The 227,655-nt window shown below is 67.8% G+C and carries 213 protein-coding genes, 5 tRNA genes and 3 pseudogenes (1 of these 221 only partly in view); 145 read left to right on the top strand and 76 right to left on the bottom strand.

Features of this window, described 5'->3' with window-relative positions:
• The 3 genes in view from ASF06_RS11080 to allB are tightly spaced (at most 42 nt apart) and all read right to left on the bottom strand, a layout consistent with a single transcriptional unit that may run on beyond the window.
• Window positions 1-137 carry the 5' end (the start) of an amidohydrolase family protein gene (locus ASF06_RS11080; RefSeq protein ID WP_235500979.1) on the bottom strand. 1,270 nt of this gene lie to the left of the window's left edge, so only the first 137 of its 1,407 coding nucleotides appear in the window; it begins with the start codon at window positions 135-137; its stop codon lies beyond the left edge, outside the window.
• A 7-nt stretch (window positions 138-144) separates the two neighbouring features.
• Entirely contained in the window at window positions 145-1,050 is a 906-nt protein-coding gene (gene pucL, locus ASF06_RS11075; protein WP_055946896.1) for a factor-independent urate hydroxylase, read from the bottom strand.
• A 42-nt stretch (window positions 1,051-1,092) separates the two neighbouring features.
• Window positions 1,093-2,469, bottom strand: coding sequence for an allantoinase AllB (gene allB, locus ASF06_RS11070; protein ID WP_055946894.1), 1,377 nt, complete (start codon window positions 2,467-2,469; stop codon window positions 1,093-1,095).
• 176 nt (window positions 2,470-2,645) lie between these two features.
• On the opposite strand from allB, the gene ASF06_RS11065 reads away from it, so the two are divergent.
• Window positions 2,646-3,689 (top strand): methylenetetrahydrofolate reductase C-terminal domain-containing protein, encoded by a 1,044-nt coding sequence (locus ASF06_RS11065; protein WP_055946891.1) that lies wholly within the window; start codon window positions 2,646-2,648, stop codon window positions 3,687-3,689.
• Between the two features lie 105 nt (window positions 3,690-3,794).
• Here ASF06_RS11065 and ASF06_RS11060 read toward each other — a convergent pair whose 3' ends face one another.
• The 7 genes from ASF06_RS11060 to ASF06_RS11030 form a co-directional block, all read right to left on the bottom strand.
• Window positions 3,795-4,403, bottom strand: a complete 609-nt coding sequence (locus ASF06_RS11060) for a pyridoxamine 5'-phosphate oxidase family protein (RefSeq protein ID WP_055946889.1) — start codon at window positions 4,401-4,403, stop codon at window positions 3,795-3,797.
• Window positions 4,400-5,227: a creatininase family protein gene (locus ASF06_RS11055; RefSeq protein ID WP_055946887.1), complete on the bottom strand. Its 828-nt coding sequence runs from the start codon at window positions 5,225-5,227 to the stop codon at window positions 4,400-4,402. The genes ASF06_RS11060 and ASF06_RS11055 overlap by 4 nt, the downstream gene beginning before the upstream one ends.
• Window positions 5,224-6,543, bottom strand: a complete 1,320-nt coding sequence (locus ASF06_RS11050; protein ID WP_055946885.1) for an FAD-binding oxidoreductase — start codon at window positions 6,541-6,543, stop codon at window positions 5,224-5,226. The genes ASF06_RS11055 and ASF06_RS11050 overlap by 4 nt, the downstream gene beginning before the upstream one ends.
• Window positions 6,544-6,657: 114 nt before the next feature.
• Window positions 6,658-7,833, bottom strand: coding sequence for an ABC transporter substrate-binding protein (locus tag ASF06_RS11045; RefSeq protein WP_157439168.1), 1,176 nt, complete (start codon window positions 7,831-7,833; stop codon window positions 6,658-6,660).
• Between the two features lie 118 nt (window positions 7,834-7,951).
• Window positions 7,952-8,824, bottom strand: a complete 873-nt coding sequence (locus tag ASF06_RS11040; protein ID WP_082500879.1) for an ABC transporter permease — start codon at window positions 8,822-8,824, stop codon at window positions 7,952-7,954.
• Window positions 8,821-9,591 (bottom strand): ABC transporter ATP-binding protein, encoded by a 771-nt coding sequence (locus tag ASF06_RS11035; protein WP_157412178.1) that lies wholly within the window; start codon window positions 9,589-9,591, stop codon window positions 8,821-8,823. Before ASF06_RS11035 ends, ASF06_RS11040 begins: the two co-directional genes overlap by 4 nt.
• 8 nt (window positions 9,592-9,599) lie before the next feature.
• The gene (locus ASF06_RS11030; protein WP_055946883.1) at window positions 9,600-10,865 is read right to left on the bottom strand and encodes an amidohydrolase family protein; all 1,266 of its coding nucleotides are present in this window, start codon (window positions 10,863-10,865) and stop codon (window positions 9,600-9,602) included.
• 205 nt (window positions 10,866-11,070) lie between these two features.
• Here ASF06_RS11030 and ASF06_RS11025 point away from each other — a divergent pair, with 205 nt between their 5' ends.
• Window positions 11,071-12,027 carry a PDR/VanB family oxidoreductase gene (locus tag ASF06_RS11025; RefSeq protein WP_055946880.1) on the top strand — a complete coding sequence of 319 codons (957 nt, stop codon included), beginning with the start codon at window positions 11,071-11,073 and terminating at the stop codon, window positions 12,025-12,027.
• On the opposite strand, the gene ASF06_RS11020 is transcribed toward ASF06_RS11025, so the two are convergent.
• Entirely contained in the window at window positions 11,972-12,718 is a 747-nt protein-coding gene (locus tag ASF06_RS11020) for a FadR/GntR family transcriptional regulator (RefSeq protein WP_055946877.1), read from the bottom strand. The genes ASF06_RS11025 and ASF06_RS11020 overlap by 56 nt on opposite strands.
• Before the next feature lie 219 nt (window positions 12,719-12,937).
• Here ASF06_RS11020 and ASF06_RS11015 point away from each other — a divergent pair, with 219 nt between their 5' ends.
• From ASF06_RS11015 to ASF06_RS10995, 5 genes are all read left to right on the top strand, one after another.
• The gene (locus ASF06_RS11015) at window positions 12,938-14,116 is read left to right on the top strand and encodes a hypothetical protein (RefSeq protein ID WP_055946875.1); all 1,179 of its coding nucleotides are present in this window, start codon (window positions 12,938-12,940) and stop codon (window positions 14,114-14,116) included.
• A gap of 2 nt (window positions 14,117-14,118) precedes the next feature.
• Window positions 14,119-15,528, top strand: coding sequence for an amidohydrolase family protein (locus ASF06_RS11010; protein WP_055946873.1), 1,410 nt, complete (start codon window positions 14,119-14,121; stop codon window positions 15,526-15,528).
• Window positions 15,525-16,280 (top strand): cysteine hydrolase family protein, encoded by a 756-nt coding sequence (locus ASF06_RS11005; RefSeq protein ID WP_055946871.1) that lies wholly within the window; start codon window positions 15,525-15,527, stop codon window positions 16,278-16,280. The genes ASF06_RS11010 and ASF06_RS11005 overlap by 4 nt, the downstream gene beginning before the upstream one ends.
• Before the next feature lie 77 nt (window positions 16,281-16,357).
• On the top strand, window positions 16,358-16,834 hold the full coding sequence (locus ASF06_RS11000; RefSeq protein ID WP_055931395.1) for a cupin domain-containing protein: 477 nt from the start codon (window positions 16,358-16,360) through the stop codon (window positions 16,832-16,834).
• Window positions 16,834-17,622, top strand: a complete 789-nt coding sequence (locus ASF06_RS10995; protein WP_055946869.1) for a creatininase family protein — start codon at window positions 16,834-16,836, stop codon at window positions 17,620-17,622. The genes ASF06_RS11000 and ASF06_RS10995 overlap by 1 nt, the downstream gene beginning before the upstream one ends.
• Here ASF06_RS10995 and ASF06_RS10990 read toward each other — a convergent pair.
• Entirely contained in the window at window positions 17,591-18,907 is a 1,317-nt protein-coding gene (locus ASF06_RS10990) for an amidohydrolase family protein (RefSeq protein ID WP_055946867.1), read from the bottom strand. The two genes, ASF06_RS10995 and ASF06_RS10990, sit on opposite strands and share 32 nt — an antisense overlap.
• An 88-nt stretch (window positions 18,908-18,995) precedes the next feature.
• Between ASF06_RS10990 and ASF06_RS10985 the strand changes: the two genes are divergently transcribed.
• On the top strand, window positions 18,996-20,153 hold the full coding sequence (locus ASF06_RS10985; protein WP_055946866.1) for an XdhC family protein: 1,158 nt from the start codon (window positions 18,996-18,998) through the stop codon (window positions 20,151-20,153).
• The gene (locus ASF06_RS10980) at window positions 20,150-21,514 is read left to right on the top strand and encodes an 8-oxoguanine deaminase (RefSeq protein ID WP_055946864.1); all 1,365 of its coding nucleotides are present in this window, start codon (window positions 20,150-20,152) and stop codon (window positions 21,512-21,514) included. The genes ASF06_RS10985 and ASF06_RS10980 overlap by 4 nt, the downstream gene beginning before the upstream one ends.
• Window positions 21,515-21,554: 40 nt before the next feature.
• On the opposite strand, the gene ASF06_RS10975 is transcribed toward ASF06_RS10980, so the two are convergent.
• Window positions 21,555-22,259 (bottom strand): SDR family NAD(P)-dependent oxidoreductase, encoded by a 705-nt coding sequence (locus ASF06_RS10975; RefSeq protein ID WP_082500877.1) that lies wholly within the window; start codon window positions 22,257-22,259, stop codon window positions 21,555-21,557.
• Entirely contained in the window at window positions 22,246-23,961 is a 1,716-nt protein-coding gene (locus ASF06_RS10970; RefSeq protein WP_055931409.1) for an IlvD/Edd family dehydratase, read from the bottom strand. The genes ASF06_RS10975 and ASF06_RS10970 overlap by 14 nt, the downstream gene beginning before the upstream one ends.
• Before the next feature lie 85 nt (window positions 23,962-24,046).
• Here ASF06_RS10970 and ASF06_RS10965 point away from each other — a divergent pair, with 85 nt between their 5' ends.
• The gene (locus tag ASF06_RS10965) at window positions 24,047-25,063 is read left to right on the top strand and encodes a zinc-dependent alcohol dehydrogenase (protein WP_055946862.1); all 1,017 of its coding nucleotides are present in this window, start codon (window positions 24,047-24,049) and stop codon (window positions 25,061-25,063) included.
• Window positions 25,064-25,105: 42 nt separating this feature from the next.
• On the opposite strand, the gene ASF06_RS10960 is transcribed toward ASF06_RS10965, so the two are convergent.
• From ASF06_RS10960 to ASF06_RS10950, 3 genes are all read right to left on the bottom strand, one after another.
• Complete coding sequence (locus tag ASF06_RS10960; protein WP_055946860.1) at window positions 25,106-27,940, bottom strand: molybdopterin-dependent oxidoreductase; 2,835 nt, start codon at window positions 27,938-27,940, stop codon at window positions 25,106-25,108.
• Window positions 27,937-28,758 (bottom strand): FAD binding domain-containing protein, encoded by an 822-nt coding sequence (locus ASF06_RS10955; protein WP_055946858.1) that lies wholly within the window; start codon window positions 28,756-28,758, stop codon window positions 27,937-27,939. Before ASF06_RS10955 ends, ASF06_RS10960 begins: the two co-directional genes overlap by 4 nt.
• 87 nt (window positions 28,759-28,845) lie before the next feature.
• A complete protein-coding gene (locus tag ASF06_RS10950; protein ID WP_162237700.1) occupies window positions 28,846-30,303 on the bottom strand; it encodes a DUF222 domain-containing protein in 1,458 nt (485 codons plus the stop codon).
• A 172-nt stretch (window positions 30,304-30,475) separates the two neighbouring features.
• Between ASF06_RS10950 and ASF06_RS10945 the strand changes: the two genes are divergently transcribed.
• A complete protein-coding gene (locus ASF06_RS10945; RefSeq protein WP_157439166.1) occupies window positions 30,476-30,895 on the top strand; it encodes a hypothetical protein in 420 nt (139 codons plus the stop codon).
• Between the two features lie 39 nt (window positions 30,896-30,934).
• On the opposite strand, the gene ASF06_RS19855 is transcribed toward ASF06_RS10945, so the two are convergent.
• The 4 genes from ASF06_RS19855 to ASF06_RS10925 are packed head-to-tail and all read right to left on the bottom strand — an operon-like array spanning window position 30,935 to window position 33,743.
• On the bottom strand, window positions 30,935-31,459 hold the full coding sequence (locus ASF06_RS19855) for a molybdenum cofactor biosynthesis protein MoaE (RefSeq protein ID WP_157439165.1): 525 nt from the start codon (window positions 31,457-31,459) through the stop codon (window positions 30,935-30,937).
• Window positions 31,449-31,964, bottom strand: coding sequence for a MogA/MoaB family molybdenum cofactor biosynthesis protein (locus ASF06_RS19850; protein ID WP_055946851.1), 516 nt, complete (start codon window positions 31,962-31,964; stop codon window positions 31,449-31,451). The genes ASF06_RS19855 and ASF06_RS19850 overlap by 11 nt, the downstream gene beginning before the upstream one ends.
• A complete protein-coding gene (gene moaC, locus ASF06_RS10930; protein ID WP_055946850.1) occupies window positions 31,961-32,440 on the bottom strand; it encodes a cyclic pyranopterin monophosphate synthase MoaC in 480 nt (159 codons plus the stop codon). Before moaC ends, ASF06_RS19850 begins: the two co-directional genes overlap by 4 nt.
• Entirely contained in the window at window positions 32,433-33,743 is a 1,311-nt protein-coding gene (locus ASF06_RS10925) for a molybdopterin molybdotransferase MoeA (protein WP_055946848.1), read from the bottom strand. The genes moaC and ASF06_RS10925 overlap by 8 nt, the downstream gene beginning before the upstream one ends.
• 157 nt (window positions 33,744-33,900) lie before the next feature.
• Between ASF06_RS10925 and ASF06_RS10920 the strand changes: the two genes are divergently transcribed.
• From ASF06_RS10920 to ASF06_RS10890, 7 genes and pseudogenes are all read left to right on the top strand, one after another.
• Complete coding sequence (locus ASF06_RS10920) at window positions 33,901-34,242, top strand: hypothetical protein (protein ID WP_055946846.1); 342 nt, start codon at window positions 33,901-33,903, stop codon at window positions 34,240-34,242.
• Between the two features lie 41 nt (window positions 34,243-34,283).
• A complete protein-coding gene (locus ASF06_RS10915) occupies window positions 34,284-34,688 on the top strand; it encodes a TOBE domain-containing protein (RefSeq protein ID WP_055946845.1) in 405 nt (134 codons plus the stop codon).
• Window positions 34,685-35,497, top strand: coding sequence for a molybdate ABC transporter substrate-binding protein (gene modA / locus ASF06_RS10910; protein WP_055946843.1), 813 nt, complete (start codon window positions 34,685-34,687; stop codon window positions 35,495-35,497). The genes ASF06_RS10915 and modA overlap by 4 nt, the downstream gene beginning before the upstream one ends.
• A 110-nt stretch (window positions 35,498-35,607) precedes the next feature.
• The gene (locus ASF06_RS10905; RefSeq protein WP_055947239.1) at window positions 35,608-36,372 is read left to right on the top strand and encodes an ABC transporter permease; all 765 of its coding nucleotides are present in this window, start codon (window positions 35,608-35,610) and stop codon (window positions 36,370-36,372) included.
• A pseudogene (locus tag ASF06_RS10900) lies at window positions 36,369-37,058 on the top strand (sulfate/molybdate ABC transporter ATP-binding protein); the annotation flags it as partial. The gene ASF06_RS10905 and the pseudogene ASF06_RS10900, both read left to right, overlap by 4 nt.
• 144 nt (window positions 37,059-37,202) lie before the next feature.
• The gene (gene moaA / locus ASF06_RS10895; RefSeq protein WP_157439164.1) at window positions 37,203-38,288 is read left to right on the top strand and encodes a GTP 3',8-cyclase MoaA; all 1,086 of its coding nucleotides are present in this window, start codon (window positions 37,203-37,205) and stop codon (window positions 38,286-38,288) included.
• 1 nt (window position 38,289) lies between these two features.
• Window positions 38,290-38,529 (top strand): MoaD/ThiS family protein, encoded by a 240-nt coding sequence (locus tag ASF06_RS10890; RefSeq protein WP_055931458.1) that lies wholly within the window; start codon window positions 38,290-38,292, stop codon window positions 38,527-38,529.
• Here ASF06_RS10890 and ASF06_RS10885 read toward each other — a convergent pair.
• The 4 genes from ASF06_RS10885 to ASF06_RS10870 form a co-directional block, all read right to left on the bottom strand.
• Complete coding sequence (locus tag ASF06_RS10885; protein WP_055946837.1) at window positions 38,526-39,098, bottom strand: DinB family protein; 573 nt, start codon at window positions 39,096-39,098, stop codon at window positions 38,526-38,528. The genes ASF06_RS10890 and ASF06_RS10885 overlap by 4 nt on opposite strands.
• A gap of 8 nt (window positions 39,099-39,106) precedes the next feature.
• Complete coding sequence (locus tag ASF06_RS10880; protein ID WP_157439163.1) at window positions 39,107-39,655, bottom strand: hypothetical protein; 549 nt, start codon at window positions 39,653-39,655, stop codon at window positions 39,107-39,109.
• Window positions 39,645-40,679 (bottom strand): hypothetical protein, encoded by a 1,035-nt coding sequence (locus ASF06_RS10875; protein WP_055946831.1) that lies wholly within the window; start codon window positions 40,677-40,679, stop codon window positions 39,645-39,647. The genes ASF06_RS10880 and ASF06_RS10875 overlap by 11 nt, the downstream gene beginning before the upstream one ends.
• Window positions 40,680-40,789: 110 nt before the next feature.
• A complete protein-coding gene (locus ASF06_RS10870) occupies window positions 40,790-42,058 on the bottom strand; it encodes a ThiF family adenylyltransferase (protein ID WP_055946828.1) in 1,269 nt (422 codons plus the stop codon).
• A gap of 86 nt (window positions 42,059-42,144) precedes the next feature.
• Here ASF06_RS10870 and ASF06_RS10865 point away from each other — a divergent pair, with 86 nt between their 5' ends.
• The 6 genes from ASF06_RS10865 (at window position 42,145) to ftsY (ending at window position 50,192) form a co-directional block, all read left to right on the top strand.
• Window positions 42,145-43,023: an endo alpha-1,4 polygalactosaminidase gene (locus ASF06_RS10865; protein WP_055946825.1), complete on the top strand. Its 879-nt coding sequence runs from the start codon at window positions 42,145-42,147 to the stop codon at window positions 43,021-43,023.
• 79 nt (window positions 43,024-43,102) lie between these two features.
• On the top strand, window positions 43,103-46,660 hold the full coding sequence (gene smc / locus ASF06_RS10860; RefSeq protein WP_055946822.1) for a chromosome segregation protein SMC: 3,558 nt from the start codon (window positions 43,103-43,105) through the stop codon (window positions 46,658-46,660).
• The gene (locus ASF06_RS10855) at window positions 46,657-47,622 is read left to right on the top strand and encodes a hypothetical protein (protein WP_055946819.1); all 966 of its coding nucleotides are present in this window, start codon (window positions 46,657-46,659) and stop codon (window positions 47,620-47,622) included. Before smc ends, ASF06_RS10855 begins: the two co-directional genes overlap by 4 nt.
• Before the next feature lie 13 nt (window positions 47,623-47,635).
• Window positions 47,636-48,298: a lipoyl(octanoyl) transferase LipB gene (gene lipB, locus ASF06_RS10850; RefSeq protein WP_055946816.1), complete on the top strand. Its 663-nt coding sequence runs from the start codon at window positions 47,636-47,638 to the stop codon at window positions 48,296-48,298.
• Window positions 48,295-49,293 carry a lipoyl synthase gene (gene lipA, locus ASF06_RS10845; RefSeq protein ID WP_055946812.1) on the top strand — a complete coding sequence of 333 codons (999 nt, stop codon included), beginning with the start codon at window positions 48,295-48,297 and terminating at the stop codon, window positions 49,291-49,293. The genes lipB and lipA overlap by 4 nt, the downstream gene beginning before the upstream one ends.
• A gap of 23 nt (window positions 49,294-49,316) precedes the next feature.
• Complete coding sequence (gene ftsY / locus ASF06_RS10840) at window positions 49,317-50,192, top strand: signal recognition particle-docking protein FtsY (RefSeq protein ID WP_055931483.1); 876 nt, start codon at window positions 49,317-49,319, stop codon at window positions 50,190-50,192.
• Window positions 50,193-50,280: 88 nt separating this feature from the next.
• Here the strand turns inward: ftsY and ASF06_RS10835 are convergent, their stop codons facing one another.
• Window positions 50,281-51,156, bottom strand: a complete 876-nt coding sequence (locus tag ASF06_RS10835; RefSeq protein ID WP_055946809.1) for an LLM class flavin-dependent oxidoreductase — start codon at window positions 51,154-51,156, stop codon at window positions 50,281-50,283.
• A gap of 78 nt (window positions 51,157-51,234) precedes the next feature.
• On the opposite strand from ASF06_RS10835, the gene ASF06_RS10830 reads away from it, so the two are divergent.
• Window positions 51,235-52,275: an alcohol dehydrogenase catalytic domain-containing protein gene (locus tag ASF06_RS10830; protein WP_055946806.1), complete on the top strand. Its 1,041-nt coding sequence runs from the start codon at window positions 51,235-51,237 to the stop codon at window positions 52,273-52,275.
• Window positions 52,276-52,297: 22 nt separating this feature from the next.
• Here ASF06_RS10830 and ASF06_RS10825 read toward each other — a convergent pair whose 3' ends face one another.
• On the bottom strand, window positions 52,298-53,644 hold the full coding sequence (locus ASF06_RS10825) for an MFS transporter (protein ID WP_055931493.1): 1,347 nt from the start codon (window positions 53,642-53,644) through the stop codon (window positions 52,298-52,300).
• Window positions 53,641-54,072 carry a MarR family winged helix-turn-helix transcriptional regulator gene (locus ASF06_RS10820; protein WP_055946803.1) on the bottom strand — a complete coding sequence of 144 codons (432 nt, stop codon included), beginning with the start codon at window positions 54,070-54,072 and terminating at the stop codon, window positions 53,641-53,643. Before ASF06_RS10820 ends, ASF06_RS10825 begins: the two co-directional genes overlap by 4 nt.
• A 94-nt stretch (window positions 54,073-54,166) precedes the next feature.
• Between ASF06_RS10820 and ffh the strand changes: the two genes are divergently transcribed.
• Window positions 54,167-55,738 carry a signal recognition particle protein gene (gene ffh, locus ASF06_RS10815; RefSeq protein ID WP_055946799.1) on the top strand — a complete coding sequence of 524 codons (1,572 nt, stop codon included), beginning with the start codon at window positions 54,167-54,169 and terminating at the stop codon, window positions 55,736-55,738.
• Between the two features lie 62 nt (window positions 55,739-55,800).
• On the opposite strand, the gene ASF06_RS10810 is transcribed toward ffh, so the two are convergent.
• Complete coding sequence (locus ASF06_RS10810) at window positions 55,801-56,577, bottom strand: M23 family metallopeptidase (protein WP_055946796.1); 777 nt, start codon at window positions 56,575-56,577, stop codon at window positions 55,801-55,803.
• 74 nt (window positions 56,578-56,651) lie between these two features.
• Here ASF06_RS10810 and ASF06_RS10805 point away from each other — a divergent pair, with 74 nt between their 5' ends.
• On the top strand, window positions 56,652-57,476 hold the full coding sequence (locus ASF06_RS10805) for an LLM class F420-dependent oxidoreductase (RefSeq protein ID WP_055931503.1): 825 nt from the start codon (window positions 56,652-56,654) through the stop codon (window positions 57,474-57,476).
• Between the two features lie 99 nt (window positions 57,477-57,575).
• On the opposite strand, the gene ASF06_RS10800 is transcribed toward ASF06_RS10805, so the two are convergent.
• On the bottom strand, window positions 57,576-58,721 hold the full coding sequence (locus tag ASF06_RS10800; protein ID WP_055946793.1) for a glutamate--cysteine ligase: 1,146 nt from the start codon (window positions 58,719-58,721) through the stop codon (window positions 57,576-57,578).
• 247 nt (window positions 58,722-58,968) lie between these two features.
• On the opposite strand from ASF06_RS10800, the gene rpsP reads away from it, so the two are divergent.
• The 5 genes from rpsP (at window position 58,969) to trmD (ending at window position 62,155) form a co-directional block, all read left to right on the top strand.
• Complete coding sequence (gene rpsP / locus ASF06_RS10795) at window positions 58,969-59,400, top strand: 30S ribosomal protein S16 (RefSeq protein ID WP_055946789.1); 432 nt, start codon at window positions 58,969-58,971, stop codon at window positions 59,398-59,400.
• Window positions 59,401-59,402: 2 nt separating this feature from the next.
• On the top strand, window positions 59,403-59,639 hold the full coding sequence (locus tag ASF06_RS10790) for an RNA-binding protein (RefSeq protein ID WP_055931512.1): 237 nt from the start codon (window positions 59,403-59,405) through the stop codon (window positions 59,637-59,639).
• Window positions 59,626-60,240, top strand: coding sequence for a ribosome maturation factor RimM (rimM, locus tag ASF06_RS10785; protein WP_055946786.1), 615 nt, complete (start codon window positions 59,626-59,628; stop codon window positions 60,238-60,240). Before ASF06_RS10790 ends, rimM begins: the two co-directional genes overlap by 14 nt.
• A 140-nt stretch (window positions 60,241-60,380) precedes the next feature.
• Complete coding sequence (locus ASF06_RS19505; RefSeq protein WP_157439161.1) at window positions 60,381-61,304, top strand: endonuclease domain-containing protein; 924 nt, start codon at window positions 60,381-60,383, stop codon at window positions 61,302-61,304.
• A gap of 119 nt (window positions 61,305-61,423) precedes the next feature.
• Window positions 61,424-62,155, top strand: coding sequence for a tRNA (guanosine(37)-N1)-methyltransferase TrmD (gene trmD / locus ASF06_RS10770; RefSeq protein WP_055931520.1), 732 nt, complete (start codon window positions 61,424-61,426; stop codon window positions 62,153-62,155).
• Here the strand turns inward: trmD and ASF06_RS10765 are convergent.
• Entirely contained in the window at window positions 62,111-62,773 is a 663-nt protein-coding gene (locus ASF06_RS10765) for a cupin domain-containing protein (RefSeq protein WP_055946774.1), read from the bottom strand. The two genes, trmD and ASF06_RS10765, sit on opposite strands and share 45 nt — an antisense overlap.
• Window positions 62,774-62,958: 185 nt before the next feature.
• Between ASF06_RS10765 and ASF06_RS10760 the strand changes: the two genes are divergently transcribed.
• Window positions 62,959-64,509, top strand: coding sequence for an NCS1 family nucleobase:cation symporter-1 (locus ASF06_RS10760; RefSeq protein ID WP_055946771.1), 1,551 nt, complete (start codon window positions 62,959-62,961; stop codon window positions 64,507-64,509).
• Window positions 64,510-64,550: 41 nt separating this feature from the next.
• Window positions 64,551-65,291, top strand: coding sequence for an aspartate/glutamate racemase family protein (locus ASF06_RS10755; protein ID WP_055946767.1), 741 nt, complete (start codon window positions 64,551-64,553; stop codon window positions 65,289-65,291).
• A gap of 23 nt (window positions 65,292-65,314) precedes the next feature.
• Here ASF06_RS10755 and map read toward each other — a convergent pair whose 3' ends face one another.
• Window positions 65,315-66,088: a type I methionyl aminopeptidase gene (gene map, locus ASF06_RS10750; RefSeq protein WP_055946763.1), complete on the bottom strand. Its 774-nt coding sequence runs from the start codon at window positions 66,086-66,088 to the stop codon at window positions 65,315-65,317.
• Window positions 66,089-66,172: 84 nt separating this feature from the next.
• Here map and ASF06_RS10745 point away from each other — a divergent pair, with 84 nt between their 5' ends.
• The 9 genes from ASF06_RS10745 (at window position 66,173) to ASF06_RS10705 (ending at window position 73,148) form a co-directional block, all read left to right on the top strand.
• Window positions 66,173-66,676 (top strand): hypothetical protein, encoded by a 504-nt coding sequence (locus ASF06_RS10745; protein ID WP_055946760.1) that lies wholly within the window; start codon window positions 66,173-66,175, stop codon window positions 66,674-66,676.
• 152 nt (window positions 66,677-66,828) lie between these two features.
• A complete protein-coding gene (gene rplS, locus ASF06_RS10740) occupies window positions 66,829-67,179 on the top strand; it encodes a 50S ribosomal protein L19 (protein ID WP_044442052.1) in 351 nt (116 codons plus the stop codon).
• A gap of 101 nt (window positions 67,180-67,280) precedes the next feature.
• On the top strand, window positions 67,281-68,027 hold the full coding sequence (gene lepB, locus ASF06_RS10735) for a signal peptidase I (RefSeq protein WP_055931537.1): 747 nt from the start codon (window positions 67,281-67,283) through the stop codon (window positions 68,025-68,027).
• Window positions 67,964-68,686: a ribonuclease HII gene (locus ASF06_RS10730; RefSeq protein ID WP_326941612.1), complete on the top strand. Its 723-nt coding sequence runs from the start codon at window positions 67,964-67,966 to the stop codon at window positions 68,684-68,686. Before lepB ends, ASF06_RS10730 begins: the two co-directional genes overlap by 64 nt.
• 12 nt (window positions 68,687-68,698) lie before the next feature.
• Complete coding sequence (locus ASF06_RS10725; RefSeq protein ID WP_044442048.1) at window positions 68,699-69,022, top strand: DUF2469 family protein; 324 nt, start codon at window positions 68,699-68,701, stop codon at window positions 69,020-69,022.
• Window positions 69,023-69,130: 108 nt separating this feature from the next.
• A complete protein-coding gene (locus ASF06_RS10720) occupies window positions 69,131-69,493 on the top strand; it encodes a YraN family protein (RefSeq protein WP_055946757.1) in 363 nt (120 codons plus the stop codon).
• Window positions 69,490-71,022, top strand: a complete 1,533-nt coding sequence (locus tag ASF06_RS10715; RefSeq protein WP_055946753.1) for a YifB family Mg chelatase-like AAA ATPase — start codon at window positions 69,490-69,492, stop codon at window positions 71,020-71,022. The genes ASF06_RS10720 and ASF06_RS10715 overlap by 4 nt, the downstream gene beginning before the upstream one ends.
• A complete protein-coding gene (gene dprA / locus ASF06_RS10710) occupies window positions 71,019-72,272 on the top strand; it encodes a DNA-processing protein DprA (RefSeq protein WP_055946749.1) in 1,254 nt (417 codons plus the stop codon). The genes ASF06_RS10715 and dprA overlap by 4 nt, the downstream gene beginning before the upstream one ends.
• 9 nt (window positions 72,273-72,281) lie before the next feature.
• A complete protein-coding gene (locus ASF06_RS10705) occupies window positions 72,282-73,148 on the top strand; it encodes an SDR family oxidoreductase (RefSeq protein WP_055946745.1) in 867 nt (288 codons plus the stop codon).
• An 18-nt stretch (window positions 73,149-73,166) separates the two neighbouring features.
• Here ASF06_RS10705 and ASF06_RS10700 read toward each other — a convergent pair whose 3' ends face one another.
• Window positions 73,167-74,189 carry a LacI family DNA-binding transcriptional regulator gene (locus ASF06_RS10700; RefSeq protein WP_055946742.1) on the bottom strand — a complete coding sequence of 341 codons (1,023 nt, stop codon included), beginning with the start codon at window positions 74,187-74,189 and terminating at the stop codon, window positions 73,167-73,169.
• A gap of 194 nt (window positions 74,190-74,383) precedes the next feature.
• Between ASF06_RS10700 and ASF06_RS10695 the strand changes: the two genes are divergently transcribed.
• The 6 genes from ASF06_RS10695 to ASF06_RS10670 all read left to right on the top strand — a co-directional run bounded on the left by ASF06_RS10695 (window position 74,384) and on the right by ASF06_RS10670 (window position 82,735).
• On the top strand, window positions 74,384-76,435 hold the full coding sequence (locus ASF06_RS10695) for a beta-galactosidase (RefSeq protein WP_235500978.1): 2,052 nt from the start codon (window positions 74,384-74,386) through the stop codon (window positions 76,433-76,435).
• A 3-nt stretch (window positions 76,436-76,438) separates the two neighbouring features.
• On the top strand, window positions 76,439-77,344 hold the full coding sequence (locus tag ASF06_RS10690) for a carbohydrate ABC transporter permease (protein WP_055931555.1): 906 nt from the start codon (window positions 76,439-76,441) through the stop codon (window positions 77,342-77,344).
• Window positions 77,341-78,204, top strand: a complete 864-nt coding sequence (locus tag ASF06_RS10685) for a carbohydrate ABC transporter permease (protein ID WP_055946739.1) — start codon at window positions 77,341-77,343, stop codon at window positions 78,202-78,204. Before ASF06_RS10690 ends, ASF06_RS10685 begins: the two co-directional genes overlap by 4 nt.
• A 54-nt stretch (window positions 78,205-78,258) precedes the next feature.
• Window positions 78,259-79,593, top strand: a complete 1,335-nt coding sequence (locus ASF06_RS10680; protein WP_055946736.1) for an ABC transporter substrate-binding protein — start codon at window positions 78,259-78,261, stop codon at window positions 79,591-79,593.
• 19 nt (window positions 79,594-79,612) lie between these two features.
• Window positions 79,613-81,751 (top strand): alpha-galactosidase, encoded by a 2,139-nt coding sequence (locus tag ASF06_RS10675; protein ID WP_055946733.1) that lies wholly within the window; start codon window positions 79,613-79,615, stop codon window positions 81,749-81,751.
• Between the two features lie 66 nt (window positions 81,752-81,817).
• Window positions 81,818-82,735 carry a tyrosine recombinase XerC gene (locus tag ASF06_RS10670; RefSeq protein WP_055946730.1) on the top strand — a complete coding sequence of 306 codons (918 nt, stop codon included), beginning with the start codon at window positions 81,818-81,820 and terminating at the stop codon, window positions 82,733-82,735.
• Window positions 82,736-82,808: 73 nt separating this feature from the next.
• On the opposite strand, the pseudogene ASF06_RS19190 reads toward ASF06_RS10670, so the two are convergent.
• Window positions 82,809-83,183 (bottom strand): annotated as a pseudogene (locus ASF06_RS19190) (murein hydrolase activator EnvC family protein); the annotation flags it as partial.
• A gap of 222 nt (window positions 83,184-83,405) precedes the next feature.
• Between ASF06_RS19190 and ASF06_RS10665 the strand changes: the two are divergent.
• From ASF06_RS10665 to ASF06_RS10605, 13 genes are all read left to right on the top strand, one after another.
• Window positions 83,406-84,896, top strand: coding sequence for a sugar porter family MFS transporter (locus ASF06_RS10665; protein WP_055931562.1), 1,491 nt, complete (start codon window positions 83,406-83,408; stop codon window positions 84,894-84,896).
• Window positions 84,897-84,905: 9 nt separating this feature from the next.
• A complete protein-coding gene (locus tag ASF06_RS10660; RefSeq protein WP_055946727.1) occupies window positions 84,906-85,829 on the top strand; it encodes a metallophosphoesterase in 924 nt (307 codons plus the stop codon).
• 254 nt (window positions 85,830-86,083) lie between these two features.
• Window positions 86,084-87,118 carry a 30S ribosomal protein S2 gene (rpsB, locus tag ASF06_RS10655; RefSeq protein ID WP_055946724.1) on the top strand — a complete coding sequence of 345 codons (1,035 nt, stop codon included), beginning with the start codon at window positions 86,084-86,086 and terminating at the stop codon, window positions 87,116-87,118.
• 51 nt (window positions 87,119-87,169) lie between these two features.
• Window positions 87,170-87,997, top strand: coding sequence for a translation elongation factor Ts (tsf, locus tag ASF06_RS10650; protein ID WP_055931570.1), 828 nt, complete (start codon window positions 87,170-87,172; stop codon window positions 87,995-87,997).
• 118 nt (window positions 87,998-88,115) lie between these two features.
• The gene (locus ASF06_RS10645; protein WP_055946721.1) at window positions 88,116-89,417 is read left to right on the top strand and encodes an LCP family protein; all 1,302 of its coding nucleotides are present in this window, start codon (window positions 88,116-88,118) and stop codon (window positions 89,415-89,417) included.
• 51 nt (window positions 89,418-89,468) lie between these two features.
• Window positions 89,469-90,194 (top strand): UMP kinase, encoded by a 726-nt coding sequence (gene pyrH, locus ASF06_RS10640; protein WP_055931576.1) that lies wholly within the window; start codon window positions 89,469-89,471, stop codon window positions 90,192-90,194.
• A gap of 49 nt (window positions 90,195-90,243) precedes the next feature.
• Window positions 90,244-90,798 carry a ribosome recycling factor gene (frr, locus tag ASF06_RS10635; protein ID WP_055931579.1) on the top strand — a complete coding sequence of 185 codons (555 nt, stop codon included), beginning with the start codon at window positions 90,244-90,246 and terminating at the stop codon, window positions 90,796-90,798.
• Window positions 90,799-90,808: 10 nt separating this feature from the next.
• A complete protein-coding gene (locus tag ASF06_RS10630) occupies window positions 90,809-91,768 on the top strand; it encodes a phosphatidate cytidylyltransferase (protein ID WP_235500977.1) in 960 nt (319 codons plus the stop codon).
• Window positions 91,769-91,802: 34 nt separating this feature from the next.
• A complete protein-coding gene (locus ASF06_RS10625; RefSeq protein ID WP_055946718.1) occupies window positions 91,803-92,357 on the top strand; it encodes a DivIVA domain-containing protein in 555 nt (184 codons plus the stop codon).
• Between the two features lie 125 nt (window positions 92,358-92,482).
• Entirely contained in the window at window positions 92,483-93,178 is a 696-nt protein-coding gene (locus tag ASF06_RS10620) for a lytic transglycosylase domain-containing protein (RefSeq protein WP_157412183.1), read from the top strand.
• A 45-nt stretch (window positions 93,179-93,223) separates the two neighbouring features.
• Window positions 93,224-94,825: a cation:proton antiporter gene (locus tag ASF06_RS10615; RefSeq protein WP_055946711.1), complete on the top strand. Its 1,602-nt coding sequence runs from the start codon at window positions 93,224-93,226 to the stop codon at window positions 94,823-94,825.
• A 14-nt stretch (window positions 94,826-94,839) separates the two neighbouring features.
• Window positions 94,840-95,139, top strand: a complete 300-nt coding sequence (locus tag ASF06_RS10610) for a hypothetical protein (protein WP_055931591.1) — start codon at window positions 94,840-94,842, stop codon at window positions 95,137-95,139.
• A gap of 10 nt (window positions 95,140-95,149) precedes the next feature.
• Window positions 95,150-95,860, top strand: a complete 711-nt coding sequence (locus ASF06_RS10605) for an alpha/beta hydrolase (RefSeq protein WP_055947228.1) — start codon at window positions 95,150-95,152, stop codon at window positions 95,858-95,860.
• Between the two features lie 10 nt (window positions 95,861-95,870).
• Here ASF06_RS10605 and ASF06_RS10600 read toward each other — a convergent pair whose 3' ends face one another.
• Complete coding sequence (locus ASF06_RS10600; RefSeq protein WP_055946708.1) at window positions 95,871-96,923, bottom strand: AI-2E family transporter; 1,053 nt, start codon at window positions 96,921-96,923, stop codon at window positions 95,871-95,873.
• 163 nt (window positions 96,924-97,086) lie between these two features.
• On the opposite strand from ASF06_RS10600, the gene ASF06_RS10595 reads away from it, so the two are divergent.
• Window positions 97,087-98,925 (top strand): hypothetical protein, encoded by a 1,839-nt coding sequence (locus ASF06_RS10595; protein ID WP_055946705.1) that lies wholly within the window; start codon window positions 97,087-97,089, stop codon window positions 98,923-98,925.
• Window positions 98,922-99,884: a tetratricopeptide repeat protein gene (locus ASF06_RS10590; protein WP_055946702.1), complete on the top strand. Its 963-nt coding sequence runs from the start codon at window positions 98,922-98,924 to the stop codon at window positions 99,882-99,884. Before ASF06_RS10595 ends, ASF06_RS10590 begins: the two co-directional genes overlap by 4 nt.
• Before the next feature lie 112 nt (window positions 99,885-99,996).
• Here the strand turns inward: ASF06_RS10590 and glgB are convergent, their stop codons facing one another.
• On the bottom strand, window positions 99,997-102,210 hold the full coding sequence (gene glgB / locus ASF06_RS10585; RefSeq protein ID WP_055946700.1) for a 1,4-alpha-glucan branching protein GlgB: 2,214 nt from the start codon (window positions 102,208-102,210) through the stop codon (window positions 99,997-99,999).
• Entirely contained in the window at window positions 102,210-104,291 is a 2,082-nt protein-coding gene (locus ASF06_RS10580; protein WP_082500872.1) for a maltotransferase domain-containing protein, read from the bottom strand. The genes glgB and ASF06_RS10580 overlap by 1 nt, the downstream gene beginning before the upstream one ends.
• A 171-nt stretch (window positions 104,292-104,462) precedes the next feature.
• Here ASF06_RS10580 and glgP point away from each other — a divergent pair, with 171 nt between their 5' ends.
• From glgP to ASF06_RS10565, 3 genes are all read left to right on the top strand, one after another.
• A complete protein-coding gene (glgP, locus tag ASF06_RS10575; RefSeq protein WP_055946696.1) occupies window positions 104,463-107,030 on the top strand; it encodes an alpha-glucan family phosphorylase in 2,568 nt (855 codons plus the stop codon).
• Between the two features lie 61 nt (window positions 107,031-107,091).
• A complete protein-coding gene (locus tag ASF06_RS10570) occupies window positions 107,092-107,367 on the top strand; it encodes a type II toxin-antitoxin system TacA family antitoxin (RefSeq protein WP_055946694.1) in 276 nt (91 codons plus the stop codon).
• Window positions 107,364-107,879 (top strand): GNAT family N-acetyltransferase, encoded by a 516-nt coding sequence (locus tag ASF06_RS10565; RefSeq protein ID WP_055946691.1) that lies wholly within the window; start codon window positions 107,364-107,366, stop codon window positions 107,877-107,879. The genes ASF06_RS10570 and ASF06_RS10565 overlap by 4 nt, the downstream gene beginning before the upstream one ends.
• A 15-nt stretch (window positions 107,880-107,894) precedes the next feature.
• On the opposite strand, the gene glgX (ASF06_RS10560) is transcribed toward ASF06_RS10565, so the two are convergent.
• Window positions 107,895-109,943, bottom strand: coding sequence for a glycogen debranching protein GlgX (gene glgX, locus ASF06_RS10560; RefSeq protein ID WP_055946688.1), 2,049 nt, complete (start codon window positions 109,941-109,943; stop codon window positions 107,895-107,897).
• Between the two features lie 53 nt (window positions 109,944-109,996).
• Here glgX (ASF06_RS10560) and ASF06_RS10555 point away from each other — a divergent pair, with 53 nt between their 5' ends.
• The gene (locus tag ASF06_RS10555; protein WP_055946685.1) at window positions 109,997-111,193 is read left to right on the top strand and encodes a cysteine desulfurase family protein; all 1,197 of its coding nucleotides are present in this window, start codon (window positions 109,997-109,999) and stop codon (window positions 111,191-111,193) included.
• 81 nt (window positions 111,194-111,274) lie between these two features.
• Here ASF06_RS10555 and ASF06_RS10550 read toward each other — a convergent pair whose 3' ends face one another.
• Window positions 111,275-112,252: an endonuclease/exonuclease/phosphatase family protein gene (locus tag ASF06_RS10550; protein ID WP_082500871.1), complete on the bottom strand. Its 978-nt coding sequence runs from the start codon at window positions 112,250-112,252 to the stop codon at window positions 111,275-111,277.
• Between the two features lie 134 nt (window positions 112,253-112,386).
• Here ASF06_RS10550 and ASF06_RS10545 point away from each other — a divergent pair, with 134 nt between their 5' ends.
• From ASF06_RS10545 to gatB, 8 genes are all read left to right on the top strand, one after another.
• Entirely contained in the window at window positions 112,387-112,830 is a 444-nt protein-coding gene (locus ASF06_RS10545; RefSeq protein ID WP_055931617.1) for a Fur family transcriptional regulator, read from the top strand.
• Between the two features lie 42 nt (window positions 112,831-112,872).
• Entirely contained in the window at window positions 112,873-114,372 is a 1,500-nt protein-coding gene (locus ASF06_RS10540; protein WP_055946679.1) for a catalase, read from the top strand.
• A 191-nt stretch (window positions 114,373-114,563) separates the two neighbouring features.
• A complete protein-coding gene (gene trxA / locus ASF06_RS10535; RefSeq protein ID WP_055946676.1) occupies window positions 114,564-114,947 on the top strand; it encodes a thioredoxin in 384 nt (127 codons plus the stop codon).
• A gap of 131 nt (window positions 114,948-115,078) precedes the next feature.
• A complete protein-coding gene (gene mnmA, locus ASF06_RS10530; protein WP_200920359.1) occupies window positions 115,079-116,266 on the top strand; it encodes a tRNA 2-thiouridine(34) synthase MnmA in 1,188 nt (395 codons plus the stop codon).
• Entirely contained in the window at window positions 116,266-118,587 is a 2,322-nt protein-coding gene (gene ligA / locus ASF06_RS10525) for an NAD-dependent DNA ligase LigA (protein WP_055946670.1), read from the top strand. The genes mnmA and ligA overlap by 1 nt, the downstream gene beginning before the upstream one ends.
• Window positions 118,588-118,710: 123 nt before the next feature.
• Window positions 118,711-119,010 carry an Asp-tRNA(Asn)/Glu-tRNA(Gln) amidotransferase subunit GatC gene (gene gatC, locus ASF06_RS10520; RefSeq protein ID WP_055931632.1) on the top strand — a complete coding sequence of 100 codons (300 nt, stop codon included), beginning with the start codon at window positions 118,711-118,713 and terminating at the stop codon, window positions 119,008-119,010.
• The gene (gene gatA / locus ASF06_RS10515) at window positions 119,010-120,545 is read left to right on the top strand and encodes an Asp-tRNA(Asn)/Glu-tRNA(Gln) amidotransferase subunit GatA (RefSeq protein WP_055946667.1); all 1,536 of its coding nucleotides are present in this window, start codon (window positions 119,010-119,012) and stop codon (window positions 120,543-120,545) included. Before gatC ends, gatA begins: the two co-directional genes overlap by 1 nt.
• Window positions 120,545-122,062 carry an Asp-tRNA(Asn)/Glu-tRNA(Gln) amidotransferase subunit GatB gene (gene gatB, locus ASF06_RS10510; protein ID WP_055946664.1) on the top strand — a complete coding sequence of 506 codons (1,518 nt, stop codon included), beginning with the start codon at window positions 120,545-120,547 and terminating at the stop codon, window positions 122,060-122,062. Before gatA ends, gatB begins: the two co-directional genes overlap by 1 nt.
• Before the next feature lie 63 nt (window positions 122,063-122,125).
• Here the strand turns inward: gatB and ASF06_RS10505 are convergent, their stop codons facing one another.
• Window positions 122,126-123,058 (bottom strand): SDR family oxidoreductase, encoded by a 933-nt coding sequence (locus tag ASF06_RS10505; protein WP_055946661.1) that lies wholly within the window; start codon window positions 123,056-123,058, stop codon window positions 122,126-122,128.
• A gap of 87 nt (window positions 123,059-123,145) precedes the next feature.
• Entirely contained in the window at window positions 123,146-123,748 is a 603-nt protein-coding gene (locus ASF06_RS10500) for a TIGR03086 family metal-binding protein (protein ID WP_055946656.1), read from the bottom strand.
• A 67-nt stretch (window positions 123,749-123,815) separates the two neighbouring features.
• Here ASF06_RS10500 and ASF06_RS10495 point away from each other — a divergent pair, with 67 nt between their 5' ends.
• Window positions 123,816-124,346 (top strand): GNAT family N-acetyltransferase, encoded by a 531-nt coding sequence (locus ASF06_RS10495; protein WP_055946654.1) that lies wholly within the window; start codon window positions 123,816-123,818, stop codon window positions 124,344-124,346.
• 10 nt (window positions 124,347-124,356) lie between these two features.
• On the opposite strand, the gene ASF06_RS10490 is transcribed toward ASF06_RS10495, so the two are convergent.
• The gene (locus tag ASF06_RS10490) at window positions 124,357-126,078 is read right to left on the bottom strand and encodes a long-chain-fatty-acid--CoA ligase (protein ID WP_268750641.1); all 1,722 of its coding nucleotides are present in this window, start codon (window positions 126,076-126,078) and stop codon (window positions 124,357-124,359) included.
• A 67-nt stretch (window positions 126,079-126,145) separates the two neighbouring features.
• Here ASF06_RS10490 and ASF06_RS10485 point away from each other — a divergent pair, with 67 nt between their 5' ends.
• The 6 genes from ASF06_RS10485 to ASF06_RS10460 all read left to right on the top strand — a co-directional run bounded on the left by ASF06_RS10485 (window position 126,146) and on the right by ASF06_RS10460 (window position 130,718).
• The gene (locus tag ASF06_RS10485; RefSeq protein ID WP_055946648.1) at window positions 126,146-127,225 is read left to right on the top strand and encodes a type III polyketide synthase; all 1,080 of its coding nucleotides are present in this window, start codon (window positions 126,146-126,148) and stop codon (window positions 127,223-127,225) included.
• Window positions 127,222-127,770, top strand: coding sequence for an isoprenylcysteine carboxyl methyltransferase family protein (locus ASF06_RS10480; RefSeq protein WP_200920358.1), 549 nt, complete (start codon window positions 127,222-127,224; stop codon window positions 127,768-127,770). Before ASF06_RS10485 ends, ASF06_RS10480 begins: the two co-directional genes overlap by 4 nt.
• The gene (locus ASF06_RS10475; protein ID WP_235500975.1) at window positions 127,767-128,813 is read left to right on the top strand and encodes an NAD(P)/FAD-dependent oxidoreductase; all 1,047 of its coding nucleotides are present in this window, start codon (window positions 127,767-127,769) and stop codon (window positions 128,811-128,813) included. Before ASF06_RS10480 ends, ASF06_RS10475 begins: the two co-directional genes overlap by 4 nt.
• Before the next feature lie 45 nt (window positions 128,814-128,858).
• A complete protein-coding gene (locus ASF06_RS10470; RefSeq protein WP_055931651.1) occupies window positions 128,859-129,314 on the top strand; it encodes a helix-turn-helix transcriptional regulator in 456 nt (151 codons plus the stop codon).
• A gap of 10 nt (window positions 129,315-129,324) precedes the next feature.
• Window positions 129,325-129,726, top strand: a complete 402-nt coding sequence (locus tag ASF06_RS10465) for a VOC family protein (RefSeq protein WP_055947219.1) — start codon at window positions 129,325-129,327, stop codon at window positions 129,724-129,726.
• Between the two features lie 62 nt (window positions 129,727-129,788).
• Window positions 129,789-130,718, top strand: coding sequence for an oxygenase MpaB family protein (locus tag ASF06_RS10460; protein ID WP_055946645.1), 930 nt, complete (start codon window positions 129,789-129,791; stop codon window positions 130,716-130,718).
• 24 nt (window positions 130,719-130,742) lie between these two features.
• Here ASF06_RS10460 and ASF06_RS10455 read toward each other — a convergent pair whose 3' ends face one another.
• Window positions 130,743-131,747 carry an aldo/keto reductase family protein gene (locus ASF06_RS10455; RefSeq protein WP_055947217.1) on the bottom strand — a complete coding sequence of 335 codons (1,005 nt, stop codon included), beginning with the start codon at window positions 131,745-131,747 and terminating at the stop codon, window positions 130,743-130,745.
• Window positions 131,748-131,820: 73 nt separating this feature from the next.
• Between ASF06_RS10455 and ASF06_RS10450 the strand changes: the two genes are divergently transcribed.
• The 4 genes from ASF06_RS10450 to dinB all read left to right on the top strand — a co-directional run bounded on the left by ASF06_RS10450 (window position 131,821) and on the right by dinB (window position 134,748).
• On the top strand, window positions 131,821-132,117 hold the full coding sequence (locus ASF06_RS10450) for a DUF6412 domain-containing protein (protein ID WP_055946642.1): 297 nt from the start codon (window positions 131,821-131,823) through the stop codon (window positions 132,115-132,117).
• A 66-nt stretch (window positions 132,118-132,183) separates the two neighbouring features.
• Window positions 132,184-132,948, top strand: coding sequence for a YidC/Oxa1 family membrane protein insertase (locus tag ASF06_RS10445; RefSeq protein WP_055946639.1), 765 nt, complete (start codon window positions 132,184-132,186; stop codon window positions 132,946-132,948).
• A gap of 19 nt (window positions 132,949-132,967) precedes the next feature.
• Complete coding sequence (locus tag ASF06_RS10440; RefSeq protein ID WP_055946636.1) at window positions 132,968-133,519, top strand: DUF1697 domain-containing protein; 552 nt, start codon at window positions 132,968-132,970, stop codon at window positions 133,517-133,519.
• Window positions 133,516-134,748: a DNA polymerase IV gene (dinB, locus tag ASF06_RS10435; RefSeq protein ID WP_055946633.1), complete on the top strand. Its 1,233-nt coding sequence runs from the start codon at window positions 133,516-133,518 to the stop codon at window positions 134,746-134,748. Before ASF06_RS10440 ends, dinB begins: the two co-directional genes overlap by 4 nt.
• A gap of 120 nt (window positions 134,749-134,868) precedes the next feature.
• On the opposite strand, the gene treZ is transcribed toward dinB, so the two are convergent.
• The 4 genes from treZ to ASF06_RS10415 form a co-directional block, all read right to left on the bottom strand.
• Entirely contained in the window at window positions 134,869-136,632 is a 1,764-nt protein-coding gene (gene treZ / locus ASF06_RS10430) for a malto-oligosyltrehalose trehalohydrolase (protein ID WP_055946630.1), read from the bottom strand.
• Window positions 136,629-138,977, bottom strand: a complete 2,349-nt coding sequence (gene treY, locus ASF06_RS10425) for a malto-oligosyltrehalose synthase (protein ID WP_055946627.1) — start codon at window positions 138,975-138,977, stop codon at window positions 136,629-136,631. Before treY ends, treZ begins: the two co-directional genes overlap by 4 nt.
• 9 nt (window positions 138,978-138,986) lie before the next feature.
• The gene (gene glgX / locus ASF06_RS10420; protein WP_055946626.1) at window positions 138,987-141,188 is read right to left on the bottom strand and encodes a glycogen debranching protein GlgX; all 2,202 of its coding nucleotides are present in this window, start codon (window positions 141,186-141,188) and stop codon (window positions 138,987-138,989) included.
• A gap of 74 nt (window positions 141,189-141,262) precedes the next feature.
• Complete coding sequence (locus tag ASF06_RS10415; RefSeq protein ID WP_055946623.1) at window positions 141,263-142,192, bottom strand: LLM class F420-dependent oxidoreductase; 930 nt, start codon at window positions 142,190-142,192, stop codon at window positions 141,263-141,265.
• A gap of 64 nt (window positions 142,193-142,256) precedes the next feature.
• Between ASF06_RS10415 and ASF06_RS10410 the strand changes: the two genes are divergently transcribed.
• The 6 genes from ASF06_RS10410 to ASF06_RS10385 all read left to right on the top strand — a co-directional run bounded on the left by ASF06_RS10410 (window position 142,257) and on the right by ASF06_RS10385 (window position 146,497).
• On the top strand, window positions 142,257-142,589 hold the full coding sequence (locus ASF06_RS10410; RefSeq protein WP_055931674.1) for a hypothetical protein: 333 nt from the start codon (window positions 142,257-142,259) through the stop codon (window positions 142,587-142,589).
• Window positions 142,590-142,788: 199 nt separating this feature from the next.
• Entirely contained in the window at window positions 142,789-143,430 is a 642-nt protein-coding gene (locus ASF06_RS10405; protein WP_055946621.1) for an ECF transporter S component, read from the top strand.
• A 20-nt stretch (window positions 143,431-143,450) separates the two neighbouring features.
• Complete coding sequence (locus tag ASF06_RS10400) at window positions 143,451-144,905, top strand: ABC transporter ATP-binding protein (protein ID WP_082500870.1); 1,455 nt, start codon at window positions 143,451-143,453, stop codon at window positions 144,903-144,905.
• Entirely contained in the window at window positions 144,902-145,684 is a 783-nt protein-coding gene (locus ASF06_RS10395; protein ID WP_055946618.1) for an energy-coupling factor transporter transmembrane component T family protein, read from the top strand. The genes ASF06_RS10400 and ASF06_RS10395 overlap by 4 nt, the downstream gene beginning before the upstream one ends.
• Window positions 145,681-146,181 carry an AAA family ATPase gene (locus ASF06_RS10390; protein ID WP_055946615.1) on the top strand — a complete coding sequence of 167 codons (501 nt, stop codon included), beginning with the start codon at window positions 145,681-145,683 and terminating at the stop codon, window positions 146,179-146,181. The genes ASF06_RS10395 and ASF06_RS10390 overlap by 4 nt, the downstream gene beginning before the upstream one ends.
• A gap of 61 nt (window positions 146,182-146,242) precedes the next feature.
• Entirely contained in the window at window positions 146,243-146,497 is a 255-nt protein-coding gene (locus tag ASF06_RS10385) for a hypothetical protein (RefSeq protein ID WP_055931685.1), read from the top strand.
• 24 nt (window positions 146,498-146,521) lie between these two features.
• On the opposite strand, the gene ASF06_RS10380 is transcribed toward ASF06_RS10385, so the two are convergent.
• From ASF06_RS10380 to orn, 4 genes are all read right to left on the bottom strand, one after another.
• Window positions 146,522-147,775, bottom strand: coding sequence for a D-alanyl-D-alanine carboxypeptidase family protein (locus ASF06_RS10380; RefSeq protein ID WP_055946612.1), 1,254 nt, complete (start codon window positions 147,773-147,775; stop codon window positions 146,522-146,524).
• A 35-nt stretch (window positions 147,776-147,810) separates the two neighbouring features.
• A complete protein-coding gene (locus ASF06_RS10375; protein WP_055931691.1) occupies window positions 147,811-148,161 on the bottom strand; it encodes a metallopeptidase family protein in 351 nt (116 codons plus the stop codon).
• 76 nt (window positions 148,162-148,237) lie between these two features.
• Window positions 148,238-148,313, bottom strand: a tRNA-His gene (locus ASF06_RS10370).
• Window positions 148,314-148,361: 48 nt separating this feature from the next.
• Complete coding sequence (gene orn, locus ASF06_RS10365; RefSeq protein ID WP_055946609.1) at window positions 148,362-148,982, bottom strand: oligoribonuclease; 621 nt, start codon at window positions 148,980-148,982, stop codon at window positions 148,362-148,364.
• Between the two features lie 44 nt (window positions 148,983-149,026).
• Here orn and ASF06_RS10360 point away from each other — a divergent pair, with 44 nt between their 5' ends.
• The 5 genes from ASF06_RS10360 to ASF06_RS10340 all read left to right on the top strand — a co-directional run bounded on the left by ASF06_RS10360 (window position 149,027) and on the right by ASF06_RS10340 (window position 152,358).
• Window positions 149,027-149,245 (top strand): SCO4848 family membrane protein, encoded by a 219-nt coding sequence (locus ASF06_RS10360; protein WP_055947212.1) that lies wholly within the window; start codon window positions 149,027-149,029, stop codon window positions 149,243-149,245.
• Between the two features lie 39 nt (window positions 149,246-149,284).
• Window positions 149,285-149,357: transfer RNA gene (locus tag ASF06_RS10355), tRNA-Arg, on the top strand.
• Between the two features lie 163 nt (window positions 149,358-149,520).
• A complete protein-coding gene (locus tag ASF06_RS10350) occupies window positions 149,521-150,006 on the top strand; it encodes a hypothetical protein (protein WP_055946603.1) in 486 nt (161 codons plus the stop codon).
• Complete coding sequence (locus ASF06_RS10345) at window positions 149,993-150,853, top strand: FAD:protein FMN transferase (RefSeq protein ID WP_055946600.1); 861 nt, start codon at window positions 149,993-149,995, stop codon at window positions 150,851-150,853. The genes ASF06_RS10350 and ASF06_RS10345 overlap by 14 nt, the downstream gene beginning before the upstream one ends.
• Complete coding sequence (locus tag ASF06_RS10340) at window positions 150,853-152,358, top strand: FAD-dependent oxidoreductase (RefSeq protein ID WP_055946597.1); 1,506 nt, start codon at window positions 150,853-150,855, stop codon at window positions 152,356-152,358. Before ASF06_RS10345 ends, ASF06_RS10340 begins: the two co-directional genes overlap by 1 nt.
• Before the next feature lie 29 nt (window positions 152,359-152,387).
• Here the strand turns inward: ASF06_RS10340 and ASF06_RS10335 are convergent, their stop codons facing one another.
• From ASF06_RS10335 to ASF06_RS10325, 3 genes are all read right to left on the bottom strand, one after another.
• Entirely contained in the window at window positions 152,388-153,182 is a 795-nt protein-coding gene (locus tag ASF06_RS10335) for a hypothetical protein (RefSeq protein ID WP_055946594.1), read from the bottom strand.
• 76 nt (window positions 153,183-153,258) lie between these two features.
• Complete coding sequence (locus ASF06_RS10330; RefSeq protein WP_055946592.1) at window positions 153,259-153,495, bottom strand: hypothetical protein; 237 nt, start codon at window positions 153,493-153,495, stop codon at window positions 153,259-153,261.
• 76 nt (window positions 153,496-153,571) lie between these two features.
• Window positions 153,572-154,579 carry an aldo/keto reductase gene (locus ASF06_RS10325; RefSeq protein ID WP_055947211.1) on the bottom strand — a complete coding sequence of 336 codons (1,008 nt, stop codon included), beginning with the start codon at window positions 154,577-154,579 and terminating at the stop codon, window positions 153,572-153,574.
• 206 nt (window positions 154,580-154,785) lie between these two features.
• On the opposite strand from ASF06_RS10325, the gene ASF06_RS10320 reads away from it, so the two are divergent.
• From ASF06_RS10320 to ASF06_RS10305, 4 genes are all read left to right on the top strand, one after another.
• Window positions 154,786-155,358: a single-stranded DNA-binding protein gene (locus ASF06_RS10320; RefSeq protein WP_055946589.1), complete on the top strand. Its 573-nt coding sequence runs from the start codon at window positions 154,786-154,788 to the stop codon at window positions 155,356-155,358.
• Between the two features lie 103 nt (window positions 155,359-155,461).
• Window positions 155,462-155,989 carry a DUF6993 domain-containing protein gene (locus ASF06_RS10315; RefSeq protein ID WP_235497277.1) on the top strand — a complete coding sequence of 176 codons (528 nt, stop codon included), beginning with the start codon at window positions 155,462-155,464 and terminating at the stop codon, window positions 155,987-155,989.
• A gap of 39 nt (window positions 155,990-156,028) precedes the next feature.
• Window positions 156,029-157,711, top strand: coding sequence for an energy-dependent translational throttle protein EttA (ettA, locus tag ASF06_RS10310; RefSeq protein ID WP_055931718.1), 1,683 nt, complete (start codon window positions 156,029-156,031; stop codon window positions 157,709-157,711).
• Between the two features lie 11 nt (window positions 157,712-157,722).
• A complete protein-coding gene (locus tag ASF06_RS10305; RefSeq protein WP_055946586.1) occupies window positions 157,723-158,208 on the top strand; it encodes an acyl-CoA thioesterase in 486 nt (161 codons plus the stop codon).
• Here ASF06_RS10305 and ASF06_RS10300 read toward each other — a convergent pair.
• The gene (locus ASF06_RS10300) at window positions 158,189-159,085 is read right to left on the bottom strand and encodes an acyl-CoA thioesterase (RefSeq protein ID WP_055946583.1); all 897 of its coding nucleotides are present in this window, start codon (window positions 159,083-159,085) and stop codon (window positions 158,189-158,191) included. The genes ASF06_RS10305 and ASF06_RS10300 overlap by 20 nt on opposite strands.
• Window positions 159,086-159,132: 47 nt before the next feature.
• Between ASF06_RS10300 and ASF06_RS10295 the strand changes: the two genes are divergently transcribed.
• On the top strand, window positions 159,133-159,789 hold the full coding sequence (locus tag ASF06_RS10295; protein ID WP_055946580.1) for a hypothetical protein: 657 nt from the start codon (window positions 159,133-159,135) through the stop codon (window positions 159,787-159,789).
• 25 nt (window positions 159,790-159,814) lie between these two features.
• Here the strand turns inward: ASF06_RS10295 and ASF06_RS10290 are convergent, their stop codons facing one another.
• From ASF06_RS10290 to pepN, 4 genes are all read right to left on the bottom strand, one after another.
• Entirely contained in the window at window positions 159,815-161,470 is a 1,656-nt protein-coding gene (locus ASF06_RS10290; protein WP_055946577.1) for an FAD-binding dehydrogenase, read from the bottom strand.
• 59 nt (window positions 161,471-161,529) lie between these two features.
• A complete protein-coding gene (locus ASF06_RS10285; protein WP_082480259.1) occupies window positions 161,530-161,973 on the bottom strand; it encodes a globin in 444 nt (147 codons plus the stop codon).
• A gap of 1 nt (window position 161,974) precedes the next feature.
• Complete coding sequence (locus ASF06_RS10280) at window positions 161,975-163,021, bottom strand: mechanosensitive ion channel family protein (RefSeq protein ID WP_157439157.1); 1,047 nt, start codon at window positions 163,019-163,021, stop codon at window positions 161,975-161,977.
• Between the two features lie 112 nt (window positions 163,022-163,133).
• Window positions 163,134-165,683 (bottom strand): aminopeptidase N, encoded by a 2,550-nt coding sequence (gene pepN / locus ASF06_RS10275; RefSeq protein WP_055946574.1) that lies wholly within the window; start codon window positions 165,681-165,683, stop codon window positions 163,134-163,136.
• A gap of 111 nt (window positions 165,684-165,794) precedes the next feature.
• On the opposite strand from pepN, the gene ASF06_RS10270 reads away from it, so the two are divergent.
• The 4 genes from ASF06_RS10270 to ASF06_RS10255 are packed head-to-tail and all read left to right on the top strand — an operon-like array spanning window position 165,795 to window position 169,391.
• The gene (locus ASF06_RS10270; RefSeq protein ID WP_055946570.1) at window positions 165,795-166,286 is read left to right on the top strand and encodes a ribose-5-phosphate isomerase; all 492 of its coding nucleotides are present in this window, start codon (window positions 165,795-165,797) and stop codon (window positions 166,284-166,286) included.
• A gap of 3 nt (window positions 166,287-166,289) precedes the next feature.
• Complete coding sequence (locus tag ASF06_RS10265; protein ID WP_055946567.1) at window positions 166,290-167,276, top strand: Fpg/Nei family DNA glycosylase; 987 nt, start codon at window positions 166,290-166,292, stop codon at window positions 167,274-167,276.
• Between the two features lies 1 nt (window position 167,277).
• Complete coding sequence (locus ASF06_RS10260; RefSeq protein WP_055946564.1) at window positions 167,278-167,904, top strand: FMN-binding negative transcriptional regulator; 627 nt, start codon at window positions 167,278-167,280, stop codon at window positions 167,902-167,904.
• Window positions 167,901-169,391 (top strand): amidohydrolase, encoded by a 1,491-nt coding sequence (locus tag ASF06_RS10255; RefSeq protein ID WP_326941558.1) that lies wholly within the window; start codon window positions 167,901-167,903, stop codon window positions 169,389-169,391. The genes ASF06_RS10260 and ASF06_RS10255 overlap by 4 nt, the downstream gene beginning before the upstream one ends.
• Window positions 169,392-169,840: 449 nt before the next feature.
• Here the strand turns inward: ASF06_RS10255 and ASF06_RS10250 are convergent, their stop codons facing one another.
• From ASF06_RS10250 to ASF06_RS10230, 4 genes are all read right to left on the bottom strand, one after another.
• Entirely contained in the window at window positions 169,841-170,884 is a 1,044-nt protein-coding gene (locus ASF06_RS10250; RefSeq protein ID WP_268750642.1) for an HNH endonuclease signature motif containing protein, read from the bottom strand.
• Window positions 170,885-171,411: 527 nt separating this feature from the next.
• Window positions 171,412-171,693: a hypothetical protein gene (locus tag ASF06_RS10240; protein WP_055931750.1), complete on the bottom strand. Its 282-nt coding sequence runs from the start codon at window positions 171,691-171,693 to the stop codon at window positions 171,412-171,414.
• Window positions 171,694-171,702: 9 nt separating this feature from the next.
• Complete coding sequence (ppk2, locus tag ASF06_RS10235; RefSeq protein ID WP_055946555.1) at window positions 171,703-172,626, bottom strand: polyphosphate kinase 2; 924 nt, start codon at window positions 172,624-172,626, stop codon at window positions 171,703-171,705.
• Window positions 172,627-172,772: 146 nt separating this feature from the next.
• Complete coding sequence (locus ASF06_RS10230) at window positions 172,773-173,261, bottom strand: Dps family protein (RefSeq protein ID WP_055946551.1); 489 nt, start codon at window positions 173,259-173,261, stop codon at window positions 172,773-172,775.
• A 165-nt stretch (window positions 173,262-173,426) separates the two neighbouring features.
• Between ASF06_RS10230 and ASF06_RS10225 the strand changes: the two genes are divergently transcribed.
• On the top strand, window positions 173,427-174,866 hold the full coding sequence (locus tag ASF06_RS10225; protein WP_235500974.1) for a sensor histidine kinase: 1,440 nt from the start codon (window positions 173,427-173,429) through the stop codon (window positions 174,864-174,866).
• Window positions 174,867-174,870: 4 nt separating this feature from the next.
• Complete coding sequence (locus tag ASF06_RS10220) at window positions 174,871-175,551, top strand: response regulator transcription factor (RefSeq protein WP_235500973.1); 681 nt, start codon at window positions 174,871-174,873, stop codon at window positions 175,549-175,551.
• Window positions 175,552-175,591: 40 nt separating this feature from the next.
• On the opposite strand, the gene ASF06_RS10215 is transcribed toward ASF06_RS10220, so the two are convergent.
• Window positions 175,592-179,449 (bottom strand): SCO7613 C-terminal domain-containing membrane protein, encoded by a 3,858-nt coding sequence (locus ASF06_RS10215; RefSeq protein ID WP_157439156.1) that lies wholly within the window; start codon window positions 179,447-179,449, stop codon window positions 175,592-175,594.
• A 123-nt stretch (window positions 179,450-179,572) separates the two neighbouring features.
• Window positions 179,573-179,646, bottom strand: a tRNA-Gly gene (locus ASF06_RS10210).
• Between the two features lie 203 nt (window positions 179,647-179,849).
• On the opposite strand from ASF06_RS10210, the gene ASF06_RS10205 reads away from it, so the two are divergent.
• Window positions 179,850-179,927, top strand: a tRNA-Pro gene (locus tag ASF06_RS10205).
• 74 nt (window positions 179,928-180,001) lie between these two features.
• On the top strand, window positions 180,002-181,348 hold the full coding sequence (gene tig / locus ASF06_RS10200; RefSeq protein ID WP_055946545.1) for a trigger factor: 1,347 nt from the start codon (window positions 180,002-180,004) through the stop codon (window positions 181,346-181,348).
• A 74-nt stretch (window positions 181,349-181,422) separates the two neighbouring features.
• On the opposite strand, the gene ASF06_RS10195 is transcribed toward tig, so the two are convergent.
• A complete protein-coding gene (locus ASF06_RS10195) occupies window positions 181,423-182,052 on the bottom strand; it encodes a TetR/AcrR family transcriptional regulator (RefSeq protein WP_082500866.1) in 630 nt (209 codons plus the stop codon).
• Between the two features lie 60 nt (window positions 182,053-182,112).
• Here ASF06_RS10195 and ASF06_RS10190 point away from each other — a divergent pair, with 60 nt between their 5' ends.
• The 3 genes from ASF06_RS10190 (at window position 182,113) to ASF06_RS10180 (ending at window position 184,460) form a co-directional block, all read left to right on the top strand.
• A complete protein-coding gene (locus ASF06_RS10190; protein ID WP_055946540.1) occupies window positions 182,113-182,502 on the top strand; it encodes a hypothetical protein in 390 nt (129 codons plus the stop codon).
• A 41-nt stretch (window positions 182,503-182,543) separates the two neighbouring features.
• The gene (locus ASF06_RS10185; protein WP_055946538.1) at window positions 182,544-183,299 is read left to right on the top strand and encodes an aminoglycoside 3'-phosphotransferase; all 756 of its coding nucleotides are present in this window, start codon (window positions 182,544-182,546) and stop codon (window positions 183,297-183,299) included.
• 456 nt (window positions 183,300-183,755) lie between these two features.
• Window positions 183,756-184,460, top strand: a complete 705-nt coding sequence (locus ASF06_RS10180; RefSeq protein WP_055946535.1) for a hypothetical protein — start codon at window positions 183,756-183,758, stop codon at window positions 184,458-184,460.
• 146 nt (window positions 184,461-184,606) lie between these two features.
• Here ASF06_RS10180 and ASF06_RS10175 read toward each other — a convergent pair whose 3' ends face one another.
• Window positions 184,607-185,899, bottom strand: a complete 1,293-nt coding sequence (locus ASF06_RS10175) for a DUF445 domain-containing protein (protein WP_055946531.1) — start codon at window positions 185,897-185,899, stop codon at window positions 184,607-184,609.
• Between the two features lie 163 nt (window positions 185,900-186,062).
• Between ASF06_RS10175 and ASF06_RS10170 the strand changes: the two genes are divergently transcribed.
• The 4 genes from ASF06_RS10170 (at window position 186,063) to ASF06_RS10155 (ending at window position 190,041) form a co-directional block, all read left to right on the top strand.
• Window positions 186,063-186,674 carry an ATP-dependent Clp protease proteolytic subunit gene (locus tag ASF06_RS10170; RefSeq protein WP_055946529.1) on the top strand — a complete coding sequence of 204 codons (612 nt, stop codon included), beginning with the start codon at window positions 186,063-186,065 and terminating at the stop codon, window positions 186,672-186,674.
• Window positions 186,675-186,707: 33 nt separating this feature from the next.
• A complete protein-coding gene (locus ASF06_RS10165; protein WP_055931780.1) occupies window positions 186,708-187,388 on the top strand; it encodes an ATP-dependent Clp protease proteolytic subunit in 681 nt (226 codons plus the stop codon).
• Between the two features lie 168 nt (window positions 187,389-187,556).
• Window positions 187,557-188,834, top strand: coding sequence for an ATP-dependent Clp protease ATP-binding subunit ClpX (gene clpX / locus ASF06_RS10160; RefSeq protein ID WP_055931783.1), 1,278 nt, complete (start codon window positions 187,557-187,559; stop codon window positions 188,832-188,834).
• Between the two features lie 19 nt (window positions 188,835-188,853).
• Window positions 188,854-190,041 (top strand): benzoate/H(+) symporter BenE family transporter, encoded by a 1,188-nt coding sequence (locus ASF06_RS10155; RefSeq protein WP_235500972.1) that lies wholly within the window; start codon window positions 188,854-188,856, stop codon window positions 190,039-190,041.
• Here ASF06_RS10155 and ASF06_RS10150 read toward each other — a convergent pair.
• The 6 genes from ASF06_RS10150 to ASF06_RS10125 all read right to left on the bottom strand — a co-directional run bounded on the left by ASF06_RS10150 (window position 190,004) and on the right by ASF06_RS10125 (window position 196,921).
• Entirely contained in the window at window positions 190,004-190,867 is an 864-nt protein-coding gene (locus ASF06_RS10150; RefSeq protein WP_235500990.1) for a siderophore-interacting protein, read from the bottom strand. The two genes, ASF06_RS10155 and ASF06_RS10150, sit on opposite strands and share 38 nt — an antisense overlap.
• Window positions 190,868-190,935: 68 nt before the next feature.
• The gene (locus ASF06_RS10145; RefSeq protein ID WP_235497281.1) at window positions 190,936-191,184 is read right to left on the bottom strand and encodes a hypothetical protein; all 249 of its coding nucleotides are present in this window, start codon (window positions 191,182-191,184) and stop codon (window positions 190,936-190,938) included.
• Window positions 191,181-191,801, bottom strand: a complete 621-nt coding sequence (locus ASF06_RS10140; protein ID WP_157439155.1) for a hypothetical protein — start codon at window positions 191,799-191,801, stop codon at window positions 191,181-191,183. Before ASF06_RS10140 ends, ASF06_RS10145 begins: the two co-directional genes overlap by 4 nt.
• Window positions 191,802-191,842: 41 nt before the next feature.
• Window positions 191,843-192,292, bottom strand: a complete 450-nt coding sequence (locus tag ASF06_RS10135) for a GNAT family N-acetyltransferase (protein WP_055946519.1) — start codon at window positions 192,290-192,292, stop codon at window positions 191,843-191,845.
• Between the two features lie 31 nt (window positions 192,293-192,323).
• Window positions 192,324-194,936, bottom strand: a complete 2,613-nt coding sequence (gene valS, locus ASF06_RS10130) for a valine--tRNA ligase (protein ID WP_055946515.1) — start codon at window positions 194,934-194,936, stop codon at window positions 192,324-192,326.
• A gap of 101 nt (window positions 194,937-195,037) precedes the next feature.
• The gene (locus ASF06_RS10125) at window positions 195,038-196,921 is read right to left on the bottom strand and encodes a phosphoenolpyruvate carboxykinase (GTP) (protein ID WP_200920357.1); all 1,884 of its coding nucleotides are present in this window, start codon (window positions 196,919-196,921) and stop codon (window positions 195,038-195,040) included.
• Window positions 196,922-197,055: 134 nt separating this feature from the next.
• Here ASF06_RS10125 and ASF06_RS10120 point away from each other — a divergent pair, with 134 nt between their 5' ends.
• A complete protein-coding gene (locus ASF06_RS10120) occupies window positions 197,056-198,495 on the top strand; it encodes a helix-turn-helix transcriptional regulator (protein WP_055946511.1) in 1,440 nt (479 codons plus the stop codon).
• Between the two features lie 18 nt (window positions 198,496-198,513).
• Here the strand turns inward: ASF06_RS10120 and ASF06_RS10115 are convergent, their stop codons facing one another.
• On the bottom strand, window positions 198,514-199,107 hold the full coding sequence (locus ASF06_RS10115) for a TetR/AcrR family transcriptional regulator (protein WP_055946507.1): 594 nt from the start codon (window positions 199,105-199,107) through the stop codon (window positions 198,514-198,516).
• Window positions 199,108-199,214: 107 nt separating this feature from the next.
• On the opposite strand from ASF06_RS10115, the gene ASF06_RS10110 reads away from it, so the two are divergent.
• The 10 genes from ASF06_RS10110 (at window position 199,215) to ndk (ending at window position 211,375) form a co-directional block, all read left to right on the top strand.
• Window positions 199,215-200,846, top strand: a complete 1,632-nt coding sequence (locus tag ASF06_RS10110; RefSeq protein WP_055946504.1) for an ABC transporter substrate-binding protein — start codon at window positions 199,215-199,217, stop codon at window positions 200,844-200,846.
• Between the two features lie 24 nt (window positions 200,847-200,870).
• Window positions 200,871-201,815, top strand: a complete 945-nt coding sequence (locus ASF06_RS10105; protein WP_055946501.1) for an ABC transporter permease — start codon at window positions 200,871-200,873, stop codon at window positions 201,813-201,815.
• Entirely contained in the window at window positions 201,812-202,630 is an 819-nt protein-coding gene (locus ASF06_RS10100) for an ABC transporter permease (RefSeq protein ID WP_055946499.1), read from the top strand. Before ASF06_RS10105 ends, ASF06_RS10100 begins: the two co-directional genes overlap by 4 nt.
• The gene (locus ASF06_RS10095) at window positions 202,627-204,270 is read left to right on the top strand and encodes a dipeptide ABC transporter ATP-binding protein (RefSeq protein WP_055946495.1); all 1,644 of its coding nucleotides are present in this window, start codon (window positions 202,627-202,629) and stop codon (window positions 204,268-204,270) included. The genes ASF06_RS10100 and ASF06_RS10095 overlap by 4 nt, the downstream gene beginning before the upstream one ends.
• Window positions 204,271-204,324: 54 nt before the next feature.
• Complete coding sequence (locus tag ASF06_RS10090; RefSeq protein ID WP_055931822.1) at window positions 204,325-204,663, top strand: metalloregulator ArsR/SmtB family transcription factor; 339 nt, start codon at window positions 204,325-204,327, stop codon at window positions 204,661-204,663.
• Complete coding sequence (locus ASF06_RS10085; RefSeq protein ID WP_055946492.1) at window positions 204,660-205,406, top strand: DUF2071 domain-containing protein; 747 nt, start codon at window positions 204,660-204,662, stop codon at window positions 205,404-205,406. The genes ASF06_RS10090 and ASF06_RS10085 overlap by 4 nt, the downstream gene beginning before the upstream one ends.
• Before the next feature lie 233 nt (window positions 205,407-205,639).
• Complete coding sequence (gene ileS / locus ASF06_RS10080) at window positions 205,640-209,074, top strand: isoleucine--tRNA ligase (RefSeq protein WP_055946489.1); 3,435 nt, start codon at window positions 205,640-205,642, stop codon at window positions 209,072-209,074.
• Window positions 209,067-210,482, top strand: coding sequence for a bifunctional folylpolyglutamate synthase/dihydrofolate synthase (locus ASF06_RS10075; protein ID WP_082500864.1), 1,416 nt, complete (start codon window positions 209,067-209,069; stop codon window positions 210,480-210,482). The genes ileS and ASF06_RS10075 overlap by 8 nt, the downstream gene beginning before the upstream one ends.
• A complete protein-coding gene (locus tag ASF06_RS10070; RefSeq protein ID WP_235497282.1) occupies window positions 210,479-210,889 on the top strand; it encodes a DUF4233 domain-containing protein in 411 nt (136 codons plus the stop codon). The genes ASF06_RS10075 and ASF06_RS10070 overlap by 4 nt, the downstream gene beginning before the upstream one ends.
• A 69-nt stretch (window positions 210,890-210,958) precedes the next feature.
• Complete coding sequence (gene ndk, locus ASF06_RS10065; RefSeq protein ID WP_055932296.1) at window positions 210,959-211,375, top strand: nucleoside-diphosphate kinase; 417 nt, start codon at window positions 210,959-210,961, stop codon at window positions 211,373-211,375.
• A gap of 2 nt (window positions 211,376-211,377) precedes the next feature.
• Here ndk and ASF06_RS10060 read toward each other — a convergent pair whose 3' ends face one another.
• Entirely contained in the window at window positions 211,378-211,992 is a 615-nt protein-coding gene (locus tag ASF06_RS10060) for a vitamin K epoxide reductase family protein (protein WP_326941539.1), read from the bottom strand.
• A gap of 315 nt (window positions 211,993-212,307) precedes the next feature.
• On the opposite strand from ASF06_RS10060, the gene ASF06_RS10055 reads away from it, so the two are divergent.
• Window positions 212,308-214,971, top strand: coding sequence for an Rne/Rng family ribonuclease (locus ASF06_RS10055; protein ID WP_055946486.1), 2,664 nt, complete (start codon window positions 212,308-212,310; stop codon window positions 214,969-214,971).
• Window positions 214,972-215,002: 31 nt separating this feature from the next.
• On the opposite strand, the gene ASF06_RS10050 is transcribed toward ASF06_RS10055, so the two are convergent.
• Complete coding sequence (locus tag ASF06_RS10050) at window positions 215,003-215,281, bottom strand: DUF4031 domain-containing protein (protein ID WP_055931837.1); 279 nt, start codon at window positions 215,279-215,281, stop codon at window positions 215,003-215,005.
• 71 nt (window positions 215,282-215,352) lie between these two features.
• Here ASF06_RS10050 and ASF06_RS10045 point away from each other — a divergent pair, with 71 nt between their 5' ends.
• The 15 genes and pseudogenes from ASF06_RS10045 to ASF06_RS09975 all read left to right on the top strand — a co-directional run.
• Entirely contained in the window at window positions 215,353-216,420 is a 1,068-nt protein-coding gene (locus tag ASF06_RS10045) for a permease (protein WP_082480178.1), read from the top strand.
• A 4-nt stretch (window positions 216,421-216,424) separates the two neighbouring features.
• Window positions 216,425-217,156, top strand: coding sequence for a TIGR03943 family putative permease subunit (locus ASF06_RS10040; protein ID WP_235500971.1), 732 nt, complete (start codon window positions 216,425-216,427; stop codon window positions 217,154-217,156).
• Entirely contained in the window at window positions 217,146-218,507 is a 1,362-nt protein-coding gene (locus ASF06_RS10035; RefSeq protein WP_055946482.1) for a hypothetical protein, read from the top strand. Before ASF06_RS10040 ends, ASF06_RS10035 begins: the two co-directional genes overlap by 11 nt.
• A gap of 196 nt (window positions 218,508-218,703) precedes the next feature.
• Window positions 218,704-219,012, top strand: a complete 309-nt coding sequence (rplU, locus tag ASF06_RS10030) for a 50S ribosomal protein L21 (RefSeq protein ID WP_044442947.1) — start codon at window positions 218,704-218,706, stop codon at window positions 219,010-219,012.
• A 14-nt stretch (window positions 219,013-219,026) separates the two neighbouring features.
• Window positions 219,027-219,281 (top strand): 50S ribosomal protein L27, encoded by a 255-nt coding sequence (gene rpmA / locus ASF06_RS10025; RefSeq protein ID WP_044442950.1) that lies wholly within the window; start codon window positions 219,027-219,029, stop codon window positions 219,279-219,281.
• Between the two features lie 92 nt (window positions 219,282-219,373).
• Complete coding sequence (gene obgE / locus ASF06_RS10020) at window positions 219,374-220,888, top strand: GTPase ObgE (RefSeq protein WP_055946479.1); 1,515 nt, start codon at window positions 219,374-219,376, stop codon at window positions 220,886-220,888.
• Window positions 220,885-221,679, top strand: coding sequence for a glutamate 5-kinase (gene proB, locus ASF06_RS10015; RefSeq protein WP_055946477.1), 795 nt, complete (start codon window positions 220,885-220,887; stop codon window positions 221,677-221,679). Before obgE ends, proB begins: the two co-directional genes overlap by 4 nt.
• Before the next feature lie 10 nt (window positions 221,680-221,689).
• Entirely contained in the window at window positions 221,690-222,958 is a 1,269-nt protein-coding gene (locus tag ASF06_RS10010) for a glutamate-5-semialdehyde dehydrogenase (protein ID WP_055946475.1), read from the top strand.
• A gap of 57 nt (window positions 222,959-223,015) precedes the next feature.
• The gene (locus ASF06_RS10005; protein ID WP_055931853.1) at window positions 223,016-223,234 is read left to right on the top strand and encodes a hypothetical protein; all 219 of its coding nucleotides are present in this window, start codon (window positions 223,016-223,018) and stop codon (window positions 223,232-223,234) included.
• A gap of 12 nt (window positions 223,235-223,246) precedes the next feature.
• Window positions 223,247-223,849 carry a nicotinate-nucleotide adenylyltransferase gene (nadD, locus tag ASF06_RS10000; protein ID WP_082480193.1) on the top strand — a complete coding sequence of 201 codons (603 nt, stop codon included), beginning with the start codon at window positions 223,247-223,249 and terminating at the stop codon, window positions 223,847-223,849.
• Window positions 223,846-224,895, top strand: coding sequence for a hypothetical protein (locus ASF06_RS09995; protein WP_157439154.1), 1,050 nt, complete (start codon window positions 223,846-223,848; stop codon window positions 224,893-224,895). The genes nadD and ASF06_RS09995 overlap by 4 nt, the downstream gene beginning before the upstream one ends.
• Before the next feature lie 6 nt (window positions 224,896-224,901).
• Window positions 224,902-225,279: a ribosome silencing factor gene (gene rsfS, locus ASF06_RS09990; RefSeq protein WP_055931859.1), complete on the top strand. Its 378-nt coding sequence runs from the start codon at window positions 224,902-224,904 to the stop codon at window positions 225,277-225,279.
• A gap of 106 nt (window positions 225,280-225,385) precedes the next feature.
• Window positions 225,386-225,461: transfer RNA gene (locus tag ASF06_RS09985), tRNA-Ala, on the top strand.
• Window positions 225,462-226,147: 686 nt separating this feature from the next.
• Window positions 226,148-226,498, top strand: a pseudogene (locus tag ASF06_RS20025) (ABC transporter substrate-binding protein); the annotation flags it as partial.
• Window position 226,499: 1 nt separating this feature from the next.
• Window positions 226,500-227,594 (top strand): peptide ABC transporter substrate-binding protein (locus ASF06_RS09975; RefSeq protein ID WP_235500970.1); only part of this gene is annotated, 1,095 nt, incomplete at its 5' end.
• Window positions 227,595-227,655 lie beyond the last annotated feature (61 nt).

The following is a 227,655-nucleotide window of genomic DNA, read 5'->3' as shown; positions in this document are numbered from 1 at the left end:
GCGCCGATCCACTCGATCGTGCCGGCATCCGACACGACCAGCGCGCCGTCGGGAAGCGACACGAGGTGCTCTCGCGCATCCACGACGTCGGGGGAGCCGGAGACATGAAAGATATGCCCCCGGTAGATGGTGCTCACGGGCGGTCTACGCGAGGTTCGCCGCGGGTGTCCACGCGGGTCCGGCATCCGGCGCGTCGTCGCGCATGACGGTGGCCTGGATAAGCCCATAGGGGCGGTCGTCGGCGTGGAACACCTCGTTGTTGTTCTCGACCCCGAAGGTCTCGAGGTTGTAGAGGAAGTGGTGCTTGTTGGGCGCGGAGAACTTGATCTCGGCGATGAACGGGTACTCCTCGAGCACGGCCTTGCCCATCTCGTAGAGCGTCTGCTGCAGGGCCAGGGAGTGCAGGGTGGCGAACTGCGCGATGAGAATGCGCTTCACGCCGGCGTACACGGCGTTCCAGTCGAGCTCGGTCTCGGTGAACCGCCACTGCGCGACGAGGGCCGTGGCCATCACGCGGTCGGTGGTCGGCTCGAGGCGGGTGTACTCGTCTTCGAGGAATCCATGGAATTCGCTGCCCGTCGACTTGAGGATCACGAAGTCCTTCAGCCCTCCGATGACCCACGTCTTCTGCTCGGCGCCCTTTCCCTCCACGGTGATCGAGGCGGTACGCACCTCCTGGCCGAGGCGCACGAAGGTGTGCTCGTGCTCGACTCCGTCGACGATCGCGTGCGCCCACGCGTACTCCTCGATCTCGATGCGGGCGCCCTCCACGGGAACGACATCGTCGACGAAGTGGCGGGCCAGCTCGAGCCCGTACGCCTCGATCGACTCGATGCCCTTCTCCTTGGCATAGGAGTAGGCGGTCTGCTTCTGCGTGTCGGTGGGCAGCACCTGCGACTGGTCGCCCACGAGGTGTGCGGCCGAGAAGTCTCCGCGCAGGGCCGTCGACACGTTCAGGTCGCGGATCTCGTGGCGCGCGCTGTCACGCGTGATGCGCACGACGCGGTTCTCCGCCTTGCCGTACTGGTTGGGTCCGAGAACGATTGCCATGGGTGAACTCCTGCTGTCGAGAAAGGGTGGGTGTCTTCGGGGTCAGACGCGTGAGAGCAGTCGACCGGTGGGGGTGGATGCGGGCACGTCGTCGACGGCGCCTGACGTGTAGACCGGCACGCCGGCCAGCCACGTCACGGCGACAAGGCCGGTGAGCTCGGAGCCGTCGAAGGCCGAGACCTTGTTCTTGTGCAGCAGTGCGTCGGCGCTCGCGGTGAAGGCGGCCTCCGGGGCGAACGCCACGAGGTCGGCGTCGGCGCCCACCTCGATGCGGCCCTTCTGCGCGAGGCCGGCGAAGCGGGCGGTCTTAGTGGACATCCACTCGACGACGGTCTCGAGCGGAATGCCGCGTGCCTTCGCGCCTGTCCAAACGGCGCTGAAGCTGAGCTGCAGGCCCGAGATGCCGCCCCAGGCGAGCTGGAAGTCGCCGTCGTGGGCGAACTTCAGCTCCTTCGTCGAGGGGGAGTGATCGGAGGCGACGATGTCGATCAGCCCCGACTCGAGCGCCTGCCACAGCAGCTCGCGGTTGCCCGCGTCGCGGATCGGCGGGCAGCACTTGAACTGCGTGCCGCCGTCGGGGATACCCTCGGCAGAGAAGCTGAGGTAGTGCGGGCAGGTCTCGACCGTGATGGGCAGGCCCTCGGCCTTGGCCGCCTCGATCTGCGGCAGGGCGCGGGCGCTCGAGAGGTGCAGGATGTGTGCGCGGACGCCGGTGGAGCGCACGGCCTCGATGATGTGCGCGATGGCGTCTTCCTCGGCGAGGTCGGGGCGGCTCGAGACGAAGTCGAGGTAGTCGGGGCCCCCGTGGCTCTCGGCGTTCTCCGACATCGCTTTCTCCAGCACCGCCGGGTCCTCGGCGTGCACGATGAGCAGGCCGCCGAACTCGGAGATCTCGAGCGCGGCGGCGAAGAGCTGCTCGGTCTCGAGGTGGGGGAACTCGTCGACCCCGGAGGGCGAGAGGAAGGCCTTGAAGCCGAATGCACCGGCGTCGTGAACGGACTTCAACGATCCGAGGCTCGAGGGGATGGCGCCGCCCCAGAATCCGACGTCGACGCTGGCCTGGGGAGCGGCCGCCTGACGCTTCAGCTCGAGCGCCTCGACGGTGGTGGTGGGCGGGATGCTGTTGAGCGGCATGTCGATGATGGTGGTCACGCCTCCGGCCGCGGCGGCGCGGGTCGCGCTGGCGAACCCCTCCCAGTCGGTGCGCCCGGGTTCGTTCACGTGCACGTGGGTGTCGACGATGCCGGGAATGAGAACCTGATCGTCGGGCAGGGTGACCGTCTCTGCGGCGTCGAACGGGGCATCCAGCTCGGCGATCGCTACGATCACACCGCCGGCCGTGGCGACCGACGCGGGGCGGAACTCGCCGTCGATGAGCACCTTCTCGGCCCTCACGACCAGGTCGTACTGTTCTGCCATGGTGTCGTGATCTCCTCGTTCGTCGGTGGTTCTGTCGACGGATCAAGCCTACTGACGGGGCCCGATCCGCCGAGGCGGGTTCGGAAACACCCGTGTTACACGCCGGAGCTAACATGAAATGTTCGCAACCCCGAAGATGAAACTCGTCGGGCCTGCGACTCGTCGGAAGGACCCTCGTGGAATCGCTTCTCACCCCTGCCGCCGCCCACGCGGGCTGCCCGAAGAACATGGAATACGGGCCGTGCGGAGGGGTCGACTTCGACGGCAGCTGCGAGGTGGCCGACTTCCGCTGCGTCTTTCTCGGCGACCCCCTCGTGACCTGGCACGGCGCCTCGCCGCCCGAGCCCGACGTCGTGCCGCGCTCATCCGGCGCTGCAGAGATGATGGCGCTGATGAACACGCGCCCGATCGTCGTCGCCGATTTTCCCGCCCGGGCGATGGATGCGGAATCGCTGGCCGAGTGCGCGGCCCTGCTCGCCGGCCCCGTCGACGCGGCGCTCGCGGGCGACTTCGGCAAGGCCAGGGTGCAGTTCTCGCCGAGCTACCGCGCGTCGCTCATCCGCGCGGCCGGGCTGCAGGTGTGGACGGGCATCAACTGCCGCGACCGCAACCGTGTCGCCATCGAGGGCGAGCTCGCCGGACTCGCGCATGTCGGCGTCGCCGGCGTGCACTGCGTGACCGGCGACCACACGCTGCTCGGCTCCCGCCCCGATGCCGCGCCGGTCTTCGACCTCGACTCGCCGCAGGTCGCCGCCCTCGCGCGGGCCGCCGGCCACCTCGTCTCGGTGGGGGAGTCGCCGACCACGCCGCCCGTCGAGCTTCGGGCGGCGCGACTGCTCGAGAAGACGCGCGCGGGCGCCGACGTCTGCTTCGTGAACCACTGCGGGGGCGTGGATGCGGTGGGCCGGTTCGTGCGCGAATCGCACGACCTCGGCGTGACGGCCCGGTTCATCCCGTGTGTGCCGATGGTCACGGATCACGCGAGTGCCCAGCTGTTGCGATCTTTCACCACGCTCGTGCTTCCGGAGGGGTATCTCGACCGCATCCTGTCCGCCGCGGATCCGCGCGAGGAGGGCATCCGGGCGGCCGTGGAACTGAGCCTCGAGCTGCTGGAGATCGAGGGCGTCGCGGGAGTGAACCTCTCGGGCGGGGCGGGACCGGGCCGCGAGGCGGAGTTCGCGATCGTGCTGGCAGAGACGGCGCAGCGCCTGGCGCTGTGACCGGCAGGCCGCGCCGTTCCCTGAGCCTGTCGAAGGGCACGCCCGTTCCCTGCGCTGGTCGCCCTTCGACAAGCTCAGGGAACGAACGGTGAGGACGAGGCCGGGTCAGCCGGGGAGGGTGGCCGTGCTCCAGGTGCCGTCGGCCGCGCGGCGGTACTCGGTGCGGCGGCTCGCCGTGAGCGGGGTTCCGTTCCAGAACGTGATGCGCGTGGGCTCGATCACGAAGCCGAGCCACGTCTGCGGCGGGGTCAGAGTGCCGTCGGGGTGCGCGGCGTCGAACTCGGCCCACGCCTCCTCCCGCTCGCCCGCCGGGCGCAGCGCGAACTCGGGAGAGTTGAGCCACGCCAGCAGCTGCAGGTAGCGGGATCGGCGCGAGTACGCCACCTGCTCCTCCTCGGTCGAGGCGCGTCGAGCGACGCCCTGCACCGTCAGCTGCCGCAGCTCTGCCGGCCACGCGATCGAGAACGCCACCTCGGGGTGGGCGGCCACGTCGGCGACCTTGCGGGAGCGCGAGTCGGTATGCACGAAGAAGCCGCCCTCATCGAACTCGCTGAGCAGCACGCTGCGCGAATCCGGGCGCCCCTCGGCGTCGACCGTGGCCAGCGCGATCAACGGTCGCGCGTGGTCATCGTTCGTCGGCAGCCACTCGGTCAGCACGGCGAACGCGTCTGCGGGGATCACGGCGGCGGCCGGAGCCGGGTCGGTCGAGCTCACGCCGACGGCCCGGCCGGATCGAAGCGCGCGATCTCGGCGAACGCCGCCGCGGCCTGCGCCACCGAGTGCTCGAACAGCGCCGCGCCGTACGCCGCGTTGGCCCCGGTCGGGTCGCCCAGCACGCCGTCGGTTCCGAAGTCGTTCGACAGCCAGCCGAACGACACGGGCTTCTTGAACCCGATGTGCTCGAAGTCGGCCAGATGCTCGGGAACGCTGCGCTGTGCCAGCGACAGATCGACCAGGTCGGGGCGGATGTGCATGATGAGCGACGTCTCGCTGTGGCCGCCATGGATGCCGAGGCCCAGCTCGTCGGGCCCGTCGCCCGTGCCGTCGGCCATGGGAGGCACGATCGGACCGAGCAGGAACGTCTGCAGCCCGAAGCGGCGGCGCAGCTCGCGGCAGGCGACCTGCAGCAGGGCGAGGTTGCCTCCGTGTCCGTTGAAGAAAGCCACCTTGTTCGCGGGCGTGGCCGCGATCGAGTTGCCGAGGTCGACGATGGTGTTCATCATCGTCTCCCACGTGAGCCACATGGTTCCGGATGCCCAGTGGTGCTCGTCGCTCTTGGTGTAGGCGAGGGTGGGAAGGATCCACGCGTCGACGCCCTGCCAGGCCGCGCGTTCGACGGCGGCGTTCGCGATCGCATCCGCGAGCAGGTAGTCGGTCATCAGCGGAAGGTGCGAGCCGTGATGCTCGATCGCGCCGGTGGGGATGACGACGACGGAATCCGCGTCGAGCGCGGCGGTGGCGGCGGGACCGGACAGCTCGACGAGCTTGCGCGTACCCAGGTCGTTCACGACCGCGTCGTTCGCGTGCGCGCCGCTCATGCGTCGGCCCCGACAGTCGGCTTGCCCTGCAGCTTGCCCGGGTTGAGGAGTCCCTGCGGGTCGGTGGTCTCGGCGAGGGCGAGCGTGCGCTCGACCTCGTGGTCGACGAACCAGATGTGCGGGTTGTGCACGCCGACGCCGATCGCAGCGAGCTTGTCGAAGCCCTCGTAGACCTTCTCAGCGCTCTCGTAGATACCCGCGAGCATGCCGATCGGGCGGTTCCTCTGGGCTTCGATGTGCAGCATGCCGCCGGGGTACACGGCGTGCACCTCGTCGATGCGGTCGACGAGGGCGTCGCCCGCGACCTCGATGTGGAAGTACTTTCCCGGGTCGCTCTTCTGCAGCCACTCGATCGGGTGGTTGTACGAGATCATGCTCAGCTTCATGGCGGTCTGGGCGCCCTCGCGCACCTCCTCGACGCGGCCGCCCGCGGCCTCGATGAGGGCGGTCGCGGCAGGAACAGCCGCGATGTCGATGATCGCGCGCAGGCTCGCCCGGTCTTTCGGGATGCCCGGGTCGGCCGGCAGGGCATTGGCCAGAACCGGGAGGTCGGCCGACACGAGTCGCGGCGTCGGCTCGAGCCGCCCGATCTCGCGGATCACCGAGATCGCCTCGTTGAACGTCTCGAAGCTGGCGAACAGGCCGCGCCAGTCCTGCAGCGGCTCGAGGGCGATCGTCGCCTGCGCGATGATCCCCGCGGTGCCGTAGGTGTGCACATAGGGCTGCGCCTCGTCGCCGTCGACATGCACGAGCTGCGCATCCGCCGCGGCGTGCACCACGTCGAGAGCGAGCACGAAGCCCTCGTGGTTGGAGCCGTGGGCGATCGACCCGGTGCCGCCGGAGCCGCCTGAGAGGAAGCCGCCGATCGAGGACTGGGCCGTCGACGGATACATAAGAATCTGCTGGCCCGACTCACGGGCGGCCTGCTCGATCGTAACGATCGGGGTGCCGGCGAGCGCGGTGAGGAACCCGTTTCCGACCTCCACCACCCCGCGCAGCTTCGACAGGTCGAGAACGAGGCCGTTCTCGATCGGAATGGCCTGTCCGTAGTTGCCCGTGCCCTTGCCCCGGGGCGTGATTCCCACCGAGTGGCGAACGGCGGCGGCGACGACCTGCGCCACCTGCTCTGCCGTCGTCGGGAAGGCGACGATGTCGGCGAGCCCGAGGGGGAGCTGCTCGGTGATGATCGGCGACAGGTACGACCCGTCGGCCGAGGCCTTCTCGCGGGCTCGCAGTTCGGTCGTCACTCCCCGCTCGCCCAGGATGTCGGTGAGCTCGGCGGCGAGGGAGGTGATGTTCTCGGGCAGATCGGTCATGGTGCGGGTCCTTAGATGGTGCCGAATGGTGATGGCCCTGCGCCTACCGTCCGACGCCCACACGAGGTGAGCGTCGGACGGCAGGCGGAGGGCCGACGGTGGTGCGGTCGCGGGTTACTTGAGACCGATGCTCTGGTCGAGGAACTCGTTGGTGAACAGGTCGGCGGGCGTGATGCCCTCGACAGGCGGCGTACCGAGCTTGGTGAAGATCGGAGTGTCGCTGTCGATGATCTTCTGCACGCGGGCCTCGTCGAAGTCGCCGATGTAGTCGTTGTCGCCGTTGCTGACGAGTCCGAGGTCGATCATGGTCTTCACCGAGTAGTCGGCGACGCCCTCTGAGTAGACCCAGCCGGTGTCGTACTGGTCGACGAGGTCGAGGATCAGCGCGTTCGTGGTGGCGGGGTCGTCGAAGTAGTCGACCTCGGCCTGCTGCAGAACGGGCACGAGTGCGGTGAGGCACGGGCTCAGCTCCTCGAGCTCGCCGGTGCGCACGGTGACCGCGGATGCGTAGATCTGGTAGCCGGCATCGTGGATCAGCTGGAACTTGACCGGCTTGTCCCAGGCGTCGACCTCGTTCTCGTAGATGTAGGGCTCGGCGCTCGCGAAGCCCTGCTGCGCGTCCTTGCCGCCCGAGGCGACGAAGTTGGCGGGCGTGCCGTCGTAGCCGCCGTCGGCCTGGGCCTCGGGCACGATGCCCGCTCCAATGAAGTAGTCCATGTACGCGGCGCCGCCGAAGTACTTGATGACGGCTCCGGCCTTCGTGAGGTCGGAGATCGTCTCGACATCGGGGTACGTCTCCGGATCCCACATGATCATCTGGGGGTTGATCTCCATCGGAGCGAAGACCGCCGTGGTGGGCATGTCGGGCGAGAGCCGGAGCGACTCGTCGGTGTTGGAGTATCCGAGCGTTATGTCGGAGTCGGTGTACATCTGCGAGCTGACCGTCTGAAAGCCGATGGCGGGGCCGCCGGCGCGCACCTCGAGGTTGACGCCCGTGTACTCGCCGCTCGAGTACAGCGGACCGGAGACGCTCTTGTTGCTGGCGTCGATCACAGCGTCGTCTCCGAACATGGAGTAGAGGTGGCCGTGCTCCGATTCCGGGTTCCAGTCGGTCTGGATCGTGACGGTCGCCGGGCAGCCGGCTGCGGCCAGGTCGATCGCGCCGATGGTGAGATCCGACGCGGCGTCGGTGGCCGTGTCGGTTCCGCCGGAGGCGCAGCCGGTGAGGACCAGTGCGGTTGAGGCGAGAACGCCCGCGGCCATGAGCGACCTCGATCGAGTGATACGCATGTCTTCTCCTTGTGTGATGTGCAGGGTGTGGAGGGTGCTGTTCGGTGCTGTGAACGGGTGCTGCTGAATGACGTGCTGAGTGACCGATGAGTCGAGGGGGCGTGCTGTCGCCCGGCGCCTACTTGCTGTAGTCGTACCACTTGCCGACGGCGAGCTTGCCCAGCCAGCCGAACACGAGGAAGACCACGACGCCGAAGAGCGCCGCCGTGATGATCGCCGCGAAGAGCTCCGGGCCCTGCACGCGCGACTGGTAGTTGCTGATGAGTGCTCCGAGCCCGGGCTCGCCACGACGGAAGAAGAAGTCGCCGACGATGGCGCCGACGACCGCGAGGCCGGCGGAGATGCGCATGCCCGCGAAGATCGCAGGAAGAGCGGCGGGGAACTCGAGCTTCGTCAGCACGGTCCAGCGATTCGCCTTCTGCAGCTGGAACAGCTCGCGCTGGCCCTTGTCGACCGACTGCAGGCCGAACAGAGTGTTCGAGACGATCGGGAACAGCGCGATCAGGATGCAGACGATGACGCGGGCGGGAAAGTCGAAGCCGAACCAGAAGCCGATGAGGGGAACGAGCGCGAGGATGGGGATGCACTGCAGGATGACGGCATAGGGGAAGAGCGAGCGCTCGATCCAGCGCGCCTGGCTCATGGCGACGGCCCAGACGAAGCCGATGACGATCGCGATCGCGAGGCCGGTCAGGGCGACGCCGGCCGATCGGGCGAGCGCCTCCATGATGTCTCCGAGCGTCTTCGGGTCGAAGAACGCGTCGGTGAAGATCGTGTGCGGCGGCGGAACGAGGAACGACTGCTTCGGGTCGATGACCACGTAGCTGACGAAGTACCACAGCGCGACGATGACGACGAAGACCAGCACGGGTGGCACCCACGACGGAAAACGCGCGCCTCTGCGTGCGGGCATCTCCGAGGCTCGGGAGATGGTTCTGATCTTCGGGTTGGTGGTGGTCACGGGACCGGTCGGGGGAGCGGTGGTGGTCATGAGTGTCCCTCTCGGAGCGCGTGGGAGACCTCGCCGGCGAGTTCGGCGAACTCGGGAGTGAAGCGGATCTCGGGGTCGCGGGGGTAGGCGAAGGGAACGTCGAAGGTCTCGACGATTTTTCCCGGTCGGCCGGACATCACGACGACCCGTGTCGAGAGGTACACGGCCTCGGAGACGGAGTGCGTGATGAAGAGGCCGGCGAACTGCTGCTCGGTGAAGAGCTTGATGAGTTCGTCGTTGAGGCGCTCGCGGGTGATCTCGTCGAGCGCGCCGAACGGCTCGTCGAACAGGAACAGCTCGGGGTCGAGCGTGAGTGAGCGGGCGAGGGAGGCGCGCATGCGCATGCCGCCCGAGAGCGTCTTCGGCAGGTGCTTCTCGAAGCCCTTCAGCCCGACGAGCTCGATGGCCTCGGCGGCCTTGGAGACGCGCGTCTTCTTGGGGATGCCGTTGAGTTCGGCGAGCAGTTCGACGTTCGCCTGCACGGTGCGCCAGGGCAGCAGGGTCGCGTCCTGGAAGACGTAGCCGATGCGCTTGGTCGCCACGTGCGTCTCGCCGGCCGTCGCGGGGGTGAGTCCGGAGGCGATGCGGAGCAGCGTGGACTTGCCGCAACCCGACGGGCCCACCACGGTGACGAACTCGCCTTTCTTGACCGTGAGGTCGACGCCGGAGAGCGCGGTCGTGCCGTTGGGGAACGTCATGGCGACGTCGGAGAAATTGAGAAGCTCGGTCGTCGTTGTGGCCACAGGGGGATCCGTCGTCAGCGTCATTCGGCTCATCACCTCTTTTCGAGAAGGAGTTCGGTCGGCTCGGTGGTTCGAGCCGGGAGGGCTGTGTGGTGCGTGACCTCGCTGAAGGCGACGAGGCGCCCCGCGTGGATCACGTACCGGTCGGCGGGCGCGTTCGCGACCACATCCGCAAGATTGTCGCCGCGCACGGCGAGCAACTCTGCTTTCGCACCGACGGAGACGCCGGCGGGTTCGAGGTTCATCACCGAGCGGGCCCCGGTGCTGACGGCGGCGTACGCCTCGGTCAGGGTGAGGTGTCCGGCGGTGACGAGAAGTGAAGCGGTTTCGAGGGCGTCGCTGCGGCCGACGGGGTTGAACGGGTCGCGCACGTTGTCGGCGCCCGCACCCAGCCGCACCCCGGCATCCAGAAGCCTGCGCACGGCCGTAAGGCCGCGCGGGGTCGACACCGGATGCTGCCAGCCCTGCAGGTAGAGGTTGGTGATCGGCAGGGTCACGATTCCGATGTCGCTGGCCAGCACCTCGCCGATGACACGATCGAGTTCGTCGACTTCGAGGGTGCCCAGACGCACGCAGTGGCCGGCGGTCACGGGCATCGAGTCGGGCCAGTCGCGCACGGTGCGAGCGAGTTCGGCGAGCGTGTAGCCGCCGGTGAGGCTCTCGTCGGTGTGGATGTCGACGCCGACGCCGCGTGCGGCCGCGATGGCGAGCAGCCTCTGCAGGTCGGCGCTCTGGTCGTCGGCCAGATGCGGGGCGCCCCCGACGAGGTCGACGCCGAGATCGAGGGCGGCCTCGACGTCGGCCGTGGGAATCGTGGGCCCGGCGAGGGCGGCGAGCTCGATGTGCATCAGCTCGCTGAGTTCGTCGCGCACCTGAACAAGTGCCTGCACGCCGCGCAGAGGCTCGTCGCCCGACAGCACGTCGACGTGGCAGCGCACCGCGGTCGTTCCGTTCTGCAGCAGCATCAGGGCTGCCCGGCGGGCGCGGTCGGCGATCGACTCGACACTCATCGTGGCCGAGTAGGTCTTCCACGAGTCGATGGCCAGCCCGAGGTCGCCCATGGGCGGTTCGATCAGGTCCCACGACAGCGCCTTGTCGAGGTGGGCGTGCGGTTCGGCCGGTGCGGTGAGCAGCACGAAGCCCGTCAGATCGAGGGTCTCGCATGCGGCGACCGGCGTGGCACTGCCCGCCGGACGGATCGCCGTGACCGTATCCGCGGTGATCTCGACGTCGACGACGGAGCCGTCGTCGAGGGTCGCCGAGCGGAGTAAGGAGATGTCTCTCGGCAGTGCGCTCATTCTGTGCCTCCCGATGAACTTCTGGGGCCCGCGCCGGCCGGTGGTGACTTCACTCTAAGAGGTGGATATTTCGACGACGTAACACGAACATTTCCTCCGGTGACGAAGCGAGGAATGCTCGACGGCGAGGGTCTCGAGGGGCCGGCGCGCGAGGTACTGTCTGGAGAGAACGTCTGCCGATCCTCACCGAAAGTCCTCGCCTCACATGTCTGTGCACCTCACCGAGATCCCCGCCGTCGTCTCCCGCATCGTCGATGTGGCCGACGGGGTCAAGACGATCGAGTTCCGTGCGGCCGACGGTTCCGAGCTGCCCGTCTGGACGCCCGGCGCCCACCTCGACGTGGTCATCCGCGACGGCGTCGAGCGGCAGTATTCGCTGTGCGGCGATCCGGCGTACAGGCAGTCCTACCGCATCGGTGTGCTGCGCGAAGACGGCGGTCGGGGCGGCTCCCTGTCGATGCACACCGAGCTGGCGGTGGGCAGTCGCGTGCGACTGCGGGGCCCGTTGAACCACTTCGAGCTCGTGCCCGCCGAGAGCTACCTCTTCGTCGCGGGCGGCATCGGCATCACGCCCCTTCTCCCCATGATCCGCTCCGCCGAGATGGCCGGGGCGACCTGGACGCTCGCCTACGCCGGCCGCAGTCGGCGCACGATGGCGTTCCTCGACGAGCTCGAGAGGCAGTTCGGCGACCGGGTGCGTGCGTACACCGCCGACGTCGACGAGCGAATGGATGTCGCGGCTCTCGTCGCCGGGGCGGGTGACGGCACTCTCGTCTACTGCTGCGGGCCCGCCAGGCTGCTCGCCGCGGTCGAGGACGCATCCGCCTCGCTTCCGCACGGCAGCCTGCACCTCGAACGTTTCGAGGCGCGCGAGACCGGCGCGCCCATCCTCGACGATTCCTTCGAGGTCGAGCTGACCCTGTCGGGGGAGACGCTGACGGTGCCGCCCGACCGGTCGATCCTCGACGTCGTCGAGGAGGCCGGAGTACTGGTGCTCTCATCGTGCCGGGAGGGGACCTGCGGAACCTGCGAGACCCCGGTGGTGTCGGGCGAGGTCGATCACCGCGACTCCGTGCTCACCCCCGACGAGCAGGCCGACAACGAGGTCATGATGATCTGCGTGTCGCGGGCCGCCTGCCCGCGTCTGGTGCTCGAGCTCTGACGCCCTCAAGAGCTTCGGACTCGGCGTCGCTCGCGCGGTCCGCCACGAGCCGGCGCACATCGGCGAGGTGGTTCTCCATGGCGAGGCGCGCCGCCGCGGGCTCTCCGGCGACCACGGCATCGAGGATGTCCCGGTGTCCCTCGATCGAGCGCCGACGGGCATCCGGCGTGGCGTGAGAGTGGCGACGGGTCTCGAGGGTCCAGTCGTTGGTCACGCCCACCAGCGTGCTCAGCAGGGGATTGTGCGCGGCGTGCGCCAGCTCGAGATGGAACTCGACATCGAGCCGCAGCGACTCGTCGGCGCTCAGCGCGTCTGCGCTTCTACGAAGGGTCTCCTCCAGGCTCCGGATGTTCGTGGTCGCGCGCCGGGTCGCGGCAAGAGATGCGATGGTCGGCTCGACGATGTCGCGCAGCTCGGCCGCGTTGCGCTGCTCGACCTGCTGCTTCGACAGCTCGTCGAGAAGCGACAGCCGCTCGACGGTGGGCTCGGCGACGGTCGTGCCTCTTCCCTGGCGCCGGTCGATGAGGTTGCGTGACTCGAGGTCGTGCATGGCCTCGCGCAGGGAGGCTCGAGAGACGCCGAGCGTCTTGGCGAGCACCCGTTCGGGCGGAATGCGGTCGCCGGGCTGCAGCTCGCCGTCGACGATGAGCCGCTCGATGTGCGAGGCGATACCCGTGATGAGAGCGGCCATGCAGGTGTTTCCTCCCTCTGATGACCTCATGTTAGGGGGTAGAGCGGCTGGGCTCGGCAACGCGGTTCGACCCATATTTCGGGAGTATTTCGGGCTCGTTATTTTTGTCGTCATCGACGAATGTCGGGTATTTCCATGGCCTACCGTGGCGAGAGTCAGATGGTCAGACCAATCCTGATTCCCCCACACACGCACACGACCCGCACCGGGAGCACACTCATGACGTCACGCCACTCGAGGGCCTTTCTGGTCTTCGGCCTCATCGGAACCGCGGCCATCGGACTCACCGCCTGCAGTGGCGGTTCGACCCCCGAGGCGACTAGCTCCAGCAGCATGGAGATCGGATCGGTCGACCTGAAGGCGGCCGGATGTCCCGCCACGATCTCGATCCAGACCGACTGGAACCCGGAGGCGGAGCACGGAAGCCTCTACGAGATGCTCGACCCGTCGACGGTCACCGTCGACACCGACGCCAAGACGGTATCGGGACCGCTGATGGCCGGTGGCGAGTACACCGGCGTCGACCTGGAGGTTCGCGCCGGAGGCCCGGCCATCGGATTCCAGAGCGTGCCCGCGCAGATGTACACCGACGACACGATCACGCTCGGCTACGTCTACAGCGACGAGGCCGTGCAGAACTCGGTCGCCCAGCCGACCGTCGGAGTGTTCGCGCCCCTTGACAAGACGCCCACGATGATCATGTGGGACCCGGCCACCTACCCCGATGTCGAGACCATCGAAGACCTCGGCAAGACCGACGCGTTCGTGCGCTACTTCGGCGGATCGGCCTACATGGAGTACCTGATCGGCAGCGGACTCCTGAAGCAGGAGCAGACCGACGGCGGCTACGACGGCACCCCGGCGAACTTCGTCGCCGCGGGCGGCAAGGACGCTCAGCAGGGCTACGCCAGCGCCGAGCCCTACATCTACGAGAACGAGGTCGCGGCCTGGATGAAGCCGGTCAAGTACCAGCTCATCAACGACGCCGGCTGGGAGATCTATCCGGTCGTCGTGTCGGCCCGCACCGAGGACATGGAAGACCTGAAGCCCTGCCTCGCCGCGCTGGTTCCCGTGATGCAGCAGGCCGACGTCGACTACTACGGCGACCCGTCCACGGCGAACGGGCTCATCCTCGACCTCGTCGAGCAGTACGACACCGGCTGGGTCTACTCGCAGGGCGTCGCCGACTACTCGGTGGAGACCCAGAAGGAGCTCGGGCTGGTGGGCAACGGATCGGACGAGGTCGTCGGAAACTTCGACATGGACCGCCTGCAGAAGTTCGTCGACCTCGCGACTCCCATCTACGAGGGGATCGGCAGCGCACCGACCGAGGGCCTGACCGCCGACGACATCGCGACGAACGAGTTCATCGACGACTCCATCGGCTTCACGAAGTAATCATGACGACACCACGCAGCATCCTGATCACGGGCGCCACCCTGCTGCCCGTGGCGGAGGGCGCCCCGGAGGCCATCTTCGACGGCTGGATGCTCGTGGAGGACGGCATCATCGCGTCGCTCGGGGAGGGCGAACCTCCCCGGGTCGACGCGCATGTCGAGGTCGTCGATGTGGCCGGCGCGTTCGTGGCGCCGGGATTCGTCTCGGCCCACAGCCACCTCTTCACCAGCGGCTCACGTGGACTCGGTGTGAACGAGACGCTCTACGGCTGGTGCACCGCGATGTTCGCCGTGACCGGCGCGGCGACGCCCGAGCAGATCTACTGGTGCACGCTGCACGGCGCCTTCGACATGCTCAACAACGGCGTGACGACGGCGTTCGACTTCACCGACGGGAGGCTCCCCTGGGAGCCGCTCGTCGACGGCCGGCGTGTCGACGGCGGGCCGCAGGAGCTGCGTGCTCTCGAGTACCTCACTCGGCAGGCCGACGCGAAGCTCGACAGCGGAATCCGCTTCGTGAACTCCGTGATGATCGACGACACCGTCGGCACCCGAGAGGATGTTCTCGCCCGGCTCGGCGATATCGTCGCGTACTGCGAATCGCTCGACCGCGACTTCATGCTGCGCGCCGCCATCTCGGGAGCAGGCCAGTGGTCCCCGAATCCCGACTGCGCCGACATCGAGGTCGAGGCGATGCGTCGCTTCGGGCTCATCAATCAGGCTCATCTGCTCGAGACGCGCGAGGCGGTCGAGCTGCAGCGCGAGAAGTTCGACCGCTACGAGGCGGCCGGCGCCCTTGGGCCCGATTTCATCTTCGGACACTTCATCCAGACCACGCCCGACATCCTGCGTCGCACCGCCGAGGGCGGGGCGAGCATGTCGTGGCAGCCGAACGCCAACGGCCGACTCGCCTCGGGCGTCGCGGCCATTCCCGAGATCCGGGCCCTCGGCATCCGGGTCGGCATGGGCCTCGACGACCAGGCCTGCACCGACATCTCCGACCCGTGGCAGAACATGCGCATGGGCATGTACGCCGTGCGCGCCACGACCGGCGACCCCGATTCGCTCTCGACAGCCGACATGCTGCGGATGCACACGCTCGGCTCGGCGGAGATCCTCGGTATCGACGACAGGGTCGGCTCACTCGAGCCCGGCAAATTCGCCGACTTCGTGATCGTCGATCCCCGGTCGCCCGACATCGGGCCCCTGTGGGAGCCGATGTCGAGCTACGTGCTGGCGTGCGGCCTGCGCAACCTCAAGAAGGTCTACGTCGGGGGAGTGCTGCGCTCGGTGAGCGGAGACGCGATCGACCCCCTGGCCTCCGAGGCGAGCAGACAGATCCACCGCATCCTCCCCGAGATCACCACGGGCGCGCCCCTGGCTGCAGCGGCACTCGCCGGAGCCCGCTCGTGAGCACTCCGTTCTCGCCGCACAGCTGGCCCGTCGTCGACGGCCGCGTCGACCTCACTCGCACCGGCCGCGCCCCGCAGCCCGTCGACCTCGAGGCCCTGCCGCAGCCGCTCACCATCGACCTCGACCGCACCGCGATCATCGTGGTCGACATGCAGAACGACTTCTGCGCATCCGGCGGCTGGCTCGACGGCATCGGCGTCGACATCTCGCCGGCGCGTGCGGCCATCGAGCCGCTGAACGACATCCTTCCGGCGCTTCGCGGCGCCGGCGTGCCCGTGATCTGGCTCAACTGGGGCAACCGCCCCGACCGGCTCAACCTGCCGGCGAACGTGCTGCACGTCTACGACGCAGACGGCTCGGGCGGCGGTATCGGAGATCCGACGGAGAACGGCGACGCCGTGCTCACGAAGGGAAGCTGGGGAGCGGCCATCGTCGACGGTCTCGAGGTGGCGCCCACCGACATCCATGTCGACAAGTTCAGCATGAGCGGCTTCTGGGACACCCCGCTCGACAGCATCCTCCGCTCCCTCGGCGTCGACTCGCTGCTCTTCGCCGGTGTCAACGCAGACCAGTGCGTGCTCGCCACCCTCACCGACGCCGCGTGCATCGGCTACGACTGCGTGATGATCGAGCAGGCCAGCGCCACCACGTCGCCCGACTTCTGCCTGGCCGCCACGGTCTACAACGTGCGCCAGTGCTTCGGCTTCACCACCACACCGGATGCGCTCGTGAACGCGCTTCCGCGACCCTGACCACGAAACACCTTCCGACACCCCGAACAAATACACCCCGACCAAGCACACACCCCGAACAAGCACAGGAGAGCCCCATGGCCGCCGCACCCATCCTCAAGCACCTCAGCGATCTGAAGGCCCACCGCATCACGCCTGGCGACACCGTGCGCCTCGTGCCGCTCGCCGGCCCCGACGACGACTCTCCCGCGAGCGTCTTCTTCGAGATCTGGGACCCGTCGGGCGTGCAGCCGGACAACTCCCACCCCGACTCCGTCGAGATCTTCGTGTTCCTCGAGGGAGAGGGCGAGGCCTTCAGTGACGAGCACTCGGTGAAGGTCGCCGCGGGCGACGTACTCATCCTGCCCAGCGGCTCGGTGCACCACATCAAGAACACCTCCGAGACGGAGCGCCTCTACGCAGTCACGATCATGGCGAACGACCTGGGATCGCAGGAGCTCGGCGCGACGACCGGGTTCGAACACCTCGTGAAGAGCGGCGGAGAAGTCGAGTTCGAGGACTCCGACAAGGCCGTGCTCTTCGCGAGCCTCCGCGCGCTCGCCGGCCCCGCCTGATGCCGCATACGCCCCTGCTCGCCCGCCTGTCGACCACGCGGGTCGCGGCGATCGATATGACCAACGCTGTCGTCATCCAGCCGATCGGCGCCTTCGAGCAGCACGGTCCGCACCTGCCGCTCGACACGGATGCGCTGGTGGCCGAGACGGTCGCGGCGCGCGCGGTCGCCGGCCTGCCCGACGACGCCAACGTGTGGATCCTGCCGACGCTGCGCTACGGCAAGTCGAACGAGCACGCGGGTCGCGTGGGCACCATGACCCTCAGCGCCTCGACCCTCATCTCGCTGCTGCTCGACGTCGGCGAATCGGTCGCCGCCTCGGGCTTCCGCAAGCTGGTGTTCGTGAACGCGCACGGCGGGCAGCCGCAGCTGCTCGAGATGGTGTCCCGCGACATCCGGGCGGCCACCGGCCTGCAGGTCTTTCCCGTGAGCGCCATGCATCTCGGCGAGCCCGAGGGCATGAGCTGGGACGACGCGGGCTTCAGCATCCACGGCGGGCAGTCGGAGACGTCGGTGGTGATGGCGATCGACGAGGGCCTCGTCGACCTCGACGTGGCGGCCGCCGACGGCGTGGCGCTGGGGAGCCTGTTCGCGGGCTTCACCCACCTGACTCTCGAGGGGGCCGTTCCCACGGCGTGGCTCACGAACGACGTGTCGACGAACGGCGTTATCGGCGACCCGCGACGCGCGAGCCCTGAGCTCGGTGCGCGCGTGCTCGACCACTGGAGCGGCGCCCTCTCGGAGGCGCTGCTCGAGATCAAGCGGTTCGAGTGGCCAGAACTGCGCTGAGCCGCGAGGCCAGCTCGCGCTGGTCGTGGTCGACGAGCTCGTAGTCGCGCACGACAACGCGGCCTGCCACGACGACGTGCTTCGGCCGACGGCCGGGATTCGCCCAGAGCAGGCCGGCGACGGGATCGGCGACCCCCGCGTCGGCGACCCCCGACACGTCCCAGACGCACAGGTCTGCGGCGGCGCCGTGGCGCAGGTGGCCCAGTTCGTCTCGGCCCAGGCCCCGCGCGGAGCCCTCGGTTGCCATGCCGAGCACCTCGCGCGCGGCCAGCGCCGGGCCGACAAGCGGCGCGACCTGCATGGCCAGGCGCGCGTCGGCGAGCAGGTGTCCGGCGTCGTTGCTGCCGCCCCCGCTCGTGCCCAGGCCCACCGGGATGCCCGCGGCGCGCAGGGCGGCGACGGGCGCGATTCCCCAGCCCATCGGCAGATCGCAGCCGGGCGCGTGCGTCGCTGTTACACCGGTGGATGCGAGTCGCGCGATTTCCTCGGGCGTGACGGCGCAGAGATGGGCGATCGTGACGTCTGGCGCGAGCCAGCCCCACTCGTCGAGCAGCTCGATCGGTCGGCGGCCGTACTTCTCGAGGGCGATCGCCACGTCGACCTGCTCGTTGACCTGAGTTCTGCGGCGCAGCCCGTGCCGCTCGGCGACCTCGCCGAGAAGGCGGAACGTCTGCTCGCTGTCGCTGTGCACCCCGGCCGGCCCGACGGCGAGCTGCAGCATCCCGTCGTTCGAGACGCCGCCCTCGCCGTTGGCCACCAGGTCGGCGACGATGCGTTCAGCCGAGAGGGCGGCCTGCTCAGGGTCGTCGCGGGCGGAGCCGCGCACGAAGACCAGGCGCCCGCCCAGCTCGGCGGCCGCCGACGCGGTGGCGCGCGCGATACCCATGTCGTCGCACCCCTCCGGCCACGTGAGGTGGTGGTCGGCCACGGTGGTGACGCCTGAGAGGAGCCCCTCGGCGACACCCACGAGCCCCGCCGTGCGCGCGAGTTCGGGGTCGATGCCGACCGCGCCATAGGCTGCCGCCATCGTCTTCAGCCACTCGCTCATCACGACACCGCGCGTGCCCGGAAGTGTTCTGAACGCGCTCTGCAGCAGGTGGTGATGCGCGTTGACGAGACCCGGCGTCACGACGCAACCGGATGCATCCAGCACCTCCGTCTCGTCGCTCTCGCTCGTCGCCGCGATCGCGTCGGAGACCACGAACCCGTCGACCAAGGCCAGATCTGCGGCGCTCTCGCGGGTCTCGTCGATGAGGGTGGTCACGGCATTGCAGATGAGAAGCATTGACCAGTTCTAGCACCTCCGTGTGTCAGGATTGTTGCAGTCGCAACGAGGCCTCTCCACCGCCCTCCTCGCCGAAAGAGACGCTCCCATGCTCGACATCGCAGACGACCTGCTCGAGGCCCTCGGCGAGGGCCGCCGTCTCGCCGTCGCGACCGTCACGACCGTGGATGGCTCGGCCCCACGGGCCCTCGGCACCTCGATGGCCGTCGACGACCGGGGGCGCGTGCTCGGCAGCATCTCGGGCGGCTGCGTGGAGGGCGCCGTCTACCAGGTGGCGGAAGGCGTACTCGAGACGGGCGAGCCCGTTCTCGCCGAGTTCGGCTTCACCGACGGAGACGCCTTCGCCGCCGGCCTCAGCTGCGGCGGCCGCATCGAGGTGTTCGTGCACGAGATCGCGATGTCGGGCGCTCGCGGGCGGCTCGACGACCGCGTCGCGCACGAGCTCGAGGCCACCCGCGACGGGCGCCCCGCAGGTATCGCCGTGGTGGTCGCCGGACGAGCGGCGGGAACCGTCATCGCCGCGACGGCGGCGGCGACCGAGGTCGAACGCGACGGGCTCGATCTCGCCACCGCGCAGCGCATCCTGCACGAACTCACGGCGCGGGTGTCGTCGGGCCTCTCGGGCACCGCCGACATCGAATGCGACGGCGAGCCGCTGCGGGTGCTGTTCGTCGTGGCGGCGACGGCCCCCCGCATGATCATCTTCGGCGCCGTCGACTTCTCGGCCGCGCTCGCCGACGCCAGCAGCCTGCTCGGCTACCACGTGACGGTGTGCGACGCGCGGCCGCTGTTCGCCACGCCGCAGCGCTTTCCGTCGGCCGACGAGGTCGTCGTCGCGTGGCCTTCGGAGTATCTCCGCAGCACCCCGGTCGACTCGCGAACCGTGATCTGTGTGCTCACCCACGACGAGAAGTTCGACATCCCCCTGCTGTCTCTCGCTCTTCGACTGCCCGTGGCCTTTGTGGGGGCGATGGCGTCGCGCACGACGCACGAACGTCGCGTCAGGGCTCTCGAAGACGAGGGCCTGAGCGCGGCCGAGCTCGGGCGCCTGCACTCGCCGATCGGTCTCGACCTGGGCGGCAGCACACCGCAGGAGACCGCGGTGTCGATCCTCGCCGAGGTGATCGCGAGTCGAACCGGCTCGGCCGGGGTGTCGCTGCGCACGCAGACCGGGCCCATCCATCGCTCGGAAGTGGCTCGCGCCGAGTCGGCTTCAACGGTCTCGACCGGGGCGGCCCGGCCGTGACCGGCGCGCGCACCGTGATCGAGGGCGCCTACATCGCCACGGTCGACGCCGCCGACACCGAGCACGTCTCCGGTCACGTGGTAATCGACGGCAGCGACATCGTCGCGGTCGGCCCCGGTGCGGCGCCGCAGTGGGCGACCGAGGGGCCGGTGACGCGCATCGACGCGCGAGGGCACCTGCTCACCCCGGGTCTGATCAACACGCACCAGCACCTCTACCAGTGGCTCACCCGAGGCATCGCCCAGGACTCGATCCTCTTCGACTGGCTGACCGCGCTCTACCCGATGTGGTCGAAGATCGACGCCGAGGTCGTGGCGGCCGGAGCTCTCGGCGGCATGGCGGTGGCCGCGCGATCGGGGTGCACCACCCTCGCCGATCACCACTACGTCTTCCCGCAGAACTCCGGCGACATCCTGGGCGCGATCGTAGACGCTGCCGGCAAGCTCGGAATCCGCCTGCATGCGACCCGGGGGTCGATGGATCTCGGACGAAGCCAGGGAGGGCTGCCGCCCGACTTCGCCGTCGAGACGACGTCGGCGATCCTCGATGCCAGCGTCGACGCGGTATCCCGGTTCCACGATCCCTCCCGAGGCGCCATGACGCAGATCGCGCTCGCGCCCTGCTCGCCGTTCTCGGTGACCTCGGATCTGCTGAGGGAGTCGGCCGTGCTCGCCCGCTCGCTCGGCGTTCGACTGCACACCCACGGGTCGGAGACGGTCGAGGAGGACGCCTTCTGCGCCGAGAAGTTCGGCCGCACACCCACCGAGTACCTCGACGACCTCGGCTGGCTCGGCGACGACGTGTGGATGGCGCACTGCGTGCACCTCGACGGCTCGGCGATCGCGCGGTTCGCGGCGACGGGAACGGGCGTCGCGCACTGCCCCTCGTCGAACGCGCGCCTCGCCGCCGGAATCGCGCCGGTGCCGCAGCTGCTCGCCGCCGGTGTGCCTGTCGGTCTCGGCGTCGACGGCTCGGCATCGAACGAATCCGGACAGCTCGGCACCGAGATCCGCATGGCGGTGCTCATGAACAGGCTCCGCGCGGGCGCCGATGGGATGTCGGGTCGTGCGGGGCTGCGCCTCGCCACCATGGGCGGCGCCCGGGTGCTCGGCCGAGAACGGGACATCGGTTCGATCGAGGTGGGCAAGCTCGCCGACCTGGCTCTGTGGAAGGTCGACGGAATCGAGCACGCCGGCATCGCCGACCCCGTGGCCGCCCTCACCCTCGGCGCTCAGCCGCCGCTGGCGCTGCTGCTCGTGAACGGCTCGGCCGTCGTGCGCGGGGGAGAACTGACCCGCCTGCGCGAGGCCGACGTCGCGCGCGACGTGGCCACGGCATCCGCTCGCCTTCAGTCGCGCTGACCGGCGACCGTCGCCCGGTCGGGGTCGACCCGGTCCGGGGTCAGTACGTGGCGCGGCCTCCGCTGATGTCGTAGACGGCGCCGGTGGAGAAGCTGACCTTGTCGGAGACGAGCCACGCCACGAGTTCGGCGAGCTCCGACGGCCTGCCGAGGCGCTTCATGGGGATGAGGTTCGTCATGTACTCGAGCACCTCGGGAGTGTTGTGCTGATTCATCGGCGTCTCGAACACGGCGGGAGCCACGGCGTTGACCAGCACGCCCGAGGTCGCCAGCTCCTTGCCGAGCGACTTCGTGAGGCCGATGACCGCGGCCTTCGACGCGGAATACACGCCCAGGTTCGGGTTGCCGTCCTTGCCCGCCATGCTCGCGAAGTTCACGATGCGACCCCAGCCGCGCTCGCTCATCCCGGGCACAAATGCTCGACAGGCGTTGAACGTGCCGGTCACATTCACCGCGAAGACGGCGTTCCATTCGTCGTCGGAGACCTCCCAGAGCGGCTTGTTCGGTCCCACGATTCCCGCACAGTTCACGAGGATGTCGATGGGCCCGACGTCGCCGACCACGCGCGCGACCGCAGCCGGGTCGGACACGTCGAGCACGACATCCGCGCCCGGGGCGAGGTCTGCCGTGATCACCTCGATGCCGTCGTCGGCGAGGCGATGGGCGGATGCCGCGCCGAGTCCGCTCGCTCCACCGGTCACGAAAGCACGGCGGCGGGGCTGTGCGGCCTGGTCAGTGCGATTCACGAGACACCTTCGATCCGGATGAGCCCTGCAGGAAGTCGAGGTCGGCACCCGTGTCGGCCTGGGTGACGTGCTCGACGTAGAGCCGCTCCCAGCCACGCTGCGGGTTCGCGAACCCGGCGACGGTGGCGGCGTTGGGCCGGCGCGCGTCGAGCTGCTCCTGGGTCACGTCGAGGGTCAGCCGCCTGGCGGGCACGTCGAGAACGATCCAGTCGCCGGTCTCCACGATGCCGAGGGGGCCGCCGGCCGCGGCCTCCGGCGTCACGTGCAGCACCACGGTTCCGTAGGCCGTGCCGCTCATGCGGCCGTCGCAGATTCGCACCATGTCGCGCACGCCCTGCTCGAGCAGTTTCTTGGGAAGGGGCATGTTGGCCACCTCGGGCATTCCCGGGTAGCCCCTCGGCCCGCAGCCGCGCAGAACGAGCACGCTGTCGGCGTCGACCTCGAGGAGGGGGTCGTCGATGCGCGCGTGCATGTCCTCGATGGTGTCGAAGACCACCGCCCGACCGCGGTGCACCAGCAGGTGCGGGGATGCGGCGGCCGGTTTGATGATGGCGCCACCGGGCGCGAGATTGCCGCGGAGGACGGCGATGCCGGCATCCGGAATCAGCGGGGTGTCGCGGGGCGTGATCACCTCGGGGTCCCAGATACGCGCCTCGTCGAGGTGGTCGACCAGGGGGAGGCCCGTGACCGTGAGCGCTGTCGGATCGAGCAGGTCGCGCACCTCGCGCAGCACAGCCTGGAAGCCTCCGGCGCGGAAGAAGTCGTCCATCAGGAATCGACCGGCGGGCTGCAGATTCACGAGCAGCGGAACATCGGCGCCGATGCGGTCGAAGTCGTCGAGGGTGAGGTCGATCCCCAGTCGCCCGGCGATCGCGAGCAGGTGCACCACCGCGTTGGTCGACCCGCCGATTGCCGCAAGAGCCACGATCGCGTTGTGGAACGAGGCACGCGTGAGAAACGTGCTCGGGCGTCGGTCGGCCTCGATCAACTCCACGATGAGCCTGCCGCTCGCGTGCGAGTTCTCCAGCAGTCGGCTGTCTGCGGCGGGGGTGCCGGCGACGCCGGGAAGCACCGTGCCCAGGGCCTCCGCGACGAGCGCCATCGTCGAGGCGGTGCCCATCGTGTTGCAGTGCCCCCGACTGCGGATCATCGACGACTCGGACTTCAGGAACTCCTTCTCTGAGAGCGTTCCCGCGCGCACCTCCTCGCTGAGTCGCCAGACGTCGGTTCCGCAGCCCAGCGCCACGCCTTGGAAGGTGCCGGTGAGCATGGGCCCGCCGGGCACCACGAGGGCCGGGATATCGACCGATGCAGCAGCCATCAGTAGCGAGGGGATCGTCTTGTCGCAGCCACCGAGCAGCACCACGCCGTCGATCGGGTTGGCGCGGAGCATCTCCTCTGTGGCCATGGCGGCCATGTTGCGCCACAGCATCGCGGTGGGTCGCACCTGGGTTTCGCCGAGGGAGACCACGGGCAGGTTGAGCGGAATGCCACCGGCCTCGTAGATGCCCTGCTTGACGCTCTCGGCCACCTCGTCGAGGTGGGAGTTGCACGGGGTGAGGTCGGACGCGCTGTTGGCGATCGCGATGTGCGGTCGGCCGTCGAACGCGTTCTCGGGCAGTCCCCTCCGCATCCACGCCCTATGGATATAGGAGTTGCGGTCGGTTCCCTCGTACCATTCGGAGCTTCGTCGCTCTGACATTCGATTGCTTCCGCTCGAGTCTGTGCCTGCCTACACTGGCCTACACGATGCACACTACAGTCAACGTCGACGCGGGCGCCACGCCGTGAGGGCGTTCGTCGTCACGGCCCCCGGCGAGTCGGCTGTGGTCGAGGTCGACGCGCCCGTAGCCGCGGCCGGCCAGGCCGTGATCGACGTGGAGCGCGTCGGAGTCTGCGGCACCGACGTCGAATTCTTCACCGGCGAGATGGAGTATCTGCACTCCGGCCACGCCGCCTTTCCGTTACGCCTGGGCCACGAGTGGGCGGGCACGGTCGCGTCGGTGGGGGCCGGGGTGGATGCCGATGTCTGGCTCGGTCGACGCGTCACGGGAGACACGATGCTCGGCTGCGGCGCCTGCCGGCGGTGCGATCGCGGCGACCAGCACGTGTGCGCGAACCGCTTCGAAGTGGGTATCCGCGGAGGCTTCGCCGGTGCGCTCGCGGAGCAGCTCGTGGTGCCTGTCTCGTCTCTTCATCGGCTGCCGGATTCGGTCGACGCGACGCTCGGGGCGCTCGTGGAGCCCGGGGGCAACGCGCTGCGAGCGGTGCGCGCCGCGGCCCTGTCGCCCGGAGACCGCCTGCTCGTTCTGGGGCCGGGAACCATCGGACTTCTCGTCGCCCTGATCGCCCGTGCCCAGGGTGCCGAGGTTCATCTGCTCGGTCGCGAGCCCCGCTCACTCGACGGTGCGCGTTCGCTCGGCTTCACGGGCGTCTGGACCGATGGGACCCTGCCCGATCTGCCGTTCGATGCCGTGATCGACGCCTCGAATGCGCCGACACTCCCCGCTCGGGCGTTGGAGCTCGTCGAGCCGGCGAAGCGGGTGGTGTACATCGGACTGGCTGGAGTACCCAGTCTCATCGACACGCGAACGCTCGCGTTGAAAGATGTGACGGCCGTCGGCATCCTGAGCGCATCGCCCGGGCTGGCGGGAACGATCGAGCTGTACGCATCCGGTGCCGTCGACCCGAGCCCGCTCGTGGCGGCCACGGTCGGACTCGGCGAGGTGGGCGCGGTGCTGGCCGGACACCGCCCGAACGGAGCCGGCGACGGCCCGAAGCTGCACGTCGACCCGCGCCGCTGAGCGCAGGCACCGCTGAGTGCAGGCACCCCTAGTGCACAGCCGCTAGTTCTGTAGCAGGCGCCAGATGCGGTCGCGCGACATGGGCAGCTCCGTGGGTCGGCGACCGATGGCATCGGTGACGGCGTTCGCGAGGGCCGGAGCCACGGGGTTGTAGGGCGCCTCGCTCATCGACTTGGCGCCGAACGGGCCGAGCGGGTCGCGGGTGTCGGCGAAGTAGACCTCGGTGACAGGCAGGTCGGAGAGCTGGGGGATGTGGTAGTTGCGCAGCACCGTCGTGAGCACTGTTCCCTCGCCGTCGTTGATGATCTCCTCGTAGAGCGCGGACCCGATGGCCTGCGCCACGCCGCCCTCGATCTGGCCTCGCAGCTGGGCTGGGTTCAGCACGAATCCGGCATCGGCAGTCTGGATCGACTGCAGGATCAGCACCTCGCCGGTGAGCGTGTTCACGGCGACGCGGAACGCGTGCACGTTGAACGCGATCGAGCGTCGCGCCCCGTCTTCGTTGGCCGTGGCAGTGAGTCCGTCGGGTGCGACGAGCTCGGAGATCGAGAGCCGGAGATCGCCTGACGAGAGCGCGCCGTCGTCGAGGGTCCAGTCGTCGGGTGCGGTCTCGGTGCGGTCGGCCGCGAGCTGCTGCAGCTGCCGTGCGAGAGCCTGAGCGGCGGCGAGCACCGCCTTGCCCGCGACGACCGTTCCCGCAGACCCGAACGCGCCGGTGTCGTAACGGGCGGCGTCGGTGTCGCTCTGCTTCACCCGGATGCGCGAGGGCGTCGTCGACAGTGCCGTGGCGGCGAGCTGGGTGTGCACCGTGGTCGTGCCGTTTCCGAACTCCGCCGTGCCGACGCCGATCGTGAAGCCACCGTCGGCATCCGCGGTGACGGTGACCTCGGAGAAGTGACCGCGCGGCGGCATCGTGGCGATCATCGACGAGGCCATTCCCTGACCAACCCGCCATTCGGCACCGGTCGGTGCAACCGCGGAGTTGCCTCGGGCGAGCGCCTGCTCGGCCAGGTCGAGGCACTGGTCGAGCCCGTAGCCGCCCAGGATCAGGTCGTCGCCTTCGACGTGCGTGACGATCAGGGGGTCGGTGGCTGTGACGGAGTTGAGCCTGCGCAGCTCGAACGGGTCGATGCCCGTCACCCGGGCGAGCTCGTCGAGCGCGGACTCGATCGCGAAGATCACCTGCCCCAGCCCATAGCCGCGGAAGGCGCCCGACGGAACGTTGTTCGTGTAGACGCACCGAGCATCCACCCGCTTGTTCGGGGCGTTGTACAGGCTGATCGACTCGGAGCACGAGTGGTACATGGTGCCCGGGCCATGGTTTCCGTAGGCGCCGGTGTCGGAGAGCAGCTCGACTTTCATCGCGGTGAGCAGGCCGGCAGCGTCGGCGCCGAGCGTGACCTGCACCTCCATCGGATGCCGGGTGGGCGAGAGGGTGAACTCGTCTTCGCGGGTGAACTCGTACTGCACGGGGCGCCTCGTCGCGAGAACGGCGAGGCTCACGATGTCTTCCGTGAGGATCTCCTGCTTGCCGCCGAAGCCGCCCCCGACACGCGCCGTGAAGACGCGGACGGTCGACGGGTCGCGGTCGAAGAGCCTGCAGATCTCGGTCTGCACAAGGAACGGCACCTGCGAGCTCGTGCGCAGCACCAGCCTGTCGGCCTCGTCGACCCATCCGATCGTGGCGTGGGTCTCGAGGTGCGTGTGCGCCACGCGCTGGGTCTGCCAGGTGCCGCTCACGGTGTGTGTGGCGTCCGCGAGTCCCTGCGACACGTCTCCGTATTCGCCGTGCAGTTCGGCCACCAGATTGTGCTGGGGGTCGACGATGCGCGACGTCGTTCCGTTCTTGTCGCCGTGGATGCTCGGCGCCCCGTCGAGCGTCGACAGGTGCGGGTCGAAGACGGCCGGCAGTATCTCGTAGTCGACCTCGATGAGACGCGCCGCGGCTTCGGCGATGCCGACGGATTCGGCCACGACGGCGGCGATGCGCTGGCCTCGGTAGCGCACGACGTGATCGAGGATGAGCGTGTCGTCGGGGTCGTCGAGCCGGGACTCATGACGTGCGGTCGAGAACAGGGTCTGGGGGGAGTGCTCGTGCGTCAGCACGGCGTGCACTCCGGGCAGGGCGGATGCGCGCGTCGTGTCGATCGCCGTGATGCGCGCGTGCGCATGCGGCGACTTCAGAACGACGAGGTGCAGCAGCCCGGGGATCGCGACGTCGAGGGTGAAGGGCTCCTGACCGCTGACCACCCGTTCGCCGGCGGGCGCGCCGACCGACGTTCCGATGGGCGCGTCGGTCGCCAGCGCGTCGATGGATGGCGCCTCGATCAACGGCGTGTCGGCTCCGGTTGCCCGCGGCCGGGTCTTGATCACGGGAGTCGTGCGCGACTCGGGAAGCAGAGTGCCCGCCGCGCGCGCGTCCGGCTCGAGTTCGACGCCGCACGAGTCGGTGTGCACGTGGTCGATGGCCTCGTCGATGGCGCGGTAGCCGGTGCAGCGGCAGAGGTTGCCCTTGAGCAGGCGGGGCAGGTCGGCCATGTCGTTGTCGTCGAAGGTCGACGCGGTGACGACCATGCCGGCGGTGCAGAACCCGCACTGGAACGCGGCATGGTCGACGAACTTCTGCTGCACGGGCGAGAGCTCGCCGGGCAGGCCGAGTCCGGCGGCCGTGGTCACGTCTTTGCCCTCGACCCGGAACGCCGGATAGACGCAGGAGTGAACGGGCGTGCCGTCGACGAGCACCGAGCAGGCGCCGCAGTCACCGGTGTCGCAGCCCTTCTTGACCTCGAAGTGCTGCTGGTCGCGAATGAAGGTGCGCAGACTCTGGCCGGCGCGGGGTTCGGCGTCGAACACTTCTCCGTTGATGCTGAACGTCATCGCTTGGCTCCCTCTGAGAGTTCGAGCCGGATCTGCTCGGCCAGCACACCGCTGACCGCGAGTCGCCAGTCGGCCGCGCCGTGCGCATCCGTGAACCAGCTGTCTATGCTCTCGATCGCAGCGTGCAGTTCGGATGCCGTGGGCAGTTCGGCGAAGCGCAGCTGCTCCGGACGCACGGTGGCCGCCGAGACCGTGAGCACGAAACCGCCGTCGACGGGGTCGAGGCGACCGATGACGACCGCGCCGCTGCGGCCGAGCGCCGAGAGTGCGATCTTGCGATACGCCGTGACGGAGGCGAGCGATCGGGCGGGAACGTGCAGCGATCGCAGCACGTCGCCGGGCTCGAGCGCGGTCGTGGTGTTGCCTGTGACGAGTTCGCTCACCGGAACGCGCTGGTCGCTGCCGTCGGCCTTCCAGATGAGCGCCTGCGCGTCGAGCGCGCTGAACAGCGAGGTCATGGGACCGGCCGGCAGGGCCGTGCAGATATTGCCGCCGATGGTAGCGACGTTCCAGACCTTGAACGAGCCGAACAGGGCCGTGCAGCACTGGCGGAACAACGGATGCGCCTGCCACCCGTGGTCGTCGGGCAGCGTGGAGAGCTGGGTCAGTGTGGCGGTCGCAGCGACCTCGAGCCCCTCGTCTGTGACCACGAACGGTTGCCACCCGAACGTCTGCAGGTCGACGAGGGTGTGAATGCTCGGGTTGGGCTCGGCGAACAGCACGCTTCCCCCGGCGAGCGGGACGGCGCCGCCGCCGAGGCTGCTGAGGTCGGCGCGTGTTCGAGCGGGAATGACCCGGGTCACGGTGTTGAGGTCCATGTACGTCTCCTCGTACCGAAGGGTTGCTGTGGTGCTGTCCTCCAGTACACCTCACACATGTGTCGAGCGTGTAAACCGCGCCGGAGCTCATGCCCGCCTGCGTTTCGTGGCAGGGGCTGTGCCCGCGATGAGAGCAGGGCCTGTGCCCGCGATGAGAGAGGGGTTGTGCCGCGCTGCGCCGGAGAAGCGCAACAGCCGAGGCCGTTGTCGAGGATCGATTGATCGAGGAGGAGTGAGCCAGTACCTGTTCTCGTATCTTTCTTCGGCGGAGGACGCGTCTCGGTGGATCCTCCACCCGTTCGAGTGCAGAAGCAGATGGTGGTGTTTGCAGAGCAGAACGCCGTCGCGGATGTCGGTTCTGCCTCCCGTAAGCCAGTGCTCGATGTGGTGGATCTCGCAGAACAATGGCGGCTTCTCGCAGCCGGGCCACACGCATCCGCCCTGGACCGCGTTCAGCGCGATGCGTTGCGCAGGCTGAAAGAGTCGATGTTCGCGACCGAGATCGAGGGGCGAGCCGTCGACGGAGATGACGACGGGCTGGTAGCCCGTCTCGCAGACCAGCCGATCGACCGTGTTCATGGTGACGGCAATGCCGGTGCCCTCGATGAACGCGACGCCATCGCCATCGGGCCTGGTCAATTCGGAGGCGGTGACGACGATCTGAACTGCGGGGCGCTTCTTCGCGAGAACAGCGCTGTGCTCGACGGCTGCTCCGGCCCTGACGAGCGCGACAAGCACGCCGGCGGTGAGCTGCTCGGTTGTGCGCGGGTCGTCTTGCACCAGTTGCGACTGGGCCATGGCTTTCTTGTCGGCGAGACGCGGACCACCGATCCGTGGCCCGAGGAGGACGTCGAGGGCGCTCTTGAGGAACGTTCCGTCTTCTGGGGCGAAGACGGCGCTGAGGTGCACCATGCCCTCGCGGTCGCGCCAGACCTTCGCCTGTTGCCGTGTGTACTGCTCGTTCTCCCTCTCGGCCACTCCTGCGCGGTCGAGAAGGGCACGGGCCGCACGGGAATCTCGGTAGACGGTTTCGGGCAGATCTTCGGGATGAAGAAACGACAGAACCTGTTCCGCAGCGGCCGCCAGCCCTGCGGCCGCCAGCTCTGCGGCCGCCAGCTCTGCGGTCGGCTCTCCCAGGCCCGAGTGGAGCGCTTCGAATCGATCAGGCGTTATCTCGCCGGCGATCATTCGAGCACTGATTGCGGCATGCCACGGCGGCGCGACCGGCGAGTTATCAGACGCGTCGGAAGCCTCGTTCGGTCGTGAAAGGGGAACCGCCTGCATGATCGATCTGCCGAGCCCATCGAGCTTCTTCGCCTCTGACCTCGAGCATCCGGTGAGGAGAGCGATCATGTTCTGCGGATTGACGTGCCCCTCGGCCTTCGCCATGCCTGCGGGCCCGAGTTCGCGACGTGAACGCTGATGGATCTCCGCTGCTCCCAACGCAAGAACCCGATCGGTTGCATTCTTCACCTGCGAGGTGAGACGCATGAGAGTCTTCAGCTCGTCGCCGGACGCGCCCGAGAGATTCACGGAAGCGCACATGGTCGAAAGCTGAGCCTCAATGGCTCGCAAGTTATCGAATACGGCTTCCATAGAGATAGATTACCACCCGACTATAAATAGAACAAGTGTTCGATGAGTCGGATTGCGTGACGTAGCTCGTTTGGTTGGCCGACCCTGTGATCGCACCTTGGCGGCTCGATACCATGAGCGGATGATTGCTCTCCCCGCATCAGCACGAGCGTTCAGAGTGTTCCAGGCCATGTGGGTGATCGGGTTCCTCGTTGGAACGACCACTCACACGGCGGACCTGATCATCGGCGGAGTGAACGCCTACAGCGGCTTCCCTCTCGGCGTCCGGCTGTTCTGGGTGGCGCTCACGATCCTGGATCCGGCCACCGCTGTGCTGATCATCTGTCGACGACGCTCCGGCGTCGTGCTCGGAAGCGCCGTGATCATCGCCGACATCGCCGTGAACTGGACCGTCTTCGCTGTCGTCGGCGGACTCTCGTACTTCGGCGTCATCAGTCAAAGCCTGTTCGCGTTACTCATTGTCGTCACGGCTCGAACCCTGTGGAAATGGTTCGGGCAATCTTCTTCACGACGAGGCGCCGACATGAACAAGGTGGCCTGACCGCCCGTGATTGGCGCGTGCCACGTCGACAACCCTGAGTCAGCCGAGCGCGGCCACCCACTCCGTCGTGCCGTCGGTGAACCCCTGTTCCTTCCAGATCGGGACGCGCGCCTTGATCTCGTCGACCAACTCGGCACATGCGGCGAAAGCCGTGCCCCGGTGCGCCGAGGCGACGGCGCACGCGAGAGCGACGTCGGTGATCGCGAGGTCACCCACCCGATGGGCCGCGGCGATCGTCGTTCCCGGATGCGCGAGGGCGACCTCGGCGACGACCTCGCGCAGAACGGCGTCGGCAGTCGGATGCGCGGAGTACCGCAGCCAGGTGACGCCCTTGCCCTCGTCGTGGTCGCGCACCACGCCGGCGAACGTCACGACGGCACCCGCGTGATCGTTCTCGACCGCGGCCACGCACTCGTCGACCGACACGACCTCATCGGTGACGCGGGCGAACGCGACGACCGCCGGCGCGGACTCGCCGAAGTCGGCAGCCGCAGCTGCAGCAGCCACAGACGAAGCAGCCCCCACAGACGCAGACGCAGCAGCCCCCAAAGACTCAGCGCTCATGATCTCCTCCGTGCAGCTGATCGATCACATGGTCGAGCAGGTCATCCAGAACGGCCAGTCCGTCTTTCACCCCGCCGGTCGACCCCGGCAGGTTGACGACGAACGTCGTCCCCCCGGCGATGCCCGCGTGCCCTCTCGACAAGGCTGCGAGGGGCGTCGACGCGGCACCTCGCAGGCGGATCGCCTCCATGACCCCCGGCAGCTCGCGATCGAGCAGCGGGAGTGTGGCCTCGGGCGTGCGGTCGCTCGGGTTCACGCCCGTTCCGCCCGTCGTCACGACGAGATCGACACCTGACGCGACGGCATCATGGAGCGAGGCCGCGACCTCGTCGCCATCCGGAACCACCTGCACCGTAGGCTCTGCCCACCCGCGACTGCGCAGCCACTCGGCGATCACCGGGCCGGTGCGGTCGTCGTAGACGCCCGTCGCGGCTCGTGTCGATGCCACGATGACACAGGCGGTGCGCTTGCGATCGCTGCCGGACCCGCCGGCGTCGACCGTCATTCCGCGACCCAGTCGCCCGACTTGCCGCCGGACTTCGCCGTGACGTGGATATCGGTGATCACCACGTGCTTGTCGACCGCCTTGATCATGTCGTACAGGGTCAGGGCGGCCACGGAGGCCGCGGTGAGCGCCTCCATCTCGACCCCCGTCACGCCGCGCGTCTTCACGGTGGCCGTGATCACGACCCGGTCGTCGCCTGGTGCGAAGTCGATCGTGGCGCCCGACAGGGGCAGCGGATGGCACAGCGGGATGAGCGACGACGTCTGCTTGGCCGCCATGATCCCCGCGACCCGCGACACCGCAAGCGCCTCGCCCTTCGGCAGCTCGCCCGCGAGCAGGAGCTCGAGCACATCGGGGCGGGTGATGACCGTGGCGACGGCGCTCGCGCGCCTCGACGTCTCGGCCTTGTCTGTCACGTCGACCATCAGCACAGCGCCGTCGGCGCGCACGTGGGTGAGGGCGGGTTCGTCAGTCATCGATTCTCCAGACGTCGACCGGGTCGCCGACATCGGCATGGCCGAGTCCGACCGGCAGGTGAACAAGCGCGGTCGAGGCCGCGTAGGAATGAAGGAGGTGCGAGCTCGGGCCGCCCACGAGTCGCACGCGCCCGTCGGGGTCGATGGATGCGCGGCGCACCTGATGCTTGCCGGCGGGCGACTCGACGGCCTCGGCCAACGGCAGCCGCAGGGTCTCGCGTTCGGTTCGGGCGAAGCCGGCGAGGCGGCGCAGGAGGGGGCGCACGAAGATCTCGAACGACACGAGGGCGCTCACCGGGTTGCCGGGGAACGTGACCACGGGGATGCCGTCTGCATGGCCGGCCGCCTCGACGAGACCCAGGCCCTGCGGTCCGCCGGGTTGCATGGCGACGTGCGAGAACTCGACGCCGAGCGGGCCCAGGGCGTCGCGCACGACCTCTCGGGCGCCGGCGCTGACGCCCCCGACGGTGATCACGAGGTCGGCCGTGGGGGCGCCCTTCTCGATGATTCGCAGCAGGTCTGCCGCGTCGTCGGAGCGGCACGGCCAGGCGACCACGGTGCAGCCGCACTCGATGAGCGCCTGGCTCAACACGGCGCTGTTCGAGTCGTAGATCTGGCCGGGCTGAAGCGGGGTTCCGGGCTCGCGGATCTCGTGACCGGTGGCGACGAGCAGCACCCGGATGCGCCGGAGCACGTCGATCTTCGTGAGCCCGGTGGCCGCGATCACGCCGAGCTGCGCCGGCCCGAGAACGGAACCCGCCGTCAGCAGCAACTCGCCCCGGGCGACGTCGCTTCCGCGGCGTCGCACGAACTCGTCGGAGTCGGGGACGGCGGCGAAGTCGACCGTCGATGCGGCGCTCCCGTCGGCATCGAGCGTCGGGCGGAAGTGGTCGGGAATCGCGCGCTCGATGGGAACGACGGCGTCGGCGCCGGTCGGCAGGGGCGCGCCCGTCATGATCGGGGCCGCGGTGCCCGGCTCCAACTCCGAGATGGTGTCTCCCGCGTTGATCTGGGGGTCGACGCGCAGCCGCACCGTCGCATCCGGTGTCGCACCCGCCAACTCGGCCGCGCGCACGGCGTAGCCGTCCATCTGCGAGTTGTCGAAGGGCGGCAGGTCGGTGGGGGAGGCGATGTCTTCGGCCAGCACGCGATGGCGGTAGGCGTCGGGGGCCCCGGCGATGCGTGCGGCCGAGATCGAGATCGACTCTGTGGCGCGCCCCTGCGAGAGGGGCGCGAGCAGCGCCTCTACCGCGGCGCGGTGCTGATCGAGCGAGAGCGAGGCCATGGTCTCATTCTTGCTCATCGGTTCTTCCACGAGCGCGGATGGCTGACCGAAAAGTTCGAGAAAGGCCCCGAACGCGGGGGTGACCGGACCGCTGCGCAGCGCCTATGGTCGACAGCACAGCGTCGCCCGGTCCACGCGACTCGCTCACCGGTACGCAGCCAACGAGGAGTATCGAATGTCGCCCACAGTGCCCGTGACCGCTCGCCCCCTGCCCGCTCCGTTGCGCGTCGTGACCATCGTGTTCACGGTGCTCGCCTCGATCGGGCTCGTCGTGGCGGTGGCCCTTGTCGTCGCCACGCTCGTGGCGCTGGGTGACGCGAGCGAGGACGCGGCGTGGTACCTCGGGTTCTCGGTGATCGCATCCGTTCTGAATGTGGTCGCGGCTGTGGTCGCGCTCGTGCTCGGTATCGTCGGCCTGCGCCGAGTCAGGAACCGGGTCTCGCTCGCTGCGGTCCTGGTCGGGGCAGCGGTCCTTCTGGTGCTGGTGGCGCAGCTGATCATCGCGGCTACGGCATAACGGTCGAGAATCACCGCAAATGAGGAGCTAAGCTCTCATTTGTGACGCAGATACGGATAAAAGACGCCGCGCTCTTTCTCGGAGTCAGTGACGACACCGTTCGGCGCTGGATCGACAACGGCGCGCTCGACGCATCCGTCGACGAGGCAGGGCGCAAGGTGGTCGACGGTGTCGACCTGGCGCGCCTGGCGCAGGAGCACGCGGCCAACCCCGCCGATCCTTCTGACATGAACAGCTCGGCCCGTAATCGCTTCGTCGGCCTCGTCACTCGGGTCACCAGCGACGTCGTGATGAGTCAGGTCGAGCTGCAATGCGGGCCCCATCGTGTCGTCTCGCTCATGAGCACGGAGGCGGTGCGCGATCTCGATCTCAAGCCCGGATCCGTCGCCGTGGCCGTGATCAAGTCGACCAACGTCATCGTCGAAGCATCTCGGAGCGTCTCATGATCAGACGACCCTTTCTCGCCGCGCTCGCTCTCGCCGGGGCCGCGACGCTGCTGGCCGGGTGCGCGTCCCCTTCGACAGGCTCAGGGAACGGGACGGCAGGCACAGGGAACGGATCCAGCGCAACTCCCGTCGTCGAACAGACCCTCACCGTCTTCGCCGCAGCCTCGCTGAAAGACACGTTCACCGAGCTGGCCACCGAGTTCGAAGAGTCGCACCCCGGAGTAACCGTCTCACTGAACTTCGCGGGCTCCGCCGACCTGGTGTCGCAGGTCACCGAGGGCGCGCCGGCCGACGTCGTGGCGTTCGCCGACGAGAAGAACATGGAGAAGCTCACCGACTCGGACCTCATCGACGGCACGCCAGAACTCTTCGCAAGCAACACCCTCGAGATCGCGGTTCCACCGGGCAACCCCCAAGGCATCACGTCGTTCCAGGACCTGGCCAAGCCCGATGCGAAGGTCGTCATCTGCGCCGCGCAGGTTCCCTGCGGCTCCGCCACGGTGAAGATCGAAGAGGCCACCGGCATCACGCTCACCCCCGTGAGCGAGGAGTCCGCCGTGACCGACGTGCTCGGCAAGGTCTCGTCGGGCGAGGCGGACGCCGGGCTCGTCTACGTGACAGACGTCGAGGCCGCGGGCGACACGGTCGAGGGCGTCACCTTCCCCGAGTCCACCGGCGCAGTGAACACGTACCCCATCGGTGTCGTCGCCGCGTCGACACTGCCCGACCTCGCATCCGAATTCTCGGCGCTCGTCACCGGCGCAGACGGCCAGAAGATCCTCGCTGCAGCGGGCTTCGCGAAGCCCTAGTGCCTGACACCGTCCGACGGCCGGAATCCCGGCAGCGCGCATCCCGGCAACGCGCATCCCGGCAGCGCGAATCCCGGCAGCGCGCATCCCGGCGCGCGACCCTCGGCGGCATCCCCGCCTGGGTGGCGGCTGTCGCCGTCGTCGGCGCCCTGCTCATCGTCGTGCCGATCGTCAGCCTGACGACGCGCGTCGACTGGGCACACTTCGGCACCCTCATCACGAGCGAGTCGTCGCTCGCGGCCCTCGCCCTCAGCCTGCGCACCTCCGTCGCGAGCACTGCGCTCTGCGTCATCCTCGGCGTGCCCCTCGCCCTGGTGCTGGCGCGCACGAGCTTTCCCGGCAAGCGCATCCTGCGGGCCCTGATCCTGCTGCCCCTCGTTCTGCCCCCCGTGGTCGGAGGCATCGCGCTGCTGGCCGCCTTCGGTCGACGCGGTCTGCTCGGCGCGCCTCTCGAGGTGCTCGGAGTCACCATCGCGTTCTCCACCGTCGCAGTCGTGCTCGCGCAGACCTTCGTCGCCCTGCCGTTCCTCGTGCTCAGCCTCGAGGCCGCCTTGCGCACGGCCGGATCGCGGTACGAGGCCGTCGCATCCACCCTGGGCGCGTCGCCGAGCACCGTCTTCCGCCGGGTGACCCTGCCGCTCGTCCTCCCCGGCCTGGTCACCGGGGCGGTGCTCGCGTTCGCCCGTGCGCTCGGCGAATTCGGGGCGACGCTCACGTTCGCGGGCAGTCTCGAGGGGGTCACCCGCACCCTTCCGCTCGAGATCTACCTGCAACGCGAGACCGATCCCGAGGCTGCAGTGGCCCTCGCCCTCGTGCTGGTGGTGGTGGCCGTGATCGTGATGGTCGCCACGTACGGACGGAGGGAGATCCGATGAGCCTCGACGTTCGCGCGGTCGTCGAGCCCGGCCGGCTCGACGTTCGATTCACGCTCGGCGAGGGCGAGACCCTGGCCGTCCTCGGACCGAACGGCGCCGGCAAGTCGACCCTCCTCGATGTGCTGTCGGGCCTCGTGCGACCCGACGCCGGCCACGTGCGCCTCGATGGCACGACGCTCGTGTCGACGGGAGGCGACGAACGCGACAGCTGGGTGGCGCCTCATGCCCGCGGCGTCGCGCTCCTCGCGCAGGAGGCTCTTCTCTTCCCTCACCTCAGCGTGCGCGACAACGTCGCCTTCGGCCCCCGCAGCGCGGGCGCAGACCGGGCCGAGGCCCGACGCATCGCCGAGCGATGGCTTCGCCGGGTGGATGCCACGGGGCTGGCCGACCAGCGCCCGCGCCGGCTCTCGGGTGGCCAGGCCCAACGCGTCGCGGTGGCCAGGGCGCTCGCGACGGAGCCGCGGCTGCTGCTGCTCGACGAACCGTTCGGCGCCCTGGACGCGGGTGTCGCCCCTGCGATGCGCCGCCTGCTGGCCGAGGTTCTCGCCGAGCGCGCGGTCGTGATCGTGACCCACGACCCCCTTGACGCATTGGCGCTCGCCGACCGGGTGATCGTTCTCGACGAGGGGCGCATCGTCGAGGAGGGTCCGACCCGCGAGGTGCTCCTCAGCCCTCAGACCGAATTCACGCGACTTCTCACGTTCGGGCTCGGCGCGATCTGAGCGTCTCGTCTTCGACGAACGTCGCATTTTCGGCGAACCTCGCATCTCCGACGAACCTCGGGGGCCGCCGTACGGTTCGCATCGCTGCGAACGACGTAGGCTGAAGAAATGAGCATCACGCTCGGCATGCCGACGATACCGATCCGCCTGGGCCAGCCCCAGGCATCCGATCGCCCTGCCGTGCCGGGCCTGCTCGACCGCTTCGGCCGCACGGCCACCGATCTGCGCATCTCGCTGACCGACAAGTGCAATCTGCGCTGCACTTACTGCATGCCGGCCGAGGGCCTGCCGTTCCTCGCCGGCCCCAAGCTGCTGACCCGCGAGGAGATCGCGCGGCTGGCGCGCATCGCGGTGGAATACCTCGGCGTGCGGCAGATCCGCTTCACCGGCGGCGAGCCGCTGCTGCGCAAAGACCTCGTCGAGATCATCGAGGACTGCGCGGCTCTCGAGCCGCGACCCGAGATCTCGCTGACGACCAACGCGATCGGGCTCAAGAGTCGTGCCGCGGCGCTCGCCGCTGCGGGCCTCGATCGCGTCAACGTGTCGCTCGACTCCATCTGCGCCGAGACGTTCGCCACGATCACGCGGCGTCCGTTCCTCAACCGCGTGCTCGAGGGCATCGACGAGCTGCGCACCGTGGGGCTGGAGCGCACCAAGATCAACGCGGTGCTTATGCCGGGCATCAACGACGACCAGGGCGTCGAGCTGCTCGAGTGGGCGCTCGCGGGCGGACATCAGCTGCGCTTCATCGAGCAGATGCCCCTCGACGCCGACCACTCGTGGACGCGCGACGGCATGATCACGGCCGCGCAGATCCGCGAGAAGCTCGAGGTGCGCTACGTGCTCACGCCCGACGAGGCTCCCCGTGACGGCGCCCCGGCAGAGCTGTACCAGGTGCGCGAGAAGTCCGATCCGACCGGCGCGCTCCTCGGCATGGTCGGCATCATCGCCAGCGTCACCGAGAACTTCTGCGACGACTGCCGCCGCACGCGAGTCACCGCCGAGGGCGGCGTCCGCAGCTGCCTCTTCTCCGAGGGCGAGACCGATCTGCTCGGTTCTCTTCGCGGCGGGGCGACCGATTCTGCCATCGCCGATCTCTGGCGCGCGGCGATGTGGGCGAAGCCGTCCGGCCACGGCATCAACGCGGACGGGTTCGAGCAGCCGGCTCGTTCCATGAGCGCGATCGGCGGCTGACGTGCAGGTGCAGGTGAGGTACTTCGCCGCGGCCAAAGCCGCCACGGGCGTGGCCGAGGAGACCAGGGAGATCGGCGAGGCGCAGACGATCGGCGCCCTGCTCGACGAGCTCGGTGACGACCCGCGAGCGGTGTTCGCCCGCTGCTCGTTCATCCTCAACGAGGTCACCACGACCGACCGCGACATCGTTCTCCGCGACGGCGACCGCCTCGACGTGCTGCCCCCGTTCGCCGGAGGCTAGGCTCGGCGGGCCTCTGCGTCGACTCGGGCCCGGTACGCGGCCCACTCGTCGGGGGAGCGGCCCGGGATGTTCTGGTCGCCTGAGCGCAGGCCCACCTCGCCGTCGAGGGTCTCCCGCAGGATGTCCGCGTGTCCGGCGTGCCGGGCGGTCTCCGCGATCATGTGCACGAGGATCTGATGCAGCGTGACCTGGCGGCGATCCGGCTGCCACCAGGGAACCTCGCCGACGGCGTCGAGCCTCAGCGCCTCGATGGTGGCGTCGCTGTGCGCCGCGGAGTAGTGGTGGAACTCGACGATCTCGGCGCGCGACTCGGCGGCCGGAACCCACATGTCGGCATCCGGATCGGCGTCGTCGGCAAGCCAGGGCACAACGCGATCTGCGGGCCTGCCGAACGTCTCACCGAAGTAGCCCAGTTGCACGCTCGCCACGTGCTTGACGAGGCCGAGCAGGTTCGTGGCCGTCGGAGTCAGCGGCCGACGAGCGTCGTAGTCGCTGAGCCCCTCGACCTTCAGCAGCAGGCCGTCTCTGGCCCGCTGGAGGTACCCGTGCAGAACCGCCTTGTCGTCCATGAGAGACCCTATTGAAAGACGCTGCGGAGGATGAGGGTTTGGCCGTCAGTAGACAGGTGCACGGTGCTGCGGAACGCATCTTGCGAGAACGCGGCGTCGAGTTCGGGCGAGGCGAGGTACTGGCCGTCTGGCAGCTGCTCGTCCAGGGGTGACTCCACAACGGGTGCGGTCGTGGTGTCGACGGCCGTGTAGTCATCGAGGAGGGCCTGGTAGTCGGCTTCAGGAAGAGTGACGATCGCGTCTATCCAGTAGGTGGATGGCCCGGGTACCGAGTCGTCGCCCATGCGCCCGGACAGCCAGGTGGCAGACTCGGCGCTCTCCAGCAGGCCGAAGCGGGAGGTGAGCGGTGCGAGGTCGGTTCGCAGTTCGCCGGTGCCGCCGCGCTGCATGGGGGTGTCTGTCGTCATCGGGCTCTCCGGATTTCGTGAGGTGGAGTCATGGGGAATGATCGCGCACCCGCCGAGCATGAGGCCTGCAGCGGCCACCAGGGTTGCCGCGATGCGGATCGCGGCTGTGGCGGGCCTTCTCGAGGGGGTCTGTGCGGCGTCAGCGTTCACTGGGCTCCTCCGGTTCCGAGACCTGAGCCGAGGCGGGGTCTCCGATGGTCCAGGTGACTGTGCGGGTCACAGACCCGGAACTGTCGAACGGCTTCGCCCATCCGAGTTCCGTGAACCTGCCGTTCTCGTCATCGGGTTCGCCAGACGCGATGTCGTTCTGCCCGGAGTTGAAGTTGTAGTGATCCTCGGCGTGCACCGTCACCGTCATCGTCACCTGGTCACCCGCGACGGAGACGTCCGCGCTGCTCCACTGCTGGTAACCGCCGATCGTCTTCGCCCAGTTCTCCGTCTCGGGGTACGCCGACGACGCCGTCGGCTCACCGGTGAACTCGAACGTGTCGTGCCCCGCTGCGATCAGCTCTTCGGCCGCCGCCTGAGCCCTGGTGATCTCGCCGTCGACGTTGCTGGCGATCGAGGAGTCCTCCCGAACCGCTTCCTCGTAGTCGAAATCGAGCGGGTCGCCGTTGTTGTCCCAGTAGTGCCCGTACGCGTCCATCGCATCGTCGAGGTCGGGTTTCAGAACGCCGGCTCCTGCCAGCATGGCCTTCCACTTCGCGGCGGACGCGTAGTCTCCCGGCCCCGGACTGTCGGAGTCGTACTCGAAGTCCTCGTCCCACTCGATGTCGGGCCGTGAGGGCGGCCCCACGGTGTACTGGCCATCGGCTGTCGTCGACGGGGTGTCATCCGATGCCGAGGTCTTCGATCCCGGGCTGAACGACGCCGGCGTCGCGCTGTGGGGCGAGCCCGAATCCGATCCGCTTCCGCTCGTCGCATCCTGCTCGTCGGCGTTGCGTTGCACGGTCTCGTTCGCTGCGGCAAGAAGCACGCTCGCGCTCTGGAGGCCCGGCCCGAGCTTGCTGTGCCAGAGGGCCGTGAAGTCTGCGCCATCGGGGCCGACCCAGGCCGACTGTCCGACGGTCACCGACAGCGACGCGCGAATGTCGGCGAGCTGCTCGCCACCCTGTGCCAGGGTGCGTGCGAGGTGTCGAAGCTCGGCGACGTCAGCGCCAACGAATCCAGCCATTCCGACCCTGTCCCGTCTCCTCGGATTCCTGAGACTCTACGCACACCAGCGCAGAAGGTCGATGGGGACAACTCCCCACTCGGCGTTCCGACGTGAGTGTCGAACTCCGCTCAGTACCGCGCCTTGTCCGGCTCCACCTCGGTGACCCACGCGTCGACCCCGCCGCCGAGGTCGGAGATGTTCGACCAGCCGTTCTGCGCCATGTAGTCCCGGGCCTGTCCCGAGCGCCCGTCGTGGTGGCAGTAGAGGATCACGCGGTCGTCCTGCGGCATCTTCTCGCGCGCCTCGTCGCTGAGCAGCTGGCTCATCGGGATCAGCTCCGAGCCCTCGATGTGCACGATGTCGCGTTCCCACGGCTCGCGCACGTCGACCAGCACGAAGCTCTGCTCGCCACGCTCGCGGGCGTCGAGCAGGGCCTTCAGCTGGGCCGGCGTCATGCGCTCGGCGGTCGGTTCGGGCAGTGCGGTGGATGCGTCGGGCTGGGTCACGGGGGTGCCTTTCGGTTGGTCGGTCGCGGGGGATTCCGGGGGTGTCGGGGTGGTCTGCGGCGAGAGCTCCGAAGCAAACGTCGGGGCCGCCGCCCGCTCGCGCGGAGCCGCGCCGCGAGCGGCCGGGCCGAAGCGGATCTCGCGCCACGTGGCATCCAGGCCGTCGTGCACGAGCAGCCGGCCCAGCAGCAGTTCGCCGAAGCCGAGCAGCAGTTTGATGGTCTCGGTCGCCATGACCGACCCGATCGAGGCGCAGATCGAGCCGAGCACTCCGGCGGTGGCGCAGGTCTCGCCCTCGACGGCCGGGGGCTCCTCGGCAAACAGGTCGCGCACCGTGACGCCCGTGCCGAGGGAGGCCGGCGGCTCGGCCCAGAAGACCGTCGCCTGGCCGTCGAATCGCAGCACCGACCCCCACACATAGGGCTTGCCGAGCAGCTTGGCCGCGTCGTGGGCCAGGTAGCGGGTCTCGAAGTTGTCTGTGCCGTCGACGATCACGTCGTAGTCGGCGACCAGGGCGAGCACGTTCGCGCTCGTCACGCGAACGACCAGAGGAAGGACGTCGACCAGAGGGTTCAGCTCGGAGAGGGCCGACGCCGCTGCCTCGGCCTTGCGCCGCCCGACGTCGGCCGTGCCGAAGAGGGTCTGGCGTTGCAGGTTGGAGGGCTCGACCGTGTCGGAGTCGACGACGCCGACGGTTCCGACGCCCGCCGCCACGAGGGAGGTGAGGATGGGCGATCCGAGCCCGCCCGCGCCGAGCACGAGCACGCGCGACGCCTTGAGCCGGCGCTGGCCCTCCATGCCGATCTGCGGGAGCGTGAGCTGTCGGGCGTAGCGGCTGAGCTCGGCCGGCGTCAGCGCGGGGCCGGGCGAGACGAGCGGGGGATGAGCCATTCCGGCGGGAGTCCTATCGGATCGATGCCCCGGTGCGACCGGGAGCGAGCAGACGCTTCAAGCGTACGCCGCCTAGCATGAGCGATATGCAGGCAAGGATCTCGACGGCGTTGGCCGCAGGCGCAGCGACCGTCGCGATCGTCGGGCTGCTCGCGGCCTGCACAGCGGATGCCCTGGAAGACGAGCCGACGTCGCCGACGTCGAGCGACTCTTGGACGGTGACAGAAGATACCGTCACCCTGCCGCCCTTCGGCGAACCGGCCGACTACCAGCTCGGAGGCAGTTACGACGTCGACGCCGACGTGAAGATCGTCACTCGCGACAGCACGTCCGAGCCGGCCGAGGGCGTCTACTCCATCTGTTACGTCAACGGATTCCAGTCGCAGCCCGGCGACGACGAGCGCTGGGTCGTCGACAATCCCGACCTCGTGCTGAGAGACGACGGCGGTGCGGCGATCATCGACCCGAACTGGCCCGACGAGTTCATCCTCGACACGTCGACGCCCGAGAAGAGGCAGCGCATCTCGCGCATGATCGGGGCGTCCATCGAGGCGTGCGCCGACAGGGGGTTCGATGCGGTCGAGATAGACAACCTCGACACCTACTCGCGCAGCGAGGGCCGGTTGAGCATCGACGACAACCTCGCACTCGCAAAGCTCTTCGCCGACCGCGCCCACGGGCGTGCCATGGCGATCGGTCAGAAGAACTCCGCCGAACTCGCAGATCGCGGACGTAGCGCCGCGAATTTCGACTTCGTCGTCACCGAGGAGTGCTTCCGGTACGAGGAGTGCGGCGTGTATGCAGACGTCTACGGCACCGCGGTCATCGACATCGAGTACACCGACGACCTGCCCGTGCCGTTCGACGAGGTCTGCGCCTCCGACGACCGGCCGGCAACGACCATCCTGCGCGATCGCGACCTCGTCGCGAAGGGCGAGCCCGACTACGTGTTCGAGCATTGTTGACGAGCCTCGCCCGCGTAACGGCGCGGGTTCGGTACCGTAGAGCAACCAGCGGCAGCCAGAACGAAGCGGAGGGTCCCGGGTGTATCTCAAGAGCCTGACCCTCAAGGGCTTCAAGTCGTTCGCGCACCCCACCACCTTCGCCTTCGAGACGGGCGTGACCTGCGTCGTCGGTCCGAACGGATCGGGTAAGAGCAACGTGGTCGACGCCCTCGCGTGGGTCATGGGCGAGCAGGGTGCGAAGACCCTGCGCGGCGGCAAGATGGAGGACGTGATCTTCGCCGGCACGGCGACGAAGGGCCCGCTGGGCCGGGCCGAGGTCATCCTCACGATCGACAACAGCGACGGCGCCCTGCCGATCGACTACTCCGAGGTCACGATCAGCCGCACCCTGTTCCGCAACGGGGGAAGCGAATACGCGATCAACGGCGAGGGCTGCCGCCTGCTCGACGTGCAAGAACTCCTGAGCGACTCCGGGCTGGGCCGCGAGATGCACGTGATCGTGGGCCAGGGCCAGCTCGATGCCGTGCTGCACGCCACCCCCGAGGGGCGACGCGGCTTCATCGAGGAGGCGGCCGGAATCCTCAAGCACCGACGCCGCAAGGAGAAGACGCAGCGCAAGCTCGAGGCCATGCAGGCCAACCTCACGAGGCTCAGCGACCTCGCGGGCGAGATCAGGCGCCAGCTCAAGCCCCTGGGTCGCCAGGCGGAGATCGCGAAAGAGGCCCAGTCGATCGCCATGATCGTGCGGGATGCCCGGGCGCGGCTGCTCGCCGACGAGGTCGTGACCCTGCGCACCGCCCTCGCCGACCACGGGCGCTCCGAGAACGAGCGCCGCACCGAGCGCATCGTGCTGCAGGAGCGCCTGGAGCAGAATCAGCTGCGTGTCGCCCGCATCGAGGGTGCCCAGGTGGGTGACGCCGTCGACATCGCCCGGCGCACCAGCTTCCGCCTCGAATCGGTGCAGGAGCGCCTGCGCGGCCTGTACACCCTGGCCAACCAGCGGCTCGCGCTGCTGGGTTCGGATGCCGAGGGTGCGGCCGCTGGGCCCACGGTCACACCGCAGATGGTCGCCGACGCGGTCGACGAGATCGCTCGGCTCCGCGGCGAGGTCGCCGCGGCCGAACTTGCTCTGGTGGCGGCGCAGGCCGGTTCCGTGTCGGCGCGCTCGGCGCTCGACTCCGTCGACGAGGAGATCGCCGCGCAGAGCGCCCTCGTCTCCAAGCACGACCTCGAGATCTCGAAGCTCCAGGGGCAGGTCGACACCGCGAACTCCCGACTCGCCGCCGTGCGCGGCGAGGTGCTGCGCCAGACGAATGCCCTCGAGGCCGCGACAGCGCGTCGCGAGTCCGCGCAGGCCGAGTTCGCCCTGCTCGAAGCCGAGGCCGCCGTCTCGGGTACCTCGGAGACCGATCTCGACGAGGCCTACGAGTTCGCCCAGGCCCGACTCTTCGAGGCCGAGGCCGAGATCGAGACCCTGCGCGAGACCCTTCATGGACACGAGCGTGAACGCGACGCGCTCGCGGCCCGCACGAGTGCATTGACGCTGGCGCTCGATCAGAAAGACGGCACCAGCGACCTGATCGCCGCCAAGGTTCCGGGCGTGCTCGGCCTCGTGGCCGACAACGTCACGGTCGATCCGGGCTTCGAGGCCGCCATCGCGGCAGCCCTCGGAACGCTCGCCGACGCCGTTCTCGCCGAATCGCTCGACGCGGCGCGCACAGCGATCGACCTGGCCCATGGCGACGAGCTCGGCCGGGTCGAGATCGTCGTGGCCGACGCCGATGCGCACGAGTCTCCCATCGCATCCGATATCGCCGGCGCGACCGCCGCCGTCGACGTGATCGCGGCCCCGGCCGGTGTGCTGGGCCTGCTCGCCCGAACGCTGATCGTCGACGATCTCGCCACGGCCCGCGAGGTGTGGCCGTCGGTGGCGCATCAGGCGGGGGTCACTCTCATCACCCGGTCGGGCGACGTTCTCACCGAGTACGTGCTGCGCGGCGGCTCCGGGGCCAAGCGCAGCCGGATCGAGTTGAGGGCCGAGCGCGACACCGCATCGGTGAGCCTCGACGAGACGGTCTCGCTGATCGAGAGGGCGAAGTTCGCCCTCGCCGAGCAGCGGGGCATCGTGCAGGTCGCGAAGGAGCAGTCGGCGAACGCACTGGCGGCCCTTCGAGAGTTCGATTCGGCGCTCGCGGCTCAGACAGAGAAGCTGGCGCGGCTGAAGGCCCAGCTCGACGCCTCGACCGGAGAGTTCGATCGTCTCGGCACCGCCTTGGCGGCGTCGGAGGAGACGGTGGCCCAGGCCCAGCGCGCGGCGGCGACGGCGAAGGACGAGCTCGAGACCGCGCAGTCCCGACCTCGCCCGATGCTCGACGTGAGCCAGCGCGACACTCTGTACGCCGAGCTCGAGGGGGCCAGGGAGCGCGAGATCGAGGCGCGACTGCAGCTCGAGACCGCTCGCGAGCGGGTGCGCGCCGAGGAGGCGAGGCGGGTCGCGCTCGAGAAGCAGGTCGAGGCCGACAGGGCTGCTGCCGAAGAGGCGGCGAGGCGCGCGGTCATTCGGCGCCGCCAGATCGATGCGGCCACCGACGTCGTGCGGTCTCTGCCCGCCGTGCTCACCTCGGTCGACGCGTCTGTGGCCGAGGCTCGTCTCGAGCAGGCACGGGCGGAGGCCGAGAGAGCTGAGCAGAACCAGGAGCTGCTGGCCCTGCGCCGCGACGAGGCGGCCCTGCGTGAGCGGCTGCAGGCGATCACCGAGAACGTGCACGGGCTCGAGCTGCAGATCTACGAGAAGAAACTGCACCTGTCGAGCGTGCTCGAGCGGGTCGGCAGCGAGCTGGGGCTGGTCGAAGACGTGCTGGTCGCCGAATACGGGCCCGACCAGCTCATCCCCGATCCGGATGCTGCATCGCCTCAGCCTGTCGAAGATTCGTTCCCTGAGCCTGTCGAAGGGCAGCCCGCAGGCATCCCGTTCGACCGGGCCGCGCAGCAGGCCCGACTCGCGAAGGCCGAGCGCACGCTCGCCGAGCTGGGCCGGGTCAACCCGCTCGCGCTCGAGGAGTTCGACGCGCTCGAGCAGCGGCACAAGTTCCTCACCGAGCAGCTCACCGACCTCACGAAGACCCGTGCAGACCTGTTGACGATCATCGACGAGATCGACGTGAAGATGCAGGTGATCTTCGATGAGGCGTTCACCGACACGAAGGCCGCGTTCCACGAGGTGTTCCCGATCCTGTTCCCGGGCGGAACGGGCAGCATCAGCCTCACGGATCCCTCGAACCTGCTGACGACCGGCATCGAGGTCTCGGTCAAGCCGGCGGGCAAGAAGATCGAGCGGCTGTCGCTGCTGTCGGGTGGAGAACGATCGCTCGCCGCAGTGGCCCTGCTGATCGCGATCTTCAAGGCCCGGCCGAGCCCGTTCTACATCATGGACGAGGTCGAGGCGGCGCTCGACGACGCCAACCTGGGCCGGCTCCTCACGATCTTCGAAGACCTGCGTCAGACGAGTCAGCTCATCGTGATCACGCACCAGAAGCGCACCATGGAGATCGCCGATGCCCTCTACGGCGTCTCGATGCGGCAGGACGGCGTCTCGGCCGTGGTCGGCCAGCGAGTGGGCGAGAACCAGTCGGCATGACGCGCGTCGACCCCGTCGAGCCGGGCGCGGTACTGCTGCGTCAGACAGGCGTTCTCGTCGCCGTGACCGTGGTGTTCGCGTATCTCTCGCGGCTGCTCGACGGCAGCTTCATGGGCGACCTCGACTCGGGCACGTTCGTCGCCGTGGTGCTGCCCCTCGTCATCGTCGAGGTCATCGTTGCGATCGTGCCGATCACGGCGATCATCCGGTCGTGGAGGTGGGGCCGATGGCCGACCAGGGTGAACCCGGCCTGGCCGATTATCGGTGTGATCGTCGGCTGCGTGATGTTCGTGTTCGCCTACAGCCCCTTGATCTCGGAGATCGCGCCGGGCCCGCCCGGGTATCCGACCGACATCCGATCGCCGCTGCGCGCACTCGTGGTGCCCGGTTTTCTGCTCGCTGCGTTCTCGGCGATCAACATCACTCCGCACCGGTGGCGCATGCTCGACCTGAGCGCGGAGCGTCGGCGGCGTTTCGAGTCCGACCATGATGAGGCGCTTCACCCGTTGCTGCTGCAGGCGGGAGTCATGGTCGCTGCCCTCTTCCTGTATCTGTTCGTTCTCGAGTTGGCCACGGACGGGCAGCTTGGAGCGACGATCTGGATCACCTTCGCCCTCATCGCCGCCGCCGCCAGCGTGCTGACAGCGGGTCTGGGCTCCTTCATCGTCGGGCTGCCACTGCGCCTCGTGCCGTCGCTGCGCCGCTGGTGGCTCCGCCACGCGACGATCTTTCCTGTGGTCGCCGCATTCGGATTCATTGTCTTGGCGGTCTCCCTCCTTCCCGGGCTCTCGCGAGGGGAGATGGGGGAAGAGCCGTATGTGTGGTTGTGGCTGCCCGCGACCTCATTGCCCACAGTCGGATTCGCCCTGGTTGCTTTTGGCGCGCTGCACACGATTCCACCGGGCCAGCGTCACGGTGCCGTCGGGATCAGTCGCATTAATTGGACCGCGTCCATTAAATAGTTAGACTGCCGTAATGACTCAGCTTCTTCTGGCCGGCTTCGGTGACGATGCCGTGGAATATGCCGACGGATGGGCGCTCCAGCGCGGTGTGCACGAGGGCGTCGTCGCGGGCGATGCGACCGACACGGTGATCCTGCTCGAGCACCAGTCGGTCTACACCGCGGGGCGTCGAACGGATGCGTCGGAACGGCCCACCGACGGAACTCCCGTGATCGACGTCGATCGCGGAGGCAAGATCACATGGCACGGCCCGGGTCAGCTGGTGGGTTACCCCATCCTCCGGCTCGCCGAGCCGATCGATGTCGTGGGCTACGTGCGACGGCTCGAGGGGCTGCTCATCGACGTACTGACCGACCTCGGAGTCGACTGCGGCCGAGTGGAGGGGCGCTCCGGCGTGTGGGTGTCGAAGAACGGCGCCGATCTCAAGATCGCGGCCATCGGCATCCGAATCGCCCACGGTGTGACCATGCACGGATTCGCCCTCAACTGCAGCAACAGCCTCGAGCCGTACTCGCACATCGTGGCGTGCGGCATCCGCGACGCCGGTGTGACGACCGTGAGCGAGTGTCTCGATCGTGTCGTGACACCACAGGAGGTCGCGCCGCTCATCGCCGACCGGTTCACGGACCCGGCGGCGCTCGCAGGGTTCGCGTCGTCGGTGGGGGTCGCCGCGTGAGCGCCGTGCCCGGAGGACGCAAGCTGCTTCGCCTCGAGATTCGCAACGCCGAGACGCCCATCGAGAAGAAGCCTGAGTGGATCAAGACGAAGGCGCGCTTCGGCCCTGAGTATCGCGCTCTGCAAAGTCTCGTGAAAGACGAGGGGTTGCACACGGTCTGTCAGGAGGCCGGCTGCCCGAACATCTTCGAGTGCTGGGAGGACAGGGAGGCGACCTTCCTCATCGGGGGCTCGCAGTGCACGCGCCGGTGCGACTTCTGCCAGATCGACACCGGCAAGCCGGCCGACTACGACACCGACGAGCCGCGTCGGGTGGCCGAATCGGTCGAGAAGATGAACCTGCGCTACGCGACCGTCACCGGCGTGGCCCGCGACGACCTGCCCGACGAGGGTGCATGGCTGCACGCCGAGACGGTGCGCGAGATCCATCGGCGCAACCCGGGAACGGGCGTCGAGATCCTCGCCACCGACTTCTCGGGCAACAGCGAGCTGCTCGCAGAGGTCTTCTCGTCGAGGCCCGAGGTCTTCGCCCACAACGTCGAGACCGTTCCCCGCATCTTCAAGCGCATCCGCCCGGCCTTCCGATATGAGCGATCGCTCGACGTGCTCACGCAGGCCAGGGCCGCTGGCCTCATCACCAAGTCGAACCTCATCCTCGGCATGGGGGAGGAGCCGGCCGAAGTGAGCCAGGCGTTGCGCGACCTGCACGATGCCGGCACCGACATCATCACGCTCACGCAATACCTGCGACCGAGCCCGCGCCACCTGCCCGTGTCGCGCTGGGTCAAGCCGGAGGAGTTCGTGGCGTTCAAGCAGGAGGCCGAGGAGATCGGCTTCCTCGGGGTGCTCGCTGGCCCGCTGGTGCGCTCGAGCTACAGGGCTGGTCGCCTGTGGGCCCAGTCGATGGCGCGCAAGGGTTTCGAGCTGCCCGAACGGCTCGCTCACCTCGCTACCGAGGCCGAGCGCTCGGACGGCTTCGTGCAGGCTGTCGGCTAGGGGCGCGCCGGTAGTCTTGTCGCATGGCTGAACGCACCCCCTGGTCTCTGTCCGGCGCCCTCCGAGGCATGTTCACCAAGCCCACGATTGACGCGAACACGTGGGAGGACCTCGAAGACGCGCTCTTGAAGGCCGACTTCGGCCCCGATGTCACCGACTCCGTCGTCGGCGACCTGCGGGCGAAGGTCGACCGCTTCAAGACGACCGATCCCAAAGACCTGCAGCGCATGCTGCGCGAGACCATGGAAGAGCGGCTATCGCGGCTCGACACGACCCTGCATCTGTCGGAACGCCCCGCCATCGTGCTCGTCGTCGGAGTCAACGGCGTCGGCAAGACCACGACCATCGGCAAGTTCGCGAAGTTCCTCGCCACCTACGGCCGCTCGGTCGTGATCGGCGCGGCCGATACCTTCCGTGCCGCCGCCGTCGAACAGGTCGCGACGTGGGCCGAACGGGCGGGCGCCGCTATCGTCCGTCCGCAGCACGAGGGGCAGGACCCGGCGTCGGTCGCGTTTCAGACCATCGAGTACGCCAAGCTGCACGGCACCGAGATCGTAGTCATCGACACCGCCGGCCGCCTGCAGACAAAGGGCGGACTCATGGACGAGCTCGGCAAGATCCGCCGAGTCATCGAGAAGCAGGCCCCTGTGGCCGAGGTGCTGCTCGTGCTCGACGCGACCACCGGACAGAACGGGCTCGCGCAGGCCGAGGCGTTCATTCAGCACGCGGGCGTGACCGGCCTCGTTCTCACCAAGCTCGACGGATCGGCGAAGGCCGGCTTCGTGCTGGCCGTGCAGGAGAAGACGGGTATTCCCATCAAGCTCATCGGCCAGGGCGAGGGCATCAACGACCTCACCGGCTTCACCCCTCACGTTTTCGCGCAGAACCTGGTCGGCTAGCCGCTGCTCGTTCCCTGAGCCTGCGGCCCCGTTCCCTGAGCCTGCGGCCCCGTTCCCTGAGCCTGTCGAAGGGAAACTCCCCGAAGCCCTAGAAGCGCGAAGCCACCTCGTAGAGAACTTCTTCGTCGCCTGCGTAGATGCCCTCGGCCCGGGGCCAGTGCGAGATCACATCGGTGAACCCGAGCTGCGCGGCTCGCCCGACCAGATCGTCGAACGCACCGACGCTCTCGAGCGAGAATTGGCCGCCCGAGTCGAGCGACAGGTAGCGGTCGATGGATGCCGGGTCGCGGCCCGCTTTCTCGGCCGCGTCGTCGAGACGGCCGGCCAGGGTGGCGACCGCCGACCACCACTCTTCGCCCGTGGCGCCGTCTTTGCCCGTGGTGACCCAACCCTGGCCCTGCTCGGCCACGAGAGCCAGACCCTTCGGCCCGTTGGCGGCGAGCACCATCGGAACCCGCGGCTGTTGCACTGGAATGCCGACCATGCGCGCGTCGACAGCCGTGTACCACTCGCCGTCGAAGCTGATGCCCCGGTCGTTGTCTCCTTCGTGCCGCAGCAGCTCGTCGAGCAGCGTTACGAACTCGGCGAAGCGCGCGTGGCGCTCTCGGGGCGAGTACTCGCGCTGGCCGAGAACGAACGCGTCGAACCCCGTGCCGCCGGAGCCGATGCCCAGAAGGAACCGGCCGCCAGAGATGTCGTCGACGGTGGCGATCTCTTTGGCGAACGGCACCGGATGCCGGAAGTTCGGCGACGAGACGAAGGTGCCCAGGCGGATGGTCTCAGTGACGACGGCCGCCGCGGTGAGCGTGGGAATGGTGGCGTTCCACGGTTCGTCGGCGAGGGATCGCCAGGAGAGGTGATCGTATGTCCACGCGTGGTCGAACCCGAGCCCCTCAGCCGACTGCCACTTTCGGCGGGCGATCGACCAGGGGTCTTGGGGGAGGATGACGATTCCGTGGCGCATGAGTCCGAGTCTAGGGACTGCCTCCGACGGCGATCGAGAACGGTATCGTCGGAGACGTTCCACCAGAGAAAGAGACTCATGCGCGCTGTTGTATTCACCGAGTTCGGCGGTGTCCCCGAGCTCCGAGAGGTGCCTGACCCGGTTCCCTCCGCCGCGGGAGTCGTCGTCAGGGTCGAGACGACAGGCGTGTGCCGAAGCGACGCCCACGGGTGGCTCGGCCACGACGATGGAATCGCCCTGCCTCACGTGCCCGGGCACGAACTCGTCGGCCGCATCGCCGCAGTGGGGCCGGAGGTCACGAACTTCCGAGTGGGGGAGCGGGTGACGGTTCCGTTCGTGCCGGCCTGCGGAAAATGCCCCGAATGCGCAGACGGCAACGGCCAGGTCTGCCGCAACCAGACCCAGCCCGGGTTCACTCACTGGGGGTCCTTCGCCGAGCTGGTCGCCCTGCACAACGCGGACATCAACCTCATTCGCGTTCCCGACGAACTCGACTCGGGCGCTGCGGCGCTTCTCGGCTGCCGTTTCGCAACCGCGTATCGAGGACTCGTGCACCGGGCACGGCTTCAGCGCGGCGAGAGACTGCTTGTCGTCGGCTGCGGCGGAGTGGGCCTGAGCGCGGCGATGATCGGTGTCGCCCTCGGTGCCGAGGTGATCGCCGTCGATATCGACCCCGTCGCGCTCGACCGGGCGTCATCGCTGGGAGTTGCGCACACGATCGACTCCTCCGGCCTCTCCGAGTCCGAGATCCTCGACGCGATCGCATCCCTGGCCCCCGCCGGCGTGCAGGTGTCCGTCGAGGCCCTGGGTCGGCAGGCGACGATGCGGCTCAGCGTGCTCGCCCTCGCGCCCCTGGGCAGGCAGGTGCAGATCGGCCTGTTCTCCGAAGAGCCCGTGGTGCCGATGCCGACGATCATCGCCAAAGAACTGTCGCTGCACGGCAGCCACGGCATGCCTGCGACGGACTACCCGGCGCTCCTCGACCTCGTGCTGAGCGGCGCCCTCGACCCGGCGCGTCTCATCGAGCATCGCATCCCGTTGGCCGAGGCCCCGGCCGCGCTCCAGGCCATCGCCGCGGGAGACCGTTCATCGGGAGTCACGGTCGTCGATATCGCGTGACGCGGACCGCGGCGGGCCGCATTCAGGCCCGGCGGGCATCCGCCTCGTCGAGAGCCAGGTCTTCCTCGAATTCCTCCGTCGTCTCGGGCGACCGACGCGGCACATAGGGTCGACCGTCGTGGCTCACGACGAACCTCGGATGTGCGGCACCGTCGTAGTGCAGCCGCAGGTGCCGGAAGACGATGAGCCAGCCGAGCCCGATCGCGGCTGCGACGAGGCCAGAAGCGGCGGCGACGCCGATGGCCCAGCGGGGACCGAACGTGTTGGCGACCCAGCCGACGATGGGTGCGCCGAGGGGCGTGCCGCCCATGAAGACGGCCATGTAGAGCGCCATCACGCGCCCTCGCATCTCGGGCGCCGTCGTGGTCTGCACTGTGCCGTTCGCGGTCGTCATCAGGGTCTGCGCCGAGAGACCTACGAAGACGAGCACTGCCGCGAACCCCCAATAGCTGGGCATCACGGCCGCGACGAGGCAGCTCACTCCGAAGGCGGCGGCGGCCACGAAGGTGAGGCGGAGCCGCGGCCTGTCCCTGCGTGCAGACAGGAGGGCGCCCGTGACGGAGCCGATAGCCATCACCGACGAGAGCAGGCCGAATGCCTCGGCCCCGCGACCGAATTCGACGCTCGCCATCGTCGAGGTGAAGATGGCGAAGTTCAGGCCGAAGGTGCCGATGATGAAGACGATCACGAAGATCACCAGCAGGTCCGGCCGTGAGCGCACGTAGCGGAACCCCTCCAGCAACTGGCCCCGACCCTGCGGCGCGCGCTTGGTCGCCCGCAGTTGATCGACCCTGATGAATGCGAGCGACGCGAGAACAGCGCCGAACGTCACCGCGTTCAGGAGGAACACCCAGCCGGCGCCGATCGCGGCGACGAGGATGCCGGCGACGGCGGGCCCGATCATGCGGGCCGCGTTGAACGACGCCGAGTTGAGGGCAACGGCGTTCGAGAGGTTCGAGCCGCCGACCAGCTCGGAGACGAACGTCTGCCGCACGGGCGCGTCGATCGCCGACGCGATGCCGAGCAGCAGGGCGAACAGGTAGACGTGCCAGAGCTGGGCTACGCCCGTCACGACGATGAGACCGAGCCCGAGCCCCAGAATGCCCATGGATGCCTGGGTCACCATCAGCGTGCGTCGCCTGTCGAGACGGTCGGCAATCAGGCCGGACCAGGGAACCAGGAGCAGCTGCGGGCCGAGTTGAAGCGCCATCACGATGCCGACCGCCGCCGCGTCGTGGTTGGTCAGCTCGGTGAGAACGATCCAGTCCTGGGCGGTGCGCTGCATCCAAGTGCCCACGTTCGAGACGAGGGCCCCGGCGAACCAGATGCGGTAGTTGACGCTCGAGAGCGAGCGGAACATCGCGCTCATGGAGCAACGATCGTTCTCAGAATGACCGTCGCCTCCTCGAGCACGCGTCGTTCGGCGGGGGTGAGCGCGGAGAGCCTCGAGTGCAGCCACGCGTCGCGTCGGCGCCTCGTCTCCTTCACGACCGCGAAGCCGTTCTCCGTGGCCGTGACGAACACCTTGCGGCCGTCCGAGGCATCCGGTGTGCGTGTGACGAGGCCAGCGGTCTCGAGCACGTTGAGCGTGCGGTTCATCGACGGGGGAGTGACGTGCTCCCAGACGCTGAGCTCGTTCGGGGTGTGGGGGCCCGTGCGCACGAGGTAGGCGAGCACGCTGAACTGCGAGTCGCCGAGGTCGATGTCGGCGCGCTCGTTGCGCAGCCTGCGGGAGAGGTGCATCGTGACGCCGCGCAGCTCCGAGCTGAGTGCGGGAAGGGAGAGAGCTGGAGCCATATCGTTAGCCTAACTCATTAGCTAGGCTAACGACCCCGCGTTCGTCGAGCCTGTCGAGACGCCCCCTTCGGCGGGCAGGTAAACTTGCCTCACCATGGCTACTTTCGGAAACCTGTCTGACCGGCTCGCAGAGACCTTCAAGAACCTTCGCACCAAGGGCAAGCTGAGCCCTGCCGATGTCGACGCGACCGTGCGCGAGATCCGGCGCGCCCTGCTCGACGCCGACGTCGCGCTCGAGGTCGTCAAGGACTTCACCGGAAAGGTGCGCGAGCGCGCCCTGGGCGACGAGGTCAACAAGGCCCTCAACCCCGCGCAGCAGGTCGTGCAGATCGTCAACGAAGAACTGGTGGCGATCCTCGGTGGCGAAGCCCGTCGCATCCAGTTCGCGAAGAAGCCGCCGACCGTCATCATGCTCGCCGGTCTGCAGGGTGCCGGTAAGACCACCCTGGCGGGCAAGCTCGCCAAGTGGCTCGCGAAAGACAACCACACCCCCCTGCTGGTCGCCGCGGACCTCCAGCGCCCTAACGCCGTGAACCAGCTGCAGGTCGTCGCGGGCCAGGCCGGCGTCGCCGTGTTCGCGCCCGAGCCGGGCAACGGAACCGGCAACCCGGTGAAGGTCGCGAAGGACTCGATCAAGTTCGCCATCGACAAGCAGTACGACGTGGTCATCGTCGACACCGCCGGCCGTCTCGGTGTCGACGCCGACATGATGAAGCAGGCCGCAGACATCCGCAAGGCCGTCGACCCCGACGAGGTGCTGTTCGTCATCGACGCCATGATCGGTCAAGACGCGGTCGCCACGGCCAAGGCCTTCCAAGACGGGGTCGACTTCACCGGTGTGGTGCTCACGAAGCTCGACGGCGATGCCCGCGGTGGAGCCGCACTTTCGGTCGCCTCCGTCACCGGACGCCCGATCATCTTCGCGTCGACGGGCGAGTCGCTCGACGACTTCGAGCCCTTCTACCCCGACCGCATGGCGAGCCGCATCCTCGACCTCGGTGACATCCTGACTCTCATCGAGCAGGCCCAGTCGGCCTTCGACGAGGGCGAGGCCATGAAGATGGCCGAGAAGTTCGCCACCGACACCTTCACGCTCGAGGACTTCCTGTCGCAGATGCAGCAGCTCCGCGGGGCCGGCTCCATCAAGAAGATGATGGGCATGCTCCCCGGCATGGGCGGCATGAAGCAGCAGCTCGAGAACTTCGACGAGCGCGAGATCGTGCGCACCGAGGCGATCATCCAGTCGATGACCAAGGCCGAGCGGCAGAACTCGAAGCTGCTCAACGGCTCGCGCCGCGTGCGCATCGCCAAGGGATCCGGAATGACGGTCACCGACGTGAACCAGCTCGTGCAGCGCTTCGAGCAGGCCGCCAAGATGATGAAGACCGTCGCCAAGGGCGGCATGCCAAACATCCCCGGAATGGGCCCGGTTCCCGGCGCCCACGGCGGACGCAAGCAGGTCGCCAAGAAGAAGGGCTCGAAGTCGGGCAACCCGGCAAAGCGTGCAGCCGAAGACGCGGCTCGTGCCGCGGGCATCAAACCGGATGCGGCGCCCGTCACCGCAGGCGGCTCGGGCTTCGGTCTGGGGCTGGGCAAGGGCAAGGGTGCGCCCGGTGCGCCGAGCGAAGAAGAGCTGGCCTCGCTGCAGAAGTTCTTGGGCCGCTAGGCGGGTGCGTCTCGACAAGCTCGACGAACGGGACCCCGTTCGCTGAGCCTGTCGAAGGGCGATCAGTAGCTGGCGTTCGCCTCGAGATAGGGAATCGGGTCGAAGCGCACGCCGTCGGCGAAGAACAGCTCGAAGTGGCAGTGCTCGACGGTCGCGTTGCCGGTGTCACCGGTGAGACCGATCACGGTTCCGGCGGTGACCTCCTGGCCGACCGTCACGGTCACCGAGCCGTCTTGGAAGTGCATGTACATGCTGCAGAGGCGCTGGCCGCCGATCATCGTGGCGATGGCCACATAGTTGCCGGCCGAGCCGTTGTAGCCCGACGCGGTGACGATGCCGTCGCCGATCGCCTGGATCGGGGTGCCGTCTCCGGCGAGCATGTCGATGCCGTCGTGCATACCCTCGGCGCGCGGACCGAATCCGTCGCCGATCTTGACGGGGTGGTCATAGGGCCAGGTCAGCCGGGTCGTCTCGGCGGGGGCGTCTCGCTGGCAGCCCCAGCCTCCGGGGCTTCCGCCCGTCGACGCTGCGACGGCCTTCGCCACGGGCGTGGGTGTCGGCGTGGGGGTTGGCGTGTTCACGGTGTAGCCGTCGCGCAGCACGCTGGCGTCGGCGGCGGATGCATCGACCGAGAGCGACTGGTCGGCCGTCTGCGGTCCACCCGTCGCTCCGGTCATTCCGAACGACGATCCGGGGCCGAAGGCGGCGGCGGGAAGCGAAGTGGCGACGGCCAGGGCCCCCACGAACAGCAGGGCAGCCGGGGGAAGAAACCGGGAGGCGAGGTTGCGACGGGTGCGCTGAGGGCGCACGTTCGCAGACTTCGGCTCTATCGACTTCACCTGTTCATTGTGAGGTGCGATGTCGGATGCCGCAAGGTGAGTGCGCGATCACGACGGATAAGTAGGCTCTGATCATGACGACACACTCTTCGCGCCCCGTGCGTATCGGCATCCAGATCGCACCCCAGCACTCCGACTACACGACCATCCGCGACACTCTTCGACAGCTCGAGGAGCTCGGCGTCGACATCGCCTTCAACTGGGACCACTTCTACCCCCTGTCGGGCGACCCGGCGGGTCTGCACTTCGAGGGATGGAGCATGCTCGCCGCCTGGGCCGAGCAGACGTCGACGATCGAGTTCGGACCGCTCGTCACGTGCAACAGCTACCGCAACCCCGACCTGCTGGCCGACATGGCCCGCACGGTCGACCACATCAGCGCCAAGACCCCGGGCGCCGAAGGGCGCCTCGTGTTCGGTATCGGCTCCGGCTGGTTCGAGCGCGACTACGACGAGTACGGCTACGAGTTCGGCACCGTTGGCCAGAGACTGGATGCGCTGGGCGAGGCGCTCCCGCGCATCGAGGCGCGCTGGGGCGTGCTCAACCCGGCTCCCACCCGCAAGATCCCCGTGCTGATCGGCGGCGGCGGCGAGAAGAAGACCCTCAAGCTGGTCGCCAAGCACGCCACGATCTGGCACAGCTTCTCCGACGTGCCGACGTTGCAGCACAAGCTCGAGGTCCTGAAGGCGCACGCGGCCGACGTGGGCCGTGACGTCTCAGAGATCGAGATCTCGAACGACGTCAAGCTGACCGGTGCCTTCGGGTCTGCCGACGCGGCTGTGCTCGACGAGAAGGCCGAGGTGGGCGTCACGCTCTTCACCCTCGGCATCACCGGACCGTCGATCGACCTCGGACCGGTGAAGGACCTGCTCGCCTGGCGCGACGAGAAAAACGCCTAGGCCTCTCGCTCCCTGAGCCCGTCGTTCCCTGAGCTTGTCGAAGGGCCCCCTTCGACAAGCTCAGGGAACGGGGTCTCCGGGCCGTGCCCTTCGACAGGCTCAGGGAACGGGGTTCCCGAGGCCGTGGCGCAGTTCGCGAGTCAGTGACGCGACCACGGCCTTGAGGCTCCCGCCGTTCGCCTCCGCCACGCGCAGCTGGCGCTGGTAGCTGGCGCCGTGCTCGAGAATGAGGTTCACCTGGGCGAGTTCGTCGACGCAGTCGAGCTGCTCGGCGATCGGCGCGAGTGTGACCAGCAGGTCTCGCACGTCGTCGGTGACCAATTTCTCGGCGCCATGCGCATCCACGATGATCTCGGCGTCGAGGCCATAGCGCGCGGCGCGCCATTTGTTCTCGCGCACGTACCAGGGCTGCAGGGTGGGCAGCGTCTCGCCCGCGTCGAGCCGCTGCGACATGTGTTCGACCAGGCACTGGATGAGCGCGGCGACAGCGCCGATCTCCTCGGGGCTCGACAGCCCGTCGCAGGCGCGCATCTCGAGCGTTCCCCACTGGGGCGAGGGCCGGATGTCCCAGCGCACCTCGGTGTGGTCGTCGACGATGCCCGTGACCTTCATGTCGTCGACGTACGCCTCGTATTCGCTCCACTCCGCGAATTGGTAGGGCAGGCCTGCGGTCGGCAGCTGCTGGAACATGAGCGCCCGGTTCGAGGCGTAGCCCGTGTGCTCTCCGGCCCAGAACGGACTCGACGCCGACAGCGCCTGAAGATGCGGGTAGTAGTTCAGCAGTCCGCCAAGAAGGGGGAGCACCTTGTCGCGGCTCTCCACGCCGACGTGCACGTGGATGCCCCAGATCATCATGTTGCGGCCCCACCACTGGGTGCGGTCGATGAGCTTGTGGTACCGCTCCTTGTCGGTGACCTGCTGATCGAACCACTGCGCGAAGGGATGCGTGCCCGCGCACATGAGCTCGACGTCGAGCGGGTCTGTGATGGCCCGCACCTCGGCGAGCTGTCCCTGGAGGTCGTCGACGGCATCCGACACCCGCGTGTGCACGCCGGTGACGAGCTCGACGGTGTTGAGCAGCAGCTCCTCGGTGATGCGCGGATGGGCCTCGCCGTCGGAGCCGCGAAGTGACTGGAGCACCTCGCCGGCCACGTTGACCAGATCGCCGGAACTCTGCTCGACGAGCGCGATCTCCCATTCGATGCCGAGTGTCGAGCGTTCGGAATGAGCGAACGAGATCTCCATGAGCGGCTCCGATCGATATCAGCGGGTGGCCTCATCCTGACAGACTCGGCGGATCGGACTCCTGAATTACGCGCGGGCGGCGAATATCTGACAGAATGATCTGTCGAGTCTGCCCGCCCGACCCTCTAATCAGGTTGCGGCAGAACCCTCGAGAACTTTTTACGCCGAGTGTGCACCCCACGCTCACGGCTGCCAGTTCACCCACATTTAGGCCCAGCAGGGCCGAGAGAAAAACCTAGGAAGAATTGTGGCTGTAAAGATCCGTCTGAAGCGCATGGGTAAGATCCGTGCACCGTACTACCGCATCGTCGTTGCCGACTCGCGCACCAAGCGCGACGGTCGTGTCATCGAGGAGATCGGCCAGTACCACCCCACCGAGGAGCCGTCGGTCATCAAGATCGAGTCCGAGCGCGCCCTCTACTGGCTCGGCGTCGGCGCACAGCCGACCGAGCAGGTCGCCGCGCTCCTGAAGCTCACGGGCGACTGGGGCAAGTTCAAGGGCGACAAGGACGCGGTCTCGACCGTTCGCGTCAAGGAGCCCAAGGAGGCGTTCGTCGCCGACGAGAAGAAGAAGCCTGTTCTGAAGCCCAAGGCTGAGGTCAAGGTCGAGGCTCCTGCCCCCGCCGAAGAGGCGCCGGCTGCCGACGAGGCTCCCGAGGCCGAAGCAGAGAAGGCCTAGCCTTGCTCGCTCCTGCTCTCGAGCACCTGGTCAAGGGCATCGTCGACAAACCTGCCGACGTGCATGTCATCGCGAAGAGCTCGCCGCGCGGCGAGGTCCTCGAGGTGCGTGTGCACCCCGACGACCTCGGTCGCGTGATCGGTCGTGCGGGTCGCACGGCCAAGGCTCTCCGCACACTCGTCGCCGCGCTGGCTGATGGCAAGCGCGTTCGTGTAGACGTGGTGGATACCGATTTCTAAGAACGAGACGCAGCAACTCCGGGTTGGTCGCCTCCTGAAAGCCCACGGGCTCAAGGGAGCGATCAAGCTGGAGCTCTTCACCGACGACCCGGCACGACGCTTCGTGCCGGGCGCGGTGTTCACCCTCCAGGTTCCCACCGGCTCGCCATGGCACGGCAAGACACTCGAGCTCATCGAGCTCAAGTGGTTCAACAGCCACGCCGTCGGCTTCTTCAAGGGCGTGCCCGACCGCACGGCCGCTGAGGGGCTGGTCAAGGCGATCCTCTGGATCGACCAAGACTCCGACGAGCAGTCGGCCGAGGAAGACGCCTGGTTCGACCACCAGCTCGTCGGCCTCGACGTCATCCGCGACGGCGAGAAGATCGGCGTCGTGCGCCAGGTCAACCACATGCCGGCGCAAGACCTGCTGGTCATCGAGCAGGCATCCGGCGAGGTGCTGGTTCCGTTCGTCAAGGCCATCGTTCCGGCGGTCGACATCGCGGCGGGCACGATGACCATCACGCCGCCTCCGGGCCTCCTCGAAGAGCTCCCGGAGTCCGACGACGACGAGGACGAGGCTCCCACTGCGGAGTCCCCGGCCGAGGACACCCCGACCGAGTAGGCGCTTCACCCGAACGGGCGGAGATCACGCACCATCGTCGTCGAGAGGCGCTCGATGGGTCGAGATCTCCGCCCGTTCGTGTTTTCCACAGACGGCGTCAGTCTCCGTTTCTGGGCTCACGAACCGGCGAACATGTGTCTATGCAGCCTCTTCTCGATGTCATCGATGGTTATGACGGTCTCGTGTCGCTCAGCACACTCGTCGCTCACGGGTTCACCGCGACGGACGCGAGTCGCGCTGTCAAAGCAGGCAAACTCACGAGCCCTCGTCGTCGGTGGTTCGCGACGCCAGATGCAGATCCGCGGCTGGTTGCGGCCATTCGCGTGGGCGGGCATCTGACCTGCGTATCCGCATTGCGGCACCATGGCGTCTGGTGTGTTGATGATGGATTGCTGCACGTGGCGGTGGGCAAGAATGCAAATCATCTCGCCGCACCGCACGACCGATCGGTGCGCCTCACGGATCCCGCGTCGCACGGGGTGCGACTTCATCGAGGTACAGCGGTTCTTCTGCCTGGTGAGTTGGACCTCCCGGTAGACAGGGTGCTCGCTGCGCTTCGGCATGCGATTGTCTGCCAGCCCCGTGAAGACGCGATCGTGGCACTGGATTCGGCGCTCAACAGTCGCTTCGTCAGCCTCTTCGATGTGCAGGCGGTGATCGGGTCCCTTCCAAAGAGATACAGGCGCTACCTCGACCTCATTGATCCGTCGGCCCAATCCGGTCTCGAGACAAAGGCGCGGTTGCGGCTTCGTTCTTTAGGAATTCCGTACCGAACGCAGGTGCAGATCGGCACTGTCGGTCGGGTCGATCTCGTGGTGGGGGAGCGTTTCGTGGTCGAGTTGGATAGCAAGAGCTGGCACACGAGCGCGCGCGCCTACGCCGAAGACCGGCGTCGCGACCTCGAGCTGATCGAGCGGGGGTACATCATCCTTCGAGTCACATATGACCAGATCATGAGTCAGTGGCCTTTGGTAGAGCGGGCTATTCGGGCGGTTGTGCGGCGGAATGAGCACCGCTGGGCTGCCAGGCATCGAGTTGCCGGTCTGATTCCTTCGGACCGCTGACAGTGGGCGGAGATTCAGGCAGACCGCCGGGCATAGGCCGACGGACTGTCGATATCTCCGCCCGACCCGCGGCTGAGGCGGAGTCGGATCTCGCCGGCCAGCGCAGCTAGGCTTTCAGGATGCGTATCGACATCGTCTCGATCTTTCCGAGCTTCTTCGACGCGCTCGACATCTCGCTGCTCGGCAAGGCCCGCCAGTCCGGCCTCATCGAGCTCGGCGTGCACGACCTGCGCGACCACACCCACGACAGGCACCGCAAGGTCGACGACACACCGTTCGGCGGTGGCGCCGGCATGGTCATGAAGCCCGAGCCGTGGGGCGACGCGCTCGACACGATCCTCGATGCCGCGCCCGAGGCATCCGGCCGGCCTCTCGTCATCTTCCCCTCGCCGGCCGGCGAGGTGTTCACGCAGGCGATGGCGCGCGAGCTGTCGACCCGAGAGCACCTGGTGTTCGGATGCGGTCGGTACGAAGGCATAGACCAGAGGGTCTTCGACGAGACGGCCGAGCGCGCAGAGGTACGCCTCGTGAGCCTGGGCGACTACGTGCTGAACGGCGGCGAGGTGGCCGTCATGGCGATGATCGAGGCTATCGGCCGACTCATCCCCGGGGTGGTCGGCAACCCCGAGAGCCTCGTCGAGGAGTCGCACGAAGACGGACTCCTGGAGTATCCGAGCTACACGAAGCCCGCAGAGTGGCGCGGCCGCGAAGTGCCGCCGGTGCTCTTGAGCGGCAACCACCGCCTCATCGCAGAATGGCGCCGCGAGCAGCAGCTCGAACGCACGGCGCGTGTGCGCCCCGACCTGCTACGCGTGCACGATCACCCAGACGGCGACGCAGGGCTCGCCTGATCGGTTGCTCAGGCGGTGCGGCCTCGTCGCGGGAAACGTGATCGAGTCGCCTGCCGAGAGCGTGACGTCCTCGCCCTCGAACGTGATCGTGAGGGTGCCCGAGGTGATGCTGCCGATCTCGAAACCGTCGTGCCGGATGAGGTCGCCGTGGGCGCTGCCTGTCGAGCCGGCGGGGTAGGTGGACTCGAAGATCTCGAGGCCGGGAACCGGGCCGGGGGACAGGCGGCGGTAGACCACGCCCGATTCGAGATTCATGTTGGGTGTGCGGCCGGCACGCGAGATGACGTAGCCGTCGCGCTCGACGGGGTCGTCGGCGAGGCCGGCGAGCCTGTCGCCGAGGGTGTCGGCGGGTGCGGTGGATGCCGACGAGTCGGCCCCCGGAGCCTCGAACGCGGCCGACAGGGGTACACCCAACGCGGTCACGATCGCGATGAGGCGGTTGACCGACGGCACCATCACGCCTGTCTCGATCTGGGAGACGGCGCTCGGCGAGATGTCGAGGGAGCGGGCGAGCGCTCGAAGCGACAGCCCTGACTGGGTGCGCAGTTCGCGGAGGCGTCGACCGAGCGACTCGTTGGCGCTGAGAGCGCCGTCATCCGACTCGAGCGCGTTCTCCACCCGTCAATTGTCACATGCCTGTAACAGGCGCGAAATCGCGGACGTGGTGTTAAGCAATAGCTTTATGAGCACTGACGGAGCCCCTGGGGAGCTGCCGGATAGGGAACGTGTTCCGACTACGACGGTGCGCCGACCACCACCCTCCACACACCTGTCGCATCACTGATGAGAAACCGGAGAATTCCATGACCGAGGTCATCCATCCCCACGGGGAGAAGCCCGGCGATGTGCTCGAAGCCGCAGGACTGCCCACGGGCAGCGGCGTCGTCGAGCCGTTCCACGACCCGCGCCTCAGCAATGAGGATCTCGCGCCCCTCAAGAAGCAGACCTGGAGCGCCTACAACTTCTTCGCCTTCTGGATGTCCGACGTGCACAGCGTCGGCGGATACGTCACGGCCGGCAGCCTGTTCGCCCTGGGGCTCGCGAGCTGGCAGGTGCTGATCGCCCTGCTCGTCGGCATCACGATCGTCTACTTCCTCTGCAACCTCGTCGCGAAACCCAGCCAGCAGTCCGGCGTTCCCTACCCGGTGATCTCGCGAACTGTCTTCGGAGTGCTCGGGGCCAACATCCCCGCGATCATCCGCGGCCTGATCGCGGTGGCCTGGTACGGCATCCAGACCTACCTCGCCTCGGCGGCGCTCGTGGTCGTGGCGCTCAAGCTGTGGCCCGATCTGGCGGGCATTGCGGATGCCGACACCGTCGGTTTCGCAGGTCTGTCGCTGCTCGGCTGGATCGCCTTCCTGATCCTCTGGGTCGCGCAGGCCTTCGTCTTCTGGCGCGGAATGGAGTCGATCCGTAAGTTCATCGACTTCTGCGGACCGGCCGTCTACGTCGTGATGATCATCCTCGCGATCTACCTCGTCTCGCAGGCGGGCTGGGAGAACATCGACCTCAACCTCGGCTCGGTGCAGTTCGAGGGCTGGGACGCTGTTCCCGTCATGCTCGGCGCCATCGCCCTGGTCGTCTCGTACTTCTCGGGCCCGATGCTGAACTTCGGCGACTTCTCGCGCTACGGCAAGTCGTTCAAGGCGGTCAAGCGCGGCAACCTGCTGGGGCTGCCGCTCAACTTCCTCGTCTTCTCGATCCTCGTCGTGATCTGCGCGGCGGCCACGGTTCCGGTGTTCGGCGAGCTCATCACCGACCCCATCGAGACGGTCGCCCGCATCGACAACGTCTACGCGATCATCCTCGGCGCCCTGACCTTCGCGATCGCGACCGTCGGAATCAACATCGTGGCGAACTTCGTGTCGCCCGCGTTCGACTTCTCTAACGTGGCTCCGCAGAAGATCTCGTGGCGCATGGGCGGCATGATCGCCGCTGTCGGAAGCGTGCTGATCACCCCGTGGAACCTCTACTCCAGCCCGGAGATCATCCACTACACGCTCGACACGCTGGGTGCGTTCATCGGCCCGCTGTTCGGAGTACTGATCTGCGACTTCTATATCGTGCGCAAGCAGACGGTCTACGTCGACGACCTCTACACGATGAGCGAGAAGGGGCGTTACTGGTACAAGAAGGGCTTCAATCCGAACGCCATCATCGCGACCGTCGTCGGCGCGGTGCTCGCGGCCAGTACGGTGTTCATCCCCGCGCTTCAGGGCGCGGCGTCGTACGCATGGTTCATCGGCTGCGGGATCGCCCTTGTCGTCTACTGGATCGCCGAGAAGGTCAGCCCGCAGGCGGCGCGCAGCATGCAGGCCGCCGAGGAGCACGAGACCGCGTCGGTCATCCAGTAGCAGTCCACCGCTTCACCGCTCCACCGAACGGACACGCCCTCGTGCACATCACCGTGATCAACCCGAACACCACCCGGGCCATGACCGAGATGATCGGATCATGCGCCCGGGGGGTGGCCGCGCCCGGAACCCGGATCGCCGCCGTGAACCCGCCCATGGGGCCGGCGTCGATCGAAAGCCACTACGACGAGGCGCTCTCGGTGCCCGGTCTGCTCCACGAGATCGCGGCCGCCGAGCGCGAGGGCTCCGACGGTTACGTCATCGCCTGCTTCGGCGATCCGGGGCTGGATGCCGCTCGCGAGCTCGCGGGCGGCCCGGTCGTGGGCATCGCGGAGGCGGCGATGCACGCGGCCACCCTGGTGGGCCGCAGCTTCAGCATCGTCACGTCGCTCTCGCGCACGGTCGGTCGTGCTCAGGATCTCGTGAGGCACTACGGATTCGCCGACCGCTGCGTGGGCGTCTACGCCTGCGACATCCCGGTGCTCGCCCTCGACGACCCGTCGAGCGAGGCGGCCCAGGTGATCATCGACCTGTGCAGGGAGACGATCGAGCGCGACAAGTGCGACTCGATCGTGCTGGGCTGTGCGGGCATGGCCGAACTCTGCAGCTATATCTCGGCGCAGGTCGGCGTTCCCGTCATCGACGGAGTGAGCGCCGCGACCAAGCTCGTGGAGTCGCTCGTGACCCTCGGCTACACCACGTCGAGGCGCGACGAATTCGCGCGGCCCCTTCCGAAGGCGTACGCCGGAGAACTGGCCGCGTTCGAGCTCGCCGCCTCGTAGACCAGTCCCGGATCAGTCCCTGATCAGCCCCGGGCGCGGGCGGTCAGCACGATCGGGCCGTCCTCGGTGATGGCGACGGTGTGCTCGGAGTGCGCACCCCGCGAGCCGTCGGCGCTGCGCAGGGTCCAGCCATCCGGATCGGTGACGATCTTGTCGGTCGACTCGAGGAACCACGGCTCGATCGCGATCACCAGGCCGGCGCGCAGGGGCAGCCCCCGGTTCGGCCGGCCGTTGTTGGCGACATGGGGATCCCCGTGCATCGTGCGTCCGACGCCGTGTCCACCGAAGTCGGTGTTCACGCTGTAGCCGGCTTCGGCGGCCACCTGGCCGATGGCGGCAGAGATATCTCCGACGCGCGAGCCGACCCGGGCGGCCGCGATACCCGCATCCAGAGCCCGTTCGGTGGTCTCGATGACCCGCAGGTCTTCGGGGCGAGGGGTGCCGACGACAACCGACACGGCCGAGTCGGCCACCCAGCCGTCGACGGATGCGGCGAAGTCGAGACTCACCAGATCGCCGTCGCGCAGAACGTAGTCGTGGGGGAGTCCGTGCAGCACGGCGTCGTTGACGGAGGTGCACAGCACCTTGCCGAAGGGGCTGGCGCCGAACGACGGGTGGTAGTCGATGTAGCAGGACTCGGCGCCCCGGGCCCTGATCATCTCGTGGGCGATCGCGTCGAGCTTCAGCAGGTTGACGCCGACGGCAGCCCTCGATTTCAGCTCGGTGAGCACGTCGGCGACGAAACGCCCCGCAGCCCGCATCTCGTCGATTTCTCCTGGGGTGCGCAACTCGATCATGTGTCTATTCTGCCCGCACTCCTGTTCGCCCGGGGCGCACAGCATCCCAGCCAATTCCCGAGCTGCCGCGCATACCCTGAATGTGTGATCATTCGTCGGGCTTTCTACTCCATCCTGTTTCCCGCAGCGGTCGTGCTGCCGGCGTGGATGCTCATCGGCAGCGCCGTCTTCGGCGGCGGCGGATGGCAGACGCTGGGCGCACTTCTCAGCAGCATCGTTCTCTTCGTCGCGTTGGCCGCGATGTCGGGCATCGTCTTCGCCCGCCCGGGCGTGCGCACGGCCAAGGCCGTGTCGTGGCTCGACGTGGGAATCCTCACGGTCATCGCGGCGTCGGCGATCACGCTGGGCTTCGATTCCGTGGCATCGACGGCGGCCACCGTCGTGCTCATCGTCGCCGTCATCGGCGGTTTCTGGGCCGCGGTCTGGCAGTTCTTCACCGAGGCCCGCAAGCGCGTGCAGGATGTCTTCTCCTCGTTCGAGGTTCCCCCAGCCGCCCCTGGTGCGGGATTCGGGCCCGCCCAGGTGCCCGCGGGCATCCGGAACGACGGCGAGTACATCGTGATCGAGACGAGTCGCGACACTCACTGATTGTGGGTCGGCCCTCGCGTGTGGCAGAATAAACGATTGTGCCTCGGCCCGACTCTGCCACAGGGGAGTCTGCGATAAACGATGGCACCGAAACTCACACTTCTTTTACCCCGTAGTCGACCTGTGGCGGTTGCAGAGAGCGAATCATCATCATGAGCCACATTCTCGATTTCGTCGACGCGGCGTCGCTGCGTAGCGACATCCCCGAGTTCCGCGCCGGCGACAACGTCAAGGTGCACGTCAACATCGTTGAAGGTACGCGCTCGCGTATCCAGGTCTTCCAGGGCGTCGTCATCGGCCGCTCGGGCGAGGGCGTCCGCGAGACGTTCTGCGTGCGCAAGGTCAGCTTCCAGGTCGGCGTCGAGCGCACCTTCCCCGTGCACTCCCCGGTCATCGACCACATCGAGGTCGTCACCCGTGGCGACGTGCGTCGCGCGAAGCTCTACTACCTCCGTGCCCTCCGCGGCAAGAAGGCCAAGATCAAGGAGAAGCGCGACGCGTAACGTCCGCCTCCGAATCGCCTGACAGCCGAAACGCCGCCGGCCTCACGATTCACAACCCTGAGCTCCCTGCCCATAAAATGGCAGGGAGCTCAGGCGGTTAAATGACAGAAACGACCATGCCATCGCGTACGTCACGCCGGCAGAAGAATTCGCGCAGGCAGCGCAGCGCATTGCTGTTCCTGCGCGACATCCTCATCATCTTCCTCGTCGCCGTTCTGGCGTCGGTGCTGATCAAGACCTTCCTGGTGAGGTCGTTCTACATCCCCTCCGGGTCGATGGAGAACACCCTCCAGATCAACGACCGTATTCTCGTCAATCAGCTCGAGCCGAACCTCATGCCGATCGAGCGCGGCGACGTCGTGGTCTTCGCCGATCCGGGCGGCTGGCTTCCCGCCACGATCGAACCCGAGAAGCCGCCGGTTCAGGCCGCCCTCGACTGGGTTCTCGAGACGGTCGGGCTCACGGCCAGCGATGCCAACGACCACCTCATCAAGCGGGTCATCGGCCTGCCTGGCGACCACGTCACGTGCTGTAACGCGCTCGGCCAGATGTCGGTCAATGGCGTGCCGCTCGAAGAGCCCTACATCAAGCTGCCTGACGGCCAGACGGCGGCATCCGGTGTCTCCTTCGACGTGACCGTGCCCGAGGGCTCGCTCTGGGTCATGGGCGACAACCGCTACAACTCGAAAGACTCGCGGTTCAACCAGGATCAGCCCGGCAAGGGCTTCGTGCCGATCAAGAACGTGGTCGGCCGAGCCCTGTGGATCACCTGGCCGACCGACCGGTGGACGTTCCTCGACAACTACTCCGACGTGTTCGCCGGCGTCGAGAGCGAGGGATCGAAATAGCCGTCTCCGATCCCACCCTCACCGTCGAGCGCGGCCTGGAGCGTCGTGGCGCGAGCCTCGTCATCGGAATCGACGAGGTCGGCAGGGGTGCGCTCGCCGGCCCAGTCGCCGTGGGCCTCTGCGTGATCCGTGCCAGCAGGCGTTCGCCCATCCCGGCGGGCCTGCGCGACTCGAAGATGCTCTCCGAGGCGGCGCGCGAGCGCATCGCACCGCTCGCGGCCGAGTGGGCGATCGACAGTGCCGTGGGGCTTGCCAGCCCGCAGGAGGTGGACGAGCTCGGCATCATCGCGTGCCTCGGCCTCGCCGCGAAACGCGGGCTCGGCCTGCTCTACGGCCGCGGGGTGGATGTCGCCGGTTCCGTGATCCTGCTCGACGGCTCCCACAATTGGCTGGCCCCCGCCCTGTCCACTCCACTGAACGTGGTGACCCGCGTCAAAGCCGACCGGGACTGCGCGTCTGTCGCCGCCGCATCCGTCGTGGCCAAGGTGCACCGCGACCGACTGATGATCGACCGCCATGCCGATACGCCCCACTACGGCTGGGACAGCAACAAGGGCTACGGCAGCACCCTGCACATGGAGGCCATCGCGAGCCACGGAGCCAGCGACTTCCACCGTCGCAGCTGGCTCAAGGAACCGGCCCTCGTTTCGACGCCGTAGACTGGGCGCACCATGGAAGATGATGAGATCGAGGACTACGACCGCGAAGTCGAACTGGCCCTCTACCGCGAATACCGCGATGTGGTCTCGCAGTTCAAGTACGTGATCGAGACCGAACGCCGGTTCTACCTGGCGAACGACGTCGAACTGGTTCGTCGCGACACCGAGCACGACTTCTACTTCGAGCTCGTGATGAACGACGTGTGGGTGTGGGATGTCTACCGCTCCGACCGCTTCGTCAAGAGCGTGCGCGTGTTGACCTTCAAAGACGTCAACGTCGAAGAGCTGTCGACGAAGGACTTCGAGCTTCCGAAGGAACTCGCGCTCGACGAGTAGCCCTCGTCCTCTCCGCGGCTGAGCCTGTGGAGAGCGGTTTTCACACGTTCTCGCGGTCTGCCGTCTGCCGCGATTCGTGCGCTGCCATCCTCGGTGGCGGAGGCGCGAATGAGAGCGAAAGATGCCCTGGGTCGCCAGGGTGAAGACGTGGCGGCGAGCTATCTCGCAGACCAGGGCTTCACCGTGGTCGAACGCAACTGGCGATGCGAGCACGGTGAGATAGACCTTGTCGGGGTCGACGGCCGAGACACGGTGTTCGTCGAGGTCAAGACGAGATCGTCGACGGCGTTCGGGCACCCGTTCGAGGCGATCACCGACGCGAAACTGGCGAGGCTGCGGCGACTCGCTGCCGCCTGGTGCGATGCGCAGACAGGCCCACGGCCCCAGGTGATCCGCATCGATGCGGTCTCGGTGCTCATCCGCGACGGCGCGCTGCCGTTCGTCGAGCACCTGCGCGGGGTCTTCCGATGATCGGCATGACCACGGCCGTGGCCCTGCTCGGTCTCTCGGGCCAGATGGTGGAGGTCGAGGCCGATATCACGCCGGGCCTGCCCTCGTTCACGATCATCGGCCTGCCCGACACCGCCCTGTCGAACGCTCGGGAGCGGGTGCGGCACGCCACGAGCAATGCCGGCTGTCCGCTTCCGGCCCGGCGCATCACGGTCAATCTGTCGCCGGCGGCCCTGCCGAAGTTCGGTCCCGTCTTCGACCTGGCGATCGCCATGGCCCTGCTCGCCGCGTCGCGCAGCATCAGCGCCGAATCCATCGGGCGGGTCGTGCACCTCGGCGAGCTGGGACTCGACGGCAGGCTGCGGCCCACCAGCGGCATCCTGCCGGCGGTGGCCGCGGCCGCGCGCCTCGGGCACACGCGGTTCATGGTGCCTGCCGGCAACGCCGACGAGGCCACGCTCGTGCCCGGCATCGAGGTCATTCCCGTCGCGTCGGTGAGGGATGCCGCGATCTTCCACGGCAGCACGCTGCAGCCTCAGCCCGTCGAACCGATTCTGCTGGCGCGGGAGAGTGCCAAGGAGACGCCTGTTCTCGAATTGGCCGACGTAGTCGGCAATCGCGATGCCACGCAGGCGATGGTCGTCGCAGCGGCGGGCGGCCATCATCTCTTTATGCTCGGTCCGCCGGGGGCAGGAAAGACCATGCTCGCGGCTCGCCTGCCCGGGCTCCTGCCCGACCTCGGCCCCCTCGAATCGCTCGAGGTCAGCTCGTTGCGTTCGCTCAGCGGAGACATCGTCGGGTCGCGGCTCATCACCCGGCCGCCCCTCGAGAGCCCGCACCACACGGCGACCGCGGCCGCGCTGGTCGGAGGAGGCTCCCGGCAGATCCGGCCCGGCGCCGCGGCACGTGCATCGCACGGGGTGCTGTTCATCGACGAGGCCCCGGAATTCAACTCGTCTGTGCTCGACGCGCTGCGGCAGCCGATCGAGACCGGGGTCATCAGCATCCACCGGGCGAATGCCGTCGCGACATTTCCGGCGACCTTCCAATTGGTGCTCGCCGCGAATCCGTGCCCGTGCGGCCAGTACGGCGCGCGCGACTCCGAGTGCACCTGCACACCTCACTCGCGTCGCCGGTATCTCGCGCGCATCTCCGGTCCGCTCATGGATCGCATCGACATCCAGCTCCGCGTGCAGAGAATCACCGCGGCCGAGCTCCGTATGGCCGACGGGGAGGAGCGGCTCGACACGGCCACGGCCCGCAGCACCGTCGTGGCAGCACGGTCGCGGTCGGCGCACCGGCTCGAGGGCACGCCGTGGAAGCTCAACTCGCAGGTCCCCGGCTCGTGGCTCCGCACCGGGCCGCGACGTCTGGCACGGTCGACGACGGCGTCTCTCGACAGGGCGCTCGAGAGGGGCGGTCTCACGATGCGCGGGTACGACCGAGTGCTGCGCCTGGCGTGGACGGTGGCCGACCTCGACGCGGTGGAGACGCCGACCGCGGAGCACGTGGGACGAGCCCTCTACCTGAGAAAGTCGCTGCAGTCATGACCACCTTCGGACTCGACTCGAACCAGGTCGTGCGTCTCGCGTCGGCTGTGCTGGCAGACGGCGAGGCGGAGATCGACGAATCCGGTGCGGCCGAGGTCTTCGCACGGGCGTCGTGGAGCGGAATCGCGGAGCCCGGGGATTCCGTCGCGGGGGCGCTTGTCGCGGCCCTGGGCCCGGTGCAGGCGCTCACCGCGCTCGTCGATGGCTGGGCGATGGAGCGGGTGGCCGGTGCCGTGGGCGACGCGGCCTCCGACTCCTTGACGACGCGTGACCTCGCGCTCGCGTTCGACCGATGGAGGCCGCGCCTCGTGTCGAATGCCGTCATCACCTCTCTTCGCCAGGCCGCCCGGGTATCGGCCCGTCTGATCCGCCCGACAGACCGGCTCTGGCCAGCGGGCGTCGACGACCTCGACGTTCATGGGCCCATCGCGCTGTGGGCGCGGGGAATCGACGCTGCAATCGAATCGCTCGGGTCGTCGATCGCGCTGGTGGGCGCTCGTGCGGCCACGGGCTACGGCGAGCACATGGCCATGGAACTCGGCGCCGGCCTGAGCGACCGCGGCGTCTCGGTGGTCTCGGGGGCCGCCTACGGAATCGACGGCATGGTGCATCGGGCAGTGCTCGCGAGCGGGGGACTCACCGTCGCCTTCCTCGCCGGCGGCGTCGACAGGTTCTACCCCAGCGGTCACGACGCCCTTCTCGGCCGCATCGCCACTGTCGGAGCGGTCATCTCCGAACTGCCCTGCGGATCGCCGCCCACCAAGTGGAGATTTCTGCAACGCAATCGCCTGATCGCCGCCTCCAGCGTCGCCACGGTCGTGGTGGAGGCGGGACACCGATCCGGGTCGCTCAATACGGCCGCACATGCTGCCTCGGTGGGGCGGCCGCTCGGAGCGGTACCCGGGCCCGTGACCTCTCCGTCGTCGGCGGGCTGTCATCGCCTGATCAGGGAGTTCGATGCGGCCTGCGTGACGAGCGTCGACGAGGTTCTCGAGCTCGCCTCAGGTGTGGTGGCCGACGGCGCCGATCACCCCGAACTCGATCTGGGTCTCGATTCGGCATCCGATCGCCGACCTCCCGAGCAGGTGCGTGTCCTCGATGCGCTCAGTGCACGCGCGGCACGACCGACCGCTGACATCGCCCGACGCACGGGGCTCGCGGTCTCGGCGACCGAGGGAGTGCTGGGGCTGCTCGCTCTGGAGGGCGCCGCGATCGAGACGGAGGCCGGATGGAGGAAGCAGAAAAGGTAGCGTGAAGACATGAGCCGCGAAGAGTCCCACACGAAGAACATTCCGTCGCTTGCCATCACCGGCTCGACGGGTCATCTTGGCGGGATCGTGGCGAGAACCCTCGCCGATCTCGGGCAAGAGCAGACTCTGGTGGTGCGCGACGCGAGCCGCGCGCCTCAGCTCCCCGGCGCGCGGGTGCGCCAGGCGGGCTACCGCGACGGCGCGGCGAGCCGGGCCGCGCTCGACGGTGCGCAGACACTGTTCATGGTGTCGGCGTCCGAGAGCGTCGACCGTGTCGACGAGCATCGCTCGTTCATCGACGCCGCCGCGGCAGCGGGCGTCTCGCACATCGTCTACACGTCGTTCTTCGGGGCACACCCGGAGGCCGTCTTCACCCTTGCGCGCGACCATTTCGCGACCGAGCAGCACATCAGAGACTCCGGAATGGGCTTCACCTTTCTGCGAAACAACTTCTACATGGACTTCTTCGCGCTGCTGGCCGGTGACGACGGCGTGATCCGTGGGCCGGCAGGCAAAGGTCGAGTCTCGGCCGTCAGCAGGGCCGACCTCGCCGACTCGGCGCTCGCCGTGCTGCGCGACCCGGCCGCTCACCGCGGCGCCGTCTACGAACTGACGGGCCGCGAGGCGCTGGGTCTCGACGACGTGGCCCGCATCATCACGGAGAAGACGGGGCGCGAGGTGACGTTCCACGACGAGACGCTACCGGAGGCGTACGCGTCTCGGGCCGGCTATGGTGCGCCGGACTGGCAGGTCGATGCCTGGGTGTCGACCTACACGGCCATGGCGGCAGGGGAGCAGGAGCGGATCACCGGCGATATCCGCGCCCTGACCGGGCATGACCCGGAGACGCTGGGGGAGTTCCTCGACAGGGCGTGAGCCCCGGCCGCACGGGTCTCAGGCCGAGTCGCGCCAGACGATGGCGGTCTCGAGAAAGATCCCCGCGGTATCCACTGTCTCGCCTCTGAGCTGGGCAAGCACGCTCTCCGCAGCCCGCCGACCGAGCTGTCCGGCCGGTTGGTGCACGGTCGAGAGCGGCGGTTGCGCTCGCGTCGCCCACGCGCTGTCGTCGAATCCCACGACGCCGACGTCGCCGGGAACGGATCGGCCGACCTCTCGAAGCACATCGAGGACTCCGGCGGCCATGGCGTCTGAGGCGGCGAAGACGCCGTCGACGTCGGGCGCTCGATCGAGCAGCAGGCGCATGCCGTCGACGCCGCTCGTGTGCGCGTACAGCGGCGTCGTGATCACCAGGTCGGGGTCGAAGTCGTCGCCGAGGGCCGCACGGAACCCCGCCATGCGGTCCTGCCCGGAGTCGCGGTCGAGGCCGGCCGCGATCATGCCGATGCGACGCCTGCCCGTCTCTTTCAGTCGCGTGGTGATGGCCTTCGCCGCGCTGAAGTTGTCGATGCCCACGTAGGGAATGCCCTCGATGTCGACCGGATGGCCGACGAACGCCGCCGCGATGCCGAGCTCCGCGACGACCTCGGCGATGGGATCGTGAGCGCGCGCCGACACGATGATGACACCGTCGACGAAGCCGCCGCTGAGGTACTCGGCCACTCGATGGCTATCGCGCTCGGAGTCGATGACGAGCGAGACGAGCTGGTAGTCGGCGTCGGAGAGGGCGGAGTTGATGCCCAGCAGGATACTGCCGATGTTGGGGTCTTCGAGGAAGAGCGAGTGCGGTTCGTGAACGACCAGGCCCACCGCGTGCGACTGCCTCGTCGCGAGGTTGCGGGCCGCGCTGTTGCGCACATACCCGACCTGGGAGATCGCGTCGGTCACGGCCAGACGGGCCGCCTCGGAGACATACGCCTCGGAGTTCAGAACCCGCGACACCGTTCCGCGCGACACGCCTGCCACTGCAGCCACGTCGTTGATGGTCGCGCGTGCGGATGCGGCTCGACGGGCGGTCATATGCCCACTGTACTGGGCCGAAAGTCTGCTCGACACGGCTTCGACGGCACGCCGAAATTGACAGCCGGATATCCGTGTGCATATTCTGGGAGCGTTCCCAGAGTCGACCTCCACTTTTTATGTGCGGGCGACTGGGAGCGTTCCCAGAGGCGACGCCGCGGGATCGAGCATGCACAGACAATGGAGCCCGTACCGTGAGCGAGACCGCCGTAGCCACCCTGATCGATGGGGCCGTCTCCGCATTCACCTACGGCTGCGACTACAACCCTGAGCAGTGGGACCGTGAGACCTGGCTCGAGGATGCCCGCCTGATGAACGAGGCCGGGGTCACTCTGGTCGCGATCAACATCTTCGGATGGGCGCAGCTCGAACCTGTGCGGGGGAGCTACGACTTCGCCGCCCTCGACGCCATCATCGAGATCCTCCACGAGCACGGCATCGGCATCAACCTCGGTACAGCGACGGCGAGTCCGCCGCCCTGGCTCAGTGCCGACTACCCCGAGTCGCTGCCCATGATGGCCGACGGCACCAGGCGGGAGTTCGGTGGACGGCAGGCGTTCTGCCCCAGTTCGCCGGCCTACCGCGAGCACTCGCTCGCGCTCGTCGAGAAGATCGCCGAGCGGTACGGCGCGCATCCGGCCGTTCGTCTGTGGCACGTCTCGAACGAGATCGGCTGCCACAACGCGCACTGCTATTGCGACATCTCATCCGAGGCCTTCCGCGGATGGCTGAAGGAACGCTACGGTCGCATCGACGACCTGAACGACGCGTGGGGCACCTCGTTCTGGAGCCAGCGTTACGCATCGTGGGAGCACATCCGCACGCCACGGCTCACGGTGTCCACAGGCAACCCGGGCCAGGCCCTCGACTTCATGCGGTTCAGCTCGGACGAACTGCTCGCGCACTACACGGCGGAGCAGGCCATTCTTCGCAGGCACAGCTCCGCGCCCGTCACGACCAACTTCATGGTCACGGCGCACATCCGCAACCAGGACTACTGGGCGTGGGCGCCGCACATGGATGTCATCGCCAACGACCACTACCTCGACCACCGGTTGGGCGACCCGCGCGCCGAGCTGTCGTTCGCTGCGGATGCGACGCGCGGCCTGGCAGGCGGGCGGCCGTGGATGCTCATGGAGCAGGCGACCTCCGCCGTGAACTGGCAGCCGCTCAACATCGCCAAGGCGCCGGGGGAGATGATCCGCAACACCCTCAGCCACGTGGCCCGCGGTGCCGACGGGATCAGCTTCTTCCAGTGGAGGGCGTCGCTGCAGGGCAGCGAGAAGTTCCACTCGGCGATGCTGCCTCACGCGGGAACGGACTCGACCGTCTGGCGGGAGGTCGTCGAACTCGGCGGCATGCTCATGAAGCTGGCCGAGGTCACGGGCAGCCGCGTCGAGGCCGACGTGGCCATCGTCTTCGACTGGCAGGCCTGGTGGGCCACCGACCTCGACTCCCACCCGTCGTCTCACGTGCGCTACCTGCCGCAGGTGCACGCCGTGTACAACGCGCTCCTCGACGCCGGTGTCACCGTCGACATCGTGGCCCCCGGCGCCCCGGTCGACGCGTACAGACTGGTCGTCGTTCCGAGCCTCTACAGCGTCACGGATGCCGCGGCCCGGGTTCTCGCAGACTACGTGGCGGCCGGCGGGCACGCCGTAGTGACCTTCTTCAGCGGAATCGTCGACGAGCACGACCGGGTGCGCCCCGGCGGCTATCCCGGTGCGTTCCGCGAACTCCTCGGCGTGCGGAGCGAGGAGTTCGTTCCCCTTCACCCGTCGACCGTTCTCGAGCTGAGCGATGGACAGAATGCCGGCCTGTGGTCGGAGCGGCTTCGGCTCGAGGGAGCGGAGGCGATCTCCGTGTTCACGAACGGCCCCGTTCCCGGCGTCGCCGCCGTCACCCGCAACGCCGTCGGTGATGGCGTGGCCTGGTACCTCGCGACGGCCCTCGACCCGGCGTCGCTTGCCGCGACTCTCGTGCGTGCCGCCACCGACGCGGGTGTCGCCGTCTCCGCAGGCCGCCCCACCGGCGTCGAGATCGTGCGCAGGGTCGGCACATCCGCCGGCTGGCTCTTCGTCATCAACCACACGGATGCCCCGTTCGAGTACCGAACGCAGGGTACCGAGATCATCACGGGGGCCGAGATCGGCATCCACGCGTCAGCAGAGAACGAGATCTCGCAGGACGGCACGCTCCACGTGCCGGCCGGTGAGGTGCGCGTCGTGAGAGAGAGCAGGAACTAAGAAGTGACGACCACCTCCGTGCCGCGGCTGAAGGCCCGCCGCGTTCCCGTGAAGCACAAGAAGGCGATCGCGATCTTCCTCGCGCCGTTCGCCGTGCTCTTCGCGGCGTTCTACCTGCTCCCCATCGGCTGGGCGATCTTCCAATCGCTGCTCGTCGTCGAGAGGAACGGTACTTTCGGCAAGCCGACCCAGGTGTTCGGCGGCCTCTCGCAGTACGTGCTCGTCTTCCAGAACGAGGCGTTCTGGTCATCGGTCGGTCGAGTCCTGCTGTTCGGCGTCGTGCAGGTGCCGGTCATGCTCGGCTTCGCGCTGCTCCTTGCCCTGCTGCTCGACTCGCCCCTCGTCAAGGGCAAGAAGTTCTTCAGGCTGGCCTTCTTCGTGCCCTACGCTGTGCCCGGCGTGATCGCGGCCATCATGTGGGGCTATCTCTACTCCCCGAACCTGTCACCCTTCGCCGCCTTCACCTCGAACGTCGACCTGCTGGCTCCCGAGACGGTGCTCTGGTCGATTGCGAACGTCGTCACGTGGATCTACGTGGGCTACAACATGCTCATCATCTACTCGGCGCTTCTGGCGCTGCCCTCGGAGATCTTCGAGGCGGCCCGACTCGACGGCGCCAACCAGTGGCAGATCGCCTGGTCCATCAAGATCCCGCTTGTGGCCCCGGCCATCGTGCTCACCGCGATCTTCTCGATCATCGGAACCCTGCAGCTGCTGGCAGAACCCCAGGTCTTCCGCAGCTTCACCTCGTCGGTGTCCAGCACGTTCACGCCGAACATGACGGTGTACGCGACCTCTGCCGTGCCCAACGTGAGCCTGGCCGCGGCGATGTCCGTCGTCCTCGCCATCGCCACGTTCATCATGTCGTTCACCTTCCTCCGACTCACCCAGCGTAAGGGCGACAAATGAGCCAGATATCCGCCGGAGCTCCGAAAGAAAAGCTCGCCTCCCGCACCGCCGCCATGATTGTCATGGGCATCTCGACGCTCTACTTCCTGGTGCCCATCTGGTGGCTGTTCGTCGGTTCGACGAAGTCGAGGGCCCAGTTCTCCAGCACGATCGGGCTGTGGTTCGCCGACTTCAACCTCTGGCAGAACATTCACGACCTCGTCGCCTACAACGACGGCGTCTACCTGCGGTGGATGCTGAACAGCATCCTCTACGCGGGCTTCGGTGCCCTGCTCGGAACGCTCTTCGCCGCGATGTGCGGCTACGCCCTCGCCAAGTACCGTTTTCCGGGTCGAGAGCTGATCTTCAACGTGGTGCTCGGCGGTGTGCTCGTGCCGGCGACGGCGCTCGCCCTGCCCCTGTTCCTCATCTTCAGCCAGTTCAACGCGACCAACACGTTCTGGTCGGTGTTCCTGCCCAGCCTCGTCAGCCCGTTCGGTGTGTATCTCGCGCGCATCTTCGCCTCGGCCAGCGTGCCGGATGAGCTGCTCGAGGCAGCCCGCCTCGACGGCGCCGGAGAGGTGCGCACCTTCTTCTCGGTATCCCGCAGGCTGATGACCCCTGCGCTCGTGACGATCTTCCTGTTCCAGTTCGTCGCGATCTGGAACAACTTCTTCCTGCCGCTGATCATGCTGCGCGACCAGACGCTGTTCCCGGTCACCCTCGGCCTCTACACCTGGAACTCGCAGGTGAACCAGATTCCCGAGATCCGCACCCTCGTCATCGTCGGGGCCTTCCTGTCGATCATTCCGCTCATCATCGCCTTCCTCAGCCTTCAGCGCTTCTGGCGCGGGGGGCTGGGGGCCGGCAGCGTCAAGTAGCCGCTGTCACCGCACCACCCTGTCCCCACTGCACATAGATAAAGGAAGAGAAAAATGCATCTCAACAACAGCAAGCGCATCGTCGCGCTCGGTGTTCTCGCGGCACTGAGCCTCACCGGCTGCGCCGCCGGAACGAGCGGCAGCGGCGGCAGCGATACCGCGGCCGACTGCACGCCGAGCGACGGCAAGGTCGACCTCACCTACACGTCGTGGATCCCCGGAATCGATAAGGTCGTCGACATCTGGAACAAGGAGAACCCCGACATCCAGGTCACCGTGCAGACGGGACCGAACGGCAACGGCGGAACCTACAAGAACTTCTTCAACCAGCTCAGCGCGGGCAACGCCCCCGACCTCGGCCAGATCGAATACGACGCGCTGCCGAACTTCCGGGTTCAGGACGGCCTGACCAACATCGCCTCGTGCGCGAACGTCAGCGAGAGCAAGGGCGACTTCATCGACTGGACCTGGAACCAGGTGACCTTCGGCGAAGACGACTCCGTCTACGCGATCCCGCAGGACACCGGCCCCATGGCCATGTACTACCGCAAGGACCTCTTCGAGAAGGCCGGAATCGCCGTTCCCACGACGTGGGACGAGTATGCCGAAGCGGCGAAGACCATTCGTGCCGAGGGTGGCTACATCACGAACTTCCCGCAGAACGACGTGAACTGGTTCGCCGGTCTCGTCTGGCAGGCAGACGGCAAGTGGTTCGAGAACGACGGCGACAAGTGGGATGTCTCACTCGACGGCGCCGAGTCCGAGAAGGTGGCCGACTACTGGCAGAACCTCATCTCCGACGACCTCGTCTCGAAGGTTCCCGCGTGGACCGACGAGTGGAACAACGCCTACAACACGGGCAGCGACTGGACCTGGATCTCGGCCGTCTGGGGAGCCAACTCGATCTCGAGCGGCGCCCCCGACACATCCGGCAACTGGGCTGTTGCACCGATGCCGCAATGGAATGCGGGCGAGAACAAGGCCGGCAACTGGGGTGGATCCTCGACCGCCGTGCTGAAGGGCTCGGATCACCCGTACGAGGCAGCGCAGTTCGCCCTGTGGCTGAACACGAGTGACGAGGCGCTCACCGCGCTGAACCAGGAGGCGAACCTGTACCCCGCGACGAAGGACGGACTGAAGCTTCCGGTACTCGCCGAGGGCGTGCCGTTCTACGGCGACCAGAAGATCTACGACACCTTCGCCGAGGCGGCCAACGAGACGAACGCCGACTTCACGTGGGGCCCGACGATGACGCAGACCTACAGCGACGTCGCCGACGGCTTCGGCAAGGTTCTCGGCGGATCGGGAACACTGAACGACGCCCTGAAGACGGGCCAGAAGAAGACCATCGCGGCGCTCACCGCGGCGGCGATCCCCGTCAACGAGTAGGCATGATCACCACGTGAGCATGATCCACCACCTCCGTGCCGCGGGCACCAGCTTCGTGCTGGACGCCCGCGGCACGGCCGTGCCCGCCGTCATCCATTTCGGAGCCGATCTGGGCGAGCTCGACGAGCGCGCCCTGCAGAATCTCGTCGAGGCCCAGCGCCCGGCCGTCGGCCCGAGCTCCATCGACTCGACGCTCACACAGCGGATCGTTCCCCTCATGGCCGACGGGTGGTCGGGCAGGCCCGGCCTCGCCGGTTATCACGAAGGCACACCGATCTCAGCCCTCGGTGCACAGAAGACGGCCGCGCTCCGGCTCACGGACACGCGCCGCGGAGACCTGAGCGTCACCCTCGTTCTCGAGACGGTTCCGGCGTTCGCCGGTGAGCCGGATGCGACGGGTCTGGTCGTCGAGATCGACATCGAGTTGTCGAATGAGGGCGTGCTGCGCCAGCGGCTCAGCGTGCGCAACGAGGGATCGAGCGTGTACTCCCTGGCGTCGCTCGACGCCACCCTCCCGGTACCCGCGAGGGCACGGGAGCTGCTCGACTTCACGGGCCGCTGGCCGCGCGAGCGCCAGCCGCAATGCCACGATCTGGGTGTCGGAACCTGGACGAGGGACAGCCGGCACGGCCGACCCGGCCACGATGCGGCCTTCCTTCTGGTTGCGGGCACCCCCGGCTTCGGATTCCGGCACGGCGAGGTATGGGGTTCTCACCTCGCGTGGAGCGGCGACCAACGGCTCTGGGCCGAGGCCTCCGCGACAGGGCATTCCCTCGTCGGCGCGGGGGAGCTGTTCGAGCCGGGCGAGGTTCGCCTGGCAACGGGCGAGAGCTACACCTCGCCATGGCTCGTCTCGGTGTGGTCGAACGGCGGCCTCGACGGCCTGACCCGCCGACTGCACGGCTTCGTCCGCACGCGGCGAGCCCTCGGCGAGCGCAAGGTCATGCTGAACACGTGGGAAGCCGTCTACTTCGACCACGATCTGGAGAAGCTCACCCGTTTGGCCGAGACGGCGGCACGAGTCGGCGTCGAACGCTTCGTGCTCGATGACGGCTGGATGACCGGCCGCACCGACGACCGACGCGCGCTCGGCGACTGGATCGTCGACGCATCCAAGTGGCCGAATGGCCTGCACCCCTTGATCGAGCGGGTGCACGCCCTCGACATGGACTTCGGCCTGTGGGTGGAGCCGGAGATGGTGAGCCTCGACTCAGACGTGTTCCGCGCGCACCCGGACTGGGTGCTGTCGGCCGGAAACGCCGAGCTCCCGCAGCCCTGGCGCCACCAGCAGGCCCTCGACCTGTCGAACCCGGAGGCCTTCGCCCACGTGCACGGTCAGCTCAGGGCTCTTCTCGACGAGTACCCGATCGCGTACCTCAAGTGGGACCAGAACCGCGACCTGCTCGGGGGCTCTGCCCATAGACAGACCTTGGCGTGCTACCGGCTCATGGACGAGCTGCGGCGCGAGTTTCCGCATCTCGAGATCGAATCGTGCTCGTCGGGCGGCGGCCGCGTCGACCTCGGCGTGCTGGAACTAACCGACCGCGTCTGGCCGAGCGACACCAACGACTCGCTCGAGCGCCAGGCGATCTACCGCTACACGGCGGGGCTCGTGCCGCCCGAGTTCCTCGGCGTGCACCTCGGTGCGCCGACCGCACACACGACCGGCCGCAGTCACGAACTGAGCTTCCGTCTTGCGACGGCGCTGTTCGGTCACCCCGGCATCGAGTGGGATCTCACGACGGCGAGCGACACGGAGCTCGATGCGATCCGGGAGTGGACGTCGTTCTATCGCGAGCAGCGCGCCCTGCTGCACGCGGGCGTGCTGGTGCGGGCCGACGACGTCGATCCGGCTCGTCAGGTGCACGGCATCGTGGCCCCGGATGCCGCGGCCGCGATCTTCGCGGTCGTCACCGTGGCCGCGACCCGCGATTCTCCCGTCGCCCCTGTCGTGTTCCCCGGGCTCGATCCCGACCTCCTGTACCGCGTGCGCCCCGTCAAGCTCGGGGAGTGGCCTCGCGTGCTGCAGGATGCGCCGCCCCCGTGGTGGGCCGACGGCGAGATCACGCTGACCGGCCGTGTGCTCGGCGAGCTCGGTCTCACCATGCCGTTGCTCCTTCCCGAACAGGCGCTCGTGATTGACCTCGCAGCAGTCTGATCGATCAGTTCGCCCGGGTGGGCGGGCCTCCGAGCGAAGGCCCGCCTGACGCGGCATGCTGAGGGCATGAAGCTCGAACGCGCGATCGACGACTTCGTGTCGTACCTCACCGCAGAGCGCGGCTACTCGCCCCACACCGTTCGCGCCTACAGATCCGACCTCGCCTCGCTGAGCGGGTTCGCGCAGTCGCGCGGAATCGACGACGCGGCGCAGCTCACCCTCGACGCCTATCGCGACTGGCTGTGGACCGCCTCGCAGGCCGGGCTCTCCAAGGCGACCCTGGCGAGGAGATCCGCCACGGCCAAGAGCTTCTCGAGCTGGTTCACCCGCTCGAACGGAAAGGCGCTCGACGCCGCGTCGAGGCTGCGGGCTCCCAAACCCGACCGCAGCCTCCCGCGCGTGCTCTCGAGAGACGCGATGGACTCCGTGCTCGACTCCCTGGTGGCCCGAACCCACGAGGGAGAACCCCTCGCCCTGCGCGACCTGGCCATCGTCGAGCTGCTCTACGCATCGGCCCTGCGGGTCTCGGAGCTCGTGGGCATCGACACCACCGACCTCGATCTCGATCGGCGCACCGTGCGCGTGCTCGGAAAGGGCAGCAAGGAGCGGGTCGTGCCCTTCGGCCAGCCCGCGCACCTCGCGCTCGTGGACTACCTGCAGCGCGGACGCCCGGCCCTCGCGGCGCGTTCCGAAGAGAGCTCGGGCACGAGGGCCGTCTTTCTGGGCGCGCGCGGAGCCCGGGTCGGAACCAGATCGGTCTACGGCATCGTCTCGAAGCTGCTGATGGATGTTCCGGGCTCGGGCCCCGAGGGGCCTCACGCCTTCAGACATACGGCCGCCACGCATCTGCTCGACGGCGGCGCAGACCTGCGTGCCGTGCAGGAGATGCTCGGGCACGCGAGTCTCGGCACGACCCAGATCTACACGCACGTGACGACGGAGAGGCTGCGGGAGACCTACCGCCAGGCGCACCCGCGGGCGTGACCCGATCGGCGGCGTTCACCGGCAGCAGGATCGCCCTCGCGGGCGGCTCGAGCACGAGCATCGGCGAGATGTAGCGGCCGTCGCGTCGAACGCCGAAATGGAGGCACGTCTCTGCGCAGTGCGACGCCGACACAGGGGCCACCGTGCCGATGTGCTGGCCGCGTGCCACCTGATCGCCCTTCTTCAGCGTGGTCTCGACCGGCTCGTAACTCGAGACCAGCCCGCCCGAATGCTCGATCGACAGAACGGGACGGTCGACGACACGACCGGCGAAGCGCACCGTGCCCGACTCGGGAGCGGTGACGGGTGCCCCGGCCGAGGCGGCGATGTCTACTCCCCGATGGCCAGCGGAGTAGTCGTCGGCCGGCGCCTGCCACTCGCGCACGACGACGTGGGCATCGGGTATCGGCCAGACCCAGTCGCTGCCTCCGGCGGCCGGCGCGGACATCGGGCCGACGAGTGCGGGGGAGACCAGGATGATCGGCCCGACCGCCCTCATCACGCGGCGGCCGAAGAAGGAGAACAGAGTGCGGCGCATGCGGTCCAGCCTGTCAAGGGGGAGTGCCCGATGCGAAGGCAATGCCCCGGTCGGGGGACACTTCGTGCCAAGATCGAGGTGTTAGGGACAGCGTCGTGATGCGCACTGTCGGTCACAATGAGGGAGCGGATCATGGCAACCAGTGGGGGCGCGGCGCAGGCCGACACCGACGTGAAAACCGATAAGAAGCTGAGGCGCAAGGTCATCGCGCTTGCGGCGGCGGGCGCGATCGGCGGCTTCCTCTTCGGATTCGATTCCTCGGTCGTCAACGGCGCCGTCGATGCGATCCAGGACGACTTCAGCCTCACCGCCGCATTCACCGGCTTCGCCGTCGCATCCGCCCTTCTCGGCTGCGCCGTCGGCGCCTACCTGGCCGGCCGCCTGGCCGACCGCCTCGGCCGCATCCCGGTGATGCTCATCGGCGCCGTGCTGTTCCTGGTGAGCTCTATCGGTTCCGGTCTGGCCTTCGCCGCCTGGGACCTCACCGTCTGGCGTCTGGTCGGCGGACTCGGAATCGGCATCGCCTCCGTCATCGCACCGGCGTACATCTCGGAGATCGCCCCCAAGGCCATCCGAGGCAGTCTCGCCTCGCTGCAGCAGCTCGCCATCACGGTCGGTATCTTCACGGCCCTCCTCTCCGACGCGATCCTGGCGAACGTCGCCGGCGGGGCGAACGAGGTCTTCTTCCTCGGCCTCGACGCCTGGCGCTGGATGTTCCTCGTCTGCGCCGTTCCCGCGATCGTCTACGGCCTCGTCGCCCTCAGGCTGCCCGAGTCGCCGCGCTACCTGCTGATGACCGACAAGAAAGAGAAGGCCACGAAGGTTCTGGCATCGATCACCCCGCAGAACCAGCTCGACAAGGCGGTCGCCGACATCGAGGCGGGCATTCGCGAAGACGCGGCCAACGCCGACAAGAGCTCGCTCCGAGGCAAGCGCTTCGGCCTGCTGCCCATCGTCTGGGTCGGCATCATCCTGTCGATGCTGCAGCAGCTCGTGGGCATCAACGTGATCTTCTACTACTCCACCACCCTCTGGTCGAGCGTCGGATTCAAGGAGAGCGACTCCCTCACGATCTCCGTGATCACCTCTGTCACGAACGTGGCCGTCACCTTCGTGGCGATCTTCCTCGTCGACAAGGTCGGCCGCCGTCCCATCCTGCTGTTCGGATCGGTCGGAATGGCGGTGGCGCTCGGTTCGATGACGCTGGCGTTCAGCCAGGCCCAGATCGTCGACGGAAAGCCGAGCCTCGAGGGCGCGTGGGGAATCATCGCCCTGGTCGGCGCCAACCTCTTCGTCGTCGCGTTCGGCGCCTCGTGGGGTCCGCTGGTCTGGGTTCTGCTCGGCGAGATCTTCCCGACACGCATCCGCGGCCGTGCCCTCGGAGTGGCCGCGGCCGCGCAGTGGCTGACCAACTTCGCCGTCACGATGACCTTCCCGATCATCTCTCAAGACGTCTCGCTCACCCTGGCCTACGGTCTGTACGCAGCGTTCGCCGCGCTCTCGTTCTTCTTCGTCTTCTTCAAGATCCCCGAAACAAAGGGCGTCGCCCTCGAGGAGACCGGAAGCCTGAGCGTCGTGCGTGGACGCCGGCGCGAGAAAGACGGAGTCGGCGGCGCCAAATAGGGTGCAGTCATGCAGCTCGGTCAATACCCGCCCGCCGACCACGTGATCGCGCACATCAGCGACACGCACTTCCTCGGCGGCGGCAGGCCGCTCTACGGCAGCATCGACACCGATGCCAATCTCGCCCGTGCGCTCGCCGCCCTCGAGGCGTCGAAGATCGACATCGACGCGCTCGTCTTCACGGGCGACATCGCCGACCTCGGCGAACCGGATGCCTATGGCCGGGTGCGCGGGCTCGTCGAGCCCGCGGCCGCCCGCATGGGGGCGGAGGTCGTGTGGGTCATGGGAAACCACGACGACAGGTCCGCCTTCCGGGCGGAGCTTCTCGGCGCTGTCGGGGCCGATCAGGTGGTCGACGTGCGGCCCGACGACGTCTCGCCCATAGACCGGGTGATCGACCTCGGCGGCCTGAGAGTGATCGCCCTCGACACCTCCGTTCCCGGCTACCACCACGGCGAGCTGACCGACGCACAGCTCGACTGGTTGCGGCAGCAACTGTCGGTCGGCGCCCCGAACGGCACGATCCTTGCGCTGCACCACCCGCCCGTGCCGAGCCCCGTCGCCTACATGCAGGTTCTCGAACTGCAGCGGCAGCACGAACTCGCCGAGGTGATTCGCGGCAGCGACATCCGCACCATCCTCGGCGGGCACCTGCACTACTCGACGCACGGGCTCTTCGCCGGCATTCCCGTAGCCGTGGCGGCGGCCACCTGCTACACGATGGATGTCTCGGCACCGGAATCGACGCTGGTCGGCCGCGATGGCGGCCAGTCGATCACGCTCGTGCATGTGTATGCCGATCAGGTGGTTCACTCCATCGTGCCGCTCGGCGATTTTCCCGTCGTCGCCCGCTTCGATACCGACTTCACGCGCCGCCTCGAGGCCGCCGATACGGTCGAGCTACGCGAGTACTACGCCAAGCAACAGGGGTGATATAGTTTCCGGAGCACCTCGATCCGTCGGGGTGACTACGCGTGCCCGCTGACTTTTGTCACGACTCCACTCGGTCCTCCCCTCTCCCTCCTGTTCTGCAGGAGTGCGTGAGCGGTGGTCGGAGGCGTGCTGGGCACCAGGAACCGCCGCCAACAGGCCGGTGGTAAGAAACCGATTGACGTGTGCCTGCGGCGCGGGCAGTTCTGATGGACTGCGGCGTGCTCAGCCCACGTCGAAGAACAGGAGAACGGCTCATGGCCGTCGTCACCATTCGCCAGCTGCTCGACAGCGGCGTTCACTTTGGACACCAGACCCGTCGTTGGAACCCGAAGATGAAGCGATTCATCCTTACCGAGCGTTCGGGCAGCCACATCATCGACCTCCAGCAGTCGCTGGTGCACATCGACAAGACGTACGACTACGTCAAAGAGACTGTCGCCCACGGCGGAACGGTTCTCTTCGTCGGAACGAAGAAGCAGGCTCAGGGCTCCATCGCCGAGCAGGCCCAGCGCGTCGGCCAGCCCTACGTCAACCAGCGGTGGCTCGGTGGCCTCCTCACCAACTTCCAGACCGTCTCCAAGCGCCTCGCACGCATGAAGGAGCTCGAAGAGGTCGACTTCGACGACACCACCCGCGGCTACACCAAGAAGGAGCTTCTGATTCAGAAGCGCGAACTGGTCAAGCTGCAGAAGAGCCTCGGCGGAATCCGCAACCTCACGAAGACGCCGTCCGCCATCTGGATCGTCGACACCAAAAAAGAGCACCTCGCCATCGACGAGGCGCACAAGCTCGGCATCCCCGTCATCGCGATTCTCGATACCAACTGCGACCCCGACGACGTTCAGTACCCGATCCCGGGCAACGACGACGCGATCCGCTCCGTGGGCCTGCTCACGCGCATCATCGCCGACGCTGCCGCCGAGGGCCTGATCCAGCGTCACCAGAAGCCCGAGGAGACCGGCAACGTCTCTGCCGTCGAGCCTCTCGCCGAGTGGGAGCGCGAGCTCCTCCAGGCGTCGGAGAACCCGTCGACCGAGGCCGAGAAGATCGAGGCCGTCGACGGCCTCGTCGAGAACGCCGTCGAGTCCGACGCCGCGAAGGCCGCCGTCGCCGACGTCGTCGCCGCCGAGACGCCCACCGAGGAGAACGACGCAGACGCCGTCGTCGCCGAGCACGAGGCCGCCGCCGACGCGACCATCGTTCCCGAGCACACCGTCGAGTCCGACGCCGCGACCGAGGCCCGCCTCGAGGCCGAGGCCACCGACGCCGAGAAGACCCCCGCGAAGTAGTTCGCCCCTTCTTTCGACACACAACTCTTTAGCCAAGTAAGGAAGAAAACCATGGCAGATTTCAGCCTGGCCGACCTCAAGACCCTGCGCGAGCGCCTCGGCACCGGCATGGTCGACAGCAAGAACGCGCTCGTCGAAGCCGGCGGCGACCTCGAGAAGGCGACGGAGATCCTGCGCCTCAAGGGTGCCAAGTCGAACGCGAAGCGCGCCGACCGTTCCACCAGTGAGGGCCTCGTCGCCGCTAAGGAGAGCGGCAACACCGCGACCCTGATCGAGCTCGCGAGCGAGACCGACTTCGTCGCGAAGAACGACAAGTTCGTCGCCCTGGCCGACGCCGTGCTCGACGCGGCCGTCGCGGCCGGCGCCACCTCGGTCGAGGAGGCCCTCGCGGCCCCCGCGGCCGGCGGCACCGTCGCCGACCTGATCAGCAACGAGGCGGCGATCCTGGGCGAGAAGCTCGAGCTGCGTCGTCTGGCGGTCGTCACCGGCGACGCGTTCGCCATCTACCTGCACAAGACCTCCAAGGACCTGCCCCCGCAGGTCGGCGTGGTCGTGGGCTACACGGGTGCCGACGCCGACACGGCTCGCTCGATCGCTCAGCACATCTCGTTCGCCAACCCCGAGTTCCTCGCCCGCGAGGACGTCCCGGCAGAGGCCGTCGAGAACGAGCGACGCATCGTCGAGGAGATCTCGCGCGGCGAGGGCAAGCCCGAGGCCGCCCTGCCCAAGATCATCGAGGGTCGCCTCGGCGCCTACTACAAGCAGGTCGCCCTGCTCGAGCAGGACTACGCGAAGGACAACAAGCAGCAGGTCAAGAAGGTGCTCGCCGACGCCGGCATTACCGTCTCCGGCTTCGCACGCTTCAAGGTCGGCGCGTAACTCCCCGATCGACAGCATCACACCGAAGGCCCATCCCGTTCCACGGGATGGGCCTTCGGCCGTTAAGTATGATCGACTGAGACCGCGCCCGCCCGGCGGCCGAAGAGTTCCGGAGGACATGCCTGTGAAGACGAGCCCGCAGCCCACCAGGCATGCCCGCAATCCGAACGCTCGGGCATGGTCGCGGGTGCTGTCGCTCGTCGGCATCGTGGCCGCCGTCGCCCTGGTCAGCACCGTGAGCATCGCCGCCGTCGGCGCGTGGACCTTCACCTCGAAGGTGGAGGAGAACGCGGTCGACATCCACCCGGAGCAGCAGGGCGACGAGCAGGCCCCTCCGGCGATCGGCGCCCTCGAGGGCGGCTTCAACGTGCTCGTGGTCGCCGCCGACAACGACGCGAACCAGTCCCAGGATCTGTACGGAGAGCGTGACGGGGCGACCCTCAACGACGTGAACATGCTGCTGCACGTGTCGCAGGATCACAAGACCGCGGTCGCCGTGAGCTTTCCGCGAGACCTGATCATCGCGCATCCGGAGTGCGAGAAGGGCGACGCCATGAGCGCCGCGCCCATCAACGAGGCCTGGGGCAGGGGCGGCCTGCCGTGTGTCGTGGCGACTGTCAGCGAACTCACGGGCCTCGACATCCAATACGCCGTGTCGATGACGTTCGACGCCGTGATCGCGCTCACCGACGCGATCGGCGGCGTACCGATTTGCCTCACCGGGCGGGTGACAGACGACAACGTCGTGTACCCCGACGAGAACGGCGAACTGCAGCACCTCGACATGCCCGCCGGCATCACCGAGGTCAAGGGCGGTCTCGCGGCTGGGTTCCTGCGATCGAGGCACGGTGTGGGCGACGGCGGCGACCTCAGCCGCATCTCTTCGCAGCAGCAGTACCTGTCGTCGCTGGTGCGCAAGATGAAGAGCAACGACACGCTGGGCGACTTCGGCAAGCTCTACTCGCTGGCCAACGTGGTCGCCGATCCGAAGTACTTCACCCTCTCGACGTCGCTCACGAAGGTCGACACCATGGTCTCCATGGCGCAGGCGCTGCGCACGATCGACCTCAACAACATCACCTTCGTGCAGTACCCGGGAACGACCGACGATCCGGACTATCCGGGCAAGGTGGTGCCGACGGTGGATGCCGCAGATCAGCTCTTCGCGCTCATCGCGGCCGATCAGCCGTTCACCTTGGGTGCCGATTCGCAACCGGTGGGCAGCACGACCGAACCCACGTCACCGGCAGACCCGGCGGTTCCCGAGGCTCCGACAGATCCGACCGTTCCCGAGGCTCCGGCCGACCCGTCCGTGCCCGTCGAAACGCCGGCACCGGATGCGGGGGCGCCCGCGGTGCTCGATGGAGTCACCGGCTCGACGGCCCTGCAGGAGACGTGCGCGATCCCGTTCGAGGACTAGCTTCGGCTGCCCCCTAAAATTGGGAGGACGAGATCGAAGGGATCCACACACATGACTTCACCAGAACCCCGACGCCGAGTACTCCTGAAACTGTCTGGTGAGGCGTTCGGAGCCGGCTCACTCGGGGTCAACCCCGACGTGGTCAGCGAGCTGGCCCGCGAGATCGCGGCGGCGGCGAAGCAGGTGGAGATCGCGATCGTCGTCGGAGGAGGCAACTTCTTCCGCGGAGCGGAGCTCTCGCAGCGAGGAATGGATCGAGGACGTGCCGATTACATGGGCATGCTCGGAACCGTCATGAACGCCCTCGCGCTGCAGGACTTCCTGGAGCAGGCGGGTGCCGCCACGCGCGTGCAGTCGGCCATCTCCATGACCCAGGTCGCCGAGCCGTACATTCCCCGCCGCGCCGAGCGTCACCTCGAGAAGGGCCGCGTCGTCATCTTCGGCGCGGGAGCCGGCCTGCCGTACTTCTCGACCGACACTGTCGCGGCACAGCGCGCGCTCGAGATCGGAGCGAACGTCGTGCTCGTGGCGAAGAACGGTGTCGACGGCGTGTACGACTCCGACCCCCGCTCGAACCCCGACGCCAAGAAGATCGACAGGCTCACCTACCTCGATGCCCTGCAGCGCGAGCTCAAGGTCGTCGACTCGACCGCCTTCAGCCTCTGCATGGACAACGGGATGCCGATGATGGTCTTCGGCATGGAGCCCCAGGGCAACGTCACCAAGGCCATCCTGGGCGAGCGCATCGGCACCCTGGTCAGCACGTCGCACGATTGACCCGGGCCCGTCGCCCTAAACTACTCAAGAACCAAAAGAAGGAGTTGCCGTGATCGCGGATGTACTGGCCGGCGCAACAGAGCGCATGAAGAAGGCCGTCGACAACACGAAGGAAGACTTCTCGAGCATTCGCACCGGGCGCGCGAACCCGGGCCTCTTCCAGAAGATCCTGGTCGACTACTACGGCACCCCCACGCCGCTCAGCCAGCTCGCGGGTCTGCAGAACCCCGAGGCTCGCACCATGCTCATCACGCCCTACGACAAGGGTGCCCTGCGCGACATCGAGCAGGCCATCCGCGACACCCCGAACCTCGGAGCGAACCCGTCGAACGACGGCAACGTCATCCGCGTGACTCTTCCCGAGCTCACCGAGGAGCGTCGTAAGGAATATGTGAAGATCGTGCGCACCAAGGCGGAGGACGGCAAGGTCTCGCTTCGCAACATCCGTCGCAAGGCCAAAGACGAGCTCGACGCCCTCAAGAGCGAGGTCGGAGACGACGAGGTCGGCCGCGCCGAGAAGGAGCTCGAGCAGCTCACCAAGTCGCACGTCGACGGCATCGACGACGCCCTGAAGCGCAAGGAAGTCGAACTTCTCGAGATCTAGGCCCACACCTATGACGAACGATCCCGACACACCCGCGTCCGAGGCCGATCCGGCGCGCCGTCATCCGGGAATGACGCGCGCCGAGTTCGAGGCCAAGGTGCGCGAGCGTCGAGACCAGTTCGACCGGGCGAACGACAAGATCACCGCCCGCTCGGGTCGCAACCTCGTGAGTGCGATCGGAATCGGCCTGGGGCTGGGCCTCGTGATGGTGTTCAGCCTGGTGTTCATCAAGGACATCTTCGTGGTGTTCGCCACGGTGCTCATCGCCTTCACCGCCTTCGAGCTCGCGACGGCGCTGCGCCACGCGGGTCGGGACGTGCCCCGCATCCCCAGCGTTCTGGCGCCCGTCGTCGTTGTGCCCGCGGCGTTCTACTTCGGCGCCGAGTGGCAGTGGATCTGCACGATCGGCGGCGTGCTGCTCGTCGTTCTCTGGAGGCTCGCCGAACTGGCGATACCGCGTCACCGGGCGTCGATGCGCAGTGTCGCGCTCGACATGTCGGGCGGGGTGTTCATCCAGGTCTACGTCACCTTCCTCGGCAGCATCGCAGCTCTCCTGCTGCGCAACGACAACGGCCAGTGGTGGGTCATGTCGTTCCTCATCGTGGTGGTCTCGGTCGACGTGGGTGCCTACGCGACCGGGCTGAATTTCGGCAAACACCCGATGGCTCCCACGATCAGTCCCAAGAAGACCTGGGAGGGATTCGCGGGCTCGTGGATCTTCGGCATGGCGTCGAGCGTGCTGCTCTCGATCTTTCTGCTCGACATGCCCTGGTGGTTCGGACTGATCCTCGGAACCGTGCTGGTGCTGAGCGCCACCGCCGGTGACCTGTCGGAGTCGCTGCTCAAGCGAGACCTCGGCATCAAGGACATGAGCACCTGGCTGCCGGGCCACGGCGGTTTCCTCGACCGGCTCGACTCGATCCTCCCGTCCGCCGCCGCGGCGTACGTGCTGTTCATCGTCTTCGCTTAGGCGTCGACCGACAAGTCTTGGCAGAATAGTCCCCGTGAGCCAAACCTTCCCCAGATCACGATCATCGCGACCCGGTTACAAGGTCGACGAGGTCGAGAAGTTCTTGGCCGCCGCGCGTATCGCGTACAGCGCAGAACCCGGTGATACCGGCACGATCATAACGGCGGAGGCCATCCGGCACATGGCGTTCGGTCTCGAGAAGGGCGGCTACTCCACGCTCGCCGTCGACGCGGCGCTCGAGCGGTTGGAGGAGGCCTTCGCTGCGCGAGAGCGGGAGAAGGCATCGTCGTCGCTGGGCGACGAGGCCTGGTTCGCCGACGCGAGAGACAGGGCCAGAGAGATTCTCGCCCGGCTCGAGCGACCCGCGAAGCACCGCTTCCGCAGCAGCGGACCCTTCAAACTGGGCTACGACAAGCGCGATGTCGACGCGTTCGCCGAGCAGCTCGTCTCCTTTTTCCGCGAAGGCACGGCGGTGTCGGTCGACGACGTTCGACAGGTCTCGTTCCGCTCCCGCACCGGCGGATACTCCGAGGCCCAGGTCGATCTCGTGCTCGACGCTGTCATCGACGTGATGCTGTCGGTGCGCTGAGATCTTTCCGTCAGCCTGCAATTCCGCCAGAAGTTCGCTAAAGTCGAGGAATCGTGGGTAGAAATTTCGAACGTGACGCAGCCGCGGGAGTCTCTCTCAAACCTCGCGTGAGTTCTGCTCCCGCCTTGTCGAGAAGCACCGGGCCGATTCGAGTGCTCGATCCCGTGGCGCAGCGCCCGGCCAAGATCGTCTCGAGGCCGGGGCGACTCGCCCTTCAGCTGCTGGGCGTCGCGGCCGTCGGCGCATCCGTTCTCGTGAATGTCGTCGATCCGTATTCCGGTGTCGCCGCATCCGAATACTTCACCGTGGCACTCGAGCCCGGCTCCACCCTGCCCTCGCAGACCGTCACGTCCTCGAGCCAGGCGGCATCCATCGTTCGTGACAGCTTCACGATCACCGAGCCGCCGAAGCCCACACCCACTCCGACGCCGACCCCCACTGCGACGGAGTCGCCGAGCAGTGCGAGCAAGGAAAAAGAGTCGTCGGGAGCGTACGCGCCGCCCGCCGCCGCGCCCGATCCCGGCAGCGCGCAGGCCATCGCCGCTCAGATGGTGGCAGACCGCGGCTGGCCGGAGACCGAATACGACTGCCTCTACTCCCTGTGGTCGCGCGAATCCGGATGGCGCTACAACGCGTACAACGCGAGCAGCGGCGCCTACGGCATCCCTCAGTCGCTGCCCGGCAACAAGATGGCATCGGCCGGAGCCGACTGGGAGACGAACCCTGCGACCCAGATCATCTGGGGGCTCGGCTACATCACCGGCCGCTACGAGACACCGTGCGGCGCCTGGGGTCACTCCGAGAGCGTGGGCTGGTACTAGCCGCAACACGGTGGGTGCGGTGATCGCGCCCAATATGCTGGCCCCATGGGGTTGGCTCTGATCGCAGTTCTCGGCGTCGTCGTCATCGTGGCGGTGTCTCTCCTCGCGCCCAAGGTGAAGCTCGCGGCTCCGCTGATCCTCGCCGTGATCGGCATCGGCATCTCTCTGCTGCCGGGAATGCCGCCCGTGCATGTCTCGAGCGCGATCATCCTCTCGGGCGTGCTTCCGCCGCTGCTCTACGCCTCGTCGATCAGCCTGCCGCTCGTCGACCTGCGGTCGAACGTCGGCAGCATCTCGGCGCTCGCCGTCGTGCTCGTCGTCGCCAGCGCGTTCGGCACGGGCTTCCTGCTCTACACGCTCTTCCCCGACCTCGACCTGGCGGCGGCGATCGCCCTGGGCGCGGTCATCAGCCCGACGGACGCCGTGGCGGCCACCTCGATCGGCAAGAGGCTCGGGCTTCCTCCGCGCCTGCTCGCCGTTCTCGAAGGGGAGAGTCTCGTCAACGACGCCTCGGCGCTCGTGCTGCTCCGAACCGCCATCGCGGCGACGGCGGGTGTGGTCAGCGCGTGGCAGGTGCTGGGCACCTTCGCGTACTCGGTGATTCTCGGCGTCGGGCTGGGTGTGGCGATCGGATATCTCACCGTGTTCGTGCGGGCTCGGGTGCCCGACCCCGTGCTGGCCACGGCGATCTCGTTCGTCGTGCCCTTCGCCGCGTACCTTCCCGCCGAGACGATCGGGGCATCCGGAGTTCTGAGCGTCGTGGCCGCTGGCCTCATCACGGGGCATCTGGGGGCGACCAGCTTCTCGGCCCCTGCACGACTGAGCGAACGCCTCAACTGGCGGACCTTCCAGTTCTTGCTCGAGAACGGCGTGTTCCTCCTCATGGGCCTGGAGCTCAAGACGATCGTCGAGGGGGTACGGCACGACCGCCTCGATGTTCCCCAGGCGATCCTGTTCGGGCTCCTCGCCACGGCCGTGCTGATCGGCATCCGGTTCGCCGTGGTCGCGGTCATGACGGTGCTCGGCCGTCGCCCCAGAAGGCGACCCGATCCCGAGGCTCTGGGCGCGCGGGAGGGCGTGGTGCTGTCGTGGAGTGGAATGCGCGGCGTCGTGACCGTGGCCGCCGCGCAATCGCTGCCGGAGAGCATCCCGTATCGGGAACAGCTCGTGCTCATCGCCTACACGGTGGCGATCACCACCCTGGTCCTCCAGGGCGCGACCCTGCCGGCGGTCATCCGGCTCACCGGGGTGCGAGGCACGTCGCGGGATCGCCGACTCGAGGAATTCGCCGAGCTCATCGACCACATCAGGCAGAAGGGCACGGAGCGGCTGGACGACCCCGGGTTCACGGTGGCGGGCGGGGGAGCGCCCGACCCGAGCGTGATCGAGCGCGTGCGCCTCGAGGCCGCCCGGCGCAGCGAATACGCGTGGGAGCAGTACTCGGCGTCGAGCGGCGACATGCCCGCAGTGAACGAGCAGTACGCACTCGTGAGGCGCGACGTGCTGCTGCACGAGCGGGCGGCCCTGGTGGCGGCGCGCAACAAAGGCAGCTATTCGTCGACAGCACTCGCCCGTGCGCAGGAGATGCTCGACCTCGAGGAAGCGAGCCTCGACCATTTCCGCGACGGCACCGGCGCGGGGCACTGACCTAGGATTGATTCATGCCCCGCAGCAACCGACCTCGTCGCCGCGGGCCGGCAGACGACGAGCCGGAGCTCGACCTCGGCCGCATCCTCACCGGCGGCCGCCGGGTGGAGCACCGCCGCAGCGGATCGTGGAACGTGCAGTCCGTCTCGCCTGCTCAGGCGATCAAGGACTACGTCTGCCCAGGATGCTCGTTGCCGGTCGTCGCAGGCACGGGCCACATCGTCGCGTGGCGCGCAGACGGCCTCATGGGAGAGGCGAGCGACCTCGCCGGCCGCCGTCATTGGCACAGTCACTGCTGGAAGATCGGAAACTGACGTGAGCACCATCGATATCCGCAGCACCACCGTGCTTCCCGCGATCCGCGAGGACATCGTGCTGCACACCGACGACGGGTTCGACCTCGTCGGTGAGCTCGCACTTCCGGAATCCGGCGACCCCGTGGCCACACTGGTCACGCTCCATCCTCTGCCGCCGGGGGGCGGGTTCATGGACTCCCACATCCTGCGCAAGGCCGCCAATCGCCTTCCTGCCCTCGCCGATCTGGCGGTGCTGCGGTTCAATACCCGGGGCACCTCGTCGCCGCGCGGTACGAGCGGTGGCGCTTACGATCACGGCGTGGCCGAGCGGTGGGACGTGAAGGCCGCGATGGCCTTCGTGACGGAGCGCGGGCTCCCTCATCCCTGGCTGGTCGGGTGGTCGTTCGGCACCGAGCTCGCCCTCAAGTACGGCGTCGAGCACACGGTCGACGGGGTGATCCTGCTCTCGCCGCCGCTTCACCGCACCTCGGAGGAGGAGCTGTCGGCATGGAACGATCTCGATGTGCCGGTGACCGCGCTCATTCCGGAGCTCGACGACTACCTGCGTCCCGCCGAGGCCGAGACCCGATTCGCCCCGATGCCGAAGATCGAACTCGTCACCGTCGAGGGAGGCAAGCACCTGTGGGTCGGCGAGTCCCAGACGCGGCGTGTTCTCAGCGAGATCGTCGCCAGAGTCAACCCCGCGGTGCTGCCGTTGCCTGACAGCTACGAGGCCTGAGCAGGCTCGCTCAGCGCTCGTTCTGAATGGGTATGACCACCTGTTTGATGATGAGCAGCAGGGATGCTGCGACGGGGATGGCGATGAGCGCTCCCAGGATTCCGAGCAGTGTGCCGCCCGCGAGGGCCGCGATGACCACGACGGCTCCGGGAACCGAGACGGCCCTGTTCATGATGTTCGGGCTCAGCAGGTAGGCCTCGACCTGCATGTAGATCAGGTAGTAGATCGCCGCGGCGATGAAGGTGGGCAGGGAACCGAGCCCGGGGATCAGGCAGACCAGCGCGATGATGATCGACCCCGAGAGCGTTCCGACGAGCGGGATGAGGGAGAGCATGCCCGCGAGGAAGGCGAGCACGGCGGGGAAGGGCGCCTGGATGATCGACAGGAAGATGTAGCTCAGGAGGAAGTTGATCGCACCCAGCGACAGCTGGCCCACGACATAGCGACCGACGGCGTCGGTCACCTGTTCGCTGAGATCGGCGAAGCGAGCGCGTCGCGACGCGGGCACGAGCCGGTAGAGCGAACGCTTGATCGAGTTGAGCGACGCCGTGAAGTAGAGGGTCAGGATGAGCACGATGATCGTGCCGAACACGCCGTTGGCGATGCTGGCGCCGACCGCCAGGGCTCCGCTGGCGATGATCGAGTAGTTGCCGACGTCGGTGAGGTACTTGGTGACCTGGTCGATCACGGCCTGCACATCGAAGCCGCCGAGCTGGTTCGACAGATCGGCCACCCAGGTGCCCTGCTGCGCCCGGTCGACCAGCACGGGAACGATGTCGAACAGCTGGCCGAGCTGGTCGACGATGATCGGGACGACGGCGAAGACGAGTCCGGCGACGATACCCGCCACCGCGATGAAGACGACGATGATGGCGAGCCAGCGGGGGAGTCTTCTCTTCTCGAACCAGGAGACGACCGGGTCGAGGCCCAACGCGATGAAGATCGCCGCGCCGATATAGGTGAGGATCGTGGCGAGCGACGCGATCGAGGTGAGGATGAGGATGCCGACGCCCACCCCCAGCGTGCCGACGAGTCCCAGGGTGAACGCGTTGTGGATCTTCACGGAACCTGCCTGCCCAGAACTGTCGGATGTCGCCGGTGGAACTGCCCCGAATTCTATCGACTGCCCGGTACCGACGAATGCCGCCGCGCCCGCACTGGGCGTACCCTGAGTGCGGCGTCAGGGTTCATCGGCTATCTTTTAATGTCTTTGTCTGGAGTAATCTGTGCGCTTTGTATTCGCGATCATCGCCTTCGTCGTTGCGACGGCCCTCATCGGTGTCGGTGTTGCCCAACGCACCTTCCTCCTGCCCCCAGGGAGCGTGAGTGCGGCGACCGCGGGTGCCACCGACGAGGCCTACGTTCTGCTCGATTCCGACACGCTCCGCGCGAACCCCGGTTCGCAGACGGTGTCGCTCGCGGGTGACTCCTCCGTCTTCATCGCCTACGGCCGCGACGCGGATGTCGAGGCCTGGCTCAACGGCTCCAGCTATGCTCAGCTCGAGGTCGACGCCGACTCCGGCGAGCTGACCGAGGCGATCGTCGCCGCCGACCCGGCGGGCGCCGAGAACGTGGCGAGCGGCTCGGCCGATCCGGCCGGCAGCGATCTCTGGCTCGAGCAGTACACCGGCGATAAGTCGCTGACACGCACCATCAATGTTCCCGCCGGATACTCGGCGATCATCGCCTCGAACGGCACCGACGCTGCGCCGTCCAGCATCACCGTCTCGTGGCCGATCGACAACTCCACGCCCTGGGCCGTACCGCTTCTGCTGGCCGGCGCATTCGTGCTCCTCATCGGGCTCGCCCTCCTCCTCTGGGGGCTGTGGCACATGCGCAGACAGCAGGGGCCACGGCGCAAGCCGCCCACCGGAACGCCGCGCCGGCGCTTCTCTCCCGCACGAACCAACGCGATCGAGTCTGGAATGTCGAAACGACGCAAGGCGATCACCCGGTCGATGACCGCGATCGTGCCCGTGCTGCTCATCGCCGCCCTGGGGGCCGGAACGCCGCTGACGGCGTCGGCCACGACGGTCACTCCCACCCCCCGTCCGACCCCGACGGTCGATTCGGATACGGATCCGACGAGCGAACCCTCGAACATGCAGACCGAGACGCCGACACCGACACCGACGTCGACGGAGCCCGCCACGGAGGCCGTGCTTCCGGCGGTCACCGAGCAGCAGGTGAAGACCATCATCGAGCGGGTCATCGCGGTCGAGAGCGCGGCGAATGCCGCCTTCGACAGCACAGCCCTCGACGCGCGCTTCACCGGCCCCGCCCTCGAACTCCGCAAGGCCTCCTACGCCATCCACGCGGCGCTGCCCGAGTACGTGCTGCCTACGGCCATCCCCTCGGGAAGTGCCTCGGTGGTGCTTCCGCAGGCGAGCACGGTGTGGCCGAAGACGGTGTTCACCATCGTCGAGAACGAGGACAAGACCGTGGCCCCGCTCGCGGTCACCCTGGTGCAGGAGTCTGCACGGGCCAACTACAAGGTCGAATATGCGATCTCACTCGAGCCCGACACCACGCTCCCGCCCGTCTCGGCGGCGACCGTCGGCGCCGCGCGCCTGGCGCCCGATTCGAAGCTGCTGTCGATGACCCCCGACGCCGTCGAGGAGGCATACGCCGACATCCTCGCGCAGGGCTCTGCCAGCCCGTCGTACGGTCTCATCGACACCGAGGGCGACACCCTGCTCACGAGCGTCGGCTCCGACTACAAGGCGGCCAAGAAGGCCAAGATCGAAGAGACCGGAACCGCGACGATCGAGTTCTCGAAGGTGCCGGCCATCTCCGATGGAATCGCCCTGGCGACGAACGACTCGGGTGCGATTCTGTCCTTCAACCTGCGGGAGTCGGAGGTCGTGAAACCCACGCAGACGGGCGCGACGATCACCCCCGAGGGCGCGGTCAAGGCGCTGTCGGGCCTAGGTGCCACGGGTAAGGGCGTCGAGTCCACCTACGACTACCAGTTGCTGTTCTACATTCCGTCCGCGGGTGAGACGGGCAAGCCGACACTGCTCGGATTCACCCAGGGCCTCGTTCAAGCCAAGGAGCTTCCATGAGTTCAGTTCCCCCGTCCGCGGCAAGCCTGCGCGGCGCCGTCGACCTCTCCTCGCTCGTGAATCGCCCGGCGCCGGGCGCACCGGCCCCGCAGGCCGCAGGCGCGACCGCGACCCCGGGGGCGCCCGTCTTGCTGCCGAGTCTCGTCATCGAGGGCACCGACGCCGCCTTCAGCGCCTTCATCGAGCTGTCGAACACCGTTCCCGTGATCGTTGTCGTCGGCGCCTCGTACAACGAGCCGAGCACCCAGCTCGACACGATCCTGCGGGCGCTCACCGCGGAGTACGAGGGTCGGTTCGTGCTCGTCAGGGTCGAGGCCGACGCCAACCCGCAGCTGTCGCAGGCGTTCCAGGCGCAGACGCTGCCGACGGTCGCCGCCGTCGTCGGGGGCAGGCCCATCGGCCTCTTCGCCGGCGTGCACCCGGCCGACCAGGTGCGCGACGTCATCGAGCAGGTGCTCGAGCTCGCCGTGCAGCAGGGCGTCACGGGCGTCGCCGTGGCCGACGACGCATCCGACAGCGCCCCCGCTGAGCCCGCGGAGGCCCCGTTGCCGCCGCACCACGCCGAGGCCTACGACGCCATCGCGCGCGGAGACTTCGACGAGGCCATCCGCGAATACGAGACGGCCATCAAACAGGATCCCCGCGACAGCCTCGCCGTCGCCGGGCTCGCTCAGGTGAGCCTGCTGGCTCGTCTGAAGGACAAGACCCAGGCCGAGATCCGCAACGACGCCGCCGCGCGTCCGGGCGAGCTCGAGCCGCAGCTGCTCGTCGCCGACCTCGACCTGTCGGGCGGCCACGTGGAGGACGCGTTCGACCGCCTGCTCACTCTGTTCCCGACGCTCGACCAGGCCGGCAAGAACACGGTTCGGGCCCGCCTGATCGAGCTGTTCGAGGTCGTAGGAATCGACGACCCCCGCGTGGTCAAGGCCCGCGCCCGCCTCACGGGGCTTCTCTACTAGGTCGTTCCCTGAGCTTGTCGTTCCCTGAGCTTGTCGAAGGGCCCCGCAGGCAAGGCTCAGGGAACGAGGTCGAAGGGGCCCGCAGGCGAAGAGCTCAGGGAACGGCGCGGCTCTACCTGCGCGGCTTGAGGTACAGCGCCGCCAGGGGAGGCAGCGTCAGCTCGACAGACGCCGGGCGTCCCGACCAGGGAACGTCCTCTGCCTCGACGGCGCCGAAGTTGCCGACGCCCGAGCCGCCGTACTCCACGGCGTCGGTGTTGATCAACTCGTCCCAGGTTCCCGCGAACGGCAGCCCCACTCGGTAGGGGCCGACCGGAGCGCCCGAGAAGTTCATCAGAACCGCGATCGGGTTGCCCTCGTCGTCCCAGCGCAGGAACGACACCAGGTTCTGGTTCGAGGAGCCGCCGTCGATGAACTCGAAGCCCGAGGAGTCGTGGTCGCGCTGCCAGAGCGCGGGGTTGTCGGCGTAGACCCGGTTGAGCTGTGCGACGAGCCCCAGCAGGGCGCGGTGCACGGGCTGGTCGAGGATCCACCAGTCGAGCCCGCGCTCCTCAGACCACTCCGATGGCTGGCCGAATTCCTGGCCCATGAACAGCAGCTGCTTGCCGGGGTGGGCCCACATGAACGCGAGGTAGGAGCGGAGGTTCGCGAGCTTCTGCCAGTGGTCACCGGGCATCTTGTTCAGCAGCGAGCCCTTGCCGTGCACGACCTCGTCGTGGCTGATCGGAAGGATGAAGTTCTCGCTGAAGGCGTAGACGAACGAGAAGGTGATCTCGCCGTGGTGGTAGGAGCGGTACAGCGGATCGGTCTCCATGTACTGCAGCGAGTCGTGCATCCAGCCCATGTTCCACTTGAGCCCGAAGCCGAGCCCGCCCTGGTTCGTGGCGTGCGTGACACCGGGCCAGCTGGTCGACTCCTCGGCGATCATGATGACGCCGGGATAGAGCTTGTAGGCCGTCGCCGTCGCCTCCTGCAAAAAGCTGATGGCCTCGAGGTTCTCGCGCCCGCCGTACTGGTTGGGCAGCCACTCGCCCTCCTTGCGGGAGTAGTCGAGATAGAGCATGCTCGCCACGGCGTCGACCCTCAGGCCGTCGACGTGGAACTGCTCGAGCCAGTAGAGCGCGTTCGCAACGAGGAAGTTGCGCACCTGCGAGTCGCCGAAGTTGAACACCAGGGTGCCCCAGTCGGGCTGCTCGCCCCGGCGCGGGTCCGGATGCTCGTACAACGGCTGGCCGTCGAAGTTGGCCAGCGCGAACTCGTCTTTCGGGAAGTGCCCCGGAACCCAGTCGACGAGCACGCCGATGCCGGCCTGGTGCAGACGGTCGATGAGGTAGCGCAGGTCGTCGGGGTGGCCGAACCGCGAGGTGGGCGCGTAGTACGACGTGACCTGGTAGCCCCATGATCCGCCGAACGGGTGCTCCGCGAGGGGCATGAATTCCACGTGCGTGAAGCCGAGCTCCTGCATGTAGTCGATCAGCTGGTCGGCGAGTTCGCGGTAGGAGAGCCCGGGGCGCCAGGATCCGACATGCATCTCGTAGACGCTCATGGGACCGGAATGCGGATCGCTCGACGCGCGCCGCGACATCCATTCGTCGTCGCCCCATGTGTGGGCCGACTGGCCGATGACCGACGCGGTGAGCGGCGGGATCTCGGTGTACCGGGCCATCGGGTCTGCGCGCCTGACCCACTCGCCCGACTGCGAGAGGATCTCGAACTTGTAGGTGCTGCCGGGCTCGAGGCCGGGCACGAAGAGCTCCCACACGCCAGAGCTGCCGAGGCTGCGCATGGAGTGCTTCAGGCCGTCCCACGAGTTGAAGTCGCCGATGACGCGCACGGCCTGGGCGCGCGGTGCCCACACCGCGAACGAGGTGCCCGCGACCTCCTCGGCGACCCCGTGCCACGAGCGGTAGTGGGCGCCCAGCACGTCCCACAGGCGCTCGTGCCTGCCTTCGCCGATGAGGTGGATGTCGACGTCGCCGAGGGTGGGGGAGAACCGGTAGGGGTCATCGCTTGCCCAGACCGTGTCGTCGTCGTAGCGGGCCTCGATCGTGTAGTCGCTGAGGCCGGTGAGGGTGTACCCCTGCCAGATGCCACCGTGCAGGTGGGTGAGCTCGGTTCGTGCACCGGATGCCAGCACCGCGACCACCGATTTGGCGAGGGGCCGCAGGGTGCGGATGACGGTGACGCCGTCGGCGCCCGCACCCTCGATGGGGTGCTGCCCGAGCACGCTGTGCGGGTCGTAGTACGAGCCGGCCGCGACCTTGTCGAGAATGTCGCCGGCCACGTCGGGAATGGAGAGCACGCCTGCTCCGTCGAGAGTGGACATCAGTGAGCCGCCTTGTCTGCACCGCTCGGGCGCGTTTCGGGCCAGGTCCCATCGACCGGCTCCACGTGAAGAATGTGCACGGGCTCTGTGAACGCGTCGAGCCGCACGAAGTTGTGGCTCACGCCCCAGATCCAGGATGCCCCGGTGATGAGGTCGGTGACCCGGAACTGCTCGACACCCGGCAGGCCGAACTTCGAGACGTCGAAGTGCACGCTGGTCTCTCGCACCGAGTGGGGATCGACGTTGGCCACGACGATAACGGCGTCGGGTGCGCCCGTGCTGCTGAACTCTGCGGCGATGTACTTGCTGTAGACGAGGATCGCGTCGTCGTCGCTCCAGTGCAACTCGAGGTTGCGCAGCTGCCGCAGTGCGGGGTGCTCGCGCCTGATCTCGTTGAGCCTCGTGACGTACGGCGCGATCGACTGGCCGGTCTGCTCGGCCAGGGCGAAGTCGCGGGGGCGGTACTCGTACTTCTCGTTGTCGAGGTTCTCTTCGGCGCCCGGGCGGGCGACGTTCTCGATCAGTTCGTATCCCGAGTACATTGCCCACGTGGGCGCGGCCGTCGCGGCGATCGCGGCGCGGATCTTGTAGGCCGCCCGCCCGCCGAACTGCAGGTACTGCGTGAGGATGTCCGGGGTGTTGACCCAGAGGTTGGGCCGGAAGAACGCGTCGGTCTCGTGCGCCAGGCCGGTGAGGAACTCCTCGAGCTCCTCTTTGGTGTTGCGCCACGTGAAGTAGGTATACGACTGCTGGTAGCCCACCTTGGCCAGGCCCTGCATGATGGCCGGCCGGGTGAACGCCTCGGCGAGGAAGACGACCTCGGGGAACTCGGCGTTGATCGTGTGGATCACGTACTCCCAGAAGTCGAGCGGCTTGGTGTGCGGGTTGTCGACCCGGAAGATGCGCACGCCGAGCTTGATCCAGTAGCGCAGCAGTCGCAGCGTCTCGCGCCGGATGCCCTTCGGATCGTTGTCGAAGTTGATCGGGTAGATGTCCTGATACTTCTTCGGCGGGTTCTCGGCGTAGGCGATCGATCCGTCGGGCAGCGTGGTGAACCACTCCGGATGCTCGGTGACCCACGGGTGGTCGGGGGAGGCCTGGAGGGCGAAGTCGAGCGCGACCTCGAGTCCGGCCTTGGCCGCCTGCTTCATGAAGTAGCCGAAATCGGCGACAGTTCCGAGGTCGGGGTGGATGGCGTCGTGTCCGCCGGCCGGGCCGCCGATGGCCCAGGGCGACCCGGGGTCGTTCGGGCCAGCATCCAGCGAGTTGTTGGGACCCTTGCGGAACGAGCGACCGATCGGGTGGATGGGCGGCATGTAGAGCACGTCGAACCCCATGGCCGCCACCTCGGGCAGGCGCTTGGCCGCCGTGCGGAACGTGCCGCTCGTCCAGCTTCCGTCGGCGTTCTTCTTCGCTCCGATCGACCGGGGGAAGAACTCGTACCAGGATCCCGAGCCGGCGCGCTCGCGCTCGACGGTGATCTCTCGCCACTCGGAGAAGGTCGTGAGGCTCTCGAAGGGGCGCTCCGCGATGGCGTCGAGCACGGCCGGGCTCGTGGCCGCGGCGAGACGCTCGACGGGGTCGATCGAGGAGTCGCCCAGGGTGTTGGCCACCTTGCCGAAGAGCACGCGCTGCGCGTCGGGACGCGTCGCATCCACCCTGCCCGCCTCGAAGAGCTCGCGGCCGATCGCCAGGGTCACGTCGACGTCGAGGCCCGCGGGGAGTTTGATCGACGCCGTGTGCTGCCAGGTGGCGAAGTCGTCGGAGTAGGCGCGGATGCGGAATCGCCACATGCCCTCCTCGCCTAGCTGCTCCAGGGCGCCATATCTGTCGGTGCCCGGCTCGAGGGGGAGGAGCAGTCTTTCACTGCGCTGGCCCGAAGGGCCGGCCACTTCGACGCGCGCTCCGACGGCGTCGTGGCCCTCGCGGAACACCACGGCGCCGAAGGGCACGACCTCGCCGGCGAAGGCCTTGGGAAGCCATCGTTGGCCGGGAACGCTGGGGAAGATGTCGAGGATCGGGATGCGCCCGAGTCCGGAGTCGGAGAGGGTCGGCTGCTTGGATGCTTGCGTCTTTGCCACGGTTCGACCGTACCAATAAAGGTCAAACGTTCGCGGGGGATTATGGAAACGGTTCCCGGTCGTTTATGCGGGCTGAGCGCCGCTGTCCTAGGCTGGGCAACGCCTGGCCCACGGTGTCCACCGCGGTGCGCGAGACGAGTGGCGGTGGCGCGCCGGTATGGAGACTTTTTCGTGAAGGCGATCAGGAGATTCACCGTCCGTTCCGTGCTGCCCGAGCGTCTCGGTGCCGTCGGCGAGCTGGCATCCAATCTTCGCTGGTCGTGGCACGAGCCCACCCGAGCGCTGTTCTCCCGCATCTCGCCCGACGACTGGCAGCAGACCGGATGCGACCCGATCGCACTCCTCGGCGCCGTCAGCCCCGAGCGTCTCGAGGAGCTGTCGCACGACGAGGGATTCGTCGCCTGGGCGAACAGCCTGCGCGACGACCTGAACCGCTATCTTTCCGAGCCCCGCTGGTACCAGCAGCTCGAGGGCGAGAAGCCGAACAGCATCGCCTACTTCTCTGCCGAGTTCGGCATCGCCGCCGCGCTTCCGCAGTACTCCGGCGGACTCGGAATCCTCGCCGGAGACCACCTGAAGGCCGCGAGCGACCTGGGCGTGCCCCTCACGGGAGTCGGGCTCTTCTATCGTGCCGGCTACTTCAGCCAGGCCATCTCGCGCGACGGCTGGCAGCAGGAGAGCTACCCGGTGCTCGACCCCGATGGCCTGCCCCTCACCGTGCTCAGGCTCGCCGACGGCTCGGCGGCCCACATCGCGCTCGCCCTTCCCGACGGTCGTGCCCTTTTCGCCCGCATCTGGCAGGCACAGGTCGGTCGAGTGCGCCTGCTGCTGCTCGACACCGACATCCCCGAGAACGCAGAAGACCTGCGCGGCATCACCGACCGTCTCTACGGCGGCGGCGGCGAGCACCGCCTGCTGCAGGAGCTTCTCCTCGGCATCGGCGGCGTGCGGGCGCTCAAGCTGGCGGCCGAGCTCCGGGATGTGCCGGAGCCCGAGGTCTTCCACGCCAACGAGGGGCACGCCGGCTTCCAGGGCCTCGAGCGTATCTCGCGCCTCATCGGCGACGGACTCTCTTTCGACGCGGCGCTGCAGGTCGTGCGCGCCGGCACCGTCTTCACGACGCATACCCCCGTTCCCGCGGGCATCGACCGCTTCGAGCGCACGCTCATCGAGCGGTACTTCGGCGGCGACCTGCTGCCCGGCCTCAGCGTCGACGACATCCTGCACCTGGGGGCGGAGGACTACGACGGCGGATCGCCCGACGTCTTCAACATGGCCGTTATGGGCCTGCGCCTCGCGCAGCGGGCGAACGGCGTGTCCGAGCTGCACGGCGCCGTGAGCCGCGGCATGTTTCAGGGACTCTGGAAGGGATTCGACGTCGACGATGTGCCGATCACCTCGGTGACGAACGGCGTGCACGCGGCCACGTGGACCGACCCGCTGCTGCAGGAACTCGCGAGCTCGAAGCTCGGCACCTCAGACACGACCCACGCCGACTGGAACAGCTCCGACGTCAGCGACAGCGACCTCTGGGCCGTGCGCGGCGACATGCGTCGCCAGCTCGTGCACGACGCGCGACGCCGCGTGACCGAGGCGTTCGAGCAGCAGAATCCGGGCTCGATCGCGCCGGCCTGGTACCAGACCCTTCTCGACCCCACCGTGCTCACCATCGGATTCGCCAGGCGGGTGCCGACGTACAAGCGCCTCACCCTGATGTTGCACGACCCTGCTCGGCTCAAGTCGATCCTGCTCAACCCGCAACGCCCGATCCAGCTGGTCATCGCGGGCAAGTCGCATCCGGCCGACGAGGAGGGCAAGCGGCTCATCCAGAAGCTCGTGCAGTTCGCGTCAGACCCCGAAGTGCGTCACCGCATCGTCTTCCTGCCGAACTACGACATCGGCATGGCGCAGCTGCTCTACCCGGGCACCGATGTGTGGCTGAACAACCCGCTGCGCCCGCTCGAGGCGTGCGGAACATCCGGTATGAAGGCCGCGCTCAACGGCGGACTCAATCTGTCGATCCTCGACGGATGGTGGAACGAGTACTACGACGGCGAGAACGGCTGGGCTATTCCGACGGCCGACGGCGCCAGCACACCGGAGGAGCGCGACGCCATCGAGGCCGGCGCCCTCTACGACCTGATGGAGCACCAGGTCGCGACCCGCTTCTACGACCGCAATGCCGACGGCATCCCCGAGCGCTGGCTGGCCTCGGTGCGGCACACGCTCTCGACGCTGAGCCCGAGCCTGTCGGCCGAGCGCATGGTTCGGGAGTACACCGAGCGCCTCTACACGAAGGCCGCCGCCGCCGAGAGGGTCATGTCGGTCAGGGATCACGAGGCGGCTCGCGAGCTGTCGGCGTTCGCCGAGCGCATGACCGCGCACTGGCCGAAGGTGCAGGTGGTGCACGTCGAGTCCGGCGGCCTCGACGACACCCCGCAGGTCGGCGACTCGCTGCACCTGCGCGCCCAGGTGCAGCTCGATCGTGTCAGCCCTGACGACGTGGCGGTCGAGGTCGTCTACGGGCAGGCCGGATCGGGCGACGAGCTGCGCGACACCGCCACGTTCTCGTTATCGCCGTCCACGGCGGCGGGGGCGGATGCCTCGGGTGTCGTTCTGTTCGAAGGCACGCTGCCCCTGTCGAGGGCCGGAGCGTTCGGCTACACGGTGCGCGTCGTGCCCAAGCACGCGCACTTGGCGTCGGCCGCCGAGCTGGGCCTCATCGCGACCGCCCACTGACGCGCCCTCCCGTGCCAACGCCACCCTAGAAATGTACGGAATATTGCCGTACATTGGTCCAATGGCTACCACGACCAAAAGCGAACGTCTCGAGCTGCGCCTCACCGCTGACCAGAAGCAAAACATCGAGCAGGCTGCGGCAATTTCTGGCCGTTCCGTGACGGAATTTTCGGTGCCACTTCTGGTCGAGGAGGCCGGGCAAGTCATCCGCCAGGAGAGGCAGTTGCGGATGTCCAAGCAGGCTTGGGACTCCTTCAATGCAATCTTGGATGAGCCCGCCAAGTCTGTGGCCGGACTTGCTGACCTTCTCCGCCGTCCAGCCGTCTTCAGCGAGTGACTTCACTCTTACGGCCTCGGCCTATTAGCGCGGGGGACGACTGTTCGTCATTCACATGTGGAGAAAATCCGCTGGATGAGTGGGTGCGGACGAGGGCGCTCAAGAATGACCTGACGGGCGCATCCCGCACGTTTGTGAGCGTGGACTCCGATACTGGACTGGTCGCGGGCTACTACTGCCTGTCTGCCAGTTCGCTCGCTCGAGAGGAGGCGACGTCGAATCTGCGGCGCAACATGCCAGACCCGATTCCGGTGATCCTCATAGGGCGGCTGGCTGTCGACGAACGGTTCCAGGGGCTTGGCCTGGGCTTCTCCCTCCTGCAGGAGGCGCTGCGCAAAGGGTACGAGGTTTCGCGCGTGATCGGTGCCAGAGCGTTCGTGGTGCATGCGATCAGTGAAAGCGCAGAAAAGTTCTATCTCAAGTTCGGATTTACCCTCGTGCCCGAAAGTGCGCGGGTGATGTACATCACCATGGCCGACGCCGAGACGACGATCTCCGAACTCGCCTCATAGCGAAGCTGGTAGCAGTCAGTTCGCTCGGAACAGGCGAAGGCTCGAGGGTGACATCTCGATCTCGGTACCGGGCTCGTAAGTGGGCCCCTCCTCCGGGTTGGGGGCGTCGTCGCCCGAGTTCCAGAGCTCCGTGTACGAGGCCACGCCCCGGTGCGCGGGCAGGGTCACGGTGACCGGAGCCTCGATGCCGTGGATCACGAGCAAAATGCGGTTGAACTCCTCGTGCTCGGGGGTGGACGCCGCCATGTACTGCAGGGTGCGGTTCTCCGCCGAGTTCCAGTCGTAGACCGACATCGACGATCCGGTGGCGTCGTACCAGTCCATCTGGCTGGCGCTCGGGGTGGTCTCGCCGAAGATGCCGAACCGAACCGGCCGCAGGGCGGGGTTCTCGCGCCGCAGCTTCAGCAGGTGCTGCGTCGTCTTCCAGTGGTCCTTCTGCCAGCGCCGCCTGTCCCAGCTCAGCCAGGTCAGCTCGCTGTCGTGGCAGTAGGCGTTGTTGTTGCCCTTCTGGCTGCGACCGAACTCGTCGCCGGCAGTGATGAGGGGCACGCCCGCCGAGAGCAGGAGGGTGCCCATGAGGTTGCGCATGGCCTGGCGCCTGGCGGCCTCGATCGGCCTCGACGAGGTGGGCCCCTCCACCCCGTGGTTGAACGACATGTTGTTGTCGGTGCCGTCGCGGTTCGACTCGCCGTTGCCCACGTTGTGCTTCGTGTCGTAGGCCGTGAGGTCGGCCATCGTGAACCCGTCGTGCGCCGTGATGAAGTTGATCGACGACAGGGGCCCCCGGTGCTGGGCGAAGGTGTTCGACGACCCGGCGAGGCGTGTCGCGAGCATTCCCACGCCGTCGCCCGGGTCGCCGTGCTCCCGTATCGAGCGGATGTCGCGCAGCCAGAACTTGCGCATGCGGTCGCGGTAGCGGTCGTTCCACTCCGACCAGCCGTCGGGAAAGTTGCCGGTCTGCCATCCGCCCATGCCGACATCCCACGGCTCGGCGATCATCTTCACGTTCTGAAGCGCCGGGTCCGAGACGATGTCGGTGAGAAGCGGATGCTGCGGGTCGTAATAGTGGTCGGCGTTGCGTCCCAGGGTCGCCGCGAGATCGAAACGGAATCCGTCGACCTGCACCTCGTTCGCCCAGAAGCGCAGGGAGTCGAGGATCATGCGTGAGACGGCCGGGGTGGCGGTGTTGATGCTGTTGCCGCATCCGGTGACGTCGATGTACGTGCCGCCGGCGGTCTGCCGGTAGTAGCTGGCGTTGTCGATGCCGCGGAAGCTCGTGGTCGGGCCGCCGGGACCCTCCTCTGCCGTGTGGTTGTAGACCACATCCAGCAGAACCTCGATGCCGGCCTCGTGCAGCAGCTTGACCATGCCCTTGAACTCGCGGAGGTTGGCGCTGGGGCCCTGGGCCTGGGCCGACTTCGAGGCGTAGAGCGCGTGCGGGCTGAAGAACCCGAGCGTGTTGTAGCCCCAGTAGTTGCGCAGTCCCTGCTTGATGAGCCGCTGCTCCGACACGAACGACTGCACGGGAAGCAACTGCACCGCCGTGACACCGAGGTTCTTCAGGTAGCCGATCGTGGTCTCGTGGGCGAGGCCGGCGTATGTTCCGCGCAGCTCCTCGGGGATGCGGGGATTGAGCTCCGACAGGCCCTTGAGGTGCGCCTCGTAGATGACCGAGTGGTCGAGCGGAGTGTTCGGCTTCGTGACGCCGGCCCAGTCGAACGACTCGTCGACTACGACGGAGCGCTGCGACCCCGAGCTGAGCCGCTGGATTCCCTTGCCGTACGGGTCGAGCAGCAGCCGGGTGGGGTCGAAGCGGTGGGTCGGACCCTGCGGGCCGGCGACGCGCAGGGTGTACCGGCGGCCGGGAACGAGCTCACGGGTGCGGCCGAACCACACCCCGTGCCGGTCGCGGGTCAGCTCGACGGTCTTGTAGATCCAGTTCGCGTCCTTGTCGTCGAACAGGCACAGCTCCACTTTCTCGGCGTGCTCCGACCAGACCCGGATCTCGCCTCCGTGGGCCGTGAGGCGAACGCCCATGTTGGCGAGGGGATCGGCGACAGTCATGCGTCTTAGAGTAGTGATTGCCAGGTTTCGAACAGATCACGGAAAGAGTCGTCGTGCCCGTCTACCTCGACCATGCGGCCACAACGCCGATGCTCCCCGATGCGCGAGACGCGTACATCGAGGCGCTCGGGGTCGTCGGCAACCCCGCGTCGATCCACAGCCAGGGTCAGCAGGCGAAGCGCATGCTCGAGGAGGCTCGCGAGCTCGTCGCGGCGAGCGTGTCGGCCGAGCCCGTCGAGGTCGTGTTCACCTCGGGTGGAACAGAGGCGGTGAACCTCGGTATCAAGGGCCTCTTCTGGAAGCGGCAGGAGGCCCGTCCGCGCCCTCGCATCCTCGTTCCGGGCGGAGAGCACCACGCCACCATCGACGCGGTCGAGTGGCTCGCAGCCCACGACGGCGCCGAGATCGACTGGCTGCCGATCGACGAACTCGGCCGACTGCATCCACATACCCTGCGCGAGGCGATCGAGCGCGATCCCGAATCGGTGGCCCTCGTCTCGGTTCTGTGGGCGAACAACGAGGTCGGCACGATCCAGCCGGTCTCCGAGCTAACCGCCGTCGCGACCGAGTTCGGCGTTCCCGCCCACGTCGACGCCGTGTCGGCGTTCGGATACCTGCCGCTCGACTTCCACGCGTCGGGCGCAGCCGCCCTGAGCATCTCGGCCCACAAGATCGGCGGTCCGGTCGGCGTCGGCGCTCTCCTGCTCTCGCGCTCCGCCGAGATCGTGCCGCTCTTCCACGGCGGCAGCCACCAGCGCGGCCGCAGCGGAACACAGGACGTCGCCGGCGCCGTCGCGTTCGGGGTCGCGGCCCGCCGCGCAGCCGACGAGGTGCACGGCCACGCGGCCGCGCTCGCCGTTTTGCGCGACCGGCTCATCGAGAGCGTGCGGCTGGCGGTTCCCGACGCGGTGCTGCGCGGCGATCCGGATGCGGCGGGTCGGCTCCCCGGCAACGCCCACTTCACCTTCCCCGGCTGCGAGGGCGACTCGCTCCTCTTCCTGCTCGACGTCGCGGGGCTGTCGGTCTCCACCGGATCCGCCTGCCAGGCCGGCGTTCCCGAGGCGTCGCACGTGCTCACGGCCATGGGCCTCAGCGAGGCCGACGCGAGGGGAGCGCTGCGCATGACGCTCGGACACGGAACGACCGAGGCGGACGTCGACGCGCTCGTGGCCGCGTTGCCCGCGGCCTTCGCGAAAGGCTCAAAGGCGGGCCTCAGCGACAGGCTCGTTCCGCTGGGCCACGCGCGCTGATTGGCCTCCCGCGCGGCGGCGTCGCGTCATAGCGCCCATCCCGACGCGCCGGAGGGGCACGACAGCGCCACCGGACTTGCCCTACAGGTTGACGGTGGCCACGATCGCCAGGTGATCGCTGCCGCCGGCAGGAATGACCGTGTTCGACGTGACGTCGAGTCCGCGCTGCAGGAAGTGGTCGAGTCTCGCCAGGGGGAACGGCGTTGCCGGCCACGTGAAGCCGAACAGTCCGTCGCTCTGGTTGGGCTCGTTCAGCTGCGACAGGATCGGCTTGAACGCCCTGTCTGTCGAGGCCGCATTGAAGTCGCCGACCGCGATCACACGATCGTTCTCATCGTTCGGCAGAACGTCGGCGAGGTTCTTCAGCATCTCGTCGCGATCGGCGTGATCGCCAATGCGGGCCGACGCGGCATGGATGACGTAGATGCTGACCAGGCCGTCGGGAGTCTCGAGGTCGGCGGCGAGGGCGCGCTGCCAGCCGAGTCCGAGGTCCCACGGCTGGGCGTTCAGAATCGGGTAGCTGCTCCAGAGGCCGACCGTGCCGACCTGGTAGGAGTACTCGTAGCTGGCGTCGAGCACCGACGACACCTGTGCACTCGAGTTTGCATCCATCTCCTGGATGGCCACGACCTGAGCGCCGGTGGCGACGAGGTCCGCGGCAGAGGCCGCCCCCGTTCCCGAGCTCGCCTCGACGTTCTGACTGGCCACGGTGAGCGTGTTCGCGCTCGCGGACGGAGCGGTCCACTTCAGAGGAATGATCGTCGCTCCGAAGACGAGGCCCCAGGCTGCGATCGGCACGATCACAGCGGCCCACGGTCGGCCGCGCCGGGCGAAGGCCGCGAGCACGATGAGCAGGGGGATGAACACTCCCAACCATGGTGCGGCGGAGTCGACCAGCAGGCCGAGGCCGCCCACGTCGGGAACCCAGTTGTGCAGCACGATGAGCGCCGCGAGAAGCAGGGAGGAGGCCACCACGACGGCGTTCAGCGCGCGTCGACCTCCAGACGGCCGACGCTTCCGTGAGGGTGACGCCCGGGGCGTCTCGGCCAGGAGAGACATCGCCCTCCAGTCTGCACGGGCAGGCTGGACGAATGCCCAGCCCCGCCGGTGAACGCTTGATGACGACCATGACGTGACACGCCGGGGTGCGCCGTTATTTTGAGTAATTCAAAACAAGCACCTAGGGTTGACGCATGACGACAGAGCGAGCGGATGCGACGGCCCTGGCCGACAGCATCCGTCACGCCGGGTTGCGGGTCACCGAGCCCCGGGTAGCCGTTCTCGGCGTGCTCGAGAACGAGTCCCACATCGAGGCCGAGCGGGTGTTCCGCGCGGTGCTCCCACTGGTGCCGGGAACGAGCGTGCAGGCCGTGCACGGAATCCTCGCCGCGTTCACGCAAGCCGGGCTCGTGCGACGCATCGAGCCCGCCCACTCGCCGGCGCTCTACGAGCGCCGTGTGGGCGACAACCATCACCACGTCGTCTGCACCGGCTGCGGAGCGGTCGAAGACATCGACTGCACCGTCGGCCACAGCCCGTGCCTGACTCCGTCGTCATCCGGCGGATTCCAGATCCAGACCGCCGAGGTCACGTTCTGGGGTCTCTGTCCTGCCTGTCAGGCAGCAGTGCCAGCCTAGATCTCGTACATCCTCCCGACCGCCCGATTTACAAGGAGAACAATGTCCACCGATGCCTTCACCACTACCAACTCCGGCGCCCCGGTCGCCAGCGATGAGCATTCGCAGACCGTCGGAACCGACGGACCGATCACGCTGCACGATCACTACCTCGTTGAGAAGCTCGCCCAGTTCAACCGCGAGAAGGTGCCGGAGCGAATCGTGCACGCCAAGGGCGGCGGCGCGTTCGGAACCTTCGTCACCACCCACGACGTCTCCGCCTACACGCGCGCCAGTCTCTTCCAGCCCGGCGCATCCGTCGACATGCTCGCGCGCTTCTCCACCGTCGCCGGCGAGCAGGGAAGCCCCGACACGTGGCGCGACCCGCGCGGCTTCGCGCTGAAGTTCTACACCGACGAGGGCAACTACGACCTCGTCGGTAACAACACGCCCGTCTTCTTCATCCGCGACGGAATCAAGTTCCCCGACTTCATCCACTCGCAGAAGCGCCTGCCGGGAACCCACCTGCGCGACCACGACATGCAGTGGGACTTCTGGACGCTGTCGCCCGAGACCGCCCATCAGGTGACCTGGCTCATGGGAGACCGCGGTCTGCCGGCTTCGTGGCGGCACATGGACGGCTTCGGTTCGCACACCTACCAGTGGATCAACGCCGCCGGCGAGCGCTTCTGGGTCAAGTACCACTTCAAGACCCACCAGGGCATCGAGATCCTGAGCCAGACCGACGCGGACCGCATCGCCGGAGAGGACGCCGACTTCCACATCCGCGACCTGTCAGAGGCGATTAAGCGCGGCGACTATCCGAGCTGGACCCTGAGCGTGCAGATCATGCCCTATGCCGACGCGGCCACCTACCGCTTCAACCCCTTCGATCTCACGAAGGTCTGGCCGCACGCGGACTACCCGCTGCACGAGGTCGGCACCATGACGCTGACCCGCAACCCCGAGAACTACTTCGCGCAGATCGAGCAGGCCACGTTCGCGCCGTCGAACTTCGTTCCCGGAATCGCCTCCAGCCCCGACAAGATGCTGCTCGCGCGCATCTTCAGCTACGCCGACGCGCACCGCTACCGCGTGGGAACGAACCACGCGCAGCTGCCGGTGAACGCGCCGACCGCGCCGCTGCACAGCTACTCGAAAGACGGGGCGATGCGCCACGGATTCACGTCTGCCGAGACGCCCGTCTACGCGCCGAACTCGCACGGAGGCCCGCACGCGGACCCCGCCCGGGCCGGCGCCGACGCGGGTTGGGAGTCCGACGGCGAGCTCGTGCGCGCAGCTGCCGCGCTGCACGCCGACGACGACGACTTCGGCCAGGCCGGCACGCTGGTGCGCGAGGTTCTGGATGACGCGGCTCGCGACCGGCTCGTCGCGAACATCGCGGGTCACGTCTCGAAGGTGACCGACGCAGGCCTCCGCCAGCGCGTCTACCAGTACTGGACGAACGTCGACGCGACGCTCGGCGCCCGCGTGGCCGCAGCGGTCGAGCCCAGCGCCCCCGGCTCGAATGAGCAGCCCGAGGTCGTGGGCATCGGGGCATAGCGCGCCCGCTTCCTGAGCCTGTCGATCCCTGAGCCTGTCGTTCCCTGAGCCTGTCGAAGGGCAACGTCGACAGGCTCAGGGAACGTCCATCCCGGGAATGCAGCGCAACCCCGTTCTGTTGTAGACACCGTGCGGTAGCGTTTCGCGAACCGCACGACCATCAATCGACAATCTTCACGAGGAGGCCCCTTTTGCCTACCGTTACCGTCACCGCCGAATCCCTCGACAAGACCATCACCGACAACGAGATCGTTCTTCTCGACTTCTGGGCCGACTGGTGCGGCCCGTGCAAGCAGTTCGCGCCCGTCTTCGAGAAGTCCAGCGAAGACAACACCGACGTGGTCTACGGAAAGATCGACACCGAAGACCAGCAGCAGCTCGCCGCTGCCGCGCAGATCACCTCGATCCCCACTCTGATGGCGTTCAAGAACGGTGTGCCCGTGTTCCGCCAGGCCGGGTCGCTTCCTGCGCCCGCCCTCGCCGACCTCGTTGCGCAGCTCAAGGCGCTCGACGTCGAGGCCGCGATGAAGGCTCAGGCCGAGGCAGACGCAGCAGAGACCAAGCCCGCAGAATAGTCTCACCGTCGCCGAATGGCGTCGTCGCGCCCATCCCGTACGACGGGACGGGCGTGACGGCGCCATTCGGCATTCGGAGACCCGTCGCTACCCCCAGTGACGCTGTCGGAGGCCTCACGTAAGCTCTTCACGTGAAGGTTTTAGCAGCAATGAGTGGCGGGGTCGACTCCGCCGTGGCCGCCGCACGCGCGGTCGAGGCGGGGCACGACGTGGTCGGGGTTCATCTGGCGCTCTCGCGCATGCCGGGCACCCTGCGAACCGGTGCTCGCGGCTGCTGCACCATCGAAGACTCGATGGACGCGCAGCGTGTCGCCAACAAGATCGGCATCCCCTACTACGTATGGGATTTCTCGGAGCGGTTCAAGGCCGACGTCGTCGACGACTTCGTCGCCGAGTACACGGCGGGGCGCACCCCCAACCCGTGCATGCGTTGCAATGAGCGCATCAAGTTCGCCGCCCTCCTCGAGAAGGCCGTCGACCTGGGCTTCGACGCGGTCGCCACGGGCCACTACGCCAACATCGTCACCGACGCCGAAGGCAACCGCGAGCTGCACCGGGCCGCCACGTGGGCCAAAGACCAGAGCTACGTGCTGGGCGTGCTCACCAGCGAGCAGCTCGCGCACAGCATGTTCCCGCTGGGCGCGACGCCCTCCAAGGCCGAGGTCCGTGCCGAAGCCGCCGAACGCGGCTTCTCGGTGGCGTCGAAGCCCGACAGTCATGACATCTGTTTCATCCCCGACGGCGACACGAAGGGCTGGCTCGCCGAGCGCGTGGGCGCCGAGACCGGCCAGGTCGTCGAGCGTGACGGCAGCGTCGTGGGCAGTCACGACGGGGCCCACTCGTTCACCGTCGGCCAGCGCCGTGGCCTCCACCTCGGCATGCCCGCGCCCGACGGCAAGCCCCGGTTCGTGCTCGAGGTGCGACCCGTGAGCAACCAGGTCGTCGTCGGCCCCAAAGAGGCGCTCGACATCTCCGAGATCGCCGGCGCCCGGTTCACCTGGGCCGGGCTCGCTCCCGAGAACCCGCAGATCGCCTTCGAGTGCGAGGTCCAGATCCGTGCCCACGCCGACCCGGTTCCCGCGACCGCCGTCGTGCGTGCGCTCGACGTGCCCGTTCCCGTCGAGGGCCAGCGACCGGCATCCGATCACGAACTCGTGATCACGCCGCACACGCCGCTCAACGGGGTCGCTCCCGGCCAGACGGCCGTCGTCTACATCGGTACTCGCGTGCTCGGCCAGTGCACCATCGATCGCACGGTCAGTGCTGATTCGGCCAGTGCAGTCCCAGCCGTGCCCGCTGCGGCAGGAGCCGTGGCCTGATGGCCGAGGTCCTGCCCGACGAGGTCACCCCCGACCTCGCAGAGGCCAAGGTCGAGGCCGGCGAGCTCACGACGCGCATCCTCGAACTGCGCGACCAGTACTACGAGAAGAACGCATCGACCGCCTCCGACGCCGAGTACGACGCCCTCGTCCGACGACTCGACGCCATCGAACGCGCGCACCCCGAGCTGCAGAGCGCCGACAGTCCCACGCAGACGGTGGGCGGCCGCGCCGAGACCACGATGTTCGCGCCGGTCACGCATGCCGAGCGCATGCTCAGCCTCGACAACGTCTTCAGCGAAGACGAGCTGCGCGAGTGGGCCGCGAAGATCGAACGCGACGCCGGGCGCAGCGCCGTGCGCTATCTGTCCGAGCTCAAGATCGACGGGCTCGCCATCAACCTGCGCTACGAGAACGGTGTTCTCGTCACGGCGGCCACCCGCGGCGACGGTGTCGTCGGAGAAGACGTCACCGACAACGTGCTGCAGATCAAGCAGATTCCCGCGCGGTTGAAGGGCACCGGGCATCCGCCCCTGGTCGAGGTGCGCGGCGAGATCTTCTTTCCCGTGGCATCGTTCGACGAGCTGAACGCGGCGCAGGAGGCGGCGGGGGAGCGCGTGTTCGCCAACCCGCGCAACGCGGCGGCCGGCTCTCTTCGCCAGAAGACCGAGGGCAAGAACGCCAAGCAGCTCGCCCTGGTCGAGAGCCGCCTGTCTCGACTGCGCATGCTGGTGCACGGCATCGGTGCATGGCCGAACCCGCCCGTCGCGGCGCAGAGCGAGGTCTACGGCCTGCTCGAGCAGTGGGGTCTTCCCATCTCGACCCACTTCAAGGTCTTCGATCTCGTCGACGACGTCGTCGAGTTCATCCGCTACAACGGCATCCATCGCGCGAGCGTCGAGCACCAGATCGACGGCATCGTCATCAAGGTCGACGACCTCGCCCTGCACGCCGAGCTCGGGGCCACGAGCCGTGCGCCACGCTGGGCCACTGCCTACAAGTACCCGCCCGAAGAGGTCAACACCCGTCTGCTCGACATCGTCGTGAGCGTCGGTCGCACGGGCCGCGCCACGCCGTTCGCGGTCATGGAGAAGGTCGAGGTCGCCGGCTCCGAGGTGCGCCAGGCCACACTGCACAACCAAGACGTGGTCAAGGCCAAAGGCGTGCTCATCGGCGACATCGTGGTGCTGCGCAAGGCGGGCGACGTCATTCCCGAGGTGCTCGGCCCCGTGGTCGAGCTGCGAACGGGCGACGAGCGCGCGTTTGTGATGCCCGAGAACTGCCCGGAGTGCGGCACGAAGCTCGCCCCGGCCAAAGAGGGCGACGTCGACCTGCGCTGCCCGAACGCGCGCAGCTGCCCAGCGCAGGTGCGCGGCCGCGTCGAGCACGTGGGATCCCGAGGCGGCCTCGACATCGAGGTGCTCGGCGAGGTGTCGGCCGCCGCGCTCACCCAGCCGCTCGAGCCGTCCGATCCTCCGCTCGAGACGGAGGCGGGTCTGTTCGCCCTGCGCATGCAAGATATCTTCCCGATCACTGTGGTCGTACGCGACAACGAGACGGGCATGGTCAAGCTCACCGACGACGGCGAGCCCAAGCGAGTTCAGCCCTTCCAGCGCCGACGCCAGAAGCGCGACGGCGCCTACAATCCCGACACGCGCGATCCGCAGGTGGCGGAGTTCGCGGGCGACGAGTTCTCGGTTCCGTCGACGAACGCCGTGAAGCTTCTCGCCGAGATCGAGAAGGCCAAGACCAAGCCGCTGTGGCGCATCCTCGTCTCGCTGTCGATCCGGCACGTCGGCCCTGTGGCCGCTCGTGCCCTCGCCGACTACTTCGGCTCGCTCGACGCGATCCGTGCGGCGAGCCGCGAGGAGCTCGCCGCCGTCGACGGTGTGGGTCTGATCATCGCCGACGCCCTGATCGACTGGTTCTCCGTCGACTGGCACGTCGACATCGTGGATTCCTGGGCCGCCGCCGGTGTGCAGTTCGCGACCCCCGGGCATCCGGGCCCCGGCGCAGCCGTCATCGAGGGCGGCGTGCTCTCGGGCGTCACCGTCGTCGCCACAGGCTCGCTCGACGGGTTCACCCGCGAGGGCGCGCTCGAGGCGATCATCAATGCGGGCGGCAAGGCCGCGTCGAGCGTGAGCAAGAAGACCGACTTCGTGGCCGCGGGTCCCGGTGCCGGCTCCAAGCTCACCAAGGCCGAGGCCCTCGGCCTGCGCATCATCGACGCCGAGCAGTTCGCGATCCTCGTCACACAAGGGCCGGATGCGCTGGGCCCGGCCCCCGAGACGGAGAGCGCGCCCGACGACGTCGCTCCCTGACCCTGTCGTTCCCTTCGACAGGCTCAGGGAACGGGTGGTTCCCTTCGACAGGCTCAGGGAACGCGGCTCCGGTAGAATCGGTGGGTTCGTCCGAACTCCCCCCGAATGAAGACACGGAGCAGCATGTCCGAAATCACGCAGGAGCAGGTCACCCACCTGGCCAGCCTCGCCCGCATCGCGCTGACGCCCGAGGAGATCGTGTCGCTCACGAGCGAACTCGGGTCGATCATGGACCACGTGGCCACGGTCACCGAGGTCGCGACGCCCGATGTGCCGGCCACGAGCCACCCGATCCCACTGCAGAACGTGTTCCGAGACGACGTGGTGGGCCAGACCCTCACCGCCGAAGAAGCACTGGCCGGTGCGCCCGACCACGACGGCTCGCGATTCCGGGTCACCGCCATCCTGGGGGAGGAGCAGTAATGACGACCGATCTCACGAGGCTCACCGCCGACGCGCTCGCCACCAAGCTCAGCGCGGGCGAGGTCAGCTCGGTCGAAGCCACACAGGCGCACCTCGACCGCATCGCCGCGGTCGACGGGTCCGTTCACGCCTTCCTGCACGTCGCATCCGACAGCGCCCTCGCCGAGGCGGCCGACATCGACCGTCGCCGCGCGGCCGGAGAAGAGCTGCACCCGCTCGCCGGCGTTCCCATCGCCATCAAAGACGTGATCGTCACCAAGGGCATGCCCACCACGAGCGGTTCCAAGATCCTCGAGGGCTGGGTTCCGCCCTACGACGCCACGGTCATGACCAAGCTGCGTGCCGCAGGCCTCGTCTCCATCGGCAAGACCAACATGGACGAGTTCGCCATGGGCTCCTCGACGGAGCACTCCGCCTACGGCCCCACGCACAACCCGTGGGACCTCGAGCGCATCCCCGGAGGCTCCGGTGGTGGCTCCGCCGCCGCGGTCGCCGCCTTCGAGGCGCCGTTCGCCCTGGGCAGCGACACCGGCGGGTCCATCCGCCAGCCCGCGCACGTCACCGGCACGGTCGGCCTGAAGCCCACCTACGGCGGTGTGAGCCGATACGGCGCCATCGCCCTGGCCTCCAGCCTCGACCAGATCGGCCCGGTGTCGCGCACCGTCCTCGACTCCGCACTGCTGCACGACGTGATCGGCGGGCACGACCCGCGCGACTCCACGTCGCTCACCGACGTCTGGCCGTCGTTCGCCGAGGCGGTGCGCAACGCCGACGTCGCAGGCCTCCGCATCGGTGTCATCACGGAGCTCCAGGGCGACGGGTTCCAGCCCGGCGTCATGGAGCGCTTCCGCGAGGCTCTCGCCCTTCTCGAGGGCGCCGGCGCGATCATCACCGAGGTCGCACTTCCGAGTGTCGAGCACGCGATCGCCGCGTACTACCTGATCATGCCCGCCGAGGCCTCCAGCAACCTGGCCAAGTTCGACTCCGTGCGTTTCGGCCTGCGGGTCAACCCGAAGGGCGGCGGCACCGTCGAAGACGTGATGAGCGCCACCCGCGAGCAGGGCTTCGGCGCCGAGGCGAAGCGCCGCATCATCCTCGGAACCTACGCACTCTCGGCCGGCTACTACGACGCCTACTACGGCAGTGCCCAGAAGGTGCGCACGCTGGTGCAGCGCGACTTCGCGGCCGCCTTTGCGAACGCCGACGTGCTGGTATCGCCCACGGCGCCCACCACGGCGTTCAAGCTGGGAGAGAAGACCGGAGATCCGCTGTCGATGTACCTCAACGACATCGCCACGATCCCGGCGAACCTCGCGGGAATCCCCGGAATCTCGGTGCCCGTGGGACTGGCCGCCGAAGACGGGCTGCCCGTCGGCATCCAGTTCTTGGCACCGGCTCGCGAAGACGCCCGCCTCTATGGCGTGGCCGCCGCGCTCGAGGCGCTCCTCGAGCAGAAGTGGGGGCACACGCTCCTGAGCCAGGCGCCCGACCTGTCTCCCAGTGAAATGAACGCGACCGACGAGGGAGCCGTCTGATGGCGAAACTGATGGACTACGACCGCGCGCTCGAGCTCTTCGAGCCGGTGCTCGGCTTCGAGGTGCACATCGAGCTCAGCACCAAGACCAAGATGTTCTCCGACGCGCCGAACTACTTCGGTGGCGAGCCCAACACGAACATCACCCCTGTCGACCTCGGTCTGCCGGGCTCGCTTCCGGTGGTCAACGGCCAGGCGGTGCGCTACGCCATCAGCCTGGGCCTCGCGCTCGGCTGCTCGATCGCGCCTACGAGCCGCTTCGCCCGCAAGAACTACTTCTACCCCGACCTGGCGAAGAACTACCAGATCTCGCAGAGCGACGAGCCCATCGCGTTCGCGGGATCGGTCGAGGTCGAGCTGCCGAACGGGCGCATGTTCACGGTGCCGATCGAGCGTGCGCATATGGAGGAGGACGCCGGCAAGCTCACCCACGTGGGCGGCGCGACCGGTCGCATCCAGGGCGCCGAGTACTCGCTCGTCGACTACAACCGTGCGGGTGTTCCCCTGGTCGAGATCGTCACCGACATCATCTACGGCGCAGAGGCCGACGCCCCTGAGCTCGCCAAGGCGTACGTGTCGACCATCCGCGACATCGTCGTGGGACTCGGCATCTCCGAGGCACGCATGGAGCGCGGAAACCTGCGCTGCGACGCCAACATCTCGCTGCGCCGACGCACCCCGGAGGGTGAGCCGCCCGCGCCGCTCGGAACACGCACCGAGACGAAGAACGTCAACTCGCTGCGCAGCGTCGAGCGGGCCATCCGGTACGAGATCCAGCGCCAGGCCGCCATCCTCGACGACGGCGGAACCATCACGCAGGAGACGCGCCACTGGCACGAGGACACGGGCCAGACCTCCGCCGGTCGACCCAAGTCCGACGCCGACGACTACCGCTACTTCCCGGAGCCCGACCTGCTGCCCGTCGTTCCCTCGGCCGAGCTCATCGCAGAACTGCGCGCCGCCCTTCCCGAGGCACCGGCCATCCGCCGTCGTCGCCTGAAGGCCGAGTGGAACTTCACCGACCTCGAGTTCCAGGACCTCACGAACTCCGGCCTCGTGAACGAGGTCATCGAGACCGTCGCGGCGGGTGCCGCCCCCGCGGCGGCCCGCAAGTGGTGGACGGGCGAGATCGCCCGCACCGCCAACGCGCAGGGCGTCGACGCGACCACGCTCGTCACCCCGCTGCAGGTCGCACAGCTCGTGGCGCTCGTCGACGCCGGCACGCTCACCGACCGCCTCGCACGCCAGGTTCTCGAGGGCGTCATCGCCGGTGAGGGCACGCCCCAGCAGGTCGTGGATGCGCGCGGCCTGGCCGTCGTGTCAGACGACGGCGCGTTGATCGCCGCCATCGACGAAGCGCTGCAGAGCCAGCCCGACGTCCTCGCCAAGATCCGCGACGGCAAGGTGCAGGCCGCCGGCGCCGTGATCGGTGCTGTGATGAAGGCGATGAAGGGTCAGGCAGACGCGGCTCGCGTTCGCGAACTGGTTCTCGAGAGGGCCACGGCGCTTCCCGAGTAGTCGCGGGTCGGCCCTTCGACAGGCTCAGGGAACGGACATCCGTTCCCCGAGCCTGTCGAGGGGCTACGAGAAGTCGATGCCCGTCAGGTCCTCCGACACGGTCCAGAGCCGCAACGCCACCCTCTCGTCGAGGGCGCGTCGGCTCTGCTTCGCCCGTCCGGGAGGACCGGTGAGCCCGAATGCCCCCGTGGGTCCGACGTAGTCTCCGCCGGAGACGCTGGCCCACGTGGCCGCGAAGATCTCGGGTTCCGCACCCTGCTCGGCTTCCTGCGAGAGGCCGGGCATGTTCATGAACCGCTCGACGAGCGCGCTCGCCGGCTTGTCGCGGCCGAGCTGCGGGCCGGCGCTCTGCAGGTTCGTGCGGCTCGAGCCGGGATGAGCCGCCGCGCTGAGCAGACCCCAGCCGGCGCCGTCGCTGCGTCGCTGCAACTCGTGCGCGAAGAGCAGGTTCGCCAGCTTGGACTGGCCGTAGGCGAGCCAGGCGTTGTACTTCTTGTCGGCGTTGAGGTCGCCGAATCGGATGCGTCCGATCCAGTGCATCACGCTCGACAGCGTGACGACCCTCGGCGCATCCGCAGCCATGAGCGACGGGAGGAGACGCGCCGTGAGGGCGAAGTGCCCCAGATGGTTCGTGCCGAACTGCAGCTCGAAGCCGTCTTCGGTCGTGTGCTTCGTGGGCACGGCCATCACACCGGCGTTGTTGATGAGCACATCGACGGGGAGCTGATCGGCGAGGATGCGCTCCGAGAACGCTCGCACGCTCGCGAGGGAGGCGAGGTCGAGGCTTTCGAGCTGCAGTGAGGCGTCAGGCACGCTCTGCCGGATGGTGTCGGCCGCCGCCTGGTTCTTCTCCTGGTTGCGTGCCGCCATGACCACATGGGCGCCGGCAGCCGAGAGGCGCCGCGCCGTCTCGAGTCCGAGTCCGCTGTTGGCTCCCGTCACGATGACGCGCTTGCCGTACTGGTCGGGGATGGACAACTGGGGTGCGGCCGACATGAAGCTCCTTGCGCTCAGGCAGAGTCTCGGGTTCGCCGCCTAGGCGTTCAGGCTAATCCTCATTCATGAGTGTGCATAGATCGAGAGCTACGCGGAGAGCGGAAGCCTGTCGTCTCGCCCGGTCAGGGCCAGCAGCCGAGACTGCAGCGACGCGTGCTCGGGAACGGGAACGGGGGAGCTGAACAGACCGGATGCCTCCAGCGTCTCCTTCTGCGGTTCGAACACGGTCCAGACCGCGGCGATGAGCTGGTCGTCGAGTGTCTCGGACGTGCGGGTGGCACGCGCCAGGTCCCACGTGTGGATGGTGACATCGGAGACCTGCTCGCGCAGGTACTCGGTGACCGTCACGGTGTCGTACGACAGCTGCACACGGGCATCCGGTGCCGCCGATCGCCAGGCGTCGGTGGCGGCCTTGGAATACAGGGCCCACTCGGTGACGAGGTCGCTCGACAGCGGGCGCTTGAGCGCCTGTGCCTGTCGCAGGGTGCGCCCCTCGAGAAGCAGGGGAACCCACTGCTGCTCTTCGATCACGTGGGTGACGAGCTGACGGGTGTTCCAGTCGGTGTCGGGGGTGGGGGCGTTCCAGTCGGTCACCGCCTCGAGGCGCGTGGCGAACTCGGCGTGTGCGGTGTTCTGCAATGTCAGCCAGTCGATGGTCACGATGGGGCTCCTGTCGGCGATGCTCGTCATGGTTCTAGGTGTAAGTCCATCACGCTCGCGTGCATTCCGCCGAGCGTCTCTTGGATAGGCTCGCGGGGTGACCTTGACGACCAGAGACATCGATGCCACCGACCTGACTCCGCTGCTGGCCATGAACAACAGGGCCATCCCCGCGGTGAACCTGCTCGACGAGGCGGAACTCCTCGACCTCGTGTCGATGGCGCACGCCGCCGTGATCGTCGTCGACGACGAGGCTCCAGGGAAGCCGCTCGGCCTCGTCGTCACACTGGCCGCCGGCAACGACTACGAGAGCGAGAACTACCGCTGGTTCGAGGAACGGGGCGGTGACTTCCTCTACGTCGACCGCATCGTCGTCGCCGAGGGCATGCGGGGTCGCGGCCTGGGCCAGCTGCTCTACGAGCGCGTCTTCGCCGAGGCCGAGCTCGCCGGTCTCACCGAGGTCACGTGCGAGGTCAACCTCGATCCGCCGAACCCCGGCTCGCTGGCGTTCCATGACCGCCTCGGCTTCGTGCAGCTGGGCGAGCAGGTCACCAAGGGAGGCTCCGTGACGGTCGCTCTTCTCTCCGCGCCCGTCTTCCCGGCTTCGTCGCTGCCCGATCCCTCCTGATCGGTTCGGTTCAGCCCTTGCCCGCCAGCAGCTGCTCCCGCACCGCACGGCGCAGCACCTTGCCGATGAGCGACTTCGGAAGCTCGTCGATCACGACGATCCGCTTCGGCACCTTGTAGGCCGTGAGCTGCCCGCGGCACCAGTCGCGGAACTCCTTCTCGTCGAAGTCTGCTCTGGACGAGAGCACCACGGCCGCGACCACGTCTTCTCCACCGCCCCCGCTCGGCATACCGACGACGGCGACGTCCGCCACACCGGGATGCTGGCGCAGCGCGTCTTCGACCTCCGACGGCGCCACGTTGAATCCGCCCGTGATGATGAGTTCCTTGATGCGGTCGACGATGGTGACGAAGCCGTCGGCATCCTGCGTGCAGATGTCGCCGGTGCGGAACCAGCCGCCCTCGAGCAGCACGGCGTCGGTCTCGTCGGGCTTCTGCCAGTACCCCTGGAACACCTGCGGTCCGCGGATGAGCAGCTCGCCCTCCTCGCCCGGCGTGCGGTCGATCGAGGTGTCTTCGGGGTCGACGACCCGGATGTCTGTGCTCGGGAAGGGGACGCCGACGGTGCCGGGACGGCGGCTCGGGCCGATGGGGTTTCCCAACGCCACGGGCGAGGTCTCCGTGAGTCCGTAGCCCTCGACGAGGTAACCCCCCGTGGCCTTCTCCCAGAGCTCGACGGTGGAGACGGGCAGGTTCATGGCGCCGGAGATGGCGAAGCGGATTCCAGTGAGATCGACCTTGCGCTTCTGGGCGCCCAGCGCGAGGCGCTCATAGATCGGCGGCACGGCGGGCAGGAAGGTGGGCGGATGCGACTTCGCCGCGTCGAGCACGAGATCGACGTCGAACTTGGGAAGCAGCACGAGTCGGGCGCCGCTGTTCATGGCGAAGGTGAGGCAGAGCGTGAGCCCGTAGGCGTGGAACATCGGCAGAACGGCGTAGATGACCTCCTTGCCTGCCACCATTCCGGGCACCCACGCGCGGCCCTGGAGGGCGTTGGCGTGCAGGTTGAAGTGGGTGAGCTTGGCGCCCTTGGGCGTTCCCGTCGTGCCGCTCGTGTACTGGATGACAGCGAGGTCGTCGACGGTCGGGCGAGGCACGGAGCGGCGCACGGGCCGGTGGTTGATCAGCTTCTCCCAGGGCATGCTGCGCTTCGAGTCGGCCGTGAGCGCCTTGCGGGCGTCGCGGGCCTTGGGCACCGGCAGCCGCAGCGCCAGTCGCTTCGACAGGGGCATCGCACGGGTGATATCGACGGCGACGACCGTGTCGAACGCCACGTCGGCGGGCATCGAATGGATGCGATCGCCCACCTTGTCCCACACGATCGCGACCTTCGCGCCATGGTCTTCGAACTGGTGGCGCATCTCGCGGTCGGTATAGAGCGGATTGTGCTCGACGACGATGGCGCCGAGTCGAAGGACGGCGTAGAAGGCGATGACGTGCTGCGGACAGTTGGGCAGCACGAGGGCCACCCGGTCACCGGGGCCGACGCCGGCTCGTCGCAGGCCCTCGGCGGCGCGCGCGACCAGCATGCCCAGCTCGGCATACGTCGTCGTCGAGCCGAAGAAGTCGAGGGCGACATTGGACTTGTACGCACGCACCGAGTCGTCGAACATGTCGACCAGCGAGCCGGTGGGCAGCGCGATCGTCGCGGGCACGCCGTCTGCGTACTGGGAAACCCATGGCCGGTCGGTCTCGATGCTCATACGGTGCCCTTCGCTTTGTTGTCGAGACATTATGGCGCAGTCGTTTCGGCTTTCCATGGGCATCGATAGGCGTGAGCGGCCGTGCTAGCGTGCGAACGTGTCGAGAATCGTCGGGGTATCCGCCGCACTGCCCGCCCTCTCGTATGCCCAGACGGAGATCACTGACACGATCGCCCCGATGATCACCGCGGATCCCTCGAAGCAGGCGGTCCTGCGACGGCTCCACGAGGGCAGCCGGGTCGAGCGACGCCACCTGGTGCTTCCGATCGAGCGCTACCTCGAGGAGCAGAGCTTCACAGAGACGAACGGCCTCTTCATCGAGGCGGCCACCGACCTCGCGGAGGAGGCCCTCGGGGCGGCGCTGCTGCAGGCGGGCGTGCGCGCCGACGAGGTCGACTTCGTGCTGTTCACGTCGGTGACGGGTGTCTCGGCGCCGTCGATCGACGCGCTCCTCGTGCCCCGCCTCGGGCTGCGGCCCGACGTCAAGCGGGTACCCATGTTCGGCCTGGGCTGCGTCGCCGGTGCCGCCGGCATCGCCCGGCTCGACGACTACCTGGCGGGCCATCCGACGGGCGTCGCCGTGCTCGTCTCCGTCGAGCTGTGCTCGCTCACCGTGCAGCGCGACGACGACTCGATGGCGAACCTCGTCGCATCCGGGCTCTTCGGCGACGGCGCGGCGGCCGTCGTGATGGTGGGCGCCGAGCGCGCAATCGCGAGGTCGGACGACGGATTCGACGTCGTCGGCTCGCGCAGCGCCCTGTACCCCGACACCCGCCACGTGCTCGGCTTCAATCCGGGGGAGACGGGCTTCCGCATCGTGCTGACCGCCGGGGTCGCCGACGTGATCGACGAGCATTTCGGTGACGACATGACCCGGTTCCTTGCCGACCACGACGCGACGATCGACGACATCCCGCGCTGGATCGCGCATCCGGGCGGCCCGCGGGTGCTCGACGCGTTCAGCGAGGCCCTCGACCTGCCACCGGGGGCGCTCGACGTGAGCTGGGATTCGCTCGCCCGGGTCGGCAACCTGTCGTCGGCATCCGTGCTGCACGTGCTGGCCGACAGCATCCGAGACGCGCCGCCGACGGGCGGGGAGCTGTGCGCCCTGTTCGCCCTGGGCCCGGGCGTATGCGCCGAGCTGGTGCTTCTGCGCTGGTCGGGAGCGACGGAATGACCCTCTCCGTGCTGCTGTACACGATCCTCATCCTGCTGACCGGCGGTGAGCGCATCGTCGAACTCGTCGTGTCGACCCGCAATGCGGCGTGGGCGTTCGCGCGCGGCGGCCTCGAGTTCGGCCGACGCCACTTCGGACCGATGGTCGCGCTGCACACGGGGCTGCTGCTCGCCTGCCTGCTCGAGACGATCCTCGCCGACAGGCCGTTCATTCCGTGGCTGGGCTGGCCCATGCTCGTCATCGCGCTCGCCAGCCAGGTGCTGCGCTGGTGGTGCATCGCCTCGCTCGGCCATCGCTGGAACACGCGGGTCATCGTGGTTCCCGGCCTGCCGCTCGTGCTGCGTGGACCGTACCGGTGGCTGCGCCACCCCAACTACATCGTCGTCATCGCGGAGGGCATCGCCCTGCCCCTGGTGCACAGCAACTGGGTGACCGCCCTCGCGTTCACCGTGCTCAACGCGGTGCTGCTGTTCGGGTTCCGCATTCCGGTCGAGGAGCGGGCGCTCGAGGCGGCGCTCGGCGAGAAGCCCGTCGCACCCCGATGAGCGCGATCGACGTCGATGTCGCCGTCGTGGGGGCCGGGCCAATCGGCCTCGCCGCCGCGATCGAGGCGCGGCTCGCGGGACTGTCGGTCGTGGTCATCGAGCCGCGGTCGTTTCCGATCGACAAGGCCTGCGGCGAAGGCCTGATGCCCGGGGCCGTCGCCGCCCTCGCGCGACTCGGCGTCCATCCCGAGGGAGCAGCGATCGCCGGCTTTCGATACTCGAACGCACGCACCCTTGTCGAGCACCGGTTCGCGGGCCCCTCCGGTCTCGGCGTGCGCCGCACGGCACTGCACGATGCGCTCTCCGAGCGAGCAGACGAGTTGGGCGTGATGCGTCTGGATGCCCGGGTCTCCGACCTGGTGCAGAACGCAGAGGGCGTGACGGTCGGCGACGTGCGTGCGTCGTGGCTGCTCGCCTGCGACGGCCTGCATTCCACGGTGCGACGGCTGGTCGGACTCGAACGGCCGGCGCCGGGTCGCGCCGACCGGCGCCGCTTCGGCCTGCGCCGGCACTACGCGATCGAGCCGTGGACAGACCTCGTCGAGGTGCACTGGGTCGCGGATGCCGAGGCCTACGTCACGCCGCTGGCCGGCGGCCTCGTGGGTGTGGCGGTTCTCGGACGGCCGCGCACCGACTTCGACGAGATCCTGGCGCAGCTGCCGGAGCTCTCCGATCGCCTCCGAGGATCGAGCCCGGTCGACAGCCTGCGCGGGGCCGGACCGCTGAGACAGCGCACCGCGGCCCGCAGCGCCGGGCGAGTGCTGCTGCTGGGTGACGCCTCGGGCTACGTCGACGCACTGACCGGCGAGGGCATCCGAGTCGGTCTGGCCCACGCGCGGGCCGCCATCGAGGCGATCGTCGCTGCGGGCCCCCGGCCGGCGGCGGCCTACGACCGGGAGTGGGGCCGCGTCAGCCGGGACTTCCGTGTGATCACTTCGGGACTGCTCGCCGCGGCGCAGTCTCCTCTCAGGCCGTTCATCGTGCCAGTCGCGCGGGCGATGCCCGCTCTCTTCGGTGCAGCGGTGGAGCGCCTCGCCCGATGAGGCGGCAGGCGTGACCTCGAGGGGGCACGCTGCTACGGTCGAGACATGTCCCCGGAACGACTGGCCGCGCTGGTGCAGCTGCGTCGTGCGCGCGACCTGATCGACAGGGAATTCGCGCGGCCGCTCGACGTGCCGACGATGGCGAGGCACGCGCTGATGTCGCCGGCGCACTTCTCCCGCCAGTTCAAGGATGCCTACGGCGAGACCCCGTACGGCTACCTGATGACCCGGCGCATCGAGCGTGCCATGGCCCTGCTTCGGGCAGGAGTCTCGGTCACCGACGCCTGCATGGCGGTCGGCTGCACCTCGCTGGGCTCCTTCAGTTCCCGGTTCAGCCTGCTGGTCGGGGAGACGCCCAGTCAGTATCGCCGACGGGAGCACGACGCCGTGCAGCTGATGCCGTCGTGCGTGGCGAGCGGGTACACGCGGCCGCGCACCGCCGACTCGGCGACCGCCGAATCGAGCAGGATTCGAGAAGCCGCGATGGCCCTCTCGGCCTAGCGTGGCATCCATGACCATCTCACTTCAGTACGCAGGAATCACCGTCACCGACGTCGACGAGGCGCTCGGCTTCTATCGCGACGCGCTCGGCTTCGAGGTGCGGAATGACGTCGCCAACGGAGGCTTCCGCTGGGTGACGCTCGGCAGCCCGGTCCAGCCCGACCTGTCGATCGTGCTCTCGGAGCCGCACGCCGGCCGGTCCCAGGCCGACGGCGACGCGCTCGAGGAACTGCTCGTCAAGGGCGTGCTGCAGACGCTCGTGTTCCGCAGCGACGATCTCGACGCGAGCTTCGAGAAGGTCCGCGCCTCCGGGGCCGAGGTGCTGCAGGAGCCGATCAAGCAGCCGTGGGGACCGCGCGACTGCGCGTTCCGCGACCCCTCGGGCAACACGGTGCGCATCTCCGAGGCGTAGGCGCGGCGAGGCGCGTCGTCAATGCCGGGCGGCCCACAGCCGACCGCGCGCAGACTGGGGGAGTGAAACTCGTTCCCGCCGCCCTGCGCGATCGCATCCGCCTCGTCCTGAGCGGCTCCAGCGATGAGCCGCCCGAGTGGTCGGTTCGTCTCGACGAGGGCGACGACGGAGGATTCTTCGCGCCGGGCTCTGCCACCTGGAGTGTGCACGGGGGCATGTCGACGATCGTCGCGGGCATCCGTGCGCTGCTGATCCAGGCGCTGCACCCCGGGGCGATGGCCGGAGTGCACGACCACTCCCGGTACAAGGAGGATCCCCTCGGGCGCCTGGCAGGCACCATCCGCTGGATCTTCACCGTCAGCTACGGCGATACGCGAACGGCGATCGGCACCTCGAACTGGGTACTGAAGATGCACGAGCGCGTCGTCGGCAGCTATCTCGATGCGCGGGGCGTCTCCCGACCGTACGCGGCGAACGACCCGGAGCTGCTGCGCTGGGTGCACCTCGCGTTCACCGACTCGTTCCTCGCCACGGCCAAGCTCTATGGAAAGCCGATTCCGGGTGGGCCCGACGCGTACGTGCGCGAGTGGGCGATCGCGGGCGAGCTGATGGGCGTGCAGGACCCGCCGCGCTCGGAGGCCGAACTCGCCGCCCAGCTGCGGGCCTACCTCGACGCCGGCGACCTCGTCTTCACCGACCGCGTCGCCGAGGCCGTGTCGTTCATCCGCCGGCCCCCGATCGGCCGCTCGCTGATGCCCGGCTACGCCCTGCTGTTCGCGGGCGCCGTCGCATCCATCCCGGAGCCGTATCGCGGCATGCTCAGACTGCGCGTGCCGTCGCTCGGGCCCATCCGGATGCCGGTCGCAGCCGTGACCAGGCTCACGCTGCGGGTGATCGCGGGCACGTTGGAGAAAGACCCGCCGAGCGACCTCGCTGCGCGTCGCAGGCTCGCCCGGCTGGGCATCGACGGCCCCGCGATCACCCGCCGGTAACGCGGATCACACGGGGCCTGTCGATCAGACGGGGCGCGTCTCCGGCGAGACCGTGTGCTTGGCATCGCGCACCACGACGGATCCCAGTGCCTCGTCGATGCGCGCGAGGATGCCCTCGTCGAGGGTCACGCCGGCGGCCTTCACGTTCGACTCCACCTGCTCGGGGCGCGATGCTCCCATCAGGGCGGATGCGACGTTCGGGTTCTGCAGGACCCATGCGATCGCGAGCTGGGCCATGGTGAGCCCGAGGTCGTGGGCGATGGGCTGCAGCAGCTGCACGCGGGTCAGCACGTCGTCGTTGAGGAAGCGCTTGACCATGTCGGCCCCGCCCTTCTCGTCGGTGGCCCGGCTGCCCGGGGGCAGTTCCGCGCCGGGCTTGTACTTGCCCGTGAGCACGCCCTGCGCCACGGGAGACCAGACGATCTGCGACAGGCCGAGCTCCTCTGAGACGGGCACGACCTGGTCTTCGATCACTCGCCAGAGCATGGAGTACTGGGGCTGGTTCGAGATGAGCTGGAAGCCGAGCTCCTTCGAGAGTGCGTGGCCTGCGCGGATCTGCTCCGCGTTCCACTCGCTGACGCCGATGTAGAGCGCCTTGCCCTGGCGCACGATGTCGGCGAAGGCCTGCATCGTCTCCTCGAGCGGCGTCTCCACGTCGTAGCGGTGTGCCTGGTAGAGGTCGACGTAATCGGTCTTCAACCGGCGGAGCGAGCCGTCGATCGACTCCATGATGTGCTTGCGCGACAGGCCCACGTCGTTGGGACCCTTGGGGCCGGTCGGCCAGTAGACCTTCGTGAAGATCTCCAGCGATTCGCGGCGCTGGTGCTTGAGCGCCTTGCCGAGCACCTTCTCCGCGGCCGTGTTCGCGTAGGCGTCGGCCGTGTCGAACGTGGTGATGCCGGCGGTCAACGCGGCTTCGACGCACTGCGCAGCGATGTCGTTCTCGACCTGCGATCCGTGTGTGAGCCAGTTTCCGTACGTGATTTCCGAGACTTTGAGCCCGGACTTGCCGAGGTACCTGAATTCCATGTCCATCACGCTACTCCTCGCACTGAACGGCGGCTGGGGGTAGCGTGGGAGGCCTCCGATACGACAGGACCTCATGACCGCCATGCTCGAGATGATGAATCATCTGCTCGGTCTGGCCGTCGCGCTGTCGTTCGACGCGGGCACGCTCGACACGGCGGCCGTCGTCGGCGTCGTAGCTCTAGGCGCCCTCGCCGTCGCGTTGTGCACGCAGTACCTGGTGAGCATGATCGGCCGCTCCGGCGTCTCGCTCATCGAGCAGACGGGTTTTGACCTCGCCGCCCTGCGGGTGCTGGTCGTGCAGAGCGATCCCAACGCGGCGGGCAGGCCGCGCACCAGGGCCCCGGCGCGCTCCATCCCGGTCGCCGCCTAGCCCTTCGGCTCGGCAAGCAACCACACGTCATCCATCTTCCGCCCATGACGTTGGGATCTCTCTGCCATGAATCCGTACACCCTCGGCCCTGTCGCGGCCGTCCTCGACGCCGCCTACGCGGTCGTCCAGCACCTCGCATCACTGCTCGAACCGCTCTTTCCCGTGGCCGCCGCCGGCGCCGCCATTGTCGTCATCACCCTGCTCGTCCGCAGTGCGCTCATCCCCGTGGGAGTCTCCCAGGCGCGGGCTGAGGTCGATCGGCGACGGCTCGCACCGCTCGTCTCCCAGCTCCGCCAGAAGCACGCGAAGAATCCCGAACGTATGCAACGCGAGCTGATGGCCCTGTACGCGGCCGAGAAGACATCGCCGTTCGCCGGCTTCCTGCCGCTGCTGATCCAGCTGCCCATCGTGTCGCTCGTCTACGGGCTCTTCACCCAGCTGCACGTGAATGGGCACTCCAACGGCCTGCTCGAGCAGACCGTCTTCGGCGTGCCCCTCGGCACGAGCCTGCTGTCCGTCTTCGGTTCGGGCATCGGCCTGCCCCAGGCGATCGTCTTCGGCGTGCTGCTGGCGACGATCGCGATCGTCGCCACTCTCTCACGGCGCTACCTCGCCCCGCTGCCTCCGGTGTCATTGCCGGGCACCCCGGCGGCGCCCGCCGCCGCGACCGTGCCGGGCGCCGAGTCGCTCACGCGCATCCTGAGCTACCTGCCTTACATCACCGTGCTCTTCGCGGCCTTCGTACCACTCGCGGCCACGATCTACCTCGCACTGACCACGCTCTGGAGTTTCGTGGAGCGGCTGATCCTGAGGCGTCGGATGGCAGGATGAGAGCAACAAGGAGGTCGCCATGACGACGTACGTGGCGCTCGTGCGCGGCATCAACGTGGGCACGAGCACCCTGGTTCCGATGCCCGACTTCGAGCGCGTGCTTGAGCAGGCGGGGTTCACGAATGTGAAGACGCTGCTGAGAAGCGGCAATGCGGTCTTCGACTCGGCGACGTCGCTCTCGGCGGCCGACGTCGTCGACCTCGAGACGCGCTTCGCAGAGGTCACCGGGGTGTCGGCACGCTTCGTCGTGCTCGAGGGGCGCGAGTTCGTGGGTGTCGTGCGGGAGAATCCTCTCGTCGATGTCTCCGACGACCCCTCGCGCCTGATGATCTCGTTCCTGCCCGATGCGGCGCCGCGCGAGTCGACCCTCGTCTTTCCCGACGCCGACGGCCTGCTGCCCGAGATCATCCGCCTCGGCAGCAGGGCGGTCTACGCGTGGTGCCCGAATGGAGTGTCGAAGTCGGCGATCCCGCTGGCGTTCTGGAAGCAGTTCGGCCCGGCCGCGACGACGCGCAATGCGAACACCGCGAACAAGCTGGTGTCACTGGTGCTGCCTAGACTCGAAGGATGATCGTGCAGGGCGGAGCAGACGACTCGACCGCCACCATGCTGCACATCGATATGGACGCGTTCTTCGCCTCGGTCGAGCTGCTCGACCACCCCGAACTGCGAGGCCAGCCGGTCATCATCGGCCACGCGGGCGGTCGTGGCGTCGTCACCAGCGCCACCTACGAGGCTCGGCGTCTCGGCGTCCACTCCGCGATGCCGGTCTCCGTGGCCATGCGACTCGCGCCGAAGGCGCACATCCTCGCCCCGCACATGCACCTGTACAAGCACTACTCGGCCGAGGTGATGCGCATCTTCCGAGACGTCACGCCCCTCGTCGAGCCGCTGAGCATCGACGAGGCCTTCCTCGACGTCTCCGGGGCCAGGCGGTTGCTCGGCAGTCCCAGCACCATCGGCTCGCTCGTGCGCGCGCGGGTCTTCGACGAGACGGGGCTCACCTGCTCGGTCGGAGCGTCGTCGACGAAGTTCGTGGCGAAGATGGCGTCGCAGCGAGCCAAGCCCGACGGCATGCTCGTCGTTCCCGAGTCCGAGATCCTCAACTTCCTGCATCCGCTTCCCATCAAGGCCCTCTGGGGTGTGGGGGCGAGCACCGAGGCCGCGCTCGCACGTATCGGCATCAAGACGGTGCGCGAGCTCGCAGAGATGCCGATCGCCGCGCTCACTCGCGCGGTCGGCGAAGCCTCGGGCCAGAAACTGCATGCCCTGGCACGAGGCATCGACCCGCGCGGCATCGTGCTCGAGCGCCAGGAGAAGAGCATCGGGCACGAGAACACCTTCGAGTTCGACGTGGGCGATCATCGGGTGCTCCATCGCGAACTGCTCAAGCAGGCCAACCAGGTGGCCGTCAGGCTGCGCAGGGCCGGCCTCGAGGGTCGCACGGTGGCACTCAAACTGCGCTTCAGCGACTTCACCACCATCACGCGTTCACGCACGCTCGCAGAGCCGAGTGACCTCGGCAAGCAGATCTACGACGAGGCCAAGGCCATCTTCGATGCGCTCGACCTTCGCGACGATCAGCGCGTGCGGCTCATCGGTGTGCGTGTCGAGCAGCTCGCCGAGGCCGGCTCGGTCGTGCACCAGCCGTCGCTGTGGGCCGACGAGGCCGAAACCCAGACCGACGGATGGCGCGACGCCGAGCGCACCATCGACAAGCTGGCGGCGCGCTTCGGCTCAGGCGCCGTCGGCCCCGCGTCGCTCATGCGCAAGAAGAGCCCAGAGTCCTCGCCGGAATAGGGCAACTGCGCGTCTCGGCCGCGCCGGTCGAGTAGCGAGGGACGAGCGCATCGAGACCACCGCGGGTGGCCTTGACACCCCGGATCGTTTCTCGCGCGGCTACTCGATCAGCGCGAGTCGTCAGATGGTGGGGCGGTAGACCGTCACCGAGTGGCCGGCGACGCGAGGATTCTCGCTCCGCGGGCTCGACTCGAGGAGGACGTCGCTCGACGAGAGCAGGCCGTGAGGGGCATCCATCGGATCGGCCGAGAAGTTCACCAGCACCGTCACGTCGCCTCGGGTCAGCTGCAGCCACCGCTCGTCTTCGGAGAAGTCGACCGAGAGCTGAGGCCAGCGCGGGTCGGTGAAGGCGGGAACGGTGCGGCGCAGCGTCGTGAGGGCGCTGTAGAACTCCAGCAGGCGCGCGTGCGCCGATCCCTCCGAGGCGGGTTCGCTCCAGTCGAGCTTCGAGTCGGTGAAGGTCGACAGGTCCTGCGGGTTCGGAACCTGCGACTCGTCCCAGCCCATGCGCTCGAACTCTGCGATACGGCCCTCCGCAGTGGCCTTGCCCAGCTCGGGTTCGGGGTGCGAGGTGAAGAACTGGAAGGGCGTGGATGCTCCCCATTCCTCGCCCATGAAGAGCATCGGCGTGTACGGGCCGAGCAGGGTCAGCGCCGCCGCGATCGCGAGCTGCCCCTCGTCGAGGGATGCGGTCAGACGATCTCCAATCGCCCGGTTGCCGATCTGGTCGTGGTTCTGGTTGGCCACGACGAGACGCCAGGTGAGAACGTTGGCCGTGTCGATGTGCTTTCCGTGGTGGCGACCCCGGAAGCTCGACCAGGTGCCGTTGTGGAAGAAGCCGGAGGTCAGGGCCTTCGCGAGCGCGCTCAGAGGCTCGAAGTCGGCGTAGTAGCCCGAGACCTCGCGGGTGAGCGCCACGTGCACCGAGTGGTGGAAGTCGTCGCTCCACTGGCCGGTCAATCCGTAGCCGTTGTGATCGCGAGGGGTGAACATGACCGGGTCGTTGAGGTCGGATTCCGCGATGAGGCTGAGCGGTCGACCGACGAACGCCGACCAGGCATCCGTCTCCGCCGCGAGTTCACTGAGCAGGTGCCGCGAGCTCTCGTCGTGCAGGGCGTGCACGGCGTCGAGGCGCAGCCCGTCGACGTGGTACTCCTCGAACCACATGCGGGCGTTGTCGAGAATGAACCGCCGCACCTCGGTGGAGCCGTGGCCGTCGAGGTTGATCGCCTTGCCCCAGGTCGTTCCCGCGGCCTCGTGCTCGTAGGGCCCGTAGACGCCGAGGTAGTTGCCGCTCGGGCCCAGGTGGTTGTAGACCACGTCCTGGATCACGGCGAGGCCGCGCAGGTGACAGGCGTCGACGAACCGGCGGTAGGCATCCGGACCGCCGTAGGTCTCCTGGATCGCGAACCAGAGCACGCCGTCGTAGCCCCAGTTGTGGGTGCCGTTGAAGGCGTTCACCGGCATGACCTCGACGAAGTCGATGCCGAGGTCGACGAGGTGATCGAGGCGATCGATGGCCGAGTCGAGCGTTCCCTCGGGCGTGAAGGTGCCGATGTGCAGCTCATAGATCGCGCCGCCCGCGAGCTGGCGCCCCGCCCAGTCGTCGTCGTTCCAGACGTGGGTCGACGGATCGACGGTGCGCGACAGTCCGTGCACTCCGTCGGGCTGCCGGCGAGAACGGGGGTCGGGGAACGGGCCCACGGTCTCGCCGTTCGCGTCGTCGACGAGGTAGCCGTAGTCGACCTCGCCCTGCGGCGCCGAGGTGCCGGCCGTCCACCAGTCGCCGTCGGTTCGGGTCATCTCGATTGTCTGGCCGTCGGCGACCAGGCGCATTCGGGCGGCTTTCGGCGCCCAGACGTCGAAGGGGTGTCTGACGGTCATTCGGAGAGATCCTCTCGGACTGCGGCAAGGAGTGCGACGGGAAGGTCGGCGAGCAGGTCTGACAGCGACACCGGGCCGGCATCGATCTGTCGCCCGGTGAGCGCATCGACGCTGTCGCGCTCGATCGTGATCTGAGTCGAGCCCCAGCCGTCGGCCTGGGCGAGCGACCACGGAAGGCGCGTCGCGATTGTGATCGCGCCGCCCCTGTCGAAGGCGATGACGTGGCTGGCCGCGTCGCCGTGCGCCTCGACGGGTGCGTAGCCCGAGAAGAGTTCCGGATGCTCGTGCCGCAGGCGAAGCGCCCGCGACGTGACGAGCAGCTTGGCTGCGCCGGTCTCGTCGACGCTCGGCAGCGCTCCCGTGTCGAGGATCTCGAGCAGACGGCGCCTCTCGTCGAAGTCGACGGGTCGGCGGTTGTCGGGGTCGACCAGCGAGTTGTCCCACAGCTCGGTGCCCTGATAGACGTCGGGCACGCCCACCATGGTGAGCTGCAGCAGCTTCGCCGCGAGCGAGTTCGACCAGCCCGCAGGCCGGATGCGCGCGGCCAGCGACTCGACGAGCTCGTGAGTGCGCGGGTCGTCATAGGCCGCGTCGACCGCCGCGTGCAGCGCCTCTTCGAACGCCTCGTCGGGGTTGTTCCACGTCGTGGATGCCCCGGCTTCGCGGGACGCCTTCTCGGCGTAGGCGTGAAGCCGCTCGCGCTCGATCGGCCAGGCCCCGATGGCCGTCTGCCACAGGAGCGAGTCGAAGGTCTCGTCGCCGATGGGCGCCGACTCGCGCAGCTTCGCGAGCGTCTCGAGCCAGGTGTGCGGCAGTTCGCTCAGCACGTCGATGCGTGCGCGCACGTCTTCGCCACGCTTGGTGTCGTGGGTGGAGAGGGTGGTCATGGTGCGGGGGAGCGATGCCATGCGCTGCCACTGGCGCGCGTGGAACTCCGTGGGCTCGATGGCGAATTCGGCCGGCTCTCCGCCGACCTCGTTGAGTGAGACGAGCCTGTTCCAGCGGTAGAACGCCGTGTCCTCCACGCCCTTGGCCATGACCATGCCCGAGGTCTGCTGGAAGCGGATCGCCGCCGCATTGCTCGGGTGGGACAGGGCAGCTGTCACGGCCTCGAGCTCTGCCGCGAGATCGGGGCGGGCCGTGAGCGCGTCGCGGTGGGCCTCCTCGAGCTTCTCGACGCCCGAGGGAAGATACGAGCGGTAGACGGGGAAGCAGGTCAACAGCTCGGCGATGGCATCGGCGATGGCGGGGGAGCCCCGCCACGTGGAGCCCTCGAGCGCATCCTCGCGATCGAGGTCGCGCTGGATGCGCAGCACCTCCGAGCGCAGGATGCCGTCGGCGATCGCTCTCTTCGTGTCGTGGATCAGCGACGTCCAGCTGTCGTGCGCGCTCTCGCCGTCACCCAGGCCCAGCGCGACGTTCAGGAACGGCTCGCCCGAGGCATCCACCAGCACACGATCGATGTCGCCCAGCGCGTCGTAGCCGGTGGTGCCGGCCGTCTTCCACGAGGCGGGCAGCTTCTCGCGCCCCTCGAGGATCTTCTCGACCAGCACGTAGGCGCCGCCCGTGAGCTCGGCGAGGTGCTCGAGGTAGTCCTCGGGGTCGGCGAGGCCGTCGGGGTGATCGACCCGCAGGCCGTCGGCGAGTCCGTCGGCGAACCAGCGCCCGATCTCGGCGTGCGACTCCTGGAACACCCACGGCACCTCGACCTTGACGCCGGCGAGCGTGGTGACGGCGAAGAACCGTCGGTAGTTCAGCTCGGAATCGGCGCGCCGCCAGTTCATGAGCTCGTAGTGCTGGCGCGAGTGCACCGTGATCGCGTCGGCACCGTCGTCGGCTGTGCCGGGCGCGACGGGGAAGCGGTTGTCGTAGTAGTGCAGCTCGCGCGTTCCGTCTGGTGCGGTCGCGAGCTCGAGGGCGTCGAGCGAGTCGTCGCCGAGCACGGGCAGCCGCACCTTGCCGTGGCCGAACTCCCAGTCGACGTCGAAGGCCTCGGCGTAGCGCGAGTCGCGCCCGTGGGTCAGCAGGTCCCACCACCACACGCTCAGGGGAGGGGTCGCCACCCCCACGTGATTCGGCACGATGTCGACGAGCACGCCGATGCCGCGGGAGTGGGCGGCCTCGGCGAGCCGCTCCAGCTCCTCGGGTCCACCCCGCTCCGGATCGACCCTCGAGTGGTCGATCACGTCGTAGCCGTGGTTGCTTCCCGGCTCCGCCTCGAGGATCGGTGACAGGTAGACCCAGTCCGCTCCGAGGTCTGCGAGGTAGTCGATCAGCTCGGTCGCCTTATCGAGTGTGAACGACGACGAGATCTGGAGTCGGTAGGTGGAGAGGGGTTCGCGCATGGTTCCTCGCTAGCCGTTGGACGGCTTGGTCAGGGGGATGGTGTCGATGGTGCCGGTCATGGCGGTGAGGGAGGCTGCCACCGAATGGTCTGCCTCGGTCACCGCTTCCTGGTGGGCGCGGAGCACGACGAGCGACTTCGCCAGTACCTTGACCTTCTCGTTCGCGCTGCGGAGCGGACCGTCTGCAGCCTGGCCGGCCGAGTCGATGACCACGTCCCACGACTGCGAGTATTCGCCGGGAGGGAGAACGAAGTCAACGTCTTGCGGTTCGGCGTTGAAATAGACAAGGAAGTTCACGTCGGTGATGCGCTGACCGCGCTGGTCGCGTCCGCGGATGCCCTGCCCGTTGAGGAAGACGCCCACCGATCGGCTGAGCGGAGCGTCCCATTCCTCGGGTTCCATCTCACGGGCATCCGAGTTGAGCCAGACGATGTCGGGCAGCGGCTCGCCCTTTCCTCGCCTGACCGGCCGGCCGTCGAAGAAGCGGCTGCGGCGGAACGTGGGGTGCTCCTTGCGCAGCCGGGAGACGGCGGCGGTGAACTCGTTCAGGGGCACATCGGCGTGGTCCCAGTGGATCCAGCTGATCTCAGAGTCCTGGGCGTAGGTGTTGTTGTTGCCCTGCTGGGTGCGGCCGATCTCGTCGCCGTGCAGCAGCATCGGCACGCCCTGCGACAGCAGCAGCGTGGCCAGGAAGTTGCGCTGCTGGCGCGCGCGCAGCTCGAGGATCACCGGGTCGTTGGTCGGGCCTTCGATTCCGGAGTTCCAGGAGCGGTTGTGCGATTCGCCGTCGTTGTTGTCTTCGCCGTTGGCCTCGTTGTGCTTCTCGTTGTACGACACGAGGTCGCGGATGGTGAAGCCGTCGTGCGCCGTGACGAAGTTGATGGATGCGACGGGTCGGCGACCGGAGTGCTCGTACAGGTCTGCAGACCCCGTGAAGCGCGAGGCGAACTCGCCGAGGCTCGCGGGCTCGCCGCGCCAGAAGTCGCGCACCGTGTCGCGGTACTTGCCGTTCCACTCCGTCCACTGGGCGGGGAAGTTGCCGACCTGGTATCCGCCGGGACCGACGTCCCAGGGCTCGGCGATGAGCTTGACCTGCGAGATCACCGGGTCCTGCTGCACGAGCTCGAAGAACGTCGAGAGCTTGTCGACGTCATAGAACTCGCGGGCCAGCGCCGAGGCGAGGTCGAAGCGGAAGCCGTCGACGTGCATCTCGGTGGCCCAATAACGCAGCGAGTCCATGATGAGCTGCAGGGAGTGCGGGTGGCGCACGTTCAACGTGTTGCCTGTACCCGTGTAGTCCATGTAGTAGCGCTTGTCATCGTCCATGAGCCGGTAGTAGGCCGCGTTGTCGATGCCTCGGAACGAGATGGTCGGACCGAGGTGGTTGCCCTCCGCCGTGTGGTTGTAGACCACGTCGAGGATCACTTCGATGCCCGCCGCGTGCAGCGACTTGACCATGCCCTTGAACTCCTGCACCTGCTGGCCGCGCTCACCCGCGGAGGAGTAGCTCGACTGCGGCGCGAAGAAGCCGATCGTGTTGTAGCCCCAGTAGTTCGACAGACCCTTCTCGAGCAGCGTGCTGTCCTGGACGAACTGGTGCACCGGCATCAACTCGATGGCGGTGACGCCGAGCTTCTTGAGGTGCTCGATGACGGCCGGATGCGCGACGCCCGCGTAGGTTCCGCGCTGCTCGCGGGGCACGTCGGGATTCAGCTGGGTCAGGCCCTTCACGTGGGCCTCGTAGATGACGGTCTCGTTGTAGGGGATGTCGAGAACGCGGTCGCCGGACCAGTCGAAGAACGGGTTGATGACGACGCCGGTCATCATGTGCTTGGCCGAGTCGTCGTCGTTGCGGGAGTCGGGGTCGCCGAAGTTGTACGAGAAGAGCGACTGATCCCAGTCGATCGTTCCGCTGGTGGCCTTGGCGTAGGGGTCGAGCAAAAGCTTGTTCGGGTTGAACCTGCAGCCGTTCTCCGGGTCGTAGGGCCCGTAGACGCGGTAGCCGTAGCGCTGTCCAGGCTGCACCTGGGGCAGATAGCAGTGCCACACGTAGGCGTCGACCTCGGTGAGTTCGATGCGGGTCTCCGCGCCCTTCTCGCCGAAGAGGCAGAGCACGACGCGCTCGGCAGCCTCGCTGAAGATCGCGAAGTTCGTGCCGCTCCCGTCGAAGGTCGCGCCGAGCGGGTAGGCCGATCCGGGCCAGCTTTCCATGGAGTTCTCCTGAGACGTGATTAAGGCGTGATGAGTCGGGTCGAGCGGGATGCTCGGAGGCGTGCGGTGAGAAGTCAGTCGAGCTTCGACATGACTTCGGCCGCGATGAGTTCGAGGTGGTCGAGGTCGTGGATGTCGAGAGTCTGAAGATAGAGGCGTTCGACGCCGTCTTCGCGAAGGGCACCGATGCGATCGACGACCTCGGCGGGAGACCCGGCGAGCCCGTGCTCGCGGAGTTCGCCGGGCTCACGGCCGATGGCGGCGGCCCTGCGCTCGAACTCCGACGAGGTCGAGCCGACGGCGGCGACCAGGGCGGCCGAGTAGACGAGCTCCGAGGGGTCGCGCCCGATGCTCTCGCACGCCTCGCGCACGCCCCGGAACCGCAGGGGGATATCGGCGAACTCGGCGAACGGCACGTTGAACTCGGTCGCGAATCGCGCCGCGAGCTTCGGGGTGCGCGTGGGGCCGCTGCCGCCGACGATGATCGGCACCGGATGCTGCACGGGTTTCGGAAGGGCGGGGGAGTCGACCAGGGTGTAGTGCCGGCCCTCGAACGAATAGGTCTCGCCGACAGGGGTTCCCCAGAGGCCGGTGATCACCTCGAGCTGCTCCTCGAGCAGGCCGAAGCGCTTCGCGGGGAACGGGATGCCGTAGGCGAGGTGCTCCTGTTCGAACCAGCCGGTGCCGAGGCCGAGTTCGACCCGGCCTCCCGACATCTGATCGACCTGGGCGACCTGGATGGCGAGGATGCCCGGCTGCCGGTAGGTGACGCTCGACACGAGCGTGCCCAGCTTGATGCGCGTCGTCTCCCGTGCCAGCCCGGCGAGGGTCGTCCATGCGTCCGTCGGCCCGGGCAGTCCGGCTGTGGGATCGTCGCCCATGCGCAGGTAGTGGTCGGAGCGGAAGAAGGCGTCGAAACCGAGTTTCTCGGTCGCCTGTGCGAGGGTCAGCAGGTCGTCGTAGCTCGCGCCCTGCTGCGGTTCGGTGAAGATGCGTAGGTCCACACCCCCAGCGTGTCACACACCCGGCACTCTGGTGGCACGGTTGCGCTGGAGGTACCGTGACCTCATGACAAACATCGCCGTGAAGCTCGCAGAGACCGTTCGATCGTTCGGAGTGGGAGCCGTCTACGGCGACCCCGTCGAGATCGAGGGGCAGACCCTCGTTCCTGTCGCCATCAGCTGGTTCGGATTCGGCGGCTCGGGCTCCGACGACGCGGCCTCGGGGCTCGCGGGCGGAGGCGGCGGAGGTGCCGCCATTCCCGTGGGCGCCTACGTCACGCAGGAGAACGGGCGGGTCGCCTTCGAACCCAATCTGATCTCCTTGCTCGCGGTGTCGATTCCCACCATCTGGGTGACGGGAAAGGCCTTCGCGCGGATCATCCGCGCGCTGAAGAAATAGTCCCAGCGGCCCTATACTGGGTCGCAACACGGGAGTCCGGTGAGCCGGGCTGAGAGGAAGGTTCTCCAACCTTCGACCGTCGAACCTGATCTGGATCATGCCAGCGCAGGGAGGACATCTCACGGTGTCGTCTGCAGGGTCTTCCTGCGGCGGCCCCACCCGTGCCCTGACATTCGCTTACGACGAAAGGGCACGTTCAGTGCGCACTTCACCCTCCTCTACGGAATCCGCAACAACCGCCGTCGGCTCGAGCCGACCCGATCGCTTCAGATGGCGGGTCGTCGACATCGTCGTCGCCAGCGTCATCGGCGTGGCCTCCGGCCTCGTCTTCTGGCTCTGGGGCCAGGCCTATAACCCCCTGTCCGCGCCCCTCGAAGCAGCCCTCCCCGGGCTTCAGGCGCTCCTCGGCGGCGGCTGGCTGTTCGCCGGCGTGCTCGGTGGCCTGATCATCCGCAAGCCCGGCGCCGCACTCTTCACAGAACTGGTCGCCGCCGTCGTCTCGGCGATCGTGGGAACGCAGTGGGCCGCGCTCACGCTCGTCTCCGGACTGGTTCAGGGCCTCGGCGCCGAGATCGTCTTCGCCCTCTTCCTCTATGCGAACTGGCGCGCCTACGTGGCCGTGCTCGCCGGAATGGGCGCCGGTCTCGCCCTGGCGATCAACGACCTCGTGCTCTGGTACGCCGGAGCCAAGATCGAATTCGCGATCATCTACACCGTCTGCTCGCTGATCTCGGGCGCCCTGCTCGCCGGCCTCCTCTCCTGGCTGGCGGCGCGCGGCCTTGCGCGAACGGGCGCCCTCAGCCGTTTCGCCTCGGGACGAGAGGTCTCGGCGCGGGTCTGACAGGCATCCGGATTCACGACATGACGCTCGCCCCCCAGCCCCCCGCCGCCGTCTCGGCGCGCGGCTGGGGGTGGCGGCACGCGTCGCGCAAGGCCTGGGCCGTCGACGGGCTCGACCTCGAGATCGACCCCGGCGAGCGCGTCCTGCTGCTCGGTGCATCGGGGGCCGGCAAGAGCACGCTGATGCACGCCCTCGCCGGCGTGATCGGCGGAGACGACGAGGGCGAGCAGAGGGGTGAGCTGCTGGTGTCCGGGCGGCGCGCAACGAGCGCCCGCGGAATCGCCGGCCTCGTTCTGCAGGATCCGGACTCGCAAGTGATTCTCGCCCGCGTCGGCGACGATGTCGCCTTCGGCTGCGAGAACCTCGGCGTGCCCCGCGACGAGATCTGGCGGCGCGTCGCCTCATCGCTCGATGCGGTCGGGCTCGACCTCCCGCTCGATCACCCGACCTCCGCCCTCTCGGGCGGACAGAAGCAGCGGCTCGCGCTCGCGGGCGTGCTCGCCATGCAGCCCGGCCTCATCCTGCTCGACGAGCCCACGGCCAACCTCGACCCCGAGGGCGTCGCCGAGGTGCGCGACGCCGTGGCCAGGGTCGCCTCCTCGACCGGTGCGACCCTGATCGTGATCGAGCACCGGGTCGAGGTGTGGCGCGACATCGTCGACCGGGTCGTGGTGCTCGCGCCCGGCGGGGGAGTGCTGGCCGACGGGGATCCGCGTCGGGTGCTGCGAGACCGCGGCGCCGAGCTCAGCGCGTCGGGAGTGTGGATTCCCGAGTTCCCCCCTCGCTTCACCGAGCGCCGGGTGGCCTCCTCTGGCGAGCGCCTGCTGGATGCCACGGGGCTGGGCATCGCGCGCGTGCGCGGTTCGCGCATCGCCGACGGCCTCGACATCAGCCTCGACGAGGGCAGGGCCGTGGCCATCGTCGGACCAAACGGAGCGGGCAAGTCGACTCTGGCCCTCACTCTCGCGGGTCTCCTCCGTCCCGACTCCGGAGCCGTATCTGCGACGCGCGCTCTGGCTGGCCCGCTGAAGTCCGCCTCGCCGATCTCCTGGCGCTCGAAGGACCTGCTCACTCGCATCGGCACCGTGTTCCAGGACCCGGAGCACCAGTTCCTCTCGGCGACGGTCCGCGACGAGCTGTCGGTGGGCCCGAGGGCCCTCGAGCTGAGCGACGTGGAGGTCGACGCCCGCGTCGACGAGCTGCTCGAGCGTCTGAGGCTCGACCACCTGGCCCTCGCGAATCCCTTCACGCTGTCGGGTGGAGAGAAGCGCAGGCTGTCTGTTGCCACCGTGCTCGCGACCAGGCCGAAACTGCTCGTGCTCGACGAGCCGACGTTCGGACAGGATTCGCGAACCTGGCGCGAGCTCGTCTCGCTTCTCGCCGGCCTCCTCGACCAGGGCCAGTCGATCGTCGCGGTCACCCACGACGCCGACTTCGTGGCCGCTCTGGCCGATGACGAGGTGAGGCTGACGTGAGCATCCTCACCCCGACGGCGGGACCCCAGGCGATCTACCGGATCAACCCGGTGGCCAAGCTCGCGACGGCGTTCCTGCTGGGTTTCGCGCTCATCCTCACCATCGACTGGCTCTCCGCCGCCACCGCGCTCGTGCTCGAGAGCGTGCTGCTCGTGTGGGCCGGCCTCAGCGTCCGCCAGTTCCTGTTCCGCACGATCCCCGTGTGGATCGCCGCCCCGACCGCCGGGTTCACCACGCTTCTCTACGGGCAGCCCTCGGGCCAGACCTACGTCGAGTTCGGCCTGATCCACGTGACCGATGGATCGGTCTCGCTGGCCATCGCCACCGCATTGCGTGTGCTGGCGATCGGCCTTCCCGCCATCGTGCTCTTCGTGACCATCGACCCGACCGACCTCGCAGACGGGCTCGCCCAGGTCTGGCATCTCCCGAGCCGCTTCGTGCTCGGCGCGCTCGCGGGCCTCCGGCTCGTGGGGCTGTTCCTCGACGACTGGCGCTCACTCGAGCTCGCCCGTCGAGCCAGGGGGGTGGGCGACCGGGGGCGCATCCGTCGCCTTCTGTCGCAGGCCTTCGCGCTCCTCGTGCTGTCGATCAGACGCGGCAGCAAGCTCGCCACCGCGATGGAGGCCCGCGGCTTCGGGGGAGACACGCCGCGCACCTGGGCGCGGGAGTCGGTGTTCGGATGGCGCGAGATCGCCCTGATCGCCATCGGCGCGGCGATCGCCGCCATCGCGATCACCGTCGCGGTGGTCTTCGGAACCTGGAACTTCATCGTCGGATGAGCATTCGCAACGTCGTTCTGCTCGACGGCCCCAGCGGAGCCGGAAAGAGCACTCTCGCCGATCGGCTGGTGGCCGGGTGGCCGGGTCCCGTGCGGCCGCAGCTCGTGCGGCTCGACGACATCTACCCGGGGTGGGGCGGCCTCCGTGCGGCGGGAGAACATGTGCAGCGGTTCATTCTCGAACCTCTCGCCGATCACAGGGCCGCACGCTGGCAACGCTTCGACTGGAGCGCCGACGCTCCGGCCGAATGGCACGAGGTCGACCCGGATCGCCCGCTTCTGATCGAGGGCTGCGGAGTGCTCACCCGGGCGAACGCGCGGCTCGCAGACGTGCGGATCTGGCTGGATGCGCCGGACGAGGTGCGCAAACGACGGGCCCTGGAGCGCGACGGGGAGACGTACGAGCCGCACTGGGACGAGTGGCAGCGGCAGTGGGAGTCGTTCGTCGCTCGCGAATCTCCCGAGTCGTGGGCCGACCTCAGGCTCGACGGGTCCTAGCAGATTTCGCACACGGCCGCGGCTGAGAGCTGAATGCAGCCTGACGGTTTACGGTGGAGCCATGACTGAGAAAACCTACACAGCCCTGTACCTGGACGGTCCCCTCGAGGGACAGACCGAGGAGCGCGCGTTCATCGACGGCGAGTTCGACACGCGGTTCCCCGCGCTCGGCGCCGTCGGAGGCCTCGAGTCGACGTTCTGGTACGAGTCGGGAGACACCGAGGAGGTCGAAGGCCACCTCACCGTGAAGTACTCCTTCGACGCGGCTGACTCCGATCCCACCGTTCGCACGGGCGACATCGGAGACGACCACTAGGGTCGTACCGCCCGCAACCGGCCCCTACTCGGAGTCGGTTCGAGATCGGATGAAGGCGTCGATCACGGGAGCCGGATGGGTCATTCGCCAGACCGGCCCCGGATCGGCTATGCGCCTGTCGAGCTCGAGCAGCACGGTCACGTCTCCCGTGGGCGTGTGGAACGTCACCTGACCGACGCGCGTCCCCTTGGCCGCCGTCGTCACCGGCTCCACCGTGATCGTCTTCGTGACCGGTGTCGTCAACCAGATCAGCTCGGATTTCGTGGTCACGGCCACCCCGTGGGCCTCGTCGCCCCAGGGGGTCGTGTACGTCACCAGCTCGTCGCCCTCGGCGACGAGCACCGTCTCGGTGAGTGTTTCGGCCGCGCTCGAGACGAGCGTCGTCAGGTCGCCATCCAGTGTCTCGTAATCGGGTTCGCGCAGGAAGGCGCCGTACAGCGGGACGGCGTCGTCGCCCGTGCCGACGGTCAGTCGGAACAGGAAGCACAGCCCCGCCGCGTCGGTGAAGCTGCGCGACAGGCCCGTTATGCCGTCTTCGGCGCGGTATGCCGCGACGTTGGCGACCGGCCGATTGCCCGCGACGACCACGCTGTCGCGGCTCATGATGTCGGCGATCACGGGGTCGCCGAAGGCGCGTGACGCCAGGGCGGCGAGGTCGGATGCCGTGCCCAGTGATCCCTCGGCCAGTCCGGTCGCGTCGACCACGGTCGTGCCCGGGTATCCGTTCGCGGCCAGCCAGGCGTTCGCGGCCACGACGTAGTCGTCGACCGACCCGAACGCCCACCGTGCGAGCGCATCGGCGTGGGTATTGCTCGAACCCAGCAGCATGGCCTGCAGGTACTGCTGCTCGGTCCAGGTCTCGCCGGCGATGAGCGAGATCGAGCGCGCCGCTTCGGAGATGTAGGTGACGTAGCCCGCGTAGTCCTCCGCGGTCACGACGATCGACGGCCCCGGCTTGCCGGCCTCGATCGGCTTCTCGTCGAGCACGACGAGAGCGGTGATCACCTTCGTCACGCCTCCCAGGGGAACAGCAGCGGTGTCGCCCCCGGATGCCAGCACCGATCCGTCGGCCGTGGCGATCGCGCTCGCGCCGTTCTGCGAGACGGTCGGCGCGCCGCGAGTCGGAACGATGTCGGAGGCGTCGTCGATCACGGCCTCGGTGCGGGGGAGCGGACCCACGAGCGTCGCCGGCCCGTACAGCCCGATGGCGAGGATCAGGATGGCCACGAGCGCGATGCCCAGAGCCCGGTTGATTCGTGATGCCGCTGATCGAGCCATGGGCCAAGGCTAACCGGGTGTCGGTGGATCGCCGGTCAGCCCCAGCCGAGTTCGTGAAGTCTGGTGTCGTCGATGCCGTAGAAGTGGGCGATCTCGTGAACCAGGGTCACGTGGATCTGCTCCTTCAGCTCGTCGAGGTCGTCGACGAGTTCGAGCAGCGGCTCGCGGTAGAGCACGATGCGATCGGGCATCTCGCCGAATCCGTACTGCCCCCGCTCCGTCAGCGCGACGCCGTCGTAGAGGCCCAGCAGGTCGAGGGAGCCGTCCTCCGGCCTGTCCTCGACCACGAAGACCACGTTCTCGAGTCCGTCGATCATGTCGTCGGGCAGGAGATCGAGTTCGGCCACCACGAGCGCCTCGAACTGCTCGGCGTCGATGTCGTGCACGGAGGGCTCTCCTTCGGACTGATACGCGCGGGATACGACAAAGGCCCGGATCGTGATCGACCCGGGCCTTTCTCTCTGGGGTGAATAACGGGGCTCGAACCCGCGACATCCGGCTCCACAAGCCAGCGCTCTACCAACTGAGCTATATCCACCATGTGCCACTCGACGAGAACTCATCGAAGCGACAGAAGAAGACTCTACTACAGACCGGCGGCGAACTCGCGCACAATCGTCGAGGAAAGCTGCTTCAGGTCGTCGGTGGCCGGTCCGGGCTCGGCCACGAAGGCGCCCTTGCGGTAGTAGCCGAGCTCGCGGATCGACTCGAGGATGTCTGCGAGGGCGCGATGGCCGCCGTCTTTCTTCGGTGCGTTGTAGTACACCCGGGGGAACCACCGATGCACGAGTTCTTTGATGCTCGAGACATCGACGCTGCGGTAGTGCAGGTGGCCGTCGACGCGCGGCATGTACTTGGCGAGGAATGCGCGGTCGGTGCCGATGGTGTTTCCGGCGAGCGGTGCCTGCTGGCCGGTGGGCACGTACTTGAGGATGTACTCGAGCACCTGGAACTCGGCCTCTGCCAGGCTCACGCCGTTCGGGATTTCCTGGTCGAGACCGCTGGACGCGTGCATGTCGCGCACGAAGTCGTTCATGTTCTCGAGCGCCGAGTCATCGGGCTTGATCACGATCGCGAACCCGGGATCGATGATGTTGAGGTCGAAATCGGTGATGACGACGGCCACTTCGACGAGCTCATCGACGCTGAGGTCGAGTCCCGTCATTTCGCAGTCGATCCAGACGAGACGATCCGTGAGTGAAGCCATATGCGCAATCCTATCCGTGTGCTGAGAATCGTAGGATGGACGCGATGATCATCACTCTCGCCATCCTGCTTCTGGTCAACGCCCTCTGGAACGCGCTCGTGTGGCCGCGGTTCTATGCACGCATCAGCAAGGATCCCCGGGCGCGAGACTCCTCGGGCAGGGCGACGACCTTCCTCAAGGTGCACGCCGTTCTGATCGGCGTCTCGCTGCTGCTCGCTGCGGTCTCCCTCGTCGTGGCCATCATCGCGCTCGTCACAGCCTGACGCGCTATCGTAGAAGCGCCTCGCCGTCGTGGCGCGCACGCCTCCGTAGCTCAGTGGATAGAGCAAGAGCCTTCTAATCTCTTGGTCGTAGGTTCGATTCCTACCGGGGGCACCTTATTCGTCGCCGTGTGGACAACCATGAGTTCGGCTCATTAGTTGTCGCTTCAACTATTCTCAGGATTTCCACAGTCCTCACAGAGAAGCCGCAAGAGTCACGCCCCTAGGGTCTAAGACGTACGTACTTGCCGTGTACATCCCGACTGATGGAGAGAACAATGATCACCCGCCACCAGAAAACCGCTGTCACCGCCCTTGCCGGACTCTCGCTCCTCGGTGTCGTCACCGGTTGCTCGACCGAGGCCGCAAGCACCGATTCGGCGAGCACGCCCGTCGCTACACCCACAAGCTCGACCGAGGCGGGCACCGACTCGACGGAGTCCACCCCCGCTGCCGCAGGGTCGTCGGTCTACGCCGACGGCGAGTACTCGGCCGAGGGCGAGTACACCTCGCCGGGCGGCGAGGAGCACGTCTCCGTCTCGCTGACCCTCGCCGATGACGTCATCACGGCCGTCACGGTCACCCCCGAATCCACGAACCCCAACGGCAAGAAGTACCAGGGCGAATTCGCCGACGGTATCGCTGCCGTCGTCGTCGGCAAGAGCATCGACGACATCTCCGTGTCGAAGGTGGCCGGTTCATCTCTGACGAGCGGTGGCTTCAACGACGCCGTCGACCAGATCAAGGCCGATGCCGCCGTCTAATCTCCGTTTCGAAGGAATCGGCACGGCCTGGCAGATCGACACCCCCGACGAGCTCTCAGGGCTCGTCGGGGATCGGGTGCGAGGCCGTGTCGAGGCTTTCGACCGTGCATACTCGCGGTTCCGCCCCGACTCCCTCGTCGCGAGGCTGGCCGAGGCTCCGGGAACGGTCGACTTTCCCGACGACGCGGCCGAGCTGTTCGACCTCTACGACCTGCTCGACGAGGTCAGCGAGGGAGCGGTGACGCCGCTCGTCGGCCGTTCGCTCGAGCACCTCGGCTACGACAGCGCCTACAGCCTCACGGCCGGGCCCGGTCGGGTCGTTCCTGCGCGATGGCCGGATGCGGTCAGCCGAGTAGGCGCGAGCGTTACCACGACCGCTCCCACCGTCATCGACGTGGGCGCGGCTGGCAAGGGATACCTCATCGACCTCGTCGCCGAGGTGCTCGTGGATTCCGGCGTGGAGAGTTTCGTCATCGACGCAAGCGGAGACCTCGTGAACAGGGGTGAGCCCCTGCGCGTCGGCCTCGAGCATCCCTTCGACCCGAGCAAGGCGATCGGGGTCGTGACACTCGGGAACGAGTCCCTGTGCGCATCCGGCTCGAACCGCCGCGTGTGGGGCGAAGGTCTGCACCACATTCTCGACGGACGCACGGGCGCACCGACATCCGACATCATCGCGACCTGGGCGATCGCGAAGAACGGGCTCCTGGCCGACGGCCTCGCCACCGCCCTGTTCTTCGTTCCGCCCGCCCGATTGGCCCCCCACTTCGATTTCGACTGGGTGCGCATGCACTCGAACGGAATCGCCGAACGATCCCGCACTCTGCGGGGAGAGGTCTTCTCCTGATGGCTCGACTGGATGCCCTGCTGGGCAAGGTTCAGATGTATCGCCTCGTCAGTCTCGCGCTGGCCGCGATCGTGCTCGTGGCGCTCGTCGAGAGTCTCGTCGGCGTTCTCGGCTTCGAGCCGCTCGCGCTGCTGGCGACTCTGGCGACCGTCCTGGTCTCCTGCGTCGTCGCCAACCGCGTCATGGCCCTGCTCTTCCGAGTGAGGCCGCACACGGAGTCGTCGATCATCACCGGACTCCTGCTGTTCTTCCTGTTCTTCCCCACGACGGACGGCCAGGAGCTGCTGACCGTCGCCCTTGTCGCCGCGATCGCGGTGGCCTCGAAGTACGTGCTCGCCTGGCGCGGACGCCACATCTTCAACCCGGCCGCCATCGGAGCCGTCATCATCACGCTGACCGGGCTCAACGCATCCGTCTGGTGGGTGGGCACACCCGTGCTGCTGCCCGCCGTCGCGATCGGCGCCCTTCTCGTGCTCTACCGCACTCGCCAGCTTCCGATGGGCCTCACCTTCATCGTGCTGGCCACCGTGGTCGTGACGATCGTGCAGTCCTCGTTCGGACTCGCCCTGCCCGACGCCCTCGTCTACGCTCTCGGATCCACCCCGCTCGTGTTCCTGGCCGGGTTCATGCTCAGCGAGCCGCTGACTCTGCCGCCACGCCTGTGGCAGAGGCTCGTGCTCGCCGGCATCGTCGCGCTGCTCTTCTCCATTCCCTTCTCGGTGGGCCCGCTGTACAGCAGCCCCGAGCTCGCCTTGGTCGTCGGAAATCTGCTGGCGTTCCTCGTCGGACAGCGCCGCGGGCTGTCGCTGTCGTTCGAACGCGCGACGAAGCTCACCCCCTCGACGACGGAGTTCGTCTTCTCGTCGAAGCGGCCGGTGTCGTTCCGGGCCGGGCAGTACATCGAGCTCTCGATTCCCCACTCCGGCGCCGACTCGTCGGGAACGCGACGGGTGTTCAGCATCGCGTCCGCTCCGAGCAACCCGCACGAGGTCCGTGTTGGAGTACGCATGGGCGAATCGCCGTCGAGCTTCAAACGCGCGCTGGCGTCGCTGAAGCCGTCGCAGTCTGTGCGGGCGAACCTCGTCGCGGGCGATTTCCTGCTTCCCGGCGATGCATCGAAGCCGGTACTGCTCGTCGCCGGCGGCATCGGCATCACGCCGTTCATCAGCCAGCTGGAGCACGACGCTGCGGCGGGTGTCTCGCGCGACCTGGTGCTCGTCTACGCCATCAGGGCGCACGAGGAGTTCGCCTACTCCGATGCCCTGCAGCGACTGGGCGTGCGGGTCGTGCTCGTCGCGCCCCGTGAGCCGGAGTCCCTCACCGACAGCTGGACCTACGCCGGCTCGGGCCGTCTGACAGGCGAGCTCATCGAAGAGCAGGTGCCCGACGTGCGCGAGAGAATCGCGTTCGTCTCCGGTCCGCCGCGGCTCGTGGGCGCGGTTCGCACCGCACTGCGCCGGCTGAAGGTGCGCCGCATCGTCACCGACGCCTTCTCGGGATACTGACGGACGCTGCCGTCAGCCGGGTGTGATGTCTAGTCGTTCTCTGACGCCCGACGCGGCGGGAAGGCGTTGACCGGAGGCGGCGTCGTGCCGTCGTCTCGGGACTCGACGTGGCGCTCGACCGCGTTCAGATTCTCGAGCACGCGCTTCGTCTCGTCGCGCGCGGCCTGCTGCTCGGGCGTCTCGATCGGGGCCTCGATGCGCGCGGTCGCTGCCGGTGCGGTCGGCGTGATGACGGTCGTCGCCTCGGCCTCGGGACGGCTGTGCTGCTCGTGGTGCTGCTGGGCGACCCACTCCTCCTGCTGGCGGAGGAGCTGCCTCTCGGCGTCGTCGTCCTCGGCCCTCCAGCGATCGAGGTCGCCCTGGAAGACCTTGCGGCTGCGGCCGGGGCGTTCCTGCCATTCGATGAGACGGTCTCGGAACTCGATGACCGCGGGCTCGACCTGGTAGCCGAAGGTGGCGGAGTTGCGTCGCATGTCGGCAAGCGAATGGGCGGCCCAGTCGGCAGCGACGGCGGACCCCTTGATCGGGAGGAGCCGGATCTGGATGTCGGCCTGCCCGACGGCGCGGTCGGACATGATCTGCTCCTGCGGCGTCAGCGAGTTCCACACGGAGGCCTGCTGGGCCGAGTCGATGAGCGAGGCGATCGCCGCCACCTTGATCTCGCGGTCGTGCTTGGCGAGCAGCCGTTTGATCGAGCTGCTCGCGATCCAGGCCCCGAGCAGCGCGGCCACGATGATCGCCACAGCGGGCAGCACAATGCCCGACACGACGAAGCGTCCGTCGCTCGAAGTAAACCAGTCTGCGAAGTCGTTCCACCATTCCATGAGGCGAAGACTACGTCGAAGATCGTGGGCAGGCCGTCGCGACGAGCCGAGGAGAGATCTATTCGTGGTGCATCGATCAGGCGAAGCAGGCTCGAGCGCTCTCGAATGACCAGAAATCGCCGATGTCGACCAGCCGGGTGGTGTTCGCCACAAGTCGGCGCGCGGAGAACTGGTGTGCCGCGCCCGAGCTGACCTCTTCGATGTACCCCAGCACGTGACCGGCGGGGTGCACCACCCGCCAGAAGCCCGGTCGCAGGGCGATAAGCGACGTCGCGGTGGTGGTGGACGCAGTGGTGGTGGATGTGCTGATCATTGCTGCTCCTGTCTTCGCGCCGGCCCGGCATTCTCGTGATGAGAAGAGGCTAGGACCAGCCACCGACAGTGCCGCGTCAGAGACCGGTGCCGTGCACCGCGTGCGGCTCGATCAGCTCCAGCTCGGCAGCACTGAGCGGATCGGCCTGCAGGGCGTCGAGATTCTGGTCGAGCTGGTCGACGCTGGATGCGCCGATGATCGCGCTGGTCACCTGGGGCTGGCGGAGCACCCAGGTGAGTGCGAGCTGGGCGAGGGTCTGCCCGCGGTCCCGTGCGACGGCGTCGAGCGCTCGCGCCCGCGACAGGTAGCCCTCGTCGATTCGCGACTCGGGCAGGAACCGGCTGGTCGCCGCCCTGGATCCTTCCGGGACCGATCCGGTGAGGTAGCGGTTCGTCAGCAGGCCCTGCGCCAGCGGGGAGAAGACGATGCCTCCGATTCCGAGCTCGTCGAGCACGGGGAGAAGCCCCTCGTGCTCGATGTGACGGTCGAACATCGAGTAGCGAGGCTGGTGGATGAGGAGGGGCACCCGATGCTCGGCCAGCGCCGCGTGCATGCGGCGCGTGTCGTCGGGGGAGTAGTTGGAGACGCCCACGTAGAGTGCCTTGCCCTGGGCCACCGCGGTGGCGAGGGCGGCGGCGGTCTCCTCGATCGGCGTCTCGGGGTCGGGACGGTGGTGGTAGAAGATATCGACATAGTCGAGGCCGAGACGGCCGAGGCTCTGGTCGAGGGAGGCCAGCAGATACTTGCGCGAGCCGAAATCGCCGTACGGACCCGGCCACATGTCGTATCCGGCCTTCGACGAGATGACGAGTTCGTCGCGGTAGGAGGCGAGGTCGTCTGCGAGGATGCGTCCGAAGTTGGCCTCGGCTGAGCCGTAGGGCGGTCCGTAGTTGTTCGCGAGGTCGAAGTGCGTGACGCCGCGGTCGAAGGCCCGGTGAACGATGTCGCGCTGCGTCTGCCGGGGCCTGGTGTCCCCGAAATTGTGCCAGAGGCCCAGAGAGAGGGCGGGCAGTTTCAGGCCGCTGCGCCCCGTGCGGTTGTACTGCATCGAGTCGTAGCGGCTGTCCTCGGCGTTGTAGGTCACGGATACACCGTAGGGCACGCGCACGGGTGAGACGAGTCGACCTCTCCTCCTCCGGTCCGACGAAGCGCGAGCTGTGCACAGATCTCGGATCCCGCCGCCGTACGCCGTGCGAGGGAGCGATTCTGGTGCAACCGGTGCGAGGCCGGAATCAACTGGCACGAGTGCCGGTCTCGCGCCGGCCCATCCATCGAGACAAGGAGAATGACGTGACAGACACGGTGACGCTGACAGGCGTCGTGGCAACGAAACCCGAAAACGTTCGAACCAGTACCGGCCTCACGGTCACCAACTTCCGTCTGGCCTCGAGCCAGAGGCGATTCGACCGAGCCACCTCGACCTGGGTCGATGGCGACACCAACTGGTACACCGTCAACGCCTATCGGTGGATGGCCAACAATGTGGCCAACTCGCTCCAGGTAGGCAACCACATCGTGCTCACGGGGCGGCTTCGCGTGCGCAACTGGACCAGCGGCGACAAGCGCGGCACCGCCATCGAGGTCGATGTCGATTCCATCGGCCACGACCTCGCGTTCGGGGTGTCTCACTTCACCCGGCTGAAGGCGGCCGCACCGGTCGGCGAGTCGGGCGGCTCCGTCGGCGACACCGGTCCAGAGCCCGATCCGTCGGCCGCGGACTCGTCCTACGCCGGGCACGACGCCGGGCACGACGTCTGGTCGACCCCGGTCGCGAGCGACGAGGCCTCGTATGAGACGCCCGCCTCGGAGCAGAACGACGATTCGGTCTCCGAGATCGCCGAGGAGGAGAAGGTCCCCTTCTGATTCGTGCGACGAACCGGTGAATCCGCCGTGCCGTTGCAGCCTCCCGGAAGCCCTCACCTAGAATCGGTGGGGGCATACGGGGGACACAGCGAAAGAGGGCATAGTGACGCGCACGGCGACCGGCAGCACCGGAACACGACGACGAGGCGCGACAGCAGTGGCCGCCGTCCTGGCGGCGGGGGCTCTCGCCCTCGTCCTCACGGGGTGCGTTCCGGAGTCCACGCCGACGTCCACGGCCGCGTCGAGTGCCCCTGCGGTGTCCGAGACTCCGACACCCACAGCATCCGACGCGCCGCCGCCGGCGCTCGTGCCGAACGGAACGGCCGCCGAGAACAAGCCGTACTTCGACTACCTCAACAACCAGGCCATCGCCGCGGCCGGCGGACAGCCCGACGGCCCGGCCTTCATCAACTCGCTTCGCGCCGGAGGCTTCGTCGTCGAGGTCATGGAGTTGACGCCCGACATCACAACGGTAGGCGTCAAGGCCGACTCCGTGCAGTTCTCCGTGCGTGCGCCAGACGCATGCATCATCGGCCAGTGGGGCACCGTCGGCGGGTACACCAGCATCATCGCTGCGCCGCTCTCGACGGGCAAATGCTTCATCGGCCAGACGCGCCCCATCGACTTCTGACCCGATTCGGTCGACGCGAAGAGACCATAGACTGGTCGAATGGCCGAATATATCTACTCGATGGTCCGCGCCCGCAAGGCCGTGGGAGACAAGCTCATCCTCGACGACGTCACGATGGCGTTCCTGCCGGGCGCGAAGATCGGTGTCGTCGGCCCCAACGGTGCCGGAAAGTCCACGATCCTCAAGATCATGGCCGGACTCGACACGCCGTCGAACGGCGAGGCTCGTCTGACCCCCGGCTTCAGCGTCGGAATCCTGATGCAGGAGCCCGAGCTCGACGAGACCAAGACGGTGCTCGAGAACGTGCAGGAGGGTGTGGGCCCGATCAAGCAGAAGGTCGACCGCTTCAACGAGATCGGCCTCGCGATGGCCGAGCCCGACGCCGACTTCGACGCTCTCCTCGCGGAGATGGGCACGCTGCAGGAGGAGATCGACGCCGCCGACGCGTGGGATCTCGACTCCCAGCTCGAACAGGCGATGGATGCGCTCCGTACGCCGCCCGGCGACTACAGCGTCGCGAACCTCTCCGGTGGTGAGAAGCGCCGCGTGGCCCTCACCAAACTGCTCCTCCAGAAGCCCGACCTCCTCCTTCTCGACGAGCCCACCAACCACCTCGACGCCGAGAGCGTGCTCTGGCTCGAGCAGCACCTCGCGAAGTACCCGGGCGCCGTGCTCGCCGTCACTCACGACAGGTACTTCCTCGACCACGTCGCCGAATGGATCGCCGAGGTCGACCGGGGCAAGCTCTACCCCTACGAGGGCAACTACTCGACCTACCTCGAGAAGAAGCAGGAGCGCCTGCAGGTGCAGGGTAAGAAAGACGCCAAGCTCGCAAAGAGGCTCTCGAGCGAGCTCGAATGGGTGCGATCGAACGCCAAGGGTCGCCAGGTCAAGTCGAAGGCCCGCCTCGCCCGCTACGAGGAGATGGCGGCGGAGGCCGAGAAGACGCGCAAACTCGACTTCGAAGAACTCGTCATCCCCGTCGGCCCGCGACTGGGTTCGCAGGTCATCGACGCCAAAGACCTCAAGAAGGGCTTCGGCGATCGCGTGCTGATCGACGGCCTCAGCTTCACCCTGCCGCGCAACGGCATCGTCGGCGTCATCGGCCCGAACGGCGTCGGCAAGTCCACGCTCTTCAAGACGATCACGGGAATCGAGCCCCTCGACTCCGGAAACCTCAAGATCGGCGAGACGGTCGACATCTCCTACGTCGACCAAGACAGGGGCGGAATCGACCCTCAGAAGACGCTGTGGGAGGTCGTGTCCGACGGGCAGGACTACATCCAGGTCGGCAAGACCGAGATCCCGTCGCGCGGCTACGTGTCGCAGTTCGGTTTCAAGGGCCCCGACCAGCAGAAGAAGGCCGGTGTGCTCTCGGGTGGAGAGCGCAACCGCCTGAACCTGGCGCTCACACTGAAGCAGGGCGGAAACCTCCTGCTCCTCGACGAACCGACGAACGACCTCGACGTCGAGACCCTGTCGAGCCTCGAGAACGCACTCCTCGAGTTCCCCGGCTGCGCCGTGGTCATCACACACGACCGGTGGTTCCTCGACCGCATCGCCACGCACATCCTCGCCTACGAGGGCACCGAAGAGGCGCCGTCGAACTGGCACTGGTTCGAGGGCAACTTCGAATCCTACGAGCAGAACAAGATCGAGCGACTCGGTCCGGACGCGGCGAAGCCGAACAGGTCGGCGTACCGCAAGCTCACCCGCGACTGAGCACGGTCTCGATGCGCCTGCACGTTCCGATCCGCCTGCGCTGGTCCGATCTCGACGCCTACGGACACGTCAACAACGCCGAGATGCTGCGCCTCCTCGAAGAGGCGCGCATCGAGGCGTTCTGGACACCGGACCCGGGAGCGGTAGAGTCCGCGGCGGGCGCATCGACGGCGGTGCTCGACGGGCGTCCCGGCTCCGACACGCTCACGCTGATCGCGCGCCAGGAGATCGAGTATCTCGCGCCGGTGCCCTATCTGAGACAGCCCGTCGACATCCAGCTGTGGATCGGACGGCTCGGAGGGGCGAGCCTCGAGGTCTGCTACGAGGTGTGCAGCCCGGTCGGAGTCGAACCGCATGTGCTGTTCACCCGGGCCGCGACGACGATCGTGCTGGTCGACGCCACGACCCAGCGTCCGCGGCGCATCAACGATGTCGAACGTGCCGCGTGGGAGCCCTATCTCGACGCGCCGGTCGAATTCACGAAGCGCGCCCGCTAGCCGGAACGCGCACCATGCCCTCCTGGGCGACGCTGGCGAGCAGCACACCGTCGCGCGAGTAGATGCGTCCCAGTGAGAGCCCGCGCCCGCCGTGGCCGCTCGGCGATTCCTGCACGTACAGCATCCACTCGTCGACGCGACCGAAGCGGTGCCACCACATGGCGTGATCGAGGCTCGCGGTCTTGAGGCCCGGGGTCACCCACGCGATGCCGTGCCGGCGGTAGATCGGCTCGAGGATCGTGTAGTCGCTCGCATAGGCGAGCGCGGCGCGGTGCAGGTTCGGGTCGTCGGGCAGGGCGCCCAGCGTCTTCATCCAGACTGCCTGGTGGCCGACGGGTTCGCCTTCGACCGAGAGGTAGATCGGCGAGTCGACGTGACGCATGTCGAAGGGGCGCTCGGTCGCCCAGAATCGAGCCACGGGGTGGTCGATGCCCGCCAGCCGTTCCGCCGTGCTGGGGATGTCCTCGGGCTGCGGGATGCCGGCGGGCATGTCGATCTGGTGGTCGAGTCCCTCGTCTTCGGTCTGGAACGAGGCGATGAGCGACAGGATCGGGATGCCGTCCTGGTACGCCTGCGTGCGCCGCGTCGCGAACGAGCGTCCGTCGTGGATGCGGTCGACGGCGAAGGTGATGGGCTTGTCGATATCGCCCGGGCGCAGGAAGTACCCGTGCATCGAGTGCACGACCCGCTCCTCGTCGACCGTGCGCATGGCGGCGGTGATCGACTGCGCGAGCACCTGTCCGCCGAAGACGCGACCCTGCGGCATCCACTGCGACGGTCCTGTGAAGATGTCTTCGTTCGTGCGCGCGCCGGTGTCGGTGAGGTCGAGGGCCGTGAGAAGCCCTTCCAACGGCGTAGCACGGATTTCGTCGGTCATGCGGCCTCCAATATCGGGGTTCCCAGTGAAGTAGTTTAGACAGCGAGATGGTTCAGTCATTCGCGCTCGTCGATTCGCCGTCGCTCGGCGACCTCAAAGTGTTCCTCGGCCGTGCGGCCAGGCTCGACCAGGGCGGGGTGCGTCTCATCGGCGGATCCGGTGTGCTGGCCGTGTACGCGCCCGTGCTGCACCCGCGGGGGCTCCTCGACAACGCTCCCACCGTGCTGGGGCTCCGCACGTTCGCCCTGGCCGAGACCGCGTCGTTCGACGTGGTCGTGTCGGCCCGCCAGCTGCTCGATCGGCTCGCCCTGCTCTCGGTCACCGTCAACGCCGACGACGGACCCATCGGCGTGCTCATTCCGCCGCCCGAGTCCTCGCCGGCGTGGGTCGGCATCTCTCCGCCCCGGGGCGGCTGGCTTCCGGTCGGAGAAGTGCCGGCACCGGTGCTCGAGGCCGCGGCCAGAGCCGGCGTGGCCGAGGTCGCCGCCGCGTTGCCGCCCGACACGGGCGAGCAGCTCGTGCACAAGGTGCGGGCCGAGGTGTGGGGTCGGGCGATTCCGGATGTCGTCCCCCCGATTCCCGCGGGCGTCGGTCTCGCCGCCGACAGCTTGGGCTTCCTGCGCACCGACGAGCCCGCCCGCATCCTCGTGTCGGGTGCCTGGACGCGCGTCTCGACCCGCCGCGGGCACGTCCTTACCCGCTGACCCTGTCTCACGCTCTGAGCGGCGCTCAGAGCTGCGCCACGACCGCGCGACCGGCCTGGCGTCCGGAGAACAGGCATCCGCCGAGGAAGGTACCCTCGAGCGAGCGATAGCCGTGCATGCCTCCGCCACCGAACCCGCTCGCCTCGCCCGCCGCGTAGAGGCCGGGAATCGCCCGACCCTGCGCATCCATGGCCTGGCCCGCGAGGTTCGTCTCGATGCCGCCCAGGCTTTTGCGGGTGAGCACGTGCAGCTTCGCGGCGATCAGCGGGCCGGCCTTGGCATCGAGCAGGCGGTGCGGCGTCGCGACTCGGATCAGCCTGTCGCCCCGGTAACGGCGGGCGCCGCGGATCGCGTTGACCTGCGCGTCTTTCGTGAAGTCGTTCGCCATCTCCCTGTCGCGACCGAGAACCTCGCTCTCGACGCGCGCGCCGTCGAGGACTCCGGGCGGCGACAGGGCCTGCATCGACTCGATGAGCTCGGGCAGGGTCGGCGCCACGGCGAAGTCGACGCCCTTGCGCTTGAAGGCTTCAACGGGCCCCGGAGCGCCCGGCGCGACGCGCTTCGCGAGCAGTCGCAGGTTCTTGTCGGTGAGGTCGGGGTTCTGCTCGCTGCCCGACAGGGCGAACTCCTTCTCGATGATCTTCTGCGTCAGCACGAACCAGCTGTGGTCGTATCCGGTCGTGCGCAGGTGCTCGAGGGTGCCCAGCGTGTCGAATCCGGGGAACAGGGGCACGGGCAGCCGCCGTCCGGTCGCATCCAGCCAGAGCGACGACGGCCCCGGCAGAATCCGGATGCCGTGCGACGGCCAGACCGGATCCCAATTGGTGATGCCCTCGGTGTAATGCCACATGCGATCGCCGTTGATCAGCTGGGCGCCTGCCGATTCGGAGATGGCGAGCATGCGCCCGTCGACGTGCGCCGGAACCCCGGAGAGCATCGTCGCCGGGGGAGTGCCCAGCCGTTCGGGCCAGTTCGCGCGCACCAGCTCGTGGTTGCCGCCGATGCCGCCGCTCGTCACGATGACGGCCTGGGCCTCGAGCTCGAAGTCGTCGACCACCTCCCGCGAGCTGGACGCGCCCCGCGCTGCGTCGTCGTCGACCAGCACGGAGCCGCGGACGCCCACGACCGAGCCGTCTCTCGTGACGAGCTCGTCGACGCGATGCCGGTGCAGCATCGTCACGAGGCCGCGCGCGATCCCGTCCTCGAGAATGCGCAGGAAGGGGGCGAGCACACCCGGACCGGTTCCCCAGACGATATGGAACCGGGGCACGCTGTTGCCGTGGCCGTTGGCCGTGTAACCCCCGCGCTCGGCCCAGCCGACGACGGGAAAGAACCGCACGCCCAGGGAATGGAGCCAGGCGCGCTTCTCCTCAGCCGCGAACTCGAGGTAGGCCTCGGCCCACTTTCTGGGCCACGCGTCCTCCTCGCGGTCGAAGTCGGCGCTGCCGAACCAGTCCTGGCGGGCCAGTTCGGCGGAGTCGTGCACGCCGAGCCTGCGCTGTTCGGGCGAATCGACGAGGAACAGTCCGCCGAACGACCACCAGGCCTGCCCGCCGAGGGATGCGGCGGGCTCCTGCTCGACGATGGTCACCCGCTTGCCCGCGGTGATGAGTTCGGATGCCGTGACGAGGCCGGCGAGGCCTGCCCCGACGATGATCGCGTCGCTTCTGGTCGATGACACAAAGACTCCTTCGTCTCGTATGCTCGCGGGCCGTGTGCTCAGGGCCGCTGTGCGCCCCGCTACTCCTCGAAGGTATTGACCATGGCGTGCGCCGCCCTGTCGAGGTATCCCCAGAGCGTAGCGTCCTGCAGGGGCGGAAGCTCGAGCGAATCGACCGCGACGCGCATGTGGGCGAGCCAGCGGTCGCGGGCATCCGGGTTGACCTTGAACGGCATGTGCCGCATGCGCAGCCTGGGGTGGCCGCGCTCCTCGCTGTAGGTTCCCGGTCCGCCCCAGTACTGCTCGAGGAACCCCGTCAGGCGTTGGATGGCACCCTCGTGGTCCTCCTCCGGGTACATCTCGACCAGCACCGGGTCGGTCGCGACGCCGGCGTAGAACGCTCGCACGAGCTTCTCAAACGTGGCCCGCCCCCCGACCTCGTCGTAGAACGATCGGGAGAGCGCCGAGTCGCCGTTCTGCGACACCCGCAGGGTGATCGGCGACGGTTCCGAGGGGATCGACATGTCAGTTCTCCGTGCTCTTGGGCGCCCGGGTCGCTCTCGGCGGGCGCGTGCCCGTCTCGCCGGACTTCGTGGTGTTCTCGTCGACACTGGTCGTGAGGGGAACCGGCTTGGTCTTCGGAGTGCGGGCTCCGGAGACGCTGGCTGCGCCCTCGAAACCCGAGAGGACGATGCTGTTGAGGGCCGGCAGCCGCACGTCCATCTCGTCGAGCGCGCGCTTGAGGCGCATCCGCAGTTCTCGGGCGACCGTGTCCTTCGACGACGTGCGGGTCTTCACGACGAGCCGGATGACGAGGGCCTCGGCCGAGATCGACTCCAGACCCCAGATCTCCGGCTTCTCCATGATCAGGCTGCGGTACTTCGGGTTGGCGGCCAGCTCGACGGCGGTCTCGAGCATCTTCTGCTGCACGGCGTCGACGTCGGTGTCGTAGGGCACGGCGAGGTCGATGATGACCCGGGCCCAGCCCTGCGACATGTTGCCGACGCGCAGGATCTCTCCGTTGCGCACGAACCACAGCGTGCCGTTCACGTCGCGCACCTGGGTGACCCGGATGCCCACGGCCTCGACGACGCCGGTGGCCGGCCCGAGGTCGACGACATCACCGACGCCCAGCTGGTCCTCCATCACCATGAAGAGCCCGTTGAGCACGTCCTTCACGATGTTCTGCGCCCCGAAGCCGAGTCCCGCACCGAGGGCCGCCGTGAGAATCGCGAGGGAGCCGATGATGTTCGGATCGATCGTGGTGACGATCAGGATCAACGTCACGACGACGACCGTGACGTTCACGATGTTCGTCAGCACGGTGCCGAGCGTGCGCGTGCGCTGCACCACCCGCACCGCGGCCAGGGGAGAGGCGATCAGCGCCTGCGTGTCCTGCACGTTCTGTTTCTTCTTGACGCCGGAGACGACCTGCTGCACGACGCGTTTGATGACGAAGATCAGCACCAGCCGGATCACGAAGGCGAGCACGATGATGATCACGACGTTGATGGGAGTGCCCCACACGAGCATGAACTCGTTGAAGCCGGTCCAGAATGCGTTCCAATCCATATTCACGTCACTCTATCGATCGAGGTTCAGCGCTGTCTGTGCGCTGCCCATTCCCTGACCCTGCCCGTTCCCTGAGCCTGTCGAAGGGCACAGTCTCAGGGAACGCTCCAAACTAGTCGGCGTCGCGCGCCTGCGCCGCGATCGCGCGATCCACACCGGCCAGGTTCTCGACGACGAGACGGCGCAGCGCGGGCGGCTGCTCCGAGTTCGCGTCGAGCCAGGCGCGCGTGGCGTCGCGGAGTTCGACGTTCGCCAGCGCCGCGGGGTAGAGCCCGTTGATCAGCGATGAGGCGATGCCATAGCTCCGCGTCTCCCAGATCGTGACGAGGGAGTCGAAGTAGCGGCCGACGAACGGCTCGAGGAGCGCCGTGTCGTGCGCACGCTGGAAGCCGAGGGCCGTGGCGCGCACGATGGCGTTCGGGGCCTCGTCGGTGTCGACCAGCGAGGACCACGCCGCGTTCTTGCCCTCGGCGGTCGGGATCGCGGCGGCCGCGTGTGCGGCCGACTGGGCTCCGGATGCCGTGTTGTCGTCGGCGAGGGCGGTATCGATCTCGGTCTGGCCGGCCTTCGCACCGGCGACGAGGGCGATGAGGAGTTCCCAGCGCAGGTCGGTGTCGATCTCGAGTCCGTCGAGCGCGGTCTCCCCGTTGCGGAGCGACGCGACGGTCGCGAGCTGCTCGTCGGTCGACGCAAGGGCGGCGAAGAAGCGCACGAACTGGAACTGCGCGTCGCTGCCCGTGTCGGCGGCCTGCGCGAGCGACCACAGCTCGTCGGCGGCGACCTCGATGACCTCGGTGCGGGCATCCGGAGCGATGAAGTTCGTGCTGGTGAGCACGAGCTGGTTCAGCGCGGTGCGCAGTGTGGTGCTCTCGGTCTCGGTGGCGACGTTGGCGAGAACGAGGCGCACGAAGTCGCGTCCGCGGGTCTCGGCGTCGCGGGTCGAGTCCCAGGCCGACCCCCACAGGATGGCGCGGGCGAGCGGGCTCGTGACGGCGGCGAGGCTCTCGGCCGCGACGGCGAGCGATGCGTCGTCGAGACGCACCTTGGCGTAGGCCAGGTCGTCGTCGTTGAGCAGCACGAGGTCGGGGCGCTTCTCGCCGACCAGCTCGGAGACCTCGGTGCGCTCGCCGTCGACGTCGAGCTCGACGCGCTTCGTGCGAACGAGTGCGTCACCGTCGAACGAGTAGAAGCCGATCGCGAGACGGTGCGGGCGAATGGTGGGGTACTCGGCGATCGCCGTCTGCAGAACGGAGAACGAGGTGATCGTGCCGTTCTCGTCTGTCGCGATCTCGGGACGCAGGGTGTTGACCCCGGCTGTCTCGAGCCAGAGCTTCGACCACTCGCCGAGGTCGCGGCCGCTCGTGGTCTCGAGCTCGGTCAGCAGGTCGACGAGCTCGGTGTTGCCGAACGCGTGCGCATCGAAGTATCGGGCCACACCGGCCATGAACTCCGTCTGGCCCACCCAGGCCACGAGCTGCTTCAGCACCGACGCGCCCTTGGCGTAGGTGATGCCGTCGAAGTTGACCTGCACGTCTTCGAGGTCGTTGATGGTGGCGACGATCGGGTGCGTCGAGGGCAGCTGGTCCTGCCTGTAGGCCCAACTCTTCTCGGTCGAGGCGAAGGTGGCCCACGCCTCTGTCCACTCCGTCGCGTCGGCGGTGGCGAGGGTCGACATGTACTCGGCGAACGACTCGTTCAGCCAGAGGTCGTTCCACCAGCGCATGGTCACGAGGTCGCCGAACCACATGTGGGCGAGCTCGTGCAGCACGGTGACGACGCGGCGCTCGCGCACGGCGTCGGTGACCTTCGAACGGAAGACGTAGGTCTCGGTGAACGTGACGGCGCCCGCGTTCTCCATGGCGCCCGCGTTGAACTCGGGAACGAAGAGCTGGTCGTACTTGTCGAACGGGTAGGGGTAGGCGAACTGCTTCTCGTAGAACTCGAAACCCTGGCGGGTCTTTTCGAAGATGTAGTCGGCGTCCATGTACTGCGAGAGCGAGGTGCGCGAGAAGACACCGAGCGGGATCACTCGACCGTCGCTCGAGGTGAGCTCGCTGCGCTCGACCACGTACGGCCCGGCGATGAGGGCGGTGATGTACGAGGAGATGCGAGGGGTGGGCTCGAACGTCCAGGTGGCGTTGTCGGTGCCGTCGATCGCGACGGGCTCCGGCGTCGGCTGATTGGAGACCATCTGCCAGTAGGCGGGAGCGGTGACAGTGAACGAGAAGGTCGCCTTGAGGTCGGGCTGCTCGAACACGGCGAACATCCGACGCGAGTCGGGCACCTCGAACTGGCTGTACAGGTAGACCTCGCCGTCGACGGGGTCGACGAAGCGGTGCAGTCCCTCTCCGGTGTTCGTGTACTCGGCGTCGGCATCGACGACGAGCACGTTGTCGTCGGCGAGCTCGTCGAGCTGGATGCGCACACCGTCATTCACGGCCGCGACGTCGAGCGACCGGCCGTTCAGGGTCACCGAGTGCACCGAACGGGTGATCGAATCGATGAACGTCGACGCACCCGCGGTGGCGGAGAAGCGCACGGTCGTCGTCGACCGGAACGTCTCGGCGCCCTGCGTGAGGTCGAGCACCACCTCGTAGCTCGAGACGCTGACGATTCCGGCGCGCTCCTGCGCCTCGATGCGGGTGAGGTTTTCTCCAGGCACTGATGACTTCTTTCGTACTCGTGTGAGTTTGCGGCGCGCGGGCTCGTGACCCGCGGCGCGTGACCCTCCCAGCCTATCTTCGCGACCGGGCGGCCTCAGTAAACTCATCCCATGCGCATCCATATCGCCACGGATCATGCCGGACTCGATTTCTCACAGACCATTCAGCAGCATCTCGCATCCCTCGGTCACGACGTGGTCGACCACGGGCCGACCAGCTACGACCCGATCGACGACTATCCCTCGTTCTGCATCAACGCGGCGCAGGCCGTGGTGCGCGACCAGCAGGCGGGCGTCGAGGCACTCGGCGTCGTCTTCGGCGGCTCCGGCAACGGCGAACAGATCGCAGCGAACAAGGTGACCGGTGTGCGGGCCGCACTGGTGTGGAACCTGTCGACCGCGGTGCTCGCCCGACAGCACAACGACGCGAACGTCATCTCGATCGGTGCGCGCCAGCACACCGTCGACGAGGCGATGAGCCTGATCGACGCCTTCGTCGCCGAGCCGTTCTCGTTCGAGGAGCGGCACGTGCGCCGCATCGCGCAGCTCGCGGAGTACGAGGCCACGGGGGCCATCGCCGGACACGTCGTCGACCCGGCCTGATCCATGCCCGAAGGACACTCCGTACATCGCATCACCCGGCAGTTCACACGCAACTTCGTCGGTCGCCGCGTCGAGTCGTGGTCGCCGCAGGGCCGGTTCGCCGAAGGGGCTGCCATTCTCGACGGGCGCACCATGACCGACGCGAAGGCGGTCGGCAAGCAGATGTTCCTCGAGTTCGACGGCGAGGTCTGGCTGCGCGTGCACCTCGGCATCTACGGTGCGTGGGACTTCGCCGGAGACATCACGCGCGATGACACCATCGTGTCGGCGAACGGGCGTATGGGCCAGACCAACCAGCGGGGCACGGTCGTCGATGAAGACGGCGAGGACTCGATCTCGAGCATCGGTGCGCCACGGCGTGCCCGCCTGCGCATGTCGGAGCAGGAGCAGCTCGGAGACGACATCACCGAATGGCCGCCGGCGCCCGTAGGAGCTGTACGGGTGCGCCTGCTGACCGAGACCGCGGTCGCCGACCTGCGCGGCCCGACCGCGTGCGAGATTCTGGATGCGGCCCAGGTCGCCGCCGTGATCGCCAAGGCCGGGCCGGATCCGCTTCTCGAGACCACGCCGAAGGCCCGGCGCGCAGCCGAGGAACGCTTCACGGCGGCCGTGCGCAAGAAGCAGACCCCCATCGGTCTACTGCTCATGGACCAGTCGGTCGTGAGCGGCATCGGCAACGTCTACCGGGCCGAGCTTCTGTTCCGCGCCAGGCTCAACCCGCACACCCCGGGCAAGCTCGTTGCCGAGGACACGGTTCGCGCGCTGTGGAAGGACTGGACGAAACTGCTCACCATCGGTGTCGAGACCGGCCAGATGATGACGATGGACAAGCTCTCGAAGGCCGACTATCTCAAGGCGCTCGCCAAGCGCGACGATCGGCACTGGGTGTACAAACGGGACGGGTTGCCGTGCCGCGTCTGCGGAACGAACATCATCGTCGAGATCATGGGCGGCAGGAAACTGTACTGGTGCCCGAAGGACCAGGCCTGACATGAGAAGAACACCCGTCTTCACCCTCACCGACGAGGCCGAGCTGCGCCGACTCATCGAGCAGAACCCCTGGATCACCCTGGTCAGCCACACGTCGAAGGGCCTCGTCGCATCGCACTACGCGGTGCTTCTCGACGACACGCGTGACGAGCTCGCCATCGTCGGCCACGTGGGCCGCCCCGACGAGAGGCTCCACGAGCTCGGCGCTCACGAGGTCATGGTGATCGTGCAGGGCCCCCACGGGTACATCTCGCCGTCGTGGTACGACGCCGACCTCGCGGTTCCGACCTGGAACTTCACCTCGGCGCACCTCTCCGGCGTTCCCGAGATCCTCGACGCAGACGAGAACCTGCGCGTTCTCGATCGGCTCGTCGAGCACTTCGAGCAGCACGTCGACGCACCGAGGCTGATGCGAGGAACCGCCGCGGACTCGGCATACGCCGACGCGATCAGCGCCGGCACCGTGGGATTCCGCCTGGTTCCGACACGCATCGAGGCCAAGAGCAAGATGAGCCAGAACAAGCCTGCCGAGACGGTCGATCGCATCATCTCCGAGCTCGAGGGCGACGGACCCTACGCCAGCGAGGCGCTCGCGGCCGAGATGCGACGAGTACGAGGAGAGAAGTGATCGACTCACTGCTTCTGGCCGGCGGCAGGCTGCCGGGCGGATCACGCGTCGACGTGCGGGTGGTGGACGGTCTTATAGATTCCGTCGGCCCGGTCGGCGAGCTGTCGCGTGATCAGTCCGCGCGCGTCGTCGATCTCGATGGACGGTTCGTGATCCCCGGACTGTGGGACAAGCACGTCCATGCCACCCAGTGGGCACTCGTGTCGCGGCGGCTCGATCTCGCGGCGGCCGAGTCGGCGGCTGATGCCGTGGCGATCGTCGCCGGGCGGCTCCGACACGAGGATGCGACTGCTGAGACGGATGGCGGCCCGCTGGTCGGCTACGGCTTCCGCGATGGGCTCTGGCCCGATGCTCCGCATCGTGCTCTGCTCGATAACGTGTCGGGCTCACGCCCGGTGATCCTCGTCAGCGCCGACCTGCACTGCTGCTGGCTGAACTCGGCCGCGCTGGCACAGCACGGCCGCGCGGATCATCCGACGGGGCTTCTGCGTGAGGACGACTGCTTCGCCGTCACCCGCACCCTCGGCGCCGTCGAGACGCAGACGCTCGACGGCTGGGTACGGGACACCGCGAAAGCCGCCGCCGCCCGCGGAGTCGTGGGAGTCGTCGATCTCGAGATGTCGTGGAACGTCGACGACTGGACCCGTCGCATCCGCTCGGGGTCGACCGAGTTGCGGGTGCGGTTCGGCATCTATCCGCAGCATCTCGACCGCGCGATCGACGCGGGCCTGGTCACGGGCGCGCTTGTCGCGGGCACGCACGGGCTGCTCGAGGTCGGCCCGTTCAAGGTGATCACCGACGGGTCGCTGAACACGCGCACCGCCTTCTGCTTCGACGAGTATCCCGGCCTCGAGGGGCAGCGCAATTCGCGGGGACTACTCACCATTCCCTATGACGAGCTCGTGCCGCTTCTCAGACGGGCGACTCATGCCGGGCTCGTTCCGGCCGTGCACGCCATCGGCGATCACGCGAACAGGCTCGCGCTCGACGCCTTCGAGCGGCTCGGCGTGAGTGGAAGCATCGAGCACGCCCAGCTCGTCGATGACGCCGACTTCGAGAGGTTCGCCCGTCTCGGAGTCGTCGCCGGCGTGCAACCCGAGCACGCCATGGATGACCGCGATGTGGCCGACAAGTACTGGACAGGGCGCACAGGGCGGGCCTTCGCATTGGCATCGCTGCTCGCGGCCGGGGCCGAACTGGCTCTCGGCTCCGACGCGCCCGTCGCGCCGCTCGATCCGTGGATCACCATCGCCGCCGCCGTCGCGCGAACGGGCGACGACAGGGCGCCGTGGCACCCGGAGCAGGCCATCTCCGTCGAAGACGCACTCATCGCCTCGGCAGACGGCCGCCGTTCGCTCGAGCCGGGAGGGCCGGCCGACATCGCCGTGCTCGACATCGACCCACTCGCCGCAACGACAGACGAGCTGCGCCGGATGCCCGTGGCCGCCACGCTGCTCGCCGGCCGCTTCACGCACGACGCGCTCTGATTCCGGGCGCGCCGAAGCTCGGAGCGCTGCCCTGAGCCCGCTGCGGCGTCGTCGGGCTGCGGCGATCTCGATACGCGGTGCTTGTTCCTCGCGCCCCTACTCGATCGGCGCCCTTCGAGTCGGTCGCGGCAGCTCCTTGGGCGGCACAGTCTCGGTGTCGGGCCCGCTGCATTGTCGACGCTGGGCGGAGGCGCTCTCGTCGACCCTTCGTCGGACGAGTGGGTAGCCCTTCGACAAGCTCAGGGAACGACGCGGTTGTACCTTCTGCGTTGGTCGACGAAGCTTGGCCCTTCGACAAGCTCAGGGAACGCCGCGGTTGTTCTCGCCTCCCTTGCGTTAGTCGACGAGGCTTGGCCCTTCGACAGGCTCAGGGAACGGGGCGGCTGTTCTCGTCTCCTTTGCGTTGGTCGAGTTGGCCGCTTGCGGCCGTATCGAGACCCATGGTCGGGTTAGAAGGGGCAGTCGTCGAGGTCCTCCTCGGGTGCTGTCGTGTTCTGTGTGGCGGCTTTGATGAGGGCTTGTGGTGCGGGCCGCATCCTGCCTTCGGGCCGGACTGTGTAGATGTGGCCTGCAGGTGAGGTTGCGGTGAGGGTGTCGTCTCCGTTCTGGATGAACTGCCACCTGGTGTGGTGTTTCGCCCGGTGGTGGCCTGGGCTGAGTGGTGCCAGATTCTCCGGGATCGTGCCTCCGCCGTAGGCGTGGTCCTCGGTGTGGTCCATGTCTGCCTGCTCCGACGGGACCGTGCATCCCGGGAACACACATTCCGGGTGCACCAGTCGGGCATGGTCGATCATCGCCGCGGTCGGCCGGTAGTCCCGCGGGTCGGTGGCAAGGATGCGTCCCGTGATGGGGTCTGTGAGGATGCGCCGCCACGACGTCGCGTCCGCGGTGAGCTGGGCGGCGGTGGCGGGGTCGATGGGACCGTAGCCGCGAAGGATGGCCGCCTCCTCACCAACACCTAACAGCGTCATCGCCGGAACCATGACAGGCACCCTGCCGCGAATACCGCGGGTGGCCCCGGGGATCGAGGTTTCTCCGTTGAGGAGCAGGTCGGTGAGGACATCGACCTTGAGGTGTCCCATGCTCCGCGGGTCACCGGACTGCTTCAACCCTGCGGCCAATCGGACGGCGCGGTCTGCGATGGCGTGGATCTCCGGTGCCGGGGCGAGCAGGGTGAGTTGAGCCATGCCGTCCGCTGCCGGATCCACATAGATACGTCGAGTGCCCGCTGCCTTCTCTGCTCGTTCGACCGCGGTCAATGGTTGGGCGAGTTCGACTTCGTGGCGGGCTTTCTTCTCGAGCTGCTTCGGGTTCACCTCCGCCGCGAGCACCGCCAGGCGGGCGTCGTACGTGGCGAGGGCGTCGCCGTCGAGGTTCTCGGCGTGCTTCGCGATGACTTCGGCGTGTTCCCACGAAACAGCACCTGCGGCCACCGCGGCCAGGGTCGCGGGGAGCCGGTCGACGAGAGCTTTGCTCGTGTCGACGAGCGGCAGTTCGATACTCGGTGCGGCGGGTCAGCAGGGCGAGCTCGGTGAGAAGTTCGACGCGCTCGACCCGGGCGGTGGACCATGTCGGTCCGGCGGTGGACGTGTCAACGGGTGCTTGCCGATGGAGCTGGCGGGCGGCCTCAGTGATGCGTCTGGCCCTGACCGCGGATAGGCGGGCTATCTGCGTGTCGAGGGCGGCGACCTCATCGAGCGCGACCACGTACGGGTCGGCCGAAAGGGGTGGGGGTGGGGGTGTCATGGGACAAGTTAAACAGTGACCACCGACATCGGGTCGTAGTGAGCATTCGATACTTGATCAGGGTAAACGGGTGTGGATAAGTGTCGTGAGGGATGGGCTGTGGAGGAGGAGTCGTGGCTTGACAGGGGTGCCCTTCGACAGGCTCAGGGAACGGGGTCTGGACCGGACGGTGGGCCCTTCGATGGGCTCAGGGAGCGGGGCCCGACGCAGCTAGGCCGGGCGCCCTTCGACAGGGTCAGGGAACGGGGTGCCGAGCCGTCGTCGGGCGCGGTGCTCAGCGGCGAGTGACGAGTGACCAGGCGGCGCGGCGAAGCTCGGGGTAGTCGAACGCGATCGACCTCAGGATCTCGAAATTCGACAACCGGGGCTCGGAGGGGTCGCGCTGCTCGACGTGGGCGGTGCGCAGGCCGATGACGACGCACTGGTCGACCGTCGGCAGGTCGGGAAGAAAGTCCCACGGGTCTTCGCCCTCACGGCAGCGGGCCTCGATTCCCGCATCGAGAACGTCGCGGGCCTCCTGCCGGAGCTGCGCCAGGGCGAGCAGATCTTTTTCCACCCGACAAGGCTACGCGACGATGCCGGCGTTCTCCCCGCGCTCGTAGATGCGAGCGGCCGATCCGACGATGTTCTCGTCGGGCTGGCCGACGATCTCGTGGTCCTTGTTGTCGTACTCGAACAGGCTCAGCACGTGACGCATCGCCTCGAGGCGGGCGCGCTTCTTGTCGTTGCTCTTCACCACGGTCCACGGGGCATTCGACGTGTCGGTGTGCGCGAACATGGCCTCCTTCGCGGCCGTGTAGTCGCCCCATTTGTCGAGGGAGGCGATGTCCATGGGGGAGAGCTTCCACTGACGCACCGGATCGACCTGCCGGATCGCGAACCGGGTGCGCTGCTCGTCGGACGAGACCGAGAACCAGAATTTCACCAGGTCGATGCCGTCGCCGACGAGCATCTCCTCGAACCTCGGCGTCTGCCGCATGAACTCGTCGTACTGCTCGGGGGTGCAGAAGCCCATCACCCGTTCGACGCCTGCGCGGTTGTACCAGGAACGGTCGAACAGCACGATCTCGCCAGCTGCGGGGAGGTGCTTCACGTAGCGCTGGAAGTACCACTGGCTGCTCTCGCGTTCCGACGGCTTCTCGAGTGCCACGGTTCGCGCTCCCCGCGGATTGAGGTGCTCGGTGAAGCGTTTGATCGTTCCACCCTTGCCGGCAGCGTCACGGCCCTCGAAGACCACGACGAGTCGGCGGTCGGAGGCCTTGATCCAGTTCTGCAGCTTCAGCAGTTCGATCTGCAGCAGTCGCTTCGAGAGTTCGTATTCGTCTCTCTCCATGCGCTCGGCGTAGGGATAGCCCTCGCGCCAGGTGTCGATGCGCGTGCCGTCATCGGAGATGAGCACCGGGTCATCGTCGTCATCGTCGAGAACGGTGTAACCCGTCACATCTTCGAGGTCGGGCGGCAGTGCATAGTGGCTCACGAGCTGCGTCATAGCGCCAGACGCTACCCTCCGGTGGCATCCCGCCGGTGTCCACGAGGTGGACGCCCGGTTAACCGACACAGCCCTTAACCGAGACAGCCCTCCGACGGACCTGACACGATGTGCCGGCCCGTCGAAGGGCTGTGGTGCGAGAGGCTCTACTCGGCGATGTGGGCCGAGAGGAACCAGCGCGACTTCTCGAGACCGCGGGCGATCTCGAGCACGACGTCCTGGCTGGTGAGGTCGATGTCGTTGAGCTCGGTGATGGCCTTGCGGATGCCGACGAGCGTGGCGTCGATCTGCGCCACCATCGCGGCGATCATGTACTCGGAACGCTGGAAGCCGGGCTCCATCGTGGGAATGACGGTCTTCGAGGCGACGGTCTCGATACGCGCATCAAGGGGCAGGCCGAGAGCGACGACCCGCTCGGCGGCGAGGTCTGCCCAGTCCTGCGCGTGGCTTACGACGTTGTCGAGAAGCTCGTGCACGCCGATGAAGTTCGCGCCGCGAACGTGCCAGTGCGCCTGCTTGCCGTTGATGGCGAGGGCCTGGAGGTCGACGACGATCGGTGCGAGGAACTGGGCCGTGGCGGCTGCGACGTCGGGGCTCGTCGAGCTGGTGGGAACGGTGACGGTGGTGTTGGTCATTGTGTGACTCCTATCGTGTCTGACACGTACAACCGTACTCAGCACAGATTGTTCCGCAAGCAAGCTGAGGCTGGGCTAACTTGGGCCTGACCGGGGGTTAACCCCCGGTCGAATCCGGATGCCGGTCGCATGTCGCCGAGGCGACGTGACGGTCAGGGTTGAGGAATGACAACAGACACGACAGACATGACGCCAGACACGACAGCGCAGACACTCGACATGACACTCGCGCAGGACTCTGCCACTCTGGGCACAATGATCGACAACGACGACAGGGCGCCGGTGCGCGGCCGCTTCCGTCGACGTTGGTCCCGCGTGCCTCGCGAGGTGGGCTTCCTTCTCGGCACCCTTCCTGTCGCCACCGTCGCCTTCATCGTGCTCGTGACCCTGTTCACCCTCGGCATCTCGACCGTCATCATCGTGGGCGGCGTCTTTGTGCTCGTCGCTGCCCTGGTCGCGGCACGGTGGTTCGGCACCATCGAGCTGGTGCGCCTCGAGGCCGCCGGGATGCCTCGGATCGCTCGTCCGCTGTGGGACATCGAACGCGCGCCGGGCGTCATGGGGATGCTCCGCCACTATCTGGGAAGTGCGCATCACTGGCTCTACCTGCTCCATGGAGGGATCGTGAACTTCGCCGTCGGACTCGCGAGCTGGTGCATCGCGTTCACCTGGCTCGTGAGTGGGCTCGGCGGCCTCAGCTACGGCATCTGGTCGCGCTTCCTTCCGGCACACGAGCCGGGAAACCTCTGGTTGAACAAGGTGGCCATCGAATTCGTGATTCCCGGGTTCGAGATCGGCAACGACCCCGACGGTCTCCAGCGCAATGAGACGATCCTCTACGCGCTGTTCGGCCTCGCGATGCTCGCCGTGCTTCCCTTCGTCACGCATGGCCTGGTGCGGCTGCACGACGTGATAGCCCGCGGCATGCTCGGACGCTTCTCGTCGGACGAGCTGAAGCGCGAGGTGGCGGCCCTGGGCGCATCGCGCGACGCGGCCGTCTCGGCCGAGGATCACAGTCTGCGCAGACTCGAGCGCGACATCCACGACGGGCCGCAGCAGCGCCTCGTGCGCCTGCAGTTCGATCTCGCCAGTGCTGAGCGCGCCCTCGACTCCGACCCCGCCGCCGCACGAGCCCTGCTCGTAGGCGCCAGGGAGCAGTCGCGAGAGACTCTCGAGGAGCTCCGCGACCTGTCGCGTGGCTTCGCGCCGCCCCTGCTGCAGGACAGAGGTCTGGCTGCCGCGCTCGAGTCGCTGGCCGCACGGAGCACCGTGCCCACCGACATCCGGCTGGCTGTGGGGCAGGAGCGCGTCGCGCCGGAGATCGAGCGAAGCGCCTATTTCATCGCGGCCGAGCTGCTCGCGAATGTCGCCAAGCATGCGGGCGCGACCGCGGCGACGGTGTCGGCGTCGACTCTCGAATCGGACTCGGGGGAGCGATTTCTTGCGCTCACCGTGCTCGACGACGGCCACGGCGGCGCGACGATGGTCTCGGGCCACGGCCTGGAAGGTCTCGCCGAACGGGTGAGTGGGCTGCGCGGAGAGATTTCGATCACGTCACCCGAGGGTGGACCGACGATAGTCACGACCCGCATCCCCCTATCCTGAGGGGGTGAGCGATCGGGACGAGAGGCCGCAGCCGCGCGGCAGGATCCGTCTCGTTCTCGCCGAGGACTCGCTTCTGCTCCGCGAGGGGCTCGTGCGACTTTTCGATGAGGCCGGATTCGAGACGGCCGCCGCCTACGGGGACGCCGACGCCCTGCTGTCGGACATCGCGGCGGTGCGACCCGACGTCGCGGTGCTCGACGTGCGGATGCCGCCGACATTCCGAGACGAGGGCGTGCGTGCGGCGCTCGAGTTGCGCCGACGGCATCCCGACATCGGCATCCTGCTGCTGAGCCAGTACGTCGAGGAGACCTACGCCGTCGAGCTGCTGGCGGCGGGCGACGGGGGAATCGGCTATCTGCTCAAAGACAGGCTGGCGTCGCTCGACGAATTGCAGGATGCCGTCACCCGCATCGCCGGCGGAGGAACGGTGCTCGACGAGCAGGTGGTGCGGCACCTGCTGGGACGGCGACGCGACCCTCTGGCGACGCTCACCGCGCGGGAGCGCGACGTGATCTCTCTGATGGCCGAGGGGCGCACGAACGCGGGGATCGCGGCGCAGCTCGTGGTGGGGACAGGCGCGGTCGAGAAGCACGTCTCGAGCATCTTCTCCAAGCTCGAGCTCGACGACTCGGGAACCGACCATCGCCGCGTTCTCGCCGTTCTCGCCTGGCTGCGCGCATCCTGAGTTACGCGCGAGCAGTCGATCGCGCTCGCGGTCGACGAGCTCAGCGCAGTGCCCTGATCGACCCCACGAACGACCTGAGGTTGCGCACGCGGTGCTCGTAGCGCGCTGCCACGGCGATCAGCACGATGCCGCCGACTCCGAGCCAGATCCACCAGGGCACCGCCGAATAGAGCCCCTGTATCCAAGGCCAGGACTGGGCGAGGGCATGCGCGATCAGCACGACCGATCCGACGACGAGGGGTGCCTGCCACCGCAGCGCGACGGCAGCCACGACGACGATGACCGACAGCACGCCGAGGGCGATCACACGAATGAGGTCGGTGCTGCCGAGGTCGGCCAGCAGCGACGGCACCAGAAGCACGATGACCCCGATACCGAGGTGCGGCCACGACCTCGCCTGCGCGTCGCGGTGCAGGGTCACGACGCCGGACACGATGAGGGAGAGGGCGAGGGGCGCGGTCGATAGCTCGAATGGACGGGCGGCCGAGGTCGCGAGACCGGCGATACCGAGGATCACGACAATCGAGATCGCGGTCGCCCACGTCGCGCGGTCGGTGGGAACCCGTCTGCGCACCGCCGCCACGACGCTGACGGCGGCGAGTGCGACGCTCACGAGCACGAGTCGCACGGCCGCATACGCCTCGGGCAGGGACACCAGGCAGACGAGCGCGGCCAGACCGACGATAACGACCGCGGCAGGCACACCGAGCTGGGCGATTCGGAACGGCAGTGCACGACGTCGCGTCCAGACGATCGATGTCGTGACGAGTGCGAGCGCGGCGGGAACGACCCAGATCTCGGGCACGATGACGGCGCTGTCGACGGCGCTGTCGACGGCGTCCCGGACGGTGCCCGCCGAACCGACCATGACGAGGATGGTGATCGCCACGAGAAGGACGCTGTCGCGCACCAGGATCGCGCGGATGACCCGGGGTGCGATGAGCGCCGCCGCCACGAGAACGGCGGCGATGGCGAGGAGGACGGCTCCGCGCGCAGGCGACCCGATGATCGCGGGCACTGCCGAGGGCCCGAGTGCGACGAGGAGACCGACCGCGAACAGGGTGGAGCGACCTGCGACCGGCGTCGCTGAGGGGCGCCCGAACACGGCACTGGCCGCGGCGATGCCGAGCAGCAGACCGGCGACCGGAAGCGAGTAGGGCTCGATGTCGGACACGCCGCGATAGACGAGGAACTGCCACAGCGCCGCAACCGCAAGGATGCACGACGCAATGACGAAGTGGCGCCGAGGAGCTGTGCTGGTGAAGGGATGTCCCGCGCCGAGCGCGACGATGAGCGGTGCCACGGCAAGAAGCAGGAGGATGAGCCAGGTCGCTTCGCCGACGTTCGTCGCCGTGCGGGCCACGGCGACCACGATCACAAGTGCGGTGGCGCTCTGCCAGGCGATACGGGCGGCGGCCCGCAGGCCGGTCGACGCTCGGGCGAAGATCAGGAGGCCGGCTGTCGCCGACAGGATGGCTGCGACCGGTCCGCCGAGATAGTCGCCCACCAGCGCGAGCGATGGCTCGATGAGCGATGCGACGGCCGCGAGTGCGGAGGCCATCGCCAGGGGCGCCAGGGATGCGAGGACCACGCGCTCAACGAAGCCCGCCACAGAGGTTCGACGCTGCCAGATAATGCCGGCGACCGTGAGGATCAGGGGGATCACGATGCGGGCGACGTGCTCCGGGGGCGTCGTCGCGGGCGTCGCGCTCGTCACGGTCGTCACGAAGGCGACGATCGAGCAGATGGTCGCGACGGCAAGGGCGACGATGGCGGCGGCCCGCACATCTGCGGTGTTCGATGTCGCTCGACCGTCGACGGGGCGGCGCACAAGGAACGGTGCTGCCACCAGCAGGAGTGACGAGAGGATGCCGGGGATTCCGACGAAGTCGATCGGGCTCGAGCCGACGAGCTCGACGACGAAGGCGCCCGTGGGCATACCGGAGAGCCAGGGGGCGAGGAGGGTCGCCTCGGCGAGAATCAGGGCGATGGCCAGTGCGGTGAGCGCAGCGCGAACGAGTCGCCGCGCGGGACCACCGGTCGCGACTGCGTGCCGCGTGGCGACGACGAGGAGGGATGCTGCGAAAGCCGTCGGCAGCCACAGGACCGCACTGGCGTGGGAGAGCACGACGAGGGCGAGCGTCGCCATAGCCAGCGCGACCGCCGCCGGAACCTGCGTCGCGGGAGCGCTGCGTCGGCGAGTGAACAGGAGCACAGCCAGGCAGGCGCCGGCGACGACAAGGTACCCCGACAGCACGAAAAAGACGGTGCCGCCATGACTGGCCGCTGCGAGCACGGCGAGAGCTGACAGACCGCCCACGATGGCCCGGGCAGCATTCGGCAGATTCCCGAACCGGATGGCGACAGCGCCGAGGGTGGCGGTGATGGCCGGCCCGAGCACCGCCGCCCACGCCCCGACCTCGAAGACCACGCCGATCGGGTCATCCGGGTTCGCGCCCCACAGGGAGTACTGCGGCACGAGAGAGCCGAGGACGTGCACCGACGCGATGACCACACTCGGGAACAGGCCTATCGCTGCCACGACCAGTGCGGAGCCCTGCGCCCACGTGAGGGTGCGTCTCGCGGCGACGTTCGTCGATCTGCGCGCCAGGACGACGAAGACCGTCGCCACGATGCTGGCCGCGACGCCGGGAGCCCACAGCGCGAACCCGGTCGACGACTCTCGGAGTACGGAGACGGCCGAAGCGAGCGCGACCGACAGGCCCACGAGCACCGATGCCGTGTTGCTCCACGCTGCGGCGGCGTCGGACTCTCGTCGGAGTCGAGCGCTGAAGGCGCCCCAGACGAGAGCGCAGACCGCATACGCCGCAGCCGGGATGCCCGGGACGTCGGGGAGCAGCAGGGCGGCGGGGATGAGTGCCGCTGTCGAGAAGGTGAAGGCGAGCGACCGTACGAGCGCGGCCCCTGCGCCCCGGCCCGTGAGGCGTCGCATAAGCAGCGTGGACGCGCCCGCCGCCGACAGCCCCGCCCACCACGCCAGTCCCGTGTCTACCGGTGCCACTGCGCCGATGACGCCGAGCGCGATGCCCGTCGGCATCAGGATCAGGCTCCCCATGCGCGCGAAGCGGAGGGAGGTGAGGCGATGGAGCACGACGAGGAGAGCCGCGAGAACCAGAAGTCCGCCGCCCCAGAACAGGGTCGGCGAGACCGCGGCCGACCCGAACACCTCTGCGCCGCGGATGAAGCCGAGGGTTCCGATGAGGATCGCGGCGCCCGCCACCCCGACGCCCTCGCCCGTCGCGGGGAGGCGACGGCGTGCGAGCAGCCACGCGACGCCGAACACGGCGAGTCCGGCGAGGGCCGTGACGACGACGCGCACCTCGACGGTGGCGAACAGATAGGCGACGGTCAGGAAGAACAGGGCGAAGACCGAGAGGAGGACGATTCCTGTGACGAGGAGGAAGACCTGAACGCCGGAGCGCCGAGGTGCGGCTGGTGCTGGTGGCCCGGCGGGTGCTGCCGGCACGGCCGGCCGAGCGGTCTGCGACGAAGGGAACGACGGAGGAAACGGGGGAGTGGCCGCCGGAGCGTAGGTCTCGCCCGCGGCGTCCGCGACAGCGGCATCCGGAACGACTGCGTGCACGGGCGGCGCGACCGCGCGAGTCTGGGCGAGCGCCTCTGCCTCGGCGGCCAGCTGCTCGCTCCACAGGAGATCGATCAGCTCGCGGCGGCGCTGCTCTGTTTCGACGAGCTCAGTCGAGAGGGCGATGAGCTGGGCGGCGCGTGGCACGGCGAGCTCGAGGCCGCACGCTGCGCAGCGGCTGCTGGGCAGAACGGCGAAGCAGCGCGGACACAGTGCGGTGTCGGTGAACGCTCGAGGCGTCGTCGGCCAGGAGGCGCCGGGCACGGGAGCGGGGGCAGGCACAAGGTCTGTCATGTCCACAGCGTGTCAGAGAACTCGCGGCCACCGTGGCGTGTGCGTGAGGTCTGTGGACAATGCCGATATGTGTGCGGAGACGAGGAAGGCCCCCAGTATCGACTACCGGGGGCCTCGTAAGAATGGAGGGGCTGACGAGAATCGAACTCGCATCATCTGTTTGGAAGACAGAGGCTTTACCACTAAGCTACAGCCCCGAAAAGGGTGGGTGCGCCGCAAGCGGCACTGGAACATCGTAGTACACAGTTTCCCCGAGCGCGTAACCGGGCATCGGAAACTGCTCAGCAGCCGCCCAGCCTGTGCAGTAGACTTGCCGAGGCCAATTCGCCCGGCACTACCCTCGTGCCAGACGCCCTGTGCGTCACCCGGTGACTGGCCTCGCGGGACTTGTGACGAGAACCGGGGCGTAGCTCAGCTTGGCTAGAGCGCCCGTTTTGGGGGCGGGAGGTCGCAGGTTCGAATCCTGTCGCCCCGACCACAGCGCGAGTTCCCAGCAACACTTGATCAAGCCACACGGTGCAGCACAGTACTAACCCTCAGGAGAAGCCAAACGTGAAGACCACGGTCGAACAGCTCACCCCGACACGCGTGAAAATCGCCATCTCGGTCACCCCCGACGAGCTGAAGCCCAGCATTGATCACGCCTACGGCCACATCGCCGAGTCGATCAACATCCCCGGCTTCCGCAAGGGCAAGGTTCCGCCGCCCCTGATCGACCAGCGCGTCGGCAAGGAGGCCGTGCTGGAGCACGCCGTCAACGACGGCCTCGACGGCTTCTACCGTCAAGCCATCACCGAGAACGAGCTGCGCCCCCTGGGCAAGCCGTCGGCCGACATCGTCGAATGGCCCAGCAACAAGGACTTCTCGGGAGACCTCGAGCTCGCCATCGAGGTCGATGTGCGCCCCGAGATCACCCTCCCCGACTACAACGACCTCGAGGTCACCGTCGACGCCGTCGAGGTGTCGGATGACGACATCGCCACCGAGCTCGAGAACCTGCGCAGCCGCTTCGGCACCCTCGTCACCGTCGACCGCCCTGCCAAGACGGGCGACTTCGCCCAGCTCGACCTGGTCGCCACCATCGACGGCGCCGAGGTCGACAAGGCCACCGGCATCTCCTACGAGGTCGGCTCCGGCGAGCTGCTCGAGGGAATCGACGAGGCGCTCGACTCCCTCTCGGCCGGCGAGTCCACCACGTTCGAAGCCCCGCTGCTTGGCGGAGACCACGCCGGTTCCGACGCGCTCGTGTCGGTGTCGCTGCTCGCGGTCAAGGAGCGCGAGCTTCCCGAGGCCGACGACGACTTCGCCCAGATCGCCAGCGAGTTCGACACGCTCGACGAGCTGAAGGCCGACCTCAAGAACACGGTCGCCAAGCAGAAGGCGTTCGGCCAGGCATCCGCCGCCCGCACCAAGCTCGTCGAGACCCTCCTCGAGAAGGTCGACGTCGCCGTTCCCCCCGCGCTCATCGAAGACGAGGTGCACCGTCACCTCGAGAACGAGAACCGCCTCGAAGACGACGAGCACCGTGCCGAGGTCACGACCTCGAGCGAGAGCACCTTCCGCACCCAGATCCTTCTCGACGCAGTCGCAGAGAAGGAGCAGGTCAAGGTCGGCCAGGACGAGCTGACGCAGTACCTCGTGCAGAGCGCCGCCCAGTACGGCATGGAGCCCAACGAGTTCGTTCAGGCCCTCGACCAGAGCGGCCAGATTCCCGCGATGGTCGGCGAGGTCGCCCGCAACAAGGCTCTCGCCATCCTCCTGGGCAAGGCGAAGGTCGTCGACACCGACGGCAAGACCGTCGACCTCAAGGAGTTCGCGGCCGTCGTGTCCGAGCCCGACGACGCGATCGACGAGCACGCCGGTCACGACCACGACGACCACGAGGGTCACTCGCACTAGTCGTTTCACACGAAGGGCCCGGCATGCGCACGCATGCCGGGCCCTTCGTCGTTCCTGCGGCCGGATGCCTGTGGTCAGTCGGCAGGCAGGTGCCCGAGGGCGACGAGGGTCTCGGCTGCATGGCGGGCGGAATCCTCCGGCGTCGGGGCGGGAGTGAGGCCGAGCAGCCGTCGCCGATGCGGCTCGCCGAGGAGCAGGGCATAGAGCCGCTCGGCGTCCGAGGTGTGCGATGCGTCCGACGTCTGCGACGCATCCGAGGCGCCCGGTGCATCCGGGCCCGAACCGGCCGCTCGCAGGGCCGCGAGCAGCAGCTGCGTCGTCCGGGCCGGTCCGGCGACGTAGAACGACCGTGCCAGCTCTGGGAACCTCGTCGACTCGCCGACGACGATCCGATGCAGGGCGACGGCCTCATCGGAGTGCAGCGTCTCGACCAGTGACGTGCAGAGCTCGAGCAGCGGGGCGGACTGCTCCGCGGTCTCGGCGATCCTGTCGTGCAACCGTTCGACGGCCGCGGTGAAGAGTCCCGCCTTGTCGGTGAAGTAGGCGTAGACGGTGCGTTTGCTCGCCGAACTGCGCTGCGCGACGAGATCGAGGCTGGTCGACGCATAGCCCTCTGCCAAAAAGAGGGCGACGGCATCGTCGAGCATCCGCGCACGACGTTCCGACCTCTGCGAATCCGGAATGCGTCCTCGAGATGTGGTCATCCACTAATGGTACTTGCTCGTATCATTAACGCTGTTCACGACGTACGAAGGAGAGCTGGAATGGGTTCACGAATACTGCATGTCGCCATCGCCGACGACTGGGGCGCCTCGGGCAACTTCGGCGAATACGAGGTGTCGACTCGAGGCGTCGGGTTCTTCGACGCCGGCTATATCCGAGCGACCACGGCAGGAGGCATAGACGGCGTCCTGCAGTCGATCTATGGAGACCTTCAGCTGCCGTTGCTTCTCGTGGTCATCGACGTGGCCGCGCTGGAAGCGGCCGGAGTCCCTGTGCGACGGGTCGCCGAACAGAACACCGCTCGGGACGCGCCCCGAATCGAGGGCATCCTTCCCATGGACGACGCCGTGATCGTGGCGACCCTTGCCATAGAGCGGGTCGACGGCGTTCTGCGGGTACCGGATCTCGCGGGCCTCGACGTCATCGACTGACTCCACATCATCGACTGACGCGCGTGGTGCAGACTCGACTGATGGAGATTGCCGCGGTGCCTACCGGACCGGTTCCGGTTCCCGGCATCGTCGAGCACCTCGCCGGGGGTGACTCGATCACCCCGGTCTGGCGCAACACGCTCGGCGGTCTTACGTTCAGGCTCTCGTCCGGCGCATCCGGTCGCTTCGTCAAATGGATGCCGACGGGCACGCCCCGCGTCGACGCCGAGGTCGCGCGGCTCGGCTGGGCGGGCTCGTTCGCTCGGGTGCCCCGGGTCGTGGATTCAGGTGATGATTCGACGGGCTCGTGGATGCTGACGGCCGCCTTGCCGGGCGACAGTGCGGTCGACGCACGCTTCGTGTCGAACGATGCGGCCTCACGCGTGGCGGCTCGAGCCATCGGTGCCGGACTCCGCGAGCTGCACGATCGACTGCCGGTGCAGGAATGCCCCTACTCGTGGTCGGCGACGAGCCGCATCGCGCGAGCGAGGGCTGCGGGTCTCGATCTGCCCGTGGCCCTGGATGCCGCTCCTCCCGTCGATCGGTTGGTCGTCTGTCACGGAGATGCATGCGCCCCGAACACGCTGATCGCAGACGACGGATCGTTCGCCGGACACGTCGACCTCGGATCTTTGGGAGTCGCCGATCGCTGGGCCGACCTGGCCGTGGCCATGTGGAGCCTGGAGTGGAACTACGACGGGGGAGAGCGCCTGGAGTCGGAGCTGCTCGACGCGTACGGTGTCGCCCGCGACGAGACCCGGATCCGCTACTATCGGGCTCTCTGGGCCGCCACCTGACCATCGCCGCACTTCTCCTCCCCAGCCCGACGCATCCACCCGGCGCCAAAGCACTCAACCCTCGCCTGGTCGGTGCATTCCCACCGATTCGATGGGCCCGACGTCATCGAGTCGGCGTAAAGGGGTGCATGACGCTGGGTTTCGGTGCTTCTGCGACAAGTCGACGCATCGTGCTGTCCTGTGGAGAGACACACAAGCAGCGCGAAGACGGGGCAACATGTCGGGATGCCTCGTCGTGTAGCCCTTCCACCCCAGCTGACGGGACGGTCGTTCTCGGTTGCGGAAGGGCGGCACGCGGGCGTCGGCCGTCAGCGGATGCGCGGACGAGACCTCGAGCGGCCGTTCCACGGGGTTCGAGTCCGGCGGGGCAGTATCCACGGACTGTATGGCCTGTGCCTGGCCTACCTGGTGCGCATGTGTGAAGACGAATTCTTCTGCGGCCTGACAGCAGCTCGGATGTGGCGCATACCTCTGCCCGACGAGTTCCACCGGTCGGAGGGCGTGCACGTGGGCCGGATGGCGCCGAATCGGGCCAGCCGAGCGCGCGGCGTCCGAGGCCGCGCGTTCACCGACACCGGCATCCGAATTGACAGGAGATATGGATTCCGCGTCACGGATGCAGCCTCCACATGGTGCCACCTCGCCGGTGTGCTCTCGCACGACGACCTGGTCGCCGCAGGGGACCACCTCATTCTCGTGCCGAAGAAGGCTCAGCCGGGTGAGGCTCGTCCCTACGCAACGATCGAGCAACTGACCGACCGTGCGAAGTCCTACTCCGGGAGGCATGCCAGGGCGGCCCGGCGTGCACTTCTCGACATCAGACAGGGAGCGGAGTCTCGTCCGGAGAGCATCCTCCGCCTGCACATGATGCGGGCCGGCCTGCCCGAGCCCGAACTCAACGTCGATGTCTTCAGTGCGTCAGGCACGTTCCTCGGCCGAGCCGACAGTCTCTTTCGAGACTTTCGAGTCATTGCCGAGTACGACGGAGAGCAGCATCGAACAGACTCCGTTCAGTACAACAAGGACATGCTCCGGATCGAGGGTTTCGTTCGCAACAGGTGGACGCCCATCCGTGTGCGCAAGGGACAGCTTTTCGGCGACCCGGAGGCCGCGGTGGCCCGGGTCGAAGGAGCCCTTCGCGACGCCGGTTGGCGACCATGAACCCGTGCACGGACATCCACTAGACGCATATGCACCAACGCCGTCATCGAGTCGGCGCAGGTGCACCCATGGTCGGGCCGTTCAGTGCTTTTGCGCCGACTCGGTAGCGACACCGACAGGTGGGAGTGGCGCGACGGGCGGGGGCGTCAGCCGCCGAAGATTGCATGGGCGACCGTGAAGATCGCGAGGCCGGCGAGGGAGCCGACGACGGTTCCGTTGATGCGGATGAACTGCAGGTCGCGGCCGACCTCCACCTCGATCTTGCGTCCGGTGTCCTCCGCGTTCCACCCGCGCACGGTGTCGGAGATGATCGCGGCGAGGTCGTGGCGGTAGGTCTCGACGAGGTATCCCGCCGCATCCTCGACCCACCGGTCGACCTTCTCGCCCAGCACAGGGTCCTCGAGAAGCGAGTGTCCGAACTGCATGACTGCCTCGCTGAGGCGCGTGCGGAGCTCGCTCGCCGGGTTCTCGAGCGACGACACCAGGGCGGTGCGCGCCGCATTCCAGGCCTGGCCCGCGAGGTCGCGCACCTGCGGGCTGTCGAACACCTGGGTCTTCAGCTCCTCGACCTTCGCCATGGTGGCCTCGTCGTGCTGGAGGTCGTCGCTGAGCCTGCGCAGGTACTCGTCGATGGCGATCCGCAGCTGGTGGTTCGGGTCGTCCCTGACCGCGGAGATGAACTTCAGGGCCTCCCGGTGCGCACGGTCGTCGACGACCCGGTCGACGAAGGAGGGCATCCAGCTGGGCAGCCGTTCGCTCACGGCCTGGCCGAAGGCATCCGGGTTGCGCTCGAGCCACTGGTGGAGCCGCTCGACCAGCAGGTCGACGACCTGGCCCTGGTGCCCGCCGTCGACAAAGGTCGAGGTCATGCGCCCGAGCGGAGGTCCCCAGGCTGGATCGATTAGTTGTCGTCGTCCGATCTCCTCGATGACCTCCCGCATCGTGTCGTCGTCGACGAGGGAGAGGAATCCGCGTGCAGCATTGGCGGCCTCCGAGGTGAGCCGCGTGGCGTGGGCCGGATCGACGAGCCACGTTCCGACGGCGTGCGAGACGCCGAGCGAGCGAAGCTTCGTGGTGATCACCTCTCGTGAGAGGAAGTTCGTCTCGACGAACTCACCCAGTGTCACGCCGATGCGGTCCTTCTCCGTGGGAATGATCGCGGTGTGGGGGATGCGCAAGCCCAGCGGATGCCGGAACAGCGCCGTCACGGCGAACCAGTCGGCGAGTGCGCCGACCATGCCGCCCTCGGCCGCGGCGCGCACGTACTGCAGCCACTCGTAGCGCTCCTGCAGCGCGAAGGCCACCACGAAGATGACGGCCATGATCACCAGCAGGCCGGTGGCGAGACGCTTCATGCCGCGCAGCGCGGCGAGCTTCTCGAGGTCGCGTTGAGAGAGAAGGGGGGTGGATGCGACGGGCGCGGCGATCGGGGTGGCCATGGCTTCATCGTAAGGCGGGTTCGCCGACAATCTTTGCCTACGGCGGCAGTGCCAATCTTTGCCTACGGCGGCAGTGCCAATCTTTGCCTACGGCGAACATCGGCACCGGCTGCGGCGGCCTCCAGTAGATTCGAGATCACGCAAGTAATAGAGGAGCAATCACATGGCCGAACCGGCTCTGGTATCCAGTGTTTTTGACCGACTACTCAAGGACCGCATCATCTGGTTGGGCAGTGCCGTCCGCGACGACAATGCGAACGAGATCTGCGCGAAGATCCTTCTGCTCGCCGCCGAAGACCCCAATCGCGACATCTACCTCTACATCAACTCACCCGGCGGATCGATCACCGCGGGCATGGCCATCTACGACACGATGAAGTTCGTCTCGAACGACATCGTCACCGTCGGTATCGGCATGGCCGCGTCGATGGGCCAGTTCCTGCTGTCGTCGGGCACGAAGGGCAAGCGCTACATCACGCCGAACGCCCGCGTACTGCTGCACCAGCCGTCCGGCGGATTCGGCGGCACGAGCGCCGACATCCAGACCCAGGCGAAGCTCATCCTCGACATGAAGCGTCGCATGGCCGAGCTCACCAGCGAGCAGACCGGCAAGAGCATCGAGCAGGTCATCAAGGACGGCGACCGCGACAACTGGTTCACCGCCCAGCAGGCCCTCGACTACGGATTCGTCGACCACGTGCGCGAGTTCGCTTCCGACGTCGCCGGCGGTGGCGGCACCGAAGAGGCCGACGCCGTGCCCAGCGAGTCCAAGTAAGTTCCGCCGAGACAAGACGAACAGAGAAGAAGAATGAACACTCCAGCATTCGGCGCGGCGTACAGCTCGCCCTACGGAAACGGCACGTCGCCGTCGAACCGGTACATCCTCCCCACCTTCGAAGAGCGCACGGCCTACGGCTACAAGCGGCAGGACCCCTACGCGAAGCTCTTCGAGGACCGCATCATCTTCCTCGGCGTGCAGGTCGACGACGCGTCGGCCGACGACATCATGGCCCAGCTCCTCGTTCTCGAGAGCCAGGACCCTGACCGCGACATCGAGATGTACATCAACTCTCCCGGTGGATCGTTCACCGCGATGACGGCGATCTACGACACGATGCAGTACATCCGCCCGCAGATCCAGACCGTCTGCCTCGGCCAGGCGGCCTCGGCCGCTGCCGTGCTTCTCGCCGCCGGCTCGCCCGGCAAGCGTCTCGCACTGCCGAACGCGCGCATCCTCATCCACCAGCCCTCCGCGGGTGGCGGCGAGGGCGGCGGCCAGGCATCCGACATCGAGATCCAGGCGGCCGAGATCCTGCGCATGCGCACCTGGCTCGAAGACACCCTGGCTCACCACTCGGGCAAGACGAGCGAGCAGGTGAACAAGGACATCGACCGCGACAACATCATGAGCGCGGCCGACGCCCTCGAGTACGGTCTGATCGACCAGGTCCTGACCTCGCGCAAGAACCTTCCGGCGCTCGTCAAGTAGGTCTGTTTTATCTGGCCCTTCGACAGGCTCAGGGAACGAGGCAATCGTTCCCCGAGCCTGTCGGAGGGCCCTTTTTGTTACGACATGAGCCGCTTCTGGCGGTGCCGCGCCCCGGATGTCGGTGGCACGGGTTAGGCTCGAATCAATCGTCATCGACAGGAGGCCGGCATGGCTCGCATCGGAGAAAGCGCCGACCTGCTCAAGTGTTCTTTCTGCGGAAAGAGCCAGAAGCAGGTGCAGCAACTGATCGCCGGCCCCGGCGTGTACATCTGCGATGAGTGCGTCGAGCTCTGCAACGAGATCATCGAGGAGCGCCTGTCCGAGGCGGGCGACGAGGCGGCGGGCGAGTTCGAGCTGCCCAAGCCGAAAGAGATCTTCAACTTCCTCGAAGAATATGTGATCGGCCAGGTGGCCGCCAAGAAGGCCCTCTCCGTCGCCGTCTACAACCACTACAAGCGCACCAAGGCGCGCACCACGATCGGCCCGGCAGAGACGCAGGGCGATCAGATCGAACTCGCCAAGAGCAACATCCTGCTGATCGGCCCGACCGGCTGCGGCAAGACCTACCTGGCACAGACCCTCGCGAAGCGGCTCAACGTGCCCTTCGCCGTCGCCGATGCGACGGCGCTCACCGAGGCGGGCTACGTCGGCGAAGACGTCGAGAACATCCTCCTCAAGCTGATCCAGGCCGCCGACTACGACGTCAAGCGCGCCGAGACGGGCATCATCTACATCGACGAGGTCGACAAGATCGCCCGCAAGGCCGAGAACCCGTCGATCACACGCGACGTCTCGGGCGAGGGCGTGCAACAGGCGCTGCTCAAGATCCTCGAGGGCACCGTCGCCTCCGTTCCGCCGCAGGGCGGTCGCAAGCACCCGCACCAGGAGTTCATCCAGATCGACACGACGAATGTGCTCTTCATCGTCGCCGGCGCGTTCGCCGGGCTCGAGGAGATCATCGCCGAGCGCGCGGGCAAGCGCGGCATCGGCTTCAACGCGCCCCTGCACTCGAAGCGCGAAGACGTGAACTTCTTCTCCGACGTGCTGCCCGAAGACCTGCACAAGTTCGGTCTGATCCCCGAATTCATCGGTCGTCTCCCCGTGGTCACCACGGTGACGCCGCTCGACCAGACCGCGCTGATGCAGATCCTCACCGAGCCGCGCAATGCGATCGTCAAGCAGTACCAGCGCATGTTCGAGCTCGACGGGGTCGAACTCGAATTCGACCGCGAGGCGCTCGAGGCCATCGCCGACCTCGCGGTGCTGCGCAAGACGGGTGCCCGTGGGCTCCGCTCGATCATGGAAGAGGTGCTCGGCCCGATCATGTTCGAGGTCCCCTCGACCGACGAGGTGGCGCGTGTCGTGGTCACCCGTGAGTCCGTGAACGACAACGCGGCCCCCACGATCGTTCCGCGCAAGCCCGTCCGTGCCGAAAAGTCGGCGTAGCGACAGCGACGCCGTTGGGGTGATCCAGCCCGTCTCGGCGGGTGTCGTCTCGGCGATCACCGGGTTCGCGAGCTCGTTCGTGCTCGTGGTCGCGGGCCTCAGGGCGGTCGGCGCGACCGAGGCGCAGGCATCGTCAGGACTGCTGGCGGTGTGCGTCACGAGCGGGCTCTGCTGCATCCTGCTCGCGTGGCACTACAGAATGCCGATCTCGTTCGCGTGGTCGACACCGGGCGCCGCTCTGCTGGTGGCGGCCGCCGCAGTGACAGACGACTTCGGGGCCGCCGTCGGGGCGTTCCTCGTGTGCGGAGCGCTGATCGTTCTCAGCGGCCTCTGGCCGGCGTTGGGCAGGGCCATCACGAGCATCCCTCGCCCGATCGCCAGCGCGATGCTGGCGGGCATCCTGTTCCCGATCTGCCTCGCTCCCATCACCGCGGCGGTCGAGATCCCATGGCTGGCGCTCCCCGTGATCGTCACCTGGCTCGTTCTCTACCGGCTCGCGCCGAGGTGGGCCGTTCCCGCCGCCATGCTCGTCGCCGCCATCGGCATCGCCGTCACCGCCGGCAGCTCCATGCTTGAGGGCGCCTCGCTCGCGCCCACCCTGCAGTTCGTGGTTCCGTCTTTCGACCCGGCGGTGATCGTGAGTCTCGGACTGCCGCTGTTCATCGTTACGATGGCCGGTCAGAATGTGCCGGGCTTCGCGGTGATGTCGACCTTCGGATACACGGTCCCGCCGCGTCCCGCGCTCGTCAGTTCGGGCGTCGGGTCGATGCTCGGCGCGTTCTTCGGCGGCCATGTCATCAATCTCGCCGCGATCACGGCGGCCATCATGGCCGGCCCCGACTCGCATCCCGACTCGACGAAGAGGTGGCCCGCGTCGGTCACCGCCGGGGCGCTCTACGTTCTGTTCGGTCTGGGCGCGGGCGTGGCGACGACACTCATCTCGGCTGCCCCGCCCATCCTCATCACCGCGGTCGCCGGTCTGGCCCTTCTCGGGGCGCTCGTCACGAGCGTGGTCAGCGCCCTCGAGCAGACCGATCGTCGCATCCCCGCGATCGCGACTTTCCTGGTGACCGCGTCGGGTGTGTCGATCGTGGGCATCGGCTCCGCGTTCTGGGGCCTGCTCGTGGGCGCGATCGTGCTGATCGTGACCACGGTCGGTCGGCCACGGGTCAGCCCTCGGCCCGACCGAGACGCCAGTACCCCATAAAGGCGACGCTCTTGCGATCGATGCCCAGCTCGCTCACGAGGTGGCGGCGCAGCGTCTTGATCACGCCCGCTTCGCCGGCGAGCCACGCATACAGCGGTGCATCCTGCTGGGCCGGTCCGCCGTGGTCGTCGGAGGGAACCTCCCACAGCAGGTCGTGATCGACGTCGACGTCGACGAGTTCGCCCTGATCGGCGGAGAATGCTCGAGCCGACCGCAGCAGGGTGGGCGCCACGGCCCGCACGGCCGGCACGAGTAGCTCGCCGTGCGCGTGGCCGTTGCGCGGGAGCGCGTCGACCGTGAATCCGGGGTGCGTCGACACGCAGGCGGCGTCGTCGGCGTGGGGCACTTCGACGATCGCGCGACCGGATGCCGTGGGCGGGAGCCGCTCGAGGATGGCCGCGATGGCGGGAAGCGCTGTCTCGTCGCCGGCGAGCAGGATGCGCTCGGCGTGCGGAGGGGGCAGGAAGTCGACCCCGCCGTGGAATCCGTCGTGGTGGGCGTTGGGCCCGAGAACGATGAGCTCGTCTCCGACGACAGCGGTCTCCGCCCAGACCGATGCCGGTCCGTCGACGGGATGCACGACCACGTCGACGTCGATCTGACGCGACGCGGCCCGCACGGCTCGCACCGTGTAGGTGCGGATCGGGTTGCGCAACTCGTCGGGCAGTGCGCGCCACGCGGAGTACCAGTCGTCGGTCATCGGCATCGCGGAGAGGCCGTGCTCGTCGAGCGGAAGGATCAGCTTGATGCGCTGGTCGAAGCCGTTGTCGGCGAACGAGTCGAGCCGCTCGCCGGTGAGAGTGAACCGTCGGAAGCTGGGCGACAGGTCGGTAATCCGCGCGACTCGGCAGGTGTGGAGGTGGAAGGGGGAGGTGGGGGACTGATCGAACAGGGTCAGTCCTCGTCGTCGTAGGGCGTCACGATCGCTTCGTCGGTATCGGGGTCGTACTCGACCAGGGTTCCGTCGTCGAGCTCGCAGACCGGCTTTCCCTCGAGCCAGGTGAGCGTCCAGTTCCAGCCCGATGTGTCGGTGTCGCCCTCCGCCAGGGCGGCCTCGACCTCCTCGATGGCGTCGCTGACGACCTGGGGGAGTCGTGACGGGGTCTCGTCTCCCACGGCCCATCGGGTTCCGAGCTGAATCATGTGGTCTCCTTGGCTGGGGCCCCGGGTGCGCCGAGACCGATGTCGGTGGTGGTGACGCCGCTGTCTGTCTGGGTAAACGACACGACCGGTGTCAGCTCGAGCGCGGTGTACGCGGCCTTGGCTTCGTCGGTCGGGAAACCGCAGGGGCCGACGGGGGCGTAGACGGGATAGCTGCGTTCGCCGGGATAGGTGAGCCATACGAGGAGCGGGTCCTCCAGCTGCAGTGTGCAGATGACGGTCGGATCGACCGGGGCATTGGGCACCGCGTAGGCCGCAAGGAGCTCATCGAGGCCGCCGCTCACGGAGCTGACCGTCGTGGTGGCGAAGCCGTCGTCGCCGAGCTCGGTGGAGCAGACCGCCGCGCTCGACACGGTGGCCGTCAGCTGGTGCAGGTGCACGGCCTCGACGTCGAGAGGGCACCACGACGCGAGCTCCTCCGAGTCGGGGAACGCGGCGAGCGGAACTTTCGAGGTCGGCTGGGTGCCGCCCTGGATGTCGTCTGCCGACGAGGTGGGCGTCGGTGTCGGAGTCGGTGTCGAGGAGTCTCCCGAGCCGGCGCAGGAGGTGAGGGCGAGCATCGCCGCGACGGCGAGCGCGAGCAGTACCGGTCTCTTCACGATCTCCTGGCCTTTCGGGTCGGTTCGTTCACTCCGTCGGTTCACACCTTCAGATCGTACGTGACCCACTCGGTCTTCTGCGCGACCCGGTCGTACAGGCGCCTGGCGGTCTCGTTGTTCTCCGCGGTGATCCAGCGCACGACGAACGCGCGGCGCTCGACGCCGATCTCGCGCACCCGCTCGATCAGGGCCGACCCTATTCCCCGGCCCCGCGCATCCGGACGCACGTAGAGGTCGTCGAGGTAGAGACCCGTGCCGCCCGCGAGAGCGTCGACGAACTCACGGAAATGGGCGAGGCCGAGCAGCGTGCCGGTCTCGTCGTCGACGGCCACGAGGGCCTCGGCGAGGCGCCTCTCCGACGTGAACCACGACCAGGCGCGCACGGCCTTCTCGTCGTGCAGGGGGGATTCGTAGAAGTCGCAGTAGCCCTCGAACAACTCGTGCCAGGCGAAGAAATCGCGGTCTACAACGGGTCTGATGGTGAATGCCACTGCTGCTCCTATGGTGTGCGACAACGCTGTCTCAGCTGAGACTATCGGGCGCGAAGACGATCTCCTCGACGACAAGCTCAGTGCCGACACGGAAGGTAAGATCCTCGATCTTTCCCACGGCGCGCAGGTCGTCGGACGCCCTCTCGAGGACCTCGAGAACCTCGGCCGGAGCGGCGATCACAGCGGATGCGACGGGCGTCTTCTGCGACGCCTTCGCGTCGGTCTTCGCGCGCCGGATGCCGATGAGCGCCTGCCCGGCCACCCGAAGCAATGACTCGTGGGATGGGACGCCGCCCGCGGGCACACCGGCCGCGTCGCGGGTGCCGACAGGCCACGGTGCGAGGTGCACCGAGCCGTCGTGGGTCCACGACCAGACCTCTTCGGTGGCGAAGGGCAGGAACGGGGCGAACAGGCGGAGCATCACGTCGGTGGCGGCGCGGAGCGCCAGAACGGCCGACGCGCGGGCCGCGGGCTCGGTGGCGTCGCTGTAGGCGCGCTCCTTGACCAGCTCGAGGTAGTCGTCGCAGAAGGTCCAGAAGAACGACTCGGTCGTCTCGAGCGCACGGGCGTGGTCGTAGTTCGAGAACGCCTCCGTCGCCGTGGCGATGACAGAGTCGAGGGCCGTGAGCATCGACAGGTCGATGGGGTGAGTGACCTGGTGGTCGCCCTCGGGCAGCTCGAAGCCGTAGACGAACTTGGCGGCGTTGAGGATCTTGATGGCCAGTCGGCGGCCGATCTTGATCTGGGTCGGGTTCTGCGGGTCGAACGCGGCGTCGGTTCCGAGGCGACTGGATGCGGCCCAGTAGCGGACCGCGTCGGAGCCGTGCTGGGCGAGCACGTCGGCGGGCGTGACGACGTTGCCCTTCGACTTCGACATCTTCTTGCGGTCGGGGTCGACGATGAATCCCGAGACCGCGGCGTGCTTCCAGGGCTTCTCGTTGTCTTCGAGGGTGGCGCGCAGCAGGGTCGAGAAGAGCCAGGTGCGGATGATGTCCTGGCCCTGGGGGCGCAGATCGAAGGGGTAGACGCGCTCGAAGAGGTCTTCGTCGCGCTTCCATCCACCGGCCAGCTGGGGCGTCAGCGACGACGTCGCCCACGTGTCCATCACGTCGACCTCGCCCTGGAAGCCGCCGGGCACGCCGCGCTGGCTCTCGTCGAACCCGGGTGCCGCATCCGACGACGGGTCGACGGGCAGCGACGATGCGTCGGGGAAGATGGGCTGGTCGAAGACGGGGTTGCCGTCTGCGTCGAGGGGGTACCACACGGGCAGCGGCACGCCGAAGAAGCGCTGGCGCGAGATCAGCCAGTCGCCGGTGAGACCGCCGACCCAGTTGTCGAAGCGCACCTTCATGAACTCGGGGTGCCACGAGATCTCGCTGCCGAGCTCGAGCAGGCGCGAGCGCAGCTCTTCGTTGCGTGCGCCGTTCGTGATGTACCACTGGCGTGTCGACACGATCTCGAGCGGTTTGTCGCCCTTCTCGAAGAACTTGACGGGGTGCGTGATGGGCTTGGGCTCGCCGATCATCTCGCCGGTCGAGCGCAGGAGCTCGACGATGGTCTGCTTGGCCGAGAACACGGTCTTGCCGGCGAGCTGAGAGTACGCGTCGCGTCCTGCCTCGGAGGTGATGGCATCCGGTGCCTCGGAGATGAGGCGACCGTCGAAGCCGATGACGGCGCGGATGGGCAGGTCGAGGTCGCGCCACCAGATCACGTCGGTCAGGTCGCCGAAGGTGCAGATCATGGCGATGCCCGACCCTTTGTCTTGCTGCGCGAGGTGGTGGGCGACCACGGGGATCTCGACGTCGAACAGGGGGGAGCGAACGGTGGTGCCGACGAGGTCGGCGTAGCGCGGGTCGTCCGGATGCGCGACGAGCGCCACGCAGGCCGGCAGCAGTTCGGGGCGGGTCGTCTCGATGAAGACGTCGCCTGCGGGGCCGTGGAACGCGAGCCGGTGATACGCCCCCGGCTGCTCCTTGTCTTCGAGCTCGGCCTGGGCGACCGCGGTGCGGAAGGTCACGTCCCACAGCGTCGGCGCCATGGCCTGGTACGCCTCGCCGCGCTCGACGTTGCCGAGGAAGGCCAGCTGGCTTGCCCGGAGGGACTCGTCGCCGATGGTGCGGTAGGTCTGGGTCCAGTCGACCGAGAGGCCGAGTTCGCGCCACAGGGCCTCGAACTGCTTCTCGTCTTCGACCGTCAGTCGTTGGCAGAGCTCGATGAAGTTGCGGCGCGAGACGGGCTTCTGGTCTGCGGCCTTGGAGCTCTTGTTGTCGCCGCCCTCGAAGGGAGGCGTGAAGTCGGCTTCGTAGGGCAGCGACGGGTCGCAGCGCACGCCGTAGTAGTTCTGCACCCGGCGTTCGGTGGGAAGGCCGTTGTCGTCCCAGCCGATGGGGTAGAAGACGCTCTTGCCGCGCATGCGCTGGAAGCGCGCGATGACGTCGGTGTGCGTGTACGAGAAGACGTGCCCGATGTGCAGCGACCCGGATGCGGTGGGCGGGGGAGTGTCGATGGAGTAGACACCGTCGCGGCCGGCCGCGTCACGGTCGAAGAGATACGTCCCCTGGGCTTCCCAGGTCTCTGCCCACTTGTTCTCGAGCCCCTCGAGCACGGGCTTCGCGGGAATGGAGGAGGGCACGGAGTCGTTCACGGCGGGGAGTCCTTTTCGTTATGGGCGGCACCGTGTCGATGGTGAGGTGCCTGAATGTCTCCTCAAGGATACCGGTACCGGCGAGGTGCCACCCGGCCGGCTCAGTCGGGCAGCACCACCCCGCCGAGTTCTCTCGTCAGGGAGTCGAGCTCGCGCCGCAGCTCGGTCGGAAATCGCTCCGCGTCGAAGGTGTCGAAGTACTCGGCGATGGCCGCCGCTTCTCGTCGCCACGCTGCCGTGTCGAGGTCGGTGATGCCGGCGAGCGCTTCGGCATCGAGGTCGAGGCCGCCGATGTCGAGGTCGCCCGCGAGCGGGAGACCGCCGATCGGCGTGCTGCGGGCATCCATGCCGCCCTCGAGGCGCCGCACGATCCACTCGATGACACGGGCGTTCTCCGAGAACCCCGGCCAGATGAACCGACCATCGGCGTCGGTGCGGAACCAGTTGACCGAGAAGATCGGCGGTGCGTTGTCGCAGAGAGCGTCGCCCATCGCGATCCAGTGCGCGAAGTAGTCGGCCATGTTGTACCCGACGAAAGGCAGCATCGCGAACGGGTCGTGACGCAGCAGGCCGACCTCCCCGGTCGCCGCGGCCGTGGTCTCCGACGCCATCGTCGCTCCCATGAAGACGCCCTGCTGCCACGATGCGGCTTGCGACACGAGGGGAACCGTGCTCGGCCTGCGCCCGCCGAACAGGATCGCGTCGATCACGACGCCCTCCGGCGAGTTCCAGTCGTCGGCGATGGAGGGGCACTGATCGGCCGCGACCGTGAATCGGCCGTTCGGGTGCGCGGCGCGGGTTCCGGATGCCGGGGTCCAGTCGTTCCCCTGCCAGTCCGTCGCGTGGGCCGGCGGCGCAGCCGTGAGCCCCTCCCACCAGACGTCGCCGTCGTCGCGGAGCGCGACGTTGGTGAAGATCGTGTTTCCCCAGATCGTGTCCGTGGCGGTGGGGTTGGTCGCCGGTCCCGTGCCGGGCGCGACGCCGAAGAACCCGCGCTCCGGGTTGATGGCGCGCAGCCGACCGTCGGGTCCCGGGCGCATCCAGGCGATGTCGTCGCCGACAGTCTCGACCCTCCACCCCGGGATCGTGGGCGCCAGCATCGCCAGGTTGGTCTTGCCACAGGCCGAGGGGAAGGCCGCGGCCAGATGGAATACCCTGTTCTCGGGCGAGGTGACCCGCACGATGAGCATGTGCTCGGCGAGCCAGCCCTCGTCCCTGGCCATCACGCTGGCGATACGCAGGGCGAAGCACTTCTTGCCGAGCAGAGCATTGCCGCCGTAGCCCGACCCGAACGACCAGATCTCCCGGCTCTCGGGAAAGTGGCAGATGTATTTCGTGTCGTTGTGCGGCCAGGCCGAGTCCTCGCGGCGAACCCCGTCGTCGCCGACCAGGGGAACGCCCACGCTGTGCAGCGCGGGAACCCACGGCGTGCCAGGGGTGATTCCGGCGAGCGCCGCCGTGCCCATCCGTGTCATCAGTGCCATGCTCGCGACCACGTAGGGGGAGTCGGTGATCTGCACGCCGTATTGCGACAGCGCCCCGCCGATCGGACCCATCGAGAACGGGATGACGTACATCGTCCGTCCGCGCATGCTTCCCGAGAAGAGCTCCGACAGCTCCAGGCGCATGATCGAGGGGTCGCGCCAGTTGTTCGTGGGGCCGGCATCGTTCGGGTCGTCGGAGCAGATGAAGGTGCGATCCTCCACCCGCGCGACGTCGGCGGGGTCGCTTCGCGCGAGGAAACTGTTCGGGCGCCACTCCGGGTTCAGCCGGATCAGCGTTCCCTGCGCGACCATCATCTTGGTCAGCCTGTCCCATTCGGCAGTGGACCCGTCGACCCACACGACCTCGTCGGGGGCGGTGAGTCGGGCCACGTCAGCCACCCAGTCGGAGATGTCGTGGTTCGGCAGTGCCTCTGCCGAGAGTGCCTGTGCCGATGGTTCCTGTGCCGCGGTGGGCATCGGTCGGGGTGCGAGCAGGGCCATGATTCTCCTTCGAATGCGTCGGTCGTGGCGTGCGAGGTGGGGAAATATCTTCCTGATCTCCACACTGGGCCCGTATCGGCGTAGATTCTGAAGAATCGGTCGAAAAGAAACGACGATCTTTACAGGAGGGCAATGTGGCCGCCGAAACCGACCTGATCACGCTGGGGCGTCGCATCCGGCACCATCGCAAGAACGCCGGGCTCACGCTCGACCAGCTGGGCGAGCGCGTCGGCGTCGTCGGAAGCCAGCTCTCGCTCGTCGAGAACGGCCGACGCGAGCCTCGGCTCGCCCTTCTGCAGAACATCGCCGCCGAACTCGACGTTCCGCTCGCGGATCTGCTCTCGGGCGACGCGCCGGATGCCCGTACGGCGCTCGAGATCGAGCTGTCGCGGGCGCAGCTCGGCCCGCTCTACCGCACACTCGGGCTGCCCGTCGTGCCCGCCTCGCGCAGCCTGCCGATCGAGACCCTCGAGTCGCTCGTGGGACTGCACCGCGAGCTCATCCGTCGTGCCAAACGATCCGTCGCGACCCCGGAGGAGGCCAGACGGGCCAACACCGAGCTGCGCATGCGCATGCGCGAGCGCAACAACTATCTGCCCGACATCGAGCGGATCGCCACGGAGGCGCTCGCGGAAGTCGGTCACACCAGCGGGGCGCTCACCCATCGCAGCGTGAGCCTGATGGCCCAGAATCTCGGCTTCACGCTGATCCACGTCGACGACCTTCCCCATTCCGCGCGGTCGGTGATCGACCTCGAGAACGGCCGCATCTACCTTCCGCCGGCGTCGATTCCGGGCGGGCACGGCCTCAGGTCGATGGCCCTGCAGGCGATGGCGCACAGGTTGCTCGGGCACAGGGCTCCCGAGAGCTACGCCGAGTTCTTGCAGCAGCGGCTCGAGATCAACTACTTCGCCGCTGCCTGCCTCATGCCGCACGACGCATCGGTGCGCTTCCTGCGTGCGGCCAAGGAGCGCCACGACCTGTCGGTAGAGGACTTCCGCGACGCGTTCGGGGTCACGCACGAAGCGGCGGCCCTGCGGCTCACCAACCTGAGCACGGAGCAGCTGGGCCTGAAGATGCACTTCCTGCGGGTGGCCGACGACGGCGCGATCCAGAAGGCCTACGAGAACGACGGGCTCGCGCTGCCGATGGATGTGACGGGTGCGGTCGAGGGGCAGCTCGTGTGCCGCTTCTGGGCGTCACGGGCGGCGCTGCACCGCACGAATCGCACGACGGAGTTCTACCAGTACACCGACACCCCGGGCGGAACATTCTGGTGCGCGACGCAGACGGGCAAGACCGACGCGGGCGAGTTCTCGATCAGTGTGGGTGTGCCGTTCGCCGAGGCGAAGTGGTTCCGAGGGCGCGACACGACGGTGAGGGCGCAATCGCGGTGCCCCGATGAGTCGTGCTGCCGACGGCCCGACGACTCCCTCGCCCGGCGATGGAGGGACAGGGCCTGGCCGAGCGCGCGGCTGCACGCCCATATCCTGTCGCCCCTGCCTCAGGGCGAGTTCCCGGGCGTCGACACCCTCGAGGTCTACGAGTTCCTCGAGTCCCACTCCGGGCAATGACGAGAGCGCGGGCCTCTGCTACACGCGAGCGAATCCCTGCAGCAGCGGAGACAATGCTCGCTCGAGATGGGGCGCGAGGATGCCCCGATCCGGACCGGCCTCGGCCCAGCTCATCATCGAGGCGACGACGGCCCCCACGCACGCGAAGGACAGGCTGCGGGCGAGTGCGGGTTCGACGGATGCGGACGCCGCGCGCTCGATGAGGTGCGACAGCCGTGTCGCCCGCCCGATGACGCTGGCCATGACCTCGTGGGTGCTGCCGATCAGTTCGAAGTGGGTGAGCACCCACGGCACGTCCGACGGTCCGAGCAGGGAGGCGGCGCCGAGGAGGGCGTCGTGGAGCGTGCCGAGCGTCGGCGGGCCTGGCGTCGGCGCATCGAGCGCTGCCTCCACGCGATCGATGCTCGCGTCGAGCCCCACCCAGAACACGTCGCTCTTCGCCGTGAAGTAGTTGAAGAAGGTATTGCGGCTCACGCCGGCCCGAGTGCTGATCTGCTCGACGGTCGTGCCGGCGAAGCCGTTCTCCAGAAACAGCTCGAAGGCGGCCTCCTCGAGCAGCGAGGCGGATCCGAGCCGCGGTCGCCCCCGGGTGGGTCGCGGCGCATCGGTCACGGCATGTCCTCTCGGTCTTCACTTTATTGGGCTGAGTCTATTTAAAAGCGCCTAGGCTGGAACCCGCGCCTTGAGATCGAGGCATCCCCACCCGAGAGAAGTCCACCATGTTTTCGCGCCATCGCCCGTTCCGCATCGCGGGTTCCCTTGCACTCGTCACCGCAGCCGCCCTCGTGCTCGCGGGATGCTCGACGCCCGCGGGCTCGGGCGAGAAGACCGAGGGCGGCACGATCACGTTCGGCGTCGACGTCGATCCCGTGGGGCACCTCGACGTGCACTCGTCGCAGCTCGATATCAACGCGATTCTGCAGCGGCCCGTGTTCGACTCCCTGGTGTCGCAGAACGCAGACGGTACCATCGTGCCCTGGCTGGCGACCTCGTGGCAGGTCTCCGACGACGGCCTGCAGTACACGTTCGACCTGCGGGACGACGTCACGTTCTCCGACGGCGAGAAGTTCGACGCGGCGGCCGTCAAGGCGAACTTCGACCACATCGTCGACCCGGCCACCGAGTCGGCCCAGGCATCCAGTCTCATCGGCGGCGAGTACTACGCCGGCACCGACGTGATCGACGACAGCACCGTGCGGGTGAACTTCTCGCAGCCGTACGCCCCGTTCCTCGCGAACGCCGCCTCGGTGGAGCTCGGCTTCTACTCGCCCAAGGTGCTCGCGGAGCACGCGGACGAGCTGAAGGCCGGCGGCCCCGGCATCTCGGTCGGCTCCGGCCCGTTCATCCTCTCGGAGTACACGCCGGGGAGCGAGCTCGTCTACACGAAGAACCCCGACTACAACTGGGCCCCGGAAGGTGCTGCCGCGCAGGGACCCGCCACGATCGATGAGCTCGACGTGAAGATCCTGCCCGAGAGCTCCGTTCGCACGAGCGCGCTCACGTCGGGGCAGGTCGACGTGATCGGCGACACCGCGCCCTCGAGCCTCGGCCAGATCGGCGACGGGTTCACCGTGACCTCGACCGAGTCGCCCGGTGTGCCGTACTCGCTCTACCTCAACGTCACCCGCCCCGTCTTCTCCGACGTCGAGGTGCGCAAGGCGTTCGCCGGCGGCTTCGACCTCGATGCCGCCGTGAAGGCCGTGTTCGCGGGCAGCTACCAGAGGGCCTACTCGATCCTCGGCCCCACCACCCCCGACTCCTACGACGCGGCCCTCGAGACGAGCGCGTCGTTCGACGCCGACGCCGCGAACGACGCTCTGGATGCCGCGGGCTGGTCCGAGCGCGACTCCGACGGGTACCGCACGAAGAACGGCGAGCGCCTGAGCGCCCGGTGGATCTCGTACACGCCGGTCAATGAGGACAACGCGAACCTCGCGAACCTCGTTCAGGACGGACTGAAGAAGATCGGCTTCGAGGTCGTGCACGACCAGCTCGAGCCCGGCGCCTACCTCGACGCGTACCTCGCGGGCGACTACGACCTCACCGACTGGGGCTTCCTGTCGGCCGATGCCGATGTGCTGCGCAGCCACCTGGGAACGGGCGGCTACCAGAACGCCTCGCACCTCAGTGACCCGGAGATCGACGCCACGCTCGCGTCGGCCGTCGCCACGACCGACGCGTCGCAGCGGGCCGAGCTGTACACGCAGCTTCAGCAGTGGAACGCCGAGAACGCGGTGATCGTTCCGCTCTACGTGCCCGAGTACATCCTCGCCTCCAGTAAGAAGGTCGGCGGCATCGAGGTCGACATCCATGGCTGGCCGCTCTTCTCCGGGGCCTACGTCACGAAGTAGCAGCGGCTGGCATAGAGTTCGGGCATGGTATTCCGGCGCATTCTCGCGCGCCTCGCGGGAATGCTCGTGGTCGTGTGGGGCGCGGCCACGGCGGCGTTCCTCGTGCTGAAACTCGTTCCCGGCGATCCGGTCGACGTGATGCTCGGCGTCTCCGCGCAGGCGTCGCCCGAGCTCAAGCAGTCGATCCGGGCCGAACTGGGCCTCGACCAGCCGCTTGCCGTGCAGTACGTCTCGTACCTGTCGCGACTGGTTCGCGGCGACTTCGGCACCAGCTACCAGCTGAGGCTGCCGGTCACCGACGTCATCGGCCAGCAGCTCGGCTACACGCTGCAGCTCGCCGCCGCCTCGCTGGCTCTTGCGCTCGTGATCGCCCTCGTCGGCGCGGTCGTGGTGCACGGGCGAGCGGCGCGCGGGATCGTCTCCGTTCTCGAACTGCTGGCCATCAGCTCGCCGCCCTTCTGGATCGGCCTGGTGCTCCTCAGCGTGTTCGCGTTCGGGCTCGGCTGGTTTCCGGTGGCCGGCGCAGACGGCATCCAGGGCCTCGTTCTGCCCGCTGCGACCATCGCGCTGCCCGTGGCCGGAATTCTGGGGCAGGTTCTTCGCACCGGGCTCGAGGACGCCGAACAGCAGCCCTTCGCCACCACGGCTCGGGCGAGGGGAGCCGGGCCCGCCCGGCTCGTGCTGAGGCACACCCTGCGCCACGCGGCGATTCCCGCCCTGACACTGGCCGGCTACATCGTGGGCTCCCTCCTCGGGGGAGCCGTGATCGTGGAGTCGGTCTTCGCCAGGCCCGGGCTCGGGCGGGTGGCGCTCGCGGCGATCACGAACCGCGACCTGCCTGTCGTGATGGGCATCATCGTGTTCACCGCGATCGTCTTCGTGCTCGTCAATCTCGTGGTCGATCTGGCGTATCGCGCGATCGACCCGCGCATCGGCGCGCCGACCGCCGCGATCCGGGGTGCACGATGAGGGGCCGGTTCGCCGCTCGGGTCGGCCTGATCGTGGCCGCGCTCTTCCTCGTCGCGGTCACGCTCATGGCCGTCGCCCCGGGGCTCTTCACACCCCTCGACCCGCTCGCCACAGACACCGACCAGGTGCTGCGGCCGCCGGGCTGGGGTCACCCGTTCGGCACCGATCAGACCGGGCGGGACATGTTCGCCCGAGTGGTCTACGGCGCGTCGTACTCGCTCGGCGTGGGCGCGGGCGCCACCGCCGCCGCACTGGTGATCGGGGTGGTCGTCGGCACGCTCGTGGGGCTCGCGCCCCGGGTCGTCGACGGCGTGGCGATGCGCGGCGTCGAGATCCTGCTCGCCTTTCCGGAGTTCCTCATCGCGCTCTTCGCCATCGCCGTTCTCGGGCCGGGCCCCGTGAACGTGGCCACCGCCGTGGGCGTCGCGGCGCTCCCGGCCTACATCAGGGTCGCCCGCGCGGAGACGCTCGTCGTGCGTCGCTCGGGATATGTGGAGGCGGCCCGCGGGCTCGGGGTGCACCCACTCCGTGTTGCCGTCTCGCACGTCGTGCCGAACACTCTTCGCCCGCTCGGCGTGATCGCCACCATCGGCATCGGAACGACGATCGTCGCGGCGGCGGGCCTCAGCTTTCTCGGACTCGGCCCGCAGGACCCGACGCCGGAATGGGGACTCCTGCTCTCGGGCGGTCGAAATCTGCTCGCCCAGGCCTGGTGGGTCGCCTTCTTCCCCGGCGTTCTGATCACGGGCACGGTCGTATCGGCGACCGTCGTGGGGCGTCGCCTGCGTCGCACCGGCGAAGGAAGGCGATCATGACCGAGTTCCGAGAGGTCGTGCGCGCCACGGGGCTGACCGTGCGCTTCTCATCGATGGTCGTCGTCGACTCCGTGTCGCTCTCCCTGGCTGCCGGCGAGTGCCTGGCGATCGTGGGGGAGTCGGGGTCGGGCAAGACCCTGACAGCACGGGCGCTCCTGGGTCTGCTGCCCGACGACGCCGTGCTCTCCGCCGACGAGCTGCTGGTCGACGGCGTCGACGTTCGCCGCTCCTCCGAGGCGGACTGGCGACGCATCCGCGGCGCCCGCGTGGGCCTCGTGAGCCAGGACGCGCTTGTCTCGCTCGACCCGCTGCGCCGGGTCGGTCGCGAGGTCGCAGAGGTGCTCGAGATCCACGGCGATCCGTCGTCGGGCGACCGGATGCCCCGGGCTGCGCTCGACGAGACGGTCACCGCCCAGCTCGGCCGGGTCGCCGTGCCGGAGCCGGAGGAGCGCGCGCGACAGTACCCCCACGAGCTGTCCGGGGGCCTGCGCCAGCGCGCCCTGATCGCGTCGGCGCTGGCCGGCGAGCCGGGTGTGCTCATCGCCGACGAACCGACGACGGCGCTCGACGTGACCGTGCAGGCGCAGGTGCTCGACCTGCTGTCGGGGCTGCGCGACGACGGTCTGGGAATCATCGTGATCAGCCACGACCTCGCTGTCGTTGCGGGGATCGCCGACCGGGTGGCCGTGATGCGCAGCGGGCGCATCGTCGAGGAGGGCACGACCGTCGAGGTGCTCTCGAACCCGCGGCACCCGTACACGCGGATGCTGCTGGCGGCGGCGCCGCGGCTGCCTGCTACGCCGTTCCCTGAGCCCTCGTTCCCTGAGCCTGTCGAAGGGAGTCGCCCTTCGACAAGCTCAGGGAACGGCCTCATTCCGGTGCTGCGTGCCTCCGGCCTGGGGCGCGACTTCCGCCGCCCCGACGGGGGCGTGCGCTCGGCTGTCGACGACGTGTCGTTCGACGTGCTCCCCGCCGCGGCGATCGGCATCGTGGGGGAGTCGGGCTCGGGCAAGACCACCCTCGCGCGCATGCTCCTCGGGTTCGACGCGCCCAACCGGGGCTCCGTGACCCTCGACGGACAGGCCTGGAGCGGCGTGAAGGAGGGCCGCAGGCGGTCGCGACGCGGCGACATCCAGTACATCAGCCAGGACCCGCTCGGATCCTTCGATCCGCGCTACACCGTCTCGCGCATCGTGGCGGAGGGGCTGCGCGGCGGCCCCCGCACGTCGCCCAGCAGCCGAGCCGCGCGCATCCGGACCCTGCTCGACAGCGTGGGCATCGACGCGTCGCTCGCGGGCAGGAGGCCGCACGAGCTGTCGGGTGGCCAGCGGCAGAGGGTCGCGATCGCCCGCGCCATCGCGTCGGAACCGCGCGTCCTGGTGTGCGACGAGCCGGTGTCGGCGCTCGACGTGTCGATCCAGGCCACGATCATCGACCTGCTCGCAGGGCTCCGTCGCGACCTGGGCGTGGCGCTCGTGTTCGTGTCGCACGACCTCGCCGTGGTGGCCACGCTCTGCGATGACGTGCTGGTGATGAGGGATGGCCGCGTGGTCGAGCGCGGAGCGATCGGCGAGGTGTTCGCGCACCCGCAGCACCCCTTCACGCGGGCGCTCGTCGCCGCGGTGCCGAGGATGCCCTGACGTCCGTCGTTATTTAGTACTTGAGCTAATTAGCACCGGTGCTATAGTGCGAATATGCGAAACGACGATGCCACCTCCGACGTCTTCACGGCTCTGAGCTCGCCTGTGCGGCGGCAGATCCTGCAGGAACTGCGCGACGGCGAGCTGGCCGCGGGCGACATCGCCGGCCGCTTCCCGGTCTCCGGCCCCACGATCTCCCGGCATCTGTCCGTGCTGCGCGGCGCAGGGCTGGTCACCGAGCGGCGCGACGCGAACCGCATCCTGTACTCACTGGTGGGGGACAGGCTCGCCCTCTCGGTCGGCGACTTCCTCTCGGCCGTCTGCCCCGAGCAGATGGTGCTGCGGGGCATGCAGAAGGCCACAGCGACGACCGAGATCGAGGCGACAGCATGAGCTACCTGCTTCCGGCCCTGTCTGCCGTGATCGAACGACGGCTGCTCATCAACTACAGGCTCGATGCGTCGGTCGCCGCCGAGATGCTGCCCGAGGGGCTGCGGCCGCAGCTCGTCGACGGTTCTGCCGTGGCCGGCGTGTGCCTGATCAGGCTCGGCGACATGCGAGTGCCATGGATGCCGCGGGCGCTCGGCTGGAGAGCCGAGAACGCGGCCCACCGCATCGCCGTCGAATGGGACGACGACGAGGGCAGGCGGCGGCAGGGTGTCTATATTCCCGTACGACACAGTGCTTCGTGGCTTCCGGTTGCGATCGGGGGACGTCTGTTCCCCGGGGTGCATCGGCACGCGCGCTTCACCGGCTCCGAAACGGCCAATCGCATTCGAGTCGATCTTGCTGCGCCAGACCTGAGGGTCTCGGCCGATGTCGCCGTGGTCTCCGAATGGAGGAGCCGCCTGTTCGCGACCGTCGACGATGCCTCGGCGTTCTTCCGCGCCGGCTCGACCGGATGGTCACCGCGACGAGGCTCGGCCGAGCTCGACGGGCTCACGCTCGAGACCGAGCAGTGGAAGGTCGAGCCCGGTCGTCTGCTGAATGTCGAGTCGTCGTTCTTCGACGCTCTGCCCGTCGGCAGCGCACGGCTCGACAGTGTGCTCGTGATGCGCGACGTTCCCATCGCATGGAGCCAGCCGCATCGTGCCCTTCGACAGGCTCAGGGAGCGGAGATCGCACAGGTCGGGTAGAATTGTGAGCAGCATGACAGTGATCCGGCAATCACCGGTGAGTCTTCGGAAGAAAGGCACGCGAGAGCGGGCCGAGTAGAGCCGAACGGGTCTGGCCCGTCACAGCCAAAGAACAAGCGGCCGATCGAGGTGAACACCTCGGGCGGCAAGCGAGGTGGTACCACGCGGGTCGGAGCGTTTCCGTACCAGCGTCCTCGTGGAACAGGCAACGATTCAGCCCGTCCAGGAGAAGCATGTCGTACCCCAAGAACTCCGAAGAGAACGCAGGCGAGCAGCACCGCCACGTCGCGCCGGCCGTCACGCCGAGCCCGAATTTCCCCGCGATCGAAGAAGAGGTCCTCGGCTTCTGGAAAGCCGACGACACGTTCAAGGCCTCGATCGAGAACCGAGCGGATGCCGAGGAGTGGGTCTTCTACGACGGCCCGCCGTTCGCGAACGGCCTGCCGCACTACGGTCACCTGCTCACGGGTTACGCCAAAGACCTCTTCCCGCGGTTCCAGACCATGCGCGGCAAGAAGGTGGATCGTCGCTTCGGCTGGGACACCCACGGACTGCCCGCCGAGCTCGAAGCCATGCGCCAGCTCGGCATCACCGAGAAGAGTCAGATCGAGGAGATGGGCATCGGCGTCTTCAACCAGGCGTCCCGCGACTCCGTGCTGCGCTACACCGGCGAATGGCAGGAATACGTGACCCGCCAGGCCCGCTGGGTCGACTTCGAGAACGACTACAAGACGCTCGACATCACCTTCATGGAGAGCGTCATCTGGGCGTTCAAGCAGCTGCACACGAAGGGGCTCGCCTACGAGGGCTTCCGCGTGCTCCCTTACTGCTGGCACGACCAGACACCCCTGTCGAACCACGAGCTGCGCATGGACGACGACGTCTACAAGATGCGCCAGGACCAGACCGTCACCGTGACGTTCCCGCTTACCGGGGCCAAGGCCGAGGCGCTCGGCCTCACCGCCGTGCGCGCCCTGGCTTGGACGACGACACCGTGGACCCTGCCGACGAACCTCGCGCTCGCGGTCGGCCCGGGCATCCAGTATGCGGTCGTGCCCGGCGGGCCGAACGGCGCCGCCGACGTGCACGAGGACAGGCTCGAGGGGGAGTCGCACGAGTACCTCATCGCGAGCGACCTGGTGGGCAACTACGCGAAGGACCTGGGCTACGAGTCCGCCGACGACGCCATCGCCGCGATCTCGCGCACCCACCTGGGTGCCGAGCTCGAGGGCGTGACCTACGACCGCCTCTGGGACTACTACGCCGACAGCGACGCGTGGGGAACGCAGAACGCGTGGCGCATCCTCGTCGCCGACTATGTGTCGACCACCGAGGGAACCGGCATCGTTCACCAGGCGCCCGCCTACGGTGAGGAAGACCAGAAGATCTGCGAGGCCGCCGGAATACCCGTGGTGATCTCGGTCGACGAGGGCGCGCGGTTCCTGCCCGCCGTCGCCGATGTCGTCGGCCTGCAGGTGTTCGAGGCGAACAAGCCGCTCACCCAGCTGCTGCGCGCCAACGGCCGTCTGCTGCGCCAGGCCAGCTACGAGCACTCCTACCCCCACTGCTGGCGCTGCCGCAACCCGCTGATCTACAAGGCCGTATCGAGCTGGTTCGTGCGCGTCACCGAGTTCCGCGACCGCATGGAGACGCTCAACCAGGAGATCAACTGGATCCCCGAGAACGTGAAGGACGGACAGTTCGGCAAGTGGGTGTCGAACGCCCGCGACTGGTCGATCTCGCGCAACCGCTACTGGGGATCTCCGATCCCGGTGTGGAAGAGCGACAACCCCGAGTATCCGAGGGTCGACGTCTACGGCTCGCTCGACGAGCTCGAGGCCGACTTCGGAGTGCGCCCGACAGATCTGCATCGCCCGTACATCGACGAGCTCACGCGCCCCAACCCCGACGACCCCACAGGGCAGTCCACGATGCGCCGCATCGAAGACGTGCTCGACGTGTGGTTCGACTCGGGCTCTATGCCGTTCGCCCAGGTGCACTACCCGTTCGAGAACCAGGACTGGTTCGACAGCCACAACCCGGCCGACTTCATCGTCGAGTACATCGGGCAGACCCGAGGCTGGTTCTACACGCTGCACACGCTGTCGACCGCGCTCTTCGACCGGCCCGCCTTCCGCAATGTCGTCAGCCACGGCATCGTGCTGGGCAGCGACGGCCAGAAGATGTCGAAGAGCCTGCGCAACTACCCCGACGTCTCCGAGGTGCTCGATCGCGACGGCTCGGATGCGATGCGCTGGTTCCTCATGAGCTCGCCCGTTCTGCGCGGCGGCAACCTCGTGGTGACCGAGGAGGCGATCCGCGAGGCGACCAGGCAGGTTCTGCTGCCCCTGTGGAGCACGTACTACTTCTTCACCCTCTACGCGAATTCGGCCAAGCCGTCCCCTGAGCCTGTCGAAGGTTCGTCCCCTGAGCCTGTCGAAGGGGCCGGAGGCTACGAAGCGCAGCTGAGCACCTCGTCGACCGACGTGCTCGACCGCTACTTGCTGGCCAAGACCCGCGAGCTCATCCACGACGTCGCCGCAGACCTCGACGCCTACGACTCGACACTCGCCACCGCCAAGCTGCGCGACTTCGCCGACGTGCTCACCAACTGGTACGTGCGTCGCAGCCGCGACCGCTTCTGGTCGGGAACCGACACCGCGGCCTTCGACACCCTCTTCACGGTGCTCGAGGCCGTGACCCGCGTGGCCGCGCCCCTGCTGCCCCTTGTCACCGAGCGCATCTGGAAGGGTCTCACCGGAGGCCGCAGCGTGCACCTCACCGACTGGCCCGACGAGAACCGCTTCCCGGCCGATCCCGGCCTCGTGCACGCCATGGACCAGGTGCGGGAGATCTCCTCCACCGTGCTGTCACTGCGCAAGCAGAGCGGTCTTCGCGTGCGCCTTCCGCTGGCCAACCTCACCATCGTGGCGTCGAACGTCGAGGCGCTGCGTCCCTTCGAGGGCATCCTCGCCGACGAGCTCAACGTGAAGAGCGTCACCCTCGTCGAGCAGCAGCCCAACAGCGCTGTCGAGTTCGGCATCACGTCGAAGCTCACGGTCAACGCGCGGGCAGCCGGCCCGCGTCTGGGCAAGCAGGTGCAGCAGGTCATCAAGGCCGCCCGAGGTGGCGACTGGTCGGAGAGCAACGGCGTCGTCACGGCGGGCGGCATCGACCTGGTCGAGGGCGAATACGAGCTCGTGCTCGAGACGCAGGATGCCGGGGACGGCTCCCACGCGGCCCTCGCGCTGCTCCCGGGCGGCGGCTTCGCACTGCTCGACACCGCGACCACCCCGGAGCTCGAGGCGGAGGGCCTCGCGAGAGACATGATCCGAGCTGTGCAGGACGCGCGCAAGTCCGCCGGGTTCGAGGTCAGCGACCGCATCGTGCTCGACCTGGTCTTCTTCTCCGACACCGATGCGGATGCGCTGCGACAGGCATCCTCCGTCGACGTCGCGGGGGAGACCCTCGCCACCAGCTTCACCATCTCCGGCCCCCGTGACACCCCCGCCCTCGAGGGGTACCGTGAAAGTCTGGTCACCGAGTGGATCGGCGACGCGGTGGCCACGTCACCCGAGCACGTCGTTCGCATCGGCGGCGCCAAGTACGCGAACACCGACGACCTCATCGTCGCGGTGAGCCGACAGTCAGGAATCCGCAATGTCTGATCTCGAGTCCCCTGAACCAGAGAAGTCGGGCTACATCGGCCCGCTCGACGATACCGATCCCGACGAGTTCGTCGCGGCGGGAGACGCCGTCTACGCCGCCCTGCTCGAGCGCCTGGGCGAGGCCGCGCCCCAGCCGAGGCTGTCGGCGACCCGACGGGTCGTCGAGCTGCTCGGAGACCCGCAGCGCGCCTACCCCGTCATCCACATCACGGGCACGAACGGCAAGACCAGCACGAGCCGCATCACCGAGAGCATCCTGCGCGCCTACGGCCTGCGCACGGGGCTCTTCACGAGCCCGCACCTGGAACGCCTCAACGAGCGCATCGTGATCGACGGCGAGCCGATCAGCAACGAGGCGCTTGCGGCCAACTGGGCCGACATCGATCCGTTCCTGCAGATCGTCGATGGCGAGCTCGAGACCGCCGGCGAGCCGCGCATCACCTTCTTCGAAGCCCTGTCGGTGCTGGCGTTCGCCTCGTTCGCCGACGCGCCCGTCGATGTCGCCGTGATCGAGGTGGGCATGGGCGGCGAGTGGGATTCCACGAACGTCGCAGACGGCCAGGTCGCGGTCATCACACCCATCTCCCTCGACCACACGAACCGTCTGGGCAACACGGTCGAGGAGATCGCCCGCACCAAGTCGGGCATCATCAAGCCGGTCTCGAACGTCGTGACTGCTTTTCAGCCCGCCGGTGCGCTGGCCGAGCTGCAGCGAGCGGTCGAGCTCACGGAGTCGAGCCTCGCGGTGCAGGGAGACCAGTTCCGCCTGATCTCCAGCGCCGTGGGCGTCGGTGGCCAGGTCGTGTCGATCCATGGTCTGGCGGGCACGTACTCCGACCTGTTCCTGCCCCTGTACGGCGCTCACCAGGCGCAGAACGCGGCCGTCGCCGTCGCTGCCGTGGAGTCGTTCCTCGGCGGCGGAACGCACGAACTCGCCGTCGACGTCGTGAACGAGGGCTTCGCCACCGTCACATCTCCCGGCCGGCTGCAGCTCGTGGGCATCGAGCCCACCGTGCTCGTCGACGCGGCGCACAATCCCGGCGGAGCCGAGGTGCTCGCGGTGGCCATCACCGAGTACTTCACCTTCGACAAGGTCGTGGCGGTGTTCGGCGTCCTCGCCGACAAAGACGTCGAGGGCATCGTGCGTGCCCTCGAGCCCGTCGTCACCGAGTTCGTCGTCACGGATGCGCCGAGCGACAGGGCGATCGATGCGGATTCCCTGGCGGCGATCGTCGTCGGCATCGTCGGGCGCGACCGTGTCACGGTGGAGCCCGAGCTCGCCCGCGCCCTCGAGGTCGCGCGCGACAGCGCCGATGAGGCCGAGCGGGGTGCGGTGCTCGTCACCGGCTCGATCACGCTCGTGGGCGAGGCCATCACCCTGGCCGCAGCCGAGAAATGGAAGCCGTGACAGACATCCAGCCCTCGCCCGACGAGGCCGAGCCGCAGCGCCCGGCGCGCGCCGGCCGACCCCCATCGGTGCGACGATCGCTCGGGTCGATCGTGCTCGGCTTCGAGAGCGTCGTGATGTTCCTCGCGGCACTCGTCGCCTTCGGGCTCAAGGCGCTGCCGGCGCTGCCCGCCCTCGGAGGCGGCGCCCTGCTCTGCGTCGCGCTGGTCGCCGGCGCGGGGCTCCTGCGCTTCCGCTGGGGCTACGCGTTCGGCTGGGTGCTGCAGGCGGCCATCATCGCGTCGGCCTTCCTCGTGCCGGTGATGTGGATCGTCGGGGTGCTCTTCGTGGGCCTCTGGACCTACTGCATGGTCGTCGGCTCGCGAATCGATCGCGAGAAGGCCGCCGCGGCCGCCGTTCAGCCCTGATCTCCCATCGCCGCTCGGTACAGTGAAACGGTACGTTTCCCCTTTGTCTGGAAGGACATCCCTGTGACCATCACGAGCGAAGAATCCCTCGTTCTCATCAAGCCCGACGGCGTGGCCCGCAACCTCACGGGGGAGATCCTCTCCCGTATCGAGGGCAAGGGCTACCAGCTGGTCGACATCAAGCTCATCCAGCCCGAGCGCAGCGTGCTCGCGGCGCACTACGCCGAGCACGAGGGCAAGCCGTTCTACGAGCCGCTCATCGAATTCATGGAGTCGGGACCGATCGTGGCGATCCGTATCGCGGGCAACCGGGTCATCGAGGGCTTTCGCTCGCTCGCCGGCACCACCGACCCCACCACGGCCGCTCCCGGCACCATCCGCGGCGACCTGGGCCGCGACTGGGGCCTGAAGGTTCAGCAGAACCTCGTGCACGGCAGCGACTCGCCCGAGTCGGCCCAGCGCGAACTCGCGATCTGGTTCGGCTAGATCTAGCTGTACAGAATAATCGTCGTGATGGCGTCGAGTCGAAGCTGCGCCATCACGATGATCGCCAAGTAGCCGAGCAGCACGAGCACCCACGTGAACGGGTAGATGCGGGCGAAGATGCGCCGCGACGCGCCCGAGTTGCCGAAATGTCCTTCTTTGAGGTTGAACACCGTCACGTAGAAGAACATCGGGATCATCACGGTCCACACGACCATGCAATAGGGGCAGAGGGTTCCCAGAACGAAGATGCTCTGCGAGATGAGCCAGGCGACGAACACGATGCCGCCGAGAAGGCCGGCGTTGAAGGCGATCCAGAACCACGACGCGAACCGGGCGCCCGCGAGGATCGCGACGCCCACGATGATGGGGGCGATGAAAGCGGCCACGCCGATGATCGGATTCGGGAAGCCGAAGACCGCCCCCTGGGCGCTCGCCATGTTCACGCCGCACTGCACGAGGGGTGAGATGTCGCAGCTCGGGTTGTAGTCGGGATTGACGAGTGTCTCGATCTTCTCGATGGTGAGGTCGAAGGCGGCGAACCATCCGATCACTCCCGCCACGATCAGGAAGATCGCGAAAATGAAGGGTCGTCTGTTCTCGAGCGTCGTATTCACCACGGTCGGATTATCGCACGGGGTGAAATACGCATTCTGGGAATGCATGCGATAATTGGTCTCAGTCTTTCTGGCCGCGTCCGGGAAGACGCCAAAGAAGGCTTGTCGGAACGAAAGCAGGCGCAACCACAGTGGCCGCCCGCCTCATCCGAACACGAGAACTACAGTCATAAAAGAAGTACACGTGAAGGCAGCCAGAGCCTATGTCGCCGGCTGTCCGTGTAAAGGATTGGCGAGGTTTTCGCTCACGCGAAAGGCTCGCTCTGGAGAGTACCGACAGGTGGCGCGGCCACCGGTTCGGCAAGGAGTGCACCAGAAATGGTGGAAGACAACAACAACACAGGTTCATCGAACACAGAATCAGCACCGCGCAAACGCCTCTTCGGGGGTCGCAAGTCGGCTAAGAAGGCCGTCGAGCCGCCCGTTGCCGAGGCTCCCGCGACTCCGCCGACGGTGTCGGAGCCCGAGGAGCAGGCCGCCCCGGTCGTCACGTCGGGTGCCGCCTCGACCGGCGTCGGTTCGCCTTTCGACGAGGAGCACCCGGGGCTCGCGCCCCTCGAGCCCTCGGCTCAGACCGAGGCTCCCGTTCAGGCGCCGGTGCTCCGGCCCACGACGTCTCTGATCTTCCAGGCCCCCGACATCCAGCCGCTGCCCGCGCGCGACGATGACGACCAGGCCGACGACGAGCGCCCCGACACCTCGGTGCGCCGCCGATCACGTCGACGCTCGGGTGAAGACAACCGGCCGGGCGACAACGATCCCGCGAACACCGTCGTCAAGGTGCGCACGCCCCGCCCCGAGCCGGAGCTCATCACCGAGCCCCAGCGAATCAAGGGCTCGACGCGTCTCGAGGCCAAGAAGCAGCGCCGTCGCGATGGTCGGGATGCGGGTCGTCGTCGCCCCGTCGTCACCGAGGCCGAGTTCCTCGCCCGCCGCGAGTCCGTCGACCGCGTCATGGTCGTTCGGGCCAAAGACAACAAGATCCAGATCGGCGTTCTCGAAGACGGCGTGCTGGTCGAGCACTACGTCGCCAAGGCGCAGGACGCGTCGCTGATCGGCAACGTCTACCTCGGCAAGGTGCAGAACGTGCTTCCCAGCATGGAGGCCGCCTTCGTCGACATCGGGCGCGGTCGCAACGCCGTGCTGTACTCGGGCGAGGTCGACTGGGACGCCGCGGCGGCCGAGAACCCCAACGGTGGCAACCAGGCGCGCAAGATCGAGCTCGCCCTGAAGCCGGGTGCAACCGTGCTGGTGCAGGTCACGAAAGACCCGGTGGGCCACAAGGGCGCGCGTCTCACGAGCCAGATCTCCCTCCCGGGCCGTTACCTCGTGTACGTGCCGAACGGGTCGATGAACGGCATCTCGCGCAAGCTCCCCGATGTCGAGCGGTCGCGCCTCAAGAAGATCCTCAAAGAGGTTCTACCCGAGAACGTCGGCGTCATCGTGCGCACGGCGTCGGAGGGCGCAACGGAGGAGCAGCTCACGCTCGACGTCAGCCGTCTGACCACGCAGTGGTCGGAGATCTCGGCCGCCGTGCAGAAGCAGCAGTCTCCCGCACTGCTGCACTCCGAGCCCGATCTGCTCATCAAGATCGTGCGCGACGTGTTCAACGAGGACTTCCAGCGCCTCGTGATCTCGGGCGACGACGCCCGGGCCACGATCGAGACCTACCTGGGCCAGGTCGCCCCCGATCTGCTCGACCGTGTCGAGCGCTACGAGGGCGAGCGCGACGCGTTCGACGAGTTCCGAGTGTCGGAGCAGATCGAGAAGGCGCTCGACCGCAAGGTCTGGCTCCCGTCGGGTGGATCGCTCGTGATCGACCGCACTGAGGCCATGACCGTCGTCGACGTCAACACCGGCAAGTTCGTGGGTTCGGGCGGAAACCTCGAGGAGACCGTCACCAAGAACAACCTCGAGGCGGCCGAGGAGATCGTGCGCCAGCTGCGCCTGCGTGACATCGGCGGCATCATCGTGGTCGACTTCATCGACATGGTGCTCGAGTCGAACCGCGACCTCGTTCTGCGGCGCATGGTCGAGTGCCTCAGCCGCGACCGCACGAAGCACCAGGTCGCCGAGGTCACCTCGCTCGGACTCGTGCAGATGACCCGCAAGAAGCTGGGTCTCGGCCTGCTCGAGTCGTTCAGCGAGGCGTGCGAGGTCTGCGCCGGCCGCGGCGTGATCGTGCACCACGACCCCGTCGTCAAGCATCGCTCCTCCGGCAACGCGCCCGCCTCGTCGGCAGCGCCGCAGCAGGAGCGTCGACGTTCGGGCAGGGGCAACGGCCAGAACGGCAACGGCGGCAACGGATCGTCGAACGGCAACGGGTCGTCGAACGGCGGCAACGGCGCGAACGCGTCGTCGAGCACCGCATCCTCGTCGCACTCGGCCCCTGCCACCAAGCCCCACGGAATCACGGACGACGCGAAGAACGCCCTGGCCAAGATCGCGGCGTCGACCATCTCCACGCACACCGGCGCCGTGAACATCATCACCCAGGAGCAGTCCGAGGCGGCGAAGGCCGCCACGACGGCGCCGGTCGAGACTCCGGCCGTCGTGCCGAACGAGCGCGAAGAGAACGCACAGGCCGCTCCGGATGCCGGGGGAGCCGAATCGCAGGCGCCGTCGCGCGGGCGCAAGGGCAACCGTCGCGCACGCCAGGCCAAGCCCGTCGTCGAGGCGGCCGTTGTCGAGACTGCCGTTGTCGAGACCCCCGCGGTCATGACCGAGCAGGCATCCGACGCCTCTGACGCTCCTGCCTCGGTCGCCCCGGCGGCCGACGTGCTGCCGGCGATCGACATTCTCGACATTCCCGTCGCGAAGGCACCGGCTGCTCAGCGTCGCATCTCGACGCACGATGCAGAGGTCCTCCTCGACTCCGTGCTCGGGGCACTGCCCGAACCGAAGCAGCCCGGACAGGGCCGCTCGCGCAGCCGCAGGGTGAGTACGGCTGCCCTGTCGGCACCCACGCCCGAGCAGCAGTAGGCGCCAGAGCCGCAGCAGACGTAAGAGGCCGCTACCGTCCCCGCCCGGGGCGGTCGCGGCCTTTTACACGCAGTCCGCTGCGCTCGAGTCGGCGCACGAGGTCGCGATAGCTCACCGGCAGTGCTCCCGCCGCGACGAGTTCCGCGTGCCGAGAGATCGGCACGTCGTAGTGGTCGAGATCGAAGCTGCGCGGCGGCAGTCCCGCGGCGCGCGCGAAGGCATGCAGCTCCTCGAGCGACGAATCGCTGACGAGGTGTCCCCAGACCGTGTCATGGGCGGGCCAGATGGGCCAGTCGATCAGCACGGTCATAGTGCACGAGTGTACGTCTGTGCGGCGCTTCCCAGCTTCGCCCGGCCGCGCGACTTGTACTCTGGTGCGCGATGACTTCCACCCGGCTCGAGCACCAGGAGCGCGAAGCGCATCCGGGCCACGACGATCACGACGGTCACACCCATTCGGCCTCGGTGACCGGCCGGCAGCTGCTGGTGCGGATCGGCATCGGCGCCGGTATCGTCGGCGCTCTCTTCGCCGTGCGTGCCTTCATTCCGGGGCTCGGCCTGACTCTGCCGAACCGCATGCAGGACTTCGTCACCCTCTCTATCAGCGTGATTGTCGAGTCCCTGCCCTTCGTGCTGCTCGGCATCGTGCTCGCCGTCATCGTGCAGGTCTGGCTTCCGGCCGGCTTCTTCGACCGCATCCTGCCGAAGAACCCGGCTGCGCGCCGCGCGTGCATCTCTCTCATCGGGATGCTCCTGCCGGTGTGCGAGTGCGGCAACGTCCCCCTCGCACGCGGCCTCATCATCCGCGGTTTCACCGTTCCCGAGTCGCTCACATTCCTGCTGGCGGCGCCTATTCTCAACCCGATCACGATCATCACCACGCAGCAGGCCTTCGGCGGCGACCCGATCATCCTCGTCGCGCGCCTCGTGGGCGGCTTCGTCATCGCCAACACGATCGGCTGGCTCTACTCCCGCCATCCCGCACCGGATGCGCTGCTGACGCCCGGTTTCGCGCGGGAGTGCGAGGTGGCGCACCACGAGTCCGGCTCCCGGATGGTGCGGAGCCTGGCCATGTTCGTGCGGGAGACCACGGGAATCATGCCCGCACTGATCATCGGATCGCTCGTGGCCGGCGGCATCCAGACCATCGTGCCGCGCGACGTGCTCGTGGCGCTCGGCAGCAATCCCGTCTGGTCGGTGCTCGCCCTGATGGCCCTGGCCTTCGTCGTGTCGGTCTGCTCGAACGTCGACGCGTTCTTCATCCTGTCGTTCGGGGGCATCTTCAGCACCGGCGCCATCGTGTCGTTCCTGACGTTCGGGCCCATGATCGACGTGAAGATGCTGGCCCTGATGCGCACGACGTTCACCACCAAGACGCTGGTGCAGGTCTCGGTGCTCGTCGGGCTGATGTCGGCCGCCCTGGGTCTGGCGGTGAACGTTCTTGTTTGACGCGATGAAGCAGCGCTGGATCGGCGTCGTCCTGACCCTCGCCGCCTGCGTGGCCACTGTGTGGTTCTGGGCGAACGGCGACCTGGGGCTCTATGTGCATCCCCGCTACTTCGTCTTCACCGTGATCGCGGCCGTCGTGGGCATCGTGGTGGTGGTCGCGAGCTTCGTCGTGCGCGTGCCGTCAGAAGACGCGGCCGAGGGCGGTGCCGCGCGTCGCGCCTGGCGCAGGGTCGTCTCGGTCGGTGTCGTGGTGGCGTGCGTCTTCGGCGCGGGAGCCCTCGTGCTGCTTCCCCCCGCCACGCTCACCTCGGCCACCGCCGACCAGCGCAGCGTGAACAGCGGAACGGTCGTGGGCTCGGGCGCCGCGCAGGCGACGGGCGACACCGCAGACTATGGCGTCAAGGAGTGGGCGACCGCGCTGCGCCAGAGCACCGATCTGCAGGGCATCGCGGGCAGCTCGGCGACCCTCACGGGCTTCGTCAGCGCCGATCCCGACGACCCGGAGAACGTCTTCTTCGTCACGCGCTTTTTCGTCACGTGCTGCGCCGCCGACGCCCAGCCGGTGGGCGTGCCGGTCTACCAGCCCGACTGGAAGTCGTCGGTGAAGCTCGACGAGTGGGTCGAGGTGTCGGGAGCGTTCGACCTCAACCCGAGCGTGAAGAGCCGCCAGCCCATGGTGCTCGTGCCGCAGCAGGTCACCGCGGTCGATGAGCTGAGCGATCCCTATGTCTACTGAGACAGAAGCAGCCAGGCCGGCCCGCGGCCGATCGTTCGGGCGCACCCTCACCGCGCTGATCGTCGTGCTCGTCGTGGCCTGCTCCGGCCTCGCAGCACTGACCCTGGGGCAGGGCCCGCGAATGGCTCGCGCCGACATCGACACCGACAGCGTCGTGCAGCTGGCCCAGCAGAGGCTGCTGATGCACTCGAACGAGGCGTTGGCCGAGGTCGACGCCGAGCAGGTCAGCGTGTCGCCGAGCGTGCCCCTGGCTGTCGCCACAGACGGCAGCACCCTCTCGATCACCTTCGACCAGCGGCTCATGTACGACACCGACTACGTCGTGTCGGTGTCGGGGGTCACGAGCCCGTTTCAGAACGCGACGTCGACGTTCGACTACTCCTTCACCACCGGTTCGCCGCCGGTCTACTACCTGCAGCCGGGTGCACCGGATGCGTCGGGCCGGGCCGACGACGCGATCGTGCGCACCACGGTTGCGGGCACCGCTCGCGACGTCGTGTACTCGGCCCCGGGCATCCAGGACTTCGCCGTGGTCGGATCGAGTCTGGCGGTGTCGACGACGGCCGACGACGGCACGTCGCAGCTCGTACTGATCGTTCCCGGGCAGAAAGCCGTCGAGACCCTGCCGTTGCCCGGGCGGGGCACGATCACGCAGCTCGGCTCGTCGGTGAAACAGGCGATGCTCGGCCTGCGGTTCACCAGCGAGGATCCGGCCGCCGGGTACTCGAACACCCTTCTGCTGTTCGACCTGCTCGCCAAGCACACCTCGTTCACGTTGCCCGGAACGGTGATCGGCCAGCCCCTTGCTGTCGACCAGTGGCGATTCATCCCCGACAGCACCCTCGTCGAGACCGTCGCCGACGGTGTGCTGTCGATCTACGACTCCGCCCTGCAACAGGGGGCCGTGATCGGCGACTACGACGGTCTCGGAGAGGTGGCCCCCGCCGGCACGCAGTCGGTGATCGGTTCAGCCGGCTCGGCGCAGGCGCTCGACCTCCTCTCGGGGCAGGTGTCGCCCCTCGAGGTTGCCCTTCCAGACGGTGCGACGGCTCTGGGGCTGCCTGTTCTCGGCGCCGACGGCTCGTCGACCGTCACGGTCGCGGCGCTCGACGACGCGGGCGGCGGATCGCGCCAGGTCGTAGTGCGGAGCGACGCTTCCGGGGCGGCGGTCGTCTTCGATACGGGCTCGCAGGATGCGCAGATCGTGTCGGCCACCCAGTCGCCGAATGCGCAGTACCTCGCGATCGCCGTGTCGGCGGGCCCCCAGACCGAGGTCATCACCTCGCTCGTCGACCGCTCGAGCGGCGCCGTCGTGCGCACGCTGGCGGGGCTGCGCGTCACCTGGCCGTAGTCCGCGCGAGAGGCTGTTATGCTGTCGAGAGCGCAAAGACTCCGACCGAACCCTCGGGGGAAGGCGCTTATCATCGTGCTCCGGGTTTGACCGGGGCTCGAGTGTGACGTAAAGTTGTCCGTTGGCGCGCGCTTGGCTCAGCCCGCGTGTCAATCGAGTTTTGTGGGCATTCGCTCTCTAGAGAATAGGTACTGAAGTGGTTTACGCAGTTGTGCGCGCCGGTGGTCGGCAAGAAAAGGTAGAGGTCGGCACGATCGTCACCCTCGACCGCATCAAGGCCGACAAAGACGGCAACATCGAGTTGGCCGCCGTGCTGCTCGTCGACGGTGACAAGATCACCTTCGACGCCGCATCGCTCGCCAAGGTCACCGTCACCGCCGAGGTCCTCGAAGACCTCCGCGGCCCGAAGATCGTCATCCAGAAGTTCAAGAACAAGACCGGGTACAAGAAGCGCCAGGGTCACCGTCAAGACCTGACCCGCGTCAAGGTCACCGGAATCAAGTAGGGCAGGAAGAGCTAATGGCACATAAAAAGGGCGCGAGTTCCACTCGCAACGGTCGTGACTCCAACGCACAGCGTCTGGGCGTCAAGCGCTTCGGTGGCCAGGTCGTCGGAGCGGGCGAGATCATCGTCCGCCAGCGCGGCACCCACTTCCACCCCGGCGTGAACGTCGGCCGTGGCGGAGACGACACCCTGTTCGCACTCGCCGCCGGTTCGGTCGAGTTCGGTCACAAGGGCGGCCGCAAGGTCATCAACATCGTGGCGGGCGAGTAGCACCACCTCGCACGCACAGATGGCAGGGGCGGGCTTCGGCCCGCTCCTGCCATTCTTCGTTTTTCACAGAAACATCAACGTAAGGAGAGCAGATGGCAACGTTTGTTGACCATGTGACACTCCACCTCCGCGCAGGCAACGGCGGCAACGGCTGCGTGTCGGTGAAGCGCGAGAAGTTCAAGCCCCTCGCTGGCCCCGACGGCGGAACGGGCGGCAACGGCGGCGACATCGTTCTCGTCGCCGACCCCGGCGTGACCACCCTCCTCGGATTCCACCGCTCGCCGCACCGTCGCAGCGAGAACGGCGGCCCCGGCATGGGAGACCACCGCAGCGGCACGAACGCCGACGAACTCGTGCTGAGCGTTCCCATCGGCACGCTCGTGAAAGACGCCGACGGCACCGAGCTCGCCGACATGACCGAGCCCGGCATGCGAGTCGTCGTCGCCGAGGCAGGCCAGGGCGGGCTGGGCAATGCCGCGCTGTCGAACACCAAGCGCAAGGCTCCGGGCTTCGCCCTCCTCGGAACGCTGGGCTTCGAGGGCGATGTGCGCCTCGAGCTCAAGGTCGTCGCAGATGTCGCGCTCGTGGGCTACCCGTCCGCCGGCAAGTCGAGCCTCGTCGCCGCCCTCTCGGCGGCCAAGCCGAAGATCGCCGACTACCCCTTCACCACTCTCCACCCCAACCTCGGCGTCGTGCAGGCGGGGGAGACCCGCTACACGATCGCCGATGTTCCCGGGCTCATCGAGGGCGCCAGCGAGGGCAAGGGGCTCGGACTCGAGTTCCTGCGCCACGTCGAGCGGTGCACCGCACTGCTGCACGTGCTCGACTGCGCCACCCTCGAGCCGGGTCGCGACCCCATCTCCGACCTCGACATCATCCTCGCCGAGCTGGCGGCCTACCCCGTTCCCGAGGGTCAGATCCCGCTGCTCGAACGCCCGCAGCTGATCGCTCTGAACAAGATCGACGTGCCAGAGGGCCGCGAGCTTGCCGACTTCGTCACGCCCGAACTCGAGGCCCGCGGCTACCGCGTGTTCGAGATCTCCACCGTCAGCCACGAGGGGCTCCGCCCCCTGTCGTTCGCGCTCGGACAGCTCGTCGAAGACGGCCGCCAGGCTCTGATCGACGCTCCGCCGAAGCCGCGTCTCGTGATGCGCCCCCGCGCGGTCGACGAGGCCGGTTTCACCGTGCGCGTCGAGGGCGGCTCTGGCGGCAACATCTACCGCGTGCTGGGCACCAAGCCCGAGCGCTGGGTGCAGCAGACCGACTTCACGAACGAAGAGGCGATCGGCTTCCTGGCAGACCGCCTGGCCAAGCTCGGTGTCGAAGACCAGCTCTTCAAGAAGGGCGCCCAGGCGGGCTCGACGGTGATCATCGGCCTCGACAACGGCGTGGTCTTCGACTGGGAGCCCACCATGACGTCGACCGCCGAACTCGTGACAGCACCGCGTGGTCTCGATCCTCGACTGCTCAAAGACGGTCGCCGCACGAGCAACCAGCGCCGCGAGGAGTACTTCGAGCGCATGGATGCAAAGGCCGAGGCGCGCGCCGAGCTCGTGCGAGAGAAAGAGGCGGGGCTCTGGCGCGAAGACAGCTCCGACGAGGAGTGACCCGGGTCCGACTGGCGAGTCGCAGCGACATCGAGCGCGCGAGACGCATCGTCGTGAAGGTGGGCTCGTCGTCGATCTCCGGCGACAACGCCGGCCAGATCGCGCCGCTCGTCGACGCCCTCGCCACGGCGCACCGCCGCGGCGTCGAGATCATGCTCGTGTCGTCGGGCGCCATCGCCACCGGAATGCCGTATCTGCAGCTCGAGAACCGGCCCACCGACCTGGCGACACAGCAGGCGGCGGCGGCGGTCGGCCAGAACGTGCTCATCTACCGCTATCAAGACAGCCTCGACCGCTTCGACATCGTGGCCGGCCAGGTTCTGCTCACCGCCGGAGACCTCGAGAACCCGACGCCCCGCTCCAACGCGCAACGCGCCATGGAGCGCCTGCTCGGGCTGCGCATCCTGCCCATCGTGAACGAGAACGACACGGTCGCGACGCACGAGATCCGCTTCGGCGACAACGACCGGCTCGCCTCGCTCGTCGCCGAACTGGTGCAGGCCGATCTGCTCGTGCTCCTCTCCGACGTCGACGCTCTCTACACGCGCCCGCCCCTCGAGCCCGGCGCCATCCTGATCTCGCACGTGCCCTACGGCGACGAGCTCGACGGTGTGGTCGTGGGCGACGTCGGAACCGGTCTCGGAACCGGGGGAGCGACCACGAAGGTCTCTGCCGCGCGGTATGCGGCCAGCAACGGCACGGCCGTCATTCTGACCTCGACTCCGCAGGCCGCCCAGGCGCTCGCCGGCGAGCCCGTCGGAACCTGGTTCGACGCGGCTCCGGCGTCGTAAACTGGGCACCATGCCCACTTCGACACTGGCCGCCACCGCATTCACCGACAAACTGGATGCCGCGCGCACGTCGGCGCGCAGCCTGGCGCGGGCGACGACCAACGTCAAGAACGGCGCCCTGTCGGCCATCGCCGAGCAGCTGAGGGCCAACGTGCCTGCTATCGTCTCGGCCAACGACCTCGATCTCGCCAACGGCAGGGAGAACGGCCTGGCATCCGGACTCCTCGACCGGCTGACCCTCGACGAGCGGCGCATCGACGCGCTGGCCGCGGCGACGCTCGAGCTCGTCGGGCTGGTCGACCCTGTGGGGGAGACGGTGCGGGGGCGCTCGCTTCCCAACGGAGTTCGCATCGAGCAGGTGCGGGTTCCCTTCGGCGTCGTGGGCGCCATCTACGAGGCGCGGCCGAATGTCACGATCGACATCGCCGCCCTGGCCATCAAGAGCGGCAACGCCGTGGTGCTCCGCGGCGGATCCGCCGCAGAGAACACCAACCGCGTGCTCGTCGGTCTCATCCAGAGTGCACTCGAGTCTGTCGGACTGCCTCGCGAGGCCGCCCAGACCATCGACGAGTTCGGCCGCGAGGGCGCGACTGCGCTCATGACGGCCCGCGGATACATCGACGTGCTGATTCCCCGGGGCAGTGCTGCCCTGATCAACACGGTCGTCTCCGAGTCCACCGTTCCCGTCATCGAGACCGGCGCCGGTGTCGTGCACGTGTTCCTCGACTCCAGCGCAGACCTCGACATGGCGACCGCGATCGTGCACAACTCCAAGGTGCAGCGGCCGAGCGTCTGCAACGCGCTCGAGACCCTGCTGGTGCACGAAGACGCGGCGACCCGCCTGCTGCCGGGAGTGCTCGCCGCGCTGCGCGCATCCGGTGTCACGATTCACGCCGACGCGCGTGCGCGCGCCCTGTTCCCCGACGCCGTGGAGGCTACCGAAGACGACTGGAGTACCGAGTACATGACGCTCGACCTCGCCGTGCGGGTCGTGGCCGACGTCGACGAGGCGATGGAGCACATCCGCCGGTACTCGACCCATCACACCGAGTCCATCATCACGAACGATCTGGCGAACGCCGAGCGGTTCCTCAACGAGGTCGACTCCGCCGCGGTCATGGTGAACGCATCGACGCGGTTCACCGACGGCGGCGAGTTCGGGTTCGGCGCCGAGGTCGGCATCTCGACCCAGAAGCTGCACGCACGCGGGCCGATGGGGCTGCCGGAGCTCACGAGCACCAAGTGGCTGGTGCGGGGAAACGGGCAGGTGCGCGCTTAGCGGTATCCTTGATCGACCGCGTGATGTTCTGCGCGCCGCCGACGACGAAAGAGAACCATGTCAGTTGTGACAAGCCTCCTGGCCGAAGTTGAAGCTCACGCGGAGCTGCCGTTCCCCGCTATCGTCTTCGGGCTCATCGCCTTCGTCATCTTCGCCGCCCTCGCGGCCGTCATGTGGAGCTACCGTGACGTGGCCAACCGCCACCCGCGCAAGTCGGCGGCTTACAACGCGACGCACGACCACGGCCACGCCGACCGCACGGGCGCAGACCACTAGGCACCGAAGAACGTGACCTCCACGAACGGCCGGCGCGCCCGCATCGGCGTGATGGGTGGAACCTTCGACCCCATCCACCACGGGCACCTTGTGGCCGCCAGCGAGGTGGCCCAGTCGTTCGATCTCGACGAGGTCGTCTTCGTCCCCACCGGTCAGCCCTGGCAGAAGAAGGTCGTCACCCCGGCCGAGCACCGCTACCTCATGACGGTGATCGCCACGGCGTCGAACCCTCGCTTCACCGTCAGCCGGGTCGACATCGACCGGGTCGGCGACACCTACACGATCGACACTCTGCGCGACCTGCACGAGCAGCGGCCAGACGCAGACCTGTTCTTCATCTCGGGAGCCGACGCCATCGCGCAGATTCTGGGGTGGAAGAACGCGGAGGAACTGTGGTCGCTGGCGCACTTCGTGGCCGTCTCACGGCCCGGCCATCCGCTCTCCATTTCCGCTTTGCCGCATGAAGACGTAAGCTATTTGGAAGTTCCGGCTCTAGCGATATCGTCCACTGACATACGCGGCCGGGTGGGCCGGGGTTTTCCGGTGTGGTACTTGGTACCCGACGGTGTCGTACAGTACATCACCAAGCACCATCTATATCGGAGTATTGAATGACGTTGTCTCCCGACGAGCAGCCGCTGACTCGGCGCCAGTTGCGCGAACTCGAGCGCACCATGCCGAAGAAAGACCGGCAAGATCCAGCAAAGGTGCAGGAAGAAGCCGCACGACGCGCCGCCGACAACGATTCGGCCGAGGCGCCCGCTGTTGCGAGCCCTGACGCCGCGACCCCTGATGCCGCGTCCGACGCCGAGCCTACGGCCGAGGCCACCCAGACATCCGACGTGACCGAGGTCGTCGAAGACGCTGTCGTCGTCGACGAGCCTTCCGAGACCGTGCCGGCCGACGAGGGCGACGACGCTCCGCAGACGCCTTCTCCCGTCGGAGCCCGCGGCGCATCCGACCCGATCTCGAGCTTCGCGCCCGAGGCGGCCGAGCAGCAGCCCATCGTCGAAGAGCTGGTCATCGATGAACCGCGTATCGATGAACCGCGCACCGATGACCGGCGCACCGATGATGTGCCGATCGACGACGATCCCGACGACGGCGACTCCGTCACCGAGATCACGGTCGAATCGCTCTCGAGCGGCCCTATCCTCGCGCCGATCTTCCAGCCGCCGGCCGTCGTTCCCGACGAGCAGGCTCCCGCCAAGATCGACGACGCCGACGCATCGTTCGACGACCTCATATCGTCGCGCACCGTCGGCTCGACCAACTCGTCGCAGACCAGCGCACTGGTGCTGCCGGCCGTTCCGAGCAGCATGGACATGGGCACGGCGCTCGACGAGACCGGCGAGGTCATCATCACCGGATCGATCGACCTGCCGTCGAGCATGGGCGCCAGCGGCGCTCCCGCAGCGGGCATCGAGTCGAAAGACCTCGACGCCCTCCTCGAGGTCGGCGAGACCGAGCAGAGCGGCGACGACGTCGCGCCTGTCAGCGCCAGCCGAGCCGTGAGCACGGGCGCATCCAACAACGCCCTCGTCGCTCCTCCCAAGCGGGGCAGGGCCAACGTGCCCGTCGTCCTCGCGATCACCGCGGGTGTACTCGCGATCGGCGTCGTGGGCCTTCTGCTCGCCGCCTTCGTCTTCAGGATCTTCTAAATTCAATTGACAGCCTCAGCACGCTCCATCGAGCTCACCCAGATCGCGGCCTCGGCCGCAGATTCGAAGCAGGCATCCGATCTCGTCGCCCTCGACGTCTCCGGTCCGCTTCCCCTTGCCGACGTCTTCTTCCTCGCCTCAGGCCGCAACGAGCGCAATGTCGTGGCCATCGGTGAGGAGATCATCGACCGACTCGCCGAGCAGGGCGTCAAGATCCTGCGCCGCGAGGGCCTCTCCGAGGGCCGCTGGGCCCTCCTCGATTTCGGCGACCTGGTGGTGCACGTCTTCCACGAGGAGGACCGCATGTATTACTCGCTCGAGCGCCTCTGGAAGGACTGCCCGGTCGTTCCGATCGAGGTCGCCTCGACGGAGGCCAGCGCCTGAGCGTGACGACACTCTGATCGCCTCTCGATTTTTCTTGAGCGGGATCTGTGTTGTAAGCTAGGCAAGTTGTTTCGGCCCGGGTGAAAGCCCAAGCGGAGACATGAACGGGGCTGTGGCGCAGTTGGTAGCGCACCTGCATGGCATGCAGGGGGTCAGGGGTTCGAATCCCCTCAGCTCCACCAGAGGAACCGCCCGAGAGGGCGGTTCCTTTTTCTTTGCCCAGTTGAGCATCGCTCCCCTCCACGGGCTTTCTTTCCTGCGTCGAAGGCGCATTCATAGGTAATCGCGTGCGTTCGGCACACGAATCCGGACTTCATGTTTCCAGTTTGTAACGTGTTGCCGCTGGATTTGGTCAGGAGCTGACCCCCTTTTAGGCTACAGCGTAGTCAGCCACGCGACTGATCATCTTTCGGGTGCCCCGTGCAGCAGTTCAGCGGGGTCTCCGGCAGCCCAGGAAAGTCCTCAGGAGGAAAATTGAAAATCAGACGCATTGGCATTGGGGCTCTTGCCCTTGCCGCGGCCAGCGCTCTTGTGCTGACCGGTTGCTCAACGGGCGGAGACACGCCCAGCACGAGCGGCAGCAACACCTCGATCATCACGGCCAACGGCTCCGAGCCGCAGAACCCGCTGATCCCCACCAACACCAATGAGGTCGGTGGCGGCAAGATTCTCGACGAGATCTTCGCGGGCCTGGTCTACTACGACGCCAAGGGTGCGCCGGTCAATGACGTCGCCGAGTCCATCGAGACCGACGACGCCCAGAACTACACGATCAAGATCAAGCCCGGCCTGAAGTTCACCAACGGTGACCCGGTCGACGCGAACTCCTTCGTCGACGCCCATCTCCCGCGCGTGNGTCGCCGAGTCCATCGAGACCGACGACGCCCAGAACTACACGATCAAGATCAAGCCCGGCCTGAAGTTCACCAACGGTGACCCGGTCGACGCGAACTCCTTCGTCGACGCATGGCAGTACGGCGCTCTGTTCTCCAATGCCCAATTGTCTGCATCGTTCTTCTCCAGCATCGAAGGATTCTCCGACACGGCCGACAGCCCCCTCACCGGACTCGCCGTCGTCGACGACACGACCTTCACGGTCGCCCTCACGTCGCCCCAGTCGGACTTCCCGCTGCGCCTCGGCTACTCGGCGTTCTACCCGCTGCCCAAGACGGCCTTCGAAGACATGGCTGCCTTCGGTGAGAACCCGATCGGCAACGGCNGACTTCCCGCTGCGCCTCGGCTACTCGGCGTTCTACCCGCTGCCCAAGACGGCCTTCGAAGACATGGCTGCCTTCGGTGAGAACCCGATCGGCAACGGCCCGTACATGCTCGCCGGTGAAGGCGCCTGGAAGCACAACGAGAAGATCGACCTCGTCGTGAACCCCGACTACGACGGAGGGCGCGTTCCCAAGAACGGCGGCCTGAGCATCGTCTTCTACGCGACCCAGGATGCGGCATACGCCGACCTCCAGGGCGGCAACCTCGACGTGCTCGACGCCGTGCCCGACAGCGCGTTCCAGACSTTCGAGTCCGACCTCGGYGACCGTGCCGTGAACCAGGCCGCGGCCGTGTTCCAGTCGTTCACGATCCCCGCTCGTCTGCCCCACTTCGACGGTGAGGAAGGCAAGCTCCGTCGCGCGGCCATCTCGATGTCGATCAACCGCGAGGAGATCACCAAGGTGATCTTCGAGGGAACCCGCACGCCGGCGAGCGACTTCACSTCGCCCGTCATCGACGGCTGGACCGACAAGCTCGAGGGTGCAGACGTTCTGGCCTACAACCCCGACGAGGCAGTGAAGCTGTGGGCCCAGGCCGACGCCATCTCGCCGTGGTCGGGMACGTTCCAGATCGCGTACAACGCCGATGGTGGACACCAGGGCTGGGTCGACGCCGTGTCGAACAGCATCAAGAACACGCTCGGAATCGACGCCTCGGGCGCTCCGTCCCCGACGTTCGCCGAGGTTCGTACGGCCATCACCGACCGCACGATCCAGACCGCGTTCCGCACCGGATGGCAGGCCGACTACCCCGGTCTGTTCAACTTCCTCGGCCCGATCTACGCGACCGGCGCTGGATCGAACGACGGTGACTACTCGAACSCCGACTTCGACGCACTGCTGGCGAAGGGCTCCTCGGAGACCGACGTCGACACGGCGAACAAGGACTTCCAGGACGCTCAGGAGATCCTGCTGAAGGACCTGCCGGCGATCCCGCTGTGGTACTCGAACGTCACCGGTGGCTACGGCACCGAGGTGTCGAACGTGACCTTCGGCTGGAACTCCGTTCCGCTGTTCTATGAGATCACCAAGGGCTAGTCTCTAACCCTTCCCCGTGGGGCGGCAGCGACATCGCTGCCGCCCCACGCACGCGCTGACG

Origin of the sequence: Agreia sp. Leaf244 (genome assembly GCF_001422695.1) — a bacterium.
GTDB lineage: Bacteria > Actinomycetota > Actinomycetes > Actinomycetales > Microbacteriaceae > Agreia.
The sequence above is the reverse complement of the archived record's forward strand: the minus strand, read 5'-3'. Positions and strand labels throughout refer to the sequence as shown.

Excerpts from the sequence above, each read along its gene's own strand:
- ASF06_RS10870 (WP_055946828.1), bottom strand. The coding sequence starts at position 42,058 with ATGGCTCATCCCCCGCTCGTCTCGCCCGGCCCCGCGCTGACGCCGGCC.
- ASF06_RS10885 (WP_055946837.1), bottom strand. The coding sequence starts at position 39,098 with ATGGACGACAAGGCGGTTCTGCACGGGTACCTCCAGCGGGCCAGAGAC.
- ASF06_RS10180 (WP_055946535.1), top strand. The coding sequence starts at position 183,756 with ATGTGGCGCATACCTCTGCCCGACGAGTTCCACCGGTCGGAGGGCGTG.
- allB (WP_055946894.1), bottom strand. The coding sequence starts at position 2,469 with ATGGCAGAACAGTACGACCTGGTCGTGAGGGCCGAGAAGGTGCTCATC.
- lepB (WP_055931537.1), top strand. The coding sequence starts at position 67,281 with ATGACAGAAACGACCATGCCATCGCGTACGTCACGCCGGCAGAAGAAT.
- ASF06_RS11010 (WP_055946873.1), top strand. The coding sequence starts at position 14,119 with ATGACGACACCACGCAGCATCCTGATCACGGGCGCCACCCTGCTGCCC.
- ASF06_RS10280 (WP_157439157.1), bottom strand. The coding sequence starts at position 163,021 with ATGGATTGGAACGCATTCTGGACCGGCTTCAACGAGTTCATGCTCGTG.
- orn (WP_055946609.1), bottom strand. The coding sequence starts at position 148,982 with ATGGCTTCACTCACGGATCGTCTCGTCTGGATCGACTGCGAAATGACG.
- ASF06_RS10490 (WP_268750641.1), bottom strand. The coding sequence starts at position 126,078 with ATGTCTCGACAACAAAGCGAAGGGCACCGTATGAGCATCGAGACCGAC.
- ASF06_RS10470 (WP_055931651.1), top strand. The coding sequence starts at position 128,859 with ATGTCCCCGGAACGACTGGCCGCGCTGGTGCAGCTGCGTCGTGCGCGC.
- ASF06_RS10610 (WP_055931591.1), top strand. The coding sequence starts at position 94,840 with ATGCCCCGCAGCAACCGACCTCGTCGCCGCGGGCCGGCAGACGACGAG.
- ASF06_RS10505 (WP_055946661.1), bottom strand. The coding sequence starts at position 123,058 with ATGTCGGCCGCACCCCAGTTGTCCATCCCCGACCAGTACGGCAAGCGC.
- ASF06_RS10035 (WP_055946482.1), top strand. The coding sequence starts at position 217,146 with ATGTCTACTGAGACAGAAGCAGCCAGGCCGGCCCGCGGCCGATCGTTC.
- ASF06_RS10095 (WP_055946495.1), top strand. The coding sequence starts at position 202,627 with ATGACCGAGTTCCGAGAGGTCGTGCGCGCCACGGGGCTGACCGTGCGC.
- ASF06_RS10265 (WP_055946567.1), top strand. The coding sequence starts at position 166,290 with ATGCCCGAAGGACACTCCGTACATCGCATCACCCGGCAGTTCACACGC.
- map (WP_055946763.1), bottom strand. The coding sequence starts at position 66,088 with ATGATCGAGTTGCGCACCCCAGGAGAAATCGACGAGATGCGGGCTGCG.
- ASF06_RS10705 (WP_055946745.1), top strand. The coding sequence starts at position 72,282 with ATGAGCCGCGAAGAGTCCCACACGAAGAACATTCCGTCGCTTGCCATC.
- glgX (WP_055946688.1), bottom strand. The coding sequence starts at position 109,943 with ATGACTGTCGCCGATCCCCTCGCCAACATGGGCGTTCGCCTCACGGCC.
- ASF06_RS10970 (WP_055931409.1), bottom strand. The coding sequence starts at position 23,961 with ATGTCAGAGCGACGAAGCTCCGAATGGTACGAGGGAACCGACCGCAAC.
- ASF06_RS10110 (WP_055946504.1), top strand. The coding sequence starts at position 199,215 with ATGTTTTCGCGCCATCGCCCGTTCCGCATCGCGGGTTCCCTTGCACTC.
- ligA (WP_055946670.1), top strand. The coding sequence starts at position 116,266 with ATGGCCGAGGTCCTGCCCGACGAGGTCACCCCCGACCTCGCAGAGGCC.
- ASF06_RS10540 (WP_055946679.1), top strand. The coding sequence starts at position 112,873 with ATGTCCACCGATGCCTTCACCACTACCAACTCCGGCGCCCCGGTCGCC.
- ASF06_RS10185 (WP_055946538.1), top strand. The coding sequence starts at position 182,544 with ATGGAGATTGCCGCGGTGCCTACCGGACCGGTTCCGGTTCCCGGCATC.
- ASF06_RS10445 (WP_055946639.1), top strand. The coding sequence starts at position 132,184 with ATGAATCCGTACACCCTCGGCCCTGTCGCGGCCGTCCTCGACGCCGCC.
- ASF06_RS10305 (WP_055946586.1), top strand. The coding sequence starts at position 157,723 with ATGCGCCTGCACGTTCCGATCCGCCTGCGCTGGTCCGATCTCGACGCC.
- ASF06_RS10330 (WP_055946592.1), bottom strand. The coding sequence starts at position 153,495 with ATGATCAGCACATCCACCACCACTGCGTCCACCACCACCGCGACGTCG.
- ASF06_RS10040 (WP_235500971.1), top strand. The coding sequence starts at position 216,425 with ATGAAGCAGCGCTGGATCGGCGTCGTCCTGACCCTCGCCGCCTGCGTG.
- pyrH (WP_055931576.1), top strand. The coding sequence starts at position 89,469 with ATGACTTCACCAGAACCCCGACGCCGAGTACTCCTGAAACTGTCTGGT.
- ASF06_RS10660 (WP_055946727.1), top strand. The coding sequence starts at position 84,906 with ATGCAGCTCGGTCAATACCCGCCCGCCGACCACGTGATCGCGCACATC.
- ASF06_RS10645 (WP_055946721.1), top strand. The coding sequence starts at position 88,116 with ATGCCTGTGAAGACGAGCCCGCAGCCCACCAGGCATGCCCGCAATCCG.
- ASF06_RS10195 (WP_082500866.1), bottom strand. The coding sequence starts at position 182,052 with ATGACCACATCTCGAGGACGCATTCCGGATTCGCAGAGGTCGGAACGT.
- glgB (WP_055946700.1), bottom strand. The coding sequence starts at position 102,210 with ATGTCCACTCTCGACGGAGCAGGCGTGCTCTCCATTCCCGACGTGGCC.
- obgE (WP_055946479.1), top strand. The coding sequence starts at position 219,374 with ATGGCAACGTTTGTTGACCATGTGACACTCCACCTCCGCGCAGGCAAC.
- ASF06_RS19505 (WP_157439161.1), top strand. The coding sequence starts at position 60,381 with ATGCAGCCTCTTCTCGATGTCATCGATGGTTATGACGGTCTCGTGTCG.
- ASF06_RS10985 (WP_055946866.1), top strand. The coding sequence starts at position 18,996 with ATGCTCGACATCGCAGACGACCTGCTCGAGGCCCTCGGCGAGGGCCGC.
- ASF06_RS10145 (WP_235497281.1), bottom strand. The coding sequence starts at position 191,184 with ATGATTCAGCTCGGAACCCGATGGGCCGTGGGAGACGAGACCCCGTCA.
- ASF06_RS10680 (WP_055946736.1), top strand. The coding sequence starts at position 78,259 with ATGCATCTCAACAACAGCAAGCGCATCGTCGCGCTCGGTGTTCTCGCG.
- pucL (WP_055946896.1), bottom strand. The coding sequence starts at position 1,050 with ATGGCAATCGTTCTCGGACCCAACCAGTACGGCAAGGCGGAGAACCGC.
- ASF06_RS10715 (WP_055946753.1), top strand. The coding sequence starts at position 69,490 with ATGATCGGCATGACCACGGCCGTGGCCCTGCTCGGTCTCTCGGGCCAG.
- trmD (WP_055931520.1), top strand. The coding sequence starts at position 61,424 with ATGCGTATCGACATCGTCTCGATCTTTCCGAGCTTCTTCGACGCGCTC.
- ASF06_RS10190 (WP_055946540.1), top strand. The coding sequence starts at position 182,113 with ATGGGTTCACGAATACTGCATGTCGCCATCGCCGACGACTGGGGCGCC.
- ASF06_RS10105 (WP_055946501.1), top strand. The coding sequence starts at position 200,871 with ATGGTATTCCGGCGCATTCTCGCGCGCCTCGCGGGAATGCTCGTGGTC.
- tsf (WP_055931570.1), top strand. The coding sequence starts at position 87,170 with ATGGCAGATTTCAGCCTGGCCGACCTCAAGACCCTGCGCGAGCGCCTC.
- ASF06_RS10345 (WP_055946600.1), top strand. The coding sequence starts at position 149,993 with ATGCCGCCGTCTAATCTCCGTTTCGAAGGAATCGGCACGGCCTGGCAG.
- ASF06_RS10165 (WP_055931780.1), top strand. The coding sequence starts at position 186,708 with ATGAACACTCCAGCATTCGGCGCGGCGTACAGCTCGCCCTACGGAAAC.
- rpmA (WP_044442950.1), top strand. The coding sequence starts at position 219,027 with ATGGCACATAAAAAGGGCGCGAGTTCCACTCGCAACGGTCGTGACTCC.
- ppk2 (WP_055946555.1), bottom strand. The coding sequence starts at position 172,626 with ATGACGCAGCTCGTGAGCCACTATGCACTGCCGCCCGACCTCGAAGAT.
- ASF06_RS10045 (WP_082480178.1), top strand. The coding sequence starts at position 215,353 with ATGACTTCCACCCGGCTCGAGCACCAGGAGCGCGAAGCGCATCCGGGC.
- ASF06_RS10590 (WP_055946702.1), top strand. The coding sequence starts at position 98,922 with ATGAGTTCAGTTCCCCCGTCCGCGGCAAGCCTGCGCGGCGCCGTCGAC.
- ASF06_RS10335 (WP_055946594.1), bottom strand. The coding sequence starts at position 153,182 with ATGGAATGGTGGAACGACTTCGCAGACTGGTTTACTTCGAGCGACGGA.
- ASF06_RS10400 (WP_082500870.1), top strand. The coding sequence starts at position 143,451 with ATGACGCTCGCCCCCCAGCCCCCCGCCGCCGTCTCGGCGCGCGGCTGG.
- ASF06_RS10830 (WP_055946806.1), top strand. The coding sequence starts at position 51,235 with ATGCGCGCTGTTGTATTCACCGAGTTCGGCGGTGTCCCCGAGCTCCGA.
- ASF06_RS10350 (WP_055946603.1), top strand. The coding sequence starts at position 149,521 with ATGATCACCCGCCACCAGAAAACCGCTGTCACCGCCCTTGCCGGACTC.
- ASF06_RS10270 (WP_055946570.1), top strand. The coding sequence starts at position 165,795 with ATGCGCATCCATATCGCCACGGATCATGCCGGACTCGATTTCTCACAG.
- ASF06_RS10990 (WP_055946867.1), bottom strand. The coding sequence starts at position 18,907 with ATGCTTCTCATCTGCAATGCCGTGACCACCCTCATCGACGAGACCCGC.
- ASF06_RS10825 (WP_055931493.1), bottom strand. The coding sequence starts at position 53,644 with ATGAGCGCGATGTTCCGCTCGCTCTCGAGCGTCAACTACCGCATCTGG.
- ASF06_RS10075 (WP_082500864.1), top strand. The coding sequence starts at position 209,067 with ATGTCTGATCTCGAGTCCCCTGAACCAGAGAAGTCGGGCTACATCGGC.
- ASF06_RS19855 (WP_157439165.1), bottom strand. The coding sequence starts at position 31,459 with ATGAGCGCTGAGTCTTTGGGGGCTGCTGCGTCTGCGTCTGTGGGGGCT.
- ASF06_RS10960 (WP_055946860.1), bottom strand. The coding sequence starts at position 27,940 with ATGACGTTCAGCATCAACGGAGAAGTGTTCGACGCCGAACCCCGCGCC.
- ASF06_RS10675 (WP_055946733.1), top strand. The coding sequence starts at position 79,613 with ATGATCCACCACCTCCGTGCCGCGGGCACCAGCTTCGTGCTGGACGCC.
- ASF06_RS10720 (WP_055946757.1), top strand. The coding sequence starts at position 69,131 with ATGAGAGCGAAAGATGCCCTGGGTCGCCAGGGTGAAGACGTGGCGGCG.
- ASF06_RS10055 (WP_055946486.1), top strand. The coding sequence starts at position 212,308 with ATGGTGGAAGACAACAACAACACAGGTTCATCGAACACAGAATCAGCA.
- ASF06_RS10685 (WP_055946739.1), top strand. The coding sequence starts at position 77,341 with ATGAGCCAGATATCCGCCGGAGCTCCGAAAGAAAAGCTCGCCTCCCGC.
- glgX (WP_055946626.1), bottom strand. The coding sequence starts at position 141,188 with ATGGAAAGCTGGCCCGGATCGGCCTACCCGCTCGGCGCGACCTTCGAC.
- ASF06_RS10615 (WP_055946711.1), top strand. The coding sequence starts at position 93,224 with ATGGGGTTGGCTCTGATCGCAGTTCTCGGCGTCGTCGTCATCGTGGCG.
- ASF06_RS11020 (WP_055946877.1), bottom strand. The coding sequence starts at position 12,718 with ATGGCCGCTCTCATCACGGGTATCGCCTCGCACATCGAGCGGCTCATC.
- ASF06_RS10820 (WP_055946803.1), bottom strand. The coding sequence starts at position 54,072 with ATGGCTCCAGCTCTCTCCCTTCCCGCACTCAGCTCGGAGCTGCGCGGC.
- ASF06_RS11035 (WP_157412178.1), bottom strand. The coding sequence starts at position 9,591 with ATGACGCTGACGACGGATCCCCCTGTGGCCACAACGACGACCGAGCTT.
- ASF06_RS10995 (WP_055946869.1), top strand. The coding sequence starts at position 16,834 with ATGCCGCATACGCCCCTGCTCGCCCGCCTGTCGACCACGCGGGTCGCG.
- ASF06_RS11050 (WP_055946885.1), bottom strand. The coding sequence starts at position 6,543 with ATGACCGATCTGCCCGAGAACATCACCTCCCTCGCCGCCGAGCTCACC.
- ASF06_RS10450 (WP_055946642.1), top strand. The coding sequence starts at position 131,821 with ATGACCGCCATGCTCGAGATGATGAATCATCTGCTCGGTCTGGCCGTC.
- ASF06_RS10865 (WP_055946825.1), top strand. The coding sequence starts at position 42,145 with ATGCAGGCAAGGATCTCGACGGCGTTGGCCGCAGGCGCAGCGACCGTC.
- lipB (WP_055946816.1), top strand. The coding sequence starts at position 47,636 with ATGACTCAGCTTCTTCTGGCCGGCTTCGGTGACGATGCCGTGGAATAT.
- ASF06_RS10360 (WP_055947212.1), top strand. The coding sequence starts at position 149,027 with ATGATCATCACTCTCGCCATCCTGCTTCTGGTCAACGCCCTCTGGAAC.
- ASF06_RS10390 (WP_055946615.1), top strand. The coding sequence starts at position 145,681 with ATGAGCATTCGCAACGTCGTTCTGCTCGACGGCCCCAGCGGAGCCGGA.
- rpsB (WP_055946724.1), top strand. The coding sequence starts at position 86,084 with ATGGCCGTCGTCACCATTCGCCAGCTGCTCGACAGCGGCGTTCACTTT.
- ASF06_RS11045 (WP_157439168.1), bottom strand. The coding sequence starts at position 7,833 with ATGCGTATCACTCGATCGAGGTCGCTCATGGCCGCGGGCGTTCTCGCC.
- ASF06_RS10665 (WP_055931562.1), top strand. The coding sequence starts at position 83,406 with ATGGCAACCAGTGGGGGCGCGGCGCAGGCCGACACCGACGTGAAAACC.
- ASF06_RS10480 (WP_200920358.1), top strand. The coding sequence starts at position 127,222 with ATGACCCTCTCCGTGCTGCTGTACACGATCCTCATCCTGCTGACCGGC.
- ASF06_RS10725 (WP_044442048.1), top strand. The coding sequence starts at position 68,699 with ATGGAAGATGATGAGATCGAGGACTACGACCGCGAAGTCGAACTGGCC.
- ASF06_RS10300 (WP_055946583.1), bottom strand. The coding sequence starts at position 159,085 with ATGACCGACGAAATCCGTGCTACGCCGTTGGAAGGGCTTCTCACGGCC.
- ASF06_RS10950 (WP_162237700.1), bottom strand. The coding sequence starts at position 30,303 with ATGTGCGCTTCCGTGAATCTCTCGGGCGCGTCCGGCGACGAGCTGAAG.
- ASF06_RS10340 (WP_055946597.1), top strand. The coding sequence starts at position 150,853 with ATGGCTCGACTGGATGCCCTGCTGGGCAAGGTTCAGATGTATCGCCTC.
- ASF06_RS11030 (WP_055946883.1), bottom strand. The coding sequence starts at position 10,865 with ATGAGCGCACTGCCGAGAGACATCTCCTTACTCCGCTCGGCGACCCTC.
- dinB (WP_055946633.1), top strand. The coding sequence starts at position 133,516 with ATGATCGTGCAGGGCGGAGCAGACGACTCGACCGCCACCATGCTGCAC.
- ASF06_RS10835 (WP_055946809.1), bottom strand. The coding sequence starts at position 51,156 with ATGCGCCACGGAATCGTCATCCTCCCCCAAGACCCCTGGTCGATCGCC.
- ASF06_RS10230 (WP_055946551.1), bottom strand. The coding sequence starts at position 173,261 with ATGACCAACACCACCGTCACCGTTCCCACCAGCTCGACGAGCCCCGAC.
- ASF06_RS10260 (WP_055946564.1), top strand. The coding sequence starts at position 167,278 with ATGAGAAGAACACCCGTCTTCACCCTCACCGACGAGGCCGAGCTGCGC.
- ASF06_RS10955 (WP_055946858.1), bottom strand. The coding sequence starts at position 28,758 with ATGGACCTCAACACCGTGACCCGGGTCATTCCCGCTCGAACACGCGCC.
- ASF06_RS10570 (WP_055946694.1), top strand. The coding sequence starts at position 107,092 with ATGGCTACCACGACCAAAAGCGAACGTCTCGAGCTGCGCCTCACCGCT.
- ASF06_RS10920 (WP_055946846.1), top strand. The coding sequence starts at position 33,901 with ATGTCGCCCACAGTGCCCGTGACCGCTCGCCCCCTGCCCGCTCCGTTG.
- ASF06_RS10465 (WP_055947219.1), top strand. The coding sequence starts at position 129,325 with ATGACCATCTCACTTCAGTACGCAGGAATCACCGTCACCGACGTCGAC.
- ASF06_RS10100 (WP_055946499.1), top strand. The coding sequence starts at position 201,812 with ATGAGGGGCCGGTTCGCCGCTCGGGTCGGCCTGATCGTGGCCGCGCTC.
- ASF06_RS10215 (WP_157439156.1), bottom strand. The coding sequence starts at position 179,449 with ATGACAGACCTTGTGCCTGCCCCCGCTCCCGTGCCCGGCGCCTCCTGG.
- ASF06_RS10875 (WP_055946831.1), bottom strand. The coding sequence starts at position 40,679 with ATGGCTGGATTCGTTGGCGCTGACGTCGCCGAGCTTCGACACCTCGCA.
- treY (WP_055946627.1), bottom strand. The coding sequence starts at position 138,977 with ATGCGCGAACCCCTCTCCACCTACCGACTCCAGATCTCGTCGTCGTTC.
- ASF06_RS10225 (WP_235500974.1), top strand. The coding sequence starts at position 173,427 with ATGACAACAGACACGACAGACATGACGCCAGACACGACAGCGCAGACA.
- gatB (WP_055946664.1), top strand. The coding sequence starts at position 120,545 with ATGGCGAAACTGATGGACTACGACCGCGCGCTCGAGCTCTTCGAGCCG.
- ffh (WP_055946799.1), top strand. The coding sequence starts at position 54,167 with ATGGCTACTTTCGGAAACCTGTCTGACCGGCTCGCAGAGACCTTCAAG.
- ASF06_RS10385 (WP_055931685.1), top strand. The coding sequence starts at position 146,243 with ATGACTGAGAAAACCTACACAGCCCTGTACCTGGACGGTCCCCTCGAG.
- ASF06_RS10855 (WP_055946819.1), top strand. The coding sequence starts at position 46,657 with ATGACGCGCGTCGACCCCGTCGAGCCGGGCGCGGTACTGCTGCGTCAG.
- clpX (WP_055931783.1), top strand. The coding sequence starts at position 187,557 with ATGGCTCGCATCGGAGAAAGCGCCGACCTGCTCAAGTGTTCTTTCTGC.
- ASF06_RS10800 (WP_055946793.1), bottom strand. The coding sequence starts at position 58,721 with ATGGAGATCTCGTTCGCTCATTCCGAACGCTCGACACTCGGCATCGAA.
- ASF06_RS11000 (WP_055931395.1), top strand. The coding sequence starts at position 16,358 with ATGGCCGCCGCACCCATCCTCAAGCACCTCAGCGATCTGAAGGCCCAC.
- ASF06_RS10945 (WP_157439166.1), top strand. The coding sequence starts at position 30,476 with ATGATTGCTCTCCCCGCATCAGCACGAGCGTTCAGAGTGTTCCAGGCC.
- ASF06_RS10805 (WP_055931503.1), top strand. The coding sequence starts at position 56,652 with ATGACGACACACTCTTCGCGCCCCGTGCGTATCGGCATCCAGATCGCA.
- moaA (WP_157439164.1), top strand. The coding sequence starts at position 37,203 with ATGAGCATCACGCTCGGCATGCCGACGATACCGATCCGCCTGGGCCAG.
- ASF06_RS10670 (WP_055946730.1), top strand. The coding sequence starts at position 81,818 with ATGAAGCTCGAACGCGCGATCGACGACTTCGTGTCGTACCTCACCGCA.
- ASF06_RS19850 (WP_055946851.1), bottom strand. The coding sequence starts at position 31,964 with ATGACGGTCGACGCCGGCGGGTCCGGCAGCGATCGCAAGCGCACCGCC.
- ASF06_RS10295 (WP_055946580.1), top strand. The coding sequence starts at position 159,133 with ATGGTTCAGTCATTCGCGCTCGTCGATTCGCCGTCGCTCGGCGACCTC.
- rplS (WP_044442052.1), top strand. The coding sequence starts at position 66,829 with ATGAGCCACATTCTCGATTTCGTCGACGCGGCGTCGCTGCGTAGCGAC.
- ileS (WP_055946489.1), top strand. The coding sequence starts at position 205,640 with ATGTCGTACCCCAAGAACTCCGAAGAGAACGCAGGCGAGCAGCACCGC.
- ASF06_RS10410 (WP_055931674.1), top strand. The coding sequence starts at position 142,257 with ATGACAAACATCGCCGTGAAGCTCGCAGAGACCGTTCGATCGTTCGGA.
- ASF06_RS10380 (WP_055946612.1), bottom strand. The coding sequence starts at position 147,775 with ATGGCTCGATCAGCGGCATCACGAATCAACCGGGCTCTGGGCATCGCG.
- ASF06_RS10125 (WP_200920357.1), bottom strand. The coding sequence starts at position 196,921 with ATGGCCCTGCTCGCACCCCGACCGATGCCCACCGCGGCACAGGAACCA.
- ASF06_RS10005 (WP_055931853.1), top strand. The coding sequence starts at position 223,016 with ATGTCAGTTGTGACAAGCCTCCTGGCCGAAGTTGAAGCTCACGCGGAG.
- gatC (WP_055931632.1), top strand. The coding sequence starts at position 118,711 with ATGTCCGAAATCACGCAGGAGCAGGTCACCCACCTGGCCAGCCTCGCC.
- moaC (WP_055946850.1), bottom strand. The coding sequence starts at position 32,440 with ATGACTGACGAACCCGCCCTCACCCACGTGCGCGCCGACGGCGCTGTG.
- ASF06_RS11040 (WP_082500879.1), bottom strand. The coding sequence starts at position 8,824 with ATGACCACCACCGCTCCCCCGACCGGTCCCGTGACCACCACCAACCCG.
- ettA (WP_055931718.1), top strand. The coding sequence starts at position 156,029 with ATGGCCGAATATATCTACTCGATGGTCCGCGCCCGCAAGGCCGTGGGA.
- ASF06_RS10010 (WP_055946475.1), top strand. The coding sequence starts at position 221,690 with ATGCCCACTTCGACACTGGCCGCCACCGCATTCACCGACAAACTGGAT.
- ftsY (WP_055931483.1), top strand. The coding sequence starts at position 49,317 with ATGGCTGAACGCACCCCCTGGTCTCTGTCCGGCGCCCTCCGAGGCATG.
- gatA (WP_055946667.1), top strand. The coding sequence starts at position 119,010 with ATGACGACCGATCTCACGAGGCTCACCGCCGACGCGCTCGCCACCAAG.
- ASF06_RS10500 (WP_055946656.1), bottom strand. The coding sequence starts at position 123,748 with ATGACGAGCATCGCCGACAGGAGCCCCATCGTGACCATCGACTGGCTG.
- treZ (WP_055946630.1), bottom strand. The coding sequence starts at position 136,632 with ATGACCGTCAGACACCCCTTCGACGTCTGGGCGCCGAAAGCCGCCCGA.
- ASF06_RS11055 (WP_055946887.1), bottom strand. The coding sequence starts at position 5,227 with ATGAGCGGCGCGCACGCGAACGACGCGGTCGTGAACGACCTGGGTACG.
- ASF06_RS10550 (WP_082500871.1), bottom strand. The coding sequence starts at position 112,252 with ATGTCTCTCCTGGCCGAGACGCCCCGGGCGTCACCCTCACGGAAGCGT.
- ASF06_RS10175 (WP_055946531.1), bottom strand. The coding sequence starts at position 185,899 with ATGGCCACCCCGATCGCCGCGCCCGTCGCATCCACCCCCCTTCTCTCT.
- ASF06_RS10050 (WP_055931837.1), bottom strand. The coding sequence starts at position 215,281 with ATGACCGTGCTGATCGACTGGCCCATCTGGCCCGCCCATGACACGGTC.
- ASF06_RS10545 (WP_055931617.1), top strand. The coding sequence starts at position 112,387 with ATGACGACAGAGCGAGCGGATGCGACGGCCCTGGCCGACAGCATCCGT.
- ASF06_RS10085 (WP_055946492.1), top strand. The coding sequence starts at position 204,660 with ATGAGCTACCTGCTTCCGGCCCTGTCTGCCGTGATCGAACGACGGCTG.
- dprA (WP_055946749.1), top strand. The coding sequence starts at position 71,019 with ATGACCACCTTCGGACTCGACTCGAACCAGGTCGTGCGTCTCGCGTCG.
- ASF06_RS10170 (WP_055946529.1), top strand. The coding sequence starts at position 186,063 with ATGGCCGAACCGGCTCTGGTATCCAGTGTTTTTGACCGACTACTCAAG.
- ASF06_RS11015 (WP_055946875.1), top strand. The coding sequence starts at position 12,938 with ATGACGTCACGCCACTCGAGGGCCTTTCTGGTCTTCGGCCTCATCGGA.
- modA (WP_055946843.1), top strand. The coding sequence starts at position 34,685 with ATGATCAGACGACCCTTTCTCGCCGCGCTCGCTCTCGCCGGGGCCGCG.
- ASF06_RS11025 (WP_055946880.1), top strand. The coding sequence starts at position 11,071 with ATGTCTGTGCACCTCACCGAGATCCCCGCCGTCGTCTCCCGCATCGTC.
- ASF06_RS10090 (WP_055931822.1), top strand. The coding sequence starts at position 204,325 with ATGCGAAACGACGATGCCACCTCCGACGTCTTCACGGCTCTGAGCTCG.
- ASF06_RS09995 (WP_157439154.1), top strand. The coding sequence starts at position 223,846 with ATGACGTTGTCTCCCGACGAGCAGCCGCTGACTCGGCGCCAGTTGCGC.
- ASF06_RS10925 (WP_055946848.1), bottom strand. The coding sequence starts at position 33,743 with ATGAGCAAGAATGAGACCATGGCCTCGCTCTCGCTCGATCAGCACCGC.
- ASF06_RS10440 (WP_055946636.1), top strand. The coding sequence starts at position 132,968 with ATGACGACGTACGTGGCGCTCGTGCGCGGCATCAACGTGGGCACGAGC.
- ASF06_RS10700 (WP_055946742.1), bottom strand. The coding sequence starts at position 74,189 with ATGACCGCCCGTCGAGCCGCATCCGCACGCGCGACCATCAACGACGTG.
- ASF06_RS10285 (WP_082480259.1), bottom strand. The coding sequence starts at position 161,973 with ATGTCGATCCCCTCGGAACCGTCGCCGATCACCCTGCGGGTGTCGCAG.
- ASF06_RS10475 (WP_235500975.1), top strand. The coding sequence starts at position 127,767 with ATGAGCGCGATCGACGTCGATGTCGCCGTCGTGGGGGCCGGGCCAATC.
- ASF06_RS10630 (WP_235500977.1), top strand. The coding sequence starts at position 90,809 with ATGACGAACGATCCCGACACACCCGCGTCCGAGGCCGATCCGGCGCGC.
- ASF06_RS10455 (WP_055947217.1), bottom strand. The coding sequence starts at position 131,747 with ATGGAATTCAGGTACCTCGGCAAGTCCGGGCTCAAAGTCTCGGAAATC.
- ASF06_RS10760 (WP_055946771.1), top strand. The coding sequence starts at position 62,959 with ATGACCGAGGTCATCCATCCCCACGGGGAGAAGCCCGGCGATGTGCTC.